Annotated in this window: 213 protein-coding genes (1 of these 213 only partly in view); 90 read left to right on the top strand and 123 right to left on the bottom strand. The window is 60.2% G+C overall.

Translation table 11 applies throughout. From position 1 onward, the window contains the following. The 3 genes from PspCFBP13528_RS06600 to dinG form a co-directional block, all read right to left on the bottom strand. Positions 1-67 carry the beginning of a serine hydrolase domain-containing protein gene (locus tag PspCFBP13528_RS06600; RefSeq protein ID WP_137199833.1) on the bottom strand. 1,079 nt of this gene lie to the left of the window's left edge, so 67 of the gene's 1,146 nt are visible here — the first part of the coding sequence; it begins with the start codon at positions 65-67; the stop codon falls past the left edge of the window. An 83-nt stretch (positions 68-150) separates the two neighbouring features. Beyond that, complete coding sequence (locus tag PspCFBP13528_RS06595; RefSeq protein ID WP_137199832.1) at positions 151-2,448, bottom strand: beta-galactosidase; 2,298 nt, start codon at positions 2,446-2,448, stop codon at positions 151-153. An 88-nt stretch (positions 2,449-2,536) separates the two neighbouring features. Next, positions 2,537-4,681: an ATP-dependent DNA helicase DinG gene (gene dinG / locus PspCFBP13528_RS06590; protein WP_065951972.1), complete on the bottom strand. Its 2,145-nt coding sequence runs from the start codon at positions 4,679-4,681 to the stop codon at positions 2,537-2,539. A 99-nt stretch (positions 4,682-4,780) separates the two neighbouring features. Between dinG and PspCFBP13528_RS06585 the strand changes: the two genes are divergently transcribed. Next, on the top strand, positions 4,781-5,245 hold the full coding sequence (locus tag PspCFBP13528_RS06585; RefSeq protein ID WP_137199831.1) for a CopD family protein: 465 nt from the start codon (positions 4,781-4,783) through the stop codon (positions 5,243-5,245). Between the two features lie 109 nt (positions 5,246-5,354). Here the strand turns inward: PspCFBP13528_RS06585 and PspCFBP13528_RS06580 are convergent, their stop codons facing one another. After that, positions 5,355-6,113: a collagen-like triple helix repeat-containing protein gene (locus PspCFBP13528_RS06580; RefSeq protein ID WP_065951970.1), complete on the bottom strand. Its 759-nt coding sequence runs from the start codon at positions 6,111-6,113 to the stop codon at positions 5,355-5,357. Between the two features lie 188 nt (positions 6,114-6,301). Here PspCFBP13528_RS06580 and PspCFBP13528_RS06575 point away from each other — a divergent pair, with 188 nt between their 5' ends. The 14 genes from PspCFBP13528_RS06575 to pdeM all read left to right on the top strand — a co-directional run bounded on the left by PspCFBP13528_RS06575 (position 6,302) and on the right by pdeM (position 21,053). Then, positions 6,302-6,799 (top strand): DUF6231 family protein, encoded by a 498-nt coding sequence (locus tag PspCFBP13528_RS06575; protein ID WP_065951969.1) that lies wholly within the window; start codon positions 6,302-6,304, stop codon positions 6,797-6,799. Between the two features lie 4 nt (positions 6,800-6,803). After that, positions 6,804-7,274, top strand: a complete 471-nt coding sequence (locus tag PspCFBP13528_RS06570; RefSeq protein WP_065951968.1) for a YchJ family protein — start codon at positions 6,804-6,806, stop codon at positions 7,272-7,274. A gap of 22 nt (positions 7,275-7,296) precedes the next feature. Further along, a complete protein-coding gene (locus tag PspCFBP13528_RS06565) occupies positions 7,297-7,779 on the top strand; it encodes an LEA type 2 family protein (RefSeq protein WP_101219335.1) in 483 nt (160 codons plus the stop codon). After that, positions 7,776-7,976 carry an SEC-C metal-binding domain-containing protein gene (locus PspCFBP13528_RS06560; protein WP_065886122.1) on the top strand — a complete coding sequence of 67 codons (201 nt, stop codon included), beginning with the start codon at positions 7,776-7,778 and terminating at the stop codon, positions 7,974-7,976. The genes PspCFBP13528_RS06565 and PspCFBP13528_RS06560 overlap by 4 nt, the downstream gene beginning before the upstream one ends. Positions 7,977-8,178: 202 nt before the next feature. Next, a complete protein-coding gene (locus PspCFBP13528_RS06555) occupies positions 8,179-10,620 on the top strand; it encodes a penicillin acylase family protein (protein ID WP_137199830.1) in 2,442 nt (813 codons plus the stop codon). A 182-nt stretch (positions 10,621-10,802) separates the two neighbouring features. Further along, positions 10,803-11,807, top strand: coding sequence for a ligase-associated DNA damage response exonuclease (locus PspCFBP13528_RS06550; protein ID WP_065951964.1), 1,005 nt, complete (start codon positions 10,803-10,805; stop codon positions 11,805-11,807). Beyond that, positions 11,804-13,438 carry an ATP-dependent DNA ligase gene (locus tag PspCFBP13528_RS06545; RefSeq protein ID WP_137199829.1) on the top strand — a complete coding sequence of 545 codons (1,635 nt, stop codon included), beginning with the start codon at positions 11,804-11,806 and terminating at the stop codon, positions 13,436-13,438. The genes PspCFBP13528_RS06550 and PspCFBP13528_RS06545 overlap by 4 nt, the downstream gene beginning before the upstream one ends. 249 nt (positions 13,439-13,687) lie before the next feature. Next, positions 13,688-14,467: a transporter substrate-binding domain-containing protein gene (locus PspCFBP13528_RS06540; protein ID WP_065951962.1), complete on the top strand. Its 780-nt coding sequence runs from the start codon at positions 13,688-13,690 to the stop codon at positions 14,465-14,467. A 56-nt stretch (positions 14,468-14,523) separates the two neighbouring features. Further along, positions 14,524-15,252 carry an ABC transporter permease gene (locus PspCFBP13528_RS06535; protein ID WP_065951961.1) on the top strand — a complete coding sequence of 243 codons (729 nt, stop codon included), beginning with the start codon at positions 14,524-14,526 and terminating at the stop codon, positions 15,250-15,252. After that, positions 15,249-15,959 carry an ABC transporter permease gene (locus tag PspCFBP13528_RS06530; protein WP_065951960.1) on the top strand — a complete coding sequence of 237 codons (711 nt, stop codon included), beginning with the start codon at positions 15,249-15,251 and terminating at the stop codon, positions 15,957-15,959. Before PspCFBP13528_RS06535 ends, PspCFBP13528_RS06530 begins: the two co-directional genes overlap by 4 nt. Before the next feature lie 9 nt (positions 15,960-15,968). Further along, positions 15,969-17,087 carry a succinylglutamate desuccinylase/aspartoacylase family protein gene (locus PspCFBP13528_RS06525; RefSeq protein WP_065951959.1) on the top strand — a complete coding sequence of 373 codons (1,119 nt, stop codon included), beginning with the start codon at positions 15,969-15,971 and terminating at the stop codon, positions 17,085-17,087. A gap of 13 nt (positions 17,088-17,100) precedes the next feature. Continuing rightward, the gene (locus PspCFBP13528_RS06520; RefSeq protein WP_065951958.1) at positions 17,101-17,865 is read left to right on the top strand and encodes an ATP-binding cassette domain-containing protein; all 765 of its coding nucleotides are present in this window, start codon (positions 17,101-17,103) and stop codon (positions 17,863-17,865) included. Positions 17,866-17,922: 57 nt separating this feature from the next. Further along, positions 17,923-20,403 (top strand): ligase-associated DNA damage response DEXH box helicase, encoded by a 2,481-nt coding sequence (locus PspCFBP13528_RS06515; RefSeq protein ID WP_101219340.1) that lies wholly within the window; start codon positions 17,923-17,925, stop codon positions 20,401-20,403. Beyond that, positions 20,403-21,053 (top strand): ligase-associated DNA damage response endonuclease PdeM, encoded by a 651-nt coding sequence (gene pdeM / locus PspCFBP13528_RS06510; protein WP_137199828.1) that lies wholly within the window; start codon positions 20,403-20,405, stop codon positions 21,051-21,053. Before PspCFBP13528_RS06515 ends, pdeM begins: the two co-directional genes overlap by 1 nt. A 22-nt stretch (positions 21,054-21,075) precedes the next feature. Here pdeM and PspCFBP13528_RS06505 read toward each other — a convergent pair whose 3' ends face one another. After that, positions 21,076-21,273, bottom strand: coding sequence for a hypothetical protein (locus PspCFBP13528_RS06505; protein WP_065886112.1), 198 nt, complete (start codon positions 21,271-21,273; stop codon positions 21,076-21,078). 108 nt (positions 21,274-21,381) lie between these two features. Next, positions 21,382-21,948: a dCTP deaminase gene (gene dcd, locus PspCFBP13528_RS06500; protein WP_003189215.1), complete on the bottom strand. Its 567-nt coding sequence runs from the start codon at positions 21,946-21,948 to the stop codon at positions 21,382-21,384. Between the two features lie 388 nt (positions 21,949-22,336). On the opposite strand from dcd, the gene PspCFBP13528_RS06495 reads away from it, so the two are divergent. Next, positions 22,337-22,546, top strand: coding sequence for a cold-shock protein (locus PspCFBP13528_RS06495; RefSeq protein ID WP_002554837.1), 210 nt, complete (start codon positions 22,337-22,339; stop codon positions 22,544-22,546). Between the two features lie 212 nt (positions 22,547-22,758). Here the strand turns inward: PspCFBP13528_RS06495 and rpoS are convergent, their stop codons facing one another. The 8 genes from rpoS to PspCFBP13528_RS06455 all read right to left on the bottom strand — a co-directional run bounded on the left by rpoS (position 22,759) and on the right by PspCFBP13528_RS06455 (position 29,960). Further along, complete coding sequence (gene rpoS / locus PspCFBP13528_RS06490; RefSeq protein ID WP_065951955.1) at positions 22,759-23,766, bottom strand: RNA polymerase sigma factor RpoS; 1,008 nt, start codon at positions 23,764-23,766, stop codon at positions 22,759-22,761. Positions 23,767-23,871: 105 nt separating this feature from the next. Beyond that, positions 23,872-24,708 (bottom strand): peptidoglycan DD-metalloendopeptidase family protein, encoded by an 837-nt coding sequence (locus PspCFBP13528_RS06485; RefSeq protein WP_065951954.1) that lies wholly within the window; start codon positions 24,706-24,708, stop codon positions 23,872-23,874. A gap of 207 nt (positions 24,709-24,915) precedes the next feature. Next, on the bottom strand, positions 24,916-25,551 hold the full coding sequence (locus tag PspCFBP13528_RS06480) for a protein-L-isoaspartate(D-aspartate) O-methyltransferase (RefSeq protein WP_170827533.1): 636 nt from the start codon (positions 25,549-25,551) through the stop codon (positions 24,916-24,918). A gap of 41 nt (positions 25,552-25,592) precedes the next feature. Beyond that, a complete protein-coding gene (gene surE / locus PspCFBP13528_RS06475) occupies positions 25,593-26,342 on the bottom strand; it encodes a 5'/3'-nucleotidase SurE (RefSeq protein ID WP_065951953.1) in 750 nt (249 codons plus the stop codon). Then, complete coding sequence (truD, locus tag PspCFBP13528_RS06470; RefSeq protein WP_065951952.1) at positions 26,330-27,388, bottom strand: tRNA pseudouridine(13) synthase TruD; 1,059 nt, start codon at positions 27,386-27,388, stop codon at positions 26,330-26,332. The genes surE and truD overlap by 13 nt, the downstream gene beginning before the upstream one ends. Beyond that, positions 27,385-27,858 carry a 2-C-methyl-D-erythritol 2,4-cyclodiphosphate synthase gene (ispF, locus tag PspCFBP13528_RS06465; protein ID WP_065951951.1) on the bottom strand — a complete coding sequence of 158 codons (474 nt, stop codon included), beginning with the start codon at positions 27,856-27,858 and terminating at the stop codon, positions 27,385-27,387. The genes truD and ispF overlap by 4 nt, the downstream gene beginning before the upstream one ends. 54 nt (positions 27,859-27,912) lie before the next feature. Next, entirely contained in the window at positions 27,913-28,764 is an 852-nt protein-coding gene (gene fghA / locus PspCFBP13528_RS06460) for an S-formylglutathione hydrolase (protein ID WP_178084420.1), read from the bottom strand. Positions 28,765-28,847: 83 nt separating this feature from the next. After that, positions 28,848-29,960, bottom strand: a complete 1,113-nt coding sequence (locus tag PspCFBP13528_RS06455) for an S-(hydroxymethyl)glutathione dehydrogenase/class III alcohol dehydrogenase (protein WP_065951949.1) — start codon at positions 29,958-29,960, stop codon at positions 28,848-28,850. Positions 29,961-30,069: 109 nt separating this feature from the next. On the opposite strand from PspCFBP13528_RS06455, the gene PspCFBP13528_RS06450 reads away from it, so the two are divergent. Then, positions 30,070-30,966: a LysR substrate-binding domain-containing protein gene (locus PspCFBP13528_RS06450; RefSeq protein WP_065951948.1), complete on the top strand. Its 897-nt coding sequence runs from the start codon at positions 30,070-30,072 to the stop codon at positions 30,964-30,966. Between the two features lie 68 nt (positions 30,967-31,034). Further along, positions 31,035-33,818, top strand: coding sequence for a membrane-targeted effector domain-containing toxin (locus PspCFBP13528_RS06445; RefSeq protein ID WP_241669065.1), 2,784 nt, complete (start codon positions 31,035-31,037; stop codon positions 33,816-33,818). 260 nt (positions 33,819-34,078) lie between these two features. On the opposite strand, the gene ispD is transcribed toward PspCFBP13528_RS06445, so the two are convergent. From ispD to rpsB, 23 genes are all read right to left on the bottom strand, one after another. Then, positions 34,079-34,789 carry a 2-C-methyl-D-erythritol 4-phosphate cytidylyltransferase gene (gene ispD / locus PspCFBP13528_RS06440; RefSeq protein WP_101219347.1) on the bottom strand — a complete coding sequence of 237 codons (711 nt, stop codon included), beginning with the start codon at positions 34,787-34,789 and terminating at the stop codon, positions 34,079-34,081. Next, complete coding sequence (gene ftsB / locus PspCFBP13528_RS06435; protein WP_057723188.1) at positions 34,786-35,064, bottom strand: cell division protein FtsB; 279 nt, start codon at positions 35,062-35,064, stop codon at positions 34,786-34,788. The genes ispD and ftsB overlap by 4 nt, the downstream gene beginning before the upstream one ends. Before the next feature lie 171 nt (positions 35,065-35,235). Continuing rightward, entirely contained in the window at positions 35,236-36,525 is a 1,290-nt protein-coding gene (gene eno / locus PspCFBP13528_RS06430) for a phosphopyruvate hydratase (protein WP_065951946.1), read from the bottom strand. Between the two features lie 156 nt (positions 36,526-36,681). Then, positions 36,682-37,527, bottom strand: a complete 846-nt coding sequence (gene kdsA / locus PspCFBP13528_RS06425; protein ID WP_065886101.1) for a 3-deoxy-8-phosphooctulonate synthase — start codon at positions 37,525-37,527, stop codon at positions 36,682-36,684. A gap of 5 nt (positions 37,528-37,532) precedes the next feature. After that, positions 37,533-39,164: a CTP synthase gene (locus tag PspCFBP13528_RS06420; protein WP_065951944.1), complete on the bottom strand. Its 1,632-nt coding sequence runs from the start codon at positions 39,162-39,164 to the stop codon at positions 37,533-37,535. A gap of 273 nt (positions 39,165-39,437) precedes the next feature. Continuing rightward, entirely contained in the window at positions 39,438-40,757 is a 1,320-nt protein-coding gene (gene tilS, locus PspCFBP13528_RS06415; RefSeq protein ID WP_137199827.1) for a tRNA lysidine(34) synthetase TilS, read from the bottom strand. Positions 40,758-40,919: 162 nt separating this feature from the next. After that, positions 40,920-41,867, bottom strand: a complete 948-nt coding sequence (locus PspCFBP13528_RS06410; RefSeq protein WP_016976871.1) for an acetyl-CoA carboxylase carboxyltransferase subunit alpha — start codon at positions 41,865-41,867, stop codon at positions 40,920-40,922. Positions 41,868-41,995: 128 nt separating this feature from the next. After that, positions 41,996-45,517, bottom strand: coding sequence for a DNA polymerase III subunit alpha (dnaE, locus tag PspCFBP13528_RS06405; RefSeq protein WP_137199826.1), 3,522 nt, complete (start codon positions 45,515-45,517; stop codon positions 41,996-41,998). Between the two features lie 77 nt (positions 45,518-45,594). Continuing rightward, the gene (gene rnhB, locus PspCFBP13528_RS06400) at positions 45,595-46,227 is read right to left on the bottom strand and encodes a ribonuclease HII (RefSeq protein ID WP_065896980.1); all 633 of its coding nucleotides are present in this window, start codon (positions 46,225-46,227) and stop codon (positions 45,595-45,597) included. Beyond that, positions 46,224-47,363, bottom strand: a complete 1,140-nt coding sequence (gene lpxB, locus PspCFBP13528_RS06395) for a lipid-A-disaccharide synthase (RefSeq protein WP_137199825.1) — start codon at positions 47,361-47,363, stop codon at positions 46,224-46,226. The genes rnhB and lpxB overlap by 4 nt, the downstream gene beginning before the upstream one ends. A 2-nt stretch (positions 47,364-47,365) precedes the next feature. Next, the gene (gene lpxA, locus PspCFBP13528_RS06390; protein ID WP_057723196.1) at positions 47,366-48,142 is read right to left on the bottom strand and encodes an acyl-ACP--UDP-N-acetylglucosamine O-acyltransferase; all 777 of its coding nucleotides are present in this window, start codon (positions 48,140-48,142) and stop codon (positions 47,366-47,368) included. Continuing rightward, the gene (gene fabZ, locus PspCFBP13528_RS06385; protein WP_003172281.1) at positions 48,139-48,579 is read right to left on the bottom strand and encodes a 3-hydroxyacyl-ACP dehydratase FabZ; all 441 of its coding nucleotides are present in this window, start codon (positions 48,577-48,579) and stop codon (positions 48,139-48,141) included. Before fabZ ends, lpxA begins: the two co-directional genes overlap by 4 nt. A 111-nt stretch (positions 48,580-48,690) precedes the next feature. Then, positions 48,691-49,746, bottom strand: a complete 1,056-nt coding sequence (lpxD, locus tag PspCFBP13528_RS06380) for a UDP-3-O-(3-hydroxymyristoyl)glucosamine N-acyltransferase (protein ID WP_065951940.1) — start codon at positions 49,744-49,746, stop codon at positions 48,691-48,693. 3 nt (positions 49,747-49,749) lie between these two features. Next, the gene (locus PspCFBP13528_RS06375; protein WP_003189173.1) at positions 49,750-50,253 is read right to left on the bottom strand and encodes an OmpH family outer membrane protein; all 504 of its coding nucleotides are present in this window, start codon (positions 50,251-50,253) and stop codon (positions 49,750-49,752) included. A gap of 45 nt (positions 50,254-50,298) precedes the next feature. Beyond that, positions 50,299-52,686, bottom strand: coding sequence for an outer membrane protein assembly factor BamA (bamA, locus tag PspCFBP13528_RS06370; protein ID WP_101219355.1), 2,388 nt, complete (start codon positions 52,684-52,686; stop codon positions 50,299-50,301). A gap of 74 nt (positions 52,687-52,760) precedes the next feature. Continuing rightward, complete coding sequence (rseP, locus tag PspCFBP13528_RS06365) at positions 52,761-54,113, bottom strand: sigma E protease regulator RseP (RefSeq protein ID WP_065951938.1); 1,353 nt, start codon at positions 54,111-54,113, stop codon at positions 52,761-52,763. A 38-nt stretch (positions 54,114-54,151) separates the two neighbouring features. Beyond that, a complete protein-coding gene (gene ispC, locus PspCFBP13528_RS06360) occupies positions 54,152-55,357 on the bottom strand; it encodes a 1-deoxy-D-xylulose-5-phosphate reductoisomerase (RefSeq protein WP_137199824.1) in 1,206 nt (401 codons plus the stop codon). Continuing rightward, on the bottom strand, positions 55,354-56,160 hold the full coding sequence (locus PspCFBP13528_RS06355; RefSeq protein ID WP_065951936.1) for a phosphatidate cytidylyltransferase: 807 nt from the start codon (positions 56,158-56,160) through the stop codon (positions 55,354-55,356). The genes ispC and PspCFBP13528_RS06355 overlap by 4 nt, the downstream gene beginning before the upstream one ends. Beyond that, entirely contained in the window at positions 56,161-56,916 is a 756-nt protein-coding gene (uppS, locus tag PspCFBP13528_RS06350; protein WP_017137143.1) for a polyprenyl diphosphate synthase, read from the bottom strand. A 17-nt stretch (positions 56,917-56,933) separates the two neighbouring features. Then, a complete protein-coding gene (gene frr, locus PspCFBP13528_RS06345; protein ID WP_065886088.1) occupies positions 56,934-57,491 on the bottom strand; it encodes a ribosome recycling factor in 558 nt (185 codons plus the stop codon). Further along, positions 57,488-58,231: a UMP kinase gene (gene pyrH, locus PspCFBP13528_RS06340; RefSeq protein ID WP_003189161.1), complete on the bottom strand. Its 744-nt coding sequence runs from the start codon at positions 58,229-58,231 to the stop codon at positions 57,488-57,490. Before pyrH ends, frr begins: the two co-directional genes overlap by 4 nt. A 213-nt stretch (positions 58,232-58,444) precedes the next feature. Continuing rightward, positions 58,445-59,308 carry a translation elongation factor Ts gene (gene tsf / locus PspCFBP13528_RS06335; RefSeq protein WP_065886087.1) on the bottom strand — a complete coding sequence of 288 codons (864 nt, stop codon included), beginning with the start codon at positions 59,306-59,308 and terminating at the stop codon, positions 58,445-58,447. Positions 59,309-59,512: 204 nt separating this feature from the next. Next, entirely contained in the window at positions 59,513-60,250 is a 738-nt protein-coding gene (rpsB, locus tag PspCFBP13528_RS06330) for a 30S ribosomal protein S2 (protein WP_003219330.1), read from the bottom strand. A gap of 388 nt (positions 60,251-60,638) precedes the next feature. Here rpsB and map point away from each other — a divergent pair, with 388 nt between their 5' ends. The 4 genes from map (at position 60,639) to PspCFBP13528_RS06310 (ending at position 66,413) form a co-directional block, all read left to right on the top strand. After that, positions 60,639-61,421: a type I methionyl aminopeptidase gene (gene map / locus PspCFBP13528_RS06325; protein WP_057723204.1), complete on the top strand. Its 783-nt coding sequence runs from the start codon at positions 60,639-60,641 to the stop codon at positions 61,419-61,421. Between the two features lie 63 nt (positions 61,422-61,484). Further along, on the top strand, positions 61,485-64,187 hold the full coding sequence (locus PspCFBP13528_RS06320) for a [protein-PII] uridylyltransferase (protein WP_101219357.1): 2,703 nt from the start codon (positions 61,485-61,487) through the stop codon (positions 64,185-64,187). Positions 64,188-64,344: 157 nt separating this feature from the next. Beyond that, positions 64,345-65,544, top strand: a complete 1,200-nt coding sequence (gene dapC / locus PspCFBP13528_RS06315; protein WP_065951934.1) for a succinyldiaminopimelate transaminase — start codon at positions 64,345-64,347, stop codon at positions 65,542-65,544. 125 nt (positions 65,545-65,669) lie between these two features. Then, positions 65,670-66,413: a M12 family metallopeptidase gene (locus tag PspCFBP13528_RS06310; protein WP_161594754.1), complete on the top strand. Its 744-nt coding sequence runs from the start codon at positions 65,670-65,672 to the stop codon at positions 66,411-66,413. Here PspCFBP13528_RS06310 and PspCFBP13528_RS06305 read toward each other — a convergent pair. Continuing rightward, positions 66,406-68,049: a Na+/H+ antiporter gene (locus PspCFBP13528_RS06305; protein WP_065951932.1), complete on the bottom strand. Its 1,644-nt coding sequence runs from the start codon at positions 68,047-68,049 to the stop codon at positions 66,406-66,408. The genes PspCFBP13528_RS06310 and PspCFBP13528_RS06305 overlap by 8 nt on opposite strands. 294 nt (positions 68,050-68,343) lie before the next feature. Between PspCFBP13528_RS06305 and PspCFBP13528_RS06300 the strand changes: the two genes are divergently transcribed. The 4 genes from PspCFBP13528_RS06300 to PspCFBP13528_RS06285 all read left to right on the top strand — a co-directional run bounded on the left by PspCFBP13528_RS06300 (position 68,344) and on the right by PspCFBP13528_RS06285 (position 71,404). After that, entirely contained in the window at positions 68,344-68,652 is a 309-nt protein-coding gene (locus PspCFBP13528_RS06300; RefSeq protein ID WP_232790536.1) for an arsenate reductase, read from the top strand. Positions 68,653-68,684: 32 nt separating this feature from the next. After that, positions 68,685-69,719: a 2,3,4,5-tetrahydropyridine-2,6-dicarboxylate N-succinyltransferase gene (dapD, locus tag PspCFBP13528_RS06295; RefSeq protein ID WP_065951931.1), complete on the top strand. Its 1,035-nt coding sequence runs from the start codon at positions 68,685-68,687 to the stop codon at positions 69,717-69,719. 69 nt (positions 69,720-69,788) lie between these two features. Next, positions 69,789-70,994: a cysteine desulfurase gene (locus PspCFBP13528_RS06290; protein ID WP_065951930.1), complete on the top strand. Its 1,206-nt coding sequence runs from the start codon at positions 69,789-69,791 to the stop codon at positions 70,992-70,994. Beyond that, entirely contained in the window at positions 70,991-71,404 is a 414-nt protein-coding gene (locus tag PspCFBP13528_RS06285; RefSeq protein WP_137199822.1) for a SufE family protein, read from the top strand. The genes PspCFBP13528_RS06290 and PspCFBP13528_RS06285 overlap by 4 nt, the downstream gene beginning before the upstream one ends. Positions 71,405-71,519: 115 nt before the next feature. On the opposite strand, the gene tcdA is transcribed toward PspCFBP13528_RS06285, so the two are convergent. After that, on the bottom strand, positions 71,520-72,329 hold the full coding sequence (gene tcdA, locus PspCFBP13528_RS06280) for a tRNA cyclic N6-threonylcarbamoyladenosine(37) synthase TcdA (RefSeq protein ID WP_162515418.1): 810 nt from the start codon (positions 72,327-72,329) through the stop codon (positions 71,520-71,522). A gap of 217 nt (positions 72,330-72,546) precedes the next feature. On the opposite strand from tcdA, the gene PspCFBP13528_RS06275 reads away from it, so the two are divergent. The 4 genes from PspCFBP13528_RS06275 to PspCFBP13528_RS06260 all read left to right on the top strand — a co-directional run bounded on the left by PspCFBP13528_RS06275 (position 72,547) and on the right by PspCFBP13528_RS06260 (position 77,777). Further along, a complete protein-coding gene (locus PspCFBP13528_RS06275; protein WP_137199821.1) occupies positions 72,547-75,138 on the top strand; it encodes a glycosyltransferase in 2,592 nt (863 codons plus the stop codon). A 247-nt stretch (positions 75,139-75,385) separates the two neighbouring features. Next, entirely contained in the window at positions 75,386-76,537 is a 1,152-nt protein-coding gene (gene dapE / locus PspCFBP13528_RS06270; protein ID WP_065951926.1) for a succinyl-diaminopimelate desuccinylase, read from the top strand. After that, positions 76,537-77,346 (top strand): putative RNA methyltransferase, encoded by an 810-nt coding sequence (locus PspCFBP13528_RS06265; RefSeq protein ID WP_137199820.1) that lies wholly within the window; start codon positions 76,537-76,539, stop codon positions 77,344-77,346. Before dapE ends, PspCFBP13528_RS06265 begins: the two co-directional genes overlap by 1 nt. 53 nt (positions 77,347-77,399) lie before the next feature. Beyond that, complete coding sequence (locus PspCFBP13528_RS06260; protein ID WP_065932867.1) at positions 77,400-77,777, top strand: hypothetical protein; 378 nt, start codon at positions 77,400-77,402, stop codon at positions 77,775-77,777. Positions 77,778-77,929: 152 nt separating this feature from the next. On the opposite strand, the gene PspCFBP13528_RS06255 is transcribed toward PspCFBP13528_RS06260, so the two are convergent. Beyond that, positions 77,930-78,139, bottom strand: coding sequence for a cold-shock protein (locus PspCFBP13528_RS06255; RefSeq protein WP_065886074.1), 210 nt, complete (start codon positions 78,137-78,139; stop codon positions 77,930-77,932). A gap of 179 nt (positions 78,140-78,318) precedes the next feature. Between PspCFBP13528_RS06255 and plsB the strand changes: the two genes are divergently transcribed. Genes plsB through PspCFBP13528_RS06240 form a run of 3 tightly spaced genes read left to right on the top strand, consistent with a single transcriptional unit; the run spans position 78,319 to position 81,988 of the window. Beyond that, on the top strand, positions 78,319-80,823 hold the full coding sequence (plsB, locus tag PspCFBP13528_RS06250; RefSeq protein WP_137199819.1) for a glycerol-3-phosphate 1-O-acyltransferase PlsB: 2,505 nt from the start codon (positions 78,319-78,321) through the stop codon (positions 80,821-80,823). A 51-nt stretch (positions 80,824-80,874) separates the two neighbouring features. Next, complete coding sequence (locus PspCFBP13528_RS06245) at positions 80,875-81,276, top strand: YbaY family lipoprotein (RefSeq protein ID WP_065951922.1); 402 nt, start codon at positions 80,875-80,877, stop codon at positions 81,274-81,276. A 22-nt stretch (positions 81,277-81,298) separates the two neighbouring features. Next, a complete protein-coding gene (locus PspCFBP13528_RS06240; RefSeq protein WP_065951921.1) occupies positions 81,299-81,988 on the top strand; it encodes a DUF4197 domain-containing protein in 690 nt (229 codons plus the stop codon). Positions 81,989-82,054: 66 nt separating this feature from the next. Here PspCFBP13528_RS06240 and PspCFBP13528_RS06235 read toward each other — a convergent pair whose 3' ends face one another. The 3 genes from PspCFBP13528_RS06235 to PspCFBP13528_RS06225 all read right to left on the bottom strand — a co-directional run bounded on the left by PspCFBP13528_RS06235 (position 82,055) and on the right by PspCFBP13528_RS06225 (position 86,565). Then, positions 82,055-82,270: a hypothetical protein gene (locus PspCFBP13528_RS06235; protein ID WP_065951920.1), complete on the bottom strand. Its 216-nt coding sequence runs from the start codon at positions 82,268-82,270 to the stop codon at positions 82,055-82,057. A 128-nt stretch (positions 82,271-82,398) separates the two neighbouring features. Further along, positions 82,399-85,458, bottom strand: a complete 3,060-nt coding sequence (locus PspCFBP13528_RS06230) for an efflux RND transporter permease subunit (RefSeq protein WP_137199818.1) — start codon at positions 85,456-85,458, stop codon at positions 82,399-82,401. A 6-nt stretch (positions 85,459-85,464) separates the two neighbouring features. Next, the gene (locus PspCFBP13528_RS06225) at positions 85,465-86,565 is read right to left on the bottom strand and encodes an efflux RND transporter periplasmic adaptor subunit (protein ID WP_065951918.1); all 1,101 of its coding nucleotides are present in this window, start codon (positions 86,563-86,565) and stop codon (positions 85,465-85,467) included. Between the two features lie 93 nt (positions 86,566-86,658). Between PspCFBP13528_RS06225 and PspCFBP13528_RS06220 the strand changes: the two genes are divergently transcribed. After that, positions 86,659-87,312: a TetR/AcrR family transcriptional regulator gene (locus tag PspCFBP13528_RS06220; RefSeq protein ID WP_137199817.1), complete on the top strand. Its 654-nt coding sequence runs from the start codon at positions 86,659-86,661 to the stop codon at positions 87,310-87,312. A 72-nt stretch (positions 87,313-87,384) separates the two neighbouring features. Here PspCFBP13528_RS06220 and PspCFBP13528_RS06215 read toward each other — a convergent pair whose 3' ends face one another. Then, positions 87,385-88,167 carry a class I SAM-dependent methyltransferase gene (locus PspCFBP13528_RS06215; RefSeq protein ID WP_065951916.1) on the bottom strand — a complete coding sequence of 261 codons (783 nt, stop codon included), beginning with the start codon at positions 88,165-88,167 and terminating at the stop codon, positions 87,385-87,387. Between the two features lie 96 nt (positions 88,168-88,263). Here PspCFBP13528_RS06215 and PspCFBP13528_RS06210 point away from each other — a divergent pair, with 96 nt between their 5' ends. Further along, complete coding sequence (locus PspCFBP13528_RS06210; RefSeq protein WP_065951915.1) at positions 88,264-88,884, top strand: energy transducer TonB; 621 nt, start codon at positions 88,264-88,266, stop codon at positions 88,882-88,884. Positions 88,885-88,887: 3 nt separating this feature from the next. On the opposite strand, the gene PspCFBP13528_RS06205 is transcribed toward PspCFBP13528_RS06210, so the two are convergent. The 7 genes from PspCFBP13528_RS06205 to ppc form a co-directional block, all read right to left on the bottom strand. Further along, entirely contained in the window at positions 88,888-89,586 is a 699-nt protein-coding gene (locus PspCFBP13528_RS06205) for an extensin family protein (protein ID WP_137199816.1), read from the bottom strand. Between the two features lie 3 nt (positions 89,587-89,589). Continuing rightward, positions 89,590-90,417: an isocitrate lyase/phosphoenolpyruvate mutase family protein gene (locus PspCFBP13528_RS06200; protein ID WP_065951913.1), complete on the bottom strand. Its 828-nt coding sequence runs from the start codon at positions 90,415-90,417 to the stop codon at positions 89,590-89,592. A 27-nt stretch (positions 90,418-90,444) separates the two neighbouring features. Beyond that, positions 90,445-91,305 (bottom strand): DUF72 domain-containing protein, encoded by an 861-nt coding sequence (locus tag PspCFBP13528_RS06195; RefSeq protein WP_065951912.1) that lies wholly within the window; start codon positions 91,303-91,305, stop codon positions 90,445-90,447. Continuing rightward, positions 91,305-91,595, bottom strand: coding sequence for a hypothetical protein (locus PspCFBP13528_RS06190; protein WP_065891953.1), 291 nt, complete (start codon positions 91,593-91,595; stop codon positions 91,305-91,307). The genes PspCFBP13528_RS06195 and PspCFBP13528_RS06190 overlap by 1 nt, the downstream gene beginning before the upstream one ends. 160 nt (positions 91,596-91,755) lie before the next feature. Beyond that, positions 91,756-92,442: a tRNA (adenosine(37)-N6)-threonylcarbamoyltransferase complex dimerization subunit type 1 TsaB gene (gene tsaB, locus PspCFBP13528_RS06185; RefSeq protein WP_137199815.1), complete on the bottom strand. Its 687-nt coding sequence runs from the start codon at positions 92,440-92,442 to the stop codon at positions 91,756-91,758. An 89-nt stretch (positions 92,443-92,531) separates the two neighbouring features. Continuing rightward, entirely contained in the window at positions 92,532-93,179 is a 648-nt protein-coding gene (adk, locus tag PspCFBP13528_RS06180) for an adenylate kinase (RefSeq protein WP_003172225.1), read from the bottom strand. A gap of 280 nt (positions 93,180-93,459) precedes the next feature. Further along, the gene (ppc, locus tag PspCFBP13528_RS06175) at positions 93,460-96,087 is read right to left on the bottom strand and encodes a phosphoenolpyruvate carboxylase (protein ID WP_137199814.1); all 2,628 of its coding nucleotides are present in this window, start codon (positions 96,085-96,087) and stop codon (positions 93,460-93,462) included. A 163-nt stretch (positions 96,088-96,250) separates the two neighbouring features. Here ppc and PspCFBP13528_RS06170 point away from each other — a divergent pair, with 163 nt between their 5' ends. The 3 genes from PspCFBP13528_RS06170 (at position 96,251) to PspCFBP13528_RS06160 (ending at position 98,144) form a co-directional block, all read left to right on the top strand. Then, entirely contained in the window at positions 96,251-96,595 is a 345-nt protein-coding gene (locus PspCFBP13528_RS06170) for a pilin assembly protein (protein WP_065951908.1), read from the top strand. A 281-nt stretch (positions 96,596-96,876) separates the two neighbouring features. After that, complete coding sequence (locus tag PspCFBP13528_RS06165) at positions 96,877-97,302, top strand: DUF4398 domain-containing protein (protein ID WP_065886057.1); 426 nt, start codon at positions 96,877-96,879, stop codon at positions 97,300-97,302. Positions 97,303-97,358: 56 nt separating this feature from the next. After that, positions 97,359-98,144, top strand: coding sequence for an OmpA family protein (locus PspCFBP13528_RS06160; protein ID WP_065951907.1), 786 nt, complete (start codon positions 97,359-97,361; stop codon positions 98,142-98,144). A gap of 28 nt (positions 98,145-98,172) precedes the next feature. Here PspCFBP13528_RS06160 and PspCFBP13528_RS06155 read toward each other — a convergent pair whose 3' ends face one another. From PspCFBP13528_RS06155 to PspCFBP13528_RS06080, 16 genes are all read right to left on the bottom strand, one after another. Continuing rightward, entirely contained in the window at positions 98,173-98,367 is a 195-nt protein-coding gene (locus PspCFBP13528_RS06155; protein WP_065951906.1) for a hypothetical protein, read from the bottom strand. Between the two features lie 143 nt (positions 98,368-98,510). Next, complete coding sequence (locus tag PspCFBP13528_RS06150) at positions 98,511-98,903, bottom strand: hypothetical protein (RefSeq protein WP_178084416.1); 393 nt, start codon at positions 98,901-98,903, stop codon at positions 98,511-98,513. A 167-nt stretch (positions 98,904-99,070) separates the two neighbouring features. Then, the gene (locus PspCFBP13528_RS06145; protein ID WP_065951905.1) at positions 99,071-99,397 is read right to left on the bottom strand and encodes a hypothetical protein; all 327 of its coding nucleotides are present in this window, start codon (positions 99,395-99,397) and stop codon (positions 99,071-99,073) included. Next, the gene (locus PspCFBP13528_RS06140; RefSeq protein WP_137199813.1) at positions 99,394-100,299 is read right to left on the bottom strand and encodes an alpha/beta hydrolase; all 906 of its coding nucleotides are present in this window, start codon (positions 100,297-100,299) and stop codon (positions 99,394-99,396) included. The genes PspCFBP13528_RS06145 and PspCFBP13528_RS06140 overlap by 4 nt, the downstream gene beginning before the upstream one ends. A gap of 67 nt (positions 100,300-100,366) precedes the next feature. Continuing rightward, on the bottom strand, positions 100,367-101,644 hold the full coding sequence (locus PspCFBP13528_RS06135; protein ID WP_057723241.1) for a flavohemoglobin expression-modulating QEGLA motif protein: 1,278 nt from the start codon (positions 101,642-101,644) through the stop codon (positions 100,367-100,369). 35 nt (positions 101,645-101,679) lie between these two features. After that, complete coding sequence (locus PspCFBP13528_RS06130) at positions 101,680-102,384, bottom strand: TetR family transcriptional regulator (RefSeq protein ID WP_065951903.1); 705 nt, start codon at positions 102,382-102,384, stop codon at positions 101,680-101,682. Positions 102,385-102,498: 114 nt separating this feature from the next. Then, the gene (gene lysS, locus PspCFBP13528_RS06125) at positions 102,499-104,001 is read right to left on the bottom strand and encodes a lysine--tRNA ligase (protein WP_065951902.1); all 1,503 of its coding nucleotides are present in this window, start codon (positions 103,999-104,001) and stop codon (positions 102,499-102,501) included. A 96-nt stretch (positions 104,002-104,097) separates the two neighbouring features. Continuing rightward, positions 104,098-105,193, bottom strand: a protein-coding gene (gene prfB, locus PspCFBP13528_RS06120) for a peptide chain release factor 2 (protein WP_100226016.1) whose coding sequence is annotated in 2 segments (ribosomal slippage) — positions 104,098-105,120 and positions 105,122-105,193 — 1,095 coding nt in all. Because the reading frame shifts where the segments join, the coding sequence is not laid out codon by codon here. Positions 105,194-105,434: 241 nt separating this feature from the next. Next, complete coding sequence (locus tag PspCFBP13528_RS06115; protein ID WP_065891946.1) at positions 105,435-106,436, bottom strand: PleD family two-component system response regulator; 1,002 nt, start codon at positions 106,434-106,436, stop codon at positions 105,435-105,437. Positions 106,437-106,488: 52 nt separating this feature from the next. Further along, entirely contained in the window at positions 106,489-107,496 is a 1,008-nt protein-coding gene (locus tag PspCFBP13528_RS06110; protein WP_065951901.1) for a chemotaxis response regulator protein-glutamate methylesterase, read from the bottom strand. Continuing rightward, positions 107,493-109,766 (bottom strand): hybrid sensor histidine kinase/response regulator, encoded by a 2,274-nt coding sequence (locus PspCFBP13528_RS06105; protein ID WP_137199812.1) that lies wholly within the window; start codon positions 109,764-109,766, stop codon positions 107,493-107,495. Before PspCFBP13528_RS06105 ends, PspCFBP13528_RS06110 begins: the two co-directional genes overlap by 4 nt. Beyond that, complete coding sequence (locus PspCFBP13528_RS06100) at positions 109,763-110,464, bottom strand: chemotaxis protein CheW (RefSeq protein WP_065951899.1); 702 nt, start codon at positions 110,462-110,464, stop codon at positions 109,763-109,765. The genes PspCFBP13528_RS06105 and PspCFBP13528_RS06100 overlap by 4 nt, the downstream gene beginning before the upstream one ends. Further along, positions 110,461-111,720: a protein-glutamate O-methyltransferase CheR gene (locus PspCFBP13528_RS06095; RefSeq protein ID WP_101219383.1), complete on the bottom strand. Its 1,260-nt coding sequence runs from the start codon at positions 111,718-111,720 to the stop codon at positions 110,461-110,463. Before PspCFBP13528_RS06095 ends, PspCFBP13528_RS06100 begins: the two co-directional genes overlap by 4 nt. After that, a complete protein-coding gene (locus PspCFBP13528_RS06090) occupies positions 111,717-112,229 on the bottom strand; it encodes a chemotaxis protein CheW (RefSeq protein ID WP_065951897.1) in 513 nt (170 codons plus the stop codon). Before PspCFBP13528_RS06090 ends, PspCFBP13528_RS06095 begins: the two co-directional genes overlap by 4 nt. Continuing rightward, positions 112,229-113,851 (bottom strand): methyl-accepting chemotaxis protein, encoded by a 1,623-nt coding sequence (locus tag PspCFBP13528_RS06085; RefSeq protein ID WP_065951896.1) that lies wholly within the window; start codon positions 113,849-113,851, stop codon positions 112,229-112,231. Before PspCFBP13528_RS06085 ends, PspCFBP13528_RS06090 begins: the two co-directional genes overlap by 1 nt. Positions 113,852-114,039: 188 nt before the next feature. Beyond that, positions 114,040-114,750, bottom strand: a complete 711-nt coding sequence (locus PspCFBP13528_RS06080) for a tellurite resistance TerB family protein (RefSeq protein ID WP_065951895.1) — start codon at positions 114,748-114,750, stop codon at positions 114,040-114,042. 303 nt (positions 114,751-115,053) lie between these two features. Here PspCFBP13528_RS06080 and PspCFBP13528_RS06075 point away from each other — a divergent pair, with 303 nt between their 5' ends. Next, positions 115,054-116,679 carry a glucan biosynthesis protein D gene (locus tag PspCFBP13528_RS06075; protein WP_065951894.1) on the top strand — a complete coding sequence of 542 codons (1,626 nt, stop codon included), beginning with the start codon at positions 115,054-115,056 and terminating at the stop codon, positions 116,677-116,679. 58 nt (positions 116,680-116,737) lie between these two features. Here PspCFBP13528_RS06075 and PspCFBP13528_RS06070 read toward each other — a convergent pair whose 3' ends face one another. The 3 genes from PspCFBP13528_RS06070 to PspCFBP13528_RS06060 form a co-directional block, all read right to left on the bottom strand. Continuing rightward, positions 116,738-116,923 (bottom strand): hypothetical protein, encoded by a 186-nt coding sequence (locus PspCFBP13528_RS06070; RefSeq protein WP_101219387.1) that lies wholly within the window; start codon positions 116,921-116,923, stop codon positions 116,738-116,740. Positions 116,924-117,207: 284 nt separating this feature from the next. Then, entirely contained in the window at positions 117,208-118,314 is a 1,107-nt protein-coding gene (locus tag PspCFBP13528_RS06065) for an NADH:flavin oxidoreductase/NADH oxidase (RefSeq protein WP_137199811.1), read from the bottom strand. Positions 118,315-118,494: 180 nt separating this feature from the next. After that, complete coding sequence (locus PspCFBP13528_RS06060; protein ID WP_065951891.1) at positions 118,495-120,396, bottom strand: potassium transporter Kup; 1,902 nt, start codon at positions 120,394-120,396, stop codon at positions 118,495-118,497. 299 nt (positions 120,397-120,695) lie between these two features. On the opposite strand from PspCFBP13528_RS06060, the gene rimO reads away from it, so the two are divergent. The 5 genes from rimO to tsaA all read left to right on the top strand — a co-directional run bounded on the left by rimO (position 120,696) and on the right by tsaA (position 124,671). Beyond that, positions 120,696-122,024, top strand: coding sequence for a 30S ribosomal protein S12 methylthiotransferase RimO (gene rimO / locus PspCFBP13528_RS06055; RefSeq protein ID WP_169959842.1), 1,329 nt, complete (start codon positions 120,696-120,698; stop codon positions 122,022-122,024). Between the two features lie 103 nt (positions 122,025-122,127). Next, complete coding sequence (locus PspCFBP13528_RS06050; RefSeq protein ID WP_101219391.1) at positions 122,128-122,595, top strand: GNAT family N-acetyltransferase; 468 nt, start codon at positions 122,128-122,130, stop codon at positions 122,593-122,595. 67 nt (positions 122,596-122,662) lie between these two features. Then, complete coding sequence (locus tag PspCFBP13528_RS06045; protein WP_065951858.1) at positions 122,663-123,373, top strand: rRNA pseudouridine synthase; 711 nt, start codon at positions 122,663-122,665, stop codon at positions 123,371-123,373. Between the two features lie 70 nt (positions 123,374-123,443). Further along, on the top strand, positions 123,444-123,905 hold the full coding sequence (locus tag PspCFBP13528_RS06040) for a DUF1456 family protein (protein WP_032893248.1): 462 nt from the start codon (positions 123,444-123,446) through the stop codon (positions 123,903-123,905). A 70-nt stretch (positions 123,906-123,975) separates the two neighbouring features. Next, positions 123,976-124,671: a tRNA (N6-threonylcarbamoyladenosine(37)-N6)-methyltransferase TrmO gene (gene tsaA, locus PspCFBP13528_RS06035; protein ID WP_137199810.1), complete on the top strand. Its 696-nt coding sequence runs from the start codon at positions 123,976-123,978 to the stop codon at positions 124,669-124,671. 120 nt (positions 124,672-124,791) lie between these two features. Here tsaA and fpr read toward each other — a convergent pair whose 3' ends face one another. Beyond that, positions 124,792-125,571, bottom strand: coding sequence for a ferredoxin-NADP reductase (fpr, locus tag PspCFBP13528_RS06030; RefSeq protein ID WP_003172178.1), 780 nt, complete (start codon positions 125,569-125,571; stop codon positions 124,792-124,794). A 124-nt stretch (positions 125,572-125,695) separates the two neighbouring features. Here fpr and PspCFBP13528_RS06025 point away from each other — a divergent pair, with 124 nt between their 5' ends. Next, a complete protein-coding gene (locus PspCFBP13528_RS06025; protein ID WP_010212678.1) occupies positions 125,696-126,622 on the top strand; it encodes a LysR family transcriptional regulator in 927 nt (308 codons plus the stop codon). A gap of 3 nt (positions 126,623-126,625) precedes the next feature. Here PspCFBP13528_RS06025 and PspCFBP13528_RS06020 read toward each other — a convergent pair whose 3' ends face one another. The 3 genes from PspCFBP13528_RS06020 to PspCFBP13528_RS06010 all read right to left on the bottom strand — a co-directional run bounded on the left by PspCFBP13528_RS06020 (position 126,626) and on the right by PspCFBP13528_RS06010 (position 128,687). Then, complete coding sequence (locus tag PspCFBP13528_RS06020) at positions 126,626-126,988, bottom strand: diacylglycerol kinase (RefSeq protein WP_003189051.1); 363 nt, start codon at positions 126,986-126,988, stop codon at positions 126,626-126,628. Positions 126,989-127,064: 76 nt separating this feature from the next. Continuing rightward, positions 127,065-127,715: a response regulator transcription factor ErdR gene (gene erdR, locus PspCFBP13528_RS06015; RefSeq protein ID WP_003189050.1), complete on the bottom strand. Its 651-nt coding sequence runs from the start codon at positions 127,713-127,715 to the stop codon at positions 127,065-127,067. A gap of 252 nt (positions 127,716-127,967) precedes the next feature. Further along, positions 127,968-128,687, bottom strand: a complete 720-nt coding sequence (locus PspCFBP13528_RS06010; protein ID WP_137199809.1) for a tRNA-uridine aminocarboxypropyltransferase — start codon at positions 128,685-128,687, stop codon at positions 127,968-127,970. 178 nt (positions 128,688-128,865) lie between these two features. Between PspCFBP13528_RS06010 and PspCFBP13528_RS06005 the strand changes: the two genes are divergently transcribed. Next, positions 128,866-129,300 carry a PA3611 family quorum-sensing-regulated virulence factor gene (locus PspCFBP13528_RS06005; RefSeq protein ID WP_065886032.1) on the top strand — a complete coding sequence of 145 codons (435 nt, stop codon included), beginning with the start codon at positions 128,866-128,868 and terminating at the stop codon, positions 129,298-129,300. A gap of 295 nt (positions 129,301-129,595) precedes the next feature. Next, entirely contained in the window at positions 129,596-130,708 is a 1,113-nt protein-coding gene (locus PspCFBP13528_RS06000) for a TIGR00730 family Rossman fold protein (RefSeq protein ID WP_137199808.1), read from the top strand. Positions 130,709-130,778: 70 nt separating this feature from the next. Here PspCFBP13528_RS06000 and recX read toward each other — a convergent pair whose 3' ends face one another. From recX to PspCFBP13528_RS05890, 24 genes are all read right to left on the bottom strand, one after another. Continuing rightward, entirely contained in the window at positions 130,779-131,246 is a 468-nt protein-coding gene (gene recX, locus PspCFBP13528_RS05995; RefSeq protein WP_065886030.1) for a recombination regulator RecX, read from the bottom strand. Between the two features lie 8 nt (positions 131,247-131,254). Continuing rightward, a complete protein-coding gene (recA, locus tag PspCFBP13528_RS05990; RefSeq protein WP_005785454.1) occupies positions 131,255-132,313 on the bottom strand; it encodes a recombinase RecA in 1,059 nt (352 codons plus the stop codon). Positions 132,314-132,396: 83 nt separating this feature from the next. Further along, positions 132,397-132,897 carry a CinA family protein gene (locus PspCFBP13528_RS05985; RefSeq protein ID WP_137199807.1) on the bottom strand — a complete coding sequence of 167 codons (501 nt, stop codon included), beginning with the start codon at positions 132,895-132,897 and terminating at the stop codon, positions 132,397-132,399. Between the two features lie 81 nt (positions 132,898-132,978). Further along, complete coding sequence (locus PspCFBP13528_RS05980; RefSeq protein ID WP_137199806.1) at positions 132,979-133,479, bottom strand: lysis system i-spanin subunit Rz; 501 nt, start codon at positions 133,477-133,479, stop codon at positions 132,979-132,981. Then, the gene (locus tag PspCFBP13528_RS05975; RefSeq protein ID WP_101219399.1) at positions 133,467-134,024 is read right to left on the bottom strand and encodes a glycoside hydrolase family 19 protein; all 558 of its coding nucleotides are present in this window, start codon (positions 134,022-134,024) and stop codon (positions 133,467-133,469) included. Before PspCFBP13528_RS05975 ends, PspCFBP13528_RS05980 begins: the two co-directional genes overlap by 13 nt. A 22-nt stretch (positions 134,025-134,046) precedes the next feature. Beyond that, positions 134,047-135,048 carry a contractile injection system protein, VgrG/Pvc8 family gene (locus tag PspCFBP13528_RS05970; RefSeq protein WP_137199805.1) on the bottom strand — a complete coding sequence of 334 codons (1,002 nt, stop codon included), beginning with the start codon at positions 135,046-135,048 and terminating at the stop codon, positions 134,047-134,049. Positions 135,049-135,057: 9 nt separating this feature from the next. Then, positions 135,058-135,270 carry a tail protein X gene (locus PspCFBP13528_RS05965; RefSeq protein WP_065951849.1) on the bottom strand — a complete coding sequence of 71 codons (213 nt, stop codon included), beginning with the start codon at positions 135,268-135,270 and terminating at the stop codon, positions 135,058-135,060. Next, on the bottom strand, positions 135,263-135,646 hold the full coding sequence (locus PspCFBP13528_RS05960) for a phage tail protein (protein WP_065951848.1): 384 nt from the start codon (positions 135,644-135,646) through the stop codon (positions 135,263-135,265). The genes PspCFBP13528_RS05965 and PspCFBP13528_RS05960 overlap by 8 nt, the downstream gene beginning before the upstream one ends. Beyond that, complete coding sequence (locus tag PspCFBP13528_RS05955; protein WP_137199804.1) at positions 135,646-137,868, bottom strand: phage tail tape measure protein; 2,223 nt, start codon at positions 137,866-137,868, stop codon at positions 135,646-135,648. The genes PspCFBP13528_RS05960 and PspCFBP13528_RS05955 overlap by 1 nt, the downstream gene beginning before the upstream one ends. Positions 137,869-137,874: 6 nt before the next feature. Next, positions 137,875-138,000, bottom strand: coding sequence for a hypothetical protein (locus PspCFBP13528_RS28030; protein WP_269801678.1), 126 nt, complete (start codon positions 137,998-138,000; stop codon positions 137,875-137,877). Continuing rightward, positions 137,997-138,578: a phage tail assembly protein gene (locus PspCFBP13528_RS05950; protein WP_065951846.1), complete on the bottom strand. Its 582-nt coding sequence runs from the start codon at positions 138,576-138,578 to the stop codon at positions 137,997-137,999. The genes PspCFBP13528_RS28030 and PspCFBP13528_RS05950 overlap by 4 nt, the downstream gene beginning before the upstream one ends. Positions 138,579-138,630: 52 nt before the next feature. After that, on the bottom strand, positions 138,631-139,137 hold the full coding sequence (locus tag PspCFBP13528_RS05945) for a phage major tail tube protein (protein WP_065951845.1): 507 nt from the start codon (positions 139,135-139,137) through the stop codon (positions 138,631-138,633). Then, entirely contained in the window at positions 139,137-140,303 is a 1,167-nt protein-coding gene (locus PspCFBP13528_RS05940) for a phage tail protein (RefSeq protein WP_065951844.1), read from the bottom strand. The genes PspCFBP13528_RS05945 and PspCFBP13528_RS05940 overlap by 1 nt, the downstream gene beginning before the upstream one ends. A 2-nt stretch (positions 140,304-140,305) precedes the next feature. After that, positions 140,306-140,479, bottom strand: a complete 174-nt coding sequence (locus PspCFBP13528_RS27575; protein ID WP_175413291.1) for a hypothetical protein — start codon at positions 140,477-140,479, stop codon at positions 140,306-140,308. 87 nt (positions 140,480-140,566) lie between these two features. Beyond that, positions 140,567-140,869, bottom strand: a complete 303-nt coding sequence (locus PspCFBP13528_RS05935; protein WP_065951843.1) for a hypothetical protein — start codon at positions 140,867-140,869, stop codon at positions 140,567-140,569. A gap of 11 nt (positions 140,870-140,880) precedes the next feature. Then, positions 140,881-141,663, bottom strand: a complete 783-nt coding sequence (locus tag PspCFBP13528_RS27490) for a phage tail protein (protein ID WP_065951842.1) — start codon at positions 141,661-141,663, stop codon at positions 140,881-140,883. A gap of 47 nt (positions 141,664-141,710) precedes the next feature. Continuing rightward, a complete protein-coding gene (locus tag PspCFBP13528_RS05925; protein WP_065951841.1) occupies positions 141,711-142,241 on the bottom strand; it encodes a phage tail protein in 531 nt (176 codons plus the stop codon). Further along, on the bottom strand, positions 142,238-142,966 hold the full coding sequence (locus tag PspCFBP13528_RS05920) for a phage tail protein I (protein ID WP_065951840.1): 729 nt from the start codon (positions 142,964-142,966) through the stop codon (positions 142,238-142,240). The genes PspCFBP13528_RS05925 and PspCFBP13528_RS05920 overlap by 4 nt, the downstream gene beginning before the upstream one ends. Beyond that, positions 142,963-143,958: a baseplate J/gp47 family protein gene (locus PspCFBP13528_RS05915; protein ID WP_137199803.1), complete on the bottom strand. Its 996-nt coding sequence runs from the start codon at positions 143,956-143,958 to the stop codon at positions 142,963-142,965. The genes PspCFBP13528_RS05920 and PspCFBP13528_RS05915 overlap by 4 nt, the downstream gene beginning before the upstream one ends. Beyond that, positions 143,955-144,287: a phage baseplate protein gene (locus tag PspCFBP13528_RS05910; RefSeq protein WP_065951838.1), complete on the bottom strand. Its 333-nt coding sequence runs from the start codon at positions 144,285-144,287 to the stop codon at positions 143,955-143,957. The genes PspCFBP13528_RS05915 and PspCFBP13528_RS05910 overlap by 4 nt, the downstream gene beginning before the upstream one ends. Before the next feature lie 12 nt (positions 144,288-144,299). After that, positions 144,300-144,908, bottom strand: coding sequence for a phage baseplate assembly protein V (locus PspCFBP13528_RS05905; protein ID WP_101219409.1), 609 nt, complete (start codon positions 144,906-144,908; stop codon positions 144,300-144,302). Between the two features lie 3 nt (positions 144,909-144,911). After that, on the bottom strand, positions 144,912-145,427 hold the full coding sequence (locus tag PspCFBP13528_RS05900) for a hypothetical protein (RefSeq protein ID WP_065951836.1): 516 nt from the start codon (positions 145,425-145,427) through the stop codon (positions 144,912-144,914). Positions 145,428-145,446: 19 nt separating this feature from the next. Continuing rightward, positions 145,447-145,785, bottom strand: a complete 339-nt coding sequence (locus PspCFBP13528_RS05895; protein WP_065951835.1) for a phage holin family protein — start codon at positions 145,783-145,785, stop codon at positions 145,447-145,449. A gap of 593 nt (positions 145,786-146,378) precedes the next feature. Continuing rightward, the gene (locus PspCFBP13528_RS05890) at positions 146,379-147,122 is read right to left on the bottom strand and encodes an XRE family transcriptional regulator (RefSeq protein WP_170827578.1); all 744 of its coding nucleotides are present in this window, start codon (positions 147,120-147,122) and stop codon (positions 146,379-146,381) included. Between the two features lie 255 nt (positions 147,123-147,377). Here PspCFBP13528_RS05890 and PspCFBP13528_RS05885 point away from each other — a divergent pair, with 255 nt between their 5' ends. Beyond that, positions 147,378-147,866 carry a type II toxin-antitoxin system antitoxin SocA domain-containing protein gene (locus tag PspCFBP13528_RS05885; RefSeq protein ID WP_065951834.1) on the top strand — a complete coding sequence of 163 codons (489 nt, stop codon included), beginning with the start codon at positions 147,378-147,380 and terminating at the stop codon, positions 147,864-147,866. Beyond that, entirely contained in the window at positions 147,859-148,230 is a 372-nt protein-coding gene (locus PspCFBP13528_RS05880; protein WP_065951833.1) for a hypothetical protein, read from the top strand. Before PspCFBP13528_RS05885 ends, PspCFBP13528_RS05880 begins: the two co-directional genes overlap by 8 nt. Before the next feature lie 83 nt (positions 148,231-148,313). On the opposite strand, the gene PspCFBP13528_RS05875 is transcribed toward PspCFBP13528_RS05880, so the two are convergent. Next, a complete protein-coding gene (locus tag PspCFBP13528_RS05875; RefSeq protein WP_065951832.1) occupies positions 148,314-149,204 on the bottom strand; it encodes a LysR family transcriptional regulator in 891 nt (296 codons plus the stop codon). Between the two features lie 103 nt (positions 149,205-149,307). Here PspCFBP13528_RS05875 and PspCFBP13528_RS05870 point away from each other — a divergent pair, with 103 nt between their 5' ends. The 10 genes from PspCFBP13528_RS05870 (at position 149,308) to fdxA (ending at position 160,330) form a co-directional block, all read left to right on the top strand. Beyond that, positions 149,308-150,078, top strand: a complete 771-nt coding sequence (locus PspCFBP13528_RS05870) for a sulfite exporter TauE/SafE family protein (protein WP_137199802.1) — start codon at positions 149,308-149,310, stop codon at positions 150,076-150,078. Positions 150,079-150,129: 51 nt separating this feature from the next. Next, entirely contained in the window at positions 150,130-150,981 is an 852-nt protein-coding gene (locus PspCFBP13528_RS05865) for an isocitrate lyase/PEP mutase family protein (protein WP_065951830.1), read from the top strand. Positions 150,982-151,018: 37 nt separating this feature from the next. Beyond that, entirely contained in the window at positions 151,019-152,062 is a 1,044-nt protein-coding gene (locus PspCFBP13528_RS05860) for an aromatic ring-hydroxylating dioxygenase subunit alpha (RefSeq protein WP_101219417.1), read from the top strand. A 14-nt stretch (positions 152,063-152,076) separates the two neighbouring features. After that, positions 152,077-153,456, top strand: coding sequence for a diaminobutyrate--2-oxoglutarate transaminase family protein (locus PspCFBP13528_RS05855; RefSeq protein WP_137199801.1), 1,380 nt, complete (start codon positions 152,077-152,079; stop codon positions 153,454-153,456). Continuing rightward, positions 153,453-154,754, top strand: coding sequence for a SidA/IucD/PvdA family monooxygenase (locus PspCFBP13528_RS05850; RefSeq protein WP_137199800.1), 1,302 nt, complete (start codon positions 153,453-153,455; stop codon positions 154,752-154,754). The genes PspCFBP13528_RS05855 and PspCFBP13528_RS05850 overlap by 4 nt, the downstream gene beginning before the upstream one ends. Continuing rightward, a complete protein-coding gene (locus PspCFBP13528_RS05845) occupies positions 154,747-156,003 on the top strand; it encodes an FAD-binding oxidoreductase (protein ID WP_137199799.1) in 1,257 nt (418 codons plus the stop codon). Before PspCFBP13528_RS05850 ends, PspCFBP13528_RS05845 begins: the two co-directional genes overlap by 8 nt. Positions 156,004-156,032: 29 nt before the next feature. Further along, positions 156,033-156,659: an FMN-binding negative transcriptional regulator gene (locus PspCFBP13528_RS05840; RefSeq protein WP_137199798.1), complete on the top strand. Its 627-nt coding sequence runs from the start codon at positions 156,033-156,035 to the stop codon at positions 156,657-156,659. Between the two features lie 7 nt (positions 156,660-156,666). After that, positions 156,667-157,056, top strand: coding sequence for a tautomerase family protein (locus tag PspCFBP13528_RS05835; RefSeq protein ID WP_137199797.1), 390 nt, complete (start codon positions 156,667-156,669; stop codon positions 157,054-157,056). Between the two features lie 216 nt (positions 157,057-157,272). Next, entirely contained in the window at positions 157,273-159,864 is a 2,592-nt protein-coding gene (gene mutS / locus PspCFBP13528_RS05830; RefSeq protein WP_057724799.1) for a DNA mismatch repair protein MutS, read from the top strand. A gap of 142 nt (positions 159,865-160,006) precedes the next feature. Further along, positions 160,007-160,330, top strand: a complete 324-nt coding sequence (gene fdxA / locus PspCFBP13528_RS05825; protein ID WP_065951822.1) for a ferredoxin FdxA — start codon at positions 160,007-160,009, stop codon at positions 160,328-160,330. A 461-nt stretch (positions 160,331-160,791) separates the two neighbouring features. On the opposite strand, the gene apbC is transcribed toward fdxA, so the two are convergent. Next, a complete protein-coding gene (gene apbC / locus PspCFBP13528_RS05820) occupies positions 160,792-161,886 on the bottom strand; it encodes an iron-sulfur cluster carrier protein ApbC (protein WP_137199796.1) in 1,095 nt (364 codons plus the stop codon). A 171-nt stretch (positions 161,887-162,057) separates the two neighbouring features. Between apbC and metG the strand changes: the two genes are divergently transcribed. From metG to PspCFBP13528_RS05800, 4 genes are all read left to right on the top strand, one after another. Then, the gene (gene metG, locus PspCFBP13528_RS05815) at positions 162,058-164,109 is read left to right on the top strand and encodes a methionine--tRNA ligase (protein WP_137199795.1); all 2,052 of its coding nucleotides are present in this window, start codon (positions 162,058-162,060) and stop codon (positions 164,107-164,109) included. Between the two features lie 87 nt (positions 164,110-164,196). After that, positions 164,197-165,171, top strand: a complete 975-nt coding sequence (gene rsxB / locus PspCFBP13528_RS05810; protein ID WP_137199794.1) for an electron transport complex subunit RsxB — start codon at positions 164,197-164,199, stop codon at positions 165,169-165,171. 69 nt (positions 165,172-165,240) lie between these two features. Beyond that, positions 165,241-165,879 (top strand): endonuclease III, encoded by a 639-nt coding sequence (gene nth, locus PspCFBP13528_RS05805; protein WP_137199793.1) that lies wholly within the window; start codon positions 165,241-165,243, stop codon positions 165,877-165,879. A gap of 107 nt (positions 165,880-165,986) precedes the next feature. After that, complete coding sequence (locus PspCFBP13528_RS05800) at positions 165,987-166,169, top strand: hypothetical protein (RefSeq protein WP_065951817.1); 183 nt, start codon at positions 165,987-165,989, stop codon at positions 166,167-166,169. 88 nt (positions 166,170-166,257) lie between these two features. On the opposite strand, the gene PspCFBP13528_RS05795 is transcribed toward PspCFBP13528_RS05800, so the two are convergent. The 3 genes from PspCFBP13528_RS05795 to PspCFBP13528_RS05785 form a co-directional block, all read right to left on the bottom strand. Continuing rightward, positions 166,258-166,890: a response regulator transcription factor gene (locus PspCFBP13528_RS05795; protein ID WP_003188986.1), complete on the bottom strand. Its 633-nt coding sequence runs from the start codon at positions 166,888-166,890 to the stop codon at positions 166,258-166,260. Between the two features lie 817 nt (positions 166,891-167,707). Beyond that, entirely contained in the window at positions 167,708-168,925 is a 1,218-nt protein-coding gene (locus PspCFBP13528_RS05790; protein WP_065886002.1) for an argininosuccinate synthase, read from the bottom strand. A gap of 129 nt (positions 168,926-169,054) precedes the next feature. Next, positions 169,055-169,963 (bottom strand): OmpA family protein, encoded by a 909-nt coding sequence (locus PspCFBP13528_RS05785; RefSeq protein WP_065951816.1) that lies wholly within the window; start codon positions 169,961-169,963, stop codon positions 169,055-169,057. A 156-nt stretch (positions 169,964-170,119) separates the two neighbouring features. Between PspCFBP13528_RS05785 and pyrC the strand changes: the two genes are divergently transcribed. Both pyrC and rnt read left to right on the top strand, forming a co-directional pair. Next, positions 170,120-171,166, top strand: coding sequence for a dihydroorotase (gene pyrC / locus PspCFBP13528_RS05780; protein ID WP_065951815.1), 1,047 nt, complete (start codon positions 170,120-170,122; stop codon positions 171,164-171,166). Next, positions 171,163-171,837, top strand: coding sequence for a ribonuclease T (rnt, locus tag PspCFBP13528_RS05775; RefSeq protein WP_065951814.1), 675 nt, complete (start codon positions 171,163-171,165; stop codon positions 171,835-171,837). Before pyrC ends, rnt begins: the two co-directional genes overlap by 4 nt. A gap of 62 nt (positions 171,838-171,899) precedes the next feature. On the opposite strand, the gene PspCFBP13528_RS05770 is transcribed toward rnt, so the two are convergent. Continuing rightward, positions 171,900-172,502, bottom strand: a complete 603-nt coding sequence (locus PspCFBP13528_RS05770; RefSeq protein ID WP_057724790.1) for a peroxiredoxin — start codon at positions 172,500-172,502, stop codon at positions 171,900-171,902. Between the two features lie 243 nt (positions 172,503-172,745). Here PspCFBP13528_RS05770 and PspCFBP13528_RS05765 point away from each other — a divergent pair, with 243 nt between their 5' ends. Together PspCFBP13528_RS05765 and bfr are read left to right on the top strand one after the other, a co-directional pair. Beyond that, positions 172,746-172,964: a bacterioferritin-associated ferredoxin gene (locus PspCFBP13528_RS05765; RefSeq protein ID WP_083216687.1), complete on the top strand. Its 219-nt coding sequence runs from the start codon at positions 172,746-172,748 to the stop codon at positions 172,962-172,964. A 200-nt stretch (positions 172,965-173,164) separates the two neighbouring features. Continuing rightward, positions 173,165-173,635 carry a bacterioferritin gene (bfr, locus tag PspCFBP13528_RS05760; protein WP_065891908.1) on the top strand — a complete coding sequence of 157 codons (471 nt, stop codon included), beginning with the start codon at positions 173,165-173,167 and terminating at the stop codon, positions 173,633-173,635. Positions 173,636-173,715: 80 nt separating this feature from the next. Here bfr and grxD read toward each other — a convergent pair whose 3' ends face one another. Together grxD and PspCFBP13528_RS05750 are read right to left on the bottom strand one after the other, a co-directional pair. Then, entirely contained in the window at positions 173,716-174,054 is a 339-nt protein-coding gene (gene grxD, locus PspCFBP13528_RS05755; protein WP_065951812.1) for a Grx4 family monothiol glutaredoxin, read from the bottom strand. A gap of 99 nt (positions 174,055-174,153) precedes the next feature. After that, the gene (locus tag PspCFBP13528_RS05750; RefSeq protein ID WP_137199792.1) at positions 174,154-176,262 is read right to left on the bottom strand and encodes a molybdopterin oxidoreductase family protein; all 2,109 of its coding nucleotides are present in this window, start codon (positions 176,260-176,262) and stop codon (positions 174,154-174,156) included. A gap of 433 nt (positions 176,263-176,695) precedes the next feature. Here PspCFBP13528_RS05750 and argF point away from each other — a divergent pair, with 433 nt between their 5' ends. After that, positions 176,696-177,616, top strand: a complete 921-nt coding sequence (gene argF / locus PspCFBP13528_RS05740; protein WP_101219445.1) for an ornithine carbamoyltransferase — start codon at positions 176,696-176,698, stop codon at positions 177,614-177,616. Then, positions 177,613-178,656 (top strand): ABC transporter ATP-binding protein, encoded by a 1,044-nt coding sequence (locus tag PspCFBP13528_RS05735; RefSeq protein WP_137199791.1) that lies wholly within the window; start codon positions 177,613-177,615, stop codon positions 178,654-178,656. Before argF ends, PspCFBP13528_RS05735 begins: the two co-directional genes overlap by 4 nt. A gap of 142 nt (positions 178,657-178,798) precedes the next feature. Here PspCFBP13528_RS05735 and ybaK read toward each other — a convergent pair whose 3' ends face one another. Next, the gene (ybaK, locus tag PspCFBP13528_RS05730) at positions 178,799-179,269 is read right to left on the bottom strand and encodes a Cys-tRNA(Pro) deacylase (RefSeq protein ID WP_065951808.1); all 471 of its coding nucleotides are present in this window, start codon (positions 179,267-179,269) and stop codon (positions 178,799-178,801) included. A 326-nt stretch (positions 179,270-179,595) separates the two neighbouring features. Here ybaK and PspCFBP13528_RS05725 point away from each other — a divergent pair, with 326 nt between their 5' ends. From PspCFBP13528_RS05725 to PspCFBP13528_RS05675, 11 genes are all read left to right on the top strand, one after another. Next, complete coding sequence (locus PspCFBP13528_RS05725) at positions 179,596-180,453, top strand: MIP/aquaporin family protein (RefSeq protein ID WP_101219447.1); 858 nt, start codon at positions 179,596-179,598, stop codon at positions 180,451-180,453. A gap of 81 nt (positions 180,454-180,534) precedes the next feature. Beyond that, positions 180,535-182,040 (top strand): glycerol kinase GlpK, encoded by a 1,506-nt coding sequence (gene glpK, locus PspCFBP13528_RS05720; RefSeq protein WP_101219449.1) that lies wholly within the window; start codon positions 180,535-180,537, stop codon positions 182,038-182,040. 83 nt (positions 182,041-182,123) lie between these two features. After that, positions 182,124-182,879, top strand: coding sequence for a DeoR/GlpR family transcriptional regulator (locus tag PspCFBP13528_RS05715; RefSeq protein WP_137199790.1), 756 nt, complete (start codon positions 182,124-182,126; stop codon positions 182,877-182,879). A gap of 278 nt (positions 182,880-183,157) precedes the next feature. Further along, on the top strand, positions 183,158-184,696 hold the full coding sequence (gene glpD / locus PspCFBP13528_RS05710) for a glycerol-3-phosphate dehydrogenase (protein WP_137199789.1): 1,539 nt from the start codon (positions 183,158-183,160) through the stop codon (positions 184,694-184,696). A gap of 378 nt (positions 184,697-185,074) precedes the next feature. Beyond that, complete coding sequence (locus PspCFBP13528_RS05705) at positions 185,075-186,001, top strand: glutamate/aspartate ABC transporter substrate-binding protein (protein ID WP_101219453.1); 927 nt, start codon at positions 185,075-185,077, stop codon at positions 185,999-186,001. A 193-nt stretch (positions 186,002-186,194) separates the two neighbouring features. Continuing rightward, complete coding sequence (locus PspCFBP13528_RS05700; protein WP_065951803.1) at positions 186,195-186,941, top strand: amino acid ABC transporter permease; 747 nt, start codon at positions 186,195-186,197, stop codon at positions 186,939-186,941. Next, positions 186,941-187,612, top strand: a complete 672-nt coding sequence (locus tag PspCFBP13528_RS05695) for an ABC transporter permease subunit (protein ID WP_025856886.1) — start codon at positions 186,941-186,943, stop codon at positions 187,610-187,612. The genes PspCFBP13528_RS05700 and PspCFBP13528_RS05695 overlap by 1 nt, the downstream gene beginning before the upstream one ends. Then, a complete protein-coding gene (locus PspCFBP13528_RS05690; RefSeq protein WP_065885987.1) occupies positions 187,609-188,343 on the top strand; it encodes an amino acid ABC transporter ATP-binding protein in 735 nt (244 codons plus the stop codon). The genes PspCFBP13528_RS05695 and PspCFBP13528_RS05690 overlap by 4 nt, the downstream gene beginning before the upstream one ends. A 171-nt stretch (positions 188,344-188,514) precedes the next feature. Next, entirely contained in the window at positions 188,515-190,416 is a 1,902-nt protein-coding gene (locus PspCFBP13528_RS05685; RefSeq protein ID WP_065951802.1) for a sensor histidine kinase, read from the top strand. Further along, positions 190,413-191,750: a sigma-54 dependent transcriptional regulator gene (locus tag PspCFBP13528_RS05680; protein ID WP_065951801.1), complete on the top strand. Its 1,338-nt coding sequence runs from the start codon at positions 190,413-190,415 to the stop codon at positions 191,748-191,750. Before PspCFBP13528_RS05685 ends, PspCFBP13528_RS05680 begins: the two co-directional genes overlap by 4 nt. After that, a complete protein-coding gene (locus PspCFBP13528_RS05675; RefSeq protein ID WP_137199788.1) occupies positions 191,750-192,088 on the top strand; it encodes a GlpM family protein in 339 nt (112 codons plus the stop codon). The genes PspCFBP13528_RS05680 and PspCFBP13528_RS05675 overlap by 1 nt, the downstream gene beginning before the upstream one ends. Before the next feature lie 122 nt (positions 192,089-192,210). On the opposite strand, the gene PspCFBP13528_RS05670 is transcribed toward PspCFBP13528_RS05675, so the two are convergent. From PspCFBP13528_RS05670 to PspCFBP13528_RS05645, 6 genes are all read right to left on the bottom strand, one after another. Next, positions 192,211-193,608 (bottom strand): sigma-54 dependent transcriptional regulator, encoded by a 1,398-nt coding sequence (locus tag PspCFBP13528_RS05670; protein ID WP_065951799.1) that lies wholly within the window; start codon positions 193,606-193,608, stop codon positions 192,211-192,213. Further along, positions 193,598-195,376, bottom strand: coding sequence for a HAMP domain-containing sensor histidine kinase (locus PspCFBP13528_RS05665; protein ID WP_065951798.1), 1,779 nt, complete (start codon positions 195,374-195,376; stop codon positions 193,598-193,600). The genes PspCFBP13528_RS05670 and PspCFBP13528_RS05665 overlap by 11 nt, the downstream gene beginning before the upstream one ends. After that, the gene (locus PspCFBP13528_RS05660; protein ID WP_101219459.1) at positions 195,376-196,500 is read right to left on the bottom strand and encodes a GNAT family N-acetyltransferase; all 1,125 of its coding nucleotides are present in this window, start codon (positions 196,498-196,500) and stop codon (positions 195,376-195,378) included. Before PspCFBP13528_RS05660 ends, PspCFBP13528_RS05665 begins: the two co-directional genes overlap by 1 nt. A gap of 136 nt (positions 196,501-196,636) precedes the next feature. Next, on the bottom strand, positions 196,637-197,500 hold the full coding sequence (locus tag PspCFBP13528_RS05655) for an alpha/beta fold hydrolase (RefSeq protein ID WP_101219461.1): 864 nt from the start codon (positions 197,498-197,500) through the stop codon (positions 196,637-196,639). Beyond that, positions 197,497-198,891 (bottom strand): aminotransferase class III-fold pyridoxal phosphate-dependent enzyme, encoded by a 1,395-nt coding sequence (locus tag PspCFBP13528_RS05650; protein WP_065951795.1) that lies wholly within the window; start codon positions 198,889-198,891, stop codon positions 197,497-197,499. The genes PspCFBP13528_RS05655 and PspCFBP13528_RS05650 overlap by 4 nt, the downstream gene beginning before the upstream one ends. Further along, positions 198,884-199,588, bottom strand: a complete 705-nt coding sequence (locus tag PspCFBP13528_RS05645; RefSeq protein WP_101219463.1) for an MtnX-like HAD-IB family phosphatase — start codon at positions 199,586-199,588, stop codon at positions 198,884-198,886. The genes PspCFBP13528_RS05650 and PspCFBP13528_RS05645 overlap by 8 nt, the downstream gene beginning before the upstream one ends. A gap of 229 nt (positions 199,589-199,817) precedes the next feature. Between PspCFBP13528_RS05645 and PspCFBP13528_RS05640 the strand changes: the two genes are divergently transcribed. Further along, positions 199,818-200,588, top strand: a complete 771-nt coding sequence (locus PspCFBP13528_RS05640; protein WP_065951793.1) for a MipA/OmpV family protein — start codon at positions 199,818-199,820, stop codon at positions 200,586-200,588. Between the two features lie 157 nt (positions 200,589-200,745). On the opposite strand, the gene PspCFBP13528_RS05635 is transcribed toward PspCFBP13528_RS05640, so the two are convergent. The 5 genes from PspCFBP13528_RS05635 to PspCFBP13528_RS05615 form a co-directional block, all read right to left on the bottom strand. After that, on the bottom strand, positions 200,746-201,150 hold the full coding sequence (locus PspCFBP13528_RS05635) for an EamA family transporter (protein WP_065951792.1): 405 nt from the start codon (positions 201,148-201,150) through the stop codon (positions 200,746-200,748). Next, positions 201,147-201,527, bottom strand: a complete 381-nt coding sequence (locus tag PspCFBP13528_RS05630) for an EamA family transporter (protein ID WP_065951791.1) — start codon at positions 201,525-201,527, stop codon at positions 201,147-201,149. The genes PspCFBP13528_RS05635 and PspCFBP13528_RS05630 overlap by 4 nt, the downstream gene beginning before the upstream one ends. Beyond that, positions 201,524-202,444: an arginase gene (locus PspCFBP13528_RS05625; RefSeq protein ID WP_065951790.1), complete on the bottom strand. Its 921-nt coding sequence runs from the start codon at positions 202,442-202,444 to the stop codon at positions 201,524-201,526. The genes PspCFBP13528_RS05630 and PspCFBP13528_RS05625 overlap by 4 nt, the downstream gene beginning before the upstream one ends. Before the next feature lie 219 nt (positions 202,445-202,663). Next, complete coding sequence (locus tag PspCFBP13528_RS05620; protein ID WP_101219465.1) at positions 202,664-203,317, bottom strand: DsbA family oxidoreductase; 654 nt, start codon at positions 203,315-203,317, stop codon at positions 202,664-202,666. Positions 203,318-203,372: 55 nt separating this feature from the next. After that, entirely contained in the window at positions 203,373-204,392 is a 1,020-nt protein-coding gene (locus tag PspCFBP13528_RS05615) for an alpha/beta hydrolase (protein ID WP_137199787.1), read from the bottom strand. 178 nt (positions 204,393-204,570) lie between these two features. On the opposite strand from PspCFBP13528_RS05615, the gene PspCFBP13528_RS05610 reads away from it, so the two are divergent. Further along, positions 204,571-210,180, top strand: coding sequence for a DUF6543 domain-containing protein (locus PspCFBP13528_RS05610; protein ID WP_137199786.1), 5,610 nt, complete (start codon positions 204,571-204,573; stop codon positions 210,178-210,180). A gap of 78 nt (positions 210,181-210,258) precedes the next feature. Beyond that, positions 210,259-211,176, top strand: coding sequence for a transcriptional regulator MetR (metR, locus tag PspCFBP13528_RS05605; protein WP_065951787.1), 918 nt, complete (start codon positions 210,259-210,261; stop codon positions 211,174-211,176). Positions 211,177-211,201: 25 nt separating this feature from the next. On the opposite strand, the gene PspCFBP13528_RS05600 is transcribed toward metR, so the two are convergent. Together PspCFBP13528_RS05600 and PspCFBP13528_RS05595 are read right to left on the bottom strand one after the other, a co-directional pair. Next, positions 211,202-211,708 carry a GNAT family N-acetyltransferase gene (locus PspCFBP13528_RS05600; protein WP_137199785.1) on the bottom strand — a complete coding sequence of 169 codons (507 nt, stop codon included), beginning with the start codon at positions 211,706-211,708 and terminating at the stop codon, positions 211,202-211,204. Further along, positions 211,705-212,115, bottom strand: a complete 411-nt coding sequence (locus PspCFBP13528_RS05595; protein ID WP_101219487.1) for an NUDIX domain-containing protein — start codon at positions 212,113-212,115, stop codon at positions 211,705-211,707. The genes PspCFBP13528_RS05600 and PspCFBP13528_RS05595 overlap by 4 nt, the downstream gene beginning before the upstream one ends. A gap of 265 nt (positions 212,116-212,380) precedes the next feature. On the opposite strand from PspCFBP13528_RS05595, the gene PspCFBP13528_RS05590 reads away from it, so the two are divergent. Then, the gene (locus PspCFBP13528_RS05590) at positions 212,381-216,484 is read left to right on the top strand and encodes a DUF6543 domain-containing protein (protein ID WP_137199784.1); all 4,104 of its coding nucleotides are present in this window, start codon (positions 212,381-212,383) and stop codon (positions 216,482-216,484) included. Here the strand turns inward: PspCFBP13528_RS05590 and PspCFBP13528_RS05585 are convergent, their stop codons facing one another. After that, positions 216,485-217,798, bottom strand: coding sequence for an HD domain-containing phosphohydrolase (locus PspCFBP13528_RS05585; protein WP_137199783.1), 1,314 nt, complete (start codon positions 217,796-217,798; stop codon positions 216,485-216,487). A gap of 201 nt (positions 217,799-217,999) precedes the next feature. Here PspCFBP13528_RS05585 and PspCFBP13528_RS05580 point away from each other — a divergent pair, with 201 nt between their 5' ends. The 4 genes from PspCFBP13528_RS05580 to PspCFBP13528_RS05565 are packed head-to-tail and all read left to right on the top strand — an operon-like array spanning position 218,000 to position 224,064. Further along, positions 218,000-219,877, top strand: coding sequence for a GGDEF and EAL domain-containing protein (locus tag PspCFBP13528_RS05580; RefSeq protein ID WP_137199782.1), 1,878 nt, complete (start codon positions 218,000-218,002; stop codon positions 219,875-219,877). Positions 219,878-219,896: 19 nt separating this feature from the next. Next, positions 219,897-220,865, top strand: coding sequence for a cytochrome c peroxidase (locus PspCFBP13528_RS05575; protein ID WP_137199781.1), 969 nt, complete (start codon positions 219,897-219,899; stop codon positions 220,863-220,865). Then, positions 220,862-222,688: a DAHL domain-containing protein gene (locus PspCFBP13528_RS05570; protein WP_232790535.1), complete on the top strand. Its 1,827-nt coding sequence runs from the start codon at positions 220,862-220,864 to the stop codon at positions 222,686-222,688. The genes PspCFBP13528_RS05575 and PspCFBP13528_RS05570 overlap by 4 nt, the downstream gene beginning before the upstream one ends. Beyond that, positions 222,685-224,064, top strand: a complete 1,380-nt coding sequence (locus PspCFBP13528_RS05565) for an ATP-binding protein (protein WP_101219476.1) — start codon at positions 222,685-222,687, stop codon at positions 224,062-224,064. The genes PspCFBP13528_RS05570 and PspCFBP13528_RS05565 overlap by 4 nt, the downstream gene beginning before the upstream one ends. A gap of 19 nt (positions 224,065-224,083) precedes the next feature. Here the strand turns inward: PspCFBP13528_RS05565 and PspCFBP13528_RS05560 are convergent, their stop codons facing one another. Both PspCFBP13528_RS05560 and PspCFBP13528_RS05555 read right to left on the bottom strand, forming a co-directional pair. Beyond that, a complete protein-coding gene (locus tag PspCFBP13528_RS05560; protein ID WP_065951779.1) occupies positions 224,084-224,356 on the bottom strand; it encodes a type B 50S ribosomal protein L31 in 273 nt (90 codons plus the stop codon). A 106-nt stretch (positions 224,357-224,462) separates the two neighbouring features. Then, complete coding sequence (locus tag PspCFBP13528_RS05555) at positions 224,463-224,942, bottom strand: hypothetical protein (protein WP_137199780.1); 480 nt, start codon at positions 224,940-224,942, stop codon at positions 224,463-224,465. A 187-nt stretch (positions 224,943-225,129) separates the two neighbouring features. On the opposite strand from PspCFBP13528_RS05555, the gene PspCFBP13528_RS05550 reads away from it, so the two are divergent. Then, a complete protein-coding gene (locus PspCFBP13528_RS05550; protein WP_137199779.1) occupies positions 225,130-226,749 on the top strand; it encodes an FMN-binding glutamate synthase family protein in 1,620 nt (539 codons plus the stop codon). A 174-nt stretch (positions 226,750-226,923) separates the two neighbouring features. After that, positions 226,924-228,054, top strand: a complete 1,131-nt coding sequence (locus PspCFBP13528_RS05545; protein ID WP_137199778.1) for an OpgC domain-containing protein — start codon at positions 226,924-226,926, stop codon at positions 228,052-228,054. Positions 228,055-228,237 lie beyond the last annotated feature (183 nt).

The following is a 228,237-nucleotide window of genomic DNA, read 5'->3' as shown; positions in this document are numbered from 1 at the left end:
CGAACAATGCGGCAAACGCTTCACGTACCGCTTCGAACTGGAGCTCGTAATGACCCTGAATCTGCACCGGAACGACCTCAAGAAAACTGCATGAAAAGTGACCGACATTGTTCCAGCCATTGTAGGATTTGTGAACCCGTCAACGACGAATCAATGACCATTTCCGGAGTGCCCGCCGGCATGCCCGGCGCCCTGGCCGGCATCTTTGCCCGCCTGGCCCGAGCGGCCGCCTTCGCTCTCACGGGCCGCACCGGTCGCCCTGGCTTTTTCAGCCTCCTTACCCAGCTGGTCGACCGCCGCGAGATTGCTTTTACGCACGCTGTCGACAAACCCCTGAAAGGGCACATCAGTCATGCCCACCAGGCCGAAATGGCCGTTTTCACCGTCCAGCAGGCGTCCGGTCACGGGCTGGTCAAGGTACTGGAACCAGTGCACGCCGACAATCGACGGCTCCGCCATGGCTTGCTTGAGGAAGGCGGCATAGGCCGCGCCGCGCTCTTCTTCACGGGCCAACTGCGTCACACCGCCCCAGAACGGGCCGCGGTCGGTCGAGCCAAAGTTGAATTCGGTGATCAATACCGGTTTGTCGAGTGCGCGCAGGGCGGCGAAGTCATAACCGTCCTGGGGCTTGAGGGTATACATGTTGAAGCTCAGCACATCGCAATACTGTGCACACGACGCCACGGCTTCGGGGGTGCTCACGGCATAACGCCCGCCCAGCAGCAGTTGGTTGGGGGCGTGCCATTTCAGCGAGTCGGAGATGGTCTTGAAGTAGGCATCGGCAAAAGTCTTCTGGAAATACTTGAAGTCGGCCTCGATTTCAGGGTGTTCCGGGTCAGGCATCGGCGGCTCGAAGCCGGGGTCTTCCATCAGCTCCCAACCGGCCAGATGGATGCCCCAGGCTTTCGACAGACCGTCTTCATTGCGGTACTTGTCGCGCAGTTGCTTGAGGAAAGCACGCTTGGCCGGTACGTCGGTGGTCATGCGCAAGGTGCCGTAGGCCAGGGCATAGCGCGATTTTGCGTCGTCGCCAGGGCCGGCCCAGGCCAGTTCGTTGTCGGCGAAGAAGCCGATCAGCCACGGGTCGTCGCGATGATCGCGAGCGGCGATGGCCACGGCGCGCTCAGTGGCCATGGCGAAGCGTGGGTCGAACGGGTCGGGCATGCCGCCCCACCAGTCGGTGCCGGTGCTGATGCTGGCGTAGTCACCCACAATCGACAGCGGCAAGGTGTAAGGCACACGGTCGGCCTTGGCCAGGTCCGGCTCGCTCCAGTTGCCCACGGTGTTGAAGCCCCAGGCTTGCAGACGGTCGAGGGTATGGGTCACCCAGCGTTTCTGATCGAAGCCGTCACCGCCGTAGGTGCGCTGCAGGTTGGCGCCATAAAAATCATACCAGCGCCCCGCACCGAAACCGCGACCCTCGCCCGCGCCGTTGCCGGTACGGTTGTCGCCACGGCCGTAATACTTGTCGAAGGGTTCACCGGCCTTGGGCAGCGCCGCAAACATCCACTCCCGCCCCGCCACGTAGGTCTGGCTGTTGTCCGCAGCCACGGTATTGACGCCCAGCGAGTAGAACGGATGGCCCTGCGGCGTGACCAGATACCAGCGACCGTCGCGCTTTTCAGTGCGGAAGAAGCCGCTGGCCTCGAACGCCGGGCCTTTGTTCCAGCCGCCGTACTGATCCAGGGCGGATTTGTCACGCTCGGCAAGCCATCCCTTCAGTTGTTGCTGCTCCTTGGCGGCTGCGGCCTTGAGCTGTTCGTCGCTGCTGACTTTTTCCGGCCAGCGCGCGCGGGTGGACTGGCCGTAAGCGTCCACCAGTTCGCTGTAGGCGGCCTTCATCACCGGTTCGCTGTCTTGCACGCCAAAGCGCTCCAGCAGGATGCTTTGGGCGGCATTGGGTTTGATCATCGACAGCGTCACCGACACCACTTGGCTGCGGTCGACTTCCCCGGCGCTGGCGGCCAGCAAGACACGCTGGCCGTCCATGGTCATCGGCATCGGCGGGCCGGCCTTCATGCCCTGGCTCAGCGGCGAGTTGGCTTGCAGTGGCACCAGCAAGGTCTGGGCCGGGCCGGCCGGCAAGTCGATGCGACTGACCAGGGTCCTGCCGTCGGCACTTTGTACTTTTACGTAAAGGGTCAACGCCCAATTCATGGCGCTCTGGATGCGCAGGCTCATGGCACCCGATTGCGACCAGTCCCACACGCCGGTTTGCGGGCTGAGCACCAGGCTCGGCTCGGCCGCCGGGTTGAAGGTGATGCGGCGCAGCACCTCGCCCTCCGGGGTTTGTTCGGCGTTGTATTGCGGCAGGCTGGCGTCCTGAGTCGCCACCTTGACCACATCGGCGGGCCGGACGAAGTTGAACAGCGTTTGTTGCCCGGCCGGCGCGGCCATCAAGGGCGCGGCGAACAGCAGGGCAAAAAGAGCGGGCAGCGTGCGAATCATACGAACAAGGTTCTCCCAGACGGCCGGTGAATGGCCTGATGACATACTTGAGATAGACCACGAAGTGGACGAGTTCGCCCACCGTGGCTTAAGAAATTTCGCGCCTGAAAGGCGGCAAGGCATTCAGGATTGCCTTGCCATAGCGCTGGGTGACCAGGCGGCGATCGAGCAACGTGATGGTGCCCCGGTCCTGCTCGGTGCGCAGCAAGCGCCCGCAGGCCTGCACCAGCTTGAGCGAAGCGTCGGGCACCGAGATTTCCATGAACGGGTTGCCGCCGCGTGCTTCGATCCATTCGGCCAGCGCCGCTTCGACCGGATCATCCGGCACCGAAAACGGGATCTTGGCGATGACCACATGCTCGCAGTAGGCACCGGGCAAGTCCACGCCCTCGGCAAAGCTCGCCAGGCCGAACAACACGCTGGAATCACCGCCATCGACCCGCGCCTTGTGCTTGTTCAAGGTTTCCTGCTTGGACAGGTTGCCCTGGATGAACACCTGTTTACGCCAGTCGCGGTCAAGACCGTCAAACACATCCTGCATCTGTTTGCGCGACGAAAACAGCACCAGGGTGCCCCGCGAGCCTTCCACCAACTCGGGCAGGTCGCGGATGATCGCCGCCGTGTGCGCCGCCGCGTCCCGTGGGTCGGCCTTGAGGTCGGGCACCCGCAGGACGCCAGCATCGGCGTGATGAAACGGGCTCGGCACCACCGCAGTGACGGCCTTTTTCGGCAAGCCGGCGCGCATGCGGAAGCGGTCGAAGGTGCCCAGGGCGGTCAGCGTGGCCGACGTCACCAGGCAGCCGTAGGCCACGTTCCACAGGTTGCGGCGCAGCATTTCGGCGGCGAGGATCGGGCTGGCATTGACCTCGATATCGAACAGCGCACCGCTTTCCGCCAAGGTCAGCCAGCGCGCCATCGGCGGGTTGTCTTCCGGGTCTTCGACGGTAAAGGCCGTCCACAACTCCCAGTTGCCCTGGGCGCGGGACAAAAGGCTGCCGAACAGCGGGTACCATTCTTCGGCCTGGTTGCTGGCGATGCCGATGTTGACCTCGCCATCCATGCCTTCCTTGAGCAGGTCGGTCAGACGGGTGAACAGGTCGGTGAGACGGGAAAAGCCTTTCTTCAGCTCAATGCCCATTTCGCGCATATGCTCGGGAATCATCCCGCCCACAAACCGGTGACGCGGCCGCTCACGGCCTTCCACGTCTTCGCCGGGCTTGAAGTCGGCCACCTGCTCGCAGGCACTGAACATGAACTGCTGCTGGGTCTTGATCTCCCGCGCCAATTCCGGGACTTGCTCGATCAATTTGCCCAGGTCGCCGGGCAGCGGGTGCTGGGCCAGTAACTTGGTGAGATTCTTCGCGGTGGTCTCCAGCCAGTCGGCGGTGGAGCGCAGGCGTGTGTAGTGGGCGAAGTGTCCGATAGCCTTGTCGGGCAGGTGATGGCCTTCGTCGAACACATACAGGGTGTCACGCGGGTCCGGCAGTACCGCGCCGCCGCCCAGGGCCAGGTCGGCCAGCACCATGTCGTGGTTGGTGACGATCACATCGACCTTGCCCATGCCTTCGCGGGCCTTGTAGAAGGCGCACTGACCAAAGTTGGGGCAATGGCGGTTGGTGCACTGACTGTGGTCGGTGGTCAGGCGCGCCCAGTCGGAGTCTTCCAGGGCGGTGGGCCAGCTGTCGCGGTCGCCGTCCCATTTATTACCGGCAAGTTTTTCGATCATGCTGGTAAACAGTTTCTGGCTGACTTCGTCGACTTCGATCTTGAAGCCTTCTTCTTCGAAGAGCGAGGCGGTGGCGGTCTGCGCATGGCCTTCCTGCAGCAGCACGTCAAGCTTGGACAGGCACATGTAACGGCCACGGCCCTTGGCCAGCGCGAATGTGAAATTCAGCCCGCTGTTGCGCATCAGGTCAGGCAGGTCTTTGTAGACGATCTGCTCCTGCAGGGCGACGGTCGCGGTGGCAATCACCAGGCGTTTGCCGGCGGCCTTGGCGGTAGGGATCGCGGCCAGGCTGTAGGCTACAGTCTTGCCGGTACCGGTGCCGGCCTCGACGGCCACGATCGCGGGGTCGCCACTGCGCCGGCCTTCGTCGTCGGTGTCGATATCCCCGAGGACCTTGGCCACTTCGGCGATCATCAGGCGTTGGCCGTAGCGCGGTTTCAAGCTCTTGGCTTCGAGAAAACGCGTGTAGGCGCCCTGGATCGTAGTTTTGAGTTCAGTGCTGATCATGGATAGTCGGGCGCAAAAAACGCTGGATAAATTTTCAGTGGTTCGGATCGGCCGCTATCATACCCCGCTAATTAATCCCGCGCAGAACGGAGTACCACAATGACCGCGTTTAGCCTCGTTTACACCCTGCATGTAGTGGCCGCCCTGATCTGGGTCGGCGGTATGTTTTTCGCCTGGATGATCCTGCGCCCCGCCGCCATGGCGGCCCTTGAGGGCCCTGCCCGGCTGAAGTTGTGGGCAAATGTGTTTCAACGTTTTTTTGTATGGGTGTGGGTGGCGGTGCTGATTTTGCCGATCAGCGGCGTCGGCCTGCTGCACCTGCGCTTCAACGGTTTTGAAACGGCGCCGCGCTATGTGCAGGTGATGATGGGCTTGTATCTGGTGATGACGGCGCTGTTTATCCGCATCCAGGCGTTGAAGTTTCCGGCATTGAAGGCGGCGGTGGCGGCTGAGGACTGGCCGGCGGGCGCGGCTGCATTGGGGCAGATTCGCAAGTTGGTGGGGATCAACTTGATTGTGGGGTTGGTGGTGGTGGCAATTGCTTCGGCTAGGCCGATGGTTTGAATGGAGCTACAAGCTACAAGCTACAAGCTACAAGCCACAAGCCACAAGCTACAAGCCACAAGGCTTTTCACTTGCAGCTTGCAGCTTGTAACTTGCGGCTACAGTTCTATTAAAGCCGCTGAATGGTCACCGCCCCCGCAGGCCCGGCCGGCCCTGGCTGCCCTTCCAAGCCCGAGCGGCCTTTTTCACCGCCATCGGCGCGGTACACCAGGCAGCCCTTGGACTGACCGCCCTTGCCGGGTTTACCCGCAACACCGGCCAAGCCCCCAGGCCCGCCGTCCACCAGGACCTTGATCTGATCAGCCGGGAAGGCCTGCGGCAACTCCACGCGCACTAACGCACCCGACGCACCCGGTAACCCATCGCCGCCGTTATCGCCATTGAACCCACGCCCGGCCGAACCCCAGGTGCAACCCGGATCGACGCCATTGGCGCCATCCAGGCCGGCATACCCCTGGGCACCGGCGCCACCGCGGGCATCCACCGACAGTTCTTCTGCAGTCAGCGACTCGATACGCAAGGTCAAGTCACGCCCCGGCTTGGCTGGCCTTTCATGGGTGCCGGGCGCGCCGCGAGAGGTGATCTGGCTGCCGTGATCCAGTTGAGCCTGGCGCACCTGCAACTGCAGCGCGGTAGTGCCGGGGACGATGGCGATACGTGCTTCACGTCCCAAATGCAGTTCCTCCACCGCGATCTGACTGATGGTGGCCGGAATCAACAGGGTGCCGTAGTCCGCCACGTCCAGGCGCTCGAGCTGCAACACGCTGGTGCTGCTAGGCAGGCGCATCAACGAATGGGTTTCAACACTGACACTCTGGGCCAGGGCAACGGGGCTGACCAACAGGGCCAGCAGAAAAACCTTACGCATCATGGGGCTCCCGAGTGTTTCCGAATTTTTCTTTGGACGCACAGTAACGACTTCTACAGGCGATTTGCCAGTGAAGGATCAAAAAACTTCAGAAGGCCCGGCTCAGGCACCGGCGCTATTGGCACTGATGCGCTAGGCCCGCACGCCCAGCCGCGCTAGTCTCTAGGGTCCTGATGTGAGGATCTTAAATGACCGCTGGAATTTCTTCCCGTACACCCCAGCAAGCGTTGGCCGCGCTGCTGGACCTGCACGCCCCCAAACGCCTGTTGTTGTTGGGCGCCAGCCAGTTTCCCGCACTGGATGCGTTTAAGACGGCGCATCCCGATGTGCGTGTCAGCATTGCCCCACCCGGACCGTTGCCCGCCGAACTGGCGGCGCAGCGTTTTGACCTGGCGCTGGTGGTCGATTGCCTTGAACACCTGCCCAAATCCCAGGGTCTGACGTTGCTGGGCGGCATTCGCAACCTCAATGCCAGCCGCATCGCAGTGCTGGTGGACCTGGGCGCCTGCGACTGGAAGGACACCGATTTTTTCTCCCTGGCCCTGCAGGCCGGCGAACGCTTTGAGCGCAATGAGCAGGTGCTGACGCTGTTTACCTATGATCTGCTTGACTATAAACAAGTACCCGACTGGCTCAACGCCCGCTTCTGGGCCAACCCGGAAAATTTTGGCAAGTATTGGTGGTAACACAATGAGTACATCCATTTGCCCCTGCGGCAGTGGCAATCTGCTGGATGCCTGCTGCGGCCATTACCACGCCGGCCACCCCGCGCCGTGTGCCAGCGCATTGATGCGCTCGCGCTACAGCGCCTATGTGCTGGGCCTGGTCGACTATCTGGTGGCTACCACCTTGCCGGCGCAACAGGCCGGCCTGGACCGCGAGGCCATTACCGCCTGGAGTGCCCAGAGCACCTGGCTTGGGCTGGAGGTGGAAAATTCCGAGGTCTTCGGCGGCCAACCGGAACATGCCTTCGTGACCTTCACGGCGCGCTGGCATGACAGTACCGGTGAACATAGCCACCGCGAACGGTCTTCTTTCGTACAGAATGAGGGGCGCTGGTACTTCATCGACCCGACGGTGGAAGTGAAGGCCGGGCGCAATGACCCATGCCTGTGCGGCAGCGGGCAGAAGTTCAAGAAGTGCTGTTCCAGCTATTTTTAACGACCTGACAGGGATAACGCCAATGCTTCGCACATTCAGCCTGATGCTGGCGTTAACCCTGGGCCTGAGCGGATGCGCCTCCTGGTTCGAGGACGATTCGCCGCCGCCCCACGTATCGCTGGTGAAAGTCGAAGTGGTGCGTGCCAAGTTGCTGGAGCAGAAGTTCAAGCTCTACTTTCGCGTGGACAACCGCGACGATGCGGACTTGACCGTGCGTGGCCTGATCTACAAGGTCACCCTCGGCGACCTGGTGCTGACCGAAGGCGAGTCCAACGAATGGCTGACCGTACCGCCGCGCAGCCATAAATACTTCCGGGTGTCGGTGCGTACCAACCTGTGGCCGCGAATACGCGATGTGGTGCAACTGCTGAAAAACCCCGAGCGTCCCGTGCCTTATCGTCTTGAAGGCGAGTTGAAAACCGGCTTATTCATCGGTAATGACGTGCAGGTGGCCCACAATGGCGAGATAATCCCCGGCGATTTTATTCCGGAGCGACATCGATGACTCAGCAACCCCATGTCCATGGTCCTGACTGCAACCACGATCACGATCACCAGGATCACGACCACGGCCATGTCCACGGCCCGAACTGCGGCCACGCTCACCAGGAGCCGGTGCGCAACGCGTTGAAAGACGTCGGTCGCAACGATCCTTGCCCATGCGGCAGCGCGAAGAAATTCAAGAAGTGCCACGGCGCTTAAGCCACTCGAAACTCAATGTGGGACGGGGCTTGCTCCCGATACGGTGTGTCAGTCAGCCTATTTGTTACTGACCCACCGCTATCGGGGGCAACCCCCCTCCCACATGGGTACTCATCCAATTACACAACTCCCGCTTGCGTCGTTTCGCCGCGCTCACTAACGTAGCGCCTTTAATGACGCTACCCCCCGCAGGAGCTTTGCCATGGCCTCGCCAGCCCTTACACATTTTCTTCCCCGGTTCGGCGTTGCCGCGGCAGTGGTCAGTGCGTTGAGCCTGTCCGGTTGCCAGCTCCAGAACACCCAGGACACTCTGCCCCCCGCAGCCGGCGTACAGCCGATCAAAGGCCTGGCACAAAACGTGTCGATACGCCGTAATGCCCAAGGCATGCCGCTGATCGAAAGCAACACCTTCCACGACGCGCTGTTCAGCCTTGGCTACGTGCATGCCAGCGACCGGATCACCCAGATGGTCACCCTGCGGCTGCTGGCTCAGGGCCGCTTGGCGGAAATGTCCGGTCCCGAGGTGCTTGATGTCGACCGCTTCATGCGCGCGGTCAACCTGAAAAAGAGCGCCGGCGAGCTGTACAACGCGTCGTCGCCGCGGCTCAAGCGTTTCTTCGAAGTCTACGCGCGGGGCGTCAACGCCTACCTGTTCCGCTACCGCGACAAGCTGCCGACAGACCTGGCCCAGACCGGCTATAAACCCGAGTACTGGAAACCGGAAGATTCGGCGCTGCTGTTCTGCCTGCTGAATTTCAGTGAGTCGAGCAACCTGCAGGAAGAAATCTCGTCGCTGGTGCTGGCGCAAAAAGTCGGCGTCGACAAGCTCGCCTGGCTTATTCCCAGCGCGCCGGACGAGGCGATCCCGCTGGCCGAGGCCGACAAGCTCAAGGGCGTGAACCTGAGCCAGGTCACGGGTCTTGCCGGGTTGGACACGGTCAGCCAGCAACTCAACAGCCTCAATGCCCTGGGCGTGACCACGTCGAGCAACTGGGCCATCGGGCCGCAACGCAGCCGCAGCGGCAAAAGCCTGCTGGCCAACGACATCGCCGCCCAGCCGCAAGCACCCACGCCTTGGAGCTATGTGCAGATCCGTGCACCGAAATATCAGGCGGTCGGCGCGTCGATTGCCGGCCTGCCGACCCTGCTGTCGGGTTTCAACGGCAAGGTGGCGTGGAGCATGAGCGCGGTCAAGGGCGACACCCAGGACCTGTTCCTGGAAAAGGTCAAACGCCAGGGCAGCGCGCTGTACTACGAAAACAACGGCAAATGGCTAGCGGCCGGCGTGCGTAACGAGACCTTCTTCATCAAAGGCCAGCGCTCGATTCGCGACGTGGTGTACGAAACCCGCCACGGCGCCTTGCTCAACAGCAGCCAGGCGCTCACCAGCGGTTTTGGCCTGGCCCTGCAAACCGCCGATTTGAAAGACGACAAGAGCCTGGATGCGTTCTTCGACCTGTCCCGCGCACAGAATGCCGGCAAGGCTTCGGACGCCACACGCGAAATTCGCGCCATTGCGCTGAACATGATCTTCGCCGACGCCAGCAACATCGGCTGGCAAGTCACCGGCCGCTTTCCCAACCGCCGCGAAGGCGAAGGCCTGCTGCCCTCGCCGGGCTGGGATACGCGCTTTGACTGGGACGGTTACGCCGACGCCATGCTGCACCCCTATGACCAGGACCCGGCTCAAGGCTGGATCGGCACCGCCAACCAGCGCACTGCTCCGCGTGGCTATGGCATGCAGCTGTCCAATTCCTGGGACGCGCCGGAGCGCAGCGAGCGCCTGGCGCAACTGGCCAACGCCGGCAAACACGACAGCCGCAGCGTGATCGCCATGCAATACGACCAGACCACCACCTTTGCCGCCAAACTCAAGGGTATGTTCCAGGCGCCGGGCATGGCCCAGCCGTTGAAACAGGCAATCGATGCGCTACCCGCCGCCGAACAGGCCAAGGCGCGCGAAGCACTGGGCCGCTTGATGGCCTTTGAGGGTCGCCTTGCACCGACGTCCGCCGACGCGGCGGTCTACGAACTGTTCCTGCAGGAAAGCGCCAAACAGATTTTCCTCGACAAACTCGGTCCGGAACACAGCGCCAGCTGGAAAGCCTTTGTCAGCAACGCCAGCCTGTCCTACTCAGCCACCGCAGACCATTTGCTGGGCCGTGAAGACAGCCCGCTCTGGGATGACACGCGCACACCGCAAAAAGAAGACAAGCCGGCGATTCTCGCACGCACCCTGGCCGCTGCGATCAGCACCGGCGACAGCCTGCTGGGCGCCGATCACAAGGCCTGGCAATGGGGCAAGCTGCACACCACCACCTGGAAAAACGCCAGCGGCCAGGTTATCCGCGGGCCTTTCGCCAGCGGCGGCGACCACAACACCCTGAACCCGGCCCCCTACACCTGGGGGCAGGATTTCAATGTGGCCCAGACGTCGGCGCTGCGCATGATTGTCGACTTCGGCCAGCCCGAACCGATGATGGGCCAGGGCGGCACCGGCCAGTCGGGCAACCCGGCCAGCCCGAACTATGCCAACGGCATCGATCCATCACTCAAGGCGCAATACCTGAGCTTCCCGATGCAGCCGCAGAACTTTGACAAGGTGTATGGCAAAACCAGGTTGACCCTGACACCCGGCAAGTAACCCGGTTTTCAAATGTGGGAGGGGGCTTGCCCCCGATAGCGGTGTGACAGTCAACACATTCATTGACTGAACTACTGCTATCGGGGGCAAGCCCCCTCCCACATTTGGCCCCATGCATTCTGATAGAACTTCTGCACAGCCCCCCGCCTCATAAGTAACAAGCCCATCTCCCCGGTCACCCCATGGACCTCGTCATCGCCCGACCCGAAGGCCTCTATTGCCCCGCTGGGGATTTCTACATCGATCCCTGGCGCCCGGTGGAACGCTCCGTGATCACCCATGCCCACGGCGACCACGCCCGCACCGGCAATGAGCATTACCTAGCCGCCGCCCCCGGCGAAGGCATTCTGCGCTCGCGCCTCGGCCAGGACATCAACCTGCAGACGCTGGCCTACGGCGAGAAACTCGTTCACCACGGTGTCACACTGAGTTTCCACCCGGCCGGGCATGTCCTCGGATCGGCCCAGGTGCGCCTGGAATATCAGGGTGAGGTCTGGGTCGCGTCCGGCGATTACAAGGTCGAGCCCGATGGTACCTGCGCGCCTTTCGAACCGGTGCGCTGCCACACCTTTATCACCGAATCCACCTTTGGCCTGCCGATCTACCGCTGGCAGCCGCAGGCGCAGATTTTCTCCGGCATTAACGACTGGTGGCAGGCCAATATCGCCGCCGGCAAGGCCAGCGTATTGTTCTGCTATTCCTTTGGCAAGGCACAACGGATTCTGCATGGTATCGATGCCAGCATCGGCCCGATCCTCAGCCATGGCGCCGTCGAGCCACTGAACCGGGTCTACCGCGAAGCAGGTATCTACATTCCCGAAACGCTGTACGCCGGCGACTTCAAAAAAAACGACCCGCTGCTGCGCCAGGCCCTGATCATCGCCCCGCCCTCCACCGGTGGCAGCACCTGGATACGCCGCTTCGGCGACTACAGCGACGCCTTCGCCAGCGGCTGGATGCGCCTGCGCGGCACGCGGCGGCGCCGCGGGGTCGACCGCGGCTTTGTGCTGTCGGACCATGCCGATTGGCCCGGACTGTTGTGGGCGATTGAGCAGACCGGCGCCGAGCGGGTGATGGTTACCCACGGTTCGGTCGGCGTATTGGTACGCCATCTGCGCGAGAAAGGCTTGGACGCTCAAGGGTTCAGCACCGAATACGGCGACGACGACGAAGAGGCCAGCGCATGAAAGCCTTCGCCGAGCTGTACGCCAACCTCGACGCCACGACTTCCAGCAACGCCAAGCTGGCGGCACTGCAAGACTATTTCCAGCAGGCACCGCCGCAGGATGCGGCCTGGGCGGTGTACTTCCTCTCAGGCGGGCGGCCGCGACAATTGGTGCCGACCCGCCTGCTCAGGGACATGGCGACGCAAGCGGCGAGCATCGAGCCGTGGTTGTTCGAAGAAAGCTATCAGTCCGTCGGCGATCTGGCCGAGACCATTTCCCTGCTGTTACCCGAATCCACCTACACCTCTGAAGATGGCCTGGCGGTGTGGCTGGAAGACAAACTGTTACCGCTGCGTGGCCTTGCGCCGCTTGAACTGGCCGAGCGCCTGCCAGCGCTGTGGGCGCAACTGGATCAACCGAGCCTGATGGTGTGTATCAAATTGATCACCGGCAGCTTTCGCGTCGGCGTGTCCAAACTGCTGGTGACCCGCGCGCTTGCCGCCATGGCCGGGCTCGACAGCAAGCGCGTGGCCCAACGGCTGGTGGGCTACACCGACCTGTCCAATCGCCCTACTCCCGCCGGCTATCTCAAACTGATTGCCCCCGAATCATCCGACGAGCATGCGCAACGCGGCGGGCAGCCGTATCCGTTTTTTCTCGCCCATGGCTTGGCGCAACCGCTGGAGCAGTTTGACGCGCTGCTCGGCTCCCCCGCCGACTGGCAAGTGGAATGGAAGTTTGATGGCATTCGCGCGCAATTGGTCAAGCGTGAGGGCCGCTTGTGGGTCTGGTCGCGCGGCGAAGAACTGGTGACCGAGCGTTTCCCCGAGCTTCACAACCTGGTCAGCGGCTTGCCGGACGGCACCGTGATCGACGGTGAAATCGTGGTCTGGAAGGACGCGGTGCAACCCTTCGCCCTGCTGCAACAGCGGATCGGCCGCAAGACACTGAGTAAAAAAGTGCTTGAGGACGCGCCGGTGGCGGTGCTCGCCTACGACCTGCTCGAATATCAGGGCGATGACTGGCGCAACCACCCCCTGGCTGAACGCCGTACGCAGCTGGAACGCGTGATCGCGCAGTGCAATCAACCCGTGCTGTTGCCCTCGCCAGTGCTCGAGGGGCACACCTGGGAGGCGTTGGCCGTGCAACGCGAAGCCTCCCGCAGCCTCGGTGTCGAAGGCATGATGATCAAGGATCGCAAAGGCCTCTACGGTGTGGGCCGCACCAAGGACATGGGCCTGTGGTGGAAGTGGAAGGTCGACCCGTTCAGCGTCGACGCAGTGTTGATCTACGCCCAGCGCGGCCATGGCCGGCGCGCCAGCCTGTACAGCGATTACACCTTCGCGGTCTGGGATGGCCCGCCGGGCAGCGAGCGCACACTGGTGCCGTTCGCCAAGGCGTATTCGGGGCTGACTGATGAAGAAATGCGCAAGGTCGATGCAATCGTGCGCAAGACCACCGTGGAAAAATTCGGCCCGGTCAGCAGCGTCACGCCGAGTATGGTGTTTGAGTTGGGCTTCGAAGGCATCGCCCTGTCCAAGCGGCACAAGAGCGGCATTGCGGTGCGCTTCCCGCGGATGTTGCGCTGGCGCCAGGATAAGCCGGTGGAGGAAGCCGATAGTCTGGCTACGCTGCAGGACTTACTGGCCTGACAGAAATCAATTGTGGGAGGGGGCTTGCCCCCTCCCACATTGGAATCTCCATATGACCTGTAATGGTGCAACCTTTTCCGAATGCCCACTAGTGGGCATTTCCTACGCTTAGAAATCCCTTATCCCACCTTTTAAAACGATCATTCGGAACTATGGTGCAGAAATTGCTACTTGTGCTGCGTCTGACACCGTTCAGTAACAGTCCTAAACGCGCCACAAGCGCTTATCTTGGTTTCCAGGGAACACATAATGAAAAAAGCATTGCTGACCCTTTCTGCACTGGCTCTGTGCATGGCTGCAGGTGTTGCAACCGCCAAGGAATACAAGGAATTGCGTTTCGGTGTCGATCCCTCCTACGCACCATTCGAATCCAAGGCCGCCGACGGCAGCCTGGTGGGCTTCGACATTGACCTGGGCAACGCCATCTGCGCGGAACTGAAGGTCAAGTGCAAATGGGTTGAAAGCGACTTTGACGGCATGATCCCGGGCCTGAAAGCCAACAAGTTCGACGGTGTGATTTCTTCCATGACCGTGACCCCGGTGCGCGAGAAGGCTATCGACTTCTCCAACGAGCTGTTCTCGGGCCCTACCTCGCTGGTGTTCAAAAAAGGTGCAGGGTATTCGACGCCTGAATCGCTCAAGGGCAAATCCGTGGGCTATGAGCAAGGCACCATCCAGGAAGCCTACGCCAAGGCCGTGTTGGACAAGGCCGGTGTGACCACCAAGGCCTACGCCAACCAAGACCAGGTGTATGCCGACTTGACGTCCGGGCGCCTCGACGCTTCCGTGCAGGACATGCTGCAAGCCGAATTGGGCTTCCTCAAGTCGCCAGCCGGTGCCGGCTACGAAGTCAGCGCCGCCATCGACGACCCGCTGCTGCCAGCGAAAACCGCGATCGGTATCAAAAAAGGTAACACTGAGCTCAAGGCGCTTTTGGATAAAGGTATCAAAGCGTTACACGATGATGGCACCTACGCCACCCTCCAGAAGAAACACTTTGGCGATCTGAACCTGTACAGCGGCAAATAATGCCTGGGGCGCCCCTTTTTCAAGGGGCGCTTTTTTATCGCCATAGGTCCTGATTTATGTTCGAAGATCTGTTGCAAACTCTCGGGCTGAGCGCGTTCAGCTTGAAGGGTTTCGGCCCGCTGTTGCTGCAAGGCACCTGGATGACCCTCAAATTGTCGGTGCTGTCCCTGGCCGTCAGCGTGTTGCTGGGCCTGCTCGGCGCCAGCGCCAAACTGTCCAGCCTGCCCTTGCTGCGTATCCCCGCCCAGCTCTACACCACATTGATTCGCGGCGTCCCCGACCTGGTGCTGATGCTGCTGATTTTCTACAGCCTGCAAACCTGGCTGACCGGCCTGACCGACTTTATGGAATGGGAATACATCGAGATCGACCCCTTCAGCGCCGGGGTCATCACCCTGGGCTTTATCTACGGGGCTTATTTCACCGAGACCTTTCGAGGCGCGATTCTGGCCGTGCCCCGTGGCCAGCTGGAAGCCGCCACCGCCTACGGGCTCAAGCGCGGGCAACGGTTTCGCTACGTGACCTTCCCGCAAATGATGCGCTTTGCCCTGCCGGGCATCGGCAACAACTGGATGGTGATGCTCAAGGCCACGGCGCTGGTGTCGATCATTGGCCTGGCTGATCTGGTGAAAGCGGCCCAGGATGCCGGCAAGAGCACCTACCAACTGTTCTACTTCCTGGTGCTCGCCGCGCTGATCTACCTGTTGATCACCAGCGCCTCCAATTTTGTCTTGCGCCGTCTTGAACGTCGCTACGCCGCAGGTTCACGGGAGGCCGTGCGATGATCGAGCTGTTGCAGGAATACTGGCGCCCGTTCCTTTATAGCGACGGCCAGCACATCACCGGCCTGGCCATGACTCTCTGGCTGCTCAGCGCAGCACTGGTGATCGGCTTCATAGTCTCGATTCCCCTGTCTATCGCCCGTGTATCGCGCAGGCGCCTGGTGCGCTGGCCGGTGCAGTTCTACACCTACCTGTTTCGCGGCACGCCGCTGTATATCCAGTTGCTGATTTGCTACACCGGCATCTACAGCATCGCCGCCGTGCGCGCGCAACCGGTCCTCGATGCGTTCTTTCGCGATGCGATGAACTGCACAATCCTGGCCTTCGCCCTCAATACCTGCGCCTACACCACGGAAATTTTCGCCGGGGCGATCCGCAGCATGGCCCACGGCGAAGTCGAAGCGGCCAAGGCCTACGGCCTCAGCGGCTGGAAGCTGTACGCCTATGTGATCATGCCGTCGGCACTGCGCCGGTCGTTGCCCTACTACAGCAACGAAGTGATCCTGATGCTGCATTCGACCACCGTGGCGTTTACCGCAACCATTCCGGACATCCTCAAAGTCGCCAGGGACGCCAACTCGGCCACCTTCATGACTTTTCAATCATTCGGCATCGCGGCATTGATTTACCTGGCCGTGACCTTCGCCCTGGTCGGCCTGTTTCGACTGGCGGAACGCCGCTGGCTGGCCTTTCTCGGGCCGAGCCATTAAGGAGCGCTCATGCGTCATCAGCGACATGACCTGATTGCGCCGGTGCCCGGCACGGCGCGACAGATACACAGTTTCCACTTCGGCCCGGAACAGGCCAAAAGCAAGGTCTACATCCAATCATCACTGCACGCCGATGAACTGCCGGGCATGCTGGTGGCCTGGCACTTGAAGGCGCGCCTGGCACAGTTGGCGGCGAACGGGCGCGTGCGCAGCGAAATCGTCCTGGTACCGGTCGCCAATCCAGTGGGGCTGGAACAGGTGCTGATGGACATTCCCCTGGGCCGCTATGAGCTGGAAAGCGGACAGAACTTCAATCGCCTGTTTGTCGACCTCAGCGACGCGGTCGGGGATCAGGTCGAAGATTTGCTGGGCAATGATCCCCAACACAACGCCCGGTTGATCCGCACCGCGTTATCCGGCGCCCTGGCCGCGCAAACGGCGTCGACTCAATTGCAATCCCAGCGCCTGGTGCTGCAGCGCCTGGCGTGCGATGCCGACGTGGTGCTGGACCTGCACTGCGATTTCGAAGCCGTGGCGCACCTCTACACCACGCCCGAGGCCTGGCCGCAGGTGGAGCCGCTGGCGCGCTACCTGGGTTCGGAGGCCAACCTGCTGGCCACCGATTCCGGCGGGCAGTCCTTCGATGAATGTTTCACCCTGGTGTGGTGGCAGTTGCAGCAACGCTTCGCCAAGCGCTTCCCGATACCCCTGGGCAGTTTTTCCGTGACCGTCGAATTGCGCGGCCAAGGCGACGTCAACCACGGCCTGGCTGCCCTGGACTGCCAGGCGATCATCGATTACCTGACCCACTGCGGCGCAATTGAAGGCGACGCGCCGCCACTGCCCGCGCTGCCCTACCCGGCCACGCCACTGGCCGGTGTGGAGCCTGTGACCACATCGGTGGGCGGCTTGCTGGTGTTCCACGCCTTGCCGGGGGAATACCTGGAGGCCGGGCAGCTTATCGCCGAAATCATCGACCCCATCACCGACCGCGTAACGCCCGTGCATTGCCGCAATGCCGGCCTGCTTTACGCGCGCTCGCTGCGGCGCATGGCCACCGCCGGGATGGTGATCAGCCATGTCGCTGGCGCAGAGGCCTACCGCAGCGGCTACCTACTTTCGCCTTGAGGATGCACGCCCCATGTACAAATTGACCGTTGAAGGCCTGCATAAAAGCTATGGCGACAATGAAGTGCTCAAAGGTGTCTCGCTCAAGGCCAGGACCGGCGACGTGATCAGCCTGATCGGCGCCAGCGGCTCGGGCAAGAGCACCTTCCTGCGCTGCATCAATTTCCTGGAAACGCCCAACGACGGCGCCATGACCCTGGATGGTCAAACGATCCGCATGGTCAGCGACCGCCACGGCATGCGCGTGGCCGACGATGCCGAGTTGCAACGCTTGCGCACGCGGCTGGCCATGGTATTCCAGCACTTCAACCTGTGGAGCCACATGAGCGTGCTGGAAAACATCACCATGGCCCCGCGCCGCGTGCTGGGGTGCAGCAAGAAAGACGCCGAAGACCGCGCCCGTCGCTACCTGGATAAAGTCGGCCTGCCCGCGCGAGTGGCTGATCAATACCCCGCGTTCCTCTCCGGCGGCCAGCAGCAACGGGTCGCGATTGCCCGCGCATTGGCGATGGAACCCGAGGTGATGCTGTTCGATGAACCCACCTCGGCACTGGACCCGGAGTTGGTGGGTGAAGTGTTGAAAGTGATCCAGGGCCTGGCCGAAGAAGGCCGCACCATGATCATGGTGACCCATGAAATGAGCTTCGCGCGCAAAGTCTCAAGCCAGGTGCTGTTCCTGCACCAGGGCCGAGTGGAAGAGCAAGGTGCGCCGGCGGACGTGCTGGGCAATCCGAAGAGCGAGCGCCTGCAGCAATTCCTGAGCGGTAACTTGAAGTAAACCTTTAGACCGCCTGGGGGGTCTGTGCATTAGAGCCTCCAGAGCGTCCGCTGCCGCATGGCAAAACCCGTCGACTTCGCCAAACAATGGTTTGCCACCCGCGGCTGGCGCCCGTTCGCCTTTCAGAAAGACGTGTGGAAGGCCATCAAGGCGGGTCAGTCAGGCTTATTGCATGCGAGTACCGGCGCGGGTAAAACCTACGCGCTGTGGTTCGCGGCCCTCAATCGTTTCGCCGTAGCGCGCCCACCCGCTACCGGCAAGCGCAAAGCCCCGGCCGAACCCCTGACCGTGCTGTGGATCACCCCGATGCGTGCCTTGGCCGCCGACACCGCGCGCGCCCTCGAGGCGCCGTTGGCGGCCCTGCAGATCCCCTGGAGCGTCGGCCTGCGCACGGGCGACACCAGCAGCAGCGAACGTGCGCGCCAGACCCGCCGCCAGCCCACCACGCTGATCACCACGCCGGAAAGCCTGACGCTGATGCTCGCGCGCGCCGACAGCGAGGTCAGCCTGGGGCATCTGCGCATGGTGGTGGTGGATGAATGGCACGAACTGATCGGCAATAAACGCGGTGTGCAACTGCAATTGGCGTTGGCGCGGCTGCGGCGCTGGCATCCGGATTTGCTGGTGTGGGGGATTTCAGCGACCTTGGGTAATCAGGCCCACGCGCTGGAGGTGTTGGTGCCACAGGGTGGCGGGATAAACGTGCAGGGGCAGACAGCCAAACAGCTACAAGTGGACACACTGCTGCCGCCCACTGCCGAACGCTTTCCCTGGGCCGGGCATATCGGTTTGAAGATGCTGCCGCAAGTCGTGGCTGAAGTGGACTCGAGCAGCAGTTGCCTGGTATTCACCAACACCCGTGCGCAATCGGAAATCTGGTATCAGGCGTTGCTGGAGGCCAGGCCGGACTGGGCCGGCCTGATTGCGCTGCATCACGGTTCGCTGTCGCGGGAGACCCGAGACTGGGTGGAGCGTGCGTTGAAAGAAGGCCAACTCAAGGCGGTGGTGTGTACCTCCAGCCTGGACCTGGGCGTGGACTTTCTGCCGGTGGAACGAGTGCTGCAAATCGGCTCGGCCAAGGGTGTGGCGCGCCTGATGCAACGCGCCGGCCGCTCGGGGCATGCACCGGGGCGGCCGTCACGGGTGACATTGGTGCCGACCCACAGCCTGGAGCTGGTGGAAGCCGCCGCCGCACAGGATGCGATTGCCCAGCGGCGCATCGAAGCCCGCGAATCGCCCCACAAACCCTTGGATGTGCTGGTGCAGCATCTGGTCAGCATGGCCCTGGGCGGTGGGTTTACTCCCGACGCGTTGCTGGCGGAAGTACGCGGTGCCTGGGCCTACCGCGATCTTACCGACGCCGATTGGGCCTGGGCCCTGGCCTTTGTGCGCCATGGCGGGCTGTCGCTCACCGCCTATCCGGATTACCGCCGCGTCGAGCCTGACGAACAGGGCATCTGGCGCGTCCCCGATGCGCGCCTGGCACGCCGCCATCGCATGAGCGTGGGCACCATCGTCAGCGATGCGAGTATTCATCTGAAGTACTGGAGCAAAGGCGGTGGCGGCAAGAACCTCGGCAGTGTCGAGGAAGGCTTTATTGCACGGCTCAAGCCGGGGGATGGCTTTCTATTCGCCGGGCGCCTGCTGGAGTTGGTGCGCGTGGAAAACATGACCGCCTATGTACGCCGCAGCACCGCGAAAAAAGCCGCCGTGCCGCGCTGGAATGGCGGGCGTATGCCGCTTTCCAACGAGTTGGCGCAGGCGGTGATCGAGCGCTTTGACGCGGCGGCCCAGGGTCGCTTCGAAGGGCCGGAGATGCGTGCGGTGCAGCCGCTGTTGCAGACACAATTGCGCTGGTCCGGCCTGCCTACCCGCAACCACTTGCTGGCGGAATTTCTCAAATCGCGCGAGGGCTGGCACCTGTTCCTCTACCCCTTCGCCGGGCGTCAGGTGCATCTGGGGCTCGCAAGTTTGCTGGCGTGGCGCGTCAGCCGGCGGCAACCCGTGACCTTTTCCATTGCGGTCAATGATTACGGGCTGGAACTGCTGAGTGCCACCGAGGTGCACTGGCCCGATATCTTCAACGAGGCCCTGCTCAGCCCGCAGGATCTGCTGACGGATGTGGCAGCCAGCCTGAATGCCGGTGAACTGGCGTTGCGCCGCTTTCGCGAAATCGCGCGCATTGCCGGGCTGGTGTTCGCCGGTTATCCCGGTGCGCCGAAAAGTACTCGCCAGGTCCAGGCTTCCAGCGGGTTGTTCTTCGAAGTGTTCAAGCAATATGACCCGCAGAACCTGTTGCTGGCCCAGGCCGGGGAAGAAGTGCTGCGCAACGAACTGGACATCCAGCGCCTGGAGGAGACATTGCTGCGCCTGTCGGCGCTGCAGCTGGACCTGCATGTGATCCAACGGCCTACGCCGCTGGCCTTCCCGTTATTGGTGGAGCGGATGCGCGAAAGCCTGAGTTCGGAAAAACTCTCGGAGCGCATTGCGCGGATGGTCAAGGACCTGGAAAAAATCGCGGACAAAGGAAAAGGTTAATGGTCTGTTCGATCACGCTCGAAGATGAGCAGTTGTGGTTACTGGCGGACAAAGCGGTGTACTGGCCAGCGCGCCAGAGCCTGTTGATCGCCGACGCTCACTTTGGCAAGGCCTCGGCCTACCGCAGCCTCGGGCAACCGGTCCCCCAGGGCACCACAAGCGAAAACCTGCAGCGCCTGGACCGGCTGCTGGCGGCGTTTCCCTGCACTCATCTGATCTTTCTCGGAGACTTCCTCCACGGCCCCGGCTCCCACGCCAGCGGCACCCTGGGCGCGCTCAGGGCCTGGCGGGCGCGGCATGCCGAGTTGCCGATCACACTGATTCGCGGCAATCACGATCAACGCGCCGGCGATCCGCCTGCCGATTTGCGCATAGACGTTATGCCGGAGCCTCTGTTAATGGGGCCGTTCGCGCTGCAGCACGAACCGGACGCCCACCCCAGCCATCATGTGCTGGCCGGGCATGTCCATCCTGTCTATCGCCTGCGCGGCAGAGGTCGGCAGAGTCTGCGCCTGCCGTGCTTCCAGGTGGGCAAACGCATCAGCCTGCTGCCGGCGTTTGGCGCATTCACCGGTGGGTATGCAGTGGAACAGAACAGTGAACGCCGAATCTTTGTGATCGGCGATCAGGCGGTATGGCCGGTTCAGTGAACGCCGGTTGGGCGCCGATGGCTCAGGCCACGGGCGCGGGTGGTGGCTCATCCGGCAGGGTCGGTTCACCCGGTTCCGTCGGCTGCGGATAGTCCGGCTCAGGTTGACCGGGGATACCGCCCGCATAAGCGGGATCGGCCATCAAGGACCAGGCCAGAACACCAATCTGGTTGGGTTCAAGCCGGGCAAGTTCTGCGCTGATTCGCGGGTTGATCTTCATAGGGCACTCCTCAAGCGTGGCTCGACGCGTTTTACACGCGCCGAGGCAGTACACCTAGATAGAGTCACTTTCTGCAGACTAATTCCCTTGAAGCGTAGGAGCTTTCGATCAAGCGCGTGGGAGAGTAACGCCACGCTGACCTTGATACTTGCCCGCACGGTCCTTGTAGGACACTTCACACGCCTCGTCGGACTGCAGGAACAGCATCTGTGCCACACCTTCATTGGCGTAGATTTTCGCCGGCAAGGTGGTGGTGTTGGAGAACTCCAGGGTCACGTGACCTTCCCACTCGGGTTCCAGCGGGGTCACGTTGACGATGATGCCGCAACGGGCATAAGTGCTTTTACCCAGGCAGATGGTCAATACGTCCCGAGGAATACGAAAGAATTCCACGGTGCGGGCCAGGGCGAAGGAGTTTGGCGGGATGATGCACACGTCGCTCTTGACGTCGACGAAGCTTTTTTCGTCGAAGTTCTTCGGATCGACGATCGCCGAGTTGATATTGGTGAACACCTTGAATTCATCGGCGCAACGCACGTCGTAGCCATAGCTGGAGACCCCGTACGAAATCACGCGCTCGTCGCCTTCGCCACGAATCTGGCGCTCAACGAACGGTTCGATCATGCCGTGTTCCTGCGCCATGCGGCGAATCCACTTGTCCGATTTGATGCTCATGGCGGTGTCCTGAATAGCGAGGTGGAAAAATTCTGTGAGGCATCTTACCGGGGCCGACGGTGGGGTTCAAAGGGCGCACGGCTTTTAATCACGAATGCACCGGCGCCCATAACCCCCAGCCAGCGTGGCCGGGGGTCCTGGCGCGGTTGTTCGGGACAATAAATACCACCGCCAATCACGAAATTAGAGAAACCTGCGGAAATACCATTGGCACGTTCCGGAAAAAGGGTTAAGGTGGCGTCACTGTGTTGCTTGTGTCACTGAGAATCTCTACACGATATGTTGAATTTCGATCCAACCATCTCCAAGAATTTTTCCTGCTCTTTGCACTCAGTCTCGGCCAGGGCTTTTCCTGAGTCGCAGTTAACTTTGTTCAAGGAGTTACACCATGTCTAATCGCCAAACTGGTACCGTTAAGTGGTTCAACGATGAAAAAGGCTTCGGCTTCATCACTCCACAATCCGGTGACGACCTGTTCGTTCACTTCAAAGCTATCCAATCCGACGGCTTCAAAAGCCTGAAAGAAGGCCAACAGGTTTCTTTCATCGCTACCCGCGGTCAGAAAGGCATGCAAGCTGAAGAAGTTCAAGTTATCTAACTTGTACTGACTTAGTCAAAAAGACCCCGCCCTCAAAAGCGGGGTTTTTTTATGCCTGGGAGTTGACGCTGCTGCCAGGCAAATGCGCGACGCAAAAAAATGTGGGAGGGGGCTTGCCCCCGATGGCGGCGCTTCAGTCGATATAGGCATTGACTGACACACCGCTATCGGGGGCAAGCCCCCTCCAACATTCAAGCGTTCAAGCAGGGTGGTTATTGAAACAACGACTCGCTCGACAAGCCGTTCTTCTCAAGGATCTCGCGCAAGCGCTTGAGACCTTCCACCTGAATCTGCCGAACCCGCTCACGGGTCAGGCCGATCTCCAGGCCTACGTCCTCCAGCGTGCTGCTCTCATGGCCGCGCAGGCCGAAGCGGCGAATCACCACCTCACGCTGCTTGTCGGTGAGCTCCGACAGCCACTGGTCGATGCTCTGGGACAAATCATCGTCCTGCAACAGTTCACAAGGATCCGTCGGACGATCATCCGTCAGGGTGTCCAGCAAGGTTTTATCCGAATCCGGACCCAGCGAGACGTCAACCGAAGACACGCGCTCGTTCAGGCCGAGCATGCGCTTGACCTCCCCTACCGGTTTTTCCAGCAGGTTGGCGATTTCTTCGGGCGAAGGTTCATGATCGAGTTTCTGTGTCAGCTCCCGCGCTGCGCGCAGGTAGACGTTGAGCTCCTTGACCACATGGATCGGCAACCGGATCGTACGGGTCTGATTCATGATCGCACGTTCGATGGTCTGGCGAATCCACCAGGTGGCATAGGTCGAGAAGCGAAAGCCGCGCTCAGGGTCGAACTTCTCCACCGCCCGGATCAAGCCCAGGTTGCCCTCCTCGATCAAGTCCAGCAGCGACAATCCGCGATTGACGTAGCGTCGGGCGATTTTAACCACCAGGCGCAGGTTGCTTTCAATCATGCGTTTACGCCCAGCCGGATCACCCTTCTGCGACAGACGCGCAAAATGGACTTCTTCTTCGGGGGTGAGCAGAGGGGAAAAGCCGATTTCATTGAGGTACAGCTGGGTCGCATCAAGCGCCCGGGTGTAGTCGATGTACTTGTGTTGCTTTAACGCGGAGGAGTTCTTGGATTTGGTGCGAACTGAGGGTGGTGAAGCCCCCTCATTATCTGACATCGTTTCCGTAGCGATGCCGGCCTCCATAAGGAGAACCTCATCGTCGATGTCAAACTCCGGCGCTTCTTTACTGAGAGCCATTGTTATAGTCCTTTGGTGAGTTCGACCTCAAGCTCAAGCGACGCCTTTATCCTTGGCAACGCTGGAGCCTGTTCCTTCTACGTGAGGGAACAGGCTGGCAACACATCAACGGCGGGGTAGGAATTGCAGTGGATCTACAGGCTTGCCCTGACGGCGAATCTCAAAGTGCAGTTTCACCCGGTCTGTACCCGTTGAACCCATTTCGGCAATCGTCTGTCCGACCTTGACCTGCTGCCCCTCCCGAACCAACAACCTGCGGTTATGACCGTAGGCACTGACGTAGGTATCGCTGTGTTTGATGATGACCAGCTCGCCGTAGCCCCGTAGACCACTCCCGGCGTACACCACTGTCCCATCAGACGCAGCCAAAACAGGCTGTCCCAAATCCCCGGCGATATCAATGCCTTTATTCAAACTGCCGTTTGAAGAGAATTTTCCAATCAACACGCCGTTTGAGGGCCATCCCCAACCGGTCGGCGCAGGCCCCGCAGGGGGCAATGGCGCGGGCGCCGGCTTGCTCGCAACCGAAGGCGCGGCGGTGCCTGCCGGACGGGTGAAGACGGTGGTTTTACTCGAAGAGGAAGACGAAGAACCGGACTTTGTCACAACTGCCGTAGACGTCGAACCGGTGCGACCGTCGAAACGAATCGTCTGTCCCGGATGTATCGTATAAGGCAGGGGAATATTGTTACGAGCTGCAAGCGCCTTGTAATCCCAACCGTAACGGAAGGCAATCGAGAACAGCGTGTCGCCCTTGCGTACAACATACTGGCCCGTGGTAACCATCGGCTTTTGCGGTGCCGCATTCGTGCGGTCAACCACCCGCGCACCACCGGAAGGCGTGCTCGAGCAGGCGGCCAGTAAGGAACTCAAGACAAGGCCAAGCACCAGTCGCTGAAAGCTTGTTTTACTCATTCGCTGCGCAGGACCTGTGAGACTCACCCGCCGCTCCCTTTGTGGTGGCTGAACGTTAACGCCTGTATCAGGCTTGAAATATGACGCAAGTATAACTGGGCATTGGCTTTTTACCGGCACACGGCTGAAACGAAAAACTCACCGTGTTCAATTCCCGCTCCACCACTGTTGAATCTATAGACCCCGCTGTAAGACACATCCGCGTCTATGGAATTCACTATCAGGGAATAAATGTCAGGCCAGCGGGCCGTTGAGCAACGGCACGAACCGCACGGCGCCAAGTACATGCCGGGAAAAGCCGTCATCCTCTCGAATGATGAGCATCAATTGTTGCACTTCGCCGGAGCCCACCGGGATGACCAGGCGGCCGCCAGGCGCCAACTGGTCCAGCAACGCCTGCGGCACATCGGTGGCCACTGCAGTCACAATGATGCCGTTGTAGGGTGCCAATGCGGGCCAGCCTTCCCAGCCATCTCCCCAACGGAACACCACATTACGCAGGTTCAGCTCTACCAGGCGCTCCTTGGCGCGGTCCTGCAGCACCTTGATGCGCTCAACCGAGAACACCCGCTCGACCAGTTGGGACAACACGGCGGTCTGGTAGCCGGAGCCGGTGCCGATTTCCAGCACCTTGTCCAGCGGCCCCGCGGCCAGCAACAGTTCGCTCATGCGCGCGACCATATAAGGCTGGGAGATGGTCTGGTTGTGGCCGATCGGCAGCGCGGTGTCTTCATAGGCGCGGTGCGCCAGGGCTTCGTCGACAAACAGGTGCCGAGGCGTGCGCCGTATCACTTCCAGCACCTGCGCATTGGACAGGCCTTCTTCGTAAAGACGCTGGATCAAACGCTCGCGGGTGCGCTGGGAGGTCATCCCGATGCCACGACGCAGCAGGTCGTCTTGTTCACGAGCCATCAGCGCAGTCCCTCCAGCCAGCCATCCAGACCACTGAAGGCATCACTGAAGGTGCGATCGAATTGCAACGGGGTAATCGATACATAACCTTGCATCACCGCATGAAAGTCCGTGCCCTCGCCACCATCCTCGGCGTCACCGGCCGCTGCGATCCAATAGCCTTCCCTGCCACGCGGGTCGACCACCTTCAAGGGGGCCGCCGCACGGGCACGGTGCCCCAGCCGCGTCAGTTGGATTCCGCGAATATGGTCCAGAGGCAGGTTGGGAATATTGACGTTGAGCACGGTGCGCGGCGGCAGGTCCAAAGAACCGTGCGCCTCCACCAGTTTGCGCGCGTAGTACGCCGCCGTGGCCAAATTATCCAGTTGCCGGGAGGCGAACGAAAACGCGAACCCGACCCCACCCACAAAGCGCCCTTCGAGGGCTGCCGCCACGGTGCCGGAATACAGCACATCATCCCCCAGGTTCGCGCCCAGGTTGATGCCCGACACCACCAGGTCCGGCGCGTGCTCCAGCAGGCTGTTGATTGCCAGGTGCACGCAGTCGGTGGGCGTGCCGTTCACGCTGATAAAGCCATTGGCCAGGACCTTGGGGTGCAACGGACGGTCGAGCGTCAGCGAACTGCTGGCGCCGCTCTTGTCCTGGTCCGGGGCAACCACCACGCACTCGGCGTAATCCGCCAGCGCAGCATGAAGCGCGGCGAGACCGGGTGCAGTGGCACCGTCATCGTTTGATATCAGAATACGCATGGGTTGTCCGTCGGCCCCACCGGCACCAGATCAACAAGCTCGCGCACCAATACAGTGGCAAAGCATCCGGCCGGCAGGACGAATTCCAATTGCAGAATGTCAGGCCCGGGATAATGCCACGTCAACCCGCCAATGGGCAGTCGCAGAATGCGACGTTCTTGGCTCATGCCCGCATTCACCAGCCAATCACGCAGGTCAGCTTCTGCGGCGGCGACAGATTGTTCCAGTTCATATGTAGGACCTTTCGCCGGCGAGTCGCCCTCACCCCACTGCGGACCGGTGGGGTGCAGGTCCAGGATCGCCAGGCGCGGGTCGCTGCATTCAGCCTCCCCGGCCGGGAAAAAGCTGCGGCTGTCGGTGAAAGCGAGCAGGTCGCCGACCTGGGCGCGTTGCCAGGAGCCGTCAGCGACGCGTGCCGCCAACACGTTGTTGAACAGGAAGCTACGGGCGGTGGACAGCAGCCGCGAACGCACATTGCGCTGTTCCGGCAAGGCCTTGCGCGCAGCCCAGTCACGGGCATCGACGACATTGCCGCCGTTATGGCCAAAACGCTGGGCACCGAAATAGTTGGGGATGCCGTGCCGGGCAATCAATTGCAGGCGCGCATCGATGGCAGCGGTGTCACCGGCCAACTGGGTCAGGCGCAAGGTAAAGCCGTTGGCGGCATGGGCGCCGCGCTGCAGCTTGCGTTTGTGCCGGGCGGTTTTCAGGATCCTGAGGGTGTCGTTCTCGGCGGCACGCATGTCCGGGTCGGCCTTGCCGGGCAATTGCACGCTGAACCACTGACGGGTCAATGCCTGGCGATCCTTGAGCCCGGCATAGCTGACGGTGCGCAACGGCACGCCAGCCGCCTTGGCGATACGCCGCGCCGCTTCCTCGGTATTCAGGCCGCGCTTCTCCACCCACAGCCACAGGTGTTCGCCCTCGCCGGTCAGCGGGATGTCAAGCACCTCGTCTACCTGGAAATCTTCGGCAGTGGCCTTCAGCACCGCGCTGCCCAAGGCCTCGCCATAGGCACGTGGGCCGAGCAATTCAAATTCGTTCATGCGCGCAGCAACAAGGCGACGGAGTGCACGGCGATGCCCTCTTCACGACCGGTGAACCCGAGCTTTTCGGTGGTGGTGGCTTTCACGTTGACTTGGTCCAGTTCTATTTGCAGGTCTGCGGCAATCAGGGCACGCATGGCGTCGATATGCGCAGCCATTTTTGGCGCCTGGGCCACGATGGTGTTATCGACGTTTGCCACTTTCCAGCCCCTGGCATGGATCAAACCCACGACATGACGCAGCAGGACACGACTGTCCGCGCCCTTGAAGGTTGGATCGGTGTCCGGAAAATGCTTGCCGATATCACCCAACGCGGCTGCGCCGAGCAACGCATCGCTCAAGGCATGCAGGACAACGTCGCCGTCGGAATGAGCCAGCAGCCCATGATGGTGCGCGATACGCACGCCGCCCAGAGTGATGAAATCGCCTTCAGCGAAACGGTGCACATCGTAGCCGTGGCCAATACGCATAAAAAAACGCCCCGATTTAATTCAGGGCGTGATTCTACCTACTTTTGCCTCACATTAACCGAGCAAAGCACGACCATGATGGCGCAAATGGTCATCGATGAAGCTGGCGATAAAGAAGTAGCTGTGGTCATAGCCAGGTTGCAGGCGCAGTTCCAGCGGATGGCCGGCGGCCCTGGCCGCTTGCTGCAGGGCCTCGGGCTTGAGCTGCACGGCGAGGAAATCGTCGCGATCGCCTTGGTCCACCAACAGCGGCAACTGTTCCGAGGCTTCGCTGATCAACACGCAGGCATCCCATTCACGCCACTTCGAGCGCTCCTCTCCCAGGTAACGGGAGAAGGCTTTCTGGCCCCAGGGACAATCCATCGGATTGTTGATCGGCGAAAACGCCGACACCGATTGGTAGCGTCCCGGGTTGCGCAGCGCGCACACCAGCGCACCATGCCCGCCCATCGAGTGACCGCTGATGCCGCGTTTATCCGAGGCCGGGAAATGCGCTTCCACCAAAGCCGGCAACTCCTGCACCACGTAGTCATGCATCCGATAGTGCTTGGCCCAGGGTTCCTGGGTGGCGTTCAGATAGAAACCGGCACCGAGGCCAAAATCCCAGGCGTTGTCCGGATCGTCCGGCACACCGGGACCTCGGGGGCTGGTATCCGGCGCCACGATGATCAAGCCCAGCTCGGCGGCCAGGCGCTGGGCGCCGGCCTTCTGCATGAAATTTTCGTCGGTGCAGGTGAGGCCGGACAGCCAATACAGCACCGGCAGCTTGCCGCCCTGCTCCGCTTGCGGCGGCAGGTAGACCGCGAAGGTCATGTCGCAATCGAGCACATCGGAGTGGTGTTTATAGCGTTTGTGCCAGCCGCCGAAGCTTTTCTGGCAGGAAATATTTTCCAGGGGCATGGGAATTCTCCCAGCTGCAAGTTGAAAGCTTCAAGCGGCAAGAAGGCGTACAGCCACTTGCAGCTTTTAGCTTGTCACTTACCGCTGCTTCAGAAATGGATGACGGTACGAATGCTCTTGCCTTCATGCATCAGATCAAACGCCTTGTTGATGTCTTCCAGGCCCATGGTGTGGGTGATGAAGGTATCCAGCGGGATCTCGCCGGTCTGGGCCATGTCCACGTAGCTTGGCAATTCGCTGCGTCCGCGCACGCCGCCGAATGCGGACCCGCGCCAGACGCGACCGGTCACCAGTTGGAAAGGACGGGTGGAAATTTCCTGGCCGGCGCCGGCCACACCGATGATCACCGACTCACCCCAACCTTTGTGGCAGCACTCCAGGGCCGCACGCATCAGTTGAACATTGCCGATGCATTCGAAGGAAAAGTCCACACCGCCATCGGTCAAATCGACAATCACGTCCTGGATCGGACGGTCATAGTCTTTCGGGTTGATGCAGTCGGTAGCGCCCAGTTGCTTGGCGATTTCGAATTTGGCCGGGTTGATGTCGATGGCAATAATGCGTCCCGCCTTGGCTTTCACCGCGCCAATCACCGCCGACAGACCGATACCGCCCAAGCCGAAGATGGCCACGGTGTCGCCCGGCTTGACCTTGGCGGTGTTGAGCACCGCACCGATACCGGTGGTGACGCCACAACCGAGCAGGCAGACTTTTTCCAGCGGCGCTTGCTTGGAAATCTTGGCCACGGAGATCTCCGGCAGCACGGTGTACTCGGAAAACGTCGAGGTACCCATGTAGTGGAAAATCGGCTCGCCTTTGTAGGAGAAACGCGTGGTGCCGTCAGGCATCAAGCCTTTGCCCTGGGTCGAACGAATGGCCTGGCACAGGTTGGTCTTGCCTGACAGACAGAATTTGCACTTGCCGCATTCCGGGGTGTACAGCGGAATCACATGATCACCAACGGCAACCGAGGTCACGCCTTCACCAATGGCCTCGACCACTGCACCGCCTTCATGACCAAGAATCGACGGGAAGATGCCTTCCGGGTCCGCACCCGACAGCGTGTAGGCGTCGGTGTGACACACACCGGACGCGACCACGCGCAACAGCACTTCGCCGGCCTTGGGCATGGCGACATCGACTTCCACAATCTCAAGGGGTTTCTTGGCTTCGAAGGCTACGGCGGCGCGGGACTTGATCATCCGGGTTTCTCCATGGAGTTGAAAATTGATGGAAGGAGTGTAAACCATGGCTTATTGATTAATAATCCAGGCAAAAGCAAAACATTATTGCCGCATAGGGACAATCATCGTGTTGGAGAATCGCTGGGAAGGCATCGATGAATTCGTCGCCGTGGCCGAATGCAGCCAGTTCACGGCGGCGGCCGAGCGCCTGGGGGTATCGTCGTCCCATATCAGCCGCCAGGTGGCACGCCTGGAAGAACGCCTGCAAACGCGCCTGCTGTATCGCAGTACGCGCAAGGTCACACTGACCGAAGCGGGCCAGACCTTCCTGCAACACTGCCAACGCTTGCAGGATGGTCGCGAAGAAGCCTTGCGCGCAGTGGGCGACCTCACCAGTGAACCCAAGGGCATGTTGCGCATGACCTGCGCCGTGGCCTATGGCGAGCGATTTATCGTGCCCCTCGTCACAAGGTTCATGGCGCTCTATCCGCAGTTGCGGGTCGATATCGAGCTGAGCAACCGCCAGTTGGACCTGGTGCACGAAGGGCTCGACCTGGCGATTCGCCTCGGGCGCCTGCAAGACTCACGCATGGTCGCCAGTCGCCTCGCCCCTCGGCGCATGTACCTGTGCGCGTCGCCTTCCTACCTCGAACGCTATGGCCGGCCACATAGCTTGTCGGAATTGAGTCGGCACAACTGCCTGATCGGCAGTTCGGATATCTGGCAACTGGCCCAGGACGGGCGGGAGTTTTCCCAGCGCGTGCAGGGAAATTGGCGCTGCAACAGTGGGCAAGCGGTGCTGGACGCGGCGCTGCAAGGCGTAGGGATATGCCAGTTGCCGGACTATTATGTGCTGGAGCATTTGCACAGTGGCGCGCTGGTATCGTTGCTGGAAGCTCATCAGCCGCCGAATACGGCGGTGTGGGCGCTGTACCCACAGCAGCGGCATTTATCGCCCAAGGTCAGGAAGCTGGTGGACTTTCTCAAAGAGGGCCTGGGTGACAATCCGGTCTACCGACCATAAACAGCTACCGCTCACCCAACGCCTGATTGCCGGTAAATAGTCGTTTTTACTGCACATTCAGGCAAGCCATGACAGCCAACGCCCCCCAACTGCAACGCATCAATCATTTTGTCCGCAAGGTGCTGGCCGACTTCCCGGTACCCGCAGAAATCGCCGCCCAATTACTGCGCGAGCGTTTGCAAGCCTTCAGCCAGGAACAACTGGACCCGGACAACACCTACCTGACCACCATCGATTACAACACCGACAAACCCAACTCAGGCTATACCGGGGTGGTCGTCCAATCCATGAGCCTGACCGAGGCCATGATCAACAACGCACCACATGCCCCTGGCGGCATTCTCAACACCACCGGTTTTTCCGCCATCGCGCCGTACTTCAACATTGTCAGTGAACTGCCGCGCCTGATGGATAACCGCATCCCGGAAATGTTCAACGAAGAGTTCATCACCTCCGGCTGGATCCCGCCCAGACGGTATGAGGCGCTGTATCGACAGAGTGAGCCGCAAGTCTACAACCCGAGCACCCAACTGGACATCGCCCCCTCCACGCTCAGAAACATCATTGACACCAGCCAGTTCGAACAAGCCTACGACACAGCAATCACACAGTTCTGGAGCAAACACCGGGATAACTACAACACCCTGATCCGCATCGCGTTCACCCGGGCTTACCTGGAACAGTTCGAGGAGTTCACCCTTACCGCGGCAGAAAGGCTACTGGCGGCGCGAGCGGCAGGCTTGGGCGCCAACAAGGACTATAGCAATCTGACCCTTGAAGACCTGCAGGCGCCCTACCTACTCGATAAAAACCTGTCGCTGCGCCTGCTGCGCATTCATCAGGCCGAAGCCACCGACATCCTGACGATCACTGACAATCAGAGCCAGATCACCCTGCTGTATATCTCGGGAAACTCTTCGCCCTTCCATGGCTTCAACTCCCCGGCGGATATGCGCAAGGCACTGGTGAGCGTGGCAAAAGATCCGACCCAGCGCAAAGCTCTGGTCAACCACTTTGAACCGGACGCCATCGACTCCGGCCTGATCTACAGCGGCGTCGAGGAAGCGCTGATCGGCATGGCGCTGTACCCGAAACCGGCCAACCCTGCCGGTTTTTTCAATAGCCTGTTGCACAACGGCTATTGGGACCCCGAGCAGTACATAAATAACCCGATGTACCCGGCACTGAACAGCAACCCCTTTGAATTCATGGCGAGGCAGATCAGAGCGCGCATTGCAAAAATGGCGGCAAAAACAATTGTCTCGCCCTTGGACACCTTCAAAGCCGACACCCTCGATGCCATGGAAAAAGCCTGCCTGCTGGCGATCCCCGTAGCGCTGACGATGGGGACCGCATTGCTGGCAGAGTTCTGTTTCGTAATCTCGGGTATGACCGACATGGTCATTGGTGCCGACGACCTGTTCAAAGGCAAACCACACGCCATGGAACGTATCGTATTTGGCGTGCTCAATGCGATTCCGGCGGTAATCCACGGCATTCCCACAGGTGCCGGCAACCTTGAAAGCCTGCGCCCTACCTTGGGCAAGGCTGCACGTGATAACGAGGGCCAGATCAGTGTCACGGTTATAAACGACGCCACTGCGTCGCCCCCCACCAAGACTCGCCCCCTGGCCACCGCCCCCTCCCCCAGTGGCTTGCAGACCATCAAGATTCAGGGCGAGGTGTTCCTGACTTACAAAACACCGAATGCCTGGGGCTCTTTTGAACTCTTTGTGACAGACCCCAAAGCCCCCCAGAGGATCCAGGCCACCGGCCTCTACGCCATCCAAAGTGCAGACCTCAACTGGCGGCGAGCGGGGTTGGCCGGCGGCGGAGCCTTTCGCAATGCCTGGCAACGGATTTACAACGCATTCGGCGGCGAGCAGCACCCGAGTTTCTTCAGCCTTTACCAGATACCGCCGCCCCAGCGCGACACCCTCTCGAGCATGCTCACCGACATCAGCTCGTTTTCGGAGGACCTCGAACCTGTTGGCGAGGGCGCAGAGTCGATCAAGGAAACCCGGCGAGTATTCTTCGAGAAGCGCGATAAATTGCAGAAGGATTCGGCCACGTTCTTTAATGACCTGGCACTGTCGCCCATGCAGCCAGTGCTGCCCAGGCTCAGCCTGAACGCCCCTCAACAGACCATTATCGAGACATTGCTGCACGCCAGTGACGGCCTGGTTATCGGTGAAAGCCACGGGGCAGAATCGAGCAAGGCCTTTCTGATCGACAACATGCCACTGCTCGCCAGCCTCGGCGTGAAACGCATCTACTTCGAACATTTGCTGACGGATGTGCACGTTCCGTTGCTGAAGGCGTTTTACCGCTCCAAGACCGTACCAATGGCCGATGAGCTGAAAAACTACCTCAACGGGATCTACCCGCCCCTGCACAATAACTATTACTCATTCGCCAATATCGTCATCAAAGCGCGTGACGCGGGGATCAAGATCCAGCCGATAGACTGCACCGTGAGCTACATTCTTCGCGACTTGCCAGACCGGGGCGGCACCTTGCGTCAGCGGATGATGAACTTCTATGCCACCGAAATAATCCAGTGGATCCAGACGACCAAGCGTCGTCCGGGAAAATGGGTGGCACTGGTGGGCGACAGCCATACCAACACTTACAAGGACGTGCCCGGGCTAGCCGAACTCACCGGCAGCATCGGCTTGCGGATCGAAGATGCCGGGGCCGGCCAAAGCCTGGGGATCCAAGCCGATTCCGGACGCACCGCCAGTCTGGGGATCGCCAGGGGCGAAGGCACGGTCAAGGCCAACCTGCTCTTGCGCGTTAACACCGCCGACTTGCAGCACTCGGTGCAAACACTTCCTGGCCCGGGCATCTAATCAGGTTGGGTGCCCGCAAACACGGCCAACCAAACCCGGACAGTTCATGCTCACCCAGGACACGACCCGCACGGTATCGCACATTCACTATCGCTCGCGACGCGCGGGGAGCTGCGTAATTTCAGGATTCATCAACAGGGGGGCCACTGCCTGATCAACGTGACCGGCGGGCAGTCGACGAGACACCCTTGGAGAGCATTCAAGCATTGGTGAACGCGCTGAACACCCAGGCCGGGCAGGAGCAGGTCAGTGGCTGATGCTCAGGGCGCTTGATAAGTGCGGCGCTGGCGCAGCCATTCGAGGTCTTCGGGGCGGGTGACCTTGATGTTGTCCGCACGCCCTTCTACCAGCCGCGGCGCCTGGCCGGACCACTCCATGGCCGAGGCTTCGTCGGTGATCAAGGCATCGGCGACCAGGCTGTCGGCCAAGGCGCGGTGCAAGGCGCCCAGGCGGAACATCTGCGGCGTATACGCCTGCCAGATCAGGCTGCGGTCGACGGTTTCCACCACGCGGCCGTGTTTGTCGACGCGCTTGAGCGTGTCGCGAGCCGGCACCGCCAGCAGGCCACCCACTGGATCATCGGCCAATTCAGCCAGGAGTTTATCGAGATCATCACGGCTCAGGTTAGGCCGCGCCGCGTCGTGCACCAACACCCAGTCGTCATCACTGGCGCCCAGGGCGTTGAGCTGCAGCAGCGCGTTGAGCACCGAGCCCGAGCGTTCCGAGCCGCCGTCCGCACGCTGGATACGCGGGTCAGTGGCGCACGCCAGGCTGGGCCAATAAGGATCGTCGACAGCAAGACTGACCACCAGGCCCTTGAGCGATGGGTGGTCGAGAAAACAGCCGAGGCTGTGTTCGAGAATAGTGCGTCCGCCCAGTTGCAGGTATTGCTTGGGACGGTCCGCGGCCATACGGGCACCGACGCCCGCGGCAGGAATCACGGCCCAGAAGGCCGGTAAATCAGCGTTCATTGGGCCAACTGGTAGAGGGTCTCGCCCTCCTTGACCATGCCCAACTCATGGCGAGCCCGCTCTTCGACGGTCTCCGTACCTTTTTTCAGCTCCAGCACTTCAGCATCGAGGACGCGGTTGCGCTCCAGCAGACGTTCGTTTTCGGCGTGCTGGTCGGCAATTTGCTGGGTCAGCTCTTCCACCTGCGCAAAGCTGCCATTACCGACCCATAGGCGGTACTGCAGGCCAGCCAGCAACAAGAGCAAGACGAGGAACAACCAATTGGGACTGCGCATCGAAATCCGGGTATCCAGTGAAAAAAGACAGTCATGCAAACCTTTTGCAGCAACTGATAGCACGAAGCCTGGAAAAACCAGGCTTGTGCTTGTCAGTCAGCAGATTAGCGCCGAAATGCCCACTGTCGTGAGATTTCCGACGCAATCCGCCGACTTTTTACCATTTACTGCTTAGCCGCGAAACTCGCCGCGACCGTTGTACTTGGCTTTACCCGCCAATTGCTCTTCGATGCGCAGCAATTGGTTGTACTTGGAAACGCGGTCGGAACGGCACAGCGAACCGGTCTTGATCTGGCCCGCCGAAGTGCCCACGGCCAGGTCGGCAATGGTGGAATCTTCGGTTTCGCCGGAGCGGTGGGAGATCACGGCAGTGTAGCCCGCAGCCTTGGCCATCTGGATGGCTTCCAGGGTTTCGGTCAAGGTGCCGATCTGGTTGAACTTGATCAGGATCGAGTTGGCGATCTTCTTGTCGATGCCCTCTTTCAGGATCTTGGTGTTGGTCACGAACAGGTCGTCGCCCACCAACTGGATTTTCTCGCCGATCTTGTCGGTGAGGATTTTCCAGCCGTCCCAGTCGGACTCGTCCAGGCCGTCTTCGATCGAGATGATCGGGTAGCGCTCGGTCAGGCCTTTGAGGTAGTCGGCGAAACCTTCGGAGTTGAACACCTGGCCTTCGCCGGACAGGTTGTATTTGCCGTCCTCAAAGAATTCGCTGGCAGCGCAGTCCAGGGCCAGGGTCACGTCGGTGCCCAGCTTGTAGCCGGCGTTGGCCACGGCTTCGGAGATCACTTTCAGTGCATCTTCGTTGGAGGCCAGGTTCGGCGCGAAACCACCTTCGTCACCCACGGCAGTGCTCAGGCCACGGGCCTTCAGTACAGCCTTGAGGTGATGGAAGATCTCGGTGCCCATGCGCAGGCCTTCGGAGAAGGTCTTGGCGCCCACCGGCTGCACCATGAATTCCTGGATGTCGACGTTGTTATCAGCGTGCTCGCCACCGTTGATGATGTTCATCATCGGCACCGGCATCGAGTACACGCCCGGGGTGCCGTTCAGGTTGGCGATGTGCGCGTACAACGGCAGGTCCTGGTCCTGGGCAGCAGCCTTGGCGGCGGCCAGGGATACAGCCAGGATCGCATTGGCGCCGAGGCTGCCTTTGTTTTCGGTGCCGTCGAGCTTGATCATCGCGTGGTCCAGGGCTTTCTGGTCCAGCGGGTCCTTGCCCAGTAGCAGGTCGCGGATCGGGCCGTTGATGTTGGCTAACGCCTTGAGTACACCCTTGCCCAGGTAACGGCTCTTGTCGCCATCACGCAGTTCCAGCGCTTCACGGGAACCTGTGGAAGCACCGGACGGCGCGCAGGCGCTGCCGATGATGCCGTTATCGAGAAGCACGTCGGCTTCGACGGTTGGGTTGCCACGGGAGTCGAGAACTTCACGACCTTTGATGTCGACGATTTTTGCCATTGTTGTAAACACTCCAAAGTTGACGAAAACGACGCAGCTGAAGGAAATCTTTTGACCGACCGCAAGGGTGGAACAACAGGGCAGGCTTGCAGACGACAAGGCTCAGGCCAGGGGCCTGAGCATAAAGCGTGGGAAATTCTACCGGAGAAACGCCGCTTACGCGGTTTCTACCGTCGGAAAACTCTTGACCAGCTCGTCCAACTGCTTGAGCTGGGCCAGGAACGGCTCCAGCTTGTCCAGGCGCAAGGCACAGGGGCCGTCGCACTTGGCGTTGTCCGGGTCCGGGTGGGCTTCCAGGAACAGGCCGGCCAGGGACTGGCTCATGCCCGCCTTGGCCAGGTCGGTGACCTGGGCACGACGCCCACCGGCGGAATCCGAGCGACCACCGGGCATTTGCAGCGCGTGGGTCACGTCGAAGAACACCGGGTATTCGAACTGTTTCATGATGCCGAAACCGAGCATGTCCACCACGAGGTTGTTGTAGCCGAAGCTCGAACCACGCTCGCAGAGGATCAACTGGTCGTTACCTGCCTCCACGCATTTGCTCAGGATATGCTTCATTTCCTGAGGTGCGAGGAACTGGGCTTTCTTGATATTGATCACAGCGCCGGTCCTGGCCATCGCGACAACCAGGTCGGTCTGGCGCGACAGAAAGGCCGGCAGCTGGATGATGTCGCACACCTCGGCAACCACGGCAGCCTGCTCAGGCTCGTGGACGTCGGTGATGATCGGCACGCCGAAGGCTTGCTTGATGTCCTGGAAGATCCGCATGCCTTCTTCAAGGCCCGGGCCGCGATAGGAGGTCACGGACGAACGGTTGGCCTTGTCGAAGCTGGCCTTGAACACGTAAGGGATACCCAGTTTCTGGGTAACCCGCACGTACTCTTCACAGACCTGCATCGCCATGTCGCGGCTTTCCAGTACGTTCATGCCGCCGAACAGCACCATGGGCTTGTCGTTGGCAATTTCGATGTCGCCTACGCGAATGATCTTCTGGGCCATCAGGGTTATGCCTTCTTCTGATGTTGCGTCAGTGCAGCTTTGACGAAACCGCTGAACAACGGATGACCGTCGCGCGGCGTCGAGGTGAACTCAGGGTGGAACTGGCAGGCCACGAACCACGGGTGATCCGGCGCCTCGACCACTTCAACCAACGCGCCATCACCGGAGCGACCGGAGATTTTCAGGCCGGCGTTCATGATTTTCGGCAGCAAATTGTTGTTCACTTCGTAGCGATGACGGTGACGCTCGACGATCACGTCCTTGCCGTAGCAATCGTGAACCAGGGAACCCGGTTCCAGCAGGCAGTCCTGTGCGCCAAGGCGCATGGTGCCGCCCAGGTCGGAGCTTTCGGTACGGGTTTCGACGGCGCCGGTGGCGTCTTCCCATTCGGTGATCAGGCCCACGACCGGATGGCCGCTGGTGTGATCGAACTCGGTGGAGTTGGCGTCTTTCCAGCCCATCACGTTACGGGCGAATTCGATAACGGCCACTTGCATGCCCAGGCAGATACCCAGGTAAGGCACCTTGTTCTCGCGAGCGTATTGCACGGCAGTGATCTTGCCTTCCACGCCGCGCAGGCCGAAACCGCCGGGAACCAGGATCGCATCCACGCCTTCAAGCAGCGCGGTGCCCTGATTCTCGATGTCTTCGGAATCAATGTAGCGCAGGTTGACCTTGGTACGGTTGCTGATGCCGGCATGACTCATCGCTTCGATCAGCGACTTGTAAGCATCCAGCAGTTCCATGTACTTGCCGACCATGGCGATGGTGACTTCGTGCTCAGGGTTGAGCTTGGCGTCGACCACGGCCTCCCACTCGGACAGGTCCGCGCCGTTGCATTGCAGGCCGAAACGCTCGACCACAAAATCGTCCAGGCCTTGCGAATGCAGGATGCCCGGGATCTTGTAGATGGTATCGGCGTCTTCCAGGGCAATCACCGCACGTTCTTCAACGTTGGTGAACTGCGCGATCTTGCGACGCGAGGAAATATCGATCGGGTGATCGGAGCGGCACACCAGCACATCCGGCTGCAGGCCGATGGAACGCAGTTCCTTGACCGAGTGCTGGGTAGGCTTGGTTTTGGTTTCGCCGGCGGTCGCGATGTAGGGCACCAATGTCAGGTGCATCAGCATTGCGCGCTTGGCACCGACTTCGAAACGCAACTGGCGGATGGCTTCGAGGAACGGTTGGGATTCGATGTCACCCACGGTGCCACCGATCTCGACCATCGCCACGTCGGCATCGCCCGCGCCCTTGATGATGCGGCGTTTGATTTCGTCGGTGATGTGCGGGATCACCTGGATGGTTGCACCCAGGTAGTCACCACGGCGCTCCTTGCGCAGCACGTGCTCGTAGACACGGCCGGTGGTGAAGTTGTTGTTCTGGGTCATGGTCGTGCGGATGAACCGCTCGTAGTGGCCCAGGTCCAGGTCGGTCTCGGCGCCGTCATGCGTGACGAACACCTCACCGTGCTGGAACGGGCTCATGGTGCCCGGGTCGACGTTGATGTACGGGTCCAGCTTGAGCATGGTGACTTTAAGCCCCCGCGCCTCCAGGATGGCCGCCAATGAAGCGGAGGCAATGCCTTTCCCCAATGAAGAAACAACACCGCCCGTGACGAATATGTAGCGCGTCATGAAAAACCCTAGAAGTCTGCGTTAAAGCGGTCCGAGCCGCCGGGGAAAGCGAAGAGAGGCCGAAGCCCCCGATCACCTGCATTAATCACAGTGCACCTTTCAAAAAAACCGCCGCGTTGTGACAGACCAGCAATGGAACACCGGTACGTTGATCGCTACACATTTTTTGGAATCGCCCAGCAAAGACTGCTTGGTAATCGGCAACTGCTGCGATTCAGGCGAATCCACAGAAGTTGTATCAAGAAGGGAGCGTAGTCTACCGGAAAGGCGCTATCAGCTCAAACCTTGATCGCAGGTCTGTGGCAACCAATGTAATTGCCAGCCATCCGACGAGCCGCCCCAGAACCCCGCAAGCGTTGGCACAGCCAGCAATCGCTCGCCCCGATACAGCAGCGGCAATCTGCCACGGACGAACCCGGGCACACCACACTCATTGAACAGACGCTTCAGGTCGCGTCGGCCGCGACCTGGCACTTCGATGATTTCGCCACCCTGCCGATAGCGGACCTCCAGCGGACCTCCAGGCACCTCGCCGATCAGTTTCAACCGACCGTTTCCAGGTAACTCGAGTGTTTTTTGCGCATCGGGCCAGCTCACCGATGCGTCGGAAAATTCCGACCACATAAAGGGCAACCACCAGATGCGCTCGCCACAGCGGTGCAACTCGCCGTCGGCCAGACGCCATACCGGCTGTGCATCACCCTTGGCATCGCGCAGGGAAAACCAGCCGGCCCAGTGCTCGCTGTCGGGTAGGCGGGTCAGTGGCGCCAGCCAATGGCGCAGTGCGTTGCGCTGACGGGCGTCGGAAAGCTCGCGCAAGGGCGCAAGAAGCAAAGAGCGCAAAGGCAACCAGGGAAACGGTGAGGGTTGATCGGCGCGCTGCTGGTCCATAACGGCCAGCTCATCGAGCAAACCCTGGGCTTCTCCCAAATGCCCAGCCGTGCGGGCCAGGCTTGAAACCACGTGCGGCCAGCGCTGCGCCAGCCCTGGAAAGACATGGTGCCGAAGATAATTACGGGAGAAGCGTGGATCGGCGTTCGAAGGGTCTTCGATCCACTTCAAGTGATGTTCGTGGGCGTAGGCCTGCAGCTCGACACGCCCGACATCCAGCAGCGGTCGCACCAGATGACCTGCCGCCAACGTACGATGCGCAGGCATTGCGGCAAGCCCACGCACGCCCGCACCGCGCAGCAGGCGGAACAACAGGGTTTCGGCTTGATCGTCGCGATGTTGACCGGTAAGCAACACCTCCCCTGCCCCGATCACCCCGGCGAAGGCCAGATAACGTGCGTCACGTGCCGCGCGCTCAAGGCTGGCACCGGGTTGTACCTGCACGCGCAGGATGCGCAAGGGCACGCCGAGGCTGTTGCAGACCGACTGGCAATGATGGGGCCAGGCGTCGGCGGCCGTTTGCAGGCCATGATGGACATGCACGGGACTGAGCGGCGGAAGCGCTTCGGTTTTTGCCAGGGAGGCCAGAAGGTGCAGCAGGACGGTGGAATCCAGGCCACCGGAGAATGCGATGTGCCAGGCCGAGGCGTTGCGCCAGGGAGCCAGGGTTTTCAGGAGTCGGGCCGGCAGGATTGATTTCATCACAGGTTACCGCCGCAAATCTGAAATACGTTCGTCAAGCATACACAAAGCAAATGTGGGAGAGGGCTTGCCCCCGATAGCCCTGTGCCAGTCACTCGATACGGTGACTGATACTCGGCAATCGGGAGCAAGCCCCCTCCCACATCAAGTTACGGTGTCGACTTAGAGGCCGTAACTCATCAAACGCTCATAACGACGGGCCAGCAGCGCTTCGTTATCCAGCTTCTTGAGCATCGCCAGTTGCGAGCCCAGTTCGGCACGGATGGTTGCGGCAGCGGCAGCCGGGTCACGGTGTGCGCCGCCCAGTGGCTCGGCGATCACTTTGTCCACGATCCCCAGGCCTTTGAGGCGATCAGCGGTGATGCCCATGGCTTCAGCTGCGTCCGGCGCCTTTTCGGCGGTTTTCCACAGGATCGAAGCGCAACCTTCCGGCGAAATCACCGCGTAGGTCGAATATTGCAGCATGTTCAGCTGGTCGCAGACGCCAATGGCCAACGCACCGCCGGAACCGCCTTCACCGATCACAGTCGCGATAATCGGGGTTTTCAGGCGCGCCATGACGCGCAGGTTCCAGGCAATCGCCTCGCTCTGGTTGCGCTCTTCGGCGTCGATCCCAGGGTAGGCACCCGGCGTGTCGATGAAGGTCAGGATCGGCATCTTGAAGCGTTCGGCCATTTCCATCAGGCGGCACGCCTTGCGGTAGCCTTCCGGACGTGGCATGCCGAAGTTGCGACGCACTTTTTCGCGCACTTCACGGCCTTTCTGATGGCCGATCACCATTACCGGCTGGTCGTCCAGGCGAGCGATACCGCCCACGATAGCCGCGTCGTCCGAGAAGTGGCGGTCGCCATGCAGCTCGTCGAATTCGGTGAAAATGTGCTGAATGTAGTCCAGGGTGTACGGACGGCGCGGGTGGCGGGCCAGGCGCGCGATCTGCCAGCTGGTCAGCTTGCCGAAGATGTCTTCGGTGAGCGTGCTGCTCTTGTCTTGCAGGCGGGCGATCTCATCGCCGATGTTCAGCGAATTATCGTTGCCGACCAGGCGCAGCTCTTCGATCTTGGCTTGCAGGTCAGCGATCGGCTGTTCGAAATCAAGAAAATTCGGGTTCATAAGCGTCCGTCTTGGGTCGACGGCCAAGGAGTGCCTGGCCAGCCGGTTGTCTATTCGCGCCCTACCTTAAGGGAGAGGCGCGGTTAGGTCGAGATTAAATGTTCAGCCGAGGTCAGGGGCGCTGACCGTCAACGGTATTGGAGGAAGACGTTGTCTCGCCCGAACTGGTCACGCAAAGCTTGAATCAAGCCGTCAGCCGGATCAATTCGCCAGGTCTCGCCAAACTGCAGCATGGCCTTGGCGTCGTTGCCGGTGTACTCCATGGTCACCGGGCACGCGCCACGGTGACGCTTGAGCAGGTCACCCAACCAGCGTAGCTGATCGCCCTTGAGTGCCTCGGTCTTGACTTTCAGGCGCAGGCTTTCAGCCAGATTGGTGCGTGCATCTTCCATGCTCATCACCCGCTTGATGCGCAGGCGCAGGCCGCCGGAGAAATCGTCGTTGCTGACCTCCCCCTCCACCACCACCATGGCGTCGGTCTGCAGCAGCGACTGGGCGGAGTGGAACGCGTCGGCAAACAGCGAGGCTTCGATCCGGCCCGAGCGGTCATCGAGGGTGATGAAGCCCATCTTGTCGCCCTTCTTATTCTTCATCACGCGCAGGGCGATGATCATGCCGGCGACGGTCTGGGTGTCCCGGGCCGGTTTCAGGTCGATGATGCGCTGGCGGGCAAAACGGCGGATTTCGCCTTCGTACTCGTCAATCGGGTGACCGGTGAGGTACAGGCCCAAGGTGTCTTTCTCGCCCTTGAGACGTTCCTTGAGGGTCAGTTCCTTGGCCTTGCGATGGTTGGCATACACATCCGCGTCTTCTTCGACGAACAATCCGCCAAACAGGTCGGCGTGGCCGCTGTCATGGGTACGGGCAGTCTGTTCGGCAGCCTTGATCGCTTCTTCCATAGCGGTGAGCAACACCGCGCGATTGCGGTCGATATTGGCCTGGTAAGCCTTCGGCTCGTCATGGAAATACGGGCCAAGGCGGTCCAGCGCGCCGCTGCGGATCAGGCCGTCAAGGGTGCGTTTGTTGATACGCTTGAGGTCGACCCGCGCACAGAAGTCGAACAGATCCTTGAAGGGCCCGTCCTGACGCGCTTCGGTGATGGCTTCCACCGGGCCTTCACCTACCCCCTTGATCGCGCCGAGGCCATAAATGATGCGGCCTTCGTCGTTCACCGTGAACTTGAACTCCGAGGCGTTCACGTCCGGCGCGTCGAGGCGCAGCTTCATGGTGCGCACTTCCTCGATCAAGGTCACGACCTTGTCGGTGTTGTGCATATCCGCCGAGAGTACCGCCGCCATGAACGGCGCCGGATAGTGGGCTTTCAGCCAGGCGGTCTGGTACGACACCAGGCCATAAGCGGCGGAGTGGGATTTGTTGAAGCCGTAACCGGCGAATTTCTCCACCAGGTCGAAGATGTTACCGGCCAGGTCGGCGTCGATATTGTTGGTGGCACAGCCCTCAATGAAACCGCCGCGCTGCTTGGCCATTTCTTCAGGTTTCTTTTTACCCATGGCGCGACGCAACATGTCCGCGCCGCCGAGGGTGTAGCCCGCCATGACCTGGGCAATCTGCATCACCTGTTCCTGATACAGGATGATGCCGTAGGTTGGCGCCAGTACCGGCTTGAGGCCTTCGTACTGATAGTCGGAGTGCGGGTACGCCAGCTCGGCGCGGCCGTGCTTACGGTTGATGAAGTCATCCACCATGCCCGATTGCAACGGCCCCGGACGGAACAGGGCCACCAGTGCGATCAGGTCTTCCAGGCAGTCGGGCTTGAGCTTTTTGATCAGCTCCTTCATGCCCCGGGATTCAAGCTGGAACACTGCCGTGGTTTCGGCTTTTTGCAGCAGGCTGTAGGTCGGTTTGTCGTCCAGAGGGATGAATGCGATATCCAGCGGTTCCTCGCCCACCTTGGCGCGGTCGCGGTTGATGGTCTTGAGCGCCCAGTCGATGATCGTCAGGGTGCGCAGGCCGAGGAAGTCGAACTTCACCAGGCCGGCCGCCTCCACGTCATCCTTGTCGAACTGGGTAACCAGGCCGTCACCTTCTTCGTCGCAGTAGATCGGCGAGAAGTCAGTCAGCTTGGTCGGCGCGATCACCACGCCGCCGGCGTGTTTACCGACGTTACGCACCACGCCTTCGAGCTTGCGCGCCATGTCCCAGATTTCGGCGGCTTCTTCATCGACCTTGATGAAGTCGCGCAGGATTTCTTCCTGCTCGTAGGCTTTTTCCAGGGTCATGCCGACTTCGAACGGGATCATCTTCGACAGGCGGTCAGCCAGCCCGTAGGACTTGCCCTGCACCCGGGCCACGTCGCGGATTACAGCTTTGGCGGCCATGGAACCGAAGGTGATGATCTGGCTCACCGCATTACGACCGTATTTCTCGGCCACGTATTCGATCACGCGATCGCGGCCGTCCATGCAGAAGTCGACGTCGAAGTCGGGCATGGATACACGTTCCGGGTTCAGGAAGCGTTCGAACAGCAGGTCATATTCCAACGGGTCAAGGTCGGTGATCTTCTGCACGTAGGCCACCAACGAGCCCGCACCTGACCCACGGCCCGGACCTACCGGTACGCCGTTGTTCTTGGCCCACTGAATAAAGTCCATCACGATCAGGAAGTAACCGGGGAACCCCATCTGGATAATGATATCCAGCTCGAAATTCAGCCGATCGACGTAGACCTGGCGCTTGGCTTCGTAATCTTCGGTGGTGTCCCTGGGCAACAGGACGCGCAGGCGATCCTCCAGGCCATCGAACGACACCTTGCGAAAGTACTCGTCGATGGTCATGCCATCGGGAATCGGGAAGTTGGGCAAAAAGTGCTTGCCCAGCTTCACTTCGATGTTGCAGCGCTTGGCGATTTCGACCGAGTTTTCCAGGGCCTCGGGCAAGTCGCTGAACAGTTCGGCCATTTCCTCGGCGCTTTTGAGGTACTGCTCTTCGCTGTAGTTCTTCGAACGGCGCGGGTCATCCAGGGCGCGGCCTTCGCCGATGCACACGCGGGTTTCGTGGGCTTCGAAATCTTCCTTCTTGATAAAGCGCACATCGTTGGTCGCCACCAGCGGCGCGCCCAGCTTGTCGGCCAGGGCCACGGCGGCGTGCAGATGCTCTTCATCGTTGGGGCGGTTGGTGCGCTGCACTTCGAGGTAGAAGCGGTCGGGGAACACCTGCATCCATTCGCGGGCCAGCACTTCGGCTTCCTGCGGGTTGCCACCCAGCAGCGCGATACCAACCTCGCCCTCCTTGGCGGCCGAGAGCATGATCACGCCTTCGCTGGCTTCGGCCACCCACTCGCGCTCGATGATGATCGAGCCATTGCGCTGACCATCGATAAAGCCACGGGAAATCAGCTCGGTCAGGTTGCGATAACCCACGCCGTTCATCGCCAGCAGGCTGATGCGGCTCAGCGGATTATCCGGGTCTTTGTTGGACAGCCACAGGTCGGCGCCACAGATCGGCTTGATACCTGCGCCCATGGCGTTTTTGTAGAACTTGACCAGGGAGCACATGTTGTTCTGGTCGGTAACCGCCACCGCCGGCATGTTCATGCCCACCAGGGTCTTGACCAGCGGTTTGATCCGCACCAGGCCGTCGACCAGGGAGTATTCAGTGTGCAGGCGTAGATGAACGAATGAAGCCGGCATAGTGATCCTGTGCAGTAACTTGGAAACGACAAGGCCCGGGATTGTACCGGGCCTGGAGCAAAACATCAGCCTCGCGACTACACCTCGCTGAGGCTCTCGCGCAGCTCATAAGCCTGGCGCACCGGGGCGAACGAGCGGCGGTGGATCGGCGTAGGACCGAGTCGCGCCAGGGCTTCCAGATGAACGGGCGTCGGGTAGCCTTTATGGCCGCCCATGCCGTAGCCCGGGTAAACCAGATCGAAAGCCGCCATTTCGCGGTCGCGGCTGACCTTGGCCAGGATCGACGCCGCCGCAATGGCCGGCACCTTGCTGTCACCCTGGACCACGGCCTCGGCGCGCATCGCCAGTTTGGGGCAACGGTTACCGTCAATCATCGCCAGCCTGGGGGTGATATGCAGCCCTTCAACTGCACGCTGCATGGCAAGCATGGTGGCGTGCAGGATGTTCAGTTCGTCGATTTCTTCGACTTCCGCCCGGGCGATATGCCAACTCAAGGCCTTTTCACAGATCTCGTCATAGAGTTTTTCACGACGGGCTTCAGTGAGTTTTTTCGAATCATTAAGGCCCAGGATCGGACGGTTCGGGTCGAGGATCACCGCCGCCGTTACGACCGCACCGCACAACGGGCCGCGCCCGACTTCGTCGACACCCGCCACCAGTTCGTGGGCCTGTGCAACCAGGCTGAAATCCAGGCCCATCTGCGTACTCATAAAGCTTCCTGTTTTTGGCCGATCAGGTTCAGCACGGCATCCGCCGCCTGGTTCGAGGCATCACGGCGCAAGGTGCGGTGAATAGCGTCGAAACCACGGGTCTGCTCTTCGCCGCCATCAATCAAGGGTAGTAGCGTTTGCGCAAGCGCTTCGGGCTTAGCATCGTCCTGCAACAACTCCGGCACCAGCAACCGTTGAGCCAGCAGGTTAGGCAAGGAAATGTACGGGCTTTTGACCATGCGCTTGAGAATCCAGAAGGTCAGCGGCGCCAGCCGATAGGCCACCACCATCGGACGTTTGTACAGCAGGGCTTCCAGGGTTGCGGTGCCCGACGCAATCAATACGGCATCGCAGGCGGCCAGGGCCAGGTGCGACTGGCCGTCGAGCAGGGTCAGCGGCAGGTTGCGCCCCTCCAGCAATGTTTCAATTTGCGCGCGACGCTGCGGGCTGGCGCACGGCAGCACAAAACGAACGCCCGGCTTGAGTGTTTGCAGGCGTTCGGCGGCATCAAAAAACAGGCTGCCAAGACGTCCGACTTCCCCTCCCCGGCTACCCGGCATCAACGCGACCAGCGGGCCGGCGGCCAACCCCAGTTCGGTACGCGCCGCGTCACGGTCAGCGTGCAAAGGAATGGCATCGGCCAGGGTATGGCCGACAAACCGCACCGGCACGCCCTGCTCTTCGTAGAACCTGGCCTCGAACGGCAGCAGGGTCAGCATCAAGTCGCAGCCTTGGCGAATCTTCAGCACACGCTTTTGCCGCCACGCCCATACGGACGGGCTGACATAGTGCACGGTCTTGATCCCGGCCTGGCGCAACTTGAGTTCAATGTTGAGGGTGAAGTCCGGGGCATCGATACCGATAAAGACGTCGGGCCTTTCATCGATCAGCGTCTTGATCAGTAGCTTGCGCCGAGCAAGCAATTCACGCAGGCGCCCCAGCACCTCGACCAACCCCATGACCGACAGGCGCTCCATCGGAAAGTAGGAGGTGAGGCCTTCGGCCTGCATCAAGGGGCCACCCACGCCGATAAATTCGATTGCGGGGTGCCGGACTTTCAGAGCCCGCATCAGGCCGGCGCCGAGGATATCGCCGGAAGCTTCCCCGGCGACCAATGCGATACGCAACTTGGCCATGATCAGCGGGTAATGCCGCGAGTCGACGCCTGGATCGAGTCACGAAACACCGCGACTTCCGGGAACGACGCTGCCGGCTCGGCCAGTTCGATCAGGGCCTGCTCAACCGTCAGCCCTTGACGGTAAACCGTCTTGTAGGCGCGGCGCAGGGCCTGGATTGCGTCGTCGCTGAAACCGCGACGGCGCATGCCTTCGAAATTCATGCTGCGGGCTTCGGCAGGATTGCCGAACACCGTGACGAATGCAGGGACATCCTTGCCGATGGCGGTGCCCATGCCGGAAAAGCTGTGGGCGCCGATATGGCAATATTGATGCACCAGGGTGAAACCGGACAGGATCGCCCAATCATCCACATGCACGTGCCCGGCCAACGCGGTGTTGTTGACCAGGATGCAATGGTTGCCAATCACGCTGTCGTGGCCGATATGCGCATAGGCCATCACCAGGTTGTGATCACCCAACGTGGTCTCGGCTCGATCCTGCACGGTGCCACGGTGAATGGTCACGCCTTCACGGATGATGTTGTGGTCACCGATGACCAGGCGTGTTTCTTCACCCTTGTACTTCATGTCCGGGGTGTCTTCGCCTACTGAGGAAAACTGGTAGATACGATTGTGTTTGCCAATGCGGGTCGGACCCTTGAGGATCACGTGTGGCCCGATGACAGTCCCCTCGCCGATTTCCACACCTGCGCCGACGATCGACCAGGGGCCGACCTCAACGTCGGCGGCCAGTACGGCCGACGGATCGATGATTGCGCGAGGGTCAATCAAACTCATAGTTTGCGTTCCGCACAGATGATCTCGGCAGAGCACACCGGCTTGCCATCCACCGAAGCCTGGCATTCGAACTTCCAGATCTGGCGCTTGCAACTGATGAACTTGGCTTCCAGGATCAACTGGTCACCGGGAGTGACCGGATTGCGGAAACGCAACTTGTCGGAACCCACGAAATAGTAAAGCGTGCCGTCGGCAGGCTTGAGGTCAAGCATTTTGAAACCAAGGATACCGGCAGCCTGGGCCATTGCTTCGATGATCAACACGCCCGGCATGATGGGATGCGCAGGAAAGTGACCATTGAAAAACGGTTCGTTGATGCTGACATTCTTGTAGGCACGAATGCGCTTTTCCTCAACATTGAGGTCCACTACACGATCCACCAGCAGGAACGGATAACGGTGAGGCAGGTATTCGCGAATCTCGTTGATGTCCATCATTTCGGGGGGAAGCCTGTAATAAAGATTGGGGGCGGGCGGACTAAAAGCACGCCCCGCTAGCAAATCAAGGAGGCAGTCTATCGGCTGTGCACACTTGATATGGAAATGGTATCAGCCTTCTGATGAAGCATCACCGCCAGGGGTCACGTCCCCAACACGCTTTTCCAGCTGTTTGAGACGTCGAGCCATGTCGTCGAGCTGTCTCAGACGCGCCGCACTCTTGCGCCATTCAGCCGCAGGCTGCATGGCGGTACCGGATGAATAAGCCCCTGGCTCGGTAATCGAGTGAGTGACCATGGTCATGCCAGTGATGAAGACGTTGTCGCAAATATCGATATGCCCCACCAGCCCCACGCCACCGGCAAGCATGCAATGCTTGCCGATTTTAGTGCTGCCGGAAATCCCCACGCAGGCAGCCATGGCGGTATGGTCGCCAATCTGCACGTTGTGGGCGATCTGGATCTGGTTGTCGAGCTTCACGCCATTGCCAATCACGGTGTCGGCCAGGGCCCCGCGATCGACCGCGGTGTTGACACCGATTTCCACGTCGTCACCGATCAATACGCCGCCGACCTGGGCAATCTTGTGCCAGATACCTTTGGCATTGGCAAAGCCAAAGCCTTCACCGCCGATCACTGCACCTGACTGAATGACCACCCGCTGCCCGATACGCACATCGTGGTAAAGAGTAACGCGAGGCGCCAGCCAGCCATCGGCGCCGATTTCGCAGCGCGCACCGATAAAGCAATGCGCGCCTACGGTGACGCCAGCGCCAATACGCGCGCCACTCTCGATGACCGCGAAAGCGCCAATGCTGGCCGCAGGATCGACCTGCGCATCCTGCGCGATCACCGCTGACGGATGGATACCACCCGCCGCCTTCGGCTTGGGATCGAACAGGTGCGATGCTTTCGCGTAGCACAGGTAGGGATCAGCCACCACCAGCGCATCCCCGATAAACCCTTCGGCGTCAGCGGCCTTGAGCAACACGGCTGCGGCTTGGCAATCGACCAGGTATTTACGGTATTGAGGGTTTGCGAGGAAGCTCAACTGAGCTGGGCCAGCCTCCTGCAAGGTGGCTAGCCCAGTGATTTCCTTCTCCTTGGAGCCACGCAAGGTGGCCCCCAGGAACTCGGCCAACTCGCCGAGCTTGATAGTCGCAGTCATGGTTTACTTCAGCTGGTTCATGCGCTCGATCACCTGGCGGGTGATGTCGTATTGAGGCTTGACGTCAATCACGGCGCCGCGCTCGAACACCAGGTCAAAGGCACCCTTCTTGATGACTTCTTCCACAGCGCTGTCGAGCTTGGGCTTGAGCTGCTTGAGCATTTCGCGGTCGGCAACAGCCTTGGCTTCGTTCAGCTCCTTGGATTGGAACTGGTAGTCACGGGCCTTTTGCTTGAACTCAAGCTCCAGACGCTCGCGCTCGCCTTGCTGCATCTTGTCGCCACCGGCAACCAGGCGGTCCTGGATGCCCTTGGCGCTGCTTTCCAGGGTCTTGAGCTTGGTCAGTTGCGGACCGAATTTCTTCTCGGCATCCACGGCATAACGCTTGGCCGCGTCAGATTCCAGCAGGGCCATCTGATAGTTCAGCACGGCGATTTTCATTTCGGCGAAGGCCGGGGTGGTTACCAGCACAGTGGCCAGCAAGACCAATTGAGTCAACTTACGCACGATGTACTCCTACAGAATCCGTTGTCGTTATCTTAGGTCAGACGCTTAGAACGTCTGGCCAAGGGAGAATTGGAAAATCTGGGTTTCAGCGTTATCCGGTTTCTTGATCGGCATGGCCAGAGCAAAGCTCAATGGGCCAAGCGCGGTCACCCAGGTCACACCCACACCCACGGAGCTCGCCAGATTGCTGAGGCTCACGTCGTTGCACTGGGTGTTGGACCGCGAACCGTTCGGGTTGGTGACCTGTTCACATTTGGAGTCGAACACGTTACCCACGTCCCAGAAGACCGAAGTACGCAGGGAACGCTGATCTTTCACGAATGGCAGCGGGAACAGAATTTCCGCACCACCCTGGATCAGTACGTTACCGCCGAACGGCAGCGGATCGTTGTCCGAGTCAGCTACAGTGCCCCGGTTACCAGTAAGCGCCTCGCCACGGCTCGGCGTACCACGAGGACCCAGGGTGCTGTCCTTGAAGCCACGTACCGAGTTGAAGCCACCCGCGTAGTAGTTTTCATAGAAAGGCAAGCCGTTGGTCGAACCATAGCCGTCGCCATAGCCCAGCTCGGTGTGCAGGCGCATGGTGTAGTTGTCGCTCAACGGCTGGAACAACTGGCCGCGATAATCGAGCTTGAAGAACGACAGGTCGCTGCCCGGCGTGGTGACTTCCGCAGTCAGGCTCTGGGAATGGCCACGGGTTGCCAGTACACCTTTGTTCAGGGTCGACTCGGACCAGCCGGCAGACGCCTTGAAGTTCAGGAACTTGTCGCCTTCACGGCGGGTGAAGTCGAAAATCTCATCCACGGTGTACACACCGGTCTTGATCTCATCCTGCTGCGCGGTCAGGCCGAAGGTGAGACGCGAGGTCTCGCTGATCGGGTAACCCACGTTCACACCGGCACCGAGGCTGTCGATCGCATAGCTTGCAACGTCAACGTCGAGGTCTTTGTAATCGGTGGTGCGATAGAAGGCGTTGTAGCCCAGGCTCACACCGTCTGCAGTCCAGTAGGGGTCGGTGTAGCCGAAGTTGTATCGGCTCTGGTATTCGCTTCGGGTCAGACCGATGGAGACACGGTTACCGGTACCGAGGAAGTTGTTCTGGGTAATGGAACCCCCCAGGATCAAACCGGCGCTCTGGGCGAAACCGACGCTGGCGGTGATCGAGCCCGAGGCCTGTTCTTCAACGGCGTAGTTCACGTCGACCTGGTCATCCACACCCGGTACGGCCGGGGTTTCAACGTTGACTTCCTTGAAGAAGCCCAGGCGCTCAAGTCGGGTCTTGGATTGGTCGATCAGGTAAGTCGACGCCCAACCGCCTTCCATCTGGCGCATTTCACGACGCAGCACTTCGTCCGAGGACTTGGTGTTGCCACGGAAGTTGATGCGGTTGACGTAGGCACGCTTGCCTGGATCGACGACGAACGTGATGTCCACGGTGTGGTCTTCATCGTTCGGGGTCGGCACGCCGTTGACGTTGGCGAAGGTATAGCCTTCGTTACCCAGGCGACGGGTGATCAGCTCGGAGGTGGTGGTCATCAGCTTGCGCGAGAACACCTGGTCCTTCTGGACCAGCAACAGGGACTTGACCTGGTCTTCAGGCACTTTCAAGTCACCGCTGAGCTTGACGTCACGAACCTTGTACTTCTCGCCTTCGTTGACGTTGACAGTGATGTAGACGTGCTTCTTGTCCGGGGTGATGGACACCTGGGTCGAAGCGATGTCCATATTGATGTAGCCACGGTCCAGGTAGTAGGAGCGCAGGCGTTCCAGGTCGCCGGACAATTTTTCACGGGCGTACTTGTCATCGTTCTTGAAGAACGACAACCAGTTGGTGGTCTTGAGTTCGAACAGGTCGATCAGGTCTTCATCAGCGAACTTGGTGTTGCCCACCACGTTGATATGCTGGATGGCCGCCACGGTGCCTTCGTTGATGTTGACCTTCAGGCCTACCCGGTTACGCGGCTGCGGGATCACTTCCGTTTCCACGCTCGCCGAGTAGCGGCCCTGGGCAACGTACTGGCGTTGCAGCTCGTTACGCACACCTTCGAGGGTGGCGCGCTGGAAGATTTCGCCCTCGGCCAGGCCCGACTGCTTCAACCCTTTCATCAGGTCTTCAGTGGAGATGGCCTTGTTGCCTTCGATCGTGATACTCGCGACGGAAGGCCGCTCGACGACGGTGATGACCAGGACATTGCCTTCGCGACCCAGTTGGATATCTTGAAAGAACCCGGTTTTGAACAGCGCACGAGTGGATTCCACCAGGCGACGATCATCAGCCTGTTCCCCGACGTTCAACGGCAAGGCACCAAAGACGCTACCCGCGGAAACCCGCTGGAGGCCGTTGACGCGAATATCGGAGATGGTGAAGGACTCGGCGTGAACTTCGGCGATCATCAATACGGTGAGAACCGCAGTTAGCAGCAGACGTTTCATGAAGTCCTTTCTTATTCCAACTGGCAATAAACAAACTGCCGCAAAATGCGGCAGATTCGCAATTCAGCGAAGCGTTACAGTCGTCCCAGATCGTTGACCAGAGCTAACAACATCACTCCGACCACCAAACTGATACCGATCTGTATCCCCCAACCCTGCACCCGATCCGACAAGGGGCGACCACGCACCCACTCGACCAGATAAAACAGCAGATGCCCCCCATCCAATACTGGAATGGGCAGCAAATTCAGAACTCCAAGGCTGATACTCAGATAAGCCAGGAAATTCAGGAAATCCGCGACACCCGACTGGGCAGAAGCGCCCGCCACTTTAGCAATGGTTATCGGTCCACTCAAGTTTTTTACCGAGAGCTCGCCGAACAACATTTTCTTGAGGGATTCGAGGGTCAGCACGCTCATGGTCCAAGTGCGTTTAGCACCCTCGCCAATCGCGGCCAACGGCCCGAAGCTGACCTCTCTCACCATCGATGGCGGCCACTCGACACCTTTGACCCCGGCACCCAGGTAACCCCCGGCGGCCTTGGCCTCCCCACGAACCGACAAGGTCACGGGGACGTCGATTTGAGCACCTTCACGCTCAACTTTCAGCACAATTTTGGTATCAGGACGTACACGCACCAGATCGACCACTTGCTGCCAGTCACCCAGTGCCTGGCCATCAAGGGCCAACAGCCGATCGCCGGTCTTAAGACCCGCGGCCTGGGCCGGGCCCTTGGGATCCAGCTCGGCCAGTACTGGCGGCAACGCCGGACGCCAGGGACGAATGCCCAGGGATTTGATCGGATCCGGCTCGTCAGCGCCTTGAAGCCAACGGTCCAACGCCAGCTCACGCGGGCTTTCGGCACTGGAGTCCTGCTCGCGCACCACCACATTGACAGTACCGCTCTCGCCCAGTCGACGCACCAACTGCAAATTGACCGCGCCCCAACCGGTGGTGGGCTCGCCATCAATGGAAACAATTTCCTGCCCTGCCACCAACCCGGCCTTGGCCGCAATACTGCCCGACTCGACCGCACCGATGACCGGGCGCACCTGCTGGCTGCCCAGCATGGCGAGGACCCAGAAAAACACCATCGCCAGCAGGAAGTTGGCGATCGGGCCGGCAGCCACGATGGCGATCCGCTGACGAACGGTCTTGCGGTTGAAGGACTGGTCCAACTGATCCGCAGGCACTTCGCCTTCTCGCTCATCGAGCATCTTCACATAGCCACCCAACGGGATAGCTGCGATCACGAACTCAGTGCCACGACGATCATGCCAGCGAACCAGCGGCATGCCGAAACCGACGGAAAAGCGCAATACCTTGACGCCGCAACGACGCGCCACCCAGAAGTGGCCGAATTCGTGGAAGGTAACCAGCACGCCCAGAGCAACCAGGGTGCCGACAATCATGTAGAGCGCACTCATCTAATTTCTCCGCATTTCAATACGATGCCTGAAGGCGCTCACCCGCCCACAACCTGACGCGCGTTGCGGTCCAGCCATTGCTCGGCCAGGGCCCGGCCCTTGGTATCCGCCTCGAACACTGCTCCCAGATCATTCACAGCCACTACCGGCTCAAGATTCAGAACGTCCTCGATGATACTCGCGATCTGCGGAAAGCGGATGCGCCGTTCGAGAAACGCTGCCACGGCCACTTCATTGGCTGCATTAAGCATGGCTGGCGCACTGTTACCCGCCTCGGCCGCTTGCCGGGCCAGACGCAGGCACGGGAAGCGCTGCTCGTCCGGCGCTTGAAAGTCCAGGCGCGCAATCGCAAACAGGTCCAACGGCGCCACACCGGAGTCAATCCGTTCCGGCCAAGCCAAGGCATTGGCGATCGGTGTGCGCATATCGGGGTTACCCAATTGCGCCAGTACCGAGCCGTCTACGTAATCGACCAGGGAATGAATCACACTTTGAGGGTGAATCACCACTTCCACCTGGTCGGGCCGCGCATCGAACAACCAGCACGCCTCGATCAGCTCCAGCCCTTTGTTCATCATGCTTGCCGAGTCCACGGAGATTTTGCGCCCCATGGACCAATTCGGATGCGCACACGCCTGGTCCGGCGATACATGCTCCAGCTCATCCAGCGGAGTTTGCCGGAAAGGTCCACCGGAAGCCGTGAGCAAAATCCGACGCACACCCACCTGGCTCAAGCCGCGGGCAAAATCGGCGGGCATGCACTGAAAAATCGCGTTGTGCTCACTGTCGAGGGGCAACAGGACCGCACCGCTCTTGCGCACAGCCTGCATGAAGAGCGCGCCGGACATGACCAGGGCTTCTTTATTGGCCAGCAGGATCTTTTTGCCCGCGTCGACTGCGGCCAGTGTGGGACGCAAACCCGCCGCCCCGACTATCGCCGCCACGACCGTATCCACTTCGGCATCCGCCGACACCTGGCACAGACCTTCCTCGCCCACCAGCACTTGGGTAGCAAGGCCGGCAGCGCGCAGGTCATCCTGCAGCCCTCGCGCAGCAGCTGCCTGCGGCACCACCGCAAAACGCGGCGAGTGACGCACGCACAGCGCCAGCAGTTCGCTCATACGCGTGAAGCCAGTCAGGGCAAATACCTGATAACGGTCAGGATGACGGGCGATTACATCCAGGCTGCTCAGCCCGACCGAGCCCGTCGCTCCCAGCACGGTGACCTGTTGCAAGCGGCTCACGAAGCGATCATCCACAGCAACACGGCAAAGATCGGCAACGCAGCGGTGAGACTATCAATACGGTCCAGCACGCCACCGTGACCTGGCAGCAGGTTACTGCTGTCCTTGATCCCGGCCTGACGCTTGAACATGCTTTCGGTGAGGTCGCCCACCACCGAAATGAATACGACCACGGCAGTCCCCAGCAAGGCCAGGATAATCTGCTTCACCGACCAGTCACGCAGCACACCGACCACCAACGCAATCAGCAGCGTCAAGGCCAGCCCCCCGTATACACCTTCCCAGCTCTTGCCCGGGCTGACGGCAGGCGCCAGTTTACGCTTGCCAAAGGCCCGGCCCGAAAAGTAGGCGCCGATGTCAGCCCCCCAGACCAGCACCATGACGGCCAGGATCAATTCGTTGCCGTTCGGGAAACGCTTGATCTCCACCAGTCCTTGCCAGGCCGGCAGCAGGATCAGCAAGCCAATCACCAACTTGCACGCCACACTGGACCACTGGCCGCTGGTACGCGGATAGGTCAGCACCAGGAACGTCGCCGTGGCCCACCACAGTACCGCCGCCCCCAGCACCCAGGGCGCGATATCGGGCAGGATGTACATCAGGAACAGCAACAGCGCGACGATTGCGGCATACGCCATACGGGGCAATTGGTCGCTGAAACCCGCCAGGCGCGCCCACTCCCATGCGCCGAGCGTGACGACCAGGCCGATGAACAGCGCAAACCCGGAACCCTCGAGCAGGAAAAAACCGCACAAGGCAATCGGCAGCAGGATCAGTGCCGTGATGATTCGTTGTTTAAGCATTTAAACCCGGGCTCCAGCTTCGATCTGCTCGCTCGTTTTACCGAAGCGACGCTGACGGGAAGCGAAATCAGCCAGCGCATTGCGCATGGCATCGTGTTTGAAGTCCGGCCAGAACAGGTCGGAGAAGTACAGCTCGGTATAGGCTAGCTGCCACAGCAGGAAATTGCTGATGCGATGCTCGCCACCGGTACGGATGCACAAGTCCGGCAACGGCAAGTCGCCGGTCACCAGGCAGGTTTGCAACAGTTCGGGCGTGATGTCGTCGGGCCGCAGATGACCGGCCTGCACTTCGCGGGCCAGTCGCTGCGCAGCCTGGGCAATGTCCCACTGGCCGCCGTAGTTGGCTGCGATCTGCAGCACAAAACGGTTGCTGCCGGCAGTGATCGCCTCGGCTTCACGCATGGCCGCTTGCAGCTCCGGGTGGAACCGGGAGCGATCCCCAATGATACGCAGGCTGATGTTGTTGTCATTGAGGCGCTTGGCCTCGCGACGCAGCGCCTTGAAGAACAGGTCCATCAAGGCGCTGACTTCTTCGGCAGGCCGTTGCCAGTTCTCACTGGAAAAGGCAAACAGCGTCAGCACTTCGACCTTGGCTTCGGCACACACTTCGATGACAGCGCGCACCGCATCGACACCCGCTTTATGCCCGGCAACACCCGGCATAAAGCGTTTCTTCGCCCAGCGATTATTCCCATCCATGATGATCGCGACATGGCGCGGCACCACAGAGGGCACAGTCTGCTTGGTCTTTTCCATGAAGGCGTCCTGACCCCTTATACGGCCATCAGGTCCTTTTCTTTTTCTTCGGTGGCCTTGGTGATCTGGGCCTCCGCATCCTTGGTCAGCTTATCGATATCGGCAACGGCGCGACGTTCTTCGTCTTCGCTGATTTCCTTGTCCTTGACCAGCTTCTTCAGATCACCCAAAGCATCGCGACGGATATTGCGCACGGCCACGCGTGCATCTTCAGCCGCGCTGCGCGCCTGCTTGGTGAAGCCCTTGCGGGTTTCTTCGGTCAGGGCAGGCATGGAAATCAGCAGCAACTCGCCCAGGTTGGTCGGGTTGAGGTTCAAACCGGCGCTCTGGATGGCCTTGTCGACAGCACCGAGCATGTTGCGCTCGAAGGCCACGACTTGCAGGGTGCGCGAGTCTTTTACGGTGATGTTGGCCACCTGGGTGATGGACGTGTCCGTGCCGTAGTACGGCACCATCACGCTGCCCAGGATGCTCGGGTGCGCTTTGCCGGTACGAATCTGACCGAACGCATGGTTGAGCGACTCCAGGGATTTGTGCATACGCTCTTGAGCGTCTTTCTTGATTTCGTTGATCATTGTTGGCCTTCCTCGATCAGAGTCCCTTCCGCGCCGCCGTGTACGATATTCAGCAGGGCGCCGGGCTTGTTCATGTTAAATACGCGCAGCGGCATCTTGTGGTCGCGGCACAGGCAGATAGCCGTCAGGTCCATCACACCCAGCTTGCGATCCAGTACTTCATCGTAGGTCAGATGATCGAACTTCTCGGCATGCGGGTCTTTGAATGGATCTGCAGTGTATACGCCATCCACCTTGGTCGCCTTCAGCACCACGTCGGCGTCGATTTCGATAGCGCGCAGACACGCGGCCGAATCGGTGGTGAAGAACGGGTTACCGGTGCCTGCGGCGAAGATCACCACTTCCTTGGAGTTCAGGTGGCGCATGGCTTTGCGGCGATCGTAGTGATCGGTCACGCCGACCATGGAAATCGCCGACATCACGATGGCCGAGATATTGGCGCGCTCCAGGGCGTCACGCATGGCCAGGGCGTTCATCACAGTGGCCAGCATACCCATGTGGTCGCCAGTGACCCGATCCATGCCGGCAGCACTCAGCGCCGCACCGCGGAACAGGTTGCCACCGCCGATCACCAGGCCCACTTGAACACCGATACCGACCAATTGGCCGACTTCGAGCGCCATGCGGTCAAGCACCTTGGGGTCGATCCCGAACTCTTCCGAGCCCATCAGGGCCTCGCCGCTGAGCTTGAGTAGAATGCGTTTATAGCGAGCCTGATAACCACTGCCCTGCTGAGCCATTGCGAATCTCTCCTGCGGCGTATTTTCTTAAAAAATTCTTGGCGAGCCGTTTACGGCTTGCGTTCACTCTAGCTGGACGCTATCACAGCGCCATCGGAACACGGCTTTGTAAGCCAGTTCCAAGGGGAAGCCAAATAAAATTAGCCTTCCCATTTGAAAAGAGGCTGCGCGCGTGAGCGGGCAGCCTCTTTCGGGCGACAGTTGAAAACTGTCTTATTGCTTGGCGGCAGCCAGCTGGGCAGCAACTTCTTCAGCGAAGTTGTCGACCGGCTTCTCGATGCCGTCGCCTACTTTGAAGTAGGTGAAGGAAACGATTTCAGCACCGGCTTTCTTGGCCAGTTCGCCCACCTTGATTTCAGGGTTCTTGACGAACGCCTGCTCAACCAGGCTTGCTTCAGCCAGGAACTTGCTGATACGGCCCTTGACCATATTTTCAACAATGTTTTCTGGCTTGCCTTTGATTTTTTCTTCGTTCAGCTGCAGGAACACAGCTTTCTCACGCTCGATCGCTTCGGCAGACACTTCCGAAGGCAGCAGGAACTCAGGGTTGCTTGCAGCAACGTGCATGGCGATGTCTTTAGCCAGCTCAACGTCGCCGCCTTTCAGAACAACCGCTACACCGATTTTGTTGCCGTGCAGGTAACCACCAACAACATCACCTTCCACACGGGTCAGGCGACGAATGTTGACGTTTTCGCCAACCTTGCCAACCAGAACCAGGCGTGCAGCTTCTTGAGCCTCGATCAGCGGAGCGACATCAGTCAGCTTGTCGGCGAACGCTTTATCAACGCTGGCAGCAACAAATGCCTTGAAGTCGTCCTGCAGAGCCAGGAAGTCGGTCTGCGAGTTCACTTCCAGCAGAACGGCGGATTTGCCGTCTTCTTTCAGAGCGATAGCGCCTTCAGCAGCTACGTTGCCTGCTTTCTTGGCAGCCTTGATCGCGCCGGAAGCACGCATGTCATCAATGGCTTTTTCAATGTCGCCGTCAGCCTTTTCCAGGGCTTTCTTGCAATCCATCATGCCTTCGCCGGTACGCTCACGCAGTTCTTTAACCAACGCTGCAGTAATTGCTGCCATTTTCAAATTCCTCTTGGATAGGTTTTCAACCATTCCACCCGATCGAACGGGGGATCAATTCTTCCCGAACCACCGTTGTTAGCTGCTGCACGTTACAGTCGCAATGTTGCGCTGCTACAAATGGGCGCCGACAAACGGTTTTCGAGGTGGCAAAAAGGGGGCCAAGCCCCCTTTTTGCTTACTGAGTCAACGCCAGGGCGTCAGTTACTCAGCGGCAGCGACCGGAGCTTCTTCAACGAACTGCTCGGTACCACCAGCAACGTGGTTACGACCACGGATTACAGCGTCAGCCATCGAACCCATGTACAACTGGATAGCGCGGATTGCGTCATCGTTGCCTGGGATGATGTAGTCAACACCTTCCGGGCTGCTGTTGGTATCGACTACGCCGATAACAGGGATGCCCAGCTTGTTGGCTTCGGTGATCGCGATGCGCTCGTGATCAACGTCGATAACGAACAGTGCGTCAGGCAGACCGCCCATGTCCTTGATACCACCCAGGGAACGATCGAGCTTTTCCAGGTCGCGAGTGCGCATCAGCGCCTCTTTCTTGGTCAGCTTGGCGAAAGTACCGTCTTCGGCTTGCACTTCAAGGTCACGCAGACGCTTGATGGAAGCACGGATGGTTTTGAAGTTGGTCAGCATGCCGCCCAACCAGCGGTGATCGACGTACGGCGAACCGCAACGTGCTGCTTCTTCAGCAACGATCTTGCCAGCGGAACGCTTGGTGCCAACGAACAGAATCTTGTTTTTGCCCTGAGCCAGGCGCTCTACGAAGGTCAGCGCTTCGTTGAACATAGGCAGGGTTTTTTCAAGGTTGATAATGTGGATCTTGTTACGTGCGCCGAAAATGTACTTACCCATTTTCGGGTTCCAGTAACGGGTCTGGTGACCGAAGTGCACACCGGCCTTCAGCATATCGCGCATGTTGACTTGGGACATGATAGTTCCTTAATAAGTCGGGTTTGGCCTCCACGTATCCCAATGACCAACCAGCGGCATCAAGGCCTCCGGCACCCAGGTCATCGTGTCGACACGTGTGTGGATTTAAGCTCTGCGGGGTATCCCCGGAAAGCGGCGCATTTTATACCACAGCATCGGCAAAAACGGAACACGCATTCACGTTTGCCGCGCGCCGCGCTTGCGCAAGCCCTTGAACAGAGCCGACCTACCCCTACCTTATAGAGAGAAGCGATCATCAGAGGCTCATGATTTGACGCCATCGTCTGTTAGAATCGCGTTTTTTGTGGCTTGTGCGAATCCTGCAAGCTTTTTGTCGCACGCCCGTCAACCGAATTGATTTCAGCGTATTGCGCTAGAGAGAGCCTGTATGACCGTGAGTTTGAAAACCGCCGAAGACATCGCCGGCATGCGCATTGCCGGAAAGCTGGCTGCCGACGTTCTGGAAATGATCGCCGAACACGTCAAGCCCGGCGTCACCACTGAAGCACTGAACCAGATCTGCCACGACTATATAGTCAACGTGCAAGGCGCCATCCCTGCTCCGCTGAACTACAAGGGCTTCCCCAAGTCGATCTGCACCTCGGTCAACCACGTGGTCTGCCACGGGATTCCGGGTGACAAGCCGCTGAAGGATGGCGACACCCTGAACATCGACGTCACCGTGATCAAGGACCGTTACTTCGGCGACACCAGCCGCATGTTCCATGTCGGCACCGTGGCGCCCTGGGCCGAGCGCCTGTCCCAGGTGACCCAGGAATGCATGTACAAGGCCATCGAGATCGTCAAGCCCGGCTGCCGCCTGGGCGATATCGGTGAAGTGATTCAGAAACACGCCGAAAAGAACGGTTTCTCGGTGGTACGCGAGTTCTGCGGCCACGGCATCGGCACCGTCTTCCACGAAGAACCGCAGATCCTGCACTACGGCCGCGCCGGCACCGGCATGGAACTCAAGGCTGGCATGACCTTTACCATCGAGCCGATGATCAACCAGGGCAAGGCCGATACCAAGGTGCTGGGCGACGGCTGGACCGCCATCACCAAGGACCGCAAGCTCTCGGCGCAGTGGGAACACACCCTGCTGGTCACCGAGACCGGCTACGAGATCTTCACCCTGCGCGCCGATGACACGATTCCACGCGTTTCGGCGTAGAGGCCGGGCAGGTTTTCCCAACGGTGTAATGACTGACTGACAGATAGAAAGGAAAGCCGATCGATGCCCCAGGTGGATCCCGAACTCTTCGACCGTGGCCAGTTCCAGGCCGAACTGGCGTTGAAGGCAAGCCCCATCGCCGCGTTCAAGAAAGCGATCCGCCAGGCGCGCGACGTGCTCGACGCGCGCTTTCGCAGCGGCCGCGACATACGCAGGCTGATCGAGGACCGCGCCTGGTTCGTCGACAATATCCTGCAAAAAGCCTGGGAACAGTTCAGCTGGAGCACCGAGGCGGATATCGCCCTGGTGGCGGTCGGCGGCTACGGGCGTGGCGAGCTGCACCCCTACTCCGACATCGACCTGCTGATCCTGCTGGACAGCGCCGACCATGAGATTTTTCGCGATTCCATCGAGCGCTTTCTGACGCTGTTGTGGGACATCGGCCTGGAAGTCGGCCAGAGCGTACGCTCGGTCCAAGAGTGCGCCGACGAGGCCCGCGCCGACTTGACGGTCGTCACCAACCTGATGGAAAGCCGCACCATCTGTGGCCCCGAGCGCCTGCGCCAGCGCATGCTCGAGGTCACCAGCACCGCGCACATGTGGCCAAGCAAGGAGTTTTTCCTGGCCAAGCACGCCGAGCAAAAGGCACGGCACCACAAATACAACGACACCGAATACAACCTGGAACCCAACGTCAAAGGTTCGCCGGGCGGGTTGCGCGATATCCAGACGATCTTGTGGGTCGCCCGTCGTCAGTACGGCACCCTGAACCTGCGCGCCCTGGCCGGCGAGGGCTTTCTGGTGGAAAGTGAAAACGCGCTGCTGGCCTCGTCCCAGGAGTTCCTGTGGAAGGTGCGCTACGCCCTGCACATGCTCGCCGGGCGCTCCGAGGACCGCCTGCTGTTCGACCACCAGCGCTCCATCGCCACCTTGCTGGGTTTCGAAGGCGAAGATGCGAAGACCAGCATCGAAAGCTTCATGCAGCAGTATTACCGGGTGGTGATGAGCATCGCCCAGCTCAGCGACCTGATCATCCAGCACTTCGAAGAAGTGATCCTGGCGCCCGAAGACGAAGCGCCGCCGCAGCCGATCAACGCACGCTTCCAACTGCATGATGGCTATATCGAGGCGCGCAACGACAACGTGTTCCGCCGCACGCCGTTCGCCATGCTGGAAATCTTCGTGCTGATGGCCCAGCAGCCGGAAATCAAAGGCGTGCGCGCCGACACCATCCGCCTGCTGCGGGAAAACCGCCATCTGATCGACGAGGCATTTCGTCACGACATCCGCAACACCAGCCTGTTTATCGAACTGTTCAAGTGCAAGATCGGCATCCACCGCAACCTGCGGCGGATGAACCGCTACGGCATCCTCGGGCGCTACCTGCCCGAGTTCGGCTTTATCGTCGGGCAGATGCAGCATGACCTGTTCCACATCTATACCGTGGACGCGCACACCCTGAACCTGATCAAGCATTTGCGTAAGTTGCAGTACACCCAGGTGTCAGAGAAATTCCCACTGGCCAGCAAGCTCATGGCCAAGCTGCCCAAGCCGGAACTGATTTACCTGGCCGGCCTGTACCACGACATCGGCAAAGGCCGGCACGGCGATCACTCGGAGATCGGCGCAGTCGATGCCGAAGCGTTCTGCCAGCGTCACCAATTGCCGTTGTGGGACAGCCGCCTGATTGTCTGGCTGGTGCAGAACCACCTGGTCATGTCGACCACTGCCCAGCGTAAGGACTTGTCCGACCCGCAAGTCATCCACGACTTCGCGCAGATCGTGGGCGATGAGACCCGCCTCGACTACCTCTACGTGCTGACCGTCTCCGACATCAACGCCACCAACCCTACGCTCTGGAATTCCTGGCGCGCCAGCCTGTTGCGCCAGCTGTACACCGAGACCAAGCGCGCCCTGCGCCGCGGCCTGGAAAACCCGGTGGACCGTGAAGAGCAGATCCGCCGCACCCAAAGCGCGGCCCTGGATATCCTGGTGCGCGGGGGCAACGACCCGGATGACGTCGAACAATTGTGGTCGCAACTGGGTGACGATTATTTCCTGCGCCACACCGCCGGCGACGTCGCCTGGCACACTGACGCCATCCTTCAACAGCCGGCCGATGGTGGCCCGCTGGTACTGATCAAGGAAACCACCCAGCGCGAATTCGAAGGCGGCACGCAGATCTTCATCTACGCGCCGGACCAGCACGACTTCTTCGCCGTAACCGTGGCGGCCATGGACCAGCTCAACCTGAACATTCATGATGCCCGGGTGATCACCTCCAGCAGCCAGTTCACCCTCGACACCTATATTGTGCTCGACACCGATGGCGACTCGATCGGCGATAATCCGGTGCGTGTGAAGAAGATCCGCGAAGGCCTGACCGAAGCCCTGCGCAACCCGGATGATTATCCGACCATCATCCAGCGCCGCGTACCGCGCCAGCTCAAGCACTTTGCCTTTGCCCCCCAAGTGACTATTTCCAACGACGCCCAGCGCCCGGTCACCTTACTGGAGCTCAGCGCGCCGGATCGCCCGGGCCTGCTGGCACGGATCGGCGGGATTTTCCTGGAATTCGACCTGTCGCTGCAAAACGCCAAGATCGCGACCCTCGGCGAGCGCGTGGAAGACGTGTTCTTCATCACCGACGCCGACAACCAGCCGCTGTCCGACCCTGAGCTGTGCCGCCGCTTGCAGGAGGCGATCGTGGAGCAATTGAGCGTGACCCAGGAACCGGGCGTCGAGCTGACACGCTTGACCCTATGAACACAGGCTTATGTGAGAGGGGCGTGCTCCCGATAGCAGTGGATCAGATAAAGATCAGCTGACTGACACAACGCAATCGGGAGCAAGCCCCCTCCCACATTGAATTTTCGCCGGCAACCAGACCGCGTGCCGACAACTGAATTTGACGAGACTTGCGATGAACAACGCTCTGAACCAGCTGCAGCCTTACCCGTTCGAGAAACTGCGCGCCCTGCTCGGCAGCGTCACACCGAACCCGGACAAACGCCCGATTGCGCTGTCCATCGGCGAACCCAAGCACAAATCCCCGACCTTCGTCGCCGAAGCGTTGAGTAACAACCTCGATCAGATGGCCGTGTACCCGACCACACTGGGCATCCCCGCACTGCGCGAGGCGATTGGAGCCTGGTGCGAGCGCCGCTTCAACGTCCCGCAAGGCTGGCTGGACCCGGCGCGCAACATCCTGCCGGTCAACGGTACGCGAGAGGCGTTGTTCGCCTTTACCCAGACCGTGGTCAATCGCGGTGACGACGCGCTGGTGGTGAGCCCGAACCCGTTCTACCAGATCTACGAAGGCGCCGCGTTCCTCGCCGGGGCCAAGCCGCATTACTTGGCGTGCCTGGACACCAATGGTTTCAACCCGGACTTCGATGCCGTGTCGCCGGACATCTGGAAACGTTGCCAGATCCTGTTCCTGTGCTCCCCGGGCAACCCGACCGGCGCGCTGATTCCGGCGGACACCCTGAAAAAGCTGATCGCCCTGGCCGACGAGCACGACTTCGTGATTGCCGCCGACGAATGCTACAGCGAGCTGTACTTTGACGAACAAACCCCGCCGCCGGGCCTGCTGAGCGCCTGCGTCGAACTGGGTCGCCAGGACTTCAAGCGTTGCGTGGTGTTCCACAGCCTGTCCAAGCGCTCCAACCTGCCGGGCCTACGCTCCGGGTTCGTGGCGGGTGACGCGGATATCCTCAAGGCATTCCTGCTGTACCGCACCTACCATGGCTGCGCGATGCCGGTGCAAACCCAGTTGGCCAGCATCGCAGCCTGGCAGGACGAGGCCCACGTACTGGCCAACCGCGACCTGTATCGCGAAAAATTCGACGCAGTGCTGGCGATCCTCAAGCCGGTGCTGGATGTGCAAAGCCCGGACGGCGGCTTTTATCTGTGGCCGAATGTGAACGGTGACGACGCGGACTTCTGCCGCGATTTGTTTGTGCAAGAGCATGTGACGGTGGTGCCGGGCTCTTATCTGTCTCGCGAAGTGGACGGTTTCAACCCCGGTGCCGGCCGTGTACGCCTGGCATTGGTTGCGCCATTGGCCGAATGCGTCGAAGCGGCTGAGCGGATACGCGCTTTCATTCAGCGCCGCAGTTGAGGTTCACGCCGCTCCCACACCGTGGGAGCGGCCATGACGGATGTATCTTGCAACCCATAAATGGGAACAAAGCCTCTTGAATGTTCCACCCACGTTCATCTGGTACAAACGCTCAGGTGAACGACATGACCCTCACGATCCCCACCCATCCCGTTCCTGCGCACTCCGTGAGCGCACCTCTCAGTAGAACTAAACGCGGCGTCGCCACGCCGAACAAACTATGGCCTCAACATTCGGTGCTGACCATCTCGCGACTGAACATGACACAAGAACAAAAGGACCTGGTAAAGCACAACATCAATAAATGGGCGCCACACACCAATCTCTATTTCAAGTTCATTGACGGCCCCAATGGCGACATACGCATCACGGCAGACAATGGCAATGGCCCAGGATGGTCAAAAGTGGGTACCGACGCCAAAAACGTTCCACTGTCCAAGCCCACCATGGGCATCGGCTTCACACGCTCTCCCGATAGCATAGCCGCCACGATCCAGCATGAGTTCGGCCATGCTTTGGGCCTCAGACATGAGCATCAGCACCCTGACCGGACGTTGGACTTGAACAACCAGAACATCTACGACGAGTACGAATTGCGGGGGGAATTCCGCTACCACGCCGATGACAATATCATCCGCACTTTTTCACGCCCTCAAGTAACGGCCTCTGAAAACTATGATGACAAATCCATCATGCACTATGGCTTTTCCGCCTCAAGACTCAACACCGGTAACCCCATCCCGCGCAACTTCAACCTGTCTGAAGGCGATAAAACGTTCATTCAGTCGCTTTATCCGGAAGACAAAACACTCTTGGGTAAAGTGCTCAATTCAGGTATCCGGGCAATGATCAGCCACGCCACTACTTAACACTACCCAAGTTCGCTTCACTCATGTCCAGGTCCGCCAACACTTCGCGCAGTACATCGTCGCCAATCTGGTGCTGGCGACTCAAACGGTAGAGTTCCAGGCGCTGCGCGCGTAGCGCCTTGAGCCTCAGCCTGCGCTCCAACTGATCCATTTGCAGCGCCAGTGCCTGAGCCTCGGCCGAGTCATTGAATACGTCCAACTGATGACGATACTCCGCCATCAGCCGCGCCTTGAGCTCGGTGGCCAATGCCGCTTGAGCGGCGTCCGGCGTTTCGGCTTCGGCGGGTTCTTCGACCTCCAGCGCGTGGATCGCCGCCACGGCGGTCTTTTTCCAGGCCTCGCGCACTTCGTTGTGGCGCTTCTCATCCGGGCCTTTCTCGACACCCCGCAGCAGCAATGGCAGGGCAATACAGGCAGCGACCAGGGACAACAAGATGACCCCGGCAGCGATAAAGATCAGCAGGTCACGCTCGGGGAAGTCCTGGCCCGGCGCCAGCAGCAAGGGCACCGACATGACCCCCGCCAACGTCACCGCGCCGCGCACACCGCCGACGGTCAACAACCAGCAGGAACGGGCCGTCGGCACCAGGGTCAGCGCATTTTTGCCGCGCAGCCTGCGCAGCAGACCCGACAGCCGCCAGATGCTCTGCACCCAGATAAAGCGCAATACCACCAGCACCAGGAAGATCGCCACCACTTCCAGGCAGCGATACATCAAGGTGGGCCACAGCGTGGTTTCATGGCTGACCACCGCCTTGATGATGTCCGGCAGTTGCAGGCCGAGCAGCAGGAAAATCAAACCGTTGAAGGCGAACTCCAGCAACGACCACACGCTGCGGTTGAGCAAGCGCGTGCTGGTCTGGCGCGGCAACAGGTCGAGCCAGCTTTGCATCATGCCTGCCGCCACCGCCGAGAGAATGCCGGACGCGCCCAGGCGTTCGGCCAGTACATAGGCAGCAAAGGGCAGCAACAACATGAACACCACATGGGTCGCCGGGTCATCCCAGCCCCGCGCAATCATCCAGGCGCGCAGGCGGCCGACCAGCCAGCTCAGCGCCACCCCGATCGCCAGGCCGCCCACCGCCACCAGTACAAAAGTCAAACTGGCATCGGCCAGCGAGAACACACCGGTCAACGCCGCCGCCAGGGCAAATTTGAAGGTCACCAGGCCCGATGCGTCATTCATCAAGGCCTCGCCCTGAAGCATGTGCATCAGCGGCTTGGGCAAACGGTTCTGGGAAATGGCGGACACCGCCACGGCGTCCGTGGGCGACAGCACCGCTGCCAGGGCAAAGGCCACCGGCAAGGGAATCGAGGGCAACAGCCAATGAATGAAGTAGCCGGCACCGACCACGGTGAACAGCACCAACCCCACCGCCAGTGTCAGGATCGGCCCGCGCAAGCGCCACAATTCACGCTTGGGCATGCGCCAGCCATCGGAAAACAGCAGCGGCGGCAAGAACAGAAACAGAAACAGTTCCGGGTCCAGCGCCACGTGCAGGCCCAACGTGGGCCAGGCCAGGAGGGCCCCGGCGGCAATCTGCAACAACGGCAACGGCAGTGGGATGATGCGCCCGACCAGGCGCGAAACGCTGACCAGCATCAGCAGGATCAGAACGGTGTAAGCGGTTTGCATAACGCGGATTTCCCGGACAATCGACTTGCAATGACAGGCATCAGGCAACAACTGGCCGTTGAAGTGCCATATAACCCGGCTATCTTACTCGGCTATGTTGCCCGGCCATGTTACCCGTCTGTGCCGCGCACTGGCGTTTACACAAAAGTCGCACCCTGCTGACGGGCGACGCCGAAACGCGCTGAGCGTGGCATAATCCGCGATCTTCCATTTTTCATTCGTCCAAAGGGGGGCAATTCCTTGACTGCTTCAAGCAAAACCTTGCACCTTTTCGGCATCAAAGCCTGCGACACCATGAAAAAGGCGCGCACCTGGCTCGATGAGCACGCGGTGACTTATGAGTTCCATGATTACAAAACAGCCGGTATTGATCGCGAACACTTGACCCAATGGTGCAACGAGCACGGTTGGCAGGTGGTGTTGAACCGTGCGGGCACCACCTTTCGCAAACTCGAAGACGAACGCAAAGCCGATCTCGATCAGTCGAAAGCCATTGAGTTGATGCTCGCACAACCCTCGATGATCAAGCGCCCGGTGCTCGATCTCGGTGACAGAACCCTGATTGGCTTCAAGCCAGATAGTTATTCGGCGGCCCTCAAGTAGGCCAGCCCTTCCATTTTTGTAGAGGTAACAGCATGTCCCATTCCCTGTTCAGCCTGGGCTTCGGCGTCGGCACTCAGAACCGCCAAGGTGCTTGGCTGGAAGTGTTTTACGCACAGCCCCTGCTCAACCCGTCGGCTGAAATCGTCGCGGCCATCGCGCCGATCCTGGGTTACACCGAAGGTAATCAAGCGATCACTTTTACCATCAGCCAAGCGCTGCAACTGGCTGATGCGCTCAAAAATGTCGATGCTACCCAAGCAGCACTGCTCAACCGACTCGCCGAGAGCCACACCCCGCTGGTCGCGACGCTGCTGGCCGAAGACGCCGCACTGACCTCCACGCCTGAGGCGTACCTCAAGTTGCACCTGCTGTCCCATCGCCTGGTCAAGCCTCACGGCCTGAGCCTGGCCGGTGTCTTCCCGCAACTGCCGAATGTGGCATGGACCAGCCAGGGCGCCATCGATATCGCTGAACTGGCCGAACGCCAGCTTGAAGCGCGCCTGCGTGGCGAGCTGCTGGAAGTGTTCTCGGTGGACAAATTCCCGAAAATGACCGACTACGTGGTGCCGAGCGGTGTGCGTATCGCTGACGCAGCCCGCCTGCGCCTGGGCGCCTACGTCGGCGAAGGCACCACCGTGATGCACGAAGGTTTCATCAACTTCAACGCCGGCACCGAAGGCCCGGGCATGATCGAAGGCCGCGTATCGGCGGGCGTGTTCGTCGGCAAGGGTTCCGACCTGGGCGGCGGCTGTTCCACCATGGGCACCCTGTCGGGTGGCGGCAACATCGTGATCAAGGTCGGCGAAGGCTGCCTGATCGGCGCCAATGCCGGTATCGGTATCCCGTTGGGCGACCGCAACACCGTGGAGTCCGGCCTGTATGTGACCGCCGGGACCAAAGTTGCATTGCTGGACGAGAAGAACCAACTGGTCAAAGTGGTCAAGGCGCGTGAACTGGCCGGCCAGCCGGACCTGCTGTTCCGCCGCAACTCCGAGACCGGTGCCGTGGAGTGCAAAACCCACAAATCGGCCATCGAACTGAACGAAGCGCTGCACGCTCACAACTAAGCAGCCACTCGATGCCCCCTGGCGGGTCGTACCTTCGGTTGCGGCTCGCCTATACGAGTTTTGAACATCATGCTTGTGCCCTCCCCCTGGCGCGCTGACTTTCCAGCCATCGCCAACCTGCAACGGCAAGACCAGACCTACCTGGACAGCGCCGCCACCACGCAGAAACCTCAAGCCCTGTTGGACGCGATCAGCCATTACTACGCCAATGGCGCAGCCAATGTGCACCGTGCCCAGCATTTGCCGGGGGCCCATGCGACCCAAGCGTTTGAAGACAGTCGCAGCAAGGTGGCGCAGTGGTTGAATGCGGGCGACAGCGGGCAGGTGGTGTTTACCCACGGCGCAACCTCTGCGCTGAACCTCCTGGCCTATGGCCTGGAGCACTTATTCAATGCGGGCGATGAGATTGCCATCAGCGCCCTGGAGCACCACGCCAACTTGCTGCCCTGGCAGCAACTGGCCAAGCGTCGCGCACTGACACTGGTGGTATTGCCACTGGACGGTCACGGCTTGATTGACCTCGAGGCCGCCGCCCGACTGATCGGCCCGCGCACGCGACTGTTGGCGGTAAGCCAGTTATCCAACGTACTCGGCGCCTGGCAGCCCCTCGACGCCTTGCTGGGGCTGGCTCGCCTGCACGGCGCGCTGACGGTGGTCGACGGCGCCCAGGGCATCGTGCATGGGCGCCACGACGTGCAGGCCCTGGGCTGCGACTTCTACGTATTTTCCAGCCACAAGCTGTACGGCCCGGACGGTGTCGGCGTGCTATACGGTCGCCACGACGCCTTGCATCACCTGCGCCACTGGCAGTTTGGCGGTGAGATGGTGCAACAGGCGGACTACCACAGCGCCAGCTTCCGCCCTGCCCCGCTGGGTTTTGAAGCTGGCACGCCGCCGATTGCCGGTGTGATCGGCCTGGGGGCGACGCTGGATTACCTGGCTTCGCTGGATCAACAGGCGGTGGTCAGCCATGAAGCGGCGCTGCACGACTATTTATTGCGCGGCTTGAAAGCACGCAATGGTGTGCGCGTACTGGGTGCGCCGCAGGTGGCACTGGCCAGTTTTGTGGTCGAAGGCGTGCACAACGCCGACCTCGCGCATCTGCTGACCGAGCAGGGGATTGCCGTGCGTGCCGGTCATCACTGTGCGATGCCGTTGCTCAAGACACTGCAGTTATCAGGAGCGATTCGCGTGTCACTGGCGCTGTATAACGACTCCAATGACCTGGAGCGCTTTTTTGAAGCGCTTGACCAAGCGCTGGACATGCTGCGATGAGCTTGCCGGAACAGGCAGCAACTGCACTTGAGGCGTTTCAAGCCGTGGGCGGCTGGGAGCAACGTGCGCGCCTGTTGATGCAATGGGGCGAGCGACTGCCGGCGCTGGCGGACGCAGACAAGGTCGACGCCAACCTGGTACACGGTTGCGAAAGCCTGGTGTGGCTGGTGGGCCGCTTGCAGGACGGCCATTGGCAGTTTGCCGCCAGCAGCGATGCGCGGATGATTCGTGGGTTGGTGGCGTTGCTGCTGGCCCGGGTCAATGGGCTGTCGGCCGCTGAATTGCAGGCGGTTGATCTGCCGGAGTGGTTCAATCAACTGGGCCTGTCGCGCCAGTTATCACCGTCGCGCAGCAATGGCTTGAATGCCGTCTTGCAGCGCATGCGGGCATTGAGCCAGATAATGTACTAAATGTGGGAGGGGGCTTGCCCCCGATGCGGTGTGTCAGCCAAAAATTTATTGGCTGATCCATCGCTATCGGGGGCAAGCCCCCTCCCACATTTTGAACTGTGTAAAGTCCTGAGATTCAGGTGGGCTTGATGCGCTCCGACGGCCGGCGCACGCCTGCCACAATCTTGTCCACCGCCTTGGTCGCCGCCACCATGCCGAACGTGGCGGTGACCATCATCACCGCACCGAACCCTCCGGCGCAGTCCAGCTTCACGCCATCGCCGACGAAACTCTTCTGCAAACAGATGCTGCCGTCCGGCTTGGGATAGCGCAGCTGCTCGGTGGAAAACACGCACGGCACGCTGTAATGGCGGGTCACCGTGCGTGAAAAACCATAGTCACGGCGCAGGGTGGAGCGCACTTTCGAGGCCAGCGGGTCGTTGAAGGTGCGGTTGAGGTCGCACACCTGGATCAGCGTCGGATCGATCTGCCCGCCGGCGCCACCGGTGGTGATGATCTGGATCTTGCGGCGCTTGCACCAGGCAATCAGCGCCGCCTTGGCGTTGACCGCGTCGATGCAGTCGATCACGCAATCGATGTCTGGCGTGATGTATTCGGCCATGGTGTCGCGGGTAACGAAGTCCGCCACCGCATGCACCGTGCACGCCGGGTTGATGCCACGCAGGCGTTCGGCCATTACTTCAACCTTGGGTTTGCCTACGGTGCTGTCCAGTGCATGCAACTGGCGGTTGCTGTTGCTGACGCAGACGTCGTCCAGGTCAAACAGCGAAATCTCGCCCACCCCGCAACGGGCCACGGCTTCCGCCGCCCACGAGCCCACGCCGCCGACACCGACGATCGCCACATGGGCCGCTTTCAAGCGTTCCAGGCCTTCAATGCCATACAAACGGGCGACGCCTGCAAACCGCGGATCTTCTGTGCTCATGACCATTACCCTAAAAACCGGCGCGCATTATGGGCTACGCAGCGATAAGTTTTAAGCCACAAGCTACACGTTAAGAACTTAGAGACACTTTCGCTGCCCAATGTCCGGTTTTTCTCGGCTTGCTGTACGCTCAGGGAAAGGCCAGTGTAGGATGCGCGCCGGTTGGCGTAGGCCGACACCTCTTTTCGTTCCACACCCTTTGGAACCCGACATAACCATGGCATCGCGTAAATTTGGACTCAACCTGGTGATCGTGCTGGCAATTGCCGCGCTGTTCACGGGTTTCTGGGCGCTGATCAACCGCCCGGTCACCGCCCCCAACTGGCCCGAGCAGATCTCCGGTTTTTCCTACTCGCCGTTCCAGCAAGGCCAGTACCCGCAGAAAGACCAGTACCCCACCGACGAGCAGATGCGTCAGGACCTTGCGATCATGAGCAAGCTGACGGATAACATCCGCACCTACTCGGTCGACGGCACGCTGGGGGACATTCCCAAGCTGGCCGAAGAGTTCGGCCTGCGCGTCACCCTGGGGATCTGGATCAGCCCGGACCTGGAGCGTAACGAGCGCGAAGTCCAGCGCGCCATCGAAATCGCCAACAACTCGCGCAGTGTGGTGCGGGTGGTGGTCGGTAACGAGGCGCTGTTCCGCGAGGAAATCACCCCCGAAGCGCTGATCGTGTTGCTGGACCGGGTGCGCGCTGCGGTAAAAGTGCCGGTGACCACCTCCGAGCAATGGCACATCTGGGAAAAGAACCCGCAACTGGCCAAGCACGTCGACTTGATCGCCGCGCACATCCTGCCGTTCTGGGAATTCATTCCGATGGACAAGGCCGGCCAGTACGTACTCGACCGCGCCAGGGATCTGAAGAAACTGTTCCCGAAAAAGCCGCTGCTGCTGTCGGAGGTTGGCTGGCCGAGCAACGGGCGCATGCGCGGTGGCAATGAAACGTCGCCTGCGGATCAGGCGGTTTACCTGCGCACCCTGGTTAATAAACTGAACCGCCAAGGGTTCAACTATTTCGTGATCGAAGCCTTCGATCAGCCCTGGAAGGTCAGCGACGAAGGCTCGGCCGGCGCCTATTGGGGCGTATTCAACGCCGCACGCCAGCAGAAATTCAACTTTGAAGGCCCGGTGGTCGCGATCCCGCAATGGCGGGTACTGGCCATCGGCTCGGTGGTGCTGGCGCTGCTGTCCCTGACCCTGCTGATGATCGACGGCTCTGCCCTGCGCCAGCGTGGCCGCACCTTCCTCACGTTTATCGCGTTCCTGTGCGGTTCGGTGCTGGTGTGGATCGGCTACGACTACAGCCAGCAATACAGCACCTGGTTCAGCGTCACCGTCGGCATCCTCTTGGCCCTCGGCGCCCTGGGCGTGTTTATCGTGCTGTTGACCGAAGCCCACGAACTGGCGGAAGCGGTGTGGACCCACAAGCGCCGTCGTGAATTCCTGCCGGTCGAGGGGGAATCGGACTACCGGCCCAAAGTGTCGATCCATGTGCCGTGCTACAACGAGCCGCCGGACATGGTCAAACAGACCCTCGATGCCCTCGCGGCGCTCGATTACCCGGACTACGAAGTCCTGATCATCGACAACAACACCAAGGACCCGGCGGTGTGGGAGCCGGTGCGCGACTACTGCCAGACCCTCGGCCCGCGCTTCAAGTTCTTCCACGTCGCGCCCCTGGCCGGTTTCAAGGGCGGCGCGTTGAACTACCTGATCCCGCACACCGCCAAGGACGCCGAAGTGATCGCGGTGATCGACTCCGACTACTGCGTGTCGCCCAATTGGCTCAAGCACATGGTGCCGCACTTCGCCGACCCGAAAATCGCCGTGGTGCAATCGCCGCAGGATTACCGCGACCAGAACGAAAGCACGTTCAAGAAGCTCTGCTACGCGGAATACAAAGGTTTCTTCCATATCGGCATGGTCACCCGTAACGACCGCGACGCGATCATCCAGCACGGCACCATGACCATGACCCGTCGCTCGGTGCTCGAAGAACTGGGCTGGGCCGACTGGTGCATCTGTGAAGATGCCGAACTGGGCCTGCGCGTGTTCGAAAAGGGCCTGTCGGCGGCGTATTACCACGACAGCTATGGCAAGGGCCTGATGCCGGATACCTTTATCGACTTCAAGAAACAGCGTTTCCGCTGGGCCTACGGTGCGATCCAGATCATCAAGCGCCACACCGCCAGCCTGTTGCGCGGCAAAGACACCGAGCTGACCCGTGGCCAGCGCTATCACTTCCTCGCGGGCTGGCTGCCGTGGGTGGCCGATGGCATGAACATCTTCTTCACCGTCGGCGCGCTGCTGTGGTCGGCGGCGATGATCATCGTGCCGACCCGCGTCGATCCGCCGTTGCTGATCTTCGCGATCCCGCCGCTGGCGCTGTTCGTGTTCAAGGTGGGCAAGATCATCTTCCTGTACCGCCGTGCGGTCGGAGTGAACCTCAAGGATGCATTCTGCGCGGCCCTGGCCGGCCTGGCGTTGTCGCACACCATCGCCAAGGCGGTGCTGTACGGTTTCTTCACCACCAGCATTCCGTTTTTTCGTACACCGAAAAACGCCGACAACCATGGCTTCTGGGTGGCGATTTCCGAGGCTCGCGAAGAAATGTTCATCATGCTGCTGTTGTGGGGCGCGGCCTTGGGTATCTACCTGGTGCAAGGCCTGCCGAGCAATGACATGCGCTTCTGGGTGGTGATGCTGCTGGTGCAGTCGCTGCCGTATGTGGCCGCCTTGATCATGGCGTTCCTGTCGTCGCTGCCCAAACCGGCACCGAAGGCCGAGCCTGTCACTGCGGTGTAAAAACTTGCGTAATGCACTAAACGGCGGCCTCTGGCCGCCGTTTTGCTATAAGATAACGGCCGTTTTGTTGGATCAGGCAAGCACCGATTGCTTCATGTGGGTGGGGGCTTGCCCCCGATAGCAGCGTGTCAGTCAGCTAATTTGTTGCTGATAAACCGCCATCGGGGGCAAGCCCCCTCCCACATTGAATCTGCGCCGTTTCAGCACATTCGTCCTGCGCCCATTACACGCTTTCCGGAGTTTCCCCATGACGGCCCATGCCGACCTTTCGCCGACCCTTCAACTCGCCATCGACCTGATCCGTCGCCCATCGGTCACGCCGATCGATGCCGATTGCCAGAAGCTGATGATGCAGCGCCTGGGCGACGCCGGTTTTGCGCTCGAGCCGATGCGCATCGAGGACGTGGATAACTTCTGGGCCACCCATGGCCAACATGACGGCCCGGTGCTGTGCTTCGCCGGCCACACCGACGTGGTCCCAACCGGCCCGGTGCAGGCCTGGCAGAACGATCCGTTCGACGCGCTGATCGACGAACACGGCATGCTGTGCGGACGTGGCGCGGCGGACATGAAAGGCAGCCTGGCCGCGATGCTGGTGGCGTCGGAGCGCTTCGTCAGGGATTACCCGGACCACAAGGGTTCGGTGGCTTTCCTGATCACCAGCGATGAAGAAGGCCCGGCGCACCATGGCACCAAGGCCGTGATCGAACGCCTGGCCGCGCGCAAGGAGCGCCTGGACTGGTGCATCGTCGGCGAACCGTCGAGCACCACCCTGGTGGGCGACGTGGTCAAGAACGGCCGTCGCGGCTCCCTCGGCGCTACCTTGACCGTACGCGGCGTACAGGGCCACGTGGCCTACCCGCACCTGGCGAAGAACCCGATCCACCTCGCCGCGCCGGCCCTGGCTGAATTGGCCGCCGAACATTGGGATGACGGCAACAGCTTCTTCCCGCCGACCAGTTTCCAGATCTCCAACCTCAATTCCGGCACCGGCGCCACCAACGTGATTCCCGGCGACCTGACGGCGGTGTTCAACTTCCGATTCTCCACCGAGTCCACCGTGGAAGGTTTGCAACAGCGAGTCGCCGCGATTCTGGATAAACACGGCCTGGACTGGCATGTGGACTGGGCGCTGTCGGGCCTGCCCTTCCTCACCGAGCCGGGCGCATTGCTCGACGCGGTATCGGCCAGCATCAAGGCGATCACCGGGCGTGAGACCAAGGCGTCCACCAGTGGCGGTACGTCTGACGGGCGCTTCATCGCCACCCTGGGCACCCAGGTGGTCGAGTTGGGCCCGGTGAATGCGACGATCCATCAGGTCAACGAGCGCATCCTTGCCAGCGACCTCGATGTGTTGACCGAAATCTACTACCAGACCCTGATCAAGTTGCTCGCCTGATGCTGGCCTGCCCCCTTTGCAATGCCCCGCTCAGTGCGGTGGACAATGGCGTGGCCTGCCCCGCCGGGCACCGTTTCGACCGCGCACGCCAGGGTTACCTCAACCTGCTGCCGGTGCAGCACAAGAACAGCCGCGACCCAGGTGATAATCTCGCCATGGTCGAGGCACGCCGTGATTTCCTCAACGCCGGCCACTACGCCCCGGTCGCCAGGCGCCTGGCCGAGCTGGCCGCTGAACGCGCGCCGCAACGCTGGGTGGACATCGGCTGCGGCGAGGGTTACTACACCGCGCAGATCGCCGACGCCCTGCCCCACGCCGACGGCTACGCCCTGGATATTTCCAGGGAAGCGGTCAAGCGTGCGTGCAAGCGCAACCCGGCGCTGACCTGGTTGATCGCCAGCATGGCCCGTGTACCGTTGGCCGACGCCAGTTGCCAGTTTCTCGCCAGCGTGTTCAGCCCGTTGGACTGGCAGGAAGCCAAGCGCCTGCTCAGCCCGGGCGGCGGCCTGATGAAGGTCGGTCCTACACGTGGCCATCTGATGGAGCTGCGCGAGCGCTTGTACGACGAAGTGCGCGAGTACACCGACGACAAGCATCTGGCCCTGGTGCCGGATGGCATGCACCTGGCACACAGCGAAACCCTTGAGTTCACACTGAGCCTGGCCGAACCCAGGGACCGCGCCAACCTGCTGGCCATGACCCCACACGGCTGGCGTGCCAGTGCAGAGCGACGCAGCGAGGTCATCGAGGCCGCCAAGCCGCTGCAGGTCACAGTGTCGATGCGCTACGATTATTTCGTGCTTCAATAACCTTTTTTCAGCATCCGCGAATGGATTTTCGAATCCCGCAACGAGGAACATCCATGCGCCAACCCGATATCGAGATTTACCTGAAGGACGCCGACGTCGACTACAAGGCCATCGCCGCCTGGCTGGGCGCCGCCCTGGGCCCATGCACCGACTGGGTCCAGAAGGGCCAGACCTACAAGTGCAAGGCCGGCAACGTACCAGTGACCTGGCTGCCAAAAGCCGTCGGCAAGTGGAACAGCCTGTACCTGGAAAGCGACCAGACCCCGTGGGACGACGACATCGCCTGCGCCCGCGCCGCGTTTGCCGCGCTGAACGTTGAAGTGCGCTGCGCACCGGGGACCTGGGTTGAGGAAGAAGGCGAGGAAAGTGCTGACCGCTGGATGCGCATCAGTGCGGACGGTGAAGAAGAAATCACCTGGAAGACGGCTTAAGGCGGTTGCAAGGCTCAAGCCTCAAGCTGCAAGCTGCAAGCTGCAAGCTGAAGCCAATCTGCTTGCAGCTTGCAGCTTGCAGCTTGCAGCTCGAAGCTTGAAGCTTGAAGCTTGAAGCTTGCAGCTCGAAGCTTGTTACCTGCAGCTCGGCCTTACAGGCCGACCACATCCTCGGCCTGCAAGCCTTTCTCGCCCGTCACCACGGCGTACTCCACCTGCTGGCCCTCGGCCAACGAGCGGTGCCCGTCACCGCGAATGGCGCGGTAGTGCACGAACACATCCTTGCCATCTTCACGCTGGATAAAGCCGTAGCCCTTTGCATCGTTGAACCACTTCACATTGCCGGTTTCGCGCGTTGTCATCTGTTCACTCCCACTGGTTTTTATTATTGAGTCGCTGGCGTTGAACTGCCGAGTATAAGACACGCTCAAAAACCATCAACTCAACTTTACATCGCTGCTTTTTTGCCGATTTTCAGCGGATACGGCACACTACCCGCCCGAGCGCCTGCTCGGTTTTTTCCACTTGAAGCAGTTCGCCTATGACCCGCTCCCCGTTCCGCCGTCTGGTGTTTGGCACCTTGCGCCGACTGTTGTACCTCTGGGTTCGCTCGGAGACGATCAACCAGTCGTCCCTAACCCTTAACCTGGACCGCAGCCGGCCGGTGTTTTACGTCCTGCAATCGCCCTCCCTGACCGAACTGGCCGTGGTCGATGCCGAGTGCACCAAGGCTGGCCTGCCGCGCCCGGTGCTGCCGGTATCGGTAGGCCCGTTGATGGAACCTGCGGCGTTCTTCTACCTCACGCCGGAGCCGGACTGGCTCGGGCGCCAGGACAAGCGCGGCGCACCGCCAACCCTGACGCGCCTGGTCAACACCCTGAGCGAACATGCCGAAGAGAATGCACAAATCATTCCGGTCAGCGTGTTCTGGGGCCAATCCCCCGAAAGCGAGTCCAGCCCCTGGAAGCTGTTGTTCGCCGACAGTTGGGCGGTCACCGGGCGTCTGCGCCGGTTGTTGAGCATCCTGATCCTCGGCCGCAAGACCCGCGTGCAATTCTCCGCGCCCATCAACCTGCGTGAATTGATCGAGCACAATAAAGGGCACGAACGCACCGTAAGAATGGCCCAGCGCATCCTGCGTGTGCACTTTCGTAACCTCAAGACCGCCGTGATCGGCCCCGACCTGTCCCACCGGCGCAATCTGGTGAAGGGTTTGGTCAATATGCCCCTGGTGCGCCAGGCCATTGCCGATGAAGCCGAGCGCGAAAAGATATCGCCGGATAAAGCCAAGGCCCTGGCCCTGCGCTATGGCAACGAAATCGCCTCGGACTACACCTACACGGCGATCCGCTTTCTGGAAGTGGTGCTGAGCTGGTTCTGGAACAAGATTTACGACGGCATCAAGGTCAATAACATCGAGGGCGTGCAACAGGTTGCCCAAGGCTACGAAGTGATCTACGTGCCGTGCCACCGCAGCCATATCGATTACCTGCTGCTGTCCTACCTGCTGTTCAAGAACGGCCTGACCCCGCCGCACATTGCCGCCGGCATCAACCTGAACATGCCCGTGATCGGCAGCCTGCTGCGCCGTGGCGGTGCGTTTTTCATGCGCCGCACCTTCAAGGGCAACCCGCTGTACACCTCGGTGTTCAACGAATACCTGCACACCCTGTTTACCAAGGGCTTCCCGGTGGAGTACTTCGTCGAAGGCGGCCGCTCGCGCACCGGTCGCATGCTGCAGCCGAAAACCGGGATGCTGGCCATCACCCTGCGCAGTTTCCTGCGCTCTTCGCGCATGCCCATCGTGTTCGTGCCGGTGTACATCGGTTACGAACGCGTGCTCGAAGGCCGCACCTATCTTGGCGAACTGCGCGGTGCGAGCAAGAAGAAAGAGTCGATCTTCGATATCTTCAAAGTCGTCGGCGCGCTCAAGCAGCGCTTCGGCCAGGTCGCGGTCAACTTCGGCGAGCCGATCAAGCTGGCGGAGTTTCTCGACCACGAGCAACCGGACTGGCGCGCCCAGGAACTGGGCCCGAACTTCAAGCCGGCGTGGCTGAATGAAACCACCCACCGCCTCAGCGAAAAGGTGGCCCGCCACCTCAACGAAGCCGCCGCGGTGAACCCGGTGAACCTGGTGGCACTGGCACTGCTGTCGACCACCCGCCTGGCCCTGGATGAACAAGCCATGGCCCGCCAGTTGGACCTGTACCTGGCGCTGCTGCGCCGCGTGCCTTATTCACCCCACACCACCCTGCCGGAGGGCGATGGCCTGGCGCTGATCAAGCACGTCAAGGACATGGACCTGCTGTCGGAGCAAAGCGATGCCCTGGGCAAGATTGTCTATCTGGATGAGCAAAATGCCGTCCTGATGACCTATTACCGCAACAACGTGCTGCACATCTTCGCCCTGCCGGCCCTGCTGGCGAGCTTTTTCCAGAGCAGTTCGCGGATGAGCCGCGAGCAGATCCTGCGCTATACCCAGGCGCTCTATCCATACCTGCAATCGGAGTTGTTTATCCGCTGGTCATTGGAAGAGCTGGATGGCGTGGTTGACCAGTGGCTGGAGGCCTTTGTCGAACAGGGCCTGCTGCGCTTTGAAAACAACGTGTATCTGCGCGCGGCGCCGAGTTCGCGGCACTTTGTACTGCTGACCCTGCTGTCCAAGAGCATCGCCCAAACCTTGCAGCGCTTCTACATGGCGATTTCGCTGCTGCTCAACAGCGGCCGGAACAGCATCAGCGCCGAAGAACTGGAGGACCTGTGCACAATCATGGCCCAGCGCCTGTCGATCCTGCATGGCCTCAATGCCCCGGAATTCTTCGACAAGAGCCTTTTCCGACATTTCATCCAGACCTTGCTGGAGCAAGATGTGCTGCGCCGCGATGAAGCCGGCAAGCTGAGTTACCACGACCTGCTCGGCGAACTGGCGGAAGGCGCGGCGAAACGGGTACTGCCGGCGGACATTCGCCTGTCGATTCGCCAGGTGGCGCTGCATCGCGTCGATGGCGTGACCGAGCAAGCGGTGGAACCTGCGCAAACCCGCTAGATTGAACAAGGCGCCGGGCGGTTTCCGGCGCCGTTGAAAAGGAGCTGCACCATGAAAAAGATTATCCTCCTGGGCCTCACCGCCCTGCTCGGAGCCTGCCAATCCATGCCCCCCGCCCCAAAGGCCAGCCTCGACGGCGAAGTGTTCTACCTGCAACGCATCGCACTGCCGCCAACCGCCACCTTGAGCGTCAGCCTGCAGGATGTGTCCTTGATGGATGCTCCCGCCGTAGTCCTGGCCGAACAGAAAGGCCCGATCAAGGGCCAGGTACCGCTGCCGTTTCACCTGAGCTATGACCCGGCGCAGGTCAAGCCTGGTCACAGCTACTCGGTCAGCGCTCGCATCGAGGTGGATGGCAAGCTACTGTTCATCACCACGCAGCGCCATGCAGTTCAACTCAACGGCCAGGACCCACAGCCACTGCGCTTGCGTGTCGACGCGCCAGCCCACTGAATTCAACCATAAGGAAGCGCCCATGCTCCGTAACCCTCTTCGCCTCACCGCCCTGTTCGCCGGACTGCTACTGGGCGCCAACGCCATGGCACTGGACCTTGGCAGCCTGTCCCAGGGCGACGCCAGCGGCGGCCTGAAGGATGCCTTGACCCAAGGCGCACAGATCGCGGTGAAACAACTGGGCACGCCCGGTGGTTTCAGCAACAACCCCGAGGTGAAAATCGGCCTGCCGGGCAAGCTGGGCAAGGTCGCTGACAAGCTGAAGATGTTCGGCATGGGCGATCAGGTCACCCAGCTGGAAACCAGTATGAACAAAGCCGCGGAAACCGCTGTGACCCAGGCCCAGCCGATCCTGGTCAATGCCGTGAAAAACATGAGCGTGACCGATGCCAAAGGCATCCTCAGCGGTGGTCAGGATTCAGCCACCCAGTACCTGAACACGAGCAGCCGCGAACAAATCCGCGCCAAATTCCTGCCCATCGTCAAGGCCGCAACCGACAAGGTCGGCGTGGCCCAGCAGTACAACGCGCTCGCCGGCAAGGCAGCGGCGTTCGGCGCAGTGGATGCCAAAAGCGCCAACGTTGAAAACTACGTGACCGAACAGGCACTGGACGGCTTGTTCAAGATGATCGCGCAGCAGGAAGAAACGATTCGCAAGAATCCGGCAGCTGCCGCCACCAGCCTTGCCAAGAAAGTGTTTGGCGCCCTGTAAACACCTGTGGGCACCCGAGCAGGTGGGGAAAGATCACCTGCCCGGGCCCACTGACTTACTGCACCGTTAAAACAACTTGCCGGCCAGCCCGCCAAAGATCACTGCGCCCAGTGGCATCACGCTCAAACCGAACTTGATCGAGCCGCCACCGCCATGACTGTCATGCCTGGGTTTGCAATTGTCATTGCAGTCATCTGCTGGTGGTTTGGGTTTGGCGCAGTTGCCCCCGCCAAAGCTGCTGTTGACCGAAACGCTCAACGATTTACCGATGAATAGTCCCATTGGTTGCTCCTTGAATCATCAGATTTGAGATCCGGCCAGCCGGCGTGAAGTCCGACGGGCCGAATACCTGTAATCAGGTAGTCCATGAGTGGCGAAACCTTAAGAAACGTTCCCCGCCATAACCATCGTCATTCCTGTTTAACCCTGAACCACGCCGCGTAAAGCGCCGGTAGAAACAGCAGCGTCAGCGCCGTCGCCACAATCAACCCGCCCATGATTGCCACCGCCATCGGCCCGAAGAACACACTGCGTGACAGTGGAATCATCGCCAGTACCGCCGCGAGTGCCGTCAGAACGATCGGCCGGAAGCGGCGGACCGTGGCTTCAATAATCGCCTGCCAGGGCGTCAGCCCCGCCTTGATGTCCTGTTCGATCTGGTCCACCAATATCACCGAGTTGCGCATGATCATCCCCGACAGGGCAATAGTGCCGAGCATAGCCACGAAACCAAACGGCTGACGAAACACCAGCAGGAACAACGTGACGCCGATCAAGCCCAGGGGCGCGGTCAGAAACACCATCACCGTGCGTGAGAAGCTGCGCAGTTGCAGCATCAGCAAGGTCAGCACTACCACGATGAACAATGGCACGCCGGCCTTCACTGAGTTCTGTCCGCGCGCAGAGTCTTCAACCGTGCCACCGACTTCCAGCAAATAGCCGTCAGGCAACTCGGCGCGCACGTCTTCCAGGGTCGGGAGGATCTGCTGGACCAGGGTCGCGGGTTGTTCCTTGCCGTAGATATCGGCGCGCACGGTCACTGTCGGCAGGCGATTACGGTGCCAGATGATGCCTTCTTCAAAGCCATACTCGAGGGTTGCAATCTGCGCCAGGGCCACACTTCTACCGTTATCGGTCGGTACCGCCAGGCTTGGCAGCAGCGACAACTCGGTGCGTTCATGGACGGTGCCGCGCAGAAGAATCTCGATCAACTCGTTGTCCTCCCGGTACTGGCTGACGGTGGCGCCGGTCAGGGAGCTTTGCAGGAATTTCGACAGGTTGGCGGTGCTCACGCCAAGCGCCCGGGCGCGGTCCTGGTCGATATTCAGATAGACGATCTTGCTCGGCTCTTCCCAGTCCAGGTGCACATTGACCACGTGGGCATTCTCGCGAACCCTGGCCGCGACTTTGCGCGCCAGGGCGCGGACTTCTTCGATGTGCTCACCGGTCACGCGAAACTGCACCGGGTAGCCCACGGGCGGACCGTTCTCCAGGCGGGTAACGCGCGAACGCAGGTCAGGAAACTGTTCGTCAAGGGTTCCAATCAGCCAGGTGCGCAGGCTTTCGCGTTCTTCGATGGTGTGTGCCAACACCACAAATTGCGCGAAGCTGGCAGCCGGCAGTTGCTGGTCGAGCGGCAGGTAGAAACGCGGCGAACCGGTGCCCACGTAGGCCACGTAGTTGTCGATGCCGGCGTGTTCCTTGAGCAAGGCCTCGAGGCGTTTGACCTGGTCGGCGGTGTTGCTCAGGGAGGCACCTTCGGCCAGTTTCAGGTCGACCATCAGCTCCAGGCGACCCGAGGCCGGGAAGAATTGTTGCGGCACGAAACGAAACAGCCCGACCGCGCCAACAAACAGCAACAGGGTCAGGACGATCACGGTCTTGCGCCGACGTACACACCACTGCACCAACCGTCTTACACGCTGGTAGAAGGGCGTGCCATAGGGGTCCGGACCGTCGGTGCCGTGCTTGGCCGCATGTATTTTCGCCAGGTCCGGCAGCAGCTTTTCGCCCAGATACGGCACAAACACCACCGCAGCGACCCATGAGGCCAGCAGTGCAATGGTCACCACCTGGAAGATCGACCGGGTGTACTCGCCGGTACTCGATTGCGCGGTGGCAATCGGCAAAAAACCCGCGGCGGTGATCAACGTGCCGGTCAGCATGGGGAAGGCGGTGCTGGTCCAGGCAAAACTTGCGGCCTTGATCCGGTCGAAGCCCTGCTCCATTTTGATCGCCATCATCTCCACCGCGATGATCGCGTCATCCACCAGCAAGCCCAGGGCCAGCACCAAGGCACCCAGGGAGATTTTGTGCAGGCCGATGCCGAGGTAATACATGCTGGCGAAGGTCATGGCCAGCACCAGCGGAATCGCCAGGGCCACCACCATGCCGGTGCGGACGCCCAGGGAAAAGAAGCTCACCAGCAACACGATGGCCAAGGCTTCGGCCAGTACCTGGACGAATTCGCCGACGCTGGTCTTCACCGCTGCCGGCTGGTCCGAGACCTTGCGCAACTCCATGCCTGCCGGAAGGTTCTTCTGCAAGCGTGCGAATTCACGCTCCAGTGCCTTGCCCAGCACCAGAATGTCGCCGCCATCACGCATGGCCACGGCCAGGCCAATGGCGTCGGCGCCCATGTAACGCATGCGCGGTGCCGGTGGGTCGTTGAACCCACGCTTGATATCGGCGACATCGCCGATCCGAAAGGTTCGGTCCCCCACCCGAACAGGGAAGTTACGGATTTCTTCCACACTCTTGAAGTTGCCCGACACCCGCAACTGCACCCGTTCGCTCGGGGTTTCAAAGAAGCCGGCGGTCGACACCGCGTTCTGCTCCTGCAAGGCTTGCTGCACAGCGGCCAATGGCAGGCCGAGGGTGGCGAGCTTGAGGTTGGACAGCTCGATCCAGATCTTCTCATCCTGCAGGCCGAGCAGCTCGACCTTGCCCACGTCCGGCACCCGCTGCAGCTGAATCTGGATACGGTCGGCGTAGTCCTTGAGCACGGCGTAGTCGAAACCGTCACCGGTCAAGGCGTAGATATTGCCGAACGTGGTGCCGAACTCATCGTTGAAAAACGGCCCCTGGATATCCGCTGGCAAGGTCTGACGGATATCGCTGATCTTCTTGCGCACCTGGTACCACAGCTCGGGAATCTGCGCCGAGTGCATGGCGTCGCGGGCAATGAAGGTCACCTGGGACTCGCCGGGCCGCGAGAACGAGACGATGCGCTCGTACTCGCCGGTCTCCATCAGTTTCTTTTCGATGCGCTCGGTGACCTGGCGTGACACTTCCTGGGCGGTTGCTCCTGGCCAGTTGGTCTTGATCACCATGGCCTTGAAGGTGAAGGGAGGGTCTTCGCTTTGCCCCAGTTTGGTGTAAGACAAGGTGCCGACGACCGCCAGCAGGATCATCAGGAACAGTACGATCTGGCGATTACGCAACGCCCACTCGGAAAGATTGAAACCCATCGGGGACTACTCCTTGGCCGCCAGATTCACCACGCGGTTGGCGCGATCCACCGGGCGCACTTGCTGGCCCTCATGGAGCACATGCACACCCGCCGCGACCACCCAGTCGGTGGGCGCCAGGCCTTCGAGTACCGGCACGTTCTTCTCGCCAAATGCGCCGATGCGCACGGGGGTGCGCTTGAGGGTGTTGTCCGGCGCCACACGCCAGACATAAGACGCGCCGTTCTCCGCACTCAGGGCAGACAGCGGCACCGACAGAGGCATCACACCGTTGATCGGTATGAATACCCGAGCGCTCTGTCCGAGTTCTGCAGGGACTTTGCCGCCAGTGAACGCCACCCGTGCAGCGAAGGTGCGCGACTTCGGATCGGCGGCGGGCGACAGCTCGCGAATGCGTCCGGCAAAGCGTTGATCCGGCTGACTCCACAGCTCAACCGATACCGGCTGGCCGATCTTGAAGCGGCCGAAGCCTTGCTCCGGCAGGCTGATCAGTACTTCACGCTCGCCATCGGTGGCCAGGGTGAACACGGTTTGGCCAGCGGAGACGACCTGGCCCACTTCAACCGCACGCTTGGCCACAACACCGTCCTGGGGCGCACGCAGCACGGCATACCCGGCCTGGTTGCTGGACACGTCGAACTCAGCCTTGATCTGCTTGAGGCGCGCAACACCGGCTCGATAAAGATTTTCGGAATTGTCGTACTGGGATCGGCTGACCATCTGACGATCCATCAGGGTCTTGTAGCGGTCACGCTCGGCGCGCACCAGGCTCAGGTTGGCCTCGGCGCCAGCCACCTGGGCACGGCTGGCTTCCAGTTGCAGGCGCACATCCTGGGGGTCGAGCTCGGCCAACGGCTGGTTGGCCTTGACCCGCTCGCCCTCTTCCACCAGGCGCTTGCTGACTTTGCCACTGATGCGGAAAGCCAGGTCCGGCTCATAGCGGGCGCGCACTTCACCGGGATAGCTGTCCATCGACTGCGCCAGGGGCTGGGGTTGCACCACCATGGCCGGGCGGGGGGCAGTGGGGGCCGCTTCTTCATGGCCGCAGGCGGCCAACAGGAAGATCAGGCTGACAGGCAACGCAAAGGGCAGGAAAGTGCTGCGCATGCTGTGGGACCTTTCGCAAATGAGGCTTGGAATAATTATACTGGCCGGTATGTTATTAATACCAAACTCACCAGTCCAGTATTAAAGGTGAAAATGTCCGACAATCCTGTAAACACCCCTAGTCCCGGGCGCCCCAAGGACATGGCAAAACGCCAGGCAATCCTCGAGGCCGCCAAATCGTTGTTCCTGAGCAAGGGTTACGCGAATACCAGCATGGACGCCGTCGCGCTTGCGGCCGGGGTATCGAAACTCACCGTCTATAGCCACTTCACCGACAAGGAGAACCTGTTCACCGCAGCGGTGGTGGCCAAGTGTGAAGAGCAATTGCCGGTGATGTACTTCGAGCTGCCTGCAGGCATGCCTGTGGAGACCGTGCTGCTGAACATCGCGCGGGGCTTCCATCGGTTGATCAACAGTGAGGAGTCGGTGAACCTGCATCGCTTGATGATGACCACCGGCAATCAGGACGTAAAACTCTCACAAATCTTCTTTGAAGCCGGCCCCATGCGCATGCTGCAAGGCATGGAGCGCCTGCTCGGCAAGATTGACCAGGGCGGCGCACTGAGCATCGACAACCCCTTCAAGGCCGCGGAGCACTTTTTTTGCCTACTCAAGGGCACGGCGAATTTCCGCTTGCTGTATGGCTGCGGCGGGCAACTGAGCGAAGAAGCTGCCGAAGAGCATGTTCGGGAGGTAGTGGGGTTGTTCATGCGGGCGTATGGGAGGGGGGCAGCCGCAAGCGTTTAGCTGCAAGTGAAAGGCGCCTTTGCTTGCAGCTTGCAGCTTGCAGCTTGAGGCTTAAGGCTTAAGGCTTGAAACCTAAACCTTGAGCGCCTTCTTGGGATAAATGTCATAACGACTGGACTTGCCCTCCAGCGCATGGCTCGGTTTGGGCCCGTCAATGCACGGTGCCTTGCGCGGGCGCTTGACCACCACGCGGTGGCTGGCCAGGGCCAGGGCCGCCGCGAGCAAGGCCGGTGCATCCAGGTCATCACCGACCAGTGGCCGGAACAGGCGCATTTCCTTCTTCACCAGGGCGGTTTTCTCGCGGTGCGGGAACATCGGGTCCAGGTAGATCACTTGCGGCGGCTCGCCTTGCCAATTGAGCATCACATCAATGGCATTGCCCTTGTGCAGCTTCATGCGCGCCACGATCGGTGCCACGTCAAAATCCTGCGCGGCGCGTGCCAGGCCGTCTTCAAGCAGCGCACCAATCAACGGCTGACGCTCGATCAGGCTCATCTCACAGCCCAGACTTGCCAATACGAATGCATCCTTGCCCAAGCCCGCCGTGGCGTCCAGCACACGGGGACGCACGCCTTGGGCGACGCCCACCGCCTTGGCGATCATCTGCCCGCTGCCACCGCCATATAAACGCCGGTGCGCCGCGCCACCTTCGACAAAGTCGACCCGCACCGGGCCCGGCGCGTCCGGCCCGAGCTGTTGCAATTGCAGGCCCTGTTCCCCGACCTGCAGGGAAAAATCCGCCGCATCGAGTTGCACAGGCAAGCCCAGCAGCGCAGCCCACTGCTCGGCGCGGGCCTGGAATTCTTCGGCCAAGGCCTCGACCCGAATGCGGCTGGCCGCTGGTTGTTCGCTCATCAATCGCTACGCTCGAAAATATTAAGGATCGGCCAATACCGGCCGATAAAAACAACAGTCAGGTATTTTGCCAGAGCTGAGCGTCGACCGAGAAAAATGTCAGACATTCTTCCCCTAACTATCGGTGTACTGCCGACCCACAACCACTACGGCCTGCGCAATACTCAAGCGCTGGCCGGGGTGAGCCATGTGTGGCAGGACTTCTTCGCCCGTGCCCTGGCCGAACAGCTCGGTGCTACGCCGGGCGCGCTGGCCGCCACGGCGCCTGCACCGCAGGATTCGGCGGTGGAACCCAGCGAAGGCGCCGACCTGCTGGCGCAGATCCTCACCCAGCGTGAGTGTGACGTGAAAGACACCGAGGTCGCCCCGCCTGAGCCGCTGTTCCTGCCGATTGCCGAATTCGAGACCGAGCTGCTGCCCCCCGCGCCCGCGCCGTTCCCTGACGAAGAGATCATCGCCCAGCAACGCCAGCAGCATTTCGAAAGCGGCTGGGTACGCCCGATTGTCCTGAACGCGGGCCAACCCGTCGCTGAACCCGGCCCGGCGCCGCAACCCCGCCCGCTGCAGCTGCCGATTGCCGAGTTCGAGCTGGACTTGCTGCCACCGCCCGCGACCCCGTTCACCGAACAGGATCTGGTCGAACAACAGAAGGCCCTGGATTTTGACTACCACTGGGCACGCCCGTTGATCGTCAACAACTTGCGCCTGGCCGCCTGACGCTTAGCGGCACACCCACCAGCGCCCCATGTCCAGATGAAAATGGTTACTGTGTGCGGCGTTGTAGTCGGGGCTCAACACCCCGTTGAAAGCGTTACACGCACTGTCACGCACTTGGCGCAGAAACCGTGCGTCAGCGCCGTCGCCCGGCCAATCCTTGAGCACACTGATACGGCGTCCATCGGCCAGGCGAAACCCGGCGATATCCAGGGCATTGGCCGAGGCGTGCTGACTGAGGCGGCCTTCGGCGCGGTTGTAGATATTACGACAGGCAAAACTGCCCAGGTGGTCGACCCGCGTCACCGCTTCGCCATAGATCGCCTGAGCCGCCGGCTGCAGGCTGTGCCGCTCGAACAACGCAAAGGCTACGGCCAACGGGCAACTGGCCAGAAAACTGCTGCTCAAGCCCACCTCCCCGCCCTGTACCCGCAACGTGTTGCGCAACGGGCAGGCCGCGTCGGGGGCTGAGTCCGCCTGGCGGGTCACCCGCAACCCCGAGGTTTTCAGCACCTGGTCGCACAGCAACGGATCATCCTGCAGCCGCCCCAACTTGTAGCGCGTCAACAGGTTCGGACTGGCGCGCACATCCAGCGGTGCCCAGGGGTTCCACTCGTCCGGCACCGGCACCCAGCCCCGCCATACGCCCACCGCAACAGCGCCGCCGAGCAGCAGCAACGTGCCCATCCACCCGATCGACCGCATGGCTTAGCCCTTGAAGAATTGGTTGGCCTGATCGAACGGCATCTTGCGCTCGGTAAAGGTGAAGGTGCCCAACCCGTAGACCTCCTGTGCCGCCCGATAGAACTCGCCATAGGCCGCCAGGGCCAGGGCCGAGCCCACGCTGATGCGGCGCACGCCCAGTTCGCTCAACTGCGCGACGCTGAGGTTCAAGCCACCGGACATCAATACATTCACCGGCTTGGGCGCGACGGCCTTGACCACCGCCAGCACTTGCTCGGCACTGCGCAGGCCCGGCGCATACAGCACATCGGCGCCCGCCTCGGCGTAGGCTTGCAGGCGGCGAATGGTGTCGGGCAAATCCAGGCGGCCATGCAGGAGGTTTTCTGCGCGAGCCGTCAGCGTGAAGGGAAATGCCAGGCTGCGGGCGGCAGCGACGGCAGCCTCGACGCGCTCGACGGCCAGGTCGAAGGGGTAGATTGGGTCGGCGGCAACGCCCGTGGCGTCTTCGATGGAGCCACCGACGATACCGGTGGCGGCAGCTCGCAGAATGGTCTGGGCACAGCCTTCGGGGGTGTCGCTGAAACCGTTTTCCAAGTCAGCGGCGACCGGCAGCGCAGTCGCCCGGACGATGCTGCCGGCGTTGCCCAGGGTGTCCTCCAGCGACAGCGCGCCTTCGGCATCCGGCCGCCCCAGGCTGAACGCAAAGCCCGCGCTGGTGGTGGCCAACGCTTCGAAGCCCAGGCTGGCAAGCATAATGGCGGAACCGGCATCCCACGGGTTGGGCATCACAAAGGCACGGTCACGCGCGTGCAGGGCTTTGAAGCTTTCGGCGCGAAGGGTTTGGGCATCCATGACGGGCTCCTGGCGGGGAAAAGAGCCCTAGAGTAACCCCAGTTGCTCCGCCACGGGTTCTCGATGCAAGGTCGGCAGCGGCGCAAGCCCCGGCAAACGTGCCATCAGTTGGTCATGGAAACGCAAGGCCAATTGGGCGGCGAGGCGGTTGTCCGAGGTGTGCAGGAACATGTAGGGGGTGCGCCCCTCTTCGATCCAACTGGCGATCTTTTCAACCCAGGGCATCAGGAACGGATCGTTGGCTTCAAGCTCGGGGTGCCCGATAAAGCGCACTTGGGGACATTGAGTCAACGCCGCCGGACGCGGGGGCACTCTGGGCTTTTTCGATTGGGCATGCAGGACGGCCGCCGAGGTGGAGGTGCAACTGAACAGCGCGCGCGGATCGAGACACACGCGCTCGACGCCACGGTCACGCAACAGGCGGTTGAGCATGCGCTCGGCCTCGCCTTTGGCGAAGAACTCATCGTGACGCACTTCAACCGCCAGTGGACGATCAATGCCATCGAGGAACCCGGCCAGCTCACCGAGGCGGTGCGGGGTAAAACCCTTCGACAGTTGCAGCCACAACGGCGACACACGCTCGCCCAGCGGGCTCATCAAGCCGATAAAACTTTCCGCCGCCGGCAGTTGTTCGCGCAAGTCACCGGCATGGCTGATATCACCCGGGAATTTGGCGGTGAAGCGAAAGTCATCGGGCATGATGTCGGCCCAGCGCTGCACGGTCGCGGCCGAGGGTCGAGCATAAAAAGTGGTGTTGCCTTCAACGGCGTTGAAGACCTGGGCGTAGAGCCCGAGGTAATCGTTGGAACGTGCATCGGCGGGGTACAGGTACTCGCGCCAGGCGTTTTCACTCCAGGACGGGCAGCCGATGTAGTAAGGCAGGCGCATCAGATGTGGATATCGAGACCCAGCACTTCCATATCCCATTCGACAAAACCGGCGGTGGTCAGGTAGCTGGCCAGGGCCGTCGCTACGCTTTTGCTCATGGAGCGGGGGAAGACCATGTCTTGCTGACGGGCGGGAAGACCGCTGATACGTGCTTGGGTACCGGCCTGCGCGTCGGATTGGACTTCAATGAAATCCGGCGAGTCCTCGACCGAATCGTCCACCGTAGCGTTCGCCTTGCGCGGCTTACGCTTGATCGGGTACGACTGTGAGGAAAAGCCATCAATACGCATAGGCGCGAACTCGCTATCAGTAATGGCATTTTAGTGGCGCGATCCGTAGCGCGCAAATGCTCTGGTGATAACTAGAACACATAATTGGTAAAAGGTTTAAAAACCGGTGCGAATTCTGACGATTGGCGAAATTTAACTCAAAATGCCATCATTTTTGGCGTCAAATAATCCCGCGTTCCGCCTTGGTTTGCGCGACCTTGTCGCGCAAGTACACCGGCGCCGCCTGATCTGCCGCGATGGCCTCGCCACGCTCGAATGCAAAGCGCGCCAAGGTCAGCAAATCCTCTGCATGGGGCAGCATCGTGGCGTCCTGGCCAGTCAGTTGGACGCCGATCCGCGCCCCATATCCCCAACCGGTGCCAGCGCCGAACCAATCACCGAGCGCATCGTCGGGCAGTACGGATGATTCCGGTGCCTGCACCGCTTCCACGCCGACCAGGCGCATCTCGCCCGCCGTCTCGCGGTAGCAGCCCCAATACACTTCATCCATCCGCGCATCGATCGCCGCCGCCACTTGCGAGGCGCCATGTTCACGCAGCGCACGTTGGGCCAGTACCGCCAGGTTGGAGACTGGCAATACGGGACGCTCCAGCGCAAACGCCAGGCCCTGCACCACGCCAATGGCAATGCGCACGCCGGTAAACGCGCCGGGGCCACGGCCGAAAGCGATGGCATCCACGGCGGCCAGGCTGGTGCCGGCGTCTTCCAGCAGTTGCTTGATCATCGGCAACAGCTTCTGCGCGTGCAGGCGCGGGATCACCTCGTAGTGGCTGGTTACTTTGCCATCGTGCAGCAAGGCAACCGAGCAAGCTTCAGTCGCGGTGTCCAGGGCCAGCAGGGTGCTCATGGGTGTGGGTGTCCAAGTCGAAAAAAGTGCGCCAGTATAAACAACAACGGCCCGCAAGCGGGCCGTTGTCAATGCAGCCGATCAACGCATCAGCTCAGTGCTTGCAGCACCTTGGCCGTAATCGCCTCCACGGAGCCGACGCCAGGGATATGGCTGTATTTCGGCTTGCCCTGGGCAGCGGACAGCTTCTGGTAGAAGTCCACCAGCGGCTTGGTCTGGGAATGGTAGACCGACAGGCGATGACGCACGGTTTCTTCGGTATCGTCTTTGCGCTGTACCAGGTCTTCACCGGTGACATCGTCCTTGCCTTCAACCTTCGGCGGGTTGTAGACGACGTGGTACACGCGGCCCGAGCCTTCGTGAACGCGACGACCGGCAATGCGCTGGACGATTTCTTCGTCCTCAACGGCGATTTCCACCACGGCGTCCAACTCGACACCGGCTTTGACCAGGGCTTCAGCCTGGGGAATGGTGCGCGGGAAGCCGTCGAACAGGAAACCGTTCTTGCAGTCTTCCTGGCTGATGCGTTCCTTGACCAGGTTGATGATCAGGTCATCGGAGACCAGGCCACCGCTGTCCATCACGCTCTTGGCGATCAGGCCCAGTTCGGTGCCGGCCTTGACGGCCGCGCGCAGCATGTCGCCGGTGGAGATTTGTGGAATGCCGAATTTTTCAGTGATGAACTTAGCCTGAGTACCTTTACCGGCCCCGGGAGCTCCCAGCAGAATGACGCGCATCGATGTGCTCCTCAATTTTTTATAGAGATGACGCTCGGATTCGCCGCGTGGGGCCAATCTCGTAAAAATGTGGTTCCAGGCCGATCAAACGGCCAAAGGCTGATCAAGATACACAGCAGGCCCTTGCCACACAAGCCGCCAAAAGTAGGAGAAACCCGCGCCAGGCCTGCGTCGGCCAACGGGTTTGCCTGAGCGCAACCCTGCCCCTCAAACAACGACCGCCCTTTTCAGGGCGGTCGTCGCCGTTCATTCGCAAGCCGTTGAGAACACGCGAAAAACCTCAACCGGTGTTGCGCAAACCTGCAGCAATACCGGCGACGGACACCAGCAGCGCCTGTTCCAGAGGGCTGTCTTGCGCCGCTTCGCGTTGGCGCGAGCGTGCGAGCAATTCAGCCTGCAACAGATGCAGGGGATCGAGGTAGGTGTTGCGCAGGCGGATGAACTCCAGGGTGTCCGGACTGTGGGCCAACAGTTGCGACTGGCCGGTCAGGCCAAGCACCACCTCACAGGCCTGCGACAATAGGTCGCGTAAATGCGCGCCCAGTGGCAGCAAGTCCGGCTGCACCAGACGCTCATCATAGAGGCTGGCGATATCGGCGTCGGCCTTGGCCAGCACCATTTCCAGCATATCGATGCGCGTGCGGAAGAACGGCCACTGCTCACGCATCTGCCCAAGCAACTCACCCTCGCCGCGCTCCAGGGCCTTGCTCAATGCCGCTTCCCAGCCGAGCCAGGCGGGCAGCATCAAGCGGGTCTGGGTCCAGCCGAAGATCCAGGGAATCGCGCGCAGGCTTTCAATACCGCCGGCACGCCGCTTGGCCGGGCGGCTGCCCAACGGCAAACGGCCCAGCTCCTGCTCCGGTGTGGACTGGCGGAAATACTCGACGAATTGCGGATTTTCCCGCACCACCGCGCGGTAGGCGCTGACACCGTCGGCCGCCAATTCGTCCATCAAATGACGCCAGGCCGGTTCCGGCGGCGGCGGTGGCAACAGCGTGGCTTCGAGCACCGCCGCCAGATAGAGGTTGAGGTTCTGCTCGGCAATGTCCGGCAGGCCGAACTTGAAGCGGATCATCTCGCCTTGTTCGGTCGTGCGGAACCGCCCCGCCACCGAGCCCGGCGGCTGCGACAGAATCGCCGCATGCGCCGGGCCACCGCCACGGCCAACGGTGCCACCACGACCGTGGAACAACAGCAATTCCACTTGCTGCTCACGGCAGATGTCCACCAGGCGTTCCTGCGCCCGGTACTGCGCCCAGGCGGCAGCGGTGGTGCCGGCGTCCTTGGCCGAGTCCGAATAGCCGATCATCACTTCCTGCGGGCCTTGCAGCCGCGCGCGATAGCCCGGCAGCTGCAACAACCGCTCCATCACCGGCCCGGCGTTATCCAGGTCGGCCAGGGTCTCGAACAGCGGCACTACGCGCATTGGCCGCTGCACGCCGGACTCTTTGAGCAGCAGTTGCACCGCCAGCACATCCGAAGCGGTACCGGCCATGGAAATGACATAGGAGCCCAGCGACGCGGCCGGTGCCGCGGCGATTTCCCGGCAGGTGTTCAAGACTTCCGCCGTGTCCTGCGACGGCATGAAATAACCTGGCAGCAGCGGTCGACGATTGCCCAGTTCTTTGCTCAGGAAGTCGATGCGCGCTTCTTCGTCCCAGTCCTCATAACGTCCGAGGCCAAGGTAGTCGGTGATTTCGCTCATGGCCGAGGCGTGACGCGCGGAATCCTGGCGCACATCCAGGCGTACCAGGAACAGGCCAAAGGTCACGGCGCGGCGCAGGCAATCGAGCAACGGGCCGTCGGCGATCACGCCCATCCCGCACTCATGCAGCGACTGATAGCACAGCTGCAACGGGCCGAGCAGGTCACGATTGTCCTGCAACACCTGCGCCGGTGCCGGTGTATTTTCCTTTAGCGAGGAATGGGCCCACTGGCGCGTGGCGCGCAGACGTTCGCGCAACTGCTTGAGCACCGCACGGTAGGGTTCGACGCTGTCTCCCGCCTGAGCCTGCAAGGCCGCACTGGCCCGTTGCATGGACAGCTCGGAGGCGAGTTGATCGATATCGCGCAGGTACAAATCCGCCGCCATCCAGCGCGCCAGCAGCAATACTTCACGGGTGACCGGCGCCGTGACGTTCGGGTTGCCGTCACGGTCGCCGCCCATCCACGAGGCAAATCGTATCGGCGCAGCCTCAAGCGGCAGGTGCAGACCGGTCGCGGCATGCAAGGCCTGGTCGGCCTTGCGCAAATAATTCGGGATGGCCTGCCACAACGAATGCTCGATGACTGCAAAGCCCCATTTGGCTTCATCCACCGGCGTAGGCCGCACGCGACGGATTTCCTCGGTGTGCCAGGCCTCGGCGATCAATCGTTGCAAACGTTCACGGATTTGCTCGCGCTCGGCGCTGGTGAGATCACGGTGATCCTGCAGCGCCAGTTGCGCGGCGATCGCGTCGTACTTCTGGATCAGGGTGCGACGTGCGACTTCGGTGGGGTGGGCGGTGAGTACCAGTTCGATCTCCAGCCGCGCCAAATGGCGCGCCAGGGATTCATCGCTGTGCCCTTCACTTTGCAGGCGCGCCAACAGTTCGGGCAACACGCGGGACTCGAAGGGCGCCGGCTGCGATTCATCGCGCCGGTGAATCAACTGGTACTGCTCGGCAATGTTGGCCAGGTTGAGGAACTGGTTGAAGGCCCGGGCTACAGGCAGCAGTTCGTCTTCCTGCAGTGGGTTCAGACTCGCGCTGAGTTCATCGCCCGCGCCGCGCCGGTCAGCCTTGGCGCCTTTACGGATCTGCTCGATCTTGTCGAGAAAATCATCGCCGTACTGTTCTCGAATGGTGTTGCCCAACAGTTCACCCAGCAGGTGAACATCCTCACGCAAGCGTGCATCGATAACACTCATCAGCCAATCTCCAGCCAGAAATCCGGGACGCGCAGGTGTTCCAGAGTGCCGTCGGCGCAGGTTTCTGACAAGACACTTTAAACCTTGCCGCTTGCAGCTAGTCTCAAGATCAAGTCGCCGCGTTATCCACACCGGTGGCTGGACACTCATTATTGAGGTTGCCATGAAAATTCGAGACCTGCCCCAGCATTGGGAAGAGACCGCCAAGGGTCAACTGACCAAAACCGAATACGCCATTCATCTGGATGTGGAGGCCGCCGCGAGGCTGGCCGCCCTGGCCGAGATGTACCCCAAGCGTCACGCCGAAGAGCTGCTCGGCGAGCTGATCGGCGCCGCCCTTGAAGAGCTGGAAGCCAGCTTCCCTTACGTGAAAGGGCAGCAGGTGATCGCCACCGACGAGGAAGGCGATCCGCTGTATGAAGACGTCGGCCCCACACCGCGATTTCTGACACTGTCACGCCGCTATCTGCATGATTTGTCAGCCGGTGCTGACGAACAGAAGCACTGATCACAGTTTCCTCCATTCCAATTTAACCCTTGTATTCCGGGCTTTTCAGCGGCCCGGAGTACCGTTGTGCGTGCTGAAAGTTCCAATTTTCTTAAGCTGACCGATCAGTCAGATATTTTTTTAGGCAAATCGCCATCTTCGCTGAACTTTTGAAAAAAGCCTCCGGTCACAGCCAGTAAGCCATCACTTGGAACGCTCGTTTGAACTGGCGTCATGTGCTTTGCAGCCGGGCCCGCAAACGAACACCACGATGGATTTTGATGTTTTTCAGGAGTTACCCAATGGAGTTGAAGACGATGAAGACCAGCACTGCCAAATCCTCGTTTAACCACCTGCGCGGGCTTAAATTGGCCGCGCTGGCAATCGGCACCAGCTTCGTTCTGGCAGGTTGCGCCGGTAACCCGCCGACCGAGCAATACGCAGTGACCCAGTCTGCGGTCAACAGCGCGGTCAGCGCCGGCGGCACCGAGTTCGCAGCCGTGGAAATGAAGTCGGCCCAGGACAAGCTCAAAGAAGCTGAAATCGCCATGCACGACAAGAACTACGACAAAGCCCGTATGTTGGCTGAACAAGCCGAGTGGGATGCTCGTGTCGCTGAGCGTAAAGCCCAGGCTGCCAAGGCCGAACAAGCGGTGAAGGATTCCCAGAAAGCAGTTGACGAGTTGCGTAAGGAAGGCATGCGCCCGGCTGCTATCCAGCAGAAGTAAGCCGCTGCCCCTTGATTGCATCGCACCTGATATCGAATTGAAAGGACGACACGACTATGCGTAAACAATTGATGATCCCTGCCCTGTTGGCGATGAGCGTTGCCTTGGCAGCCTGCTCCACCCCGCCGAACGCGAATCTGGAAAACGCACGGACCAACTTCACGGCCCTGCAAACCAACCCGCAGGCTACCAAGCTCGCAGCGCTGGAAACCAAAGACGCCAGTGAATGGCTGGACAAGGCAGACAAGGCCTACCGCGACAAGGAAGACGAGAAGAAAGTCGACCAACTGGCTTACCTGACCAACCAGCGTGTAGAAGTGGCGAAAGACACCATTTCCCTGCGTGAATCCGAATCCAAGCTGAAAAACGCTGGCGACGAACGTGCCCGCGCCCTGCTGGACGCCCGTGACGCGCAGATCAAGCAACTGCAAAACAGCTTGAACGCCAAGCAAACCGATCGCGGCACCCTGGTGACTTTCGGTGACGTGCTGTTTGCCACCAACAAGTCCGACTTGAAGTCCAGCGGCCTGGTCAACATCACCAAGCTGGCGCAGTTCCTGCGCGACAACCCGGACCGTAAAGTGATCGTCGAAGGCTACACCGACAGCACCGGTTCCGACTCGTACAACCAGAGCCTGTCCGAGCGCCGTGCAGCTTCCGTACAGCGTGCACTGGCCCAGCAAGGCGTGGATATTTCGCGCATCGTGACCCAGGGTTACGGCAAGGAATATCCGGTTGCCGACAACGGCAGCGTCTCCGGCCGTGCGATGAACCGTCGCGTTGAAGTGACGATCTCCAACGACAACCAGCCAGTCAAGCCGCGCTCGTCCGTTGCTAACTGATTGATTGAAGCGGCATAAAAAACCCACCTCACGGTGGGTTTTTTTTGGGCTCGTCGAACTGTACGGTACGACCGGTATCATCAGCCGGCATTTGAATCTGCGCACCCGCCTGCTTATCTACCTGGCTATCAAGCCTGCTGCGGCGAGCAGCTTCCTGTTCAATCGCCACATGCTGCCTTGCCATGATCAGCATATTTTCCAGCACTGGAATCTTGAATTCCATCCTCGCCTCAAACCGTGTGAGTGACAACGCTTTGTGTGGTATCTGACGAAATAAGGTTCCAGGCATTCCTGCCGAGACCGACGACTGGCCATGTGATACACAAAAAAAACCGCCCCTACAGGCGGTTTTTCCCAGCAGCTTGATCAGTTGCCGATTTGGCCTGAACCTTGATAGTCCGGCTGCTGGATCTGGCCCTGGCCCGCGCTCTGCCCACCGCTTTGGCCATCTTCCGCGCCTTGAGCGCCTTGAGCGCCCTGCGCACCTTGAGCGCCTTGCGCACCGTCGGCTTTCTGCGCGAGCAGCTTCTTCAGCAGCTCCTCCAACGCCTTGAGGGGATCCTCCCCACCGGCACCACTATTTCCCTGGCTGCCTTGAGAGCCTTTCGCTTTAAGGTTCTGGATCTGATTTTGTACATCGTCAATCTGCTTGTCGAGGCCTTGAGAGCCTCCCTGGCTATTGCCAGCGCCGCTTGCACCACCCATGCCGCCCATGCCACCCATGTTTCCGGCACCCGACATTCCGTTGATTCCTGCCATAAATGCTCACCCCTATCAATGAATAAAATGGGCCGATCAGCAGCGCCAATCAGCCCATAATCTGTGGTGGATGAGTCAGGATGGTTCCGCCCAGCCCAATGACTGACCGGCTTTAAATCAATAATCCGTACGAGTGGCGGCACTTTCCCACGACGGGCGAGCAGCATTCATTGTTGCAATTGCGGGGTTTCTTGCCCGATACAGCGCACTGCCTGTTTCTTGTTGTTCACCAGTACGCCGCTCAGGCCTTTCTGGTCGGTATCGAACATCACCAGCACGCCCTCCACGCACTGCGCCACTTGCGCGGCAGGGGTCAGTGAAACCTTGTAGTCCTCACCCGGCACGGTCTTGAGCATCGTGAATTCACTGAGCAGCAGCGCATCTTCCGGCTTGGCGAAGTGCAGGTAGCCGTAGTACCACAAACAACCGACCGTACCGATAATGGTGCCGATCCCCGTGAGAATCAGCGGGATCATGTTGCGCTCTTCACTCATTGCGGGCTCTCTGATGGGTCAACTTTAGAAAGGGGGTAATTCGGAATTTCGCCCAGACGCCGCAGGCCGTTGAAATGCTGCGGGTCATCCAGGTAACGCAGCATGACGGTCTGCCAGGTCTTGTCGGCAAACGTCTGCACATGCCCGCCTCGCGTCAGCTGCAGCACCCTGGGCGGTGGCGCGGCTTGATACAGGCGTAGGCCGTTGGACACAGGCACAATCGGATCATCCAGGCTGTGAAACAGCAGTTTGGGAACGCCCTTGAGCTGGGGCATGGCGTTGATCGCGCTGTCGGCGTCGGGCACCAGCCAGGACAGAGGCACCTGCAACGGCCATGTTAACCAGGATGTGCTCAGGGCAAATTGTCCCACGTCACGATAACTGGCAGGCACACCATCCAATACCAGGGCCTTGAGCCGGGATTGGCGCTCGGGGTGAGCGGCCAGATAATGCACGGCCAAGGCGCCGCCCAGGCTCTGGCCAAGCACTACCAACGGCTGCCCCTGGGCTTCGGGCGCCTGATCCAGCCAGCTGAAGGCAGCGTCCACGTCCTGATAGATTGCCGGCAATGACGGCTTGCCTTGCGAAAGCCCATAACCGCGATAGTCAAGCAACAGCACCTGGTAGCCCTGCTCCGGCAACCACCAGCTGCCGCCCAGATGCCACGCCAGGTTGCCACCGTTGCCGTGCAGGTGCAGCACAGTGCCTTTGAGGGGCACGCCAGGCTTGGCCGGCAGCCACCAGGCGTGCAGTTTCACGCCGTCGGCGGTGGTGAGGGTGACGTCGCGATACGCCAGGTGGGCTTTTTCCGGCGTGAACGGCAGGCCGGGCTCCGGGTAGAACAGCAGGGCGCTGCAGCCGTTCAATGTCAGTAGCAGGCACAGAATGCCGAGGATTCTCATCCGTTGAAGCCTCGTGAGTGAGATGAAATTGGCGAGCTTGGGAGATCCCAGGTGAACTCCCGCGCGGTCAAAGGATATTGGAATAGTCAGCCTCGATCCGGTCCAGGCTCAAATGGTTGAGAAAGTTGGAAAAGCACATCCAGGCCGCCAGTGCGTTCATGTCGCGGAACTGCTCGGGCAGGTACTTGGGCGGCACGACCAGGCCTTCGTCGACCAGTTGGCGCAAGGTGCGCATATCTTCGAGCGTGGTCTTGCCGCAGAACAACAACGGCACCTGTTCCAGCTTGCCCTTGCGCACGGCCAACTGGATGTAGTTGTAGACCATGATAAAGCCCTTGAGGTAGGACAAATCCTTGGTAAACGGCAGGCCGGTCGGCACCGAGCCACGGAACACACGGCTGGCGTTGCCGTAGCTTTCAGCCATTTCAAAGCCTTGCTCGCGGAAGAACTCGAACACCTGCAGGAAGTCGGCGCCCTCCTCCACCATATGGATGGCGCGGGTGCGGTTGGTCAGTTTGCGCAGCCGGCTGGGGTATGAGGCAAACGTGATGATTTCCATCAGGATCGCCAGGCCTTCCTGAGTCACGGTGGACGAGGGCGGCCCCTTGGACAGGAACGTGCAGATCGGCTGGTTCTGGCCATTGAGGGTGGTGCCCACATGCACCAGGCCTTCGTGCACTTCCAGGGCGCGCACGTCACGGTCGTTGAACATCGCGTCGGCGCGGATCTTGATGTAGTCGGCGCCCGCGGCTGCGTCGGCGACGATGCCATCGGATTCGAACACACGGATGGTCTCCTCGGCCTCGCCGAACACCTTGTTCAAGCGTGTTTGCAGCAAGGCGACGGCATCCTTGGCGGTGAGGGTCTTGGCTTCGTCCTTGAGGTCGCCACGGCCGTCGATATTGTTCAGATAGTCCGAGAGCATCAGGCCCAGGTCCGCCAGCGTCGGGTCGCCGGCGTGGAAGGCGTCGGAAGCGGCGCCGTAGAGTTCCTGGGAGATCAGGCCGAAGTCCTCGGTGCCACGGGCTTCGAGCATCCGCACGACCATGCGGTATTCCCGGCACATGCGGCGCATGATCTGCCCTACCGGGCTGAACTGGCCGAGACGCCGGGTAATGTCGCGCTCGATGTTCTGGAACTCCAGCTTTACCGCGCTCGAATCGAACGACAACGGCCGGTTCAGGTAGTAATCGCGATCCACGGCGGGCATGGCCTTGCCCTTGGCCTTGAGAAAGCCCTGGCGAATGTTTTCGTCCCACTTCACGGCGTCGAGGACGCGGATCGGCGTTTGCGCCAGCACAATGCGATCGGACAAGCTGCGTATCGTCTGCTGGTAATCGTCCACCCGGTGCTTCCTCTTTGAACGTGGCCTTTCTGGTATCAGACTGAAGCCAACACCAAGTGCATGTAACGCTTGAGTATCTCCAGCATTTCGTCACCGGTCAGCGGCTCTGCGCTGCCCAACAGGCCCTGATATTCCATCCGACTGATAATCGCCGTCAACACCTTGGCATCCTGCTGCGGCTCGCGCGAGCCCAATACCTGGAAAAACTGCCCGGTGCCTTGCAACAGAATCTGTTGGTGGGAGCGCACCAGTTCGGCAAGGCGCGGATTCAACAAGGCTTCCTGGCGAAAGGCCTGCTCGGCCATCAGGTATTCGCGACGGTTGGTCAGTTGGCGCTGCACATAGTCGGCGGTCAGCCGCGCAATGTCATCGGCCAGCTGCGAGCGCGACGCCGGGCTGCCATCACCATAGGCGACCATCTCGCGCAGCAGGCCTTCGTTGCGCACCCACAGTTTGCCCATGAACGCGGCGCTGCGTTCGACGTATTGGGCGAAGGTGTCGGTGAGCAGGTCATCGATGTCTTTGAAGTAGTAGGTGGTGGCCGACAACGGCACGCCGGCCTCCGCCGCCACGGCCCGGTGACGTACCGCACGTACCCCGTCGCGTACCACGATGCGCATGGCCGCATCGAGAATGTCTTGCCGGCGTTGTTCGCTGCCCCGGCGGCTGGCCTTGCGGCCCTGGTACTGGACGCTATCGGCCACAGAGGCAGCAACGGAAGAAGGGGAATAAAGTTGCAAGCTTCAAGCTCCAAGCGACAAGTTAAGGCGGACACGGAAAGCTTGCAGCTTGCGGCTTGACGCTTGCGCCCTTGAGTCAAAAAAAAGCCGCCTTACTAGGAAGGCGGCTGCTTTTTATGCTTGTGGCCGCATGTGCGGGAACAAGATCACATCGCGAATCGACGGCGAGTTGGTGAGCAGCATCACCAGGCGGTCGATGCCGATACCTTCACCGGCGGTGGGCGGCATGCCGTATTCCAGGGCCCGTACGAAGTCGGCATCATAGTGCATGGCTTCATCATCGCCGGCGTCCTTGTCGGCCACCTGCGCCATGAAGCGCTCGGCCTGATCTTCCGCGTCGTTAAGCTCGGAATAGGCGTTGGCGATTTCACGGCCGCCAATGAACAGCTCGAAACGGTCGGTAACGTTCGGGTTGTCGTCGTTACGACGCGCCAGCGGCGACACTTCGAACGGGTACTGGGTAATGAAGTGCGGCTGTTCCAGCTTGTGCTCGACCAGCTCTTCGAAAATCATCACCTGCAGTTTGCCCAGGCCTTCGAAGCCCAGCACCTTGGCGCCGGCTTTTTTGGCGATGGCGCGGGCCTTGTCGATGTCGTTCAGATCGTCAGCGGTCAACTCAGGGTTGTACTTGAGGATCGAGTCGAACACCGACAGGCGCACGAACGGCTCGCCGAAGTGGAACACCTTGTCGCCGTATGGCACGTCGGTGCTGCCCAGCACCAGCTGCGCCAGTTCGCGGAACAGTTCTTCGGTCAGGTCCATGTTGTCTTCGTAGTCGGCGTAGGCCTGGTAGAACTCCAACATGGTGAATTCAGGGTTGTGCCGGGTCGAGACGCCTTCGTTACGGAAGTTGCGGTTGATCTCGAACACCTTCTCGAAACCGCCGACCACCAGGCGCTTGAGGTACAGCTCCGGCGCGATCCGCAGGAACATTGGCAGGTCCAGCGCATTGTGGTGGGTTTCGAACGGCTTGGCCGCAGCGCCACCCGGGATGGTTTGCAGCATCGGCGTTTCCACTTCGAGGAAATCACGCTGGGCCAGGAAGCTGCGGATGTGGGCGATGACCTGCGAACGCACGCGGAAGGTCTGGCGCACGTCTTCGTTGACGATCAGGTCAACATAGCGTTGGCGGTAGCGCTGCTCGGTGTCGGTGAGGCCGTGGTGCTTGTCCGGCAGCGGGCGCAGGGACTTGGTCAGCAGACGCACGCTGGTCATCTCGACGTACAGGTCACCCTTGCCGGAACGGGCCAGGGTGCCTTCGGCTGCGATGATGTCGCCCATGTCCCAGGTTTTCACCGAAGCCAGGGTTTCTTCGCAAAGGGTCTTGCGGTTGACGTAGACCTGGATGCGCCCGGTCATGTCCTGGATCACCATGAACGAGCCACGGTTGAGCATGATGCGACCCGCCACCTTGACCGGGATCGCCGCTTCTGCCAGCTCTTCCTTGGTCTTGTCCGCGTACTGTTTCTGCAGGGCATCGCAGTAATTGTCGCGGCGGAAGTCGTTGGGGAAGGCGTTACCCTTGGCGCGCTCGGCAGCAAGCTTTTCCTTGCGCAGGGCGATCAGGGAGTTTTCTTCCTGTTGCAGGGCTTGCGGGTCGAGTTGTTGGTCGCTCATGTCTTAAATTTTCCATCAAGGTTCGTTGCCCCCAGGCCTGCGGCCTGGGGATCGCAGGGCAAGGACTAGACGTCCCCCCCGCTCCCACAGAGGGTGTTACAGGCCGGACTTCAGGCTGGCTTCCAGGTATTCGTCGATATCACCGTCGAGCACCTTGTCGCAGTCGCTGCGTTCGATGTTAGTGCGCAAATCCTTGATCCGCGACGCATCGAGCACGTAAGAACGGATCTGGTGGCCCCAGCCGATGTCCGACTTGGTGTCTTCCAGCGCCTGGGACGCGGCGTTGCGCTTCTGCATTTCCTGCTCGTACAACTTGGCCCGCAACATTTTCATGGCGGTGTCCTTGTTGGCGTGCTGGGAGCGCTCGTTCTGGCAGCTGACCACGGTGTTGGTCGGTACGTGGGTGATACGTACGGCCGAGTCGGTGGTGTTTACGTGCTGGCCACCGGCGCCGGAGGAGCGGTAAGTGTCGATGCGCAGGTCGGCCGGGTTGATCTCGATTTCCACCTTGTCGTCGATCTCCGGGGAGACGAACACCGCCGAGAAGGAAGTATGGCGACGGTTGCCGGAGTCGAACGGGCTCTTGCGCACCAGACGGTGTACGCCGATCTCGGTACGCAACCAGCCAAAGGCGTATTCGCCCTTGATGTGCACGGTCGCGCCCTTGATACCGGCGACTTCACCGGCGGACAGCTCCATGATGGTCGCGTCGAAACCGCGCTTGTCGGCCCAGCGCAGGTACATGCGCAGCAGGATATTGGCCCAGTCCTGGGCCTCGGTGCCACCGGAACCGGCCTGGATATCCAGGTAGGCATTGTTCGGGTCCATTTCATGGCTGAACATGCGGCGGAATTCAAGCTTGGCGAGGTTTTCCTCGAGACGGGCCAGCTCGGCGACAACATCGCCCACTGCGCCTTCGTCATCTTCTTCGACGGCCATGTCCAGCAGGTCACGGCAATCGGCCAGGCCGGTGTTCAGTTCGTCAAGGGTGTCGACGATCTGCGCCAGCGCAGCGCGCTCGCGCCCCAGTTCCTGGGCGTACTCGGGTTTGTTCCAGACACTCGGATCTTCAAGCTCGCGATTGACTTCGGTCAGACGCTCATGCTTTTGATCGTAGTCAAAGATACCCCCGAATAGTTTCGGAGCGCTCGGACAGGTCCTTGATGGTGTTAAGGATCGGGTTGATTTCCATGGCGGGCAGCACTCGTTGGCGAACTTTTGAAAGCCGGCGAGTATAACGGCAAACGCCTGGAAACGGCAGTCCACCCGGCCGAAAAGGCAGAGGTTTGTACACAATCCCAAGACCGACGAAGAGCCAAATGTGGGAGGGGGCTTGCCCCCGATGGCAGTCTGTCTGCCAATGAAGTTGTGACTGACACACCGCTATCGGGGGCAAGCCCCCCTCCCACATTTGGCTTTGCGCCGGCCTTGAATTATTCGATACCCACCTGATTACGCCCATTATGCTTGGCCATATACAGTCCCTTGTCCGCCGCCATGATCAACTGCCGACAATCGGTGCCCTGTACGGGTGTCAACGTCGACAACCCAATGCTGATGGTCAGGCTCGACCCTTCCGCCGGCGCGATATGCGGGATTTTCAGGGCGGCCACCGCCATGCGCAGTTTTTCCGCCACCAGCCGCGCACCGCCCGGCGAGGTGTTGGGCAGCACCAGCGCGAACTCTTCGCCGCCATAGCGTGCCGGCAGGTCCGAGGGACGGCTGCTGGCTTCGCGGATGGTGTTGGCGACTTTGCGCAAGGCTTCGTCACCCTCGACGTGGCCAAAGCTGTCGTTGTAGGTCTTGAAGAAGTCCACATCGATCATCAGCAAGGAGAGCTGGGTCTGGTCGCGCATGGCACGGCGCCATTCCAGTTCCAGGTATTCGTCGAAGTGACGGCGATTGGACAGCCCGGTCAGGCCATCGGAGTTCATCAGCCGTTGCAGCACCAGGTTGGTGTCCAGCAACTGTTGCTGGCTGACCCGCAGCGCACGGTAAGCCGCGTCGCGCTGCAACAGGGTCATGTAGGAGCGCGAGTGATAGCGAATGCGCGCCACCAGTTCGATATTGTCCGGCAGCTTGACCAGGTAATCGTTGGCCCCGGCGGCAAAGGCGGCGCTCTTGATCAGCGGGTCTTCCTTGGTGGAAAGCACGATGATCGGGATATTCGCCGTGGCCGGGTGGTTGCGGTATTCGCGCACCAGGGTCAGGCCGTCGAGGCCGGGCATGACCAGGTCCTGCAGGATCACGGTCGGCTTGATGCGAATCGCCTGGGCGATCGCCTGGTGCGGGTCGGCGCAAAAGTGGAAATCGATGTTTTCTTCATGGGCCAGGCCGCGCCGCACGGCTTCGCCGATCATGGCCTGGTCGTCGACCAGCAGCACCATGGCGGCGTTTTCGTCGGTCTTGAAGTCGTCGAGCTGTAAATCATTCATGAGCAGTCACCTGAATTACTGCCTGCAAACCAGCACGGCCGGAGATGTTCGATCATGCAAAGACCTCCAGCAATCGCGGCGCAATTCTATCCAGTGGGCGAATTTCAACAGCGGCGTCAATCGCCGCCGCCGCTTTGGGCATCCCATACACCGCCGAACTCAACTGGTCCTGGGCGATGGTCAAATATCCTTGTTCGCGCATCAACTTGAGGCCCTGGGCCCCGTCGCGCCCCATGCCGGTCAGCAGTACGCCGACGGCGTCACCGATCCAATAGCTGGCGACACTTTCGAAAAACACGTCGATGGACGGCCGGTAAATCTCGTTCACCGGCTCTGCGGTATAGGCTAGCGTGCCATTTTTCAACAAGCGAATATGGTGGTTGGTGCCGGCCAGCAAGACCACGCCGCTCTGCGGTGGCTCACCCTCTCGCGCCAGGCGCACCGGCAGGCCGGACGCACTGCTCAACCACTCGGCCATGCCGGCGGCGAACACCTGGTCCACATGCTGGACCAGCACGATGGCGGCGGGAAAGTCACGCGGCAAAGCCTTGAGCAGCACTTCCAGGGCCGCCGGGCCACCCGCCGACGAACCAATGGCCACCAGGCGTTGCCGCTTGCCGGTACTGCGCTGCGGTGCGGTCTCAGCGCGCACGCGGGGGCCACGCTGGCCGATCAGCCAGCCAATGTTGAGGATCTTGCGCAACAACGGCGCTGCCGCATCCCTGGGGTTGCCCACGCCGAGCGCCGGAGTGTCCACCACATCCAGGGCGCCGTGGCCCATGGCTTCGAACACCCGGCTCATATTGGCCTGGCGATCGACAGTCACCAGCAGAATCGCGCAGGGCGTCTCGGCCATGATCTGCCGCGTGGCCTCCACGCCGTCCATTACCGGCATGATCAAGTCCATCAGGATCAGGTCCGGCACCCGTTCGGCACAGCGCTGCACCGCTTCCAGGCCATTACTGGCCACCCATACCACCTCGTGCGCGGGTTCCAGGCTCAAGGCCCGCCGCAACGCCTCGACGGCCAGGGGCATGTCATTGACGATCGCAATCCTCATACCCGGGCGCCCCCGATCAGTTCAACCACGGCGTCGAGCAAGGCGTCGTCGTGGAAGCTGGCTTTGGCCAGATAATAGTCGGCGCCGGCGTCGAGGCCTCGGCGTCGGTCTTCTTCCCGATCTTTGTAGGAAACCACCATCACCGGCAACGATTGCAGGCGACTGTCACGGCGCAAGAGTGTGACCAATTCAATACCGTCCATGCGAGGCATATCAATATCAGTGATAAGCAGGTCGAAATCCTCGGAACGCAAGGCGTTCCAGCCATCCATGCCATCGACCGCAACGGCCACTTCATAACCGCGATTGAGTAATAACTTGCGTTGCAGCTCACGCACGGTCAGCGAGTCGTCCACCACCAGCACCCGCTTGCGCGGTGCTTCGGTGGCCTGCCGGGTGCGCCGGGCGATACGTTCCAGACGGCCGGTGTTGAGCAACTTGTCCACCGAACGCAGCATGTCTTCCACGTCGACGATCAGCACCACCGAGCCATCGTCGAGCAAGGCGCCGGCGGAAATATCCTGGACCTTGCCCAGGCGATCATCCAGCGGCAACACCACCAGGGTGCGCTCACCGATAAAGCGCTCCACGGCGATGCCATACACGGCATCGCGCTCGCGGATTACCACCACTTTCAAGGTATCCGAAGGGGTTTGCCCCGGTGGTCGCTGCAACAGCTGGCTGGCGGCCACCAGGCCGACATGTCGGCCCTCGTGCCAGAAATGCTGGCGCCCTTCCAGTTGCACAATGTCCTCGGGCGCCAGGTCGCACATGCGTTCGATGTGCGCCAGCGGGAAGGCGTAGGCCTCTTCACCGACCTCCACCACCAGGCTGCGCACCACCGACAAGGTCAACGGCACCTCCAGATGAAAGCGACTGCCCTGCCCCGCCGTCTGCTCCAGCACCACGGCGCCGCGCAGTTGACGCACCATATGCTGCACGGCATCCAGGCCGACGCCGCGACCGGACACTTCGGTCACCTTGTCGCGCAGGCTGAACCCCGGCAGGAACAGGAACGTGAGCAGTTCTTCCTCGCTCAGGCGCAACGCGGTTTCCACGGGCGACAGGTGCCGGTCGACAATGGTGCCGCGCAAGCGCTCAAGGTCGACGCCGTTACCGTCATCGCTCAACTCCAGCACCAGCAGCCCGGCTTGATGCGACGCGCGCAGGCGAATCAAGCCTTCCGCCGGCTTGCCCGCCAGCAGCCGCTGCTCGGGCATTTCGATGCCGTGGTCGACGGCATTGCGTAATAAATGCGTGAGTGGGGCCTCGAGCTTTTCCAGCACATCGCGGTCGACCTGAGTCTTTTCGCCCTCGATCTCCAGGCGCACTTGCTTGCCCAGGCTGCGGCCGAGGTCACGCACCATGCGCACCTGCCCGGCCAGCACATCGGCAAACGGGCGCATGCGACAGGCCAACGCGGTGTCGTAAAGCACCTGGGCCCGCTGGCCGGCCTGCCAGCCATACTCGTCCAGTTCGGCGTGCTTCTGCGCCAGCAGCGCCTGGGCTTCACTCAACAAGCGTCGGGTATCGGCCAACGCTTCGTGGGCCTCAAGGTTCAAATCGACGACCTTGAGGTGGCCCTCCAGGGTATCCAAGGCGCGCAGGCTGTTGCTTTGCAGGCGCTTGAGGCGCTGCAGGCTGGCCAGGTAAGGCTTGAGTCGCTGGGTTTCCACCAACGATTTGCTGGACAGGTCCAACAGGCTGTTCAAGCGCTCCGCCGTGACCCGCAGTACGCGCTCACCGCCTTCGGTCATGCGCTTGCCCTGGCGCGGCGGCTCGCTGATGACGGCGGGCGCAGGCTCAGGTTCGGGCGGCAGCGCTTCGATCACCGGCATGGGAGCGGGTTCCGGTTTCGGCGCGACCAAGGCGGTGGGGTGCGACGGGTCCAGCAAGCGCTCCATCAGCGCCACATAGGCCTGGATATCCGCCGTCCCGACGTCATTGCCCGGGGTGGCAATGCGCATCAGCAAATCCGTACCCTGCAGCAACGCGTCGATATGTTCGGGCTGCAGGTACAAGCGCGCTTCCTGGGCGCTGACCAGGCAGTCCTCCATGACATGGGCCACGCTGACGCCAGCATCCACCCCGACAATCCGCGCCGCGCCCTTGAGCGAGTGCGCAGCGCGCATGCAGGCCTCAAGCTGGTCGGCCTGGGTCGGGTTGCGCTCCAGGGCCAGCAGGCCTGCACTGAGCACCTGGGTCTGCGCATCGGCTTCCAGACTGAACAGTTCCAACAGCGAGGCATCGCGCATCTGGTCGGGGGTCATGCGAAGCTCCGGGTCACGGCGGACAACAGTTGAGCCTCGTCCAGCCAGCGCAGGCTGCGGCCTTTCCACTGCAATACGCCCTGGGTGAAACGCGCGCTGGCCTGGGTACCGGAGGCCGACGCGGCGCTCAAGGTGCGCTCATCGATGGCATGGATGCCATCCACTTCGTCCACCGGCACAACCACCGGGCCATCCTGCGCGGCTATGATCAGCATGCGCGGCATGATGCGCCCGCCGGTGGCGCCGGTATTGGCGCTGTCCAGGCCAAGCAGTTCCACCAGCGACAGGCAAGCCACCAATGCGCCGCGTACGTTGGCCACGCCCAGCAATGCGCGGGAGCGCTGGTGCGGCAAGGAGTGGATCGGTTGCAAGGGCGCGACTTCCACCAGGCAACGGGTAGCGATGCCAAGCCACTCTTCGCCGAGGCGGAACATCAGCAAGGAGCGGGTGGCCACCGGGTTATCGAGCTCGCCAGCGGCTTGCGCGGGACGCTCGTCCTGCGCCAGGGCATAGCGGTCGAGCAGGCGCGTGGCCGCGGCCGAATACACCGAGCAGTTACGGCAATGGATGTGGTCCGCCAGCAAGGGGCAGGATTTGTCGCCATGAATGCCGATGCGGTTCCAGCAGTCGTCGATGGCTTGGGTTTCGGCCAGGGTCAGGTCCAGGCCTGCGGTGTCCAGCGCGTCAGGGCTACTCATCGTTTGGACTCACTGTCAGCTCGCTCGCTACGCGCGGCGCGCGCCTGCAAACGACGCGCCCCCGCACTGTCGCCCTGGGCCTCCAGCAACGCGGCCAGGTGCATCAAGGCCTGCGGATGCTGCGGCTCAAGGTATAAGGCTTTACGGTAATACCCTTGGGCTTGCGGGGCATTGCCGGCCACATCGCTGAGCAAGCCCAGCCAGTAGAACACCTGGGCGGCCGGCGGATGACTGCCCAGATAGCGCTCGCAGGCAGCCCGGGCCTCGGCACTTTTGCCCTCATTGGCCAAGGTGGCGATCTGGTTGAGCAACTCGCCGGCCTCCGTGTGCGGTGCCTTGACCGGCGCCGTCCGGGCGCTGACCGTACTGAACGGGCGCGGCTTGAGCGCAACAGGTGCCGCACTGCGCGGCGGCGTGGGCGCCGGCACCGGTACAAACACCGGGACCGGGGCGGCCGACGCCACATGCCGACTGAACGCAAAGGATTGCGGCACGCCAATCGAACGCATGCCATGGCGTCCCAGCAGGCTGCCTTCGGCCGGGCCGATAAACAGTACGCCGTCGACGTGGGTCAGTTCCTTGAGCACATCGAAGACTTGCTTCTGGGTGGGCTGATCGAAATAGATCAGCAGGTTGCGACAGAACACAAAATCGTAGCTGGGCTCGTTGGCCAACAGTGCCGGGTCGAGCAGGTTGCCGACGTGCAGGCGCACTTGCTCGCGCACCCGGTCGGCGATGCGGTAGGCACCGCCGTCTTCAGTGAAATGCCGGTCGCGAAATTCAAGATCGGCGCCGCGAAAGGAGTTCTTGCCGTACACACCGCGGCGGGCACGCTCCACGGACAGCGGGCTGACGTCCATCCCTTGCACTTTGAATTGGTGGGGCGCCAGGCCGGCGTCGAGCAGGGCCATGGCAATCGAATAGGGTTCTTCGCCGGTGGAACAGGGCAGGCTGAGAATGCGCAAGGCGCGCATCTGGTTGATCTCGGCCAGGCGTGCATGGGCCAGGCGGGCCAAGGTCGCAAAGGACTCGGGGTAGCGGAAAAACCAGGTTTCGGGAACGATCACCGCTTCGATCAGTGCCTGCTGCTCATCATGGGAGCTGTGCAGAAGCTGCCAGTACGCGTCCGCGGTCTGCGCCTGGGACACCTGGCAACGCTGGCGCACCGCACGCTCGATGATCGCTTCGCCCACCGAAGCGACGTCCAGGCCGATGCGTTCTTTCAGAAAGGCCGAGAAGCGCGGATCACTGCTCATAGGCTCAACTCGCTGGAAAACAGCAACGCACGCACGTCATCGGTCAACAGCTCGGCTACGCCGATCCATTGCATCAAGCCCAGCGCATCTTCGCGCACCGGCCCCAGGTAGGGCGCCTGGCGGTTATCCAGGCCATAGGGCTGGAACTCGGCGGGGTCGCAACGCAGGGTGTCGGTGGCCTGCTCCAGGATCAGGCCCAGCCACCGCGCCTGGCTCCAGGGTTGTGGCTGATAATTGACCAGCACCAGCCGCGTGCTGGTACGGGCATGGGCCACGGTACCGAAGGTCAGTGCGCTCAGGTCGATCACCGGCACCAGCGCGCCGCGATGGGCAAAGATGCCCGCCACCCACACAGGTGCCTGGGCGATGGGCTTGAGCGGCAGGCGCGGCAGCACCTCGACCACTTCAGTCGCCTTGAGGGCAAAGCGCTCACTGCCGATGTGGAACACCAGGAACAACGCCTTTTTCACTGCCGCGACGGCGCCGCGTTTAGCCGCGAAATCGCTCATCAGACTTTGAAACGCGACACGCCGCTGCGCAGACCCACCGCGACCTGGCTCAGTTCATCGATGGCAAAGCTGGCCTGGCGCAGGGACTCGACGGTCTGGCTGCTGGCATCCCCCAGTTGCACCAACGCGTGGTTGATCTGCTCGGCGCCGGTGGCCTGGGCCTGCATGCCTTCGTTGACCATCAACACCCGCGGCGCGAGGGCCTGCACCTGGTGGATGATTTGCGACAGTTGCTCGCCCACTTGCTGCACCTCGAACATGCCGCGGCGCACTTCTTCGGAAAACTTGTCCATGCCCATCACGCCCGCCGACACGGCCGACTGGATCTCGCGCACCATCTGCTCGATGTCGTACGTCGCGACGGCGGTCTGGTCGGCCAGGCGGCGGACTTCGGTGGCGACCACGGCAAAACCGCGCCCGTACTCACCGGCTTTCTCGGCCTCGATGGCGGCGTTGAGGGACAGCAGGTTGGTCTGGTCAGCCACTTTGACGATGGTCACCACCACCTGATTGATGTTGCCGGCCTTTTCATTGAGGATCGCCAGCTTGGCGTTGACCAAGTCGGCGGCGCCCATCACCGAATGCATGGTTTCTTCCATGCGTGCCAGGCCTTGTTGACCGGAACCGGCGGCGACCGAAGCCTGGTCGGCGGCGGTCGACACTTCGGTCATGGTGCGCACCAGGTCCTTGGAGGTCGCGGCGATTTCACGCGATGTGGCGCCGATTTCAGTGGTGGTGGCGGCGGTTTCGGTGGCCGTGGCCTGTTGCTGCTTGGAGGTGGCGGCAATCTCGGTCACCGAGGTGGTGACCTGCACCGACGAACGCTGCGCCTGGGAGACCAGCGCGGTCAGTTCGGTCATCATATCGTTGAAGCCGGTTTCGACCATATTGAATTCGTCATTGCGCTCCAGGTTCAGGCGCTTGCTCAGGTCGCCCGTGCGCATGGTTTCGAGGATATCGACGATGCGTTTCATCGGCGCCATGATTGCGCGCATCAACAGCAGACCACACAGCGCGGCGGCCAGCACCGCCAGCAGCAGCGAGACGCCCATGCTGATCTTCGCGGCCTCGACGGCATCATCGATGGCGGCGGTGGCCTCGTCGGCAACTTGTTTGTTCTGCTGGATGATGTCATTGAGCTTCGCGCGGCCTGCGACCCAGGCGGGCGTCAGTTGCTCGTTGAACAGCCTGAGGGCCTCCACGGCGTTGTTGCTCTGCTGCGCCTGGAGCACTTGGGCGAGGATCTGGTTGTAGCGCTGGTGGATTTTTTCGAAGGCGTCGAAATCGCTGCGATCCTGGGTGAAGTTGATCGTCTGGGCGTAGTCGGCCATGTATTTCTCAAGGCGTGCCTCGAAAGACTTGTAGTCCTGCTTGTCCTCCTCGGAAATGCCCTGGTTTTTGTGGATGCCCACCAATTCCTGGGTTTGCAGGTAGCTGTCGACCCAGGCGCTGCGAATCATCGAGCTGAAAAACACGCCAGGCACCGCGTCATCGCGCACGGAGCTCTCACTGGTTTCGATTTTCAACAGGCGCGAATACGAGAGCACGACCATCAGCAGCATGATCGCGATAATTACCGCAAAGCTCGCCAAAATCCGTTGGCGCAGGGTCCAGTTCTTCACAGTAATTCCTCGCAGATCCATTCAAATGGAGGGGAGTATAGCTGAGCGATGGCGTGTATTAACCAATGGTTTGCGGGGACACTGCAGGTGCCAGCGCCGCCCTTGGGGCAGGCGCCCTGGCGCTTTGAACCAAGCCAGGTTTGAATGTGGGAGCAGGCCCGCTCCCACATGTGGACAGGTAGGCGGTTTTATTCGACGTTAAGGCGCACCTGTTTCTCCAGCTCCGCCTTCAGGCCCGGCTCCAGCTTCAGCTGGCGCGCCAGTTCGTCCAGGTAGGCCTTCTCCATGAAGTTTTCCTCGTCCACCAGCATCACACTGGCGATGTACATCTCGGCGGCCATTTCCGGGGTGCCGGCGGCGCGGGCGACGTCGGCCGGGTCGAGGGGCTTGTTCAACTCGGCATGCAGCCAGACTTGCAGTTCGCGGTCGTTGTCGAGCTTGGTGAACTCGCCTTCGATCAACGCCCGCTCACGCTCATCCACATGCCCGTCAGCCTTGGCGGCAGCGACCAACGCTTTGAGAATGCCCTGACTGTGTTGCTCGACCTGGGCCGGCGGCAGCCGATCAATGGTTTGCGGCTCGCCCTGGGGTGCGCTGGCCTGCTGTGCCTGCCAGTTGCCGTAGGCTTTGTACGCAATGACCCCCAAGGCGGCGAGGCCGCCGTAGGTCAGGGCCTTGCCGCCGAATTTGCGCGCCTTTTTATTGCCCAGCAGCAAGCCCATGGCGCCGGCCGCCAATGCACCACCGCCTGCGCCACCGAGCAAACTGCCGAGCCCGCCACTGCCAAGCAGCCCGCCGAGGGCGCCTTTGTCAGCTGATTGACGCTGACCGCCAGCCTTGTTCTGCAACATATCCTGGCCAGACTTGAGCAACTGATCGAGCAATCCACGGGTATTCATTCGTAGCCTCCAGACACTTGGGTTCGTAGGAGCAATAGGCCCCCAGCGTAAAACTAAGTGCCAAAAACGCTGTATCTAGAGTGCTTCCAGATGTAACGCCCTGCCCTGACGTCGGAAATGTCTTGTTGCACAGCGGCGCCATCATGCTGGCATCAATGATTTTTCCTTCACCATCGAACCGCTTAAGCTATCCGGCGTCTGTTTATTGTCCGTTGCGTTTGGCCGAAGGCATGTCCGAACCGTTATTTCTGATCCGTTACGTGCCAGGAACGGCGCGGGATTCGCTCACGACAGGTTGTCTCTATGCACCGCAGGAATTTGCTCAAAGCGTCCATGGCCATTGCGGCTTACACCGGGTTGTCGGCCAGTGGCCTGCTGGCCGCGCAGGCCTGGGCCGGAAACCGTGCCGCCGATGGCAAGGCCGTGGCATTCGATTTCGACACCCTCAAGGCCCAGGCCAAGCAGCTCGCCGGCGTCGCCTACAAAGATACCCGGCAGGTGCTGCCACCCACGCTGGCAACCATGACCCCGCAGAACTTCAACGCCATTGGCTACGACGGCAACCATTCGCTGTGGAAGGAACTGAAGGGGCAATTGGACGTGCAGTTTTTCCACGTCGGCATGGGCTTCAAGACGCCGGTGCGCATGCACAGTGTCGATCCCAAGACCCGCGAGGCCCGCGAAGTGCATTTCCGCCCTTCGCTGTTCAACTATGAAAAAACCACGGTTGACACCAAACAGCTGACCGGCGATCTGGGCTTCTCCGGGTTCAAACTGTTCAAGGCGCCGGAGCTTGACCGCCATGATGTGCTGTCGTTTCTGGGTGCCAGCTACTTCCGTGCCGTGGACTCCACCGGCCAGTACGGCCTGTCGGCGCGCGGCCTGGCGATTGACACCTACGCGAAAAAACGCGAGGAGTTCCCGGATTTCACCCAGTTCTGGTTCGAGACCCCGGACAAGGACGCCACCCGTTTCGTGGTCTACGCCCTGCTCGATTCCCCCAGCGCCACCGGCGCCTATCGCTTCGATATCGACTGCCAGGCCAATCAAGTGGTGATGGCGATCGATGCCCATATCAACGCGCGCACCGCCATCGAACAATTGGGCATTGCGCCCATGACCAGCATGTTCAGTTGCGGTACCCACGAACGCCGGATGTGCGACACCATCCACCCGCAAATCCACGACTCGGATCGCCTGGCCATGTGGCGCGGCAACGGCGAGTGGATCTGCCGTCCGCTGAACAACCCGGCCAAGCTGCAATTCAACGCCTTCGCCGACACCAACCCCAAAGGCTTCGGCCTGGTACAGACCGACCACGAGTTCGCCAGCTATCAGGACACCGTGGACTGGTACAGCAAGCGCCCCAGCCTGTGGGTAGAGCCCACCACCGCCTGGGGTGAAGGCTCCATCGACCTGCTGGAGATCCCCACCACCGGCGAAACCCTGGATAATATCGTCGCTTTCTGGACCCCGAAAAAGCCGGTGGCAGCCGGTGATTCGCTCAACTACGGCTACAAGCTCTACTGGAGCGCCCTGCCGCCGGTGAGCACACCGCTGGCCCAGGTCGACGCCACGCGCTCGGGCATGGGCGGATTTACCGAAGGATGGGCCCCTGGCGAGCATTACCCTGAGGTGTGGGCACGCCGCTTTGCGGTGGACTTCAAGGGCGGCGGCCTGGACCGTTTGCCAGCCGGCACGGGCATCGAACCGGTGGTCACTTGCTCTCACGGCGAGGTGAAAGACTTCAGCGTGCTGGTGCTCGACAACATCAAGGGCTATCGCATTCTGTTCGACTGGTACCCAACCAGTGACAGCGTGGAGCCGGTCGAACTGCGTCTGTTTATCCGCACCCAGGACCGTACCTTGAGTGAGACTTGGCTGTATCAGTACTTCCCGCCCGAGCCGGGCAAGCGTAAATACACCTGACAACACGGCGACCCCTGCTGTGGGAGCACTGTGCTCCCACACGTTGCCCAGCAGTCATTCAAAACCTCGACACGGTTTTCATCGCCCCAATCAAATACCGCATCGCAACCTGATCGCTCTCGGTCAGGGCGCGATAATGCGCCAGCAATTCGATTTCATCCGAACTCAACCTGCGGCCACGCAAGAACAATCTGCGGGTCAGAAAAGACGCCATCACACCCGCTACACCATAGGACTTGGCCATGGACTGCTTCTCCTGATATCGATCCAATACTCCTGCTGCCCATTTCCGCGTGCCGTGAAGCGGACTGATTTCCTGGGCCGAAAATCAGGCTTACCGTAAGCGTAGAAACAATCTGGTTACGTGTGGGATTTTTTTAGAGTATTCACTTAAATAATTGCCTCGGTAACAAATACCTACAACCATTTCTCACACCCTCACCGACCCATCAGATCGATCTGCGTCATAACCACGAGCAAAAAAAAACCCACCGGGTCAGGGTGGGTTGTGTGGGCCTACGCCAAGGATCAATCGCGCAGATCCGATTCATGAATCGGCTGGTCGCGGTGCGTTGCCCGTTGATATTGCGCCGGCCAGATCGCCTTGCGCCCGCCCAGATCATCGTCGGCATGCAGCGGCCAGTACGGGTCGCGCAACAGCTCGCGGGCCAGGAAGATGATGTCGGCCTGGCAGGTGCGCAGGATGTGTTCGGCCTGGGCCGGCTCGGTGATCATGCCGACCGTGCCGGTGGCAATGCCCGACTCTTTGCGCACCCGCTCGGCGAAGCGCGTCTGGTAACCGGGGCCGGTGGGGATTTCGGCGTTGGCGGCGGTGCCGCCGGAGGACACGTCGATCAAGTCTACGCCGAGGTCTTTCAGGCGGCGCGCCAGTTCCACGGTTTCATCGGGGTTCCAGCCGTCTTCCACCCAGTCGGTGGCGGACACGCGCACAAACAGCGGCAGGTTCTGGGGCCAGACTTCGCGCACCGCGCGGGTCACCTCCAGGACCAGGCGGATGCGGTTTTCGAAGGAGCCGCCGTACAGGTCCTGGCGCTGGTTACTGATGGGCGACAAGAACTGATGCAACAGGTAACCGTGGGCGGCATGGATCTCCACCACTTCGAAACCGGCGGCCAGGGCGCGCTTGGCGGCGGCGACAAAGTCTGCGATCACTTGGCGGATCTGCGCTTCATCCAGCGGTTTGGGTTGCGTGTGCTGAGGGTCGAATGCGATAGGCGACGGGCCTACCGGCACCCAGCCGCCGTCTTCCGGCTTGACGCTGCCATGCTTGCCGATCCACGGCCGATAAGTGCTGGCCTTGCGTCCGGCGTGCGCCAACTGGATACCGGCCACCGCGCCTTGCGCCGCAATAAAGCGTGTAACGCGTTGCAAGGGTTCAATCTGTTCGTCTTTCCACAAGCCCAGGTCCTGGGCGGTGATGCGGCCATCGGCGGTCACGGCGGTGGCTTCGGTAAAAATCAGCCCGGCGCCACCCACAGCACGGCTGCCCAGATGCACCAGGTGCCAGTCGTTGGCCAGGCCATCATCGCTTGAGTATTGGCACATCGGTGATACCGCGATGCGGTTCGGCAAGGTGAGTTGACGCAGGGTATAGGGTTCGAGCAGCTGACTCATGGCGCACCTCTTCGGGTTCTGTGGGCAAGCTCCAAGGCTCTCTTTCATGGTGCTTAGAGCCTAGTCGACAACGACCGATCGCACAGGGTTCAGAGGAAACGGTTCAGAGTTAAACGGTTCAGAAGTAAACCGTTCAGAAGTAAACCGGGAGCCGATTGCCGGCTCCCGTGCTGCAGCGCCTTACATTTCGACCTGGGTGCCCAGCTCGATCACCCGGTTGACCGGGAGTTTGAAGAAGCGCAGGTTGCCGTTGGCATTCTTCAACATGAACGCGAACAACGCTTCGCGCCAGCGCGCCATGCCTTTGATACGCGAGGCGATCACGGTTTCACGGCTGAGGAAGTAGGTGGTGCGCATCGGGCTGAAATCCAGTTCATCCAGATGGCACAGTTTCAGCGCCTCAGGCACGTCCGGCTCATCGGTAAAACCAAAGTGCAGGATCACCCGGAAGAACCCTTCGCCATAGGCGTCCACTTCGAAACGCCGCGCCGCAGGCACACGCGGGATGTCTTCGTAGACCACGGTCAGCAGCACCACCTGCTCGTGCAGCACCTGGTTATGCAGCAGGTTGTGCAGCAGCGCATGGGGTACGGCGTCGGGGCGCGCCGTGAGAAATACTGCCGTGCCCTGCACGCGATGAGGCGGCTGCACACGGATACTGCCGATAAATATCGGCAGCGGCAGGCCGCCCTCGTCGAGGCGCTCGACGAGCAATTGCTTGCCGCGCTTCCAGGTGGTCATCAGCACGAACAGCACAATCCCCGCCAACACCGGGAAGGCGCCGCCCTGGATGATCTTCGGCACGTTGGCGGCAAAGTACAGCCCGTCCACCAACAGACAGCAGAGCAACACCGGCACGGCCAGTACCGGTGGCCATTTCCACAACAGCAGCATCACCGCAGACACCAGGATCGTGGTCATCAGCATGGTGCCGGTCACCGCCACGCCATAGGCGGACGCCAGCGCACCGGAGGATTCGAAGCCCAGCACCAGCAGGATCACGCCCACCATCAGCGACCAGTTCACCGCGCCAATATAGATCTGGCCCTGTTCGGCGCTGGAGGTATGTTGAATGTGCATGCGCGGGATATAACCCAGCTGGATGGCCTGGCGCGTCAGGGAAAACGCACCGGAAATCACCGCCTGGGAGGCAATCACGGTGGCCAGGGTCGACAGCACCACCAGCGGAATCAGCGCCCAGCTCGGCGCCAGCAGGTAGAACGGGTTGCGGGCCGCTTCCGGGTCGCCCAGCAACATGGCGCCCTGGCCGAAATAGTTGAGCACCAGCGCCGGCAACACCAGGATGAACCAGGCACGGGCGATGGGTTTGCGACCGAAGTGGCCCATGTCGGCATACAACGCTTCGGCGCCGGTCAGCGCCAGCACCACCGCGCCGAGGATGGCCACGCCGATGCCGGGGTGAGCCTCGAAGAAGCGCACGGCCCACATCGGGTTCATGGCGCTGAGCACTTCAGGGTGCAAGGTGATGCCATACACGCCAAGGCCGCCCAGCACCAGGAACCAGGTCACCATCACCGGCCCGAACAGCTTGCCGATGCGATCAGTGCCGTGTTTCTGGATCAGGAACAGCGCCACCAGGACCACCAGCGCGATGGGCACTACCCACCTTTCCAGGCCGTCGAACGCCAGCTCAAGGCCCTCCACGGCCGACAACACCGAAATCGCCGGGGTGATCATGCTGTCGCCGTAGAACAGCGCCGCGCCGCACAAGCCGCACACCACCAGGAAACTGCGCAATTTCCTGCGCTCCCCTGCCGCACGGCGTGCCAGGGCGGTGAGCGCCATGATGCCGCCTTCGCCCTGGTTGTCGGCGCGCAGCACGAACAGCATGTATTTGATCGACACGACCCAGATCAGCGACCAGAAGATCAGCGCCAGGATCCCCAATACCCCGTCATGGTTGACCTGCACCCCGTAACCGCCATTGAACACCTCTTTAAGGGTGTAGAGCGGGCTGGTCCCGATATCGCCATACACCACCCCGACCGCTGCTACCAGCATGCCAATCGGCTTGGCGTTCGAATGCTCGGCACTCGCTGCCTGACTACTTGCCTGACCCATCAACCACTCCTGCCCTTTGACCTGAGGTCGCTTATAAACAACGTGCTCAAACTGACCGTAGCATGCGCCGTTTTACTTCTCGTAACAGACGTTTTGTTGACCTTAGGATTTTACCTACGCGCAACGGCGCGAAGCATAGCGCAGCGCTCGTCGCATTTCCCTGCATAAAGCTGGTCAAGTGCGTTGCCCGCCGCTAGAATTGCGCACTTTTTGATCAGAGGCGCACCAAGCGCCCGTCCGCTGCCTGCCCTCCACGGTGGCGGCGTCATTCGATACCGAGGTTAGACATGTCCACCACCATCGCAAAAGCCAACCCCAAGGTTGGCTTTGTTTCCCTGGGTTGCCCGAAGGCTCTGGTCGACTCCGAGCGCATTCTCACGCAACTGCGCATGGAAGGTTATGACGTCGTGTCCACTTACCAGGACGCGGACGTGGTGGTGGTCAACACCTGTGGTTTCATCGACTCGGCCAAGGCAGAGTCCCTGGAAGTGATCGGCGAAGCCATCAAGGAAAACGGCAAGGTCATCGTGACCGGCTGCATGGGCGTGGAAGAAGGCAATATCCGCAACGTCCACCCAAGCGTGCTCGCCGTGACCGGCCCGCAGCAGTACGAGCAGGTGGTCAACGCCGTGCACGACGTGGTGCCACCGCGCCAGGACCACAACCCGCTGATCGACCTGGTGCCGCCGCAAGGCATCAAGCTGACGCCGCGCCACTACGCTTACCTGAAGATTTCCGAAGGCTGCAATCACAGCTGCAGCTTCTGTATCATCCCGTCGATGCGCGGCAAGCTGGTCAGCCGCCCGGTGGGCGATGTGCTGGACGAGGCCCAGCGCCTGGTCAAATCCGGCGTGAAAGAGCTGCTGGTGATCTCCCAGGACACCAGCGCCTACGGCGTCGACGTGAAATACCGCACCGGCTTCTGGAACGGCGCGCCGGTGAAAACCCGCATGACCGAACTCTGCGAAGCGCTCAGCAGCCTGGGCGTGTGGGTGCGCCTGCACTATGTTTACCCGTATCCGCACGTGGACGAGCTGATTCCATTGATGGCCGCCGGCAAGATCCTGCCGTACCTGGACATCCCGTTCCAGCATGCCAGCCCCAAAGTGCTCAAGGCCATGAAGCGCCCGGCCTTCGAAGACAAGACCCTGGCGCGCATCAAGAACTGGCGCGAAATCTGCCCCGATCTGATTATTCGTTCGACCTTCATTGTGGGCTTCCCCGGCGAAACCGAAGAAGACTTCCAGTACCTGCTGGACTGGCTGACCGAAGCCCAGCTGGACCGCGTCGGCTGCTTCCAGTACTCGCCGGTCGAAGGCGCTCCGGCCAACCTGCTGGACCTGGCCGTGGTGCCGGATGACGTCAAGCAGGACCGTTGGGAGCGTTTCATGGCGCACCAGCAGGCTATCAGCTCGGCGCGCCTGCAACTGCGCATCGGCAAGGAAATCGAAGTGCTGATCGACGAAGTCGACGAGCAAGGCGCGGTTGGCCGCTGCTTCTTCGATGCACCGGAAATCGACGGTAACGTGTTTATCGACGATGCCAGCGGTTTGAAGCCGGGTGACAAGGTCTGGTGCACCGTGACCGATGCCGACGAGTACGACCTGTGGGCGCAAAAGCGCGACTAAAGCTGTAAAGAATTGAAAAAGCCCTGCTTCCGGACAAGATGCGGGGCTTTTTTAGGTCTATCGTTTTGCCCATCAACACCTATTTCGACAAGAGACAGCGGGCATGCGTGAGCACTCGGTTATCCACACCCCCAACAATAGCGATTACCCCGAGCTGGCGAGAATCTGGGAGGCCTCGGTGCGCGCCACTCATGACTTTTTGCCGGAGAGTTACATCGTGTTGCTCAGAGAGCTGGTGCTGACGCGCTATCTGGATGCAGTAATGCTCGTGTGTACCAAGGATTCGACCCAGCGCATTACCGGGTTTGCCGGCGTAGCGGCAGGTAAGGTGGAAATGCTGTTTATCGACCCCCTGCACCGTGGCCAGGGCCTGGGCCGGCAGTTGCTGCGCTATGCCATCGATTGCATGAATGCCGATGAGCTGGATGTGAATGAGCAGAATCCGCAGGCGCTGGGTTTTTACCTCAAGCAAGGCTTTGAGGTGATCGGACGCACAGAGCACGATGGCCTGGGCCAGCCCTATCCGTTACTGCATATGCGCCTGCGCCAGCAGCAAATACGCAGTGGCTGAAATGGGACCGGGATTAACCGGCGCCAGGCAGGTACAATAGCCGCCCCCTTTTGTTACGGCCCATGTCATGACTGACCCCATACGCCTCTCCAAACGCCTTATCGAACTGGTCGGTTGCTCCCGTCGGGAGGCTGAGCTGTTTATCGAAGGCGGCTGGGTCTCGGTGGACGGTGAAGTGATCGACGAACCGCAGTTCAAGGTCACCACCCAGAAGGTCGAGCTGGACCCCGAAGCCAAGGCCACCGTGCCAGAGCCGGTGACCATCCTGTTGCACGCCCCGGCGGGCATGGATGCCGAGACGGCCATGGCGTCGATCAGCGCCGAAACCTTGTCGGAAGAACACCGCTTCAGCAAGCGCCCGCTAAAAGGCCACTTCCTGCGCCTGACCGCCAGCGCCGACCTGCAAGCCAAGGCCAGCGGCCTGCTGGTGTTCACTCAGGACTGGAAGATCCTGCGTAAATTGACCGCGGATGCAGCCAAGATCGAGCAGGAATACGTGGTGGAAGTCGAAGGCGACATGGTCGCCCACGGCCTCAACCGCCTGAACCACGGCCTGACCTACAAGGGCAAGGAGCTGCCGGCCGTGAAAGCCAGCTGGCAGAACGAAAACCGCCTGCGTTTCGCGCTGAAAAACCCGCAGCCAGGCGTTATTGCGCTGTTCTGCGAAGCCGTTGGCCTGAAAGTCGTCGCCATCCGCCGCATCCGCATTGGCGGCGTGTCCATTGGCAAAGTGCCGGTGGGCCAATGGCGTTACCTGTCCGGCAAAGAGAAGTTCTAAGCCGTTGCCTTTTTCCCGACACTGCCTGATTGGGTGGTGTCTACCCCGTTGAAAACCAGGATTGCCCACCATGATTCACAACGACGTACTGCGCAGCGTGCGCTACATGCTCGACATCAGCGATAACAAGATGGTCGAGATCATCAAGCTCGGCGGCATGGACGTGACCAAGGACGACCTGCTCACCTACCTCAAGAAAGATGAGGAAGAAGGCTTTGTGTTCTGCCCGGATGAGGTGATGGCGCATTTCCTCGACGGCTTGGTGATTTTCAAGCGCGGCAAGGATGAAAGCCGTCCACCGCAGCCGATCGAAACCCCGGTGACCAACAACATTATCCTGAAAAAACTGCGCGTGGCCTTCGAACTGAAGGAAGACGACATGCACGCCATCCTCAAGGCCGCCGAGTTCCCGGTGTCCAAGCCCGAGCTGAGCGCGCTGTTCCGCAAGTTCGGTCACACCAACTACCGCACCTGTGGCGATCAGTTGTTGCGCAATTTCCTCAAGGGTCTGACGCTGCGCGTCAGAGCCTAACAACAGCCATAAGCTTCAAGCCGCAAGATAAGAGCTTGTGGCTTGCGGCTTGCCACTTGAGGCTCCAGCAATGGCCTATCAGGTCTCGCCCGTCGGCTTCGTACGCTCCTGCTTCAAGGAGAAGTTCGCCATCCCGCGCCAGCCGCAACTGGCGCCGGCCGCCCGCGGTGTGCTGGAACTGGTGGCGCCGTTCGACAGCGGCGAGGCGGTGCAGGGACTGGAGCAGGTCAGCCATGTGTGGCTGCTGTTTCTGTTTCATCAGGCCCTGGAGGACAAGCCACGCCTGAAAGTGCGCCCGCCGCGCCTGGGTGGCAATACGTCCATGGGCGTGTTTGCGACCCGCGCCACCCATCGGCCTAACGGCATTGGTCAGTCAGTGGTGAAACTGGACAAGGTGGAACCGGGGCGGTTGTGGATTTCCGGGATTGACCTGCTCGATGGCACGCCGGTGCTGGATATCAAGCCGTATGTGCCGTACGCCGATATCATCGACACGGCCACCAACAGCATCGCCAGTGGCGCGCCGCCCCTGATTGGCGTGCAGTGGCTCAAGACCGCGCTGCAACAAGCGCAGGGCCATGCCCAGCGTCTGGGTGAACCGTTGGTGGAGCTGATTGATCAGTGCCTGGCACAGGATCCGCGACCGGCCTACCAGACGCCTGGGCCCGAGCGCGAATATGGCGCGCAGTTCTGGGATGTGGATGTGCGTTGGCACTATCCCGAACCGGGAATGATTTGTGTGCTGGAAGTACTGCCAGCTAACTGACTGGAGCGGAAACTAAATGTGGGAGGGGGCTTGCCCCCGATTGCGATGGATCAGTCACAGATGAGTTGACTGACACACTGCTATCGGGGGCAAGCCCCCTCCCACATTTTTTGATCGCGTTTATTTTTCGACGAACGCACGCTCAATCAGGTAGTCACCCGGCTCACGCATACGTGGCGAAACCTTCAGGCCGAAGCTGTTCAACACTTCGCTGGTCTCGTCCAACATGCTTGGGCTGCCGCACAGCATGGCGCGGTCGTCCTCGGGGTTGATCGGTGGCAGGCCGATGTCGCTGAACAGCTTGCCGCTGCGCATCAGGTCGGTCAGGCGACCTTCGTTTTCGAACGGCTCGCGGGTCACGGTCGGGTAGTAGATCAACTTTTCACGCAAGGCCTCACCGAAGAATTCGTTCTGCGGCAGGTGCTCGGTGATGAATTCGCGGTAAGCGACTTCGTTGACGTAACGCACGCCGTGGCACAGGATGACTTTTTCAAAGCGCTCGTAGGTCTCCGGGTCCTGGATCACGCTCATGAATGGCGCGAGCCCCGTACCGGTGCTGAGCAGGTACAGGTGCTTGCCCGGCTTCAAATCGTCAAGCACCAGGGTGCCTGTCGGTTTTTTGCTGATGATGATCTCGTCGCCTTCCTTCAAGTGCTGCAACTGGGACGTCAGCGGGCCATCCGGCACCTTGATGCTGAAGAACTCCAGATGCTCTTCCCAGTTCGGGCTGGCAATGGAGTAAGCGCGCATGAGCGGGCGGCCGTTGGGCTGTTGCAGGCCGATCATCACGAACTGACCGTTCTCGAAGCGCAGACCCGGATCACGGGTGCACTTGAAGCTGAACAGAGTGTCGTTCCAGTGATGAACACTGAGGACACGTTCGTGGTTCATGTTGCTCATGTACGGGGAACTCCTGGAAATGGGTCTGCGCCAAATGTGAAGTGCGCAATTGCACAGCATTCTAATGGCGGCGACAATATCTGTTAACTGGATTATTAAGATAAGGGTTATCGGTTATATCGATATGCGATTTACTCTCCGTCAACTGCAAGTCTTCGTCGCCGTCGCCCAGCAGGAAAGCGTCTCCCGCGCTGCTGGCCTGCTGGCCTTATCTCAATCCGCCGCCAGCACATCGATCACCGAGCTGGAGCGCCAATCCAGCTGCCAATTATTCGACCGCGCCGGTAAACGCCTGAGCCTCAACGCCCTCGGTCATCAACTGTTGCCGCAGGCGGTGGCGCTGCTGGACCAGGCCAAGGAGATCGAGGACCTGCTCAATGGCAAGTCCGGCTTCGGCTCACTGGCGGTGGGCGCCACCCTGACGATCGGCAATTACCTGGCGACCCTGTTGATCGGCAGCTTCATGCAGCAGCATCCAGAGAGCCAGGTGAAGCTGCATGTGCAAAACACTGCCCATATCGTGCATCAGGTGGCGCATTACGAAATTGACCTGGGTCTAATCGAAGGCGACTGCAGCCACCCGGACATCGAGGTGCAAACCTGGGTGGAGGATGAGCTGGTGGTGTTTTGCGCGCCCCAGCATCATTTGGCCAAACGTGGCGTGGCAAGCATGGATGAGCTGACCCATGAAGCGTGGATCCTGCGCGAACAAGGCTCGGGCACGCGCCTGACGTTTGATCAGGCCATGCGCCATCACCGCAGCGCATTGAATATCCGCCTGGAGCTGGAACACACCGAGGCGATCAAACGGGCTGTGGAATCAGGTCTGGGGATTGGTTGCATTTCGCGACTGGCACTGCGCGATGCGTTTCGTCGTGGCAGCCTGGTGCCGGTAGAGACCCCGGACCTGGACCTGGCCCGGCAGTTCTACTTCATCTGGCATAAACAGAAGTACCAGACCTCGGCGATGCGCGAGTTCCTGGAGCTGTGCCGCGCGTTTACCGCCGGGGTTCAGCGCAGTGACGAGATCGTGCTGCCGAGCATCGCCTGACCGTTAGATCAGAATTACCGCCCACACCAGCGTGATCATGGTCAAGGCCACGAATTGCGCGGCGCTGCCCATGTCCTTGGCGTTTTTCGACAAAGGGTGGCGGTCCAGGGAAATACGGTCGATGGCCGCCTCCACGGCTGAATTGAGCAATTCTACGATCAGGGCCAGCAGGCACACGGCAATCAGCAATGCGCGTTCGACGCGGCTGACCTGCAGGAAAAAACTCAACGGAATCAGGATGACGTTCAGCAGCACCAACTGACGGAACGCCGCCTCGCCGGTGAAGGCCGCGCGCAGGCCATCCAGGGAATAGCCCCCTGCGTTGAAGATACGTTTGATACCGGTTTGACCCTTGAAAGGCGACATAGATGTAGGCAACTGAACCAAAAGGAGTGGGGAAACTAGAGCACGCAAAGTCAAAAAAGCGTGAATCGGTGACAGCCTAATGCTGCGAAATTGACTCAAGTTGTTGCAGGAGTAACGCTGCCTGGGTCCGCGTACGTACGCCCAACTTGCGGAAAATCGCGGTGACATGGGCCTTGATCGTCGCTTCCGACACGCTCAGCTCGTAGGCAATCTGCTTGTTCAACAGGCCTTCACAGACCATGGTCAACACGCGGAACTGCTGAGGCGTCAAGCTGGCCAGGCCATCGCGGGCTGCCTTGGCTTCGTCGGACACGTTGATTTCTTCAAATGCTTGCGGCGGCCAGGACACATCGCCGTCCAATACCGTGCGCACAGCCTTCTGGATATCTTCCATCGCGCTGGACTTGGGAATGAAGCCGCTGGCGCCGAATTCCTTGGAACGCACCACCACGTCGGCCTCTTCCTGAGCCGAGACCATCACCACGGGGATCTGCGGATATTGCCCGCGCAGCAACACCAGCCCCGAAAAACCATAGGCACCGGGCATGTTCAGGTCGAGCAGCACCAGGTCCCAGTCGGATTTTTCGGTCAAGCGGGCTTCCAACTCGGCAATGCTGGCGACTTCGACCAGTCGCACATCCGGGCCAAGGCCCAGGGTTACGGCCTGATGCAGCGCACTGCGAAACAGCGGGTGGTCATCGGCTATCAGGATTTCGTATGTGGCCATTGATTAAATGATCCTGTTTTTTACGGGAGCCCTGATGGGTTCAGGGTTCGCCAGTACACAAGGCAACGGCCAGGCAGCCATCGCCACGGGGCACGCTCAACGTCAAAAACACGCAAAACAACGTCGAAAAACCAAGGTAGCGCCCCAATCGGCGCCCAGCATGCCCAGCGCAGCCTGGGGGGTCAAGCACTACGCCCATGGGGATTTTAGCGGGTTGCGTGATTAAGGTGCCATCATGCAAACGTCGACGGGTCATGGCGCCGGGATATAGGGCGCCAAACGTGTGTGGACAATGTCCGTCTCATCCAGGGGCAACTGAAACTTGGCGGCCAGATAGTGCGTGCTGAAGACATCGAGGTAGGCGTCCAGGACTTCGCTGGCCACCTGATCATCGGCCAACTCCAGGCACAGCGCGGCCACCTCGGCGGTGCAGAAATGATCATCACGTTTGGAACGGCGCAACTTGTAACGTGACAACTGCTCCGGCGCCAGGCTAAGCACAGGCAAATGCTCCAGGTACGGGCTCTTGCGAAACATCTTGCGGGCCTCGCTCCACGTGCCGTCCAGCAGGATGAACAGCGGGCGCTTGCCCTCCTGTGCATCCACCACGCTGACCACCCGTTCAGGCGCCACGAATTCGCCGGGAAACACGATGTACGGCTGCCACTGGGGATCGGCGAGCAAGGTAAGCAGATCCGGGTCGACCTCGGTGCGCGACCAGGCGAACGCGGTGGTGTCGTCGATAACATCGGCGATCAGCCAGCCGGTGTTGCTGGGCTTCATCGGTTCGACGTCGTGCATCAACAGGCACATCGCCGATTTGGCTTCAACCGTTGGTCGCCACGCGCACAGGCAGTACTCGGGAATCACTCGGCAGCCAGTGCACCGCTCGGCACGCGATCCCCGATTCAGGAAAGGCCTGACGGCTCGGGCCAGGCGCTGGGTGCGCAAGCGGGAGACAGCGTGGCTCATTGGATGCGCCACAGAGACGGGTCAATCGACACGGGATAACTCGAAAGCAATTGAAGTGGGCGCAGTTTACCAGCGATACGCCTGGCTGTAGTGGCCGGCGCTCACCTATAATTGCGCGCCACTGAACGCACAGCGCAGTGGCTGGTCTATGCACCAGTAACCGAATCAGGAGAGTTTGATGCTGCGTTCCATGCTGCGCCTCGTTGCCCCATCCGTCGCTATTGCGCTGGCCTTGCCCATGGGCGCCCACGCGGCCTCGCTGCTGGAGGCTCAAATGAACCGCAAGCTGCAAAGCGTCGCGACCGAAAGCAACAAGGACCTGCCCCGGGAAATCGATGAGAAAACCCTGGAAGTGGCCTATACCGTTGAAGGTATGCAACTGATCGATCATCTCAGCGTACAGCCAGACCGCGCCGAACAGATGCGTGCCAACCCCAAGGCCGTGTATTTCCAATTGGGTCGCAGTGTCTGCACCAACCCAGGCTACCGCGAGCTGATGGCGAAGGGCGCGGTCATGCGCTACGAAATCACCGAGAACAAGACCAACCGTCCTGTCGCATCGGTCAAGTTCGCCGAAGCCGACTGCCCGGCTCCGTCCAAGAAGAAAAAGTAACCCTGCCTTGCACCTCGCGCGTTGCTGCCCGGTGACGCGCCACTCCCCCGCTCCAGCGCCCGCCGGCACCTGAACGCCGTGATCAATCACCAATAAGCGGTTGCCAGCCAAGGGTTTTTCAGCCCATGATCAGGTCATTCAATGCGCCCGCCAGAGCAGTCTTTCCCTGCTGTTCTGTAATACTTTCAGGGCAAAAGAGGCCTGCCCTCCTGCGACAAGCAACGACACATGCAGTGTCGTGGCCCCTGACGACGCTCGTCGGCGACCCAGGCCCTGTGAAGAAGGAGAAAGTCGAATGCCTCATGAATCCAACGCCCCCCTGCTCGATCTTTTTGAACAAAACGGTACCGACCTCACCCAGCAGGTTGACGCGCAACTCCAGCTGGTCGCGCCAAACAGCCCGAACATTCCCCTTTATCGCGACATGATTCTCACGGTCCTGCGCATGGCGCAGGACGACCGTGACCGCTGGAACGCCAAGATCACCCTGCGCGCGATCCGTGAGCTGGACCATGCCTTCCGCGTGCTCGAACAATTCAAGGGACGACGCAAGGTGACGGTGTTCGGTTCCGCACGCACGCCACTGGAAAGTCCCCTGTATGCATTGGCTCGAGAGGTCGGCGCGGCATTGGCACGTTCCGACCTGATGGTCATCACCGGCGGTGGCGGCGGCATCATGGCCGCGGCGCATGAAGGCGCGGGCCTGGAGCACAGCCTGGGGTTCAACATCACCCTGCCGTTTGAACAGCATGCCAACCCAACCATCGATGGCACCGACAACCTACTGTCCTTCCACTTTTTCTTCACTCGCAAACTGTTCTTCGTCAAGGAAGCCGACGCACTAATTCTGTGCCCGGGTGGTTTTGGCACCCTGGACGAAGCCCTGGAAGTGCTGACCCTGATCCAGACCGGCAAAAGCCCGCTGGTACCGGTAGTGCTGCTGGACGCCCCAGGCGGCGGGTTCTGGCAAGGCGCCCTGGACTTTATCCGCAGCCAGTTGGAGGCTAACCGCTATATCCTGCCGACCGACCTCAAGCTCATACGCCTGGTCTACAGCGCAGAAGAGGCCGTGGACGAGATCAACCGGTTTTATGCCAATTTCCATTCAACGCGCTGGCTGAAGCGTGAATTTGTCGTGCGTATGAACCATCCGCTCAGTGATCAAGCCCTGGCCCATTTGCAGGATGAGTTTGCCAGCCTTCGACTGAGCGGAGAATTCCAGCAGCTTGCCTACACAGGCCAGGAGCATGACGAACCCAGGTTCAGTCATTTGACGCGGCTGGTCTTCAACTTCAATGGCCGAGACCAGGGGCGATTGCGCGAGTTGGTGGACTACATCAATTTACCGGAAAATTGGGTGCAGCCTCAGGGTGAGGTGCAACAACGAGGAGTGCCTCAGCCCGCGTGATTTTTTGCAGGCGAAAAAAAAGGCCCACTATTTTCATAGTGGGCCTTTTGTTTTGCGATCAATGTGGCGTTCAGTCGTCCATGTCCCGGCCGCTTAACAAGCGACTGATCATGTCCATCGAAAACCCGCGATAGCTCAGGAAACGACCTTGCTTCGCACGTTCCCTGGCATCAATCGGCAGATGCCCAGCAAACTTGCGCCGCCAGGTCTCTTCCAACTGCGACTGCCAGCTGATGCCGCATTCGCGCAAAGCGAGGTCGATATCGGCACGTTGCAGGCCACGCTGGCTCAACTCTTCGCGAATCCGCGCGGGACCATAACCGGACCGAGCGCGGTAGGATACAAAGCTTTCCAGGTATCGGGATTCCGACAACAGCCCCTCTTCCGTCAACCGGTCGAGGGCCGTTTCGATCATTTCAGGCTCTGCGCCGCGCTGACGCAATTTGCGCGTCAGTTCGACTCGACCATGCTCGCGGCGCGCGAGCAGGTCCATCGCAGTACGCCGAACGGCGACGAGTGTATCCAGTACCACAGTCATCGTTTGTTTCAGATGTCAGTGTCGGCTTCTTCCATCTCGTCAACCGGCTCGCGGTTGGCGGCGGCCTTGACGTCTGGTGCCGGGGTCAGCAGCTTGTCGCGAATCTGCTTCTCAAGCGTGGCAGCGATATCCGGGTTGTCCGCCAGGAATTTGGCCGAGTTGGCCTTGCCCTGACCGATTTTGCTGCCGTTGTAGGCATACCAGGCACCGGACTTCTCGACAAAACCGTGAAGTACGCCCAAGTCGATCATCTCGCCGTTCAGGTAGATGCCTTTGCCATAAAGAATCTGGAACTCTGCCTGACGGAAAGGCGGGGCCACCTTGTTCTTCACGACTTTAACGCGGGTTTCGCTACCGACAACCTCGTCACCTTCCTTCACCGCGCCGGTACGACGGATATCCAGACGGACCGAAGCGTAGAACTTCAGCGCGTTACCACCGGTGGTGGTTTCCGGGCTACCGAACATCACACCGATTTTCATACGGATCTGGTTGATGAAGATCACCAGGCAGTTGGCGTTCTTGATGTTGCCGGTGATTTTACGCAGCGCCTGGGACATCAGGCGGGCTTGCAGGCCCACGTGCATGTCGCCCATTTCGCCTTCGATTTCTGCCTTCGGTACCAGCGCCGCCACGGAGTCGACCACGATTACGTCGATGGCGTTGGAACGCACCAGCATGTCGGTGATTTCGAGGGCTTGCTCACCGGTGTCCGGCTGCGAAACCAGCAGGTCGTCAACGTTGACGCCCAGTTTGCCGGCGTATTCAGGATCCAGGGCGTGCTCGGCGTCGACGAACGCGCACGTGGCGCCCATTTTCTGAGCCTGGGCAATCACCGACAGGGTCAGGGTGGTTTTACCGGAAGATTCAGGACCGTAGATCTCAACGATACGGCCTTTTGGCAGGCCGCCAATGCCGAGCGCGATATCCAGACCCAGAGAGCCAGTGGAAATAGCCGGGATCGCCTGACGGTCGTGATCGCCCATACGCATTACGGCACCCTTGCCGAATTGACGTTCGATCTGACCCAGGGCCGCAGCCAAGGCTTTCTTCTTGTTGTCGTCCATTAAAGTCCTCACGTAATCAATAAGGCCTGACGGCCAACACCTGTATAAGTAGACAGTATTGTTCCACAAAGATCGAAGATCGCCTACCCCTGATTGTCTATTTCTGCTGCAGCTCGTCGCAACAAGCCTTCCAGTGCGGCCTTTACCGTTTGTCGGCGGACCTCGTCACGGTTGCCGGGAAAGTGCGCACGCTCGGCCGTGACCTCATCGCCCACGCCGAACGCCAGCCATACCGTGCCCACCGGTTTGTCCGGCGAATCACCGTCCGGGCCCGCCACGCCGCTGACCGCCACGGCAAAGCGCGCCAGGCTTTTTTCCTGCGCCCCGCGCGCCATCGCCTCCACCACTTCCTGGCTGACGGCGCCAACGTTGGCAAACAGCTTTTCCGGCACGTTCAATTGCCGGGTCTTCTGCCGGTTGGAATAGGTGACATAGCCCGCCTCGAACCACGCCGAACTGCCCGGTATCCGCGTAATGGCTTCGGCAATACCACCGCCGGTGCAGGACTCGGCGGTGGTGACATGGGCATTGAGCACCTGCAAACGGCGCCCCAGTTCAGCAGCCAGTTGAGTGATTTCCTTCACGGTCGTCTCCAGGAATGGGCGGGGGTTTGCCTACCCTACAGCAGCCCATCGGTCATGCAAGTTGCAGAATGCATCAAAAGCCTAACGCGCGACGGCCCGCACATACGCCTGACAGGCACGCAAGGCGATCAGGGCGTTATCGCCGTCGTCGGTGATGCGGATAATTCGTTGAGCATGCGCCGGGTCAAGTCGGGCGCGTGGGGTTGCATGAACCACGCCGCCGGGGGTGGTGGCGGCTGGCACTGGCGTGCAGCCGGCGGCATCGGTGGCGTCGAGAAGGACTGACAACCGCACATCAGCAGTGGCCAAGCGGTCGCGCAGAGCAGCTTGGTGACGCTGGGCATCGCTCAACTCCTGAATGTGTTGTTGATCGCGGGTAGTGAGTTGTCGCTCCAGGGCCAGGCGCTTTTGCTGTGCTGCCTGTTGCTGTTCGAGCGCGGCCTGGTGTTGCTGGCTGAGCGCCAGCGCCTGCCCGGCCGCCTGACGCTCCAGTTGCGCGCCATAGCGCCAGGCCTGTACTTGCCACACCAGTGCAAGCAGCAGGCAAACGCCGACCCAACGCAATGTGCCTAGCCAACGCATAGCACCGCCTTCGCCCGTGCCCACAATTGCTCACGCGCCTGCAGGCCGTTAACGCCGCCGTTGATACGTCGGGTAATGGTGGTGAATTGATCTTTATCCGCCAGCTCGTTGAGGCCGTTGCTGTGCCAGAACCAGGCGGCGGACTCACACGCCCACTGCGGTTGTTCCAGCAACTGCGGTTGTTGCAACAGGCGCTCATCGCCAAACAGTGCCTGGCTGCATGCCAGGTAGTTGCGCCGTCCCGTGACCTGGATCAGCCCCCTGCCCCGGTATTTCTGGCCATCGCCATCCGCCTCGGGGGTGTTCCCCAAGCGGGCGGCCAGGGTGCCGGTGTCGTACTTGCCAAGGTATTGATCGCTGCCCAGTTCGCGTACGTAGCGCAGTTCGGCGGATTCGTGGCCGATTTGAGCGAGGAAGGCGGCGATGCGCCTGGCACTGTTGACCTCATACCGAACGAAGGCTGCATTTAACGGGGACAAAAAAATGCCCGCTCGAAGGCGGGCCCCAGGCATCACATCAATTAGCTGGGTAAGGGTAATCTGCATGGGATCTACTCTGAAAAAATGTCTACACCGACAAACCACTGGCCTGGATCGTGCACCGGTAGCCGCCGGTGCGGTTACCGCTGGCCGTCACCGTCTTGATCGACCAGCGTCCCTGCATAAAGCCCGGCCACGACTCGTCCAGCAGCAGCAACCCTTCAGCGGCCAGCGACGGATTACCGGGGCACACCACATTGATCTGCAGCCCTTCTCGCCCCACACGCCGCATCTCGCCCTGCGCCGCCGAGCGCGCTTCGTCCTCGCTCTGGTAGCGCTGCGTCACCACTTTGAACGGTGCGATGCCCACCTCTACGACATGCTTTTTGCCGGCCGCCGCATCCCACCAGGACGTCTGCGCGCCGTTATATTTGGCGCGACTGGTCTCGGTGAAGCTGGCGCTGATGAAGGCGTGGTCGCCCGGGTGATTGTCACGGGTGACGGACAAGCGCACATCCGGCAGTGCCTTGCCCGACAACGACTTGACCTGACCTTTACGGCCCAGCACGTAAAGCTCATCCACAGGCTTGGCCACTGCATCGAAGCGTTTGGCCAGCCTGGTCAGAAATGCCATGTCACTTTCGTTGGTCTGATCGATATGCGCGATCGGCTCGCCATCGAGCTCAGGCGCCACACGCGGGGAGAACCCGTAGCGGCTGGTCAATTGACGAAACAGTGCGCCCAGGGTTGTCGGCCCATGGCTGGCGGTGCGGCGCTGTTTGAACTCATGCTCATCGAACGGCGCCGCCGTCGCCACCAGCACCAGGCGCATCGGGAACAGCGACGGTGTACGCTGAGTGATCTTGAACGCGCCCTTATCCACCAGACCGGACTCCCGATAACCGACGCGCAAGCCGACTTTTCCGCCCAGATCGGGCAGGCCTTCAAAGCCCTCGATATCGAGGGTCAACTTGAGTTGGTCGGACACGAATCCCGCTGCGTCAATATGCTCCCACTCCAATAGCCGCTCGTTGAACAATGCGGCATTGGCGCCGTAAAGCTCCACTACCGGTGTGAATCCAAGTGCCATGATCGCTCCTTAATCCCAGGCTGAAACCGGCCGGCTCGCGACAGGCTTTGCATCCAGTTCGGGCACCAGCACACTGACGCCGGCTGGCAATAGTGCGCCCTGCTCCGCCAGCTCCGGATTCAAGCGCCACAGCGCTTCCTCCGCGGCATCATCACAGCGGCCCAGCTCTCGGTAGAGCAGCAGGTTCACTGAATCGCCCGCAATACTTCGGACTCTACGCATTGACGAATTCCTCCAATACCAGCGACCAGGTGATCGCCATCGCGGTACCGTCGTCGATGACGCTGGTTTGTTTTTCGCTGATCGACTTGATGGTCCATAACCCCCAGTTACGCCCCAGGCCATCCACCAGAGGCAACGGCACGCGCAGGTCCTGCAGGGCTCGCAGCTCATCCAGGCGTTGCATGCCCTTGGCACGCGCGGCCTTGCCGCCAACTGCCAATGTTTCAAGGCCCTGCCCCACCTGGCTGGATTTGGGTTTGCCGGCAATGATATCCAGGCTCACCCACCCACCACTGCTGCCACGATCAAGGCTGTCGTAGGCGAACCCGCGGGACAGCCCGAAAATAAACGTGCCCAACACCATCTGTTGTCGCATTACACAGCTCCATCGGTCAGTGCCGCGCCACGTCGCGTCGCCAGCAGGTTGTCCATCGACAGCGGCGTAAATTGCGCTTCGATCTGTTGCACCACGAGTGTCGCCAATTGCTGATAGCTGGCTTGTTCCGGCGCGTTGATAGTGATTTGCGGGGCAAAATTGAGTTGGCGGTTATCGGCTTGAGGGTTGTTGAGGTTGTGGCTGACATCCGTGGGAGACGGCAAGCGATCCCCGGAACCCATTACTTTCTCGGCAAGCCATGCCCCCACGTCACTGCCGACAAACGTACCGACGGCGCCGCCCACCACGTTGCCGATCGCGCCACCGGCGACGCCGCCCATGACCCCGCCCAGCAGCGTCCCGGCACCCGGTACCACCGAACCGATCACCGCTCCGGCAAGCGTACCGACAGCTCGACCAATCGCCATGCCGGCGAATTCACCGGCAACGCCACCGGCGACGGCGCCGCCTACCGAGCCCACGCTGGAGCCCAGCGCTTGACCCGGATTCCCCGTCAGCGCGCCCTGCGTGACATCAACTCCGGCCTGTGCCAGCACCAGGCCCAACGAAGCCCGTTTGGCGAATTTGTTGGCCTTCACTGTTTTGCTAGGGCGGTCAGGACCGGACGCCGGATCTGGCGGGCGTTTGCCTGTATGGGCGTCATTACCTTGAGTGTGCTGCGGGCGGGCGGTAGGGTCAGCGGCAGGTCCTTCGCGGAAAATTTTCCCCGCAACCTTTTCAAATGCCTTGTCCTTCACGGCATCGAACACGCCGGAAAACACAGCCACCAGTGCAGCCCCTGCCACCGTAACGGCGGCGGTAGTGTGAGGCAGCGCTTCAGCCAAGCCACTCACGCCGTTGACCAAACCGGTCATCGCCGTCAGCGAGGTATCCACGACGGGCGCCAGGGCCACATCGGAGGCAGTTTGCAAGCGCGTGGTACTGGCCTCATAGGCCTGCCGTCGAGCCTGGGAGGAATCGGCGCGAATCGCTGCAACGCGCTGAACAGAGCCTTGATCGCCTAACGCCGAGGTGGCGTAGGTGGACGTTTCGGCCACCTGCGAAAAGGCGTGTTTCACGCTGTCAATAATCGGCACCAGGCTCAGAATCGACTGGTTACCGTCGAACAGTTGCGCCGCCAGCGCCGCCTGCCTTTCAGCCGGTTGTGACTTGAGTGCTTCCAGCACGGTAAGCAGGGTCTGCGGGGCATCCTGTTTCATGCCACTGGCCAGCTCTTTGGGATCAAGCTTGAGCGCTGCCCAGGCACTGCGCTGCGCGGGAGAAGCGCTGTCGCCTTTGGCCAGGGCGAGACTGATTTTTTCCAGCCCGAGCTCCGCAGCACCTTTGCTGTTACCGGCACTCAACAACACCGCCGAAAGCGCCGCTGCCTGCTCGGGGAGCATGCCCGCAGCCGTTGCGGTGGCGCCGCGACGTTGCACGATCGCTGCAATGTCCGCTGCCTCGGCCTTGAGCGAGACATCGCTGCCCAGCACGTTTGTCGCGTCGGCCAGATCCAGGGCTTGGGCGCGGTCAAGGTGCAGTGACTCACGCCATCCGCCCATGAGTTCGCCGGCATGCTTCACATCGATTTTGAACGCCGTCGCCATGATCGCGGCATCGCGGGCGAACTGCTGCAGGTCTGCCTGGCGTCCGGCCTGGTCGATATTGCCTGACGCATCAACGCGGCTGCTGCCAATACCCGACTTGGCCGCTACGTATTCGACCTTCGCCAAGTCCACGGCGCTCGCGCCGCTGGCCGCCACCATCGGCTCGGTCGCCATGGCGAGGTTGGCTTCGCGCAGTGACCTGCGCTCGCGCCCGACAAATTGCAGCAGTTGGTCCAGGTCGGTCATCGCGGCATCCAGTGCCTGCGATGGCGTACCCGCGGGGGCCGTCGTGCGGGTGCTCGTATCGCCCGTGCCCGTCGCCTCGATGGCGTCGGCCTGGCGGGCGTCCATCACCTTGAGCAACGAGGCGTTGAACAGCTCAAGCGTATCCACAAGCCGGGCCTGACTCTCGGCCAGATGATTGATCTGCAGGCTGGCATCGGCCAATGCCAACGCCAGGTTCGCGGCACTTCCCGGCACCGCCTCAGCCGGACTCGCCAGGGTTGGCGCGATCGGATTGAGGCTGGCCTGTGCGCCGGCCATTTCGGGTGAGCGCTGGATCATCACGCCGTCCCTGGCGATGGCTGACTCAGCTTGGTTATTACGGTCTGCCATCCCGCTCTACTCCTGTTTAACGCCAAGGCGACTGATCGCGATGTCGTAGCGGCGCAAGGCCTTGCCGGCGTCCCAATCGAGGATTTCCGCTTCGGTTACTGAGTAAACCAGCGGTACGACATCGAGGATCACTTCGATGTCGCGTTCCGAAAGAAGTCCGCCGGTTTGTTTAAAAAATCGTCGATGCGCCCCTGCAGTTCGGTCCAGTCGGGCACGGTCAAGCCGGCGAGATCGGGAATCATCAGGCCGGCGCAATGGGCGGTGATGAACTCGGCACGTTCTTTGTTGGTGGGCAGTTTTTTCATCACTTTGGTGGCGCGCAAGGCGGGCATTTCCAGGGTGACGTGGGTGAGCGTGCGACCGCTTGCTTGAAGGGGAAGCAGCAGCGCGACCTCCTCGCTGGTCAGCGATTGGCGCGGCACATCGGCCTGATCGAGAAAAAACGATGCAGGCTGGGTCGACATCTCGTGTACGTATTGCGCGATGCTGACGTAGTCCGGGCGCTTGAGTTGGTCGAGTTCTTTTTCCGACAGGCCAGTGGCGAGCTTGGCCAGTTCGAAAAACTGCTCATCCTCGTCGTCACCGGCGCGCGCCAGGGCGTCTTTCTGTGGCGCGTAGAACAAGGGTTTGAGTTGAATCTGCTCAATCACAACACCGGTGTCGGCGGTGATCGGGGACAGCAGGACGTGTAGCGCAGGCATCCAGGCCATGGGGTGATTCCTTGACAGGGTGTGGGGGCGAGCTGACCCGCCCCCTGGGTGGTTACGGCATCAGCACGGCGCGGCGGGCATCGCCGAGAATGTCGACACCGTTGAGCACGAACTTCTGGGTGCGCACGTCGATATCGATCACCGGAATGCCGTTTTCCAGACGGTTATAGGTGCGGCAGGAAAGTTCCAGGGTGGTAACGGGCTTGGCATTCATCGTCAGCGCGGATTCGGTCAACGACTTCAACTTGCCGCCCACGGTGTGGTAGGTGAAGTAGGTCTTGCCATCCTGATCCTGCCCGGCTTCGCGCACGTTCAACAGGATGTCATCGCCCTGCGTGACGCCAAGCGCCAGCAGGATTTCTGCACCAGCCCCTTGCAGTACCAGGGTTGCGCCCAGCACCTTGGCGCTTTTGGCCACTTCTTCGGCAATGAAGCGCCCGCCGGTCATCGGGTCCATTTCGAACTCGATCTTCGGTGGCGTAAAGGAATCGACCGTGGCCGACAGCGGCAGGCCTTGGAGGGTGGCCGCAATGGCCTGTCTGACTCGGTTGGTAAACATTAGAGAACGTCCTCCAGGAACTGCTCGATGATTTCATCGCGGGCGTTGAGTTGATAAACCATGTGTTCGTTCGGCGCGTAGCGGCCGTAGTCGATGACGATGAACCAGGTGCCGTTCTTGTACTTCTCGACGCTGTTCAACTCCGGGTGCAGGTAGACGCTGCCGCCAGGGATGGTTTCGTCGGCCACCAGGGTTTGCAGCCAGTCGTTGATGCGCTTGACCTCCTGGTCCATGAAGGACTTGGTGAGGTTCCTGGCCATGGCCTTCTGGCCGGCCTTGACCAGCTTGCGGCTGATGGCGTCTTCCAGGCCGACATAGCTGATGAACTTGCCGGTAATGGAGCGGTTGCCCAGCAGCGAGAAACCGCCGAGCACCGTGCGGGCGTAGTAGCTCACGCCATAACGATTGAGCAGGTCGCCTTCGGTGGAGGTGTCGAGGATGTTGTACTCGACGACGCGGGAAACGTCTTCGGCAAAGGTCACCTGATTACCTGGGCTTTCCCACTGCTTGACCTTGGCCAGCGCAGCGATAGCCAACGAGGAGGGCGACAGGAATACGTTCTTCTTCGCAGCCTTGGAATACACCGACGGCATGTTGTGCACCAGCAGGCAACGGTCGAAGCCCAGGTCGGCACCGCCCAGTTCGCCGCTGTAGGTCACTTGGTCGGCGACCGAAGCGTCCTTGCCATCGAGTACCACACGGGCCTTGATGCGCTTGCCGAACGAGGCGAACTCGCCGGCCACGGCCTTGGTGCCGGTGAAGCCCGGAGCGCCAATGATGGTCAGGTCTTCAGGCACGCTGCTCAGGGCAGCCAGGCCGAGTTTGCGACCGGTGACCGGGTCGTTGCCGCCGATCACATTGTTAATCGTATCGGCCGGGGTGGCGCCCTCTTCGACAATCACCACGTAGACCGGCACCTTGACCACTTTGAGGATCTGGTACACCGCCTGGAACAAGGTGCCCGACTCGGTACCGGTCGGGTCGAGCAGCGCCTGGGTGGTGAAGCTGTTGATGCGAAACGGCGCGTTTTTCGGGATCGATGCATGGGCATTGGGGGCGGTGCCCACCAGGCCGATGACATTATCGCCCAGGCCACCCATGGCCTCGGGCGATTCGGTGGCATTGACGGTAATGCCGTTGTGCTCGAAGTTCAAAACCTCAGCCATGATTAATCAGCCTTCTTGGAGGTGGAATTGAGGACGCTGGTCAGTTCCAGGCGGCCGGCGGTGCGCAGGGCGGATGCTTCGACGTCCAGCAGTTCCAGCTCCTCGCCAGCGGTAGACCAATGGCCGTTACCGGTGGGGAAAGGGATGAGGACGGTGTAGGTTTGGCGCGTGGGCATGGGTAGGGTTCTCCGGGTGAGAAATGCCAAAGCCCCTGCAAGAGGGGCTTTGGGGAGGCGAAAAAAAACCGCTTTCGCGGTGGGTGACTACTTGTCTTTCGGCAACGGGAAGCGCGCTTTGATTTCAGCAACCTTAGCTCGCCACTCTTTCTCCTTTTCAGCCGTACCGTCGAATTGCCACTCGAGGTACATCGGGTCAGCTTCGCTGACATAGGCAGAGCGGCGAGCCGCAATTGTGCTAGCGAGTGCGGCAGCTGCAGTAGCGTTCTCGATGAGCACCTGGCCAGCCGCATCACTAAAGCCCAGGCCTTTAAGGGTCTGCGTACTAGCAGGCACGTTGATCAACGAGTCACCAGCAGGGGTTACCAACTTTTCAATAAACAAAGTCATTTGATCAGTCCTTAAACCTTGGCGGTATATCGAATGTCGTTATCGTGGGAATAGGCCAGACGCTTCTCTTCAAGGGCCTTCCCGAGCACAGCATCAGCCTGAGCCAACGTGTAAGGCTTCACCGCCCAACGTACTTCCCAATCGGGATTAACGTCATCTTTCATTATCACTTCAGCGTCTAACTTGCTGTAACTCACCGGATAGTCAAAGGTTTTGGTAATGGTGTAACTTAGCCCGCCCCTCAAGTACATCCCAGAAAACTGAGGGGCATTTGTAATTTGACCAGCGACCAACCCCAGGTACATCGGTTTAAGTCCAGTAACAGCACGAGCGGTACAAATCATTCCGAATGAAATACCCCGTACCGTTTCACGGTAGGTTTGAGAAACTCGTTTGATAGCTAAGAAATTAGCATCTCCGTTCCATAGATACCCGACACCCTCAAGTTGCAAGTTCAAGCCGGCAATGTGATATATCCCTTCGCCAAAGGGCGCTTTTTCACTGTCTCGAAAATATACTCGGGAGACAGTGATTTCTGTTTCACCCGCCTCGTTACCGGGCATCGTCCACCAAACAGGATAAAGCACCTCCGTCGACAAGCCAGTGAGATCAATTTCCTGCTTATAAAGCGCGCGCCCATTGATATCCTTCGCCTGCACACTGTTACGCCACGCCGTGAACTGACTTGACGCCGCCTCTACCCGCGCATCAATCTTGCCAATCTGATTAGTCACCGTCTCCGTCAGCTTATTGCACGCATCCACAACCTTCGTAATAGTCGTTTCAATTCCCATCATTGACTCCCTGTCAGTTAACCGTTCCAGCCCTGTTGTCAGTGCAACTACTTCGCTTCGAGATGCATCACTCGAAACATCAAATCCACGTGCCGCGACATATTGCCCACCGACGCCGCCGCCATAATGGCGATTTCCTCAGCCAGCAACACATTCAGATTTTCACTCCCCACCACAATCGTCACGCTATCAGCCGGCAACGGCGATATATCCAGCGTGAACTTCTGCAGTACCCGAGCCGCCGCCGCTTTATACGTCAGCAACTTCCCTGCCACGGAATACACCGCCAGCAAGGTCCCACTGGCGAGGTAAAAGCCGAACTCGCCAATTTCATACTCATCGTCGCCGTCAAACAGCGCGGCCATCCTGAGTTGGCGTTCGCCCAGGTCTTCGTAATCCACAATGGCGACCCGTTGGCGCTCATCGCGCAACGCCACTTCCGTGCCGTCGGGGGTGTAGCGGCCGGTACCGGCGCCGATGTGGGTGATTTCGCCTTTGAGGCCCTGGTTCCTGGCCTGCAGCACTTCATCCAAACCCTTGGAGGTGAAGCGCACCAGGCGCGTGATTTCATCTGTCATGGCTGCGCCCTGAGGTCGTAGTCGTTAATGGTGTAGTGCCGGGCAACCCCGGCACTGTTCAGCCGGGCGCCCAGCCCGAGTTCCGGCAGCACGCCTTCAAGCAGCAACTCGCCATCGTTGAGCGGGGCGTGAGTGGCGCTGTTGAGGGAGAACGCACCGTGTAACTTCATTTCGGGCAAGGCGCCGGGCGGGCTGTCTTCGCCGATGCTCAAGCCAGGATCAGCCGCACCAGCCAGTCGCAGCCCTTGGTAGGTTTCATGCACAAGGGTAATCGTGGCCTGATCGCGCTCACTCTTGGCCGCGTTGATGCGACGGATCAGCCGGTTGTGGTCGCCACTGGACCAACTGCGCCCGATGATCGCCTGCACGTCGAAGGTATACGGCGTGCCGGTTGGCCGCTGCTGAAACCAGGCGCTGATGTTGGGCGTAAACCCCAGTGACTCCACGGCATAGCTCAAGGCCTTGGGTGTGCCGGCCTGGCGCTGGATCTGCCAGGACAAGGCCACGGTCAGGCGCTTTTCCGATTCGCTGGCTTGGGCATCCCATTCGCTGACACCTCGGTCGGCGGCCAGGTAAGGCAGAAATTCGCTGGGGGTTTGCAGCGGGTTCATCAACGCTGGCAACGGCGGTGCGACCCGGTCAAGCAGCTTGCCGAACCCTATATCCAGCGCCTTCTCCAGCGGTGAACTGTTGACCGGCAACACACTCGCTTTGGGATCATTCATAGCGTGCGCACCTCCACCTCGACGCCCGTGCAATACGGGGCCTGGAACGCACTGCTGACAATCGGCGCCAGCGGCTCCAGGATGTGCAGCTGCGCCGCCCCTGCACTGTGAATGGCGTAGTCGATCCAACTGGGGTCGACGCGCCCTTCCAGGCGATGACAGGAGTCAGCGTAAGTCTGCAGCAGTTGCTGCGCCGCCACTTGGGTCAAGCCCGAGTCAGGCCCGGCGTGGATTTTGGCGATGACGCGAATCCTGTAGGGCTGAATCTGTGCGCCCTGGACGGTGACGAGATCGGTTTCCGGGCGTACATCCGGCCGTGCGAAATGTCGACGCACACCGTCAAGCAAATCGGCAGATGGGGTACCGTCGCCCTCACGAGACAACACGGTGACCATCACTTCGCCGGGCGCGATGCGTCGGCCGTTACCGTCCTTGACCTGGGCGGCATAACCGTCCGGATCGAAGGTGTAGTTGACGGTCACCACGCCCGGCGATGCGCTCTGAACCTTGACCACCGGCCGCTCGCCGAGGGTGAAAACTTCGCGGCGATACTGCATCCGCGAGCCCGCCGCCGGGGCGTGGGGTGCCAGGTAGTAACGCAGGCGGGCATCGTCATCGCTTTCCAGGATCGGCGGCAGGGGCGGGAAAGCCGCAGGGTCACCGGGGTCGAGTACCTGGCGTTCCAGGCCCATATCCGCCAAGCGTGCATCCAGGTTACTGCCGGTGGCCCACCACGCCAGCATCTGCTTGATGCGTGCATTGTATTTGCGCTCATGGGTTTGCAGGCGCACGCAAAAAGCTTCCAGGGCCAGGGTCAGCAGCTCACTTTCGTTGTCGAGGCTGACCTTGAGTTTGGCCGCGCTTTGCGGCGCACTTGCTGCGACATAGTCGACCACGAACGCCTTGAACTCAGCCAGCAAGGGTTCGAACGCATCGACCGCGATAATCGCCGGCTCGGCCAGTTGGTTCTGGCCAGGGATCAGCATGCTCATGTCACGACCTCGAAGGATTGTTGGCGGTTTTTCCAGGTGCCGGCAAAACGCAGCAGCAGCCCGGCGCCCTGGCGGGTGGCGACGATGACCTGGGGCTGAAAGTCGCCGATGCCGTTCTGGGCGTTGTAGAACGCCTGGGCGGCATGGCTCTGGGCGAGCAGCAGCAGGTCGTCGCCCAGGTTCTGCCCGAGCAACTGCGGGATCAGCGAGCCATACAGCGGGCGCTTCTGCCGTGTACCAACGGGTGTGGTCAGCGCTCGGGTGGCGCGCTGCACAAATTGCGGCCAGTCATCGACGGCTGCCCCGGTGTTGCGATCGATGCCAATCATGGGATGTCCTTATCAGGGGCTGATGACCCGACCTTGGTGGTCTATCACCGGGCCGCTGAAGTGAGCACCGCCGGCATCCAGCAACAGTGCGGTGCCGCCGATTTGCAGGGTGATGCCCTGCGGATTGAGGGTCAGGCTGGCGGCACCGACCTTGAGGTCAACCTGTTCGCGAGAACCGGTGAACATCGTCGGCCCGTTGGCCCAGTTGAAGGTGTGACTGGCGTCGTCGTAGTCGCTCTGGGTGCCGTCTTGATGGCGCCGCCGGGTCATGGAGGGAACCGTCGAGACTGGCGGAAACAGACTACTGTTGAGGCCGAACAAAGCCACGGACTGCGCGCCCCCTTCCCCACCGCCGTAGTTGAGCAACAGACAGTGCTCGCCTACGGATGGAATACGGGTTTCGGTTTGCGCACCGGCGCTGGGGTTGAAAAAGCGGATGGCCGGCGTGAGCAACTCACCGTGACTGACCCGGCAGGTAGTGCTGGCGGCGTCGACCTGTTGGCAAACGCCAATCCGGCAGAAGCTTTCAGCGCGTCGGTACAGGTCTTCCAGTTGGGCCTCCATTTCCGCGAGGCGCTCGACGATCGGCCCCAGTTGCATGCGTAACAGCGCGTCGAACATGGGCTACTCCGCCAGTGGCTTGTATTGATCGGGGTCATCGATGTTCAAAACGTCCCAGGTGCAGGCATACAGCGCTCGGCCTGTAGGATCGTTGAGTAACTCGGGCCCGAGGTAGAGGATTTGCGTGAAGGAAACGGTCCAGGTGTCGTAGTCCGTTGCTGCGGTAGTCAGCACAGCGGGAGCGGCAACAATATGGGTCGGCAAATCGCACTGGGCCTGAGGCAGGCTCCAGCGGTTATCCAGAACCAGGTCCATCAGCTGGCTGGCCAGGTCGCAGGCTTGGAACGGCAATGCGCCGGGAGCCACCATGGCTTTGAGCGAAATGGCCAGGACATGGGCCTTGCGGCCTTCGCGGGAGCGAAGACCCGGGCCATTGCCTTCAACCGTGATCATTACGCCGGTTTTCTCCAGGTCACTCTGAAATTCCCGGTGGCTGCCGACCTTGAGGTCCGGAAAGGCCGCATGCAGCGCCACGCCGATAGCCTGGGGAAGTTGGGATGGCTTTTCGATAAGGGTCATTTGGGTAGCGTCCTTGCGATTACGGCGGGTCCTGGCGGGATCCTTCATTGATCCCGATGCGCTTGGCCGCCCAGCGCTCATAGAGGCCGATGGCCACGTCGGCGCCGGCCATCGCGGTCAGGCAACCAATGGCGCCGGCAGTCCAGATCGACATACCGGCGGCATAACACAGCATCAGGGCCGAAACCCCGCAGACCATGCACGCGCCGGACCTGAGCGCCAGACGGCGGATCAGCGACCAGCCGCGGGCGCCCTCCTTGTCGGCGCGCCACATCTCGCCGGAAACGCCGCCGATCAAGGCCAATATGATCACCAGCCAGATAGGCATTTCCGCTAACGCTTGTTGTTCGTTTGTCATGTCACGCCTCCTGGCTGAGCACTGAATAGTCCGTTTTTCAATTACACACACTTCGATAGGTAGGCATTCCAAAAAGCCCGGTAGCCCGGGCTTTTCAGTAATGATGTCCTCGGACTTTCGGCGCTACTGGCGCGGTACGGTCCTTTCCTGAATGTTTTTCCGACCACGATCCCTGTCTGCCGGATAACTGCTTGCGGTGCTTTACGCTGCACACCCGGGTCAGTTGCCAACCCTCTGAACCGTTAAGGCCGGTTCATCGCTGCCTGTTCTTGAAGCTGGGGTGAAACTAAAGAGCGTCGGCATCCTTGCCGGTGTTACCTGGCATCCCTGCCATCGCTCTGATGGCGTCCTTGCCGATATTGCGTGCCTTCCTTGTCTTCCTTGGCAGCATCCTTGCCACCTCCACCAGGCCTTGTTGGCTGGCTTGAGATGAAGAATATGCATGTATGCATATACAGTCAATGCATAAATGCATTTATTTTGCCTGCGTAAATGCACGAATGCATTCAAAGCCTTACGGGCTTGGGGTTTGGCGGGTTTCTGCAGGCAAAAAAAAACCCGCTTATGGGCGGGTTTCGTCCTACGCGAGGAGGTTAGCGGGCATACATGCCCCACCAGAAAACATGACCGAGGATGCTGATCTGCTCGTCCTGAATATCCTGGAAGCTGTAGTCTTCATCCGGATGCTCATCACGGTTGAAGCTACGCAGGCGAATCCCGGAAGGCAGACGGTAGAGCTGTTTCACCCGTAGCTGGCCATTGTGATTGATGGCATACAGGTCACCATCGACAATGTCACCAATCCCGCTCTTGCCGGCATTTACCCCTACCGTCGCGCCATCGCGCAGTACCGGCAACATACTGTTGCCACGCACCGTCACGCATTTGGCCTGGTCGAATTGCACGCCGTTATGCCGAAGGCTGCGCTTTCCAAAGCGCAGGCTGGCTTTCTCACTTTCCTCGATGACGAATCTTCCTGATCCAGCAGCCAATTCAACCTCGCGCAGAAAGGGGATCGACACCTCGTCATCATTAACGGGCGTGTCGTCGTCCCACAGGCTTATGTCCTTGAGCTCCGAATGCATCGGGTCGCGCCCATCATCTCGCAAAGCACCCACCCCGGCACGCCCGCGCAGGTGATCGGTGCTGACGCGAAAATACTCGGCGATGCGAGAGATGTGTTTGTCCGACGGGTCAACGATCTTGCCGCTGAGGATCCGGGACAGTGTGGATTGAGGCACACCGGTGCGTCGGTGAAGCTCCGTGGGGGAGATCCGATCGCGATCCAGCAGCTCTTTCAAGACGATAGAAACGTTGCGTTTTTGCATAACGCGGATATTGACGGGAGTCTTGACGGTTGGCAAATGCTAATTTGCATATTTATGCATTAAACACACAATTTTGTTTAGATTGAAATAAAACACTGTATAGGCAAACAGTTAATTGTTTTCTATCATTCAGAACCGTTTGCTATCGCCGCAGGGTAGCCTGATGCCATACCGAGCGGACGGACAGGCGCCCTTGCTTATCGACAATTCAGGGCCTATGTATAAGACTCTTGAACAACATGGCCAGCAACGACGGAGGTGCTCATGGCTTATTCAGCGCTAGCTGTCGCTAACGCCTTCATTGAACGCGCGAAGGAAGGCAAGCTTTCGGGCCTGACGCCCATGAAGCTGCAAAAACTGCTGTTCTACACGCAGTCCTGGCATCTGCGTGAACGGGATCAGCCGCTGATGGATGATCACTTCGCCCGCTGGCAATATGGCCCGGTCATCCCGTCGCTGTACCATGAGTTGAAATCCTACGGTAATCGCCCGGTGACGTCGCTGCTCAGCAACCTGAAGCCCGACGCCGAAGACATTGTCTTCGTGACACCAAGGGTTCCTGAGAGCGATACCTACACTCATCGCTTGATTGACCGGATCATTAACAAATACGGCAAGTGGTCCGGCACCCAACTGTCCAACCTTTCCCACGAGGACGGCACAGCCTGGGCCCTCAAGGGCGCCGACGGTTCCGCCATTGACTGGGAAGACATGGCAGCACTCATTCACCCAAAGAGCCGCATCCGTGAGTGAAGAACTCGACAACCTGGAACTGACCCTGCCCCCGGTGGCAGGGCCTGACCAGGACTCCCAAGCCGGTGGCGAACAAGCCACAGGCACCGACGATGAAAGAAACCAGAACCTCAAAGACCAGAAGGCCGAACGGCAACTGCGCAAGAAATATGCGGGACGCGCATTTTGGTTTGCGGCTTGTGGTGTGATCTTCTGGGCGGTGCTGCTGGTGTGGAATGGGTGGTCGACGTATTACTCGGGTAAGGCGCCGTTCTCGGATAACGTGCTGATTGCCATCACTACGGCGACTTCAATCAATTTGTTTGCGGCGTTTCTTGGGGTGATCAGAGGGTTGTTTCCGGCCAGTGGGCGTAAGTCCAGATAGCCGGTGTCCATGGGTATGGATCGCTGGTTTGCCCCCGTCTGGCGGTCCGGGAAACCCAGCTTCTCTGTCACAACGATCAACCTTCAATCGACGTAAAATGCCTCTCGAAAGTGCTCAACGAAAGTCTCTACCAGCGTTGAGTCACGTTCGTGATGGGCAAGAACGACCTCGCTTTCACACCCTTCATCACTTATATCAATAGCGTGCAACGAAGTAGCTTTAACCATTGAAACGGGAAGCAGTGCAATACCGAATCCTGCCTGGATCAACAACGACTGTGTCGTTTTCAACGAATAAACCTGCGCTGACTTCGGAGCGAATCCTGCGCGAGCGCAAAGTTCAAATGAAAGATAACTAAGCCCTCCGCGTTTTGGGTGGGCTATCGACACGAATGCCTCATCCCGCAACTCAGCAAGTGATATTGAACTTCTCGATGCGAGCGGATGAGTAGAGCCAACGGCGACAACAACTTTCTCACTAAACAGAGGAAGAAGCTTGATATTATTCATTTGATGCAACACCGGCAGCCTGAACAGACCCGCATCAATACGATTATCAACTAAATTCATGAGTTGTGTTTCTGAAGATTCCTCCGACACTTCAATATACACATCGGTCATACGCTCCAGATAAAGCCCAAGCGCATCTTTCAACTTCCCGGTGAGCGGCACCGTGCTGGCATGGCTAAGGCGTAAAGCACCCCGCTGACCATTCCCTACCGAAGTCGCCAACCGAGCGGCACTATCGACGTCACTCAAGATAACTTTGGCCCTTGGCAAAAAGGCTAGCCCAGCGGGCGTTAGATGGGGCTGCCTTGCGGTGCGCTCAAACAAAAGCGTACCCAGGTTGTTCTCCAGCTCCTTCATTTGTCGACTGAGTGCTGACTGAGCAATAAATAGTCTCTGCGCTGCAACACTGAAGCTTCCATGTTCTGCGATCTCCACAAAATATCGCAACTGCTTCATTGATATCATAATAGCTATGCCAAAATGTGATCAGTAATTTCTTATTTTCATATTAGTAGATTTTTGTCCTGTTGGGTAGGGTTACCAAATATCACGTCATGGACCCACGATAATGCCGGACGCTTTTCTCCACGCCCCTTTCGACAATGCGACCTTGGCAATAATGTTCGTGACCATCAGCCTGGCCTACATCATTTTTTCTATTGCGGGTTTCGGGACGGCATTGGTAGCGGGGCCGGTGCTGGTAAATTACATGCCGCTGTCGCAAGCGATCCCTCTACTGGTACTCCTTGACTGCGTGGCTGCATTTGGAAAACTGGCGCGCATGCATAAGCACGTGGTGCGCATTGAACTCACCCGGCTGCTGCCGTTCATGATGCTGGGTAGCGTGACGGGTATAGCGCTGCTCCTCAATACAAGAGCTGACGTATTAATGCTCGCGATGGGCTGCTTTGTAACTTTATATGCCGTGTACACGCTCACAAAACCAATAGGAACCCGACATCTATCTGCGACATGGGCAATGCCCCTGGGCGCTGGTGGCGGGCTGTTCGGCGCTTTATTTGGGAGCGGCGGCTTCCTCTACGCGATCTATCTGAACGGCAGAACAAACACTAAAGAGCAAGCGAGCGCCACTCAGAGCACATTGATTGGAATTAGTACGCTGGTACGTATGGCCATGCTCACCCTGGCAGGAGCCTATGCCGATCTTGCATTAGTGGTAACTGCCCTCTACTTATTACCAGCCCTATTGTTGGGGCTGTGGGCTGGCGAGCACATTTCGTTCAAAATATCTCGCCATACATTCACCAGACTCATAAACATTATTATATTGGCCAGCGGTATTACGCTTGTGTACCGAGCTTGCCTCGGCATCAATTAACTATATGAAATACAACTTCCCCACACCAACTTCATACAGTGAGATTTGCAATTGAAAAGTGCAAAAGTTCTTCGTGACTTATTAAATTCCGGAAAAACCGTTATGGCACCTGGTGCCTATGACGGACTGTCGTCAAGGCTGGTCAGTCTGGCGGGCTTTGACGCTGTGTATGCCAGCGGTGGTGCTATCGCCCGAGCATCCGGTTATCCGGATATCGGCTTGCTGAGCTTTTCAGAAGTTGTCGAGCGGATCGAGAAAATTGTCGAAGCCAGCGAGATTCCCGTTATCGCAGATGCCGACACCGGATTTGGCGGAACTGCCAACGTACAACGTACCGTGAGAGCCTTGGAGCGGATCGGTGTAGCAGCCTTCCATCTGGAAGATCAAACGTTCCCTAAACGCTGTGGGCACTTGGATAACAAGTCGCTGATTGACGTCGATGACATGTGTCAAAAAATCAAAGTTGCGCGTGCCAGTTTGCAAGACACTAATTGCCTGGTAATTGCGCGCACCGACGCAATAGCAATTGAGGGTTTCGACGCGGCGCTGGTCAGGGCGCAACGTTACGTTGAGGCGGGTGCCGACATGATTTTTGTGGAGGCGCCGCAGACCCTCGAACAAATTCAGATTATTGCCCAACGGCTTCCTGGGCCAAAGCTCATGAATATGTTCTACGGTGGCAAAACGCCTCTCGTTTCTTTGCCAGTACTTGCAGAACTCGGCTACCAACTTGTCATTGTGCCATCTGATCTGCAACGCGCAGCCATCCATGCTATGCAAAAAACTCTGGCTGAACTGCAGCGCTCAGGGGATAGCCATGCGATGGCGGATGAGTTGACCAGTTTTTCCGAGCGCGAGTTGATTGTTCAAACTGCGAAGTTCCTGGCACTCGACAATTTGTAGAACTCAATTCCAGCACGAAGCACGACAAGGAGATGGCATGTTATACAGGGGCGAATGGAACTCTAATGAACTCGATTATCGCGCGCTCGCCGGGCAATGGCACGTGGTATGTCAGAGTTCGGATGTAGGCGGTGACCAACCCAAAGCGGTGCGCTTACTTGGCGAAGAATTGGTGTTATGGCGAGACGACCAGGGAAAAGTGAATGCCTGGAAGGATTACTGCGGTCATCGGGGTGCAAAACTGTCATTGGGCTGCATCAAACAGGGGCAGATCGAATGCCCTTATCATGGGTGGCGTTACAGTAGCCAAGGCGAATGCACGTTGGTTCCTGCACACCCGGAGCGAAAAGGCCCCTCATCACAGCGCCTCATTTTTCGCCACTTCGCGCAAGAGCGCTACGGATACATCTGGGTGAGCCTGGAGGAACCATTGCGACCGCTGCCAGAACTGCCACAGTGGCAAGATGAAAGCTACCGCAAGGTCTTTGCGGGCCCCTACCTTTACAACGCAAACGCGTTACGCTCACTCGAAAACTTTATCGATGCGTCCCATTTTCCCTTTGTGCATGCCCATCTCAATGGTCTGCCGGACGCGCCTGAACCGCTGAAGCGATACAACGTGACGGAAGACGAGCGTGGTCTGCACTCTTCTGAAATTTGCGTCTTTCAACCGTACGGCGACCATCGTGGGATACCGGTTAACGCCCGCTACACCTATTCAGTGCTGAATCCCACGACTGCCTATTTCGTCAAAAAGACGGGCGAAACGGAGCGCTTCTGTACCTTTTTCAACGCCACTCCGGTCGATGAATCGCAATGCATTATCTGGCTGATAGTCGCTATCAACTTCGGCCAGGATCTCACACTCGAACAGATCCTTTCTCGGCAGAACACTGTTTTCGAACAGGATCGCCGCATTGTCGAATCCCAGCGCCCCGCCCGCCTGCCACTGGATCCACAGGCGGAAATGCATGTGGTCAGTGATCGAATGGGGATTGAGTACCGCCGTTGGATTCGTGACCTGGGCGAGGCCGCGACCACCCATCAACAAACACAAGTCATTGAATCTGTTTCTATCTGACAAGGACGTCAACCATGACTGAATCCTCCATCGACTTTCTTACACGTCGGGAATCCAATGCCCGGACGTATGCCAGAAACATCCCAAAAGTGCTGAGCCAAGGTTCAGGCACTGAAGTTGTCGACAGTGAAGGGCGCCGTTACCTGGATTGCCTTGCATGCGCGGGGGCTCTTCCCCTTGGACACAATCATCCATTTGTACAACAACGCGTCATCGATTTTTTGCAATCCGGCCAGTTGCAACAGGCGCTCGATATAGCGACCCCGGCAAAGCTGCATTTCGTCCAGGAGCTCTACGAGATGCTCCCCCCGGAGTTTGCCAAACGAGCGAAGATTCAGTTCTGTGGGCCTACGGGAGCCGACGCCGCCGAAGCCGCCCTGAAACTGTTCAAAATCGCGACAAAACGCCGACCGATCATCGTCTTCCAGGGTGCTTATCACGGGATGACTCACGGCACGCTGGGCATGATGGGCAATCTGGCACCTAAACAAGAGATCAGTGGTCTGCCTGGGGAAGTGCATTTTCTGCCCTATCCCTACGTATATCGCAGTCCATTTGGCGCGGGCACCCCTGCGCAGGAGACAGAACGACTCAGTCTGATTTGCCTGGAAAACGCTCTCAGCGATCCGGAAAGCGGCATTGGAAAACCGGCAATGGTTTTGCTTGAGGCGATACAGGGTGAAGGAGGCTGCATTCCAGCAAGCGCGCACTGGCTGCGCCAGGTGAGGCAAATCACCCAACGTTACGATGTGCCACTGGTTATTGACGAAATCCAAGCCGGTATTGGTCGCAGTGGAGACCTGTTTGCGTTCCAGCAGGCGGATATCGTGCCTGACGCCATTCTGCTTTCAAAGGCCATCGGTGGTGGCTATCCGCTGTCAGTGTTGCTGTATTTGGATCAGTACGATCAATGGAAGCCCGGCGCACATACCGGTACGTTCCGGGGCAATCAGATCGCGTTGGTCAGCGGAGCCGCGACCCTGGAGTTCATCAGAAGAGAAGGACTGCTGGAACATGTCAACGTCGTCGGTGAACAGCTACGTCAAGGCTTGTTGCAGCTTCAGAAACGCTATCCCTGCATCGGTGACGTTCGGGGCCGGGGTTTGATGCTCGGCATGGAGATGATTGAACCCGATGGCAGCGTCGATGCACTCGGTCACCCGCAGGCTGCTGGAGCCATCGCTGCACAGGTGAAGCGTGCCTGCCTTGACGAGGGCTTGATTATTGAAACGGGAGGGCGCCATGGCGCAGTGCTGCGCTTCCTCCCGCCGCTGGTCATCACCCGCTCTGAAGTCGACCAGGTATTAGAGCGGCTTGACCGTGCTCTGGCCTCGCAAAGGGTCAGCTCAACTCGGGCCATTGAACGTGCTCTTCATGGGGAGATGCAGGCATGAGCGCTCCTGAAAAGATCTTTGATGTACTGGGTATCGGGTTCGGTCCGGCAAACATCGCATTGGCAATCGCCCTGGAAGAATTGTCTTCGGGCATGAGCGTACAATTTCTCGAGAAGCGTCCAGGCCCTGCGTGGCAGCCAAACATGCTGCTGCCGGGATCGGATATCCAGAATCACCCCTTGCGAGATCTGGTGACCCCGCGCAATCCGCGTAGCCGTTACACCTTCACGAATTTCTTGTTTGAACAAGGCCGCCTGTATGAGCACTTGAACCTTCCGTTGCATCATCCCTTGCGTGCGGAATATGCCCAATATATTTCCTGGACTGCCGATTTCTTTGAACACATCGTCGCCTACGGTTGCGAAGCTGTCTCGGTAGAAGCAGTCACCCCATCCAATGGCGAAAGTGCCCACTACACAGTGTGCTGCACCGATGGCCGAGTATTTCTTGCACGTTCTCTGGTGCTCGCCCCTGGCCGCACGCCCCACATTCCTGCACCTTTCGCGGACGTCAAAGATCGACGCGTACGCCATTTGAACGACTATATGCCTGCCCTGGCCGAAGCGGTCGCAGCCACCGGCGGACAGTGCCGCATAGCCGTAATCGGCGGCAGTCAGAGTGCCGTAGAGATTCTGCTTCACGCCAGTTGCCACAGCGGCGTTCGAGAGGTCGTGGGGTTTACGCGTAATTTCGGTTATCGCCAGAAGGATACAAGCCCGTTTTCCGATGAGGTCTACTTCCCCTCATTTGTCGACACGTTCCACAACGCCAGCGCAGAACATAAGGCGCGATTACGTCAGGAACTGGTGCATACCAATTACTCGTCGTCAGACATTGATGTCCTGAACCAGCTCTATGTACGTAAGTATGAGCAAATGCTGCAAGGTGAAGGTCTGTTGCAGCTACGAACGTGTGAGGACATGGTTGGCTGTACACCCGCCTCTGATGGGGTGCAAATCGATAGTCGCCAGTATCTTCAAGGGATTATTCATAGCCAATCATTCGACCTGGTTATTCTGGCCACCGGCTTCCTTGACCTGGGCGCCGGAGATCGTCAAGAACCGTTTCCGAAATTACTGGCTTCAATCGCCCGCGAAAATGAAATCGACACCTTGATCATTGCCAGGGATTATCGCGTTGATTTGGGCAACGGGTTACCCACTTACCTCAACGGGCTGTGTGAGTCTTCGCATGGCATGGGGGATGCAGGCTCCTTCAGTTTGCTGGCGTTACGCTCGCAAAACATTGTGCAATCGCTGATCAGCAACCTGGCAGTCAGGGAACAATCCCATGCATAACCAGGCCCTGAGCGAAATGCTGATGGCGCCTTCTTGCTGGCAAACCCAATTGTCCTGCCGCACCGCCCACGCCGGTCACCTGCCGTTTGAAAGTGATGTCGTGATAGTGGGGGCGGGAATTGGCGGTTTAGCGGCGGCGTTACGGGCACTTGAGTCGGGTTATTCGGTCACGGTGCTTGAAGCCGGAGAAGTGGGCTGCGGGGCAAGCGGTCGCAACTCGGGTTTCGTAGTGCCCATACCGTCAAGGCACTCGCCCGCTTCACTCCAACATTTGCTGGGCGAGAATACAGCGCCCTTCTTGGCCGCTCTCAGCGATGCAGCGCAGACGGTTATTGAATACGCCCCATCGGATTTGACAGTCAAAGGCTGGGTACAACCCATGGCTGGGGCTGCAAGGGGTGCGGCGGACGAACTGGCGAAGAACTGGGTACGCCTGGGGGCCAAGGTAGAGCCCATGGAGCCGCAAGAGCTGGAGAATGCTTTAGGCACAACCGAGTATGCCGAGGGCCTCCTTTTCAGCGACGCGGGTGCCATTAATCCCCTCGCATTCGTGTATCGACTGGCGGACACGGTCAACCGCAAAGGTGGCCATATCATCGAACGTTGCAGCGCGGTCGATGTTCGACCGCAGGCACGCTGGGTCGCCGTGCAAACTCAGCGGGGTGAGATCAGGGCCGGACGCGTATTTATCGCCGGCAATGCCTATGGTTCTGCCGCCAGCCGTAAGACTCGGCGAGCAATCAGCCCGCTGGCCCTGACGCTTGCGACGTTCGCCATACCGCAGGTGTGCCATGCCGAACAGCTGCTGCCATTTTCCGATAACCGCAAGGACATGTGGTTTGCACGCCGCTTGGGGCCCGTAAAGCTGCTGACGGGGTGCCTCGCGTTACCGCTTCAGCGCTCTGCCAAGTGCAGTGCATTGCTTCAGGATCGCATCAAGCGCCTCTACGGCATTGTGGCGCAAGCACCAGAGCAACAGTGGGCCGGTTGGGTAGGCCTTACTCCAGACGGTATGCCGAAGATTCACCATGACGAACGAATCATAGGATGGAGTGGCTGTAACGGTCGAGGCATCGCGCTTTCAATGCTGATGGGGCAAACGTTGATGGATCGGCTGTGTGGGATCAACGGCCTACGTCTACCGCTTTCATCAGGTACTTTCAGGACAGGTAACGCCCTGACCTGGCTGGCGCAAATGGTCATCGCACTTGATCGCCGAAAGCAACGTCGCACCGTGCTCGCGTCCTGATCTTATCTACTCCACTTCGAGTACATACTATGTCCGTATGCCCCTTTCATTACCCTCAGTACCGTTCTACAGACCCGGAAATGATCAATCGTTTCATTGATATTTTTCCGCTGGCAATGATGACCTCGCACAAGCACGGACACTTTCTTTGCAGCCACATTCCGCTATGGCGCCAGCCGGATGGGTCGTTGTTCGGACATGTCGATGGTAATAACCCACAGTTCAAAGGCGAACAGCATCTGAGTGCTCAAATCGTCTTCATGGGCCCATCGGCTTATATCCCTCCACACGCTTACGTCTCGCGCCAACTTCCCACGTGGAACTATCTCGCCGTTCACATGCAGGCGAACATTACGGTGGTGGACGCTCCAGACCAAACACTGGAGATCCTCGAGCAAACCGCGAAACGGTTATCGAAGCAGGCCTCTGACTATCAAGTCGACAAGCGTGATCCGAGGGTGATATCCAGTCTTCCACATATCCTGGGGTTGGTCATACGGCCGGAAACGATCGAAGGGCGCTTTAAACTCTCCCAAGACAAATCCTCACCGGATACGTCAGCCGCTCTGCAGTGGTTACTCGACAACCAAACGCAAGATCATGCCGAGTTCCTGAAGGAACTCCTGCACGCCGCTACCCAGCCACATTCAAACTGAGGTCAGTATGCCCATCGTTAGAGTAGAAGACCCTGTACACCGGGACGCCGATAACCAGCACGCCATAATCGAGACGATCTACAACTGCTTGAAATCGGTATTCAAGGTCAGTGACGAAGAGCTCCAGGCACGTTATGTGTGCTACGACAAGAACGCCTTTCGTTCTCCAGGAGATCGCCACGAGTTCATCCACATTGAAATCACGCTGTTCAAAGGACGCAAACTCGAAACCAAGCGCCAGCTCTATCAATTAATCAGTAACCGGATCGCTGCGCAGCTAGACATTTCGACACAGGCAGTGTTGATACTGCTGATCGAGCAAGAGCCCGAGAACTGGGGTATGCGAGGCGGAGTACCGGCGAGCGAGATCGACTTTGGCTATGCAATTTCCATTTGATATCGCTGCGTTTCTTCGTCGATAGCCTATGGCGAATTCAGGCCAGTTCAGCTTTGCGCAATCTGCCGCTTGCCCTGACCTGACATTTGTTTTTACCAAGCCGTTTGCAACCTGCGAACCCCCGACCTCGCGTGTTAACCTTGAGCCCATCGCAAAAAATGCTGGGCCAAGCGCCCCCTTTGCCCCATCACTTTCAACGAACTTGCCTACTACCCAATGAGTAAAAACACCTCCGATCTGTCCTCCCACACGCCAATGATGCAGCAGTACTGGCGCCTGAAAAACCAGCACCCTGATCAGTTGATGTTCTATCGCATGGGCGACTTCTACGAGATCTTCTATGAAGACGCGAAGAAGGCCGCCAAGCTGCTGGACATCACCCTGACCGCGCGCGGGCAGTCGGCGGGGCAGTCGATTCCGATGTGTGGGATCCCTTACCATTCATTGGAAGGTTATCTGGTCAAGTTGGTGAAGCTGGGCGAGTCGGTGGTGATCTGTGAGCAGATCGGCGACCCGGCCACCAGTAAGGGGCCGGTGGAGCGGCAGGTAGTGCGCATTATTACGCCGGGCACGGTGAGCGATGAGGCGCTGCTGGATGAGCGGCGCGATAACCTGATCGCTGCGGTTCTGGGTGACGAGCGTTTGTTCGGTCTGTCGGTACTGGATATCACCAGCGGCAATTTCAGCGTGCTGGAGATCAAGGGCTGGGAGAACCTGCTGGCGGAACTGGAGCGTATCAATCCGGTGGAGTTGTTGATTCCGGATGATTGGCCCAAGGACTTGCCGGCAGAGAAGCGCCGTGGGACCAAACGTCGTGCGCCGTGGGATTTTGAGCGTGATTCGGCGCTGAAAAGTCTGTGCCAGCAGTTCTCGGTGCAGGACCTTAAAGGCTTCGGTTGCGAAACCCTGACCCTGGCCATCGGCGCTGCCGGCTGCCTGCTCAGCTACGCCAAGGAAACCCAGCGCACGGCCCTGCCGCACTTGCGCAGCCTGCGGCATGAGCGGCTGGACGATACCGTGGTACTGGATGGCGCCAGCCGTCGCAACCTGGAGCTGGATACCAACCTGGCGGGCGGGCGTGATAACACGCTGCAATCGGTGGTCGACCGTTGCCAGACTGCGATGGGCAGCCGCTTGCTAACCCGTTGGCTGAACCGTCCGCTGCGGGATTTGACCGTCCTCCAAGCACGTCAAACCTCTATTACCTGCCTGCTTGACGGCTATCGCTTTGAAAAGCTGCAGCCGCAACTCAAGGAAATCGGCGATATCGAGCGCATCCTCGCGCGGATCGGCCTGCGTAATGCACGGCCCCGTGACCTGGCGCGCCTGCGTGATGCCTTGAGTGCCCTCCCCCAGTTGCAAGTCGCGATGACCGAACTGGACACGCCGCACCTGCAGCAACTGGCTGTCACCGCCGGCACCTATCCGGACCTCGCGGCGCTGCTGGAAAAAGCCATCATCGACAACCCACCAGCGATCATCCGAGATGGCGGTGTGCTGAAAACCGGCTATGACAGCGAGCTGGACGAGCTGCAATCGCTGAGCGAAAACGCCGGACAGTTCCTGATTGACCTGGAGGCCCGCGAAAAAGCCCGCACGGGCCTGGCTAACCTGAAAGTCGGCTACAACCGCGTGCATGGCTACTTTATTGAGCTGCCGAGCAAGCAGGCCGAGTCGGCGCCTATCGACTATCAACGTCGCCAGACCCTCAAAGGCGCCGAGCGTTTTATCACCCCGGAGCTCAAAGCGTTCGAAGACAAGGCGCTGTCGGCCAAGAGTCGCGCCCTGGCTCGAGAAAAAATGCTCTATGAAGCCTTACTCGAAGACCTGATCAGCCGCCTGGCGCCGTTGCAGGACACCGCCGCCGCCCTGGCGGAACTGGATGTGCTGAGTAACCTCGCCGAGCGTGCACTGAACCTGGACCTCAACTGCCCGCGGTTTGTCAGCGAGCCGTGCATGCGCATCGTGCAAGGACGTCACCCGGTGGTGGAGCAGGTGTTGACCACGCCATTCGTTGCCAACGACCTGTCGCTGGACGACGACACCCGCATGCTGGTGATTACCGGCCCGAACATGGGTGGTAAATCCACCTATATGCGTCAGACCGCGCTGATCGTGCTGCTGGCACACATCGGCAGCTTCGTGCCGGCGGCCAGCTGCGAGCTGTCCCTGGTGGACCGGATTTTTACCCGGATCGGTTCCAGTGACGACCTGGCCGGTGGCCGCTCGACGTTTATGGTGGAAATGAGCGAAACCGCGAACATCCTGCATAACGCCACCGACCGCAGCCTGGTGTTGATGGACGAAGTAGGCCGCGGTACCAGCACGTTCGACGGCCTTTCGCTGGCATGGGCGGCGGCCGAGCGTCTGGCGCATTTGCGCGCCTATACGTTGTTTGCCACTCACTACTTCGAACTGACCGTGTTACCGGAAAGCGAGCCGCTGGTAGCCAACGTGCACCTCAATGCCACCGAGCACAACGAGCGCATCGTGTTCCTGCACCACGTGCTGCCGGGCCCGGCCAGCCAGAGCTATGGCTTGGCGGTCGCGCAGTTGGCCGGCGTACCCAATGATGTCATCACCCGCGCCCGCGAACACCTGAGCCGCCTGGAAACCACGGCCCTGCCCCATGAAACCGTGGTCGCCAGCCCTGCCAAGGCCAGCAGGAAACCCGCCGCGCCGCATCAGAGCGACCTGTTCGCCAGCCTGCCCCATCCGGTACTGGATGAGCTGGCCAAGCTTGACCTGGATGACGTGACGCCGCGTAAAGCACTCGAAATGTTATATGCACTGAAGACTCGGATATAACGCACACGCGTGCAAGCTGGTAGACTCTCGCGCGGTTTGGGATGCTGCGGGCTTTTAGCCTGGCCTGCAGACTATCGCTCCCGAACCTCGCGAGCCCTGCCACACAGGGTTTCGCTGCCGCCGCCTGAGGAGAAAATTAGAAATGACCTTCGTCGTCACCGACAACTGCATCAAGTGCAAGTACACCGACTGCGTAGAAGTGTGTCCGGTGGACTGCTTCTACGAAGGCCCGAACTTCCTGGTCATCCACCCGGACGAGTGCATTGACTGCGCCCTGTGTGAACCAGAATGCCCGGCTAACGCCATTTTCTCTGAAGATGAAGTACCTGCGGGTATGGAAAACTTCATTGAGTTGAATGCCGAGCTGGCGGACATCTGGCCGAATATCACGGAAAGAAAAGACGCCCTGCCCGATGCGCAAGAGTGGGATGGCAAACCCGGCAAGATTGCAGATCTCGAACGCTGATAGCAGCGTCGTTGCCAAAAAAAAGGCCCTTTGCGGGCCTTTTTTGCGTTTCCATGTAGCCGCTTTCACTTTTCTACAGGCGAAAAAAGGGGCGGTATGACCCGCCCACATTTTTTCCCTAGTCCCTTTAATCCTTTTCATCGTCCTGATGAATCGCATCCTGCGACATTCCTTCAAACCACCGTTCCTTGATGGCTGTGCCAATCCGTGGACACAGGGCTGATGTTAGAGCCTCCCAAGATAAGTTCAACGGGATCCAAACGGATGGCGGCCAATCGGCGGGGCTCAAGTGACATTAAATAATTGTTTTATTTCAAACAGTTAGAAATATCGCTCGAAGATTCGAGACGCTCATTCCCGGTAAAAAAACCGAATACCTACATGACGGTAAGCGAATGCTTACACGACTGATTGGGAAAAGAGCGTCACAAGCCTATGCGGTACTGTTCCTACAGCGCGATTCAGTCGTCGCTGACGGTGATCGTCGGCATCGCGGGACTGCTTGCCTCCTGCAGCACTATCCGCGCGCCCACGTGGCGGGCCAGTTCCTGATACACCATGGCAATCTGACCATCGGGCTCGGCAGCCACGGTGGGCTTGCCGCCATCGGCCTGTTCACGGATCGACATCGACAGCGGCAACGAGGCCAGCAGTTCGACGCCGTATTGAGTCGCCAGCTTCTCGCCGCCGCCCTCGCCGAAGAGGTGTTCGGCATGGCCACATTTGGAACAGATGTGCACCGCCATGTTTTCCACCACGCCCAGCACCGGAATGTTGACCTTGCGGAACATCTCCACGCCTTTCTTCGCGTCCAGCAATGCCAGGTCCTGCGGCGTGGTAACGATCACCGAGCCGGCCACCGGGACTTTCTGCGCCAGGGTCAACTGGATATCGCCGGTACCGGGTGGCATGTCAATCACCAGGTAGTCCAGGTCGCCCCAGGCAGTCTGGGTGACCAATTGCAGCAGCGCGCCGGAAACCATCGGCCCGCGCCAGACCATGGGCGTGTTGTCATCGGTCAGGAACGCCATGGACATCACTTCCACGCCCAGGGACTCGATCGGCACAAACCACTTCTGGTCCTTGACCTTGGGCCGTGTGCCCTCGGCAACGCCGAACATCACACCCTGGCTCGGGCCATAGATATCGGCGTCGAGGATGCCCACGCGGGCACCTTCACGGGCCAGGGCCAGGGCCAGGTTGGCGGCGGTGGTGGATTTACCCACCCCGCCCTTGCCCGACGCCACGGCGATCACGTTCTTGACGTTGGCCAGGCCAGGGATCTGTGCCTGGGCCTTGTGCGACGCGATTACACAGCGGATGTCGACCTTGGCCGAGCGCACGCCGTCGAGGCCTTCGATGGCCATTTGCAGCATCTGCGCCCAGCCGTTTTTGAACAGGCCGGCGGCGTAGCCCAGCTCCAGCTGGACCGATACCTGGTCACCCTGTACCTCGATGGCCCGCACACAGCCGGCACTGACCGGGTCCTGGTTCAAATAGGGGTCGGTGTACTGGCGAAGCACGGCTTCCACCGCTGCGCGATTGACGGCGCTCATGGGCTACTCCCGAAAAAGACTGACTGAAACAGGCGGCTATCCTAACCGTTCCAGGCCGCCAGCGGCATGCTTTCGCAGGATGGGAAGATTCTGAAACAGCACCACGGGGTGAAATAAATTTCCCGGCGCTTTATAGTGGCCGACCTCCGTTTCATCAAGTAGCCGAGCCCCATGTCCGAGCCACGCAAGATCCTCGTCACCAGCGCCCTGCCCTATGCCAATGGTTCCATCCATCTTGGCCATATGCTTGAGTACATCCAGACCGATATGTGGGTGCGCTTCCAGAAGCATCGCGGCAATCAATGCATTTATGTCTGCGCGGACGACGCCCACGGTTCGGCCATCATGTTGCGCGCCGAAAAGGAAGGCATCACCCCGGAACAACTGATCGCCAATGTGCAGGCTGAACACAGCGCCGACTTTGCCGAGTTCCTGGTGGAGTTCGACAACTTCCATTCGACCCACTCCGACGAAAATCGTGAGCTTTCGAGCCAGATCTACCTGCGGTTGAAAGACGCCGGGCACATTGCCACGCGTTCGATCACCCAGTATTTCGACCCGGAAAAGAAAATGTTCCTGGCCGATCGCTTCATCAAGGGCACCTGCCCGAAATGCGGCACCGATGACCAGTACGGCGACAACTGTGAGAAATGCGGTGCCACCTATGCCCCCACCGACCTGAAGAACCCCAAGTCGGCCATCTCCGGCGCTACCCCGGTACTCAAGGACTCCCAGCACTTCTTCTTCAAGCTCCCGGACTTCCAGCAGATGCTGCAAACCTGGACCCGCAGCGGCACCTTGCAGGATGCCGTGGCCAACAAGATCGCCGAATGGCTGGATGCCGGCCTGCAACAGTGGGACATTTCCCGCGATGCGCCGTACTTCGGCTTTGAAATTCCAGGCGAACCGGGCAAGTACTTCTATGTCTGGCTGGACGCGCCGATCGGCTACATGGCCAGCTTCAAGAACCTCTGCGACCGCACGCCGGAACTGGACTTCGATGCGTTCTGGGGCAAGAATTCCACTGCCGAGCTGTACCACTTCATCGGCAAGGACATCGTCAACTTCCACGCGCTGTTCTGGCCGGCGATGCTCGAAGGTTCGGGCTACCGCAAGCCGACCGGCATTGCCGTGCACGGCTACCTGACGGTGAACGGGCAGAAGATGTCCAAGTCCCGCGGCACCTTCATCAAGGCGCGCACCTACCTGGACCACCTGTCGCCGGAATATTTGCGTTACTACTATGCGTCCAAGCTGGGCCGTGGCGTCGACGACCTCGACCTGAACCTGGAAGACTTCATTCAGAAGGTCAACTCGGACCTGGTCGGCAAGGTCGTCAATATCGCCAGCCGTTGTGCCGGGTTTATCCACAAGGGTAATGCGGGTGTGCTGGTCGCTGAAAACGCCGCGCCGGAATTGACCGATGCCTTCCTGGCCGCCGCGCCAAGCATCGCCGATGCCTATGAAGCTCGTGACTTTGCCCGCGCCATGCGCGAAATCATGGGCCTGGCCGACCGCGTCAACGCCTGGATTGCCGACAAGGCGCCATGGTCGCTGAACAAACAGGAAGGCAAGGAAGCTGAGGTCCAGGCGATCTGCGCCACCGGCGTCAACCTGTTCCGTCAGTTGGTGATCTTCCTCAAGCCGGTGCTGCCGCTGCTGGCCGCCGATGCAGAGGCGTTCCTCAACGTCGCGCCGCTGACCTGGAACGACCACGCCACGCTGCTCGGCAACCATCAGTTGAACGCGTTCAAGCCGTTGATGACCCGCATCGACCCGGTGAAAGTCCAGGCCATGACCGACGCATCGAAAGAAGACCTGGTCGCCAGCCAGACCGATACCGGCTCGACTGCGCCAGCCGATGACAGCGAGTTGGCCAAAGACCCTATTTCCGGGGAAATCGAGTTCGACGCTTTCGCCGCCGTGGACCTGCGGGTTGCACTGATCGTCAAGGCCGAAGCCGTGGAAGGCGCCGACAAGTTGTTGCGCCTGACCCTGGATCTGGGCGGCGAGCAACGCAATGTGTTCTCCGGCATCAAGAGCGCTTACCCGGACCCGTCCAAGCTCGATGGTCGCCTGACCATGATGATCGCCAACCTCAAGCCACGAAAAATGAAATTCGGTATCTCTGAAGGCATGGTGATGGCGGCCGGTCCTGGCGGCGCAGAAATCTATCTGCTCAGCCCGGACAGCGGCGCCAAGCCGGGACAACGCATCAAGTAACCCCTGCAGGATGCCCCGGCGTTTCGACGCTGGGGCTTTTCAGCCCGCCCGCATCGGCGGGCCGGGCGTCAACGCAATGATCAAAGCATGAACCTGATTCAACGTATCGACGCGCTGCTCCCGCAGACTCAATGCGGCAAGTGCGGGCACCCGGGGTGCAAGCCTTACGCCGAAGGCATCGCTGACGGCGAGGCGATCAACAAGTGCCCGCCCGGAGGCCAGGAAACCATCGCCGGGCTTGCGCAATTGCTGCGCGTGCCGGTGCTGGCCCTGGATACCAGCCGCGGCGACACGCCACCTCAGATCGCCTACATCCGTGAGGCTGAATGCATCGGTTGCACCAAATGCATCCAGGCTTGCCCGGTCGACGCCATCATTGGTGCCGCGAAGTTGATGCACACGGTCATAATCGACGAATGCACCGGTTGCGACCTGTGTGTCGCGCCCTGCCCTGTCGACTGCATCGAGATGCGCCCACTCGCTGAAGTCCTGCCTGTTGTGGGTGGCCTGGCGCATAGCGATGACGAGCGGCGCGAACGCGGCCTCAAACGCGACCGGGCACGTCGGCGTTTCGAACAGCGCAACGCACGCCTGCAACGTGAGCAAGCCTGCAAACTCGCCGAACGCCTGGCGCGGGCCAAGCGCATTGCGCCCGTGGCAACGGCACAAGTCGATAGCCATCAGGCCGCTCAGGATGCAGCGATCAAGCACGCCAAAATCAGTGTCGCCATGAGCCGTGCTCAACTGCACAAATCCCTGAAGGCGTTTGGGCACCCCCCGACCTTTGAGCAACAGTCGCAATTGATTGTCCTGCAAAGGCAGTTCGAAGCTTCGGAGCAGGCGCTTGCCGCGCTGGAAGTCAACCGCCCGCCACCGCTGCCGACCACCAAAAGCGCTGAAGTCAAGCGCGCGAAGATCCAGCTGGCAATGCGCCGGGCAGCATTGAAAAAGGCCCAGGATCAACAGGCTGACGAACAGCAACTGGCAAGCTTGAGTGCCGCGCTGGACGCCGCCGAGCAGACGCTGCATGACGCCGAAGCCACTTGCAACGCCAACGCCTGAACCACAACCGACGCTGCGCTGTGTATTGCTACAATTACGTCGATCGCCTGCAAGGAAACGTCCGTCCCTATGAACGCTGCAAAACGCCTGGAAATTTTCCGCAGGTTTCACGAAGACAATCCGCAACCCAAGACCGAACTGGCCTACTCCTCGCCGTTCGAGTTGTTGATCGCAGTGATCCTGTCGGCCCAATCCACAGACGTCGGCGTCAATAAGGCCACGGCCAAGCTGTTTCCCGTGGCCAATACTCCAGAGGCGATCTATGCCTTGGGTGTGGAGGGGCTATCGGAGTACATCAAGACCATCGGTTTGTACAACAGCAAGGCCAAGAACGTGATCGAGACGTGCCGCCTGCTGATGGAGTTGCACGCCAGCGACGTACCGCAAACCCGCGAAGCCCTCGAAGCATTACCCGGCGTGGGCCGCAAGACCGCCAACGTTGTACTCAATACGGCGTTCCGGCAACTGACCATGGCGGTGGATACGCACATTTTTCGCGTCAGCAACCGAACCGGCATCGCTCGCGGAAAGAATGTGGTGGAGGTTGAGAAACAGCTGATGAAATTCGTGCCCAAGCCCTATCTGCTCGATTCCCATCACTGGCTGATTCTTCACGGGCGCTATGTTTGCCAGGCGCGCAAGCCTCGGTGCGGCAGCTGTCGGATCGAAGATCTTTGCGAATACAAGGACAAGACATCCGACGATTGAGGGTTGCCGGGTTTTCCCTATGGGTCGATTGAAAAAATCTTTTTTACGCGTTCGCGGATTATCGCTATAAGGAGCGCCAATGGCAGTCTTAGCCTGGAGTGAACCTTATGAGCACTGGGAAAGAACAACTGGTAGTAGATGACGAACCGGTGGAGCTGGAAGACGATGATGCGCCGGCGCCCGTCCCGGAGGTGGCCAAGACCAATTTGAGCAAGCGCCTGATTATCGACAATCTTCTGGAAGAGCGACGCCTGCAAAAACAATTGGCCGATTACGACTTCGACCTCTGACCCGCCGGCAGCCAGCCGGAAGCCTCCCTGACGGAGGCTTTTTTGTGCCGAATTTTACAACGGGGTCAGAATGGTGGAGCGCCCCTCCTCACACCAGACCATTACGCTGGGCCAGCTCTATCAGGTCGACGAGTGACCGGGCATTGAGCTTCAATAGCAGGCGCGTCTTATAGGTGCTGACGGTCTTGTTGCTGAGGAACATACCGTCGGCAATCTCCTTGTTGGTTTTGCCACGGGCCAGCTGTTGCAGCACCATCATTTCCCGTCCCGATAGACGTTCGACCATGTCTGCCTCACTGGCGTTGCCCATGGTGGACCGTACCGAGTTGAGCGCCTGGTTCGGGAAGTAGCTGTAGCCGGAAAGCACCGCCTTGATGGCGCTCAACAACTCGGTCAGGTCCTGCTGCTTGCACACGTAGCCGGCGGCACCGGCTTGCATGCAACGCATGGAGAAATGACCAGGCGCCTGGGACGTCAGCACCAGCACCTTGAACGATACGGCTTGCTTGGTCGAGGCCAGCCGGCAAATAACTTCAAGGCCATCGAGTTTGGGGATTCCAATATCCAATATGACAATGTCCGGCATATGTTCCCGCGCAAGTTGCAGCGCATCGACACCGTTATCAGTCTCGGCAACAACCTCATAACCATGACGCTCCATTAGCATGCGCACAGCAAGCCGAATGACGGGATGATCATCCACGATCAGCACTTTATTCATGAGAAAGTCCAATTTCGCTGTTCGAATTATTTAGAGAAAGCACAATAGCCTAGTCGCCTGCTAGTTGGCATAGCATGCCCCCCCGAGCAACAGCAGGCAGAGACCCACCCCACAACAAGAAAGGAATTGACCTACAAAAATTCGCAAGCTTTAGTGTATTGGGCTTTATGGAGCCCTTCAGACCTTTCCCTGCTCGTACATATTTTGCGTGAAATATCCCCATCCCCAGGCCTACCCAGTAAACGTGGCGCACAGGGCTCTCAGGAAATACTCCTTGTTTACCATTGCGGCTTATACAAAGGGCTGAAAAAAGCCGATCAACTTCAGTTCCACTTAACATATTTATATACACCCAATTTTCCTACAGAAAATTCCACAAATTACACATCCTTTGCGCCTACATGAGTGAAATTTCTGTAAGACATGGTTCCTGCTTAGATGTAAAAAACCTTTCCTCAGCAAAATAGATGTCTGAAATCGAAAACACTCAAAAAGACCTTAAGGAAAATACTTAAACACACAGCCGACATTTTTAAACGTCGCCCCTCCCGCTGATTAATGCTTGTATTGGAATATTCAATGCCTAGTCCTGAAATAGGTTTACACCCTGTTTACATGATCGTTTCCACGCTCTGCGTGGGAATGACACCCGGGACGCTCCGCGTCCTGCTTTCAGCGAAAGACCCGGCGCTTGCGCAAGGGCGACGCGGAACGTCTCGGGATGCTTTCCCACGAGGAGCGAAGGAGCGATCAATGGGTAAATTCAGGGCAAAAAAAAGCCCCTTGTAAAAGGGGCTTTCTCACAACAGCAAACCACTCAGAACAATTTGCGTCCCTTGTTGGCCGCGATGCGCATGCGCAAGGCGTTCAACTTGATGAAGCCCGCTGCATCCGCCTGATTGTAGGCACCGCCATCTTCCTCGAAGGTCGCGATGTTGGCGTCAAACAGTGACTCATCGGACTTGCGACCGGTCACGATCACATTGCCCTTGTACAGCTTCAGGCGCACCACACCGTTCACGTGGGCCTGGGAGGCGTCGATCATCTGTTGCAGCATCAGCCGCTCAGGGCTCCACCAGTAACCGGTATAGATCAGGCTGGCGTACTTGGGCATCAGCTCATCTTTAAGGTGGGCCACTTCACGGTCCAGGGTAATGGACTCGATGGCGCGGTGAGCACGCAACATGATGGTGCCGCCTGGTGTTTCATAGCAGCCGCGGGACTTCATGCCCACGTAGCGGTTCTCGACGATGTCGAGACGACCGATGCCGTGTTCGCCGCCGATACGGTTCAGGGTCGCCAGCACGGTGGCGGGTGTCATCTCGACACCATCCAGCGCGACGATGTCACCGTTGCGGTAGGTCAATTCCAGATACTGCGGCTTGTCTGGAGCATTCTCCGGGGAGACGGTCCATTTCCACATGTCTTCTTCGTGTTCGGTCCAGGTGTCTTCCAGCACGCCGCCTTCATAGGAGATGTGCAGCAAGTTGGCATCCATCGAATACGGGGATTTCTTCTTGCCGTGACGCTCGATCGGGATCGCATGCTTTTCAGCGTAATCCATCAGCTTTTCACGGGACAGCAGGTCCCATTCACGCCAAGGCGCAATCACTTTCACGCCGGGCTTGAGGGCGTAGGCGCCCAGTTCGAAACGCACCTGGTCGTTGCCCTTGCCGGTGGCGCCATGGGAAATGGCGTCAGCGCCGGTTTCGTTGGCGATTTCGATCAGGCGCTTGGCGATCAGCGGACGTGCAATGGAGGTACCGAGCAGGTACTCGCCTTCATAGACGGTATTGGCGCGAAACATCGGATAAACGAAATCGCGGACGAACTCTTCGCGCAGGTCGTCAATGTAGATCTCTTTCACGCCCATGGCTTGCGCCTTGGCACGTGCAGGTTCGACCTCTTCGCCCTGACCCAGGTCAGCGGTGAATGTCACCACTTCACAGTTATAAGTATCCTGCAGCCACTTGAGGATCACCGAAGTGTCCAGGCCGCCGGAATACGCGAGAACGACCTTGTTTACGTCGGCCATGCCATCACTCCACGGGGTTGTACGGAAAGGCAACGATTCTACCGATCAAAACCGCGAATTTACAGGGGCGCGACAGCAAATGAAGATAAAGCGACAGATTATGTCGAACGGGCGACCGATAATCGCACCTTACGAGGTCGCTGCAGGGTTGCTCGGGGCTACGGCCTGGGGTGCCGGTTTCTCGGGCGCCGCCACGCGCTCGAGTTGCACGTTGACCCGACGGTTGCGCGCTCGGTTGGCGGCATTGGTGTTGGGCGCCAAGGGGTAGCTTTCACCGTGGAAACGCAGAGTGATCTGGGATTCCGGGATGCCGTTGGCCTTGAAGTAGTCCATTACCGCCAAGGCACGGCGTCGTGACACATCACGGTTGGTCAGGCGGTTGCCGCTGTTATCCGAATGGCCGTTCAACTCGATATGGTTGACGGTGGGGTCGGCTTTCATGAACGCGACAATCACTGACAGTTTCTTCCTGGCCGCTGCATCCAATTCGATGCCGCCACCGGGGAAACCGACTTCCGTCTGTTTGACCTGGTCGTAGTTCATCGGCAGCAGCTTGGTAGTACACAGCTGATAGTCGTTGTAGGCCTTGGCGAATTTCACCGGCAGCAGGCGAATTTCCGAGTAACCGCCTTCGCGTCCGTAATGCCGCACGGTCGGGCTGCGGCCTTCGAGCAAACCGCTGAAAAGACGCCCGGCCTGGGCCTGGGAACTGTTAAACAGCACATCACCGCTGCCGACGCGTACCGCGCCGAGGTTGATGTCGCCGCGGCCCGGTTGCCAGGGCGCGGCGGCGGCCAGCAACGTGGCGGAGCCGGCACCGAGCGATCCGCTATAGGCTTTCAGGCGAAAGGTCGCCTGCTCGCCCGCCCGGCGCACGAACTCGCCCGAGCCGAAATCGGTGATCGGCTGGGTCAGGCGGCACTCGAACTGATCGCCCTCCACTTTCCACTCAATATTCTCCAGACGTGTCTGGAACGTGAGAGCCATCGCGGGCAGGCTGGCGAACACACTGAGCAGGGCTAGATAATGCTGGCGCACGGGAGGCTCCACTGGTTTCTACAACACTTCAAAGCGTCATACATCGTTAAGGCATACCCAGTGCTATCGGTTGCATCCTGCAAAACTTGATAGCGAGTGCCTGCACGAGTCTTTTCCGGTAGCATTCCCACCAGATTGACCCGCCTGGAATCCCCAATGTCCGACCGCCTGACCCTGCTGCGTCCCGACGACTGGCATATACATCTTCGCGATGGTGCTGCGTTACCCCACACCGTGGCCGATGTCGCGCGCACCTTTGGCCGCGCCATCATCATGCCTAACCTGGTACCTCCGGTGCGTAACGCCGAGCAAGCCGATGCCTATCGCCAGCGGATCCTCGCTGCACGACCGGCCGGCAGCCGCTTCGAACCGCTGATGGTGCTCTACCTCACCGACCGCACCCAGCCTTCGGAAATTCGCGAGGCCAAGGCCAGCGGCTTCGTGCACGCCGCCAAGCTGTACCCGGCCGGCGCGACCACCAACTCCGACTCCGGCGTGACCAGCATCGACAAGATCCTGCCGGCCATCGAAGCCATGGCCGACGTGGGCATGCCGCTGTTGATCCACGGTGAGGTCACCCGTGGCGATGTCGACGTATTCGATCGCGAAAAGATCTTCATCGACGAACATATGCGCCGCGTGGTCGAGCTGTTCCCGACCCTCAAGGTGGTGTTCGAACACATCACCACCGCCGACGCCGTGCAGTTCGTCACCGAGGCTTCGGCCAACGTCGGCGCGACCATCACGGCACACCACCTGTTGTACAACCGCAACCACATGTTGGTGGGCGGGATTCGGCCGCACTTCTATTGCCTGCCGATCCTCAAGCGCAACACCCACCAGGTGGCCTTGCTGGACGCCGCGACCAGCGGCAGCCCGAAGTTCTTCCTCGGCACCGATTCCGCGCCCCACGCCCAGCACGCCAAGGAAGCCGCCTGCGGTTGCGCGGGTTGCTACACCGCGTTTGCCGCCATCGAGCTGTACGCTGAAGCGTTCGAACAACGCAATGCCCTGGACAAACTTGAGGGTTTCGCCAGTCTCAACGGCCCGCGTTTCTATGGCCTGCCGGCCAATACCGACCGCATCACCCTGGTTCGTGAAGACTGGACCGCCCCCGCCAGCCTGCCCTTTGGCGAGTTGACCGTTATCCCGCTGCGCGCCGGTGAAACACTGCGCTGGCGCCTGCTGGAGGAAAGCAAGTGAGTGAAGACCATTACGATGATGAACAGGAACACAGCGGTGGCGGCGGTTCGCGCCACCCGATGGCCGAGCGTTTCCGCGGCTACCTGCCTGTCGTTATCGACGTAGAAACCGGCGGCTTCAATTGCGCCACCGACGCGTTGCTGGAAATTGCCGCGACAACCATCGGCATGGACGAGCAGGGCTTCGTGTACCCGGACCACACCCACTTCTTTCGCGTCGAGCCGTTTGAAGGTGCCAACATCGAAGCGGCGGCCCTGGAGTTCACCGGCATCAAGCTCGATCACCCGCTGCGCATGGCGGTGAGTGAAGAAGCCGCGCTGACCGACATCTTCCGTGGCGTGCGCAAGGCGCTGAAGGCCAATGGCTGCAAGCGTGCGATCCTGGTGGGGCACAACAGCAGTTTCGACCTGGGCTTCCTCAACGCCGCCGTGGCGCGGCTGGACATGAAACGCAACCCGTTTCATCCGTTCTCCAGTTTCGACACCGCCACGCTCGCCGGCCTGGCCTATGGTCAGACCGTGCTGGCGAAAGCCTGCCAGGCAGCCGGTATCGACTTCGACGGCCGCGAAGCTCATTCGGCCCGCTACGACACCGAGAAGACCGCCGAGCTGTTCTGCGGCATCGTCAATCGATGGAAACAGATGGGCGGCTGGGAAGACTTCGGCGACTGAGACTCCCCGCCCATAAAAAAACCGGCCTTCTCAGGCCGGTTTTTTTCTACCTTGAATCCGGCTTACAGCTTGCCGGCGTTCTCGGTCAGGTAAGCCGCCACACCTTCGGTGGAAGCGGTCATGCCTTTGTCGCCTTTCTTCCAGTTGGCAGGGCAGACTTCGCCGTGCTCTTCGTGGAATTGCAGCGCGTCGACCAGGCGAATCAGCTCTTCCATGTTACGGCCCAGCGGCAGGTCGTTGATGATCTGGGAGCGCACAACGCCCTTGTCGTCGATCAGGAACGCGCCACGGAAAGCCACACCGCCTTCGGACTCGACGTCGTAGGCCTTGGCGATATCGTGCTTCATATCGGCAGCCATGGTGTATTTGACTTTACCGATGCCGCCATCGTTGATGGCCGTGTTGCGCCAGGCATTGTGGGTGAAGTGGGAGTCGATGGAAACGGCGACCACTTCAACGTTGCGTGCCTTGAAATCGTCCATGCGGTGATCCAGAGCGATCAGCTCGGATGGGCAGACGAAGGTGAAGTCCAGCGGGTAGAAGAACACCAGGCCGTATTTGCCTTTGATGGCTTCAGACAGTTTGAAGCTGTCTACGATTTCGCCATTGCCGAGGACGGCAGGTACGTCGAAATCCGGGGCTTGTTTGCCGACGAGTACGCTCATTGGATATCTCCTGATGAAGGGGTGACGATTGAAGTAACAGGACCAGCGTCGAGTCTGCCATGCATTGGCGACAGACCTGTGACGCGGTCACGCTTCGTAAAGACCGACCATCATACACCGAAAAAACCGTTCGTCAGCGCGCAGGCAATACCCAAGGGACAGTTGACGAAACCACTTTGACAATCATTCTCGTTAACATTAAGATCCATCCCACTTAAGCCCTAACCCGCGACGGTTCTCCTTATGTATGTGTGCCTCTGTACTGGCGTCACCGACGGACAAATCCGCGAAGCAATCTATGAAGGTTGCTGCAGCTACAAGGAAGTGCGTGAAACCACCGGTGTTGCCAGCCAGTGCGGTAAATGCGCATGCCTCGCCAAGCAAGTGGTACGGGAAACCCTCACGCAGTTGCAGACAGCCCAGGCTGCGGCGCCGTATTCAGCAGAATTTACACACGCTTAAATAGGCGTGTTTTAGAGAGCCGGACCCTGTGTCCGGTTTTTTTATGTCTGCAATTCAATTAGTTAGCGCCAAGACGCGGAACACAAACATTCTTATTCCGATTAATTTTCATTTATTATTCAATAACTTAGGTTTGACACCAGGATTGTCGCCGCTCAAACTCTGCCCATACACAGCGATTACAGGGCAGGACCCCAGTCATGAAAGGCGACATCTCAGTCATCCAGCAACTCAATAAAATCCTTGCCAATGAACTGGTCGCGATCAATCAGTACTTTCTGCATGCACGCATGTACGACGATTGGGGCCTGGAAAAGCTGGGCAAGCGCGAATACAAAGAATCGATCAAGGCCATGAAGGACGCCGATGCGCTGATCAAACGCATCCTGTTCCTGGAAGGCCTGCCGAATGTGCAGGACCTGGGCAAGCTGAATATCGGCGAACACACCCAGGAAATGATCAGCAGCGACCTGGGCTTTGAACGCAAAAGCCACAGCGACCTCAAGGCCGCCATCGCGCACTGCGAAGCCACTGGCGACTATGGCAGCCGCGAATTGCTGGAAGATATCCTGGAAGACCAGGAAGAGCACATCGACTGGCTCGAAACCCAACTGGGCCTGATCGACAAAGTCAGCCTGGAAAACTACCTGCAATCGCAGATGGGCGAATAACCCCAAGCGTTCGGGTACAAAAAAGCCCCGCTCTCCAGTGAGAAGCGGGGCTTTTTATTGCGTGGGTTTTTACAAGGGCATCACGCTTCAGTCTTGGCTGCCGCTTTTTGCGCCGCGTCTTTGATCAGCGCTTGCAACGAGCCATCAGCTGCCATTTCAGTGATGATGTCGCTACCGCCGACCAGTTCACCGGCTACCCACAGCTGCGGGAACGTCGGCCAGTTGGCGTACTTTGGCAGGTTCGCGCGGATTTCAGGGTTTTGCAGGATATCCACGTAGGCAAACTTCTCGCCACACTGCATCACAGCCTGGGAAGCCTTCGCGGAGAAACCGCACTGGGGAGCGTTTGGCGCGCCTTTCATGTAAAGCAGAATGGTGTTGTTGGCAATCTGCTCTTTGATCGTTTCGATGATATCCATGGAACACCTCTGCAGGAACTTTGCGACTCACGGGTCGGCACGGTGGCGCATTGTAACGCAAAAAACCTGCAGGATGCTCGGGCGCGCCGACAGCCAACCTCAAGCTGCCGAAACGTTCACCGGTACGCCGTTGAGCGCCGCATTGCCCGACAGCTCGTCCAATTGCCGTTCGTCGGTCAAGTCGTTGGCACTCGCCCCGGGCTGGCTGCTGGCGATGCTCATCTGCACCCCCGGGCGCCCGTGCCCCCAGCCGTGGGGCAGGCTGACCACGCCAGGCATCATGTCCGTGCTGGCCACCACTTCGATTTCGACCATGCCGATGCGCGAACTGACCCGTACCCGCTGACCGTCGCTCAATTGCCGACTGGCCAGGTCGTCGGGGTGCATCAGCAGTTGATGGCGCGGCTTGCCCTTCACCAGGCGGTGATAGTTATGCATCCAGGAATTATTACTGCGCACATGACGACGGCCAATCAGCAGCAGTTCGTCAGCCACCGGCGCCGGTTGCGCGGCAAAACGCGCCAGGTCAGCCAGGATCACCGCCGGCGCCGCCTGCACCTTGCCGTCGGCGGTCTTCAGCCGCTCGGCCAGGTTTGGCTTGAGCGGCCCCAGGTCCACGCCATGGGGATGATCGGCCAGCATCGCCACTGACAGCTGGTGCGCAGAGGCATCCCCGTAAGTCCCGGCGCGCAATCCAAAGTCGATCATCTGCGCGGGCGGCATCGTCGGCTTGAGCACCACACCGGTATGTGCCGCAAACGCCTTGGCCAGGCCGACGAAGATTTCCCAGTCGTGCAGCGCACCTTCAGGTTTGGGCAGGATCGCGCGGTTGAAGCGTGTGACATTGCGCACCGCGAACATATTGAAGGTGGTGTCGTAGTGATCATTCTCCAATGCCGATGTGGACGGCAGGATCAGGTCGGCATAGCGCGTGGTCTCGTTGATGTAGAGGTCGACACTGACCATGAACTCCAACCCCTCCAGCGCCTGCTCCAGCTGACGGCCGTTGGGCGTCGACAATACCGGGTTGCCGGCCACCGTCACCAGGGCGCGGATTTGCCCTTCACCCTCGGTGAGCATCTCCTCGGCCAACGCAGACACCGGCAGCTCGCCGCCGTATTCAGGCCGTCCGGACACGCGGCTTTGCCAGCGGTTGAAATGCCCGCCTCCGGTCGACGCCACCAGGTCCACCGCCGGCGTGGTGCACAAGGCGCCGCCCACGCGGTCCAGATTGCCGGTGACCAGATTGATCAACTGCACCAGCCAATGACACAGCGTACCGAATGCCTGGGTCGAGACGCCCATGCGCCCATAACACACAGCCTTGTCCGCTGCAGCGAAGTCACGCGCCAACTGGCGGATCTGCTCGGCAGGCACCGCGCACTGACGGCTCATGGCCTCGGCGGTGAACCCGGCGATCGCCTGGCGCACGCTTTGAAGCCCTTCGACCGGCAAATGGCTGTCGCGGGTCAACCCTTCTGCAAACAGTGTGTTGAGCAGCCCGAACAACAAGGCCGCGTCGCCGCCGGGACGTACGAACAGATGCTGATCGGCAATCGCCGCTGTCTCACTGCGTCGCGGGTCAACTACCACCACTTTGCCGCCCCGGGCCTGAATCGCCTTGAGGCGTTTCTCTACATCGGGCACGGTCATGATGCTGCCATTGGAGGCGAGCGGGTTACCGCCCAGGATCAACATGAAGTCGGTGTGGTCGATGTCCGGAATGGGCAGCAACAGGCCATGGCCGTACATCAGGTGACTCGAGAGGTGATGGGGCAGTTGGTCCACCGACGTTGCGGAGTATCGGTTACGGGTCTTGAGCAGGCCAAGAAAGTAATTGCTGTGGGTCATCAGCCCGTAGTTATGCACGCTGGGGTTGCCTTGATACACCGCCACCGCATTCTGCCCATGCCTGGCCTGGATGCCCGCAAGGCGTTCGGCTACCAGCGCAAACGCGTCTTCCCACGGGATCGGTTGCCACTCGCTGCCCACGCGCAACATGGGCTGGTGCAGGCGGTCCGGATCATTCTGGATATCCTGCAACGCCACGGCTTTAGGACAGATGTGCCCGCGACTGAATGTGTCCAGCGGGTCGCCCTTGATTGAGGTGATCGCCAGGCCGCCGTCGTCGCCTCGGGTGGTTTCCAGCGTCAGGCCGCAAATGGCTTCGCACAGGTGGCAGGCACGGTGATGGAGAGTCTTGGTCATGGCCAGTCTCTTTTATAAGGGCTTTGTTCAACTATGGGCCGCGCCCACGCGGTGCGCCAGCAACGTTCGCGCGGTGAATCGGCGGATATAGGCCAGGACATGGCTAAACGTTAGTAAATGTTTCAGAAACCCTCCTACAGGCGCTGTAATCCGATACACCGGGCCCGCGGGCGCCTCTGCGCATTGCCAAACGTCTCGGGGCCAGTGTACAAATGGGCCGCTGCTGTCAGGAAACCGTCTTCAAACGCGCTTCGGCGCCCTGCTTGAACACCTCTAAAAACCGTAGCCCTATTGGTAAGACGCGACATTTAATGTCAATATCGCGCCTTCCCCTATTTCGTCGCCCCGTGCGGCTTTCGCCGCAGGTCTCGCCCGTTGTCACAATAAACAAGGCTTTGAGTATCTGCGGTCTGTTGCAAAAAGGTAGTTAATGATGAGCGCAAGGCACTTTCTCTCCCTGATGGATTGCACGCCCGAAGAGCTGGTCAGCGTGATCCGTCGAGGCATTGAGCTTAAAGACCTGCGTAACCGCGGCGTACTGTTTGAGCCTTTGAAAAATCGCGTGCTCGGGATGATTTTCGAGAAGTCCTCGACTCGCACCCGCCTGTCCTTCGAAGCCGGCATGATTCAGCTGGGTGGTCAGGCTATCTTCCTGTCGCCACGCGATACCCAATTGGGCCGTGGCGAGCCGATCAGCGATTGCGCCATCGTCATGTCGCGCATGCTCGATGCCGTGATGATCCGTACCTTCGCCCACAGCACCCTGACCGAATTTGCCGCCAACTCGCGCGTGCCGGTGATCAACGGCCTGTCCGATGACCTGCATCCGTGCCAATTGCTGGCCGACATGCAAACCTTCCTCGAACACCGCGGCTCGATCCAGGGCAAGACCGTGGCCTGGGTCGGCGACGGCAACAATATGTGCAACAGCTATATAGAAGCCGCCATCCAGTTCGACTTCCACCTGCGCATCGCCTGCCCCGAGGGTTACGAACCCGCCGCCGAGTTCATGGCCAAGGCTGATGGCCGCGTGCAACTGCTGCGCGATCCGAAGGATGCGGTGGTCGGCGCCCATCTGGTCAGCACCGACGTCTGGACCTCCATGGGCCAGGAAGATGAAACCGCCAAGCGCCTGGCCCTGTTCGCGCCATTCCAGGTGACCCGCGCCCTGCTCGACCTGGCCGCGCCGGACGTGTTGTTCATGCACTGCCTCCCCGCCCACCGTGGCGAGGAAATCAGCCTCGACCTGCTCGATGACCCGCGCTCGGTCGCCTGGGACCAGGCCGAAAACCGTCTGCATGCGCAAAAGGCCCTGCTCGAATTTCTCGTCCCGCCGTCGTATCACCACGCATGAGCCAGCCATTACTGCTGAACCTGCGCAATCTGGCATGCGGCTATCAAGATCAACGAGTGGTGCAGAACCTCAACCTGCACCTCAACGCGGGTGACATCGGCTGCCTGCTCGGCTCCTCGGGCTGCGGCAAGACCACCACCCTGCGCGCCATTGCCGGTTTTGAGCCGGTGCACGAAGGCGAAATCAGCCTGGCGGGCGAAGTGATCTCCAGTGCCGGTTTCACACTGGCACCGGAGAAACGTCGTATCGGCATGGTGTTCCAGGATTACGCGTTGTTTCCTCATTTGAGCGTGGCCGACAACATCGCCTTCGGAATCCGCAAGCACCCGCACAAAGACCGCGTGGTCGCCGAGTTGCTGGAACTGGTCAACCTCAAAGACCTGGGCAAACGCTTCCCCCACGAGCTATCCGGTGGACAGCAACAACGCGTTGCCCTCGCCCGCGCCTTGGCGCCGGAGCCGCAACTGCTGCTGCTGGACGAACCCTTTTCCAACCTGGATGGCGAACTGCGGCGCAAGCTCAGCCATGAAGTGCGCGACATTCTCAAGGCGCGCGGCACCAGTGCGATCCTGGTCACCCATGATCAGGAGGAAGCCTTCGCCGTCAGCGACCATGTGGGCGTTTTCAAGGAGGGTCGTCTTGAGCAATGGGATACGCCCTACAACCTCTATCACGAGCCGCAGACGCCTTATGTGGCCAGCTTTATCGGCCAGGGCTACTTCATTCGCGGCCAATTGAGCTCGCCCGAGTCCGTCAGCACCGAGCTGGGCGAACTGCGTGGCAACCGTGCCTATACCTGGCCGACCGGTGGCGCGGTGGATGTATTGCTGCGACCGGATGACATCGTCTACGCACCGAACAGTGCGCTGAAAGCGCGGATTGTCGGCAAGACCTTCCTCGGCGCATCAACGCTATACCGCCTGCAACTTGCGACGGGCGCGCAGTTGGAGTCGATTTTTCCCAGCCATGTCGATCAGCAGATCGGCGCGGATGTGGGCATTCGAGTGGCTGCCGAGCACCTGGTGCTGTTCCAGGCGTAAGCAGCCAGCTGGCGAAACCGGCTTGAACATGTGGGAGGGGGCTTGCCCCCGATTGCAGTGGGTCAGCTACAGATAAGCTGATTGACCCAGCGCTATCGGGGGCAAGCCCCCTCCCACATTTTGATCTCTACAGGGCTGATCATCAGGCCCTGCCAATCGGCGCGAACTTCGCTTGGGTATGTTCAGCCAACACACCGGCCGGCAGCTCGACTTCAAGCCCGCGCCGGCCAGCACTGACGAAAATCGTCGCAAACGGCTGCGCCGTCACATCGATGAACGTGCGCAATCGCTTCTTTTGCCCCAAGGGGCTGATACCGCCCAATAGATACCCGGTGGAACGCTGCGCGGCCGCCGGGTCAGCCATTTCGACTTTTTTCACGCCTGCCGCATTCGCCAGGGCTTTGAGATCCAGACTTCCGACGACCGGCACGACGGCCACCAGCAATTCGCCCTTCTCACTGCTGGCCAGCAACGTCTTGAACACCTGCGCCGGGTCGAGGCCCAATTTTTCCGCGGCCTCCAGGCCGTACGACGCCGCCTTGGGATCATGTTCATAACTATGGATACGATGTTCGGCGCGAACTTTTTTCAACAAGTCCAGGGCAGGGGTCATGTGGGCTCCGAGAGTGCAAACTGACGCTCAATTCTAGGCCAAGCTCGCACAAAACGCTCTAGCGCAGTCGTTTACGCGCACGGATACCTGGCCCACCCCATGATCATTCACCCTACCAATAGTTATGAAATGACCTACCGTTCACTTTCGACCTTTGACAGCGGTCATTCTTGTCTATATTTTTTCGTTTCCGAATACTGTAGGAATAGCTCCCCAGTACTCGAGCAGTAAGCCGTGGCGCAGGATGGGGATCCTCGTCACGGTGAAAATCGCGCAACCGCCCGTTGAGACGGTGCGCCAGACAAGAACAACAACTGAGGTTTTCCATGACAACTGCTCTTCAACAGCCTTCACTTTCGAGCCAATGCATGGCCGAATTCCTCGGCACTGCGCTGCTGATCTTCTTCGGTACCGGATGCGTCGCTGCGCTCAAGGTCGCGGGTGCGAGCTTTGGCTTATGGGAAATCAGCATCATCTGGGGCATCGGCGTCAGCATGGCGATCTACCTGAGTGCCGGTATTTCCGGGGCTCACCTCAATCCGGCGGTGAGTATCGCCCTGTGTATTTTCGCCGACTTCGAAAAACGTAAACTGCCTTTCTATATCCTCGCCCAAATCGCCGGGGCCTTCTGTTCCGCCGCGCTGGTGTACACGCTCTATAGCAATCTTTTTTTCGATTACGAACAAACTCACCACATGGTGCGTGGCTCCCAGGCCAGCCTGGAATTGGCCTCGGTGTTTTCCACCTATCCTCATGCACTGCTGAGTACGGCCCAGGCATTCCTGGTGGAAATGGTCATCACGGCAATTCTGATGGGCGTGATCATGGCCCTGACGGACGATAACAATGGCCTGCCACGCGGTCCGTTGGCTCCGCTGCTGATCGGCCTGTTGATCGCCGTGATTGGCAGCGCCATGGGGCCGTTGACCGGCTTTGCGATGAACCCGGCGCGGGATTTCGGGCCCAAGCTGATGACCTTTTTCGCCGGCTGGGGTGAAATGGCCTTTACTGGCGGCCGCGATATTCCTTACTTCCTGGTACCTATTTTCGCGCCGATTGTCGGCGCATGCCTTGGCGCTGCCGCGTATCGCGGGCTGATTGCCCGTCATCTGCCGAGCGCCGCACCTGCTATTGCTGAAGAAACAACTGACACGGCTGTCAACGGCAAGACGCGTATTTCCTGATACCGCCGGCCTGGCCCGCACTGCCTCTTTGCGGACCCGGCTGATTCCTTACTTCCTTATTTTCCGTCCAAGGCAATCGACATGACCGACATTCAGAATAAGAACTACATCATTGCCCTTGATCAGGGCACCACCAGTTCCCGCGCGATCATCTTCGATCGCGACGCCAACGTGGTCTGCACCGCCCAGCGTGAATTCACTCAGCATTACCCGCAAGCGGGCTGGGTCGAGCATGACCCGATGGAAATTTTCGCGACCCAGAGCGCGGTGATGGTCGAAGCGCTGGCGCAGGCCGGCCTGCACCATGACCAGGTCGCCGCCATCGGCATCACCAACCAGCGTGAAACCACCGTCGTGTGGGACAAAGTCACCGGCCGCCCGATCTACAACGCGATCGTCTGGCAATGCCGCCGCAGCACCGAGATCTGCCAGCAGCTCAAACGCGACGGCCACGAGCAATACATCAATGACACCACCGGCCTGGTCACCGACCCGTACTTCTCCGGCACCAAGCTCAAGTGGATCCTCGACAACGTCGAAGGCAGCCGCGAGCGTGCGCGTAACGGTGAACTGCTGTTCGGCACCATCGACAGCTGGCTGATCTGGAAATTTACCGGCGGCAAGACCCACGTCACCGACTACACCAACGCCTCGCGCACCATGCTCTTCAACATCCACACGCTGGAGTGGGATGCGAAGATGCTGGAGATCCTCGACGTACCGCGCGAAATGCTGCCGCAAGTGAAGTCTTCCTCGGAAATCTATGGCCGTACCAAAAGCGGCATCGCCATCGGCGGCATCGCGGGTGACCAACAGGCTGCACTGTTCGGCCAGATGTGCGTCGAAGCCGGTCAAGCCAAGAACACCTACGGCACCGGTTGCTTCCTGCTGATGAACACCGGCGACAAAGCGGTGAAATCCAAGCACGGCATGCTCACCACCATCGCCTGCGGCCCACGTGGCGAAGTGGCTTATGCCCTGGAAGGCGCGGTATTCAACGGCGGCTCCACCGTGCAGTGGTTGCGTGACGAACTGAAGATCATCGCCGATGCCACCGATACCGAATACTTCGCCGGCAAGGTCAAGGACAGCAACGGCGTGTACCTGGTGCCCGCGTTCACCGGCCTGGGCGCGCCGTACTGGGACCCGTATGCCCGTGGCGCATTGTTCGGCCTGACCCGTGGCGTACGCGTGGACCACATTATTCGCGCAGCGCTGGAGTCGATTGCCTACCAGACCCGTGACGTGCTCGACGCCATGCAACAGGACTCCGGCGAACGCCTCAAAGCGCTGCGCGTGGACGGCGGTGCGGTGGCCAACAATTTCCTGATGCAGTTCCAGGCCGACATCCTCGGCACCCAGGTCGAGCGCCCACAAATGCGCGAGACCACCGCATTGGGCGCGGCCTACCTGGCAGGCTTGGCATGCGGCTTCTGGGGCAGCCTGGACGAGTTGCGCGGCAAGGCGGTGATCGAGCGCGAGTTCGAACCGCAGCTGGATGAGGCTTCCAAAGAGAAACTCTACGCCGGCTGGCAAAAAGCGGTCAGCCGCACCCGTGACTGGGAGCCGCACGAAGGCGCTGAATAAGCCAACGTCAGGTTGTAACTGGCAGGGAGCGGATTCCTGCGTCATCATGGGCCACTTTTGTATGGCAGCCCAAAGGACGCCCCATGAATCTGCCTCCCCGCCAACAACAAATCCTCGAACTGGTCCGCGAACGCGGCTACGTCAGTATCGAGGAAATGGCGCAGCTGTTCGTTGTCACCCCGCAAACCATCCGCCGCGATATCAACCAGCTGGCGGACGCCAATCTGCTGCGCCGCTACCACGGCGGCGCGGCCTATGACTCCAGCGTCGAGAACACCGCGTACGCCATGCGAGCCGACCAGATGCGCGATGAAAAGCAGCGTATCGGCGAAGCCATCGCGGCGCAGATTCCCGATCACGCTTCGTTGTTCATCAATATCGGCACCACCACCGAATCCATCGCCCGCGCGTTGCTCAATCACCATCACCTCAAAATCATCACCAACAATCTCAACGTCGCCACCATGCTCAGTGCCAAGGACGACTTCGACGTACTGCTGACCGGCGGCAATGTGCGTCGCGACGGCGGTGTGGTTGGCCAGGCCAGCGTCGATTTCATCAACCAGTTCAAGGTCGACTTTGCGCTGGTGGGTATCAGCGGCATCGATGAAGATGGCAGCCTGCTCGACTTCGACTATCAGGAAGTGCGGGTCTCCCAGGCGATTATCGCCAATGCGCGGCAAGTGATCCTGGCGGCGGACTCCAGCAAATTCGGGCGCAATGCCATGATTCGTTTGGGGCCGATCAGCCTGGTGGATTGCCTGGTGACGGACCAGCAGCCGGTGCCGGCGCTGGTGCAAGCGCTGAATGAGCATAAGGTTCGTCTGGAAGTCGTTTAGCGCCTGGCCGGTCCCCATCGGGGGCAAGCCCCCCTCCCACATTTCAATGGCGTCGCCCATCCGAGTGTGGGAGGGGGCTTGCCCCCGATGGCGATTTATCCCGCACTCAGTTTCTTGCGCCTTCCCCCGGCTCATGTTCACAAATTTTCCTTTTCCCGCCCTCCGATGAGTTTTTTCAATCGAAGTCGGCTGGCTGTGCCCGCGTTTATCAGCTACCATTTTCGCAAATGAACATTAATGTTCGAATTCAAATACGAAAAGATCGCGAGGCCAAGCCGATGAACCCTTCTACCTTGCCTGCCCCACCGCTTGCCGAAGTCTATGATGTCGCCGTTATCGGCGGCGGGATCAATGGCGTCGGCATTGCAGCAGACGCAGCCGGTCGCGGTTTGTCGGTATTCCTTTGCGAAAAGGACGACCTGGCCAGCCACACCTCCTCCGCCAGCAGCAAGCTGATCCACGGTGGCCTGCGCTACCTGGAGCATTACGAGTTCCGTCTGGTACGCGAAGCCCTGGCCGAGCGTGAAGTGCTGCTGGCGAAGGCCCCGCACATCGTCAAGCAGATGCGCTTCGTGCTGCCGCACCGTCCGCACCTGCGCCCGGCCTGGATGATTCGTGCCGGCCTGTTCCTGTATGACCACTTGGGCAAGCGCGAGAAACTGGCCGGCTCCAAAAGCCTCAAGTTCGGTGCCGACAGCCCGCTGAAAAGCGAAATCACCAAAGGCTTCGAATACTCCGACTGCTGGGTCGACGACGCCCGCCTGGTGGTGCTCAACGCCATGGCCGCACGTGAGAAAGGCGCCCATATCCACACCCAGACCCGCTGCATCAGCGCACACCGCAGTAACGGCCTGTGGGAAATGAACATGGAGCGCGCCGATGGCAGCCTGTTCTCGATCCGCGCCCGGGCGTTGGTAAACGCTGCAGGCCCGTGGGTCGCCAAGTTCATCAAGGAGGATCTGAAGCTGGATTCGCCTTACGGTATCCGCCTGATCCAGGGCAGCCACCTGATCGTGCCGAAACTCTACGAAGGGGCGCATGCGCACATTTTGCAGAACGAAGACCAGCGCATCGTCTTCACTATTCCGTACCTGAATCACCTGACCATCATCGGCACTACCGACCGTGAATACACCGGCGACCCGGCTGCAGTTGCGATCACCGAAGGTGAAACCGACTACATGCTCAAGGTGGTCAACGCGCACTTCAAGAAACAGCTGAGCCGTGACGATATCGTCCACACCTACTCGGGCGTACGCCCGTTGTGCAACGACGAATCGGATAACCCGTCGGCCATTACCCGCGACTACACCCTGTCGCTGTCCGGCGCTGCCGGCGAGGCTCCGATCCTGTCGGTGTTCGGCGGCAAGCTGACCACGTATCGCAAGTTGGCGGAATCGGCCATGGCGCAACTGGCGCCATACTTCACGCACATGCGCCCCAGCTGGACCGCCAAGGCCAGCTTGCCCGGCGGCGAAGACATGAGCACGCCAGAAGCCTTGGCCGAGGCCATTCGCAGCAAGTTCGACTGGGTGCCGAGCGAGATCGCCCGTCGCTGGTCGACCACCTACGGCAGCCGCACCTGGCGCCTGCTTGAAGGGGTGCAGACCCTGGCTGATCTGGGTGAGCACCTGGGAGGCGGGCTCTACACCCGTGAAGTCGATTACCTGTGCGCTGAAGAATGGGTGACGCAGCCTCAGGACGTGCTGTGGCGCCGTACCAAGCTGGGCCTGTTCACCACGGCGGCGGAACAGGACAACCTGCAACGCTACCTGTCCACGGTTGAACAGAACCGCAGCAAGATCGAAGCGGCCTGACACCCTCCCGACACCGTAGGAGCGAGCTTGCTCGCGAAAGACCCGAAAGCGCCGCGTTTATCCAGAATAACCGCGGTGCTTTTGCGTTCTTCGCGAGCGAGCTCGCTCCTACCATCAGTACGCATGAGATTCGGTTTTCCGAACGCTTCACAACCTCTCTATTCGGTTAGCCGTACCTACGGTGCAAACCGCAACCGTCATACAAAGTTAATACTCATATAAATCATGCACTTAATCTTTTATTTGCGGTGTGGCACGACTCATGCTCTACACTTCCTGACGATTGCCTGACACGCTTCAGGAGCCGTCAAGGCATTCGCTGCACAACAGAGCCGTTTAGCTGGCTTCATAAAAAAAACAAATGTCGAGGAAGTATTGATGCGCATCGTTCCCCATATCCTGGGCGCAGCTATCGCTGCTGCTCTGATCAGCACTCCAGTTTTCGCCGCCGAACTCACCGGCACGCTGAAGAAAATCAACGACTCCGGCACTATCACTCTCGCTCACCGCGACAGCTCCATCCCGTTTTCCTACATCGCGGATGCCTCGGGCAAGCCTGTGGGCTACTCCCACGACATTCAGTTGGCCGTCGTTGAACAACTGAAAAAAGACCTGAACAAACCCGACCTTAAAGCCAAGTACAACCTGGTGACCTCGCAAACCCGTATCCCGCTGATCCAGAACGGCACCGCGGATCTCGAATGCGGCTCCACCACCAACAACGCCGAACGCGCCCAGCAAGTCGACTTCACCGTCAACATCTTCGAAATCGGCACCCGTCTGCTGGTCAAGAAAGACAAGGAAGGCAAGCCGTCCTACGCTGACTTTGCTGACCTGAAAGGCAAAAATGTCGTGACCACCGCCGGCACCACGTCCGAGCGCATCATCAAGGCGATGAACGCCGACAAGCAGATGGGCATGAACGTTATCTCCGCCAAAGACCACGGCGAATCCTTCCAGATGCTCGAAAGCGGCCGTGCCGTCGCGTTCATGATGGACGACGCCCTGCTGGCCGGTGAAGAAGCCAAGGCCAAGAAGCCGGACGACTGGGTCATCACCGGTACTCCGCAGTCGTTTGAAGCCTATGCCTGCATGGTTCGCAAAGGCGACCCGGACTTCAAGAAAGCCGTGGATGACGCCATCGTCGCCCTGTACAAGTCCGGTGAGATCAACAAGATCTACGCCAAATGGTTCGAAAGCCCGATCCCACCGAAAGGCCTGAACCTGAACTTCCCGATGAGCGACAAGGTCAAGGAGCTGATCGCCAACCCAAGCGACAAACCAGCGCCTGAAGTAAAAATCTGATACCTGACTAAGCTTATCTCCTGAGGGAGCCAACCCTCCCTCAGGCGTCTGTTACTACCTGCTGGCTTTAACTTGGAACACTCGACCTGGCGGTTTTCGAGCCGATCGTGTGTGCCTGGCGTTCAACGTCAGGTGGGAAATGGCATTCCCCAAGCGGGTGCTTGTACATCGATCGATTTCGGGGGAGACCCTAATGAATTACAACTGGGACTGGGGCGTGTTCTTCAAGTCCACCGGCGTTGGCAGCGAGACCTATCTCGACTGGTACATCGCCGGCCTGGGCTGGACCATCGCCATCGCTGTCGTGGCATGGATTATCGCCTTGTTGCTGGGCTCCATTCTGGGGGTCATGCGCACCGTACCGAACCGCCTCGTATCGGGCATCGCGACCTGCTACGTGGAACTGTTTCGTAACGTGCCGCTGCTGGTTCAGCTGTTTATCTGGTACTTCCTGGTACCCGACCTGCTGCCGCAGAACCTGCAGGACTGGTACAAGCAAGACCTCAACCCGACCACCTCGGCCTACCTGAGCGTCGTCGTATGCCTGGGCCTGTTCACCGCCGCCCGTGTGTGTGAACAAGTGCGCACCGGCATCCAGGCGCTGCCCCGTGGCCAGGAAGCCGCAGCCCGCGCCATGGGCTTCAAGCTGCCGCAGATCTACTGGAACGTGCTGCTGCCCCAGGCTTATCGCATCATCATCCCGCCGCTTACCTCGGAATTCCTCAACGTGTTCAAGAACTCCTCCGTGGCGTCCTTGATCGGCTTGATGGAACTGCTGGCGCAAACCAAGCAGACCGCCGAGTTTTCGGCCAACCTGTTTGAAGCCTTCACCCTGGCCACGCTGATCTACTTCACCCTGAACATGAGCCTGATGCTGCTGATGCGCGTGGTCGAGAAGAAAGTCGCAGTGCCCGGCCTGATCTCCGTGGGGGGTAAATAATGGACTTCGATTTCAGCGGCATCATCCCCGCGATCCCGGGCCTGTGGAACGGCATGGTCATGACCTTGCAGTTGATGGTCATGGGCGTGGTCGGCGGCATCGTCCTGGGCACGATCCTCGCGCTGATGCGCCTGTCGTCCAGCAAGCTGTTGTCCCGCGTGGCCGGCGCCTATGTGAACTACTTCCGTTCGATCCCGCTGCTGCTGGTCATCACCTGGTTCTACCTGGCGGTGCCGTTCGTGCTGCGCTGGATCACCGGCGAAGACACGCCGATCGGCGCGTTCACCTCCTGCGTCGTGGCGTTCATGATGTTCGAAGCCGCGTACTTCTGTGAAATCGTACGGGCCGGCGTGCAGTCGATCCCCAAGGGACAGATGGCCGCCGCTCAGGCAATGGGCATGACCTACGGCCAGACCATGCGCCTGATCATCCTGCCCCAGGCGTTCCGCAAGATGACCCCGCTGTTGCTGCAGCAGAGCATCATCCTGTTCCAGGACACTTCGCTGGTCTACACCGTGGGCCTGGTGGATTTCCTCAACTCCGCCCGCTCCAACGGCGACATCATCGGCCGCTCCAATGAGTTCCTGATCTTCGCCGGTGTCGTCTACTTCATCATCAGCTTTTCCGCCTCGCTGCTGGTCAAGCGTCTGCAAAAAAGGTTTGCCGTATGATCTCTATCAAGAACATCAACAAGTGGTATGGCGACTTCCAGGTGCTGACCGACTGCAGCACCGAGGTTAAAAAAGGTGAAGTGATCGTGGTGTGCGGGCCGTCGGGCTCGGGCAAATCGACCCTGATCAAGTGCGTCAACGCGCTGGAACCGTTCCAGAAGGGCGACGTAGTCGTGGACGGCACCTCGATTGCCGACCCGAAGACCAACCTGCCGAAACTGCGCTCGCGCGTGGGCATGGTGTTCCAGCACTTCGAGTTGTTCCCGCACCTGACCATCACCGAAAACCTGACCATCGCGCAGATCAAGGTGCTGGGCCGCAGCAAGGAAGAAGCCACCCAGAAGGGTCTGCAACTGCTTGAGCGCGTGGGCCTGTCGGCACACGCCCACAAACATCCTGGCCAACTCTCCGGCGGCCAGCAGCAACGTGTGGCGATTGCCCGCGCCCTGGCCATGGACCCGATCGTCATGCTGTTCGACGAGCCGACTTCGGCGCTGGACCCGGAAATGGTCAACGAAGTGCTCGACGTGATGGTGCAACTGGCCCACGAAGGCATGACCATGATGTGCGTGACCCACGAAATGGGCTTTGCGCGCAAAGTGGCCGACCGCGTGATCTTCATGGACGCCGGCAAGATCATCGAAGACTGCCCGAAAGAAGAGTTCTTCGGCGACATCAGCGCCCGCTCCGAACGTGCACAGCACTTCCTTGAGAAAATCCTGCAGCACTAAGCAATAAACCGCTTCCACTGTAAAAACAGTGGTCAATGTGGGAGGGGGCTCGCCCCCGATAGCGGTGGATCAGTAACAGATGTACCGACTGACACACTGCTATCGGGGGCAAGCCCCCTCCCACACTGGACTGCACAGGCTGGCAGCGCTGGTTGACCCAAGGCATCTGTGATGAAATGCGACCCCACTCAATATCGCGCCGCGCCGCCATCACTTGCCGTGAAGCCTCGTCTGATACGCCAACTGTTCCTGCCGCCGTTGATCATCGCCCTGATGATCGGCCTGGGTTATATCGGCTTCTGGGTCAGTGAGTACTACGGCATCCGCACCCTCAGCGACAATGGCGGACGCCAGCTGGAGCTGCATGCCCGCACCGTCGAAAGCGAACTGAGCAAGTACACCTACCTCCCCAGCCTGCTCGAGCTGGAATCCAGTGTTTCCCTGCTCCTGGCCAATCCAAACCAGGAAACCCGCAAGACCGTCAACGATTACCTCGAAGGCCTGAACCGCCGCAGCCGCAGCCGAGCCATCTACGTCATGGACACGACCGGTCGGGTGCTGGCCACCAGTAACTGGCGCGACGCCGACAGTTACCAGGGTGAAGACCTGTCCTTTCGAGCCTATTTCCAGAACGCCGTACGCGGCCAACCCGGTCGTTTCTACGGCATCGGCAGCACCAACGGCGAACCCGGCTATTACCTGGCCCACGGCCTGGAAGAGCACGGCAAGATCATCGGCGTCGCCGTGGTCAAGGTCCGCCTGGAAGCGCTTGAGGAACGCTGGCAGCGCGCGCGCCTCGAAGCTTTTGTCAGCGACGAAAACGGCATCATTATCCTGTCCAGCGACCCGGCCCGCCGCCTCAAGGCGGTGCGCCCCCTGAGCGATGACACCAGGGACCGACTGGCTCACAGCCTGCAATATTACTGGGCGACCCTGAACGCGCTGGAACCCCTGGCCCGCGAGCGCTTGAACGAAGGCAGCGAAAAGCTGACCTTCCCGGCCAACAGCGAAGTGGTCAGCGACAAGCACGAAGTCAGCTACCTGGCGCAAACCCGTCCCTTGAACGACACGCCGTGGAATTTCACCCTGCTCACCCCGCTCAATGAGCTGCGCCGCGCCGCGATCAACCAGGGCATTCTGGTCGCCGTCGCGTTCGGCCTGGTCGCGTTTTTGCTGATTGCCTGGAACGAGCGGCGCAAGGTCATCGCCACCCGCCTCGCCGCGCGGGAAGCCCTGCAGGAAGCCAACAGCCAGTTGGAGCGACGGATTGCCGAACGCACCGCCGACCTGCGCGCCAGCAACGATCGCCTCAAGGGCCAGATCCGCGAACGGCGCCAGGCCGAAGAGACCTTGCGCCACGCCCAGGACGAGCTGGTGCAGGCCGGCAAACTCGCGGCGATCGGCCAGATGTCCACCAGCATCGCCCACGAATTGAACCAACCCCTGGCCGCGCTGCGCACCCTGTCCGGCAACACCGTGCGCTTCCTCGAACGCGGGGCCCTGGACACCGCGAGCGCCAACCTCAAAACCATCAACGAACTGATCGACCGCATGGGCCGCATCACCGCCAGCCTGCGCTCGTTTGCCCGGCGCGGTGACGACCAGGGCGAGGCAAGCCTGGCCAAGGCCGTGGACGCCGCGTTCCAGGTGCTCGGCGCGCGTCTGGACAGCGTGCCGCTGGCCGTGCACCGTGAGTTCGCCAATGCCCAATTGCAGATCGACCAGACGCGCCTGGAGCAGATTCTGGTCAACCTGATCGGCAACGCCCTCGACGCGATGCAGGCGCAACCGGCGCCGCAACTGTGGCTCGAAGGCCAGAGCGCCGAGGGCAAATATCGCTTGAGGGTGCGCGATAATGGCCACGGCATCGATCCCGAGGCCCGCAAGCATCTGTTCGAGCCGTTCTTTACCACCAAACCCGGCGAGCAAGGCCTGGGCCTGGGCCTTACCTTGTCTGCAAGCCTCGCGGCGGCCACCGGCGGTAGCCTGGCGGTGGAACATCCGGCCAGTGGTGGTACCGCGTTTGTCCTGAACCTGCCGTTGGCGGGCGCCGAAAAAGTTGAGTCGACATGAATATGCAAGCCCAAGACCTCACTGTCCTGATCGTCGAAGATGACCCCCATGTGCTGCTGGGTTGCCAGCAAGCCCTGGCGCTGGAAGACATTCCCAGCGTTGGCGTGGGCAGCGCCGAAGAAGCCTTGACGCACATCGGCGAGAACTTCGCCGGCATTGTCATCAGCGATATCCGCCTGCCGGGCATCGATGGGCTGGAGCTGCTGACCCGCCTCAAAGCGCTGGATAAAAGCCTGCCGGTGGTGCTGATCACCGGGCATGGCGACATCTCCATGGCTGTCGGCGCCATGCGCAACGGCGCCTACGACTTCATGGAAAAACCCTTCTCCCCCGAGCGCCTGGTGGATGTTGCCCGTCGCGCCCTGGAGCAGCGCGCACTGGCGCGGGAAGTCTGGTCGCTGCGCCGCCAGCTGGCCGAGCGCGACTCACTGGAGGGTCGCATCATCGGGCGTTCGCCGGCGATGCAGAACCTGCGCGAACTGATCGCCAACGTCGCCGACACCTCGGCCAACGTGCTGATCGAAGGCGAAACCGGCACCGGCAAGGAGTTGGTTGCACGTTGCCTGCATGATTTCAGCCGGCGCCATTCCCATCCGTTCGTCGCACTGAACTGCGGTGGGCTGCCGGAGAACCTGTTCGAAAGCGAGATATTCGGCCACGAAGCCAACGCCTTCACGGGCGCCGGCAAGCGCCGCATCGGCAAGATCGAGCACGCCCATGAGGGCACGCTGTTTCTCGATGAAGTGGAAAGCATGCCGATCAACCTGCAGATCAAACTGCTGCGGGTGCTGCAGGAACGTACCCTCGAGCGCCTGGGTTCGAACCAGAGCGTGGCCGTAGACTGCCGGGTGATCGCCGCCACCAAGTCCGACCTCGACGAACTGAGCCGCGCCAGCCAGTTCCGCAGCGACCTGTACTACCGGCTCAACGTGGTCACCCTGGAACTGCCGCCCCTGCGCGAGCGCCGTGAAGACATCCTGCAGTTGTTCGAACACTTCCTGCAGCAATCCTCACTGCGCTTCGATCGCACCGCGCCGGAGCTGGACAACCAGACGCTGTCGAGCCTGATGAGCCACGACTGGCCGGGCAACGTGCGCGAACTGCGCAACGTCGCCGAACGCTTCGCCCTGGGCCTGCCCGCGTTCAAGAAAAGCGGCACGGGCGGCAGCACTCAAGGCCTGGCCTTCACCGAGGCGGTGGAAGCCTTCGAGCGCAACCTGCTCAACGATGCCCTGCAACGCAGCGGCGGCAACCTGACCCAGGCCAGCCAGGAACTGGGGATGGCCAAGACCACGCTGTTCGACAAGGTCAAGAAATACGGGTTGAGTCACTGATGGCTCTATTCTTGAAAGCCGCGCTTGGCGCGGCGGTCGTGCTGATATTGGCGGCGCTGGCCAAGACCAAAAATTATTACATCGCAGGCCTGGTGCCGCTGTTTCCCACCTTTGCGCTGATTGCTCACTACATCGTCGGCAAGGGCCGCTCGGTGGAGGACCTGAAAACCACGATACTGTTCGGGATGTGGTCGATCATTCCGTACTTTGTGTATCTGGCGACGTTGTATGTGATGGTGGATCGGATGCGGTTGGAAGCGTCGCTGGCAGTCGCGGCAGTCGCTTGGTTGATGGCGGCAACGGTGCTGGTCAGCGTGTGGGTACGCCTCCACACCTGACACACCGCAGTTAAAAATGTGGGAGGGGGCTTGCTCCCGATAGCGGTGGATCAGTTAAAGATAAGGTGACTGACCCACCGCTATCGGGGGCAAGCCCCCTCCCACATGTTAACCACGCTGTGTCAGCGGACTATTTTGTCGACTTGGATGCCGAGCTTCTTCAGGCGATACCAGAAGCTCCTCTCCGAGATCCCGATCTTCGCCGCAGCCGCAGCCTGTACCCCGTTGCTCTCCTGCAAGGCCGCCAGAATATATGCCTTCTCCACCTCCGCCAGCGCCGCATCCAGGTCCTGCGGTACACCCGGCCCATCACTCAGGATTGCCGCCGCGCCAGCCTCGGCGGGCCTGGAGGCGAACAGATACCCCGGCAAATCAATATCTTCGATCACCGGCGACGCCGCCACAATGGTCGCCCGCTCCACGCAATTTTGCAGCTCGCGGATATTGCCCGGCCAGTGATACGCCGCCATGGCCTGCAAGGCTTCGGGGCTGAACCCGCTGATGCGTTTGCCGGCGGTCGCGCTGAGGGTGCGAGCGAAATGCCGGGCCAGGGGCGCGATATCTTCCACACGCTCGCGCAGGGCCGGCAGAGGAATCGGGAAGACATTCAGGCGGTAATACAGGTCTTCGCGAAACTCCTTGTTGGCCACTGCGTCCAGCAGGTTCTTGTTGGTGGCGGCGATCACCCGCACGTCCACCTTGCGCTCGCGGGGGTCGCCCACCGGTTCGATAACCCGTTCCTGCAAGGCGCGCAGGATCTTGGCCTGCAAGGCCAACGGCATATCACCGACTTCATCAAGGAACAGCGTGCCCTTGTCGGCCTGCATGAAGCGCCCTACCCGGTCGGCCACGGCGCCGGTGAACGCGCCTTTGCGATGACCGAACATCTCGCTTTCCAGCAAACCTTCAGGAATCGCCGCGCAATTGACCGCCACGAACGGCTGGTCGGCACGGCTGCCGTGCTTGTGAATGGCGCGGGCGACCATTTCCTTGCCGGTACCGCTTTCGCCGGTCAGCAGGATGGTTGCGCTGCTGTCGCGCACCGAGTCCACCGCTTGCAGCACTTTGCGAAACGCCGGGCTGTCGCCCACCAGGCTGTCGAACTGGGCGTGTTCATCCAGCTCGGCGCGCAGGCGTGCGTTATCGCGCATGATGTCGCGAAACTGCAGGGCCTTGGCCACGGTGATGTCGAGCTCGTCGATATCGAACGGCTTGGCGATGTAGTCGTAGGCGCCATTGCGCATCGACTGCACGGCATTTTTCACCGTGCTGTAGGCCGTCATCACGATCACCGGCACGTTTGGATAACGCTGCTTGATCTCGGCCAGCAACGCCGGCCCGTCCATGCCCGGCATGCGCCAGTCGCTGATGACGAGGTCGATGTCCTCCTGCTCCAGCACTTTGAGCGCATGCAGGCCATTGCCGGCCGTGAACACCTGGATGCCGTTCTGGCCCAGGGCGGACGACAGCAGGTCACAGAGCTTGGGCTCGTCGTCGACCACCAATACGTTATGCGTCATGCCCGTCCTCACCCTCGCCGTCGTCTTCACCGTTAGCTGGAATGTACAGGTTGAAGGTGGCGCCAGCATCTTTCTCGGTGACGCACTCGATGCTGGCGTCGTGACTTTCCATGATCGAATAGACTTTGGCCAGACCCAGGCCGGTGCCCGAGGCCTTGGTGGTGACAAACGGAGTGAAGATGCGCTCGACCATACCCGCCGGGATGCCCTCGCCGGTATCAGCGATGCTGATCACGGTATTGTCGCCCGCGCTGCGGATACCCAGGGTGAGGCGCCCGCCTTCGGGCATCGCGTCGATGGCGTTGAGAATCAGGTTGAGACAGGCCTGCTTGAGCTGCTTGGCGTCCGCGTAGATCGTGGCGTCGGGCGCCTGGTCGTCAATCTGGGCGTCGATGTTGTGGGTACTCAACTCCGGGCCGCAGAAACCGAGGATTTCCTCCACCAGCGCGCGTGCCGGTTGCAGGACGCGCATCGGCGGATTGGGCTTGGCGAAATCGAGGAATTCGGTGATCAGTTCGTTGATCCGGCTGACCTCGCTGATGACGTACTCCAGGTGGCGCTTGTCGGTGTCCGGCAGGTCGGCGCGACGGTGCAACAGTTGGGTGGCGGTCTTGATGATGCCCAATGGGTTGCGGATTTCATGGGCCAGGCCCATGGCGACTTCACCCAGGGCATGCAGGCGATCACGCCGGCGTAGCTGGGCTTCCAGATGATGCAATTCGCCCAGCCGTTCAGTCATGTGGTTGAACGTGCTGCTCAGTTGCGCCAGCTCGTCGCCGCCGCTGACCACCACGCGGTGAGTGTAGTTGCCGGAGATCACCGCATTCACGCCCTGGGACAAGTCGCGCAGCGGCTGGGTCAGGCGTCGCGACACCCACATGCCCGCAGCCAGCGACAGCGCCGAGCTGACGAGGAAAATCAGCACGAACAAATTGCTCTGGTTCACCAGCCCCACCAGGCTCGTGTGGCGCAGCAGGCCGCTGAAGATCACGCCTTGCAGCTCGCCGGCGTCGTTGAATATCGGCCAGTACAAGCCGCTGTACTGATTGGTGAACTGCTCGCTCGGCTGCCGGGTGCTGCGCAGCTCGGCTTCGACGTCTTTGGGAATGCGCGACGGGTGATTTTCAAAGCGCTGAGTCGAGAATATCTCGGAAAACCCCGCCGGGTTGGCCAGGTACAAACGCAGGTCAAGGGAATGCACATCGGCCACGCTGGTGAGGAAACTGCTGTCCAGGTAAGTCGCCACCAGCAGCAGATAATCGACCCCATCGCGGGTGGTCTCGAAGGTCGACACCACCAGGCCTGTGCTCACGCCGGCCACCTGTACGGTCTGCAGCACCGCATTGCTGGTCAGGCTGATTTGCTTGACGATATCGTCGGCGGCGGTGCTGAACAGCACCTTGCGGTCGCTGGTGCGAATCAGTGCCACCACATCGATGTCGGTGGCGCTGGCGATGTCGGCGGTGAGCTGGTCATGCCGTTCAGCCTGCCTGGATGAGGGTGGGCTGGTGTAGCGCAGGAACAGCTTGGCCATGCGCGCGTTATCGTGAAGGATGTCGCCGATCTCGTCCTTGACGATCTTGGTCGACTCCTGCAGCCAGATACGCACGTTGCTGTCGAAAATCTGCGACAGCGTGGTGGCGGCCAGTTCCGCCGCGATCATGGTCGGAATCACGCTGACCAGCCAGAAGGCCAGCACCAGCTTGCGCTGCACGCTCCAGCGCGAAATGGCAAAGGGGCGGGCTTTCTGGCGGGTCTTGGTAATCATCAGGTTTCGCTTATCGCAGCAGCCATGGCAGGGTCGGAACGGTCCGGTCGGATAAACAGTTTTACAAGCTTGAGCAGGCTGTTGACCAGCCGATTGCGGTGGCGGAAAAACAGGCTGTTGCCCTGGAACTCGCAACCCAGGCGCAGTTTACTGGCATAACCGGCCTGGCCGCATTCGTACAGCGCAATATTGTGTTGAATACAGTAGTCGACATTGGTCAGCCAACTGCGAAAGTACAGGTTGTATTCACGGCTGAACGCGATGTCATGCCCGAAAAACTTGTCGATCAGCCGATGCTCGTCGAGCAGGATCAGGTTGAACGCCACCAGGTGCTCGTCCACCCAGTAAAGAACACACACCGCACGCGCTTGCAGTTGCTCAAGAATCCCCGTGAAGTAACCGGCGGGCAGGCGTTCGAACTGCAAGTCCGCGCGCGTGAGCGTGGCTTCATAGAGGCGCATGACCTCGGGCAGCACATCATCGATGTTGTGCCGCCACTCCACCCGTGGCCCCGGCGCACGCAGTTTGCGGCGCAGGTCTTTGCGCGTGGATTTGCCCAGCGAGCCCAGGTAAGCCTCCACCGAACCATAGGGCACCGGCAGCACGCCGGAGGGCAGGCTCGGCATGCTTTGAAAGCCTGCGGCGCGACAACTCTCGGCCCAGTGCGCATCGTTGGTCGGTGCGTCCTTGACCGCCAGCAGGCCGATGCCGAACCCGTCGGCATCGCGCCGCGCGGCGATGAGCAATTGCTGAAGCAACAGGGGCCTGCGCCCCGCGGGCACGTGGCTGGCGATCCCCGCGTCACACCGCTCGGCCACCGGCGAGCCGATCGCGTACAGGGCCAACTGCAAGGCACCCGGCCACAGGCGTTGCAAGCGCTCGGTCAAGCGCTTGCCGGCTCCGGACACCGTGGTGTCAAGGCGATAATGGGTAATGAACGCGGGCGCCACGGCCACCAGCGCTTGATCTTCGTAGACGGCCAGGTAACGCCACTGGAAGTCATCGATCGCGGCGTTTTCCACGGCCAGGTAGTAGTCCCAGTCCTCCAGGGCACCGGGGAAACAGTCATTCCAGGCATCGCGCTGGATAGCCCGGATGGTCGGGTAGGCTTGGGTGGTTATCACAGTTTTTCCTTATCAACACCGCCCCCACTGTAGGAGCGAGCTTGCTCGCGAAAATCGCGCAGAGTCCGCGTTCAGCCTGGCTACGCGTTATCGCGAACGACCGTCGCGAGCAAGCTCGGGCCTACAGGTAAGCGCATCAGGCCACACGATTGAGATGCATCGAATGTCGCTCGACGAACTCGGCGCTCAACTCGATCACACGGCGGTATTGCAGGTCGACGGTAATCATGTGATAGCAGTTATCCAGCAGGATCTTGGTCACCGGGCCACCGAGGTGGCGCTCCACGTAATCGGCGTTCCAACGGCTGGTGATATCGTCCTCGATGGAGTGCAACACCAGCGCCGGTGTCTTGATAGCCGGCATGCGTTTCTTGACCACGGCGTTGAGGCGATGCAACTCGCGCACGGTGATGCCTTCCATGGTCAACAGCCCCGCCTCGCTGCTCTCGCCCTCCTTCATCTGCCGCTCGACGATGGCCCGCAGGCGTTGGTTCTTGATGCCATAGGGCGGCTTTTCTTCGAAGCTGCAAACGTGCACGCCGAACGGAATCTTCATCAGCAACGGCGTGAGAAAGGCCAGCTTGTTGATGCTCCAGCCGTCGTACTTCAAGGTGGTGGAATACATCAGCAGCCCGGCGACCTGCCCCGGGTGCTCGGCCGCCACGTACATCGACATCACCGCGCCCATGGACAAGCCGCCGACGAACACCTGCGCGTGACGCCGCTTGACCTGTACGAAGGTCTTGCGCACCCCTTCGTACCAGTCGCGCCAGCCGGTGGCCTGCAGGTCGCTGTTATCGCCGCAGTGCCCGGCCAGGGTGGGCACGTACACCGTGCAGTTGCCCGCCTTGACCAGCCCCTTGGCGACCTGGCGCAATTCCGTCGGAGTGCCGGTCAGGCCATGGATCAACAGGATCCCGACCGGCCCCTCACCGAGAACGAAGCCGGCATCGCCTTCACCGAGGTCGATCCCTTGGCTATTTAGAACAGCGCTGTTCACCGGTTGGTCGCTCGCACCAGCAGTTGCTCGAGCAGCTTCAGGCCCAGGTCGATTTCCGGGTAGCTGATTTCCAGGGACGGTGCCAGGGTGATCACGTTCTTGTAGTAACCGCCCACGTCGAGGATCAGGCCGAGTTTCTGGCCATCCACCACCATGTCGCCTTTCATGCCTTCCTCGACCATGTAGTCCAGTGTCGCCTTGTCCGGGGTGAAGCCATCCGGCCCGCAGATTTCGCAGCGCAGCGCCAGGCCCAGGCCGTCGACGTCGCCGATGATCGGGAAACGCTTCTGCAAATCCTGCAGGCCTTCGAGGAAGTATTTGCCCTTGGCCATGACCATCGCGCCGTAATCGACTTCGTTGGTCATCTTGAACATCTCCAGGCCCACCGCCGTGCCCAACGGATTGGAGGCGAAGGTAGAGTGGGTCGAACCTGGCGGGAACACCTTCGGGTTGATCAGCTCTTCACGGGCCCAGATGCCGCCCAGCGGGTTGAGGCCGTTGGTCAGCGCCTTGCCGAACACGATCACGTCCGGCTGCACGTCGAAGTGCTCGATCGACCAGAGTTTGCCGGTGCGGTAGAAGCCCATCTGGATTTCATCCGAGACCATCAGGATGCCGTGCTGGTCCAGGACGTGCTTGAGTTCGCGATAGAAGTTCATCGGCGGGATCACGTAGCCGCCGGTGCCCTGGATCGGCTCCACATAGAACGCCGCGTATTCGCACTGGTTGGTTTTCGGGTCCCAGACGCCGTTGTATTCGGTCTCGAACAAGCGCGCGAACTGCTGCACGCAGTGGCTGCCGTATTCTTCCTTGGTCATGCCTTTCGGGCCGCGGAAGTGATACGGGAACGGAATGAAGTTGGCGCGCTCGCCAAAGTGGCCGTAGCGACGACGGTAGCGGAAGCTGGAAGTGATCGACGAGGCACCGAGCGTACGGCCGTGGTAGCCGCCTTCGAAGGCGAACATCAGGCTCTTGCCGTTGCTGGCGTTGCGCACCACCTTCAACGAGTCTTCAATCGATTGCGAACCGCCGACGTTGAAGTGCACGCGGCCGTCGAGGCCGAATTTTTTCTTGGCGTCGACCGCGATCATTTCCGACAGCTCGATCTTGCCTTTGTGCAGGTACTGGCTGGCGATCTGCGGCAGGGTGTCGATCTGCTGTTTCAGCGCATTGTTCAGGCGCGGGTTGGCATAACCGAAGTTGACGGCCGAGTACCACATCTGCAGGTCGAGGTAGGCCTGGTCTTCGGTGTCCCACACGTAGGAGCCTTCGCAGCGACTGAAAATACGCGGCGGCTCGATGTAGTGAACGGTGTCGCCGTAGGAGCAGTACTTGGCTTCTTTATCCAGAAGGATCTGGTCTTCGGCGGTGGCGATGCGGATATCAGACATGATGGAAGAGTTCCTGAGTGTCAAAAGAGGTGTTGAACGTGGTGGCGTTGGCGGCGATGCCTTGCGGCAGTTGAGCCAGCAAGGCAGGCACCTGGGCGAAGGTGTCGAAGCGCGCATGAGGAATGCGGTGGGCGACGCAATACTCGGCGAGGCTGCCCTTGGCGAACACGAAGTCGGCGGTGGAGGCCACGCACATGTCGGATTTACCGTCGCCGATCACCAGCACGCGCTTGTTGCGCGGTGTGGACTTGCACTTGCAGTTGCCGGAAGCGGCGCGGCAGGCATCACTGGCGTGCGGGAAGTCGATGCGCCAGCTGTTCTGGTCGACCTGGCGCAGGCGGTTGGCGAGGATCGGCAGCAAGGTCACGTAGTTGCGCGACAGAATGCGCGCGATGCCCTGCTCGATGCCGTCGCTGACCACTTCGAGGGTCGCGCCCAGGTCCATGACGTGATCGACGAAATCCGGGAAGTCCGGGTCAATCTCGACGCTGTCGAAATACGCCAGCAGTTCACTGGGGGTGGCCTTGATCAGCGCCAGTTGGCGGCTCAGGCATTCGCGTGAACCGATATGTCCATCCAGCCATTGCTGTTCGATGGTTTCCCACTCGGGGCCGGCGAAGCGTTGGAGGACGTTGTCGATGACATCGGTAGGGGTGATGGTCCCGTCGAAGTCACACACGATATGCCATTGGTTCATTGCGTCTACCTTTGGAAAGAGGCGCGCTGTATGCGCTTGCATTACCGGTAGAGCAGGGAGCGTGCCAACAGGCCAAAGCCCAGCGGGGCTGGGGCGTTCTCAGGGGTTTGGGCGAATATGTGTTCGGCAAGCTACAATTTTTGTAGCTTGCTACAAACAAGATGAGTGCTTGCGTGGGAGCCGGGGTCTGCGCGTTCATGCGCGCATGAACTCACCAGGAAAGCGCGCCATGTCCAAACTCACGTCCGTTGTATTCGCCAGTTTTTTGGGGGTGTGCGGCATCTCCAGTACCGCCTGGGCACAAGGCATCAGCGGCGACGTGGGTGCCGGTCTCAGTTACCAGCCCCATGACCCGACGGGCAGCCGCTACGAAACCCGCCCCGTGCCCTATCTGGACCTGGACTGGGGCGACGTCAGCCTGAGTACCGATGACGGCTTGACCTGGAGCGCGTTGAACGCCCATGGCATCACAGCCGGCCCGTACATCAATTACCTGTCGGGCCGTACGTCCAACGGCGCGCTGCAAGGTCTGCGCAATGTGTCGGACATGGCCGAGGTCGGCGGGTTCGTCCAATACGCTCCGGCCGATTTCTGGCGGGTCTACGCGCAGTTGGGCCAGGCCGTGGGCGGTGGGCATACGCAAAGTGGCGCGCTCGGCAAACTGGGCGGCGAACTGGGCTATCCACTGGGTGGCGGGATTATCGGCAGCACCGGGCTGGTCGCGCATTTTGCCGATGCACGCCAGGCCAATACCTTCTTCGGCGTGGACAACAACGAAGCCGCCGCCACGGGCTTTCGGCCTTACAACGCCAGCGGTGGCTTGCAGAACGTGACGCTGAGCCAGAGCTTCGCGTTCCCGCTGGCAACGCACTGGTCATTGCTGACCAGCGCCAGTTGGGTCCACCTGGTCGGCTCGGCAGCCAACAGCAGCATTGTCAGGCAGGCCGGCAGCGTCAACCAGGGCCAGGTGCAGACGGCGCTCAGCTACTCCTTCAATTAAAAGCCACCCCTTATCCACCTGATGTATAGAGATCAAAATGTGGGAGGGGGCTTGCCCCCGATAGCGGTGGGTCAGTCGCACATGTACTCACTGACACGCCCTCATCGGGGGCAAGCCCCCTCCCACATTTTGAACCGAGTCTGACATACCAGACCGGTCAGTTTTCTTCTCCCTCCGCCAACAACGCAATCCCCGCCACAATCACCGCCACACCCACCCAGTGCAAAACGCTGATGTGCTCGCCCAGTCCCAGCCAGGACCCCAGCAGCACCGCCACAAACACCAGCGAACTCAATGGAAAGGCCAAAGACAAACTGCTGCGCCGCAGGATCAGCATCCACACAAAAAATGCGCCGAGATAACTGGCAATCGCCGCCAGGATCCCGGGGTTGTGCGCGACCTGCGTCAGCCACTGCCAGCTGAAATCCATCTGGCCCAATTGATCACCGGCCACTTTGGTAAACAACTGCCCGGCACTTTCAGTGGCGATCAACAGCGCCCACAGCACCAACGTGCCGAAACGCCCATGCAGCCAGCCCGTATCGAGGGTTTGCGTACTCATGCCTGGCCTCCCGCAATCGCCACCAACATCACGCCCAGGGTAATCACCAGCGTGCCCAGCCAACGCCGTCGGCTGACGGTTTCCTTGAGCACTACCCGGCCCGCCAGCACCACCAGGCAATAGGCCAACGCCGCCAGCGGAAACAGCAGGCTCAACGGCGCACGGGACAAAGCTTCGAGCCAGACGAAAAACTCGATCACATAGGCCCCGACGCCGGCCCAGAGCAGCGGCGCATTGAACACCTGGCCCCAGAACGCACGCAGACGAAAGCCGCCATCGAGTTGCGGTAGACGGTCCACACCCAGCTTGAAACACAACTGGCCAATCACATCGAGCACAATGGAAAACGCCAGCAACAGCACCACGGTCAGGGTCACGGGAACAGCTCCTCAAACAGGTCGATCAGGGCTTCATTGGTCGCCGCATTGCGCTGCAAATCCTGCGCGCTCCAACGCTCGGGCGGTGGCTGGTCGGACTTGGCCTCCCAGCGCTTGAAGGCGTTGCTGAAGGCTGGCGCCGCAAACTCGCCGCACACGTCGATGCCAATGATGCGTTTATGCGCCGCCAACGCCCGCAGGGCCTGGAGCAAGTGGCTCAGGCGCATGCCACCCTGGTCCCAGTTGGTGGCGGCGTCTTCGCTGGCCAGCACGTCTTTGTCGAGGGTGATCCAGATCGCTTCGGTAGGCAGGCTGGCGATCATCTGGTCGAGGAAGGCTGCCCAGTCCAGCTCCGCCAGGTTGCGCCAGTGCAGGTGGTTTTCCTGCTGCTGGTGACCGGCACCGTCGCCAACCCGGCCCCAGACTTTCGACGGCGGGTGCTGCCAGGGAAACAACTGCAAGTGCCCGCGCTTGAGAGCGCCAAGGTTACCGCCGCGCAGTTGCGGGTTATGCAGGTCATCGCTGCACGGGCCGAGGGTGACGATGCGTTTGATCGCCGGCATCTTCAGCGCACGGTTGACCCACGAACCACAGTGACGCTTGGGCGCAAAGCGCACCCAGTCGGGGTGGTTGTCGAAGTGGATAAGGCTGACGGGCTCCTTCAGGTCGGCCAGGAACGCCGGCGTGAGGTGGTGATAGTCGCCGGAGCCGACGAACAGGATCTCAGGGCGCGCATCGCTGGGCCGTGGCCGCTGGGCCAGGCGCTCGACGAAACGTTTCCAGGTTTTTTCGGTGGACCACAGGCGCAGTTTCGGGCCCAGGTCCAGCAGATCGAGGCGTGTTGCCCGGCCGCTGGCCAACCGCCGGGCAATCGGCGCCTGACCGGTGAGGCTGTGGTCGAGGTCAAGAATATTCAAGGTAATGTTTCACCCCTAATGGCAGCGCCCAGCCGCAGGCCGGATGGGCTTTAAGGGGTCAATGCAAGGGATGGGCCAGCGAGACATTCAAACCTGCACAGATCAAAAAATATGGGAGGGGGCTTGCCCCCGATTACGGTGTGTCAGCAACCAATCCGTTGGCTGACATACTGCTATCGAAGGCAAGCCCCCTCCCACATTTGGATCTTTGCCTGGCGGTTACTTCCTGGCTTCTTCGATGATCTGGCGAATCGCGCCAACGAAGGCTTCGGCCGGCTGACCACCGCTGACCGCATACTGGTCGTTGAACACAATGGTCGGCACCGAGGTCACGCCGCGGGTGATCCACAATTTCTCCTGTTCGCGCACCTCGGCGGCATATTCATCAGAGGCAAGAATCTGGGCGGCGCGCTTGAGGTCCAGGCCGACGCTTTCGGCAATGATCGCCAGGGTCGCGTGGTCGGAAGGGTCCTGGCCGTCGGTGAAGTAGGCCTTGAACAGCGCTTCCTTGAGGTTGTACTGCAAACCTTCCAACCCGGCCCAATGCAGCAGACGGTGCGCGTCGAAGGTATTGTAGATGCGGCTCTGGCCGTCGGTGCGAAAGGCAAAGCCCAACGCCGCGCCCATGTCACGGATACGCGCACGATTGGCCTGGGACTCTTCGGCGCTGGAGCCGTATTTTTCAGTGATGTGCTCAACGATGTTCTGCCCTTCAGGGGGCATCTTCGGGTTCAGTTCGAACGGCTGGAAATGAATCTCGGCCTGCACGTCGGCGCCAAGCTGGTCGAGGGCTTCGGTCAGGCCGCGCAAGCCGATGATGCACCAGGGGCAGGACACGTCGCTGATGAAATCGATTTTCAGGGCAGTACTCATGGTGGGCAACCTCGCTGGCATTCATGCGCTGCAAAAGCCACACGATACACCACCTTTACAACAGCTTCGAAGGCGCACCCACGTCAACCCGCGCCCAGTGCGCCGCATCATCGCGATGGGCTTGCAGGTAAGGCAGCACTGCCGCCAGCAGGGGCGCCTTGAATACTTCCTGAAATCGGTGGGCCAGGCCCGGAATCAACTTCAACTGGCTACCCCGGATATGCGCAGCCAAATGAACGCCATGCATCACCGGCAATAGCGGGTCGGCGGTGCCGTGCACCACCAGGGTCGGCACGCGCAGTTGGTTGAGCAACGGCACGCGGCTCGGTTCGGCGAGGATCGCCATGATCTGGCGCTTGACGCCTTCGGGGTTGAAGGCGCGGTCATAGGACTGTGCGGCCTGGCGCAAGAGGGCCTGGCGATCATCCTTCACATCCGGGCTGCCCAGTGCCGCAAGCAAATCCGCCTGTTGTTCAAGCGCCACCTCACGATTCGGCGCACTGCGTCGCGACAATAACTGCACCAGCGCAGCATTCGGGGCGGGCAAGCCTTCGGCGCCGGAACTGGTCATGATCAGTGTGAGGCTTTCCACCCGCTGCGGCGCCATCGCCGCCAGATGCTGGGCGATCATGCCGCCCATGCTCGCGCCCAGTACGTGAAATTGGCGAACCTGCAGCGCATCCATCAAGCCCAGGGCGTCGTCGGCCATATCCGTCAACGTATAGGGCGCCGCCACCGGCAGGCCGAGCTTGTAGCGCAGCACTTCAAAGGTCAGGTTGGCGCTGGCCGGAGCCTGGCGCCAAGTGGACAGGCCCACGTCACGGTTGTCATAGCGGATGACCCGAAACCCTTGTTCGCACAGGGCCACGACCACTTCATCCGGCCAGTGGATCAATTGCCCGCCCAGCCCCATCACCAGCAGCAAGGCCGGGTCGGAGGCACGGCCGATACTCTGGTAGGCGATGCTCACCTGCTCCAGGTCGACCGTTTGGGTCGGGACATTGACATCACATCGAGACGCCGCAAAAGACGGCAGGCCGAATAAGAGAGCGGCCAGTAAAAACAACACGCGCATGAAAAACACCAACACACAGAACCCCAGTGGAGCGCGAGTTTGATGAAGTTTGTTCAAGCGTGCTGCCACGGTTGCATGACAGTTTGATGAAGGCCGCTCAACGGTCGTCCGATAGTTATATCCCACCACCGGTTATGGCGATCGCTCTCTAATCGTTTTTTATGAATGAGCCGCTATCATGACCGACACCCCAGACGTCAATCTGAACGACTTCGGATTATCACGCCTGCTACCGCCCGCGAATACTGACGAAAACCTGCTGCTGGACGCCACACAGCGCTGGCAAGACTGCTGCAAGGATATGCGCGAACTGATGGCCGGCACGCCATCGGTGCGCACGGTGATCAACCAGATGCTCCAGCAGCAGTTACAACTGGACGGTGAGCGCACCGGCCTGAAGTTCCTGGCCACCCAAACGCGGGGATCAAGCATCCTCTCCATAAACGAAGCCTGTCTTTACATGCAACAGCACCCCTCGCTGGATACGACCCAAGTGCCCGAGGGGGCACTCATCTACCTACCGGCCAACCACCGGCTTTCAGGGTACACGGTGCCCATGGTGCTGGATGAACTCAAAGGGCTGGACCTGGAGCAGGCAATCAAGGATGCCTGGACCCGGCACTTTTTGAACAACCGCGCGCCCAACCAACCTGTGTCATGTCGTACAAGGGCCACCGCGCTGTACAAGATCCACTTCGAGGCCTCTGGCGAAGCGCTGTTGGCCCAAGGTGCAATCAGCGCCGCGGCGCTCAACCCAATGTTTGCCATTATCGATCCCCTGCTGGCAGAGCCAGGGGCCGAAAAGATCTGCACCGAACACATCGTGCTCAAGCGCCCCACTGCCGACGCTCTGATCCTGCCGGGAGCATGGGTATTAACCCTCGATACCGATCAGCCGGTCAGCCAGTTGTTGTACTTGCCCGCCCATCAACCGGCCTGGCGCACGTTCGCCAAGCGCACGGACATGGAACGCTGGTTGATCGATCATCAACAGCTCTTGTTTTCGACCTCGCCCCCCGATCCCCTGGCCACCATTGACTACCGCCTCAAAACCAACCCCCTGGAAAGCGGTATCAGCCATTGGCTCAATCTATTGGCCGATGGCCAATACCGCGAAGCAATCAAGCCTGTCCCGGGTATCGAAATCGATAATGCCAGCCTGGCGCGACTGCCCATCGAAGCGTTTGACAAACAGCGCCAGAGCCAATCGCTGTTTGCCCCGGCGCCTGAACCGCCGACACCCTCGCCCCTCGAGGAGGGCACGCTTGCGCAGTTCGGCCTGCTCTACCCCGGCCTGCCATTGAGCCAACGCCAGGCCCGAGTGCTGCAACAACGTACCGCCCTGGACACCCTGCTGGGCGAAGGTACGCCTGCAGCCGAACGGGACACGCGCCTGCAGCAATTCAAGCAGCAACTCGATGAGTTGCGAGTACAACAGCACGCGTCAGGCACCGCGGCACGCCTCATGCTGGAAAGACGCCCCTGCGACTTAGCGACCCTCAATACCCAATTTACCGCGCTTTACAATGCGCGCGTGGCGGGGCTGAGAATCGAAGCACAGATTCAGCGGGCGCTGCACCAGATCAGCGCCGATGAACTGAAACTGCTGGAGGTCATCCTTGATTCGCCCGTGGCCGCAGACCGCCTCGTAGAAGTAGCGGCCTGTTCGATGACCCTCTCGGTCACCCACCAAACCAATGCCACAAAAAAAATCACTGAGAGCGAGCTCAAAGGGCCGTTGGTGTTCACCGCCGCAACGGCCTTGAAATCGCCTGCGACAACCGCCGCCAGTTACATGGTTTACTGGCCGGGCACCGGGGGAGCCCTGCAACGCTTTACCTCCCGCCAGGCATTGGAAGAGGCCTTGTTCAAAATCACCCCCCAGGACGACCAGCTTGCCTTGGTGCTCAAGGAGCTGACCGGCAATCCTTTTGAGCACAGCCTCAGCCTTCAGCAAGTCTATTTCGAGGAACGCGCTGCGCAGTTGCGCTCGACCTATGCCACCCCCGACGATGCCGACAAACTGGCCGAATGCTTGCAAAAATTACGCGAAGAAACCCTCGACAACCTCCGGGTGCCCGAACACAGCGCCCGCGAAGCGGCCTATCTGGAGATCGTGGAACAGCACAACAGCGGCCACCTGGCGCAAAAACTGCCGACCTGGCTGGTCACCCAAACAGAAGAACAACGGGAGAGCCTCAACGCTCGGCTCAAGGCATACATTCCGGCGCTCGTTCGGGCCCAGGCCCTGCTCGTTCAATCCCTGCCGCCACGTGATGAATTCGTCAGGCTCACAATCGATTCACGCGTGCGCAAAGACTTCTCGATCACCCAGGGTTTCAGCCTGCAACTGGATCTGCCTGATTCGACAAGAGATATCCAAGACCCCGTAACCGGCGGCAGCGGCGTGGGCGCAACCGCAGTCAAAGTAACCACCGCACCCAGCCTGAAGCGCAGCAAAATGTCCCTTGATGAACTGGCCTTGAAGAACATCGACAGTAGCCTGGGCAAGCGGCTGCACTACATGACCGTGGACGTGACGGCTGACGATACCGCCGAGCTCAACAGGCTTAAGGCAGGCATCAACGGTGCCTACCTGGTCAAGATGGTCAGCGACCTCAACCTGGCCAAAGCCTACGAAACGCGAATCTACCAAGCCTTCAGAGGCACCTCCCAGGAGTCGACGTTCCAACGGGACTACCGCCGCGAATGCCTGACTGAACCGCTGCGCCTGATGCTCCAGATTCAGGGCCAGATGGCGTTCATGCAAGGCCATATCAACGCCGACGATCTGCGGGTATGGACCACCGCGATCCACGCCGATACGCACAACGCGTGGCAAGTCGGTACCCAACGTATTGCCCTGCTGCCGGCGACCCTGGTCGACGACAGCGACAATAATCGCTATGGCACGGTCACCCTTTCAGGCATCAGTTTCATTCAGGAAAAAACCTCCGGGGTCACGTTACTTTACTTGCCCGATGCGCCAGACGAACGATGCCTGCGACGCTTCGACAGCCTGGAACAGGCGCGCAAAAAACTGTTCGATCTATGCAATCTCGACACCATGGTCAAGTACGTGGCAAGCCGTGCATTGACCGCAGAGGTCCAGTCTCACATCAACCGCATCGACCAGGCCATGGTCAAAAGCTACGACGCGGTCATCGGTGTCGGCTTCCCTTGGCCGGTCACTACCTCACTGGCAGCCCATCAGCTGGATACGCACATGGGCCGTCTGATTGAAGGCAATCGAAATGACGCCCGTTCCAATGAGGACCTGGCAGACGCGAAATACGCGCTCAAAACGGGCGTTTTGCTCAACGGCATCAAAATCGCGCTGGGTTTTATTCCGCTGATCGGCACTGCGGTCTCCCTGGCCGATGCCGTCACCAGCCTGTATGCGGCCGTCGATGCCTTCAGGAAGGACGACGTGCACCACGGCATTGAGCAACTGGCCTCGGTGTTCGAAAGCCTGGTGTATGCGGGCATGGACGCCGCGACGTTTGCAGCCCTGCCCCCCGCCCGCCCCTCCACCGCCAGCACGCTGACTCGCCAGCACCAGGCCAGATACACAGGGCGCCCTGCCTTCTGGCGCAACCTGAAAACACGTGAGGTGAAGAGAACCACCGCCCATCGTTTCGCGGGCTACGAATTCGATCAACCCCTCGAACTCGGTAGCCTGCAAGCGGTGCAGACCGGTCCTTATCGCCATACGCTACGGCATACTTCCGGCGAGCATTTCATCGCAGACGGTGGACGTTACTTCAAGGTTAGGTTTGAACCGACGGCCCATGAAATGCGGCTGGTCGCCAAGGCAAAACTCTACTCGCCGGTCATTGCTTTTGACGAAGCGCAGCAGTGGAACACTTACTCGGCATTGCATGGCGGCCATCTCACCGGGTATGGCGGCGGCAGCAGGCGCGGACAGGGGACATCGCGTGCGGGCTCGAGCGTGCCACCGGCTGTCAATCGACAACTTCCTCAAGCAGCGCTTGAGGTCCACATGCAGCGCCTTGAACTCAATAGGTCGCTGATAAGGCGATACAACGAGCTAGTCGATCAGATAGCACAGAGCGACATAAAACTGAAAAAACACTTGGACGACTATCCAGACGCGAACGTGGTGTCTGCTCAAAAGACCAACGACAGCAGAGCACTGGATATCGCCCTGACCAAGGACATTGAAGACGCAACGAACATGCACACCTCGTTCGAAGATGCCAGGCAGAAGCAAATCCGCTTACCCGAATTCGACATTCCCCAGGAACTGAGTAAAACAGCGCAAATCGTTTCAGATCGGTTGAACCGCCTACTCGAACACGCCAATAACCGCTTACTGGCCTTGACTGAGCGAGCAATCGCGATCACTCAAGAACTCAATAGCGCGTCGCTTGGGCATGGTCGGCGCAAAGCCCTGACCCTTGAAATCAGACAGTGCCGTCTCGACCTGCTCGATGAACTGAAACGGGTAGAGGCCTTTAAAAAGGAAATGAACACGTGGACCAAACGCATAACCGTCAAAAGCAAGCGTACGGAGTTGGCAACCTATCTGGATGAGTGGAAAAAAAAATTCACCGATCTTCGCATCGCCTCCATAAGAAGCGGCAACCTTTTACAAGCCCTTACGCCTGAGCCGACAGTCAGGAGCATTGACTGGGTCTATCTGGAGACCGCGGTGCAAACCGCCAGAAAAAGATTCGATCGTGCCTCGACCACACACATGACCCTCCGCGAGGTGGGTCTCGACGTGGTAGAACGCAACCGGGTACTGCAAAACTGCATCGAGGTCTACCAAGAGCTTTCCCTTGACCTGATCACCTGGCAGGAGAGGTCACCCAGTCATTTCGACCAACGTTTCCTCTCGCTCCTGCAAGACGACCTCAGGAGCCTGATTAAAAAAGCTCAGCGAGCCATGCCCGCCTCCGAACGCAGGCGCACCGATACTCGGAAGGTCTTTGAAACCGAAGATGGGCAACTATTGATCGGCACCGAAATACCCGCAGGGCAACAGTCGCCAAGACAATTCATGACCCAGGACGCCGATGGGGCGACTATTGAGGTATGGGATAAAATCGGCGATGGCGAGACCTTTCGCTTGAACCCGACCCATAGCGGCTCGGTGGCCGCCTCACCGAAGCTGCCGACTGACGTCAAGGTCATCGTAGCGGAAGCCTCTGCCCGGCTGGATGCGGTGGATGCCGTCGAAAACAAAGTCCGGGGCTACAAAACCATGGAGCCGGTCAACCTCGAACATATGCTGGTCAGTGAAGCCAAAGGCCTCAGGACCCGGGCCAGGACCGTGCAAGGCCTGGAGGCCGACAACCCGATCGTCGAAAAACTGCGAAACCGGGCCAGTGCACTTGAGCAGTCAGGGCAAGCCCTGCGGATCCAGCGCAGCCTGGAAAGCAATACGCCGACCGAGGGCTACCTGGATTACCTGATTCAAAAAGGTCGAGTGGTGATTCGAAAGAAAGGCACACGCCAAAAGCTCAGAGACAAACGTCCTGACGGACAAGACGACTATCTGCAGGAGTATGAGGTTTACAGCACGACCAAGCAGGGAAAGGCCGACAAACTGATCTGGTACGCGCACTTTCACTACGTGACACCGCGATCCCCGTTCGGCAGCTTTGAGAAGGCGCACATAAAGCGCTACGACCAACAATACCTGGGCATGAAGTGGCGAGCAGCCCAGGCGGGCGCCGGAGCCACCTTCGCGGACGTTGAAATCTGGCGCGGCAATATCGACAAACCCCTTGCCAGGCAACACTTCGAGGCACTGGAATAAGTTGAATGGCCTGGCGGGCAACATGAATAGTGCTCAATGCCTTATCATTAAGCACAAATTTTATTCATGGAGGCCGCCGTGCTGGAAATCCGCCACCTCAAAACCCTGCACGCCCTGCGCGAAGCCGACAGCCTGGTGGAAGCCGCCGAACGCCTGCACCTGACGCAGTCGGCGCTGTCCCATCAGTTCAAGGAACTGGAAGAACGCCTGGGCATGCCGCTGTTCGTGCGCAAGACCAAGCCGCTGCGCTTCACCAGCGCCGGCCTGCGCCTGCTGCAATTGGCCGACGCCACCCTGCCCTTGCTGCGCGGCGCCGAGCGAGACATCGCACGCCTGGCCGGCGGCACCGCCGGGCGGCTGCACATGGCCATCGAATGCCACAGTTGCTTCCAATGGCTGATGCCGACCATCGACCAGTTCCGCGATGCCTGGCCGGAAGTGGAGCTGGACCTGGCCTCGGGCTTCGCCTTCGCCCCACTGCCGGCCCTGGCCCGTGGCGACCTGGACCTGGTGGTGACCTCCGACCCCCTGGAGTTGCCGGGCATCACCTATGTGCCGCTGTTTACCTATGAAGCCATGCTGGCGGTGGCCAACCAGCACGCGCTGGCGCACAAGTCGTACATCGTTGCGCAAGACCTGCTGACTGAAACCCTGATCACCTACCCGGTGGAGCGCGACCGCCTGGACATCTTCACCCGCTTCCTGGAGCCCGCCGATGTGGAACCGGCCCAGGTACGCACCTCGGAACTGACGGTGATGATGATGCAATTGGTGGCCAGCGGCCGTGGCGTGTGCGGCATGCCGCATTGGGCACTGCATGAATACAGCTCACGCGGGTATGTGAAGGCCAAGCGGTTGGGCGAGAAAGGTTTGTTTGCAACGCTGTATGCGGGGATTCGGGCGGACATGCTGGATGCGCCGTACATGCGCGACTTTTTGCTGACGGCCAAGGACACGTCGTTTTCCACCCTGGATGGGGTCAGTGCAGTGCGCTAAGCGCCGCAGGCAACCCTGTGGGAGGTCACTGATCCGCCAATTCCCGCCACAGGTGGATCTTGTCGAAATACTCGTCACCTACCCGCACGGCCAACGGCTCCAGGCCGTACTGAATGAAACCGCAGCGCTGGTAAAGCGCCAACGCTGCATCGTTGCCGGCAGTCACCGTCAGTTGGATCAACGTCAGGCGCGGATGCCGGCAGGCTTCTGCCAGCGCCGCCTCTACCAGTTGCCGGCCCAAGCCTCTTTGCTGGTGAGCCTGGGTCACGTACATACCGAACAAGGTCACCTTGTGCCGCGCCTTTTCCCGAGGTTCGAACGCCAAGCCGACAATACCCGCCAGTTGATCGCCCTCGAAGGCGCCAAGCAGCCGATCCAGTGGGCTGTCGAGGCGCTTCTGCCACCAGTTCAACGGCATCGCTGCGCGTTCGGCCACGCTGGAGGTGAACGCCTGAGGATAAGCGCCGTACGCCTGGAGCATCAACGCGCGATAGGCTTGCGCATCGCTGCTGAGCAACTGGCGGATCATCATGCGCTCGCCAGCGAATCGCGATAGAACGGCAGGATGAAGTCACGCGTCAACGGTGCCAGATGCAAGCCACCGTCGCTCATCGGATCGATCCAGCGCACCTCTTCAATCTCCGCAGCGGGGAAGACGGCTGCGTCGATTGTCACCTGGAACAACTCGGCCTGTACGGTAAAGCCCGGCTCGTTGGCGGCAGGCGCCGAGAATTGGCCGAGATACACCGCGTGCGTTGGATCGATACGCAGGTTCAGTTCTTCCTGCAATTCACGGGACAACGCTTCGATGGGTTGTTCGCCAGCGTCAACTTTGCCGCCAGGCTGCATGAAGGCCTGAGTACCGCGCTTGCGCACCAGCAGGGTTTGACCGTCGCGGCCGATCAACAGGGCCGCAGCAATGCGAATTGTCATGGACATGAAATAAACGCCTCGGATTGAAAAAAACACCAGGATCATACACATCCCAGGCGCTGGCAACGGGCTTGCGCTGAGTCACATACAAGTACCACTCAAGCCAATACCGGCGCCCCCACACTCACCAACTCCTATTCAGCCGGCGTGCTGCACCTGTGGTGCACCATGCCCCCGTTATAAGAGTCGACCCATGCATACTTCATTGCCTCCCCCCATGAATCCACAGGCTGATGACCCGCAACCCCTCCAGGGCGGGAGCACTTCTTCGATGTCCTTGCAGCCCATGACGCTACCCGTGGAGGTGCCTGCTTCGCTAGCGCTGGACAAACAGCAGGCACACCTGATCAGGGAGCTTGACAAGCTCAGCGCCCAAACCGACCAACTGCTGCAGCAACAGCCGAGCCTGGGCAGCGTGTACCAGGAGCAATTGGCCGGGATCTTTCCCGACGTGCATCGGCCCATCAATCCAAACCAGATTTTCTACAGTCGATACAGGGAGGACACGCAGGGGCAAACGCAACTTGTGTCCTGTGAAACACTGGGCAAGCTCCTGAAAACCTTGCGTGCGCCCAACGCAGAGGCCTACCTGACCCAGGAGACCGGCGCGTTCTTCCGCGAATGCAACACGCTGGAAACGGACAAACGCCTCGCTTCAGTCGGCTCGACTGCAACCCTGGCCGCCGCATTGGAATTAGCGACAACCGTAAGCCTGAATGCATTCTGGAGGACAGGACAGGGTGCGCAACCCAACCGGGAGGAGCAACTGGTCGCACTGCGCCGACAGGTGCTGGCCCATCAATTGGCATTGAGCTCAGTTGACGGCACGTTGTCGGCCAATGGGCGGACGCTGGCGGACAACGTGCTCAAGTACCCAAGTGCTGCGGCACGGGAACGGGCGTTTACCGTCGACAACAGGCCCGCGGTGTATCGACTGGCATTGGAGGATGGCAGTGAATTCGCCGGCGCCTTCATCCTGAGTCCCTCGATCAAGACGCCTGTGTCGGGCAGCGTGATGCTTTATAGCCCGAGCACGGGGTTTGAGGAACATGCCAGCCTGGCGCGCTTGAACGAAACCGTCGCGGCCCGTGTACAGGACGGCGGATCGGCAGGCAAGCTCCTGATCGCAAGCCTGCCGACGGCAGCACGCACAGCACTGAGCGGCTTGCCCGTGCTTACAGGCAACCCGACGCAGATAACCGCTGACGTGATCGCAGACAGTGTCCGCTCAGTACGGATTCGGCAGTTTTTTTCCATTCGCGAGGCGATGCGCAAGGAGACTTTGCCATCGGCAGCCGAACTCGACCTGGCCGCGGACCTGGCACCGCAATTGGATATCGCAGAGGCCTTTGTGGCCCGCAGCCTGCACCTGCTGGCAGCCGAACCTGCGTGGTTGAAAACCGCCGATTCGCAAGATCAGGTCCGGTACAGGCAACTGGAAAAAGAGCTGATTGACAGCCATGCGGCGCTCACGCCGTTTCTTGAGAAGATCTTGACGCTGGAAGCGTTCTCTCGGATAGAAACCGACAAGGTGCTCAAAACCCAGAAGCCGACCTATGCCAACGTGGATATTGCCCCTTACAGAAGCCTGGTCCACCTGCGTGTGTCAACCACCTCCCGGTCAGCCCAGGTGACCGGGTATCGTGACGAGGAAAGCGCCACGGTCTATATCAGCGAAGATCGCAAAATCAACATCCCGCAGTTTCTGCCGGGCAAAAAACTGACGTGGGGCACCTGGCGTACCCAGGTCGTCGTGGATCTGCGAACCCTGGGAAGTTATGCCCAACGTAACGTCGACCCTTGGTCGGTGCATGAGGTACACAGAACGATCCACGCCACCGCGAACATTATCGACACGGCCGGAAAACTGCGGGGCAAACTCAGCAATGACGATTTGCACGCGCTCGCCCAGGAGGCCGACATTGGCCAGAAATACGATGCCTATCTGAGGTCAACCTTCTCGCAGGGCGGCGAGGCAAGCACCTTCGCAACAGCCTGGCAGCGCGCCAACGCGGCAAAAATGAACAAGGATGCCCTGGAGAGCCGTCTCAACCCTGACGCCGCCAAACTGTTTATATTCCAAACACCCGGCAGTGGGCTTGACTGGATAAAGGCAATCACGGAGCACCCCGACTCAACCACCCGCCCCCGGGTCAGTGAGCGCGAGATAGAGGTCAACCTACTGGTGCTGGGCGCCGCGCAGGCAAGAGGTCAAGGGGGGCAGGTCATCCATCACGTCCTGGTCATTCATCGAAAAGACACCAAGCCTGACGGAGTCAGTGTGCTGTATACCCCGGATGCTCCAGATGGCGTGCCCTTCAGAGAGTTGGTCAACGGGTTGGTGGAGCTGGACACGCTCAAAGCAAAACCTGAATGGCAGGCCTATTTCATCCCGCGCATGGCGACCAAAGATACAAAAGAGATGACGCGGATTTTCAACGATACCCGCGGTGTGCACCGTTATACCTTGACGCCGGTCACCGGCAATTTGCATGCGTACCTGTATTCGGCGCAACTGGGGTTTCAACTTGCGCACGCCGATCACCGTTCACGGAGTAATGCGCAGATTTTCCGCGAATCGGCAGTGAACGCCTTTATGTTTGGGGTCGAAGTCGCCGATTTCCTGCTCGGCGTGATACCCGGCAAGACCACCCTCGCGCTTTTGCGCCGCAGCATCAACCGAGGGTTGAACCTGGCCCATCAGCTGAAGCGCCGGATCCCGGGGCTTGTCAAAAAAATCGATGCGGGTCAAAAACCCAACATCGCACTATCAGAGGCTTCAATCCGACCGCTGGAACCGGCCTGGCTCAATGTCGAACCGTATCGACTGCCGAATCAGCTTGACGCGTTCTTTGACGTAGGAGCGTTTGCCAAAAGCAACAATTATCTGCGTAGGCACTCAACAGGCAGCGCACCGTACTTTCTTGACAAGTACAACAACCAATTTATCGCAATGCGTGATGAAGCCGGCCACTATCACCTGTATCAGTCCTATGTAGAGGACAACGTACGCTATGTGAAAGATCCAGCCGGCAACAGAATGGACTTTATGGTCGTACCGGGCGACGAGAGAGGCTGGAAGCCGCGTTTCGAGAAAAACACGTGGGGCGGAGGTTCTATTCTGGGCTCCCTGCGTCCTCTGACGCCTGAACAGCAGGTGGATGCGGACCTGATCGCGGCCATGCGGCTTTTCGCAACAGAAGGGGAAATGCGGGATTTCGAGCGCGTCATAGAACAAACCGGCGCCTCCCAGAAACTCGATTTGATCACTCGCGCCCGACACCAACTCGGCGCCCTGGATGAAGCTGAATTTCGCCGCTGGCTATCGAACCAGAGAAGCTTGAGCCAATCCAATCAGCAGAAATTACGCAGTACCCTGTTGAACCTGCGGTTCGAGCTGACCACGCTTGAACATATCCACCTGTCGACACACGCATTTGCGCGACCTCTGTCTGCGCTGGACAAGGAGGAGTTGTTTAAAAGAGTCAAAAGGCTCATTGGCAAAAACGATAACTTCGACAAACAGATCAGAACATCGATTGCCGTTGCCGACCCCGATACAGGCGCACAATTTGTAGGGTACGCCATCACGAACAAACACCAGACGGCGATGAATAAGTTCTCGGCAAAATATGAACTTCCTACCTGGCAAGACGCTGCGCTCTCAGCGTTTGCAAACCACCCCGACCGCCGCACACGCATTCATGAACTCGCCTCGACTCTGGGCGTTACCCCCCAAGAGGCAGCGCACCGATTCTTTTTGCTGCCTGAGACGCAAGAAACCCTGAATGCATTCCTGACGGATACCTTCAAGGCAAAAATCGCCAAACTTAACGTCGCCTCCTTTTCAGAAGATTTCAAAAAATCCGGCATTCCCTATATCGCCCTATCCCGAGGCCAGCCTGGTGCAGACGCGGGCTTAGCCATGGTGGACAGTCGAGACGTCACAGCATTCGAAAATACCCTGCCCAAGTTTTCAACGCCCCTGGAGTTTGAAGTCCCCCGCGCTCAAACCCACAGGGTTGAAAGGCCAGTGCCAGCGCTGCCTGGCGTTGCGCAAGTGCCGCCCACTCGCGATCCGCTCATCAACCTCGTGAAACTGGATGACCTGGCGCAAACCCAGAAAAAACTCCTGCCCGCCCCTGCCACGGCCAAACTTGAAGAAATCACCCAGGATATCCAAGCCGGCCGCCTCAGCCGCAAGCGAATAGGCAACTACACCTATGTCGATTTACCCCAGGTACAGGCCGGCTCGGGCCGTAGTCCTTGGCGCGTGGCAATTGAACGGAACGGCAAAGAAGGTGGCAAAGATGTCTACATCATCAGGGGCATCTTTGATTACCACGGCAGCAAGCACGTAGCCTGGGGCGTCTAGCTACGGGCTGGGCGGCACCTCGTCGGGCGTCTTGATAAATACAGTGTACTTGGCGCCCTCCATGGCCTCGAACGCGATCAGCTTGTCCACCAGCGGCAGGTTCAGCACCTTGCCGGCATTGAGCAATAACATGCCGTTGTCGGCATTGAGGTTGCGCGCCAGCACCATACCGTCCTCCAGCTCGCGGGTGGTGAGGGCTTTGACCGTAGGATCACCCAGGGTCACATCGCTGAGAAAGGTGGCGCAGGCCTGCACGAAATCCTCCACCAGCTCCGGGTCATACAGGCGCCCGGCGTACTTGCGGATATACAGCAGCGCTTCGTCGCTGTTCAGGTGCCTTTCCAGGATCAGGCCCTTCTGCAATTCGATGAAATCCACCGCCAGCTTCAACAACCGCGAACCGGGCGGGATCGCGTCGCCCTTGAGGTGGTCGGGAAACCCCGAGCCGTCCCAACGCTCCTGGTGATGACGAATGATGCGCGCCGCGTCCTTCATCGGCTCCAGGGTCATCAACAACGACTCGCTCTGGGTCGGGTATTCGCGATACAGGCCGCGGTCGGTGCTGTGCAGCTTGTCCGATGGCGCAAGCATCATGCTGTCGTTCCAGCTCAGTTTGCCGATGTTGTACAGCGCGGCGGCCATGGTCAGGTCGCGGGTGCTGGCTTCATCGATGGACTGGGCGGCGCAGTACACGCGGATCAATTCGATCAACGCGCGGTTGGTCTGCTTGTCTTTGGGCAGGCGCAGGTTGGCCAGCAGGGAAAACACTTCGGTACCGGTCACGTAGCTGCGCTTGAGCTCGTCGTAGGCCAGGTCGAGCATGTCGGCGGTCTGTTGCAATTCGGCGGTGCGCGCCGTCACGCGCTTTTCCAGCGTGGCGTTGAGCGCCTTGAGCTGGTCATTCTGCGCATGGGTGAGACGCTCGAGCCGCTGGTGTTCGAGGGTTTGCTGCAGGATCAACTGCAACTCTTCATCATTCCAGGGTTTGCTGATGTAGCGGTGAATCTGGCCGTCGTTGATCGCCTTGACGATGGTGGTCAAGTCGGCATAACCGGTGAGCAGAATGCGGCGGGCGCCCGGGTACAGACGGTGGACCTCGGCCAACAGTGTGGCCCCGTCCATGCCGGGCATGCGCGCATCGCTCATCACCAGGTCGATGGGCCGGGTTGCCATGATCTCCAGCGCCTGGGCGCCGCTGGTGGCCAGCACGACGTCGTAGGGTTGGCTGCGCAACAGGCGGCGCAGGCTGTTGAGGATCGACTCTTCATCGTCGACCAGCAGAACGGCGGGCTTGGTAGCGAGTGGTTCATCCATGGCGACTCTGCCTTCAAATTAAATCAAGTTACGCGAAATTGAACCGCTATAACACGTATACGGTGTCGATTTGACGCGAAGTAGCCGTCGATATCAAGGTAACTCAACTATGCTGTCACAGCAGATGTGCACGTCGTTCAGCTGTAGCACCACGGAAGGAATCGTTATGCCTTCGAACCTTTTGCAGCTGCGGAGCGCGCCATGAATCCGGACTCGGCACGCGCCAACCGTCGCATACTCATCGTCGATGACACCGCTTCGATCCACCAGGACTTTCGCAAAATCCTCTGTGCCGACGAGTATGGCGAGCCCTCCCTCGATGCCCTGGAATCAGCCCTGTTCGGCACTGCCGCGCCAGTACGCCAGGCTTTTGAGCTGGACTCCGCCTACCAGGGCCAGGAAGCGCTTGCGCTGGTAAACAAGGCACTGGAGGCCAAGGCTCCCTACGCCATGGTGTTTATCGACATGCGCATGCCCCCCGGCTGGGATGGGCTGCACACCATCGAACAGCTGTGGGACGTCGATCCCAACCTGCAGATAGCGTTGTGCACCGCCTATTCCGACTACTCCTTCGAGGCCATCGAAGCGCGCCTGAAATACGAAGATCAGTGGCTGATCCTGAAAAAACCTTTCGACGCTCTGGAAATCCGCCAGATGGCCAATGCGCTGACCTGGAAATGGCAACTGGCCCAGGACGCCGCGCTCAAGGTGATCGGCCTGGAATGCACCATCGAAGAACGCGTACAGGAACTGCTCAAGGTCTCGCACCTGTTGCACTACGACGCCTTGACCGAGCTGCCCAACAGCACGCTGCTCGGTGATCGGTTGACCCAGGCCATCGCCCTGGGCCGGCGGCATGACACGCAACTGGCGGTGATGTTTATCGGGCTCGACCGCTTCAAGCGCATCAACAATGCCCTGGGCTACCCGGCGGGCGACGAGGTGCTCCAACAAGTGAGCCAAAGCCTGGTGGCCACGGTGCGCGCGTCGGACTCGGTGTTTCGCTACGGCGCCGACGAGTTCGTGATTGTGCTCAACGACATCCTGCATCCCCAGCAAACCCAGCTTATTGCGCGAAAGGTACTCAATGCCGTCAGCACGACGCGTCACGTCGCGGGCCATGACCTGAGCGTGACCGCGAGCGTGGGGATCAGCATTTACCCCAACGACGCCAGCAACGCGGTGGGGTTGGTCAAACAGGCTGAAACCGCCATGCGCACCTGCAAGGAACGCGGCCAGAATGACTTCAGTTTTTATACCGAAGACATGAACCTGCGCGCCCGGCACCAGCAAAACCTGGAGAGCGCGATCCGCCAGGCGCTGGAACGCGATGAGTTCGTGGTGCACTACCAGCCCAAGCTGAATCTGGACTCCGGGCGCATCGTCGGCGCGGAGGCGCTGACACGTTGGTGCCGACCCACCGGCTGGGCCAGCCCGGCCGAATTCATTCCGATCGCCGAAGACAGCGGTCTGATCGTGCGCCTGACCCAGTGGGTACTGCGCCAGGCCTGCCTACAAGCCCAAGCCTGGCGCGAGATGGGCCTGGCGCCGCTGTGCATGTCGGTGAATATCTCGGCAATCGACCTTCGCCAACGGGACTTCGTCGATAACCTGGTTGCCATCCTGAAAGAGACCGGCCTGCCGCCCACTCAACTGGAACTGGAAATCACCGAGAGCGTGCTGATGCAGAATGTCGACGAAACCGTCGATACCCTGCAAAAGATCAAGGCCATGGGCGTGCGCCTGGCCCTGGATGATTTCGGCACCGGCTACTCCAGCATCACCTACTTGCGGCGCTTTCCCATCGATGTGCTGAAAATCGACCATTCCTTCGTGCGCGGCCTCAGTGTAAATAACCAGGATGAACAACTGATCAGCGCTATCATCGGCATGGGCAAGAGCCTGGAGCTGAACATCATTGCCGAAGGCGTGGAAACCGTCGAACAACTGAATTTCCTGAAATCCAGGCACTGTGAAGAAGCTCAGGGTTTTCTCTTCAGCAAGGCGTTGCCGTCCAAGGATTTCGTCCAGTTGCTGCAAGCGGACTGCGCGACACTGATGCCCGATCAATCGCCCTAGGCCTGCAAGGAGTGCTCGCTTGAGCAACATTTCCAATCACCGTTTGGGTCTGATGCTGGTGTTGTGCCTGGGCACCGGCGCGCCGCTATCAGCCGCGCCGCTGAACGAAGCGCTCAAGCCCTTGCCGACGGTGCCAGTACTGGACCCGGCCAAGGTCGAGCTGGGTCGCCAGTTATTCAACGAGCCGCGCTTGTCGGTCAACAACAGGTTGTCCTGCGCCAGTTGCCACTCGCTGGAAGCGGGCGGGGCCGACAACAAACCGTTCTCCATCGGCTTTGACGGCAAACCGGTGGAGCTCAACACCCCATCGGTATTCAACGCCAGCCTGAACTTCAAACAGTTCTGGAATGGTCGGGTGGACACGCTGGAAGCCCAGGTCGAACAAGTCGTGATCAGCCCGGTGGAAATGGGCAGCGACTGGCAAACCGTAGTGCGCAATCTCTCTGCCCTGCCCGCCTACCAGAACGCATTCAAGCAGGCGTACCCCGATGGCGTCAGCGCCGCCAATGTGCAAAACGCACTGGCAACTTACGAGCGCACGCTGCTGACGCCCAATTCGCGGTTTGACCAATACCTGCTGGGTAATACCGAGATCCTGACCACGCGGGAAAAGTACGGCTACCAGCGTTTCAAGGACTATGGCTGCATCGCCTGCCACCAGGGCGTGAACATCGGCGGCAACATGTTTCAGAAATTCGGCGTGATGGGCGACTACTTCACGGCCCGCGGCAATCCGGTCGAGGCGGACCTGGGCCGCTACCTGCTGACCCAGGACGAAGAGGACCGCCATGTGTTCAAGGTGCCCAGTCTGCGCAATGTAGCCGTCACCGCCCCCTACTTCCACGACGCCTCGGCCAAGACCCTGGAAGAAGCGGTTGACGTGATGTTCAAGTACCAGTTGGGGCGCACCCCTTCCCAGGAAGACAAGGACCTGATTGTGCAGTTTCTCAAGACCTTGACCGGCGAATGGGCGGGCAAGCCGCTATGAGACGACTGACACGCCTGTATCGCCGCCGCGCCAGCCAAGTGTTGCTGGGCCTGATGACCTTGTTGCTCGCCTCCACGCTGGTGTTTTTGTACCTCAAGTCCTCACGCGACCAGGCGGCCACCTACACCCAGTCACGGGACTTGATCCGCCAGCTCCAGCAGCTCAATGCGCAATGGGACAGCGAAGTGCTCAAGGCGCGGATCGCAATCACTCACGACTACGATCCGCTGGTCATGCCACTGACGGAAATGACCCGCATCTGGGCAGAACTCGACAGTCGCGACACCTACCACAGCGCTACCGACCTGCCGGGTTGGCAGGCCAGCCGGGCGGCGTATCAGACGGCCATCCAGGAAAAAGCCCGGCTGGTGGACCAGTTCAAATCCCACAACGCCGTGCTGCGCAACTCACTGGCGTTTCTGCCGACCGCCGAAGATGACATCCAGGCCCAATTCAACGCCATTGACGATGAAGGCCGGCTGCAACTGCAAGGCGTGGCCACCGACACCTACGACCTGCTGCTCAGCAGCCTGGAGTTCGCCCAGGTCACCAGCGACGAGCGCGCCGCCGATATCCTGGTGGGCCTGGGCAAACTGGCGATCAACAAACAGAGCCTGCCCAGTGAGTTCCAGGCGCCGGTGGATATCCTCAGCAACCATATTTCGCTGATCCTGCGCGAACAGCCGGTGGTCAACAGCCTGCTTGAGCGGATTGCCGCCGTGCCCGTGGCCGAGCGCCTCGACGCGCTGACCACCCACCTCAATCAGGAGCAGCAGGCCACCGACCTCGTCAATCATCGATACCATCGCTACCTTTTAGTGTTCTCGACGTTGCTGGTGGTGCTGCTGCTCTACCTGGCCGTGCGCCTGCTGCGCAGTTTCGCCGAGATCAACCGCGTCAACCGCGCCTTGCAGTCGGCCAACGAAACCCTGGAGCACCGGGTGGAACGGCGCACGCAACAACTCAAGGATGCCCAGAGCGAGCTGCTGGACAGTGCCCGCCAGGCGGGCATGGCGGAGATCGCCACCAATGTGCTGCACAACGTCGGCAACGTGCTCAACAGTGTGAATATTTCCGCCGACCTGGTCAGCCGCACACTGCGCAGCAGCAAGGCCCAGGGCCTGGGCAAAGCCATGCAACTGATCAACGCGCATCAGGGCGACCTGGGCACCTTTCTCACCGAGGATGAAAAGGGCAAATTGCTGCCGGGCTACCTCAACCAACTGGTGGAGGCGATTGCCATCGAGCAGCACGGCATGAGCGAGGAGTTGACGCAACTGAGCAAGAGCGTCGACCACATCAAGGACATCGTTTCAACCCAGCAATCCTATGCCGGTGCTTCCTCGTTGCTTGAACCGGTCGATATCGGCGCGCTGATGGACGACGCCTTGCGCATGAACGCCGGCGCGCTGAGTCGTCACCATGTCACGGTGGTCAAGCAGTACGCGCCGGTGCCGCAGATCCTGGGAGACAAACATCGGCTGCTGCTGATCATGGTCAATCTGATCAGCAACGCCAAGTACGCCATGTCCACGCTGTCCGAACGGCCACGGCAAATCACCCTGACGGTCGAGCAGACAGCTGACGCCAGGCTTCAGATCAGTGTCAAGGACGATGGCGAGGGCATACCGGCCGAGAACATGACGCGGATCTTCACCCACGGGTTTACCACCCGCAAGGAAGGCCACGGCTTCGGCCTGCACAGCTGCGCGCTGGCCGCCGTGGAAATGCACGGCCAGCTCACGGCCCACAGCGACGGGCCGGGCCTTGGCGCGGTGTTTACCTTGACGATTCCCTTGACCCTTGCAGGAAGTACCGTATGAACCAGCCTCCCAACCGGCGCATCCTGCTGATCGATGACACCCCCTCCATTCATGAGGATTTTCGCAAGATCCTGATGCCCAGCGCGCCAACCAACCAGGCGCTGGACGATATGGAGTTGGCGCTGTTCGGCGACACCGCTACACCGCAAGCCGAGGCGTTCGAACTGCATTGTGCCTATGGCGGCGAAGAGGGCCTGGGTTTGCTGATGAGCGCCATGGCGCAGCAGCGCCCTTATGCCCTGGCTTTCGTTGACATGCGCATGCCCCAAGGCTGGGACGGCGTGAAGACCATCGAGCAGTTGTGGAAAGTCGCCCCTGACCTGCAAGTGGTGGTATGCACCGCCTACTCGGATTACTCCTGGGACGACCTGCTGTCTCGCCTGCACGCTTATGACCGCTTGCTGATCCTGAAAAAACCGTTCGACAACATTGAAGTCCAGCAAATGGCCAATACCCTGGCCAATAAATGGGACATGGCCCGGCGTGCTTCCCTGCAAACGCTGCAGTTGGAGCGACTGGTGGAACAACGCACCCAGGCGCTGCAACTGGAAATCAACGAGCGCAAGCACCTGGAAAGCCAACTGGTGCAGTCGGAGAAGCTCGCATCGCTGGGGCAACTTGCCGCTGGCGTCGCCCATGAGATCAACAATCCGGTGGGTTTCATTTCATCCAACCTCAGCACCCTGGAGCGCTATTTCAACCAGCTGCAACAGATGCTGGAGGCGTATCAGCACAGCGAAGCGTTGATCGCGCAACAGGACCCGCGCGACCGGCTCGAGGCATTGCGCACGGCGCTGGAACTGGACTTTCTCAGGGAAGACATTCCAGTGCTGATCCGTGAGTCCAAGGAGGGTATTGGCCGCGTGGTACAGATCGTCAAGGACCTGAAGAACTTCTCGCGGGTGGATAACGACCAGACGTGGCAGTTCGCCAACCTGCAACACGGCATCGATTCGACGCTGAACATCGTCGCCAGCGAACTCAAGTACAAGGCCGATGTGATCAAGCACTACACGCCGCTGCCGGACATCGAATGCCTGGCCTCGCAGCTCAACCAGGTGGTGATGAACCTGGTGATCAACGCCGCCCAGGCCATGGGGCCGGAGCGCGGCACCATCACCATCAGCAACGGCGTGGAGGGCGACACTATCTGGCTGGAAGTGGCGGACAACGGCTGCGGCATTGCCGCCGACACCGTGCAGAAGATTTTCGACCCGTTCTTCACCACCAAGCCGGTGGGCGAAGGCACTGGGCTGGGACTTTCACTGTCCTACGGCATCGTCAAGAAACACCGGGGGGACATCTCGGTCAGCAGTGAGCTGGGCAAAGGGACGACATTTCGCGTGGTGCTGCCGATCCGGCAGACGGCGGCGTAGGGCACGCCGCCGGCCGTTCTTATTCGTCGGCTTTTTTCGGGCTCGAGCCAAACGACGCGAAGCGCTTGTTGAACCCGGCGATCCGGCCTTCGACCTGGGTCTTGCGTTGCTGGCCGGTATAGATCGGGTGTGAAGCACTCGAGACGTCCAGCGGGATGTACGGGTAGGTGTTGCCATCGCTGTGTTGATGGGTGCGATCGCTGTCGGCGGTGGAGCCGATCAGGAAGAACACGTCGGCGGCGGTGTCGTGGAACAGCACGGTGCGGTAGTCGGGATGGATACCAGCTTTCATTAGGCCTCCGGGGCGTCTGGGTGCTTTAATATGTTATACAGTAACACTAATTAAACACCTAAACGAGAACGGATTGCAATAGCCCATTGACCGATCGAACCCGTTGTCACGCTTTTTTGGCGCTTAGCGCAGTGGCCAGGCCTACCGCATCCGACGCCTCGTGCAATCCGGTTTTGACGGCGCTGGGCGTGGCGTCGTTCTTTCTCACCGCGTCGAAGTAGCCTTTGGCGACGGCCTTGTAATCCCCTGTGGCCGCGCCGACAAGCGCCTGGTCAAAACCATCTGCGCAGGTTTTGTTGAACCCGGCCAGTGCGCCACTGACAGCGCTTTCGCCGTTGGACTTGGCCTTTGCAATGCCCAACAACACGTTACTCATGCCTGGGATAAACCACAGATTCTTGCCGGCCTCGGCGGCAAACCGCTGAAGTTTTCCCGGTTGAGTGCCGTCGCGGTTCACGCGGGAAGCCTCGTCTGGAGCAGGTTTGTTCCGCTGCTCGGGTTGAGCGACAGACTGTTCACGGCCGATCGCCAGAGGCAGGCCTTGATTGACAATGGGAGGGGCGGAAACAGCAGACGAGATCGGCATGGGCGATGACTCCAGATGCATGAAAAAGCGGGCGTCCTGTACCGATAGTGGCCGCGGTCCCCCCAACAGTTCCATGGCTTGCGCCTGTGCGCCTGCCGCGACAGGGCCTTCAATCCTTGTCGCTTGTTTGGGTACAGGCGCAGAATGCCGGATCGACCTCAAGAGTCCGAACCAAGGAAAAAACCGTATGAGCCTGTCGTTACTAAGCCGTTACGCGTTCTTTGCCGCATGCATCATATTCACCCTGGCCAGCCTGCCCTTTATCGAACACGAGTGGCTGTGGCCCATCACGATAATCACCGGACTCCTCAGCCTGATCGGCATTTTCGACCTGCTGCAAAGCCCCCACGCCGTGCGCCGCAACTACCCGATCCTGGGCAATATCCGTTACCTGGTGGAAGCCATCCGCCCGGAAATCCGCCAGTACCTGCTCGAATCCGACAGCGATGCCCTGCCCTTCTCCCGGGCCCAGCGCTCGCTGGTGTATTCGCGTGCCAAGAACGAAACCGCCGATAAACCATTCGGCACCTTGATCGATGTGTATCAGTCGGGCTTCGAGTTCATCGGCCACTCCATGCGGCCCGCACCGTTGAGCGACCCCGGCGCCTTTCGCGTGATAGTCGGTGGCCCGCAGTGCACACAGCCGTACTCGGCGTCGGTGTTCAATATTTCGGCGATGAGCTTCGGCTCGCTCAGTGCCAATGCGATCCGCGCGCTGAACCAGGGCGCCAAACTTGGTAATTTCGCCCATGACACCGGCGAAGGCAGCATCAGCCCCTACCACCGCGAAAACGGCGGCGACCTCACGTGGGAACTGGGCAGCGGCTACTTCGGCTGTCGCACCAGCGATGGCCGTTTCGACCCGCAACGCTTTGCCGTGCAAGCGCAGGACCCGCAAGTGCGCATGATCGAAATCAAGATGAGTCAGGGCGCCAAGCCCGGTCATGGCGGGATTTTGCCCAAGCACAAAGTCACCCGGGAAATCGCCGACACCCGCGGCATCCTGATGGGCGAAGACTGTATTTCACCGTCGCGCCACAGTGCATTTTCCACGCCCATCGAGCTGATGCAATTCATCGCCCAACTGCGTGAGCTGTCCGGCGGCAAACCGGTGGGTTTCAAGTTCTGCCTGGGCCACCCGTGGGAATTCATGGGCATTGCCAAGGCCATGCTCGAAACCGGCATCCTTCCGGACTTTATCGTGGTCGACGGCAAGGAAGGCGGTACCGGCGCCGCCCCCGTGGAGTTCACCGACCACATTGGCGTGCCGCTGCGCGAGGGCCTGCTATTCGTGCACAACACGTTGGTGGGCCTGAACCTGCGCGACAAGATCAAGCTCGGCGCCAGCGGCAAGATCGTCAGTGCCTTCGACATTGCCAGTGTGCTGGCCATCGGCGCCGACTGGGCCAACTCGGCGCGCGGCTTCATGTTCGCCATCGGCTGCATCCAGTCGCAGTCGTGTCACACCAACAAATGCCCGACCGGTGTCGCCACCCAGGACCCGCTGCGCCAAAGGGCGCTGGTGGTGCCGGACAAGGCCCAGCGGGTATTCAACTTCCACCGCAACACCCTCCATGCCCTGGCGGAAATGCTCGCCGCCGCCGGGCTGGATCATCCGTCGCAGCTGTCGGCCAAGCACTTGGTGCGGCGCATGTCGGCAACCGAGATCAAACTGTTCTCGCAGTTGCATGTGTTCCTCAAACCGGGCGAGTTGCTCACCGGCGAGGTGAACGGCGAGTTCTATTCGCGGATGTGGCAGATGGCGCGGGCAGATAGCTTTGAGCCGCATGAAGTGGCCGCTGCCTGATTCATCCAGTGGATGCCTGCCCGGACGCCGGGCAGGCCGTCGAGACATTCGGTAATACCCAGCCTTTGCAATTGCTTACAAATACCGCCAACCTGCGCCCGCCCGACGCGTGGCGTACAAAAACGCCTGCGCTCGCTAATCTTCATTCAACAACTTGTTCAAGAGCCCGCAGCCATGCTGAACGGACGCGACCCGCGCATCGATTTTTTTCGGGGCCTGGCGTTGATCTTCATTTTCTGGGATCACGTGCCCCACAACCCCCTGGCCAATGTCACCGTGCAGAACTTCGGGTTCAGTGACGCCGCCGAAATCTTCGTCTTCCTGGCCGGCTACGCGGCGGTGCTGGCGTACGGCAAGATCCTGCAGCGCGACGGCTACCTCATCGCCTGCCTGAAAATCCTGCGCCGGGTGTGGACGCTCTACGTGGTGCATATTTTTCTGCTGGCGCTGTTGATGGGCATCGTGATTTTCGCCAACAGCCATATTGAAACCCGTGACCTGGTGCAGGAGATGGGCCTGGAGTATTTCCTCAACAATACCCAGCAGGCCCTGGTCGATGAGTTGCTGCTGCGCTTCAAACCCAACCTGACCGACCCGTTGCCCCTGTATATCGTGCTGATTCTCAGCCTGCCGCTCACGCTGCCCTTGCTGTTGCGTGTGCCCAGGGTGGCGGTGGGCATTTCTGTGACGGTCTACCTGCTGGCGCCCTGGCAGGGCTGGAACCTGCCGGCCAGCAACGGCGGGGTGTGGTATTTCAACCCGATCACCTGGCAATGCCTGTTTATCCTTGGCGGCGCAGCGGCCTTGCGTGCGGCGCGCCCGATTGAACAGCGCGCCCTGCTGCGTCAACCGTTGTTCATCGCGGCTGCGGCTTATGTGGTGACGACGTGCCTGATCACCCTGTCGTGGCGCTGGCCCGAAGTGCACGATGCCTGGATGCCGCGCCTGATCGGCGAATGGCTGTACCCCATCAGCAAGACCGACCTGTCACCCGCGCGTTTGCTGCACTTCCTGGCGCTGGCTTATGTCACCGCGAAATTGCTCCCCGGTGTCGGCTGGACGCAACAGTGGTTGGCACGGCAACTGGCGCGAATGGGGCGCTATTCCCTGGAAGTATTTTGCCTGGGTGTGGTACTGGCGCCGTTGGCGGACATGGTCAATGCGCTGACCGGCGATACCTTCGCCCTGCAGGTATTCACCGCGCTGGTCGGGGCCGCCATGATGATTGCGTTTGCCGCGTGGCTGGACTTCAACAAGCAACTGGACCAGCGCAGGGCCGCTGCGCTCCAGCCGCCGGCTGTCTAGCGGCTCTTTCCAAAATGGGAGCGGGCAAGCCTTAATGCCAGTAGTTAAGCGAACAAAACATAGGTATCGACAACCCCGTAGCGCTCAACCGTAACCACGATGCGAAGCGAGTCGCTCTTGCTCTTGCTCTTGCTCTTGCTCTTGCTCTTGCTCTTGATCTGCTTTTGATCTTAGGCGCCCCGT

This window comes from Pseudomonas sp. CFBP13528 (assembly GCF_005233615.1).
Taxonomy (GTDB): domain Bacteria; phylum Pseudomonadota; class Gammaproteobacteria; order Pseudomonadales; family Pseudomonadaceae; genus Aquipseudomonas; species Aquipseudomonas fluorescens_AM.
This window is presented reverse-complemented; position numbering and strand designations above follow the sequence as displayed.

Excerpts from the sequence above, each read along its gene's own strand:
- PspCFBP13528_RS06220 (WP_137199817.1), top strand. The coding sequence starts at position 86,659 with ATGTCCGACAATCCTGTAAACACCCCTAGTCCCGGGCGCCCCAAGGAC.
- PspCFBP13528_RS05675 (WP_137199788.1), top strand. The coding sequence starts at position 191,750 with ATGGCTCTATTCTTGAAAGCCGCGCTTGGCGCGGCGGTCGTGCTGATA.
- PspCFBP13528_RS05560 (WP_065951779.1), bottom strand. The coding sequence starts at position 224,356 with ATGAAAGCTGGTATCCATCCCGACTACCGCACCGTGCTGTTCCACGAC.
- PspCFBP13528_RS06245 (WP_065951922.1), top strand. The coding sequence starts at position 80,875 with ATGAAAAAGATTATCCTCCTGGGCCTCACCGCCCTGCTCGGAGCCTGC.
- ppc (WP_137199814.1), bottom strand. The coding sequence starts at position 96,087 with ATGAGTGTTATCGATGCACGCTTGCGTGAGGATGTTCACCTGCTGGGT.
- PspCFBP13528_RS06060 (WP_065951891.1), bottom strand. The coding sequence starts at position 120,396 with ATGGGTCAGGCAAGTAGTCAGGCAGCGAGTGCCGAGCATTCGAACGCC.
- adk (WP_003172225.1), bottom strand. The coding sequence starts at position 93,179 with ATGCGCGTCATTCTGCTGGGAGCTCCCGGGGCCGGTAAAGGTACTCAG.
- PspCFBP13528_RS05835 (WP_137199797.1), top strand. The coding sequence starts at position 156,667 with ATGCCCATCGTTAGAGTAGAAGACCCTGTACACCGGGACGCCGATAAC.
- PspCFBP13528_RS05555 (WP_137199780.1), bottom strand. The coding sequence starts at position 224,942 with ATGCCGATCTCGTCTGCTGTTTCCGCCCCTCCCATTGTCAATCAAGGC.
- tsaA (WP_137199810.1), top strand. The coding sequence starts at position 123,976 with ATGGCCTATCAGGTCTCGCCCGTCGGCTTCGTACGCTCCTGCTTCAAG.
- PspCFBP13528_RS05875 (WP_065951832.1), bottom strand. The coding sequence starts at position 149,204 with ATGATATCAATGAAGCAGTTGCGATATTTTGTGGAGATCGCAGAACAT.
- pyrC (WP_065951815.1), top strand. The coding sequence starts at position 170,120 with ATGTCCGACCGCCTGACCCTGCTGCGTCCCGACGACTGGCATATACAT.
- tilS (WP_137199827.1), bottom strand. The coding sequence starts at position 40,757 with ATGAAATCAATCCTGCCGGCCCGACTCCTGAAAACCCTGGCTCCCTGG.
- bfr (WP_065891908.1), top strand. The coding sequence starts at position 173,165 with ATGAAAGGCGACATCTCAGTCATCCAGCAACTCAATAAAATCCTTGCC.
- PspCFBP13528_RS06155 (WP_065951906.1), bottom strand. The coding sequence starts at position 98,367 with ATGGAATTCAAGATTCCAGTGCTGGAAAATATGCTGATCATGGCAAGG.
- PspCFBP13528_RS05685 (WP_065951802.1), top strand. The coding sequence starts at position 188,515 with ATGAAATGCGACCCCACTCAATATCGCGCCGCGCCGCCATCACTTGCC.
- nth (WP_137199793.1), top strand. The coding sequence starts at position 165,241 with ATGAACGCTGCAAAACGCCTGGAAATTTTCCGCAGGTTTCACGAAGAC.
- dapC (WP_065951934.1), top strand. The coding sequence starts at position 64,345 with ATGAACAACGCTCTGAACCAGCTGCAGCCTTACCCGTTCGAGAAACTG.
- PspCFBP13528_RS05680 (WP_065951801.1), top strand. The coding sequence starts at position 190,413 with ATGAATATGCAAGCCCAAGACCTCACTGTCCTGATCGTCGAAGATGAC.
- pdeM (WP_137199828.1), top strand. The coding sequence starts at position 20,403 with ATGGTCTGTTCGATCACGCTCGAAGATGAGCAGTTGTGGTTACTGGCG.
- PspCFBP13528_RS05935 (WP_065951843.1), bottom strand. The coding sequence starts at position 140,869 with ATGACTTTGTTTATTGAAAAGTTGGTAACCCCTGCTGGTGACTCGTTG.
- PspCFBP13528_RS06070 (WP_101219387.1), bottom strand. The coding sequence starts at position 116,923 with ATGGCCAAGTCCTATGGTGTAGCGGGTGTGATGGCGTCTTTTCTGACC.
- PspCFBP13528_RS05590 (WP_137199784.1), top strand. The coding sequence starts at position 212,381 with ATGTCCTTGCAGCCCATGACGCTACCCGTGGAGGTGCCTGCTTCGCTA.
- fabZ (WP_003172281.1), bottom strand. The coding sequence starts at position 48,579 with ATGATGGACATCAACGAGATTCGCGAATACCTGCCTCACCGTTATCCG.
- PspCFBP13528_RS05545 (WP_137199778.1), top strand. The coding sequence starts at position 226,924 with ATGCTGAACGGACGCGACCCGCGCATCGATTTTTTTCGGGGCCTGGCG.
- PspCFBP13528_RS06320 (WP_101219357.1), top strand. The coding sequence starts at position 61,485 with ATGCCCCAGGTGGATCCCGAACTCTTCGACCGTGGCCAGTTCCAGGCC.
- bamA (WP_101219355.1), bottom strand. The coding sequence starts at position 52,686 with ATGAAACGTCTGCTGCTAACTGCGGTTCTCACCGTATTGATGATCGCC.
- PspCFBP13528_RS06495 (WP_002554837.1), top strand. The coding sequence starts at position 22,337 with ATGTCTAATCGCCAAACTGGTACCGTTAAGTGGTTCAACGATGAAAAA.
- dcd (WP_003189215.1), bottom strand. The coding sequence starts at position 21,948 with ATGAGCATCAAATCGGACAAGTGGATTCGCCGCATGGCGCAGGAACAC.
- PspCFBP13528_RS05855 (WP_137199801.1), top strand. The coding sequence starts at position 152,077 with ATGACTGAATCCTCCATCGACTTTCTTACACGTCGGGAATCCAATGCC.
- PspCFBP13528_RS06080 (WP_065951895.1), bottom strand. The coding sequence starts at position 114,750 with ATGAATACCCGTGGATTGCTCGATCAGTTGCTCAAGTCTGGCCAGGAT.
- PspCFBP13528_RS06570 (WP_065951968.1), top strand. The coding sequence starts at position 6,804 with ATGAGTACATCCATTTGCCCCTGCGGCAGTGGCAATCTGCTGGATGCC.
- PspCFBP13528_RS05645 (WP_101219463.1), bottom strand. The coding sequence starts at position 199,588 with ATGAACCAATGGCATATCGTGTGTGACTTCGACGGGACCATCACCCCT.
- PspCFBP13528_RS06255 (WP_065886074.1), bottom strand. The coding sequence starts at position 78,139 with ATGACAACGCGCGAAACCGGCAATGTGAAGTGGTTCAACGATGCAAAG.
- PspCFBP13528_RS06240 (WP_065951921.1), top strand. The coding sequence starts at position 81,299 with ATGCTCCGTAACCCTCTTCGCCTCACCGCCCTGTTCGCCGGACTGCTA.
- lpxD (WP_065951940.1), bottom strand. The coding sequence starts at position 49,746 with ATGACTGCGACTATCAAGCTCGGCGAGTTGGCCGAGTTCCTGGGGGCC.
- PspCFBP13528_RS05570 (WP_232790535.1), top strand. The coding sequence starts at position 220,862 with ATGAGACGACTGACACGCCTGTATCGCCGCCGCGCCAGCCAAGTGTTG.
- argF (WP_101219445.1), top strand. The coding sequence starts at position 176,696 with ATGAGCGCAAGGCACTTTCTCTCCCTGATGGATTGCACGCCCGAAGAG.
- PspCFBP13528_RS05915 (WP_137199803.1), bottom strand. The coding sequence starts at position 143,958 with ATGAGCATGCTGATCCCTGGCCAGAACCAACTGGCCGAGCCGGCGATT.
- PspCFBP13528_RS05600 (WP_137199785.1), bottom strand. The coding sequence starts at position 211,708 with ATGATGATCCGCCAGTTGCTCAGCAGCGATGCGCAAGCCTATCGCGCG.
- PspCFBP13528_RS05750 (WP_137199792.1), bottom strand. The coding sequence starts at position 176,262 with ATGACCAAGACTCTCCATCACCGTGCCTGCCACCTGTGCGAAGCCATT.
- PspCFBP13528_RS05850 (WP_137199800.1), top strand. The coding sequence starts at position 153,453 with ATGAGCGCTCCTGAAAAGATCTTTGATGTACTGGGTATCGGGTTCGGT.
- fdxA (WP_065951822.1), top strand. The coding sequence starts at position 160,007 with ATGACCTTCGTCGTCACCGACAACTGCATCAAGTGCAAGTACACCGAC.
- lpxA (WP_057723196.1), bottom strand. The coding sequence starts at position 48,142 with ATGAGTTTGATTGACCCTCGCGCAATCATCGATCCGTCGGCCGTACTG.
- tsf (WP_065886087.1), bottom strand. The coding sequence starts at position 59,308 with ATGGCAGCAATTACTGCAGCGTTGGTTAAAGAACTGCGTGAGCGTACC.
- PspCFBP13528_RS06010 (WP_137199809.1), bottom strand. The coding sequence starts at position 128,687 with ATGAGCCACGCTGTCTCCCGCTTGCGCACCCAGCGCCTGGCCCGAGCC.
- PspCFBP13528_RS06195 (WP_065951912.1), bottom strand. The coding sequence starts at position 91,305 with ATGCGCCTGCCTTACTACATCGGCTGCCCGTCCTGGAGTGAAAACGCC.
- grxD (WP_065951812.1), bottom strand. The coding sequence starts at position 174,054 with ATGGATATCATCGAAACGATCAAAGAGCAGATTGCCAACAACACCATT.
- PspCFBP13528_RS05715 (WP_137199790.1), top strand. The coding sequence starts at position 182,124 with ATGAATCTGCCTCCCCGCCAACAACAAATCCTCGAACTGGTCCGCGAA.
- PspCFBP13528_RS05885 (WP_065951834.1), top strand. The coding sequence starts at position 147,378 with ATGGCTTATTCAGCGCTAGCTGTCGCTAACGCCTTCATTGAACGCGCG.
- PspCFBP13528_RS06525 (WP_065951959.1), top strand. The coding sequence starts at position 15,969 with ATGCGTCATCAGCGACATGACCTGATTGCGCCGGTGCCCGGCACGGCG.
- PspCFBP13528_RS05920 (WP_065951840.1), bottom strand. The coding sequence starts at position 142,966 with ATGAATGATCCCAAAGCGAGTGTGTTGCCGGTCAACAGTTCACCGCTG.
- PspCFBP13528_RS06265 (WP_137199820.1), top strand. The coding sequence starts at position 76,537 with ATGCTGGCCTGCCCCCTTTGCAATGCCCCGCTCAGTGCGGTGGACAAT.
- tsaB (WP_137199815.1), bottom strand. The coding sequence starts at position 92,442 with ATGAGCACCCTGCTGGCCCTGGACACCGCGACTGAAGCTTGCTCGGTT.
- surE (WP_065951953.1), bottom strand. The coding sequence starts at position 26,342 with ATGCGTATTCTGATATCAAACGATGACGGTGCCACTGCACCCGGTCTC.
- erdR (WP_003189050.1), bottom strand. The coding sequence starts at position 127,715 with ATGGCCACATACGAAATCCTGATAGCCGATGACCACCCGCTGTTTCGC.
- PspCFBP13528_RS06100 (WP_065951899.1), bottom strand. The coding sequence starts at position 110,464 with ATGAGTAGCCCTGACGCGCTGGACACCGCAGGCCTGGACCTGACCCTG.
- PspCFBP13528_RS05765 (WP_083216687.1), top strand. The coding sequence starts at position 172,746 with ATGTATGTGTGCCTCTGTACTGGCGTCACCGACGGACAAATCCGCGAA.
- PspCFBP13528_RS06445 (WP_241669065.1), top strand. The coding sequence starts at position 31,035 with ATGACAGCCAACGCCCCCCAACTGCAACGCATCAATCATTTTGTCCGC.
- PspCFBP13528_RS05800 (WP_065951817.1), top strand. The coding sequence starts at position 165,987 with ATGAGCACTGGGAAAGAACAACTGGTAGTAGATGACGAACCGGTGGAG.
- uppS (WP_017137143.1), bottom strand. The coding sequence starts at position 56,916 with ATGGAAAAGACCAAGCAGACTGTGCCCTCTGTGGTGCCGCGCCATGTC.
- mutS (WP_057724799.1), top strand. The coding sequence starts at position 157,273 with ATGAGTAAAAACACCTCCGATCTGTCCTCCCACACGCCAATGATGCAG.
- PspCFBP13528_RS05945 (WP_065951845.1), bottom strand. The coding sequence starts at position 139,137 with ATGTTTACCAACCGAGTCAGACAGGCCATTGCGGCCACCCTCCAAGGC.
- PspCFBP13528_RS06230 (WP_137199818.1), bottom strand. The coding sequence starts at position 85,458 with ATGGGTTTCAATCTTTCCGAGTGGGCGTTGCGTAATCGCCAGATCGTA.
- PspCFBP13528_RS06580 (WP_065951970.1), bottom strand. The coding sequence starts at position 6,113 with ATGCGTAAGGTTTTTCTGCTGGCCCTGTTGGTCAGCCCCGTTGCCCTG.
- PspCFBP13528_RS05610 (WP_137199786.1), top strand. The coding sequence starts at position 204,571 with ATGACCGACACCCCAGACGTCAATCTGAACGACTTCGGATTATCACGC.
- PspCFBP13528_RS06420 (WP_065951944.1), bottom strand. The coding sequence starts at position 39,164 with ATGACGCGCTACATATTCGTCACGGGCGGTGTTGTTTCTTCATTGGGG.
- PspCFBP13528_RS06310 (WP_161594754.1), top strand. The coding sequence starts at position 65,670 with ATGACCCTCACGATCCCCACCCATCCCGTTCCTGCGCACTCCGTGAGC.
- ybaK (WP_065951808.1), bottom strand. The coding sequence starts at position 179,269 with ATGACCCCTGCCCTGGACTTGTTGAAAAAAGTTCGCGCCGAACATCGT.
- PspCFBP13528_RS05585 (WP_137199783.1), bottom strand. The coding sequence starts at position 217,798 with ATGGATGAACCACTCGCTACCAAGCCCGCCGTTCTGCTGGTCGACGAT.
- PspCFBP13528_RS05670 (WP_065951799.1), bottom strand. The coding sequence starts at position 193,608 with ATGACGCATAACGTATTGGTGGTCGACGACGAGCCCAAGCTCTGTGAC.
- dinG (WP_065951972.1), bottom strand. The coding sequence starts at position 4,681 with ATGATCAGCACTGAACTCAAAACTACGATCCAGGGCGCCTACACGCGT.
- PspCFBP13528_RS05925 (WP_065951841.1), bottom strand. The coding sequence starts at position 142,241 with ATGACAGATGAAATCACGCGCCTGGTGCGCTTCACCTCCAAGGGTTTG.
- tcdA (WP_162515418.1), bottom strand. The coding sequence starts at position 72,329 with ATGAGCACAGAAGATCCGCGGTTTGCAGGCGTCGCCCGTTTGTATGGC.
- PspCFBP13528_RS06040 (WP_032893248.1), top strand. The coding sequence starts at position 123,444 with ATGATTCACAACGACGTACTGCGCAGCGTGCGCTACATGCTCGACATC.
- PspCFBP13528_RS06235 (WP_065951920.1), bottom strand. The coding sequence starts at position 82,270 with ATGGGACTATTCATCGGTAAATCGTTGAGCGTTTCGGTCAACAGCAGC.
- metG (WP_137199795.1), top strand. The coding sequence starts at position 162,058 with ATGTCCGAGCCACGCAAGATCCTCGTCACCAGCGCCCTGCCCTATGCC.
- PspCFBP13528_RS06160 (WP_065951907.1), top strand. The coding sequence starts at position 97,359 with ATGCGTAAACAATTGATGATCCCTGCCCTGTTGGCGATGAGCGTTGCC.
- PspCFBP13528_RS06205 (WP_137199816.1), bottom strand. The coding sequence starts at position 89,586 with ATGCGGTCGATCGGGTGGATGGGCACGTTGCTGCTGCTCGGCGGCGCT.
- PspCFBP13528_RS06050 (WP_101219391.1), top strand. The coding sequence starts at position 122,128 with ATGCGTGAGCACTCGGTTATCCACACCCCCAACAATAGCGATTACCCC.
- PspCFBP13528_RS06025 (WP_010212678.1), top strand. The coding sequence starts at position 125,696 with ATGCGATTTACTCTCCGTCAACTGCAAGTCTTCGTCGCCGTCGCCCAG.
- PspCFBP13528_RS06105 (WP_137199812.1), bottom strand. The coding sequence starts at position 109,766 with ATGACCCCCGACCAGATGCGCGATGCCTCGCTGTTGGAACTGTTCAGT.
- PspCFBP13528_RS05550 (WP_137199779.1), top strand. The coding sequence starts at position 225,130 with ATGAGCCTGTCGTTACTAAGCCGTTACGCGTTCTTTGCCGCATGCATC.
- PspCFBP13528_RS05650 (WP_065951795.1), bottom strand. The coding sequence starts at position 198,891 with ATGTCTGATATCCGCATCGCCACCGCCGAAGACCAGATCCTTCTGGAT.
- PspCFBP13528_RS05900 (WP_065951836.1), bottom strand. The coding sequence starts at position 145,427 with ATGACCCTTATCGAAAAGCCATCCCAACTTCCCCAGGCTATCGGCGTG.
- PspCFBP13528_RS05895 (WP_065951835.1), bottom strand. The coding sequence starts at position 145,785 with ATGACAAACGAACAACAAGCGTTAGCGGAAATGCCTATCTGGCTGGTG.
- dnaE (WP_137199826.1), bottom strand. The coding sequence starts at position 45,517 with ATGCCGGCTTCATTCGTTCATCTACGCCTGCACACTGAATACTCCCTG.
- rpoS (WP_065951955.1), bottom strand. The coding sequence starts at position 23,766 with ATGGCTCTCAGTAAAGAAGCGCCGGAGTTTGACATCGACGATGAGGTT.
- PspCFBP13528_RS05595 (WP_101219487.1), bottom strand. The coding sequence starts at position 212,115 with ATGTCCATGACAATTCGCATTGCTGCGGCCCTGTTGATCGGCCGCGAC.
- PspCFBP13528_RS27575 (WP_175413291.1), bottom strand. The coding sequence starts at position 140,479 with ATGCCCACGCGCCAAACCTACACCGTCCTCATCCCTTTCCCCACCGGT.
- truD (WP_065951952.1), bottom strand. The coding sequence starts at position 27,388 with ATGAACGAATTTGAATTGCTCGGCCCACGTGCCTATGGCGAGGCCTTG.
- PspCFBP13528_RS05770 (WP_057724790.1), bottom strand. The coding sequence starts at position 172,502 with ATGAGCGTACTCGTCGGCAAACAAGCCCCGGATTTCGACGTACCTGCC.
- PspCFBP13528_RS06200 (WP_065951913.1), bottom strand. The coding sequence starts at position 90,417 with ATGGATGCCCAAACCCTTCGCGCCGAAAGCTTCAAAGCCCTGCACGCG.
- PspCFBP13528_RS05795 (WP_003188986.1), bottom strand. The coding sequence starts at position 166,890 with ATGAATAAAGTGCTGATCGTGGATGATCATCCCGTCATTCGGCTTGCT.
- lpxB (WP_137199825.1), bottom strand. The coding sequence starts at position 47,363 with ATGGCCAAGTTGCGTATCGCATTGGTCGCCGGGGAAGCTTCCGGCGAT.
- PspCFBP13528_RS06555 (WP_137199830.1), top strand. The coding sequence starts at position 8,179 with ATGGCCTCGCCAGCCCTTACACATTTTCTTCCCCGGTTCGGCGTTGCC.
- PspCFBP13528_RS06285 (WP_137199822.1), top strand. The coding sequence starts at position 70,991 with ATGAGCTTGCCGGAACAGGCAGCAACTGCACTTGAGGCGTTTCAAGCC.
- PspCFBP13528_RS05695 (WP_025856886.1), top strand. The coding sequence starts at position 186,941 with ATGGACTTCGATTTCAGCGGCATCATCCCCGCGATCCCGGGCCTGTGG.
- PspCFBP13528_RS05665 (WP_065951798.1), bottom strand. The coding sequence starts at position 195,376 with ATGATTACCAAGACCCGCCAGAAAGCCCGCCCCTTTGCCATTTCGCGC.
- PspCFBP13528_RS06110 (WP_065951901.1), bottom strand. The coding sequence starts at position 107,496 with ATGAGGATTGCGATCGTCAATGACATGCCCCTGGCCGTCGAGGCGTTG.
- frr (WP_065886088.1), bottom strand. The coding sequence starts at position 57,491 with ATGATCAACGAAATCAAGAAAGACGCTCAAGAGCGTATGCACAAATCC.
- recA (WP_005785454.1), bottom strand. The coding sequence starts at position 132,313 with ATGGACGACAACAAGAAGAAAGCCTTGGCTGCGGCCCTGGGTCAGATC.
- PspCFBP13528_RS06260 (WP_065932867.1), top strand. The coding sequence starts at position 77,400 with ATGCGCCAACCCGATATCGAGATTTACCTGAAGGACGCCGACGTCGAC.
- rsxB (WP_137199794.1), top strand. The coding sequence starts at position 164,197 with ATGAACCTGATTCAACGTATCGACGCGCTGCTCCCGCAGACTCAATGC.
- rnhB (WP_065896980.1), bottom strand. The coding sequence starts at position 46,227 with ATGAGTACGCAGATGGGCCTGGATTTCAGCCTGGTTGCACAGGCCCAC.
- PspCFBP13528_RS05840 (WP_137199798.1), top strand. The coding sequence starts at position 156,033 with ATGTCCGTATGCCCCTTTCATTACCCTCAGTACCGTTCTACAGACCCG.
- glpK (WP_101219449.1), top strand. The coding sequence starts at position 180,535 with ATGACCGACATTCAGAATAAGAACTACATCATTGCCCTTGATCAGGGC.
- PspCFBP13528_RS06535 (WP_065951961.1), top strand. The coding sequence starts at position 14,524 with ATGTTCGAAGATCTGTTGCAAACTCTCGGGCTGAGCGCGTTCAGCTTG.
- PspCFBP13528_RS05860 (WP_101219417.1), top strand. The coding sequence starts at position 151,019 with ATGTTATACAGGGGCGAATGGAACTCTAATGAACTCGATTATCGCGCG.
- pyrH (WP_003189161.1), bottom strand. The coding sequence starts at position 58,231 with ATGGCTCAGCAGGGCAGTGGTTATCAGGCTCGCTATAAACGCATTCTA.
- PspCFBP13528_RS06115 (WP_065891946.1), bottom strand. The coding sequence starts at position 106,436 with ATGAATGATTTACAGCTCGACGACTTCAAGACCGACGAAAACGCCGCC.
- PspCFBP13528_RS06020 (WP_003189051.1), bottom strand. The coding sequence starts at position 126,988 with ATGTCGCCTTTCAAGGGTCAAACCGGTATCAAACGTATCTTCAACGCA.
- PspCFBP13528_RS06095 (WP_101219383.1), bottom strand. The coding sequence starts at position 111,720 with ATGAGCAGTGATCCGCGCTTCTCGGCCTTTCTGAAAGAACGCATCGGC.
- PspCFBP13528_RS06150 (WP_178084416.1), bottom strand. The coding sequence starts at position 98,903 with ATGGCAGGAATCAACGGAATGTCGGGTGCCGGAAACATGGGTGGCATG.
- PspCFBP13528_RS06550 (WP_065951964.1), top strand. The coding sequence starts at position 10,803 with ATGGACCTCGTCATCGCCCGACCCGAAGGCCTCTATTGCCCCGCTGGG.
- rseP (WP_065951938.1), bottom strand. The coding sequence starts at position 54,113 with ATGAGTGCGCTCTACATGATTGTCGGCACCCTGGTTGCTCTGGGCGTG.
- PspCFBP13528_RS06410 (WP_016976871.1), bottom strand. The coding sequence starts at position 41,867 with ATGAACCCGAATTTTCTTGATTTCGAACAGCCGATCGCTGACCTGCAA.
- PspCFBP13528_RS05640 (WP_065951793.1), top strand. The coding sequence starts at position 199,818 with ATGTCCAAACTCACGTCCGTTGTATTCGCCAGTTTTTTGGGGGTGTGC.
- lysS (WP_065951902.1), bottom strand. The coding sequence starts at position 104,001 with ATGAGCGACCAACAACTCGACCCGCAAGCCCTGCAACAGGAAGAAAAC.
- PspCFBP13528_RS06065 (WP_137199811.1), bottom strand. The coding sequence starts at position 118,314 with ATGAGTCAGCTGCTCGAACCCTATACCCTGCGTCAACTCACCTTGCCG.
- PspCFBP13528_RS06545 (WP_137199829.1), top strand. The coding sequence starts at position 11,804 with ATGAAAGCCTTCGCCGAGCTGTACGCCAACCTCGACGCCACGACTTCC.
- fpr (WP_003172178.1), bottom strand. The coding sequence starts at position 125,571 with ATGAGCAACATGAACCACGAACGTGTCCTCAGTGTTCATCACTGGAAC.
- PspCFBP13528_RS06355 (WP_065951936.1), bottom strand. The coding sequence starts at position 56,160 with ATGCTTAAACAACGAATCATCACGGCACTGATCCTGCTGCCGATTGCC.
- map (WP_057723204.1), top strand. The coding sequence starts at position 60,639 with ATGACCGTGAGTTTGAAAACCGCCGAAGACATCGCCGGCATGCGCATT.
- recX (WP_065886030.1), bottom strand. The coding sequence starts at position 131,246 with ATGACTGTGGTACTGGATACACTCGTCGCCGTTCGGCGTACTGCGATG.
- PspCFBP13528_RS05955 (WP_137199804.1), bottom strand. The coding sequence starts at position 137,868 with ATGGCAGACCGTAATAACCAAGCTGAGTCAGCCATCGCCAGGGACGGC.
- PspCFBP13528_RS06190 (WP_065891953.1), bottom strand. The coding sequence starts at position 91,595 with ATGCGTATTGATGGCTTTTCCTCACAGTCGTACCCGATCAAGCGTAAG.
- PspCFBP13528_RS05735 (WP_137199791.1), top strand. The coding sequence starts at position 177,613 with ATGAGCCAGCCATTACTGCTGAACCTGCGCAATCTGGCATGCGGCTAT.
- PspCFBP13528_RS06575 (WP_065951969.1), top strand. The coding sequence starts at position 6,302 with ATGACCGCTGGAATTTCTTCCCGTACACCCCAGCAAGCGTTGGCCGCG.
- PspCFBP13528_RS05940 (WP_065951844.1), bottom strand. The coding sequence starts at position 140,303 with ATGGCTGAGGTTTTGAACTTCGAGCACAACGGCATTACCGTCAATGCC.
- PspCFBP13528_RS06170 (WP_065951908.1), top strand. The coding sequence starts at position 96,251 with ATGAAAATTCGAGACCTGCCCCAGCATTGGGAAGAGACCGCCAAGGGT.
- PspCFBP13528_RS06005 (WP_065886032.1), top strand. The coding sequence starts at position 128,866 with ATGCTGCGTTCCATGCTGCGCCTCGTTGCCCCATCCGTCGCTATTGCG.
- PspCFBP13528_RS05635 (WP_065951792.1), bottom strand. The coding sequence starts at position 201,150 with ATGAGTACGCAAACCCTCGATACGGGCTGGCTGCATGGGCGTTTCGGC.
- ispF (WP_065951951.1), bottom strand. The coding sequence starts at position 27,858 with ATGCGTATTGGCCACGGCTACGATGTGCACCGTTTCGCTGAAGGCGAT.
- PspCFBP13528_RS06540 (WP_065951962.1), top strand. The coding sequence starts at position 13,688 with ATGAAAAAAGCATTGCTGACCCTTTCTGCACTGGCTCTGTGCATGGCT.
- PspCFBP13528_RS05700 (WP_065951803.1), top strand. The coding sequence starts at position 186,195 with ATGAATTACAACTGGGACTGGGGCGTGTTCTTCAAGTCCACCGGCGTT.
- PspCFBP13528_RS05705 (WP_101219453.1), top strand. The coding sequence starts at position 185,075 with ATGCGCATCGTTCCCCATATCCTGGGCGCAGCTATCGCTGCTGCTCTG.
- PspCFBP13528_RS06000 (WP_137199808.1), top strand. The coding sequence starts at position 129,596 with ATGCCTCATGAATCCAACGCCCCCCTGCTCGATCTTTTTGAACAAAAC.
- PspCFBP13528_RS05565 (WP_101219476.1), top strand. The coding sequence starts at position 222,685 with ATGAACCAGCCTCCCAACCGGCGCATCCTGCTGATCGATGACACCCCC.
- PspCFBP13528_RS06520 (WP_065951958.1), top strand. The coding sequence starts at position 17,101 with ATGTACAAATTGACCGTTGAAGGCCTGCATAAAAGCTATGGCGACAAT.
- PspCFBP13528_RS06565 (WP_101219335.1), top strand. The coding sequence starts at position 7,297 with ATGCTTCGCACATTCAGCCTGATGCTGGCGTTAACCCTGGGCCTGAGC.
- PspCFBP13528_RS05980 (WP_137199806.1), bottom strand. The coding sequence starts at position 133,479 with ATGCGTTGGCTAGGCACATTGCGTTGGGTCGGCGTTTGCCTGCTGCTT.
- PspCFBP13528_RS05975 (WP_101219399.1), bottom strand. The coding sequence starts at position 134,024 with ATGCAGATTACCCTTACCCAGCTAATTGATGTGATGCCTGGGGCCCGC.
- PspCFBP13528_RS05910 (WP_065951838.1), bottom strand. The coding sequence starts at position 144,287 with ATGATTGGCATCGATCGCAACACCGGGGCAGCCGTCGATGACTGGCCG.
- apbC (WP_137199796.1), bottom strand. The coding sequence starts at position 161,886 with ATGAGCGCCGTCAATCGCGCAGCGGTGGAAGCCGTGCTTCGCCAGTAC.
- PspCFBP13528_RS06480 (WP_170827533.1), bottom strand. The coding sequence starts at position 25,551 with ATGACCTCCCAGCGCACCCGCGAGCGTTTGATCCAGCGTCTTTACGAA.
- PspCFBP13528_RS06560 (WP_065886122.1), top strand. The coding sequence starts at position 7,776 with ATGACTCAGCAACCCCATGTCCATGGTCCTGACTGCAACCACGATCAC.
- PspCFBP13528_RS05845 (WP_137199799.1), top strand. The coding sequence starts at position 154,747 with ATGCATAACCAGGCCCTGAGCGAAATGCTGATGGCGCCTTCTTGCTGG.
- PspCFBP13528_RS05970 (WP_137199805.1), bottom strand. The coding sequence starts at position 135,048 with ATGGCACTTGGATTCACACCGGTAGTGGAGCTTTACGGCGCCAATGCC.
- PspCFBP13528_RS06300 (WP_232790536.1), top strand. The coding sequence starts at position 68,344 with ATGAAAAAGGCGCGCACCTGGCTCGATGAGCACGCGGTGACTTATGAG.
- PspCFBP13528_RS06140 (WP_137199813.1), bottom strand. The coding sequence starts at position 100,299 with ATGAGAATCCTCGGCATTCTGTGCCTGCTACTGACATTGAACGGCTGC.
- PspCFBP13528_RS05725 (WP_101219447.1), top strand. The coding sequence starts at position 179,596 with ATGACAACTGCTCTTCAACAGCCTTCACTTTCGAGCCAATGCATGGCC.
- PspCFBP13528_RS05950 (WP_065951846.1), bottom strand. The coding sequence starts at position 138,578 with ATGGCCTGGATGCCTGCGCTACACGTCCTGCTGTCCCCGATCACCGCC.
- PspCFBP13528_RS05870 (WP_137199802.1), top strand. The coding sequence starts at position 149,308 with ATGCCGGACGCTTTTCTCCACGCCCCTTTCGACAATGCGACCTTGGCA.
- ftsB (WP_057723188.1), bottom strand. The coding sequence starts at position 35,064 with ATGCGCAGTCCCAATTGGTTGTTCCTCGTCTTGCTCTTGTTGCTGGCT.
- PspCFBP13528_RS06290 (WP_065951930.1), top strand. The coding sequence starts at position 69,789 with ATGCTTGTGCCCTCCCCCTGGCGCGCTGACTTTCCAGCCATCGCCAAC.
- PspCFBP13528_RS05615 (WP_137199787.1), bottom strand. The coding sequence starts at position 204,392 with ATGCGCGTGTTGTTTTTACTGGCCGCTCTCTTATTCGGCCTGCCGTCT.
- PspCFBP13528_RS05620 (WP_101219465.1), bottom strand. The coding sequence starts at position 203,317 with ATGAGTACTGCCCTGAAAATCGATTTCATCAGCGACGTGTCCTGCCCC.
- PspCFBP13528_RS05580 (WP_137199782.1), top strand. The coding sequence starts at position 218,000 with ATGAATCCGGACTCGGCACGCGCCAACCGTCGCATACTCATCGTCGAT.
- PspCFBP13528_RS06215 (WP_065951916.1), bottom strand. The coding sequence starts at position 88,167 with ATGAGCGAACAACCAGCGGCCAGCCGCATTCGGGTCGAGGCCTTGGCC.
- PspCFBP13528_RS06275 (WP_137199821.1), top strand. The coding sequence starts at position 72,547 with ATGGCATCGCGTAAATTTGGACTCAACCTGGTGATCGTGCTGGCAATT.
- PspCFBP13528_RS05960 (WP_065951848.1), bottom strand. The coding sequence starts at position 135,646 with ATGCGACAACAGATGGTGTTGGGCACGTTTATTTTCGGGCTGTCCCGC.
- PspCFBP13528_RS05790 (WP_065886002.1), bottom strand. The coding sequence starts at position 168,925 with ATGGCCGACGTAAACAAGGTCGTTCTCGCGTATTCCGGCGGCCTGGAC.
- kdsA (WP_065886101.1), bottom strand. The coding sequence starts at position 37,527 with ATGGCCCAGAAGATCATTCGCGTAGGCGACATCGAAATTGCCAACGAC.
- PspCFBP13528_RS06505 (WP_065886112.1), bottom strand. The coding sequence starts at position 21,273 with ATGAAGATCAACCCGCGAATCAGCGCAGAACTTGCCCGGCTTGAACCC.
- PspCFBP13528_RS06090 (WP_065951897.1), bottom strand. The coding sequence starts at position 112,229 with ATGAGCGATTTCGCGGCTAAACGCGGCGCCGTCGCGGCAGTGAAAAAG.
- PspCFBP13528_RS06595 (WP_137199832.1), bottom strand. The coding sequence starts at position 2,448 with ATGATTCGCACGCTGCCCGCTCTTTTTGCCCTGCTGTTCGCCGCGCCC.
- PspCFBP13528_RS06225 (WP_065951918.1), bottom strand. The coding sequence starts at position 86,565 with ATGCGCAGCACTTTCCTGCCCTTTGCGTTGCCTGTCAGCCTGATCTTC.
- PspCFBP13528_RS06530 (WP_065951960.1), top strand. The coding sequence starts at position 15,249 with ATGATCGAGCTGTTGCAGGAATACTGGCGCCCGTTCCTTTATAGCGAC.
- PspCFBP13528_RS06145 (WP_065951905.1), bottom strand. The coding sequence starts at position 99,397 with ATGAGTGAAGAGCGCAACATGATCCCGCTGATTCTCACGGGGATCGGC.
- PspCFBP13528_RS05690 (WP_065885987.1), top strand. The coding sequence starts at position 187,609 with ATGATCTCTATCAAGAACATCAACAAGTGGTATGGCGACTTCCAGGTG.
- dapD (WP_065951931.1), top strand. The coding sequence starts at position 68,685 with ATGTCCCATTCCCTGTTCAGCCTGGGCTTCGGCGTCGGCACTCAGAAC.
- PspCFBP13528_RS06075 (WP_065951894.1), top strand. The coding sequence starts at position 115,054 with ATGCACCGCAGGAATTTGCTCAAAGCGTCCATGGCCATTGCGGCTTAC.
- PspCFBP13528_RS06455 (WP_065951949.1), bottom strand. The coding sequence starts at position 29,960 with ATGATCAAGTCCCGCGCCGCCGTAGCCTTCGAAGCCAAGAAACCCCTT.
- PspCFBP13528_RS06045 (WP_065951858.1), top strand. The coding sequence starts at position 122,663 with ATGACTGACCCCATACGCCTCTCCAAACGCCTTATCGAACTGGTCGGT.
- PspCFBP13528_RS06585 (WP_137199831.1), top strand. The coding sequence starts at position 4,781 with ATGACCGCGTTTAGCCTCGTTTACACCCTGCATGTAGTGGCCGCCCTG.
- PspCFBP13528_RS06165 (WP_065886057.1), top strand. The coding sequence starts at position 96,877 with ATGGAGTTGAAGACGATGAAGACCAGCACTGCCAAATCCTCGTTTAAC.
- PspCFBP13528_RS06305 (WP_065951932.1), bottom strand. The coding sequence starts at position 68,049 with ATGCAAACCGCTTACACCGTTCTGATCCTGCTGATGCTGGTCAGCGTT.
- dapE (WP_065951926.1), top strand. The coding sequence starts at position 75,386 with ATGACGGCCCATGCCGACCTTTCGCCGACCCTTCAACTCGCCATCGAC.
- PspCFBP13528_RS05905 (WP_101219409.1), bottom strand. The coding sequence starts at position 144,908 with ATGTTCGACGCGCTGTTACGCATGCAACTGGGGCCGATCGTCGAGCGC.
- PspCFBP13528_RS06515 (WP_101219340.1), top strand. The coding sequence starts at position 17,923 with ATGGCAAAACCCGTCGACTTCGCCAAACAATGGTTTGCCACCCGCGGC.
- eno (WP_065951946.1), bottom strand. The coding sequence starts at position 36,525 with ATGGCAAAAATCGTCGACATCAAAGGTCGTGAAGTTCTCGACTCCCGT.
- PspCFBP13528_RS27490 (WP_065951842.1), bottom strand. The coding sequence starts at position 141,663 with ATGGGAATTGAAACGACTATTACGAAGGTTGTGGATGCGTGCAATAAG.
- ispD (WP_101219347.1), bottom strand. The coding sequence starts at position 34,789 with ATGAACGCTGATTTACCGGCCTTCTGGGCCGTGATTCCTGCCGCGGGC.
- PspCFBP13528_RS06210 (WP_065951915.1), top strand. The coding sequence starts at position 88,264 with ATGTCAGACATTCTTCCCCTAACTATCGGTGTACTGCCGACCCACAAC.
- rpsB (WP_003219330.1), bottom strand. The coding sequence starts at position 60,250 with ATGTCCCAAGTCAACATGCGCGATATGCTGAAGGCCGGTGTGCACTTC.
- plsB (WP_137199819.1), top strand. The coding sequence starts at position 78,319 with ATGACCCGCTCCCCGTTCCGCCGTCTGGTGTTTGGCACCTTGCGCCGA.
- PspCFBP13528_RS05965 (WP_065951849.1), bottom strand. The coding sequence starts at position 135,270 with ATGCGTAGAGTCCGAAGTATTGCGGGCGATTCAGTGAACCTGCTGCTC.
- glpD (WP_137199789.1), top strand. The coding sequence starts at position 183,158 with ATGAACCCTTCTACCTTGCCTGCCCCACCGCTTGCCGAAGTCTATGAT.